At 68.0% G+C, this 229818-nt stretch carries 211 protein-coding genes, 7 tRNA genes and 4 pseudogenes (2 of these 222 running past the window's edge); 94 read left to right on the top strand and 128 right to left on the bottom strand.

The window, feature by feature from the left end; translation table 11 throughout:
* The 3 genes from FDZ84_RS13020 to FDZ84_RS13010 all read right to left on the bottom strand — a co-directional run.
* A protein-coding gene (locus FDZ84_RS13020; protein WP_168586109.1) for an SDR family NAD(P)-dependent oxidoreductase crosses the window boundary here: on the bottom strand, positions 1-453 show its 5' portion. The gene continues 333 nt to the left of window position 1, outside the view; only the first 453 of its 786 coding nucleotides appear in the window; it begins with the start codon at positions 451-453; its stop codon lies beyond the left edge, outside the window.
* Positions 454-515: 62 nt separating this feature from the next.
* Positions 516-1187 carry an O-methyltransferase gene (locus FDZ84_RS13015; RefSeq protein WP_168586108.1) on the bottom strand — a complete coding sequence of 224 codons (672 nt, stop codon included), beginning with the start codon at positions 1185-1187 and terminating at the stop codon, positions 516-518.
* 508 nt (positions 1188-1695) lie between these two features.
* Positions 1696-2676, bottom strand: a complete 981-nt coding sequence (locus FDZ84_RS13010; RefSeq protein WP_246868981.1) for a GlxA family transcriptional regulator — start codon at positions 2674-2676, stop codon at positions 1696-1698.
* A gap of 70 nt (positions 2677-2746) precedes the next feature.
* Here FDZ84_RS13010 and FDZ84_RS13005 point away from each other — a divergent pair, with 70 nt between their 5' ends.
* Positions 2747-4012 (top strand): MFS transporter, encoded by a 1266-nt coding sequence (locus FDZ84_RS13005; protein WP_168586106.1) that lies wholly within the window; start codon positions 2747-2749, stop codon positions 4010-4012.
* Positions 4013-4055: 43 nt separating this feature from the next.
* Here FDZ84_RS13005 and FDZ84_RS13000 read toward each other — a convergent pair whose 3' ends face one another.
* Positions 4056-4685, bottom strand: coding sequence for an SRPBCC domain-containing protein (locus tag FDZ84_RS13000; RefSeq protein ID WP_168586105.1), 630 nt, complete (start codon positions 4683-4685; stop codon positions 4056-4058).
* Between the two features lie 117 nt (positions 4686-4802).
* Between FDZ84_RS13000 and FDZ84_RS12995 the strand changes: the two genes are divergently transcribed.
* The gene (locus FDZ84_RS12995) at positions 4803-5129 is read left to right on the top strand and encodes a DUF1707 domain-containing protein (RefSeq protein ID WP_168590024.1); all 327 of its coding nucleotides are present in this window, start codon (positions 4803-4805) and stop codon (positions 5127-5129) included.
* A gap of 113 nt (positions 5130-5242) precedes the next feature.
* Here the strand turns inward: FDZ84_RS12995 and FDZ84_RS12990 are convergent, their stop codons facing one another.
* From FDZ84_RS12990 to FDZ84_RS40640, 4 genes are all read right to left on the bottom strand, one after another.
* Positions 5243-5659, bottom strand: coding sequence for a YeeE/YedE thiosulfate transporter family protein (locus FDZ84_RS12990; RefSeq protein ID WP_168586104.1), 417 nt, complete (start codon positions 5657-5659; stop codon positions 5243-5245).
* The gene (locus FDZ84_RS12985) at positions 5659-6312 is read right to left on the bottom strand and encodes a YeeE/YedE family protein (RefSeq protein WP_168586103.1); all 654 of its coding nucleotides are present in this window, start codon (positions 6310-6312) and stop codon (positions 5659-5661) included. The genes FDZ84_RS12990 and FDZ84_RS12985 overlap by 1 nt, the downstream gene beginning before the upstream one ends.
* 1064 nt (positions 6313-7376) lie before the next feature.
* The gene (locus tag FDZ84_RS40645) at positions 7377-7973 is read right to left on the bottom strand and encodes an IS30 family transposase (RefSeq protein WP_371812891.1); all 597 of its coding nucleotides are present in this window, start codon (positions 7971-7973) and stop codon (positions 7377-7379) included.
* 36 nt (positions 7974-8009) lie between these two features.
* The gene (locus FDZ84_RS40640) at positions 8010-8375 is read right to left on the bottom strand and encodes a transposase (protein ID WP_371812854.1); all 366 of its coding nucleotides are present in this window, start codon (positions 8373-8375) and stop codon (positions 8010-8012) included.
* 439 nt (positions 8376-8814) lie between these two features.
* Here FDZ84_RS40640 and FDZ84_RS12975 point away from each other — a divergent pair, with 439 nt between their 5' ends.
* Positions 8815-9039 carry a hypothetical protein gene (locus FDZ84_RS12975; protein ID WP_168586102.1) on the top strand — a complete coding sequence of 75 codons (225 nt, stop codon included), beginning with the start codon at positions 8815-8817 and terminating at the stop codon, positions 9037-9039.
* Between the two features lie 184 nt (positions 9040-9223).
* On the opposite strand, the gene FDZ84_RS12970 is transcribed toward FDZ84_RS12975, so the two are convergent.
* From FDZ84_RS12970 to ltrA, 6 genes are all read right to left on the bottom strand, one after another.
* Positions 9224-9385, bottom strand: coding sequence for a hypothetical protein (locus FDZ84_RS12970; RefSeq protein WP_168586101.1), 162 nt, complete (start codon positions 9383-9385; stop codon positions 9224-9226).
* Between the two features lie 405 nt (positions 9386-9790).
* Positions 9791-10405, bottom strand: coding sequence for a transposase (locus FDZ84_RS12965; protein ID WP_246868979.1), 615 nt, complete (start codon positions 10403-10405; stop codon positions 9791-9793).
* Positions 10406-10756: 351 nt separating this feature from the next.
* Entirely contained in the window at positions 10757-11698 is a 942-nt protein-coding gene (locus FDZ84_RS12960; RefSeq protein WP_246868978.1) for a reverse transcriptase domain-containing protein, read from the bottom strand.
* A gap of 26 nt (positions 11699-11724) precedes the next feature.
* On the bottom strand, positions 11725-12063 hold the full coding sequence (locus tag FDZ84_RS37760; protein ID WP_210435442.1) for a hypothetical protein: 339 nt from the start codon (positions 12061-12063) through the stop codon (positions 11725-11727).
* 163 nt (positions 12064-12226) lie between these two features.
* Positions 12227-12538 (bottom strand): hypothetical protein, encoded by a 312-nt coding sequence (locus tag FDZ84_RS37755; RefSeq protein WP_210435539.1) that lies wholly within the window; start codon positions 12536-12538, stop codon positions 12227-12229.
* Entirely contained in the window at positions 12535-13950 is a 1416-nt protein-coding gene (ltrA, locus tag FDZ84_RS12955; RefSeq protein ID WP_256413683.1) for a group II intron reverse transcriptase/maturase, read from the bottom strand. Before ltrA ends, FDZ84_RS37755 begins: the two co-directional genes overlap by 4 nt.
* Before the next feature lie 1818 nt (positions 13951-15768).
* Here ltrA and FDZ84_RS12950 point away from each other — a divergent pair.
* Entirely contained in the window at positions 15769-16047 is a 279-nt protein-coding gene (locus tag FDZ84_RS12950; protein ID WP_168586100.1) for a hypothetical protein, read from the top strand.
* 435 nt (positions 16048-16482) lie between these two features.
* On the opposite strand, the gene FDZ84_RS12945 is transcribed toward FDZ84_RS12950, so the two are convergent.
* From FDZ84_RS12945 to FDZ84_RS12935, 3 genes are read right to left on the bottom strand one after another with little or no spacing between them, the layout of a single operon-like run.
* Entirely contained in the window at positions 16483-16668 is a 186-nt protein-coding gene (locus FDZ84_RS12945) for a DUF397 domain-containing protein (RefSeq protein ID WP_371812853.1), read from the bottom strand.
* Between the two features lie 5 nt (positions 16669-16673).
* Complete coding sequence (locus tag FDZ84_RS12940; protein ID WP_168586098.1) at positions 16674-17522, bottom strand: helix-turn-helix transcriptional regulator; 849 nt, start codon at positions 17520-17522, stop codon at positions 16674-16676.
* Between the two features lie 12 nt (positions 17523-17534).
* Positions 17535-17699 (bottom strand): DUF6879 family protein, encoded by a 165-nt coding sequence (locus FDZ84_RS12935; protein WP_168586097.1) that lies wholly within the window; start codon positions 17697-17699, stop codon positions 17535-17537.
* 292 nt (positions 17700-17991) lie between these two features.
* Between FDZ84_RS12935 and FDZ84_RS12930 the strand changes: the two genes are divergently transcribed.
* From FDZ84_RS12930 to FDZ84_RS12915, 4 genes are all read left to right on the top strand, one after another.
* Positions 17992-18234 (top strand): zinc finger protein, encoded by a 243-nt coding sequence (locus FDZ84_RS12930; protein ID WP_168586096.1) that lies wholly within the window; start codon positions 17992-17994, stop codon positions 18232-18234.
* Positions 18235-18361: 127 nt separating this feature from the next.
* Complete coding sequence (locus FDZ84_RS12925) at positions 18362-18724, top strand: hypothetical protein (protein ID WP_246868976.1); 363 nt, start codon at positions 18362-18364, stop codon at positions 18722-18724.
* 523 nt (positions 18725-19247) lie between these two features.
* Positions 19248-19829, top strand: a complete 582-nt coding sequence (locus tag FDZ84_RS12920) for an MvdC/MvdD family ATP grasp protein (RefSeq protein WP_168586095.1) — start codon at positions 19248-19250, stop codon at positions 19827-19829.
* Positions 19795-20061 carry a tyrosine-type recombinase/integrase gene (locus tag FDZ84_RS12915; protein ID WP_168586094.1) on the top strand — a complete coding sequence of 89 codons (267 nt, stop codon included), beginning with the start codon at positions 19795-19797 and terminating at the stop codon, positions 20059-20061. Before FDZ84_RS12920 ends, FDZ84_RS12915 begins: the two co-directional genes overlap by 35 nt.
* A gap of 83 nt (positions 20062-20144) precedes the next feature.
* Here FDZ84_RS12915 and FDZ84_RS12910 read toward each other — a convergent pair.
* The 4 genes from FDZ84_RS12910 to FDZ84_RS12895 all read right to left on the bottom strand — a co-directional run bounded on the left by FDZ84_RS12910 (position 20145) and on the right by FDZ84_RS12895 (position 23239).
* Positions 20145-20217: transfer RNA gene (locus FDZ84_RS12910), tRNA-Arg, on the bottom strand.
* A 42-nt stretch (positions 20218-20259) separates the two neighbouring features.
* A tRNA-Ser gene (locus FDZ84_RS12905) sits at positions 20260-20349 on the bottom strand.
* A gap of 111 nt (positions 20350-20460) precedes the next feature.
* Positions 20461-22455, bottom strand: a complete 1995-nt coding sequence (locus FDZ84_RS12900) for an acetoacetate--CoA ligase (protein WP_168586093.1) — start codon at positions 22453-22455, stop codon at positions 20461-20463.
* An 82-nt stretch (positions 22456-22537) separates the two neighbouring features.
* Positions 22538-23239 carry a dienelactone hydrolase family protein gene (locus FDZ84_RS12895; RefSeq protein WP_168586092.1) on the bottom strand — a complete coding sequence of 234 codons (702 nt, stop codon included), beginning with the start codon at positions 23237-23239 and terminating at the stop codon, positions 22538-22540.
* A 262-nt stretch (positions 23240-23501) separates the two neighbouring features.
* Here FDZ84_RS12895 and hisC point away from each other — a divergent pair, with 262 nt between their 5' ends.
* Positions 23502-24563 (top strand): histidinol-phosphate transaminase, encoded by a 1062-nt coding sequence (gene hisC, locus FDZ84_RS12890; protein ID WP_168586091.1) that lies wholly within the window; start codon positions 23502-23504, stop codon positions 24561-24563.
* A gap of 362 nt (positions 24564-24925) precedes the next feature.
* On the opposite strand, the gene FDZ84_RS12885 is transcribed toward hisC, so the two are convergent.
* Both FDZ84_RS12885 and FDZ84_RS12880 read right to left on the bottom strand, forming a co-directional pair.
* On the bottom strand, positions 24926-25507 hold the full coding sequence (locus FDZ84_RS12885; protein ID WP_168586090.1) for a hypothetical protein: 582 nt from the start codon (positions 25505-25507) through the stop codon (positions 24926-24928).
* Positions 25508-25557: 50 nt separating this feature from the next.
* Positions 25558-26313, bottom strand: a complete 756-nt coding sequence (locus FDZ84_RS12880) for a L,D-transpeptidase (protein WP_168590023.1) — start codon at positions 26311-26313, stop codon at positions 25558-25560.
* Between the two features lie 421 nt (positions 26314-26734).
* Here FDZ84_RS12880 and FDZ84_RS12875 point away from each other — a divergent pair, with 421 nt between their 5' ends.
* On the top strand, positions 26735-26890 hold the full coding sequence (locus tag FDZ84_RS12875) for a hypothetical protein (RefSeq protein WP_246868973.1): 156 nt from the start codon (positions 26735-26737) through the stop codon (positions 26888-26890).
* A gap of 181 nt (positions 26891-27071) precedes the next feature.
* Here FDZ84_RS12875 and FDZ84_RS12870 read toward each other — a convergent pair whose 3' ends face one another.
* Genes FDZ84_RS12870 through FDZ84_RS12860 form a run of 3 tightly spaced genes read right to left on the bottom strand, consistent with a single transcriptional unit; the run spans position 27072 to position 27779 of the window.
* Positions 27072-27356 (bottom strand): hypothetical protein, encoded by a 285-nt coding sequence (locus FDZ84_RS12870; protein ID WP_168584093.1) that lies wholly within the window; start codon positions 27354-27356, stop codon positions 27072-27074.
* 13 nt (positions 27357-27369) lie between these two features.
* A complete protein-coding gene (locus FDZ84_RS12865) occupies positions 27370-27558 on the bottom strand; it encodes a hypothetical protein (RefSeq protein ID WP_168586089.1) in 189 nt (62 codons plus the stop codon).
* On the bottom strand, positions 27555-27779 hold the full coding sequence (locus tag FDZ84_RS12860; RefSeq protein WP_168586088.1) for a zinc finger protein: 225 nt from the start codon (positions 27777-27779) through the stop codon (positions 27555-27557). Before FDZ84_RS12860 ends, FDZ84_RS12865 begins: the two co-directional genes overlap by 4 nt.
* A 138-nt stretch (positions 27780-27917) precedes the next feature.
* Here FDZ84_RS12860 and FDZ84_RS12855 point away from each other — a divergent pair, with 138 nt between their 5' ends.
* Both FDZ84_RS12855 and FDZ84_RS12850 read left to right on the top strand, forming a co-directional pair.
* Positions 27918-28766: a helix-turn-helix transcriptional regulator gene (locus FDZ84_RS12855; RefSeq protein WP_168586087.1), complete on the top strand. Its 849-nt coding sequence runs from the start codon at positions 27918-27920 to the stop codon at positions 28764-28766.
* Entirely contained in the window at positions 28763-28954 is a 192-nt protein-coding gene (locus FDZ84_RS12850) for a DUF397 domain-containing protein (RefSeq protein ID WP_168586086.1), read from the top strand. Before FDZ84_RS12855 ends, FDZ84_RS12850 begins: the two co-directional genes overlap by 4 nt.
* A gap of 121 nt (positions 28955-29075) precedes the next feature.
* On the opposite strand, the gene FDZ84_RS12845 is transcribed toward FDZ84_RS12850, so the two are convergent.
* Genes FDZ84_RS12845 through FDZ84_RS12835 form a run of 3 tightly spaced genes read right to left on the bottom strand, consistent with a single transcriptional unit; the run spans position 29076 to position 31283 of the window.
* A complete protein-coding gene (locus FDZ84_RS12845; protein WP_168586085.1) occupies positions 29076-29846 on the bottom strand; it encodes an ABC transporter permease in 771 nt (256 codons plus the stop codon).
* Complete coding sequence (locus FDZ84_RS12840) at positions 29843-30826, bottom strand: ABC transporter ATP-binding protein (RefSeq protein WP_168586084.1); 984 nt, start codon at positions 30824-30826, stop codon at positions 29843-29845. The genes FDZ84_RS12845 and FDZ84_RS12840 overlap by 4 nt, the downstream gene beginning before the upstream one ends.
* Positions 30810-31283, bottom strand: coding sequence for a MarR family winged helix-turn-helix transcriptional regulator (locus FDZ84_RS12835; protein ID WP_246868972.1), 474 nt, complete (start codon positions 31281-31283; stop codon positions 30810-30812). The genes FDZ84_RS12840 and FDZ84_RS12835 overlap by 17 nt, the downstream gene beginning before the upstream one ends.
* Before the next feature lie 98 nt (positions 31284-31381).
* Between FDZ84_RS12835 and FDZ84_RS12830 the strand changes: the two genes are divergently transcribed.
* Together FDZ84_RS12830 and FDZ84_RS12825 are read left to right on the top strand one after the other, a co-directional pair.
* Complete coding sequence (locus FDZ84_RS12830; protein WP_371812852.1) at positions 31382-31858, top strand: MarR family winged helix-turn-helix transcriptional regulator; 477 nt, start codon at positions 31382-31384, stop codon at positions 31856-31858.
* A gap of 48 nt (positions 31859-31906) precedes the next feature.
* Positions 31907-31991 (top strand) — tRNA-Ser (locus FDZ84_RS12825).
* Positions 31992-32165: 174 nt separating this feature from the next.
* Here FDZ84_RS12825 and FDZ84_RS12820 read toward each other — a convergent pair.
* The 4 genes from FDZ84_RS12820 to FDZ84_RS12805 all read right to left on the bottom strand — a co-directional run bounded on the left by FDZ84_RS12820 (position 32166) and on the right by FDZ84_RS12805 (position 33963).
* A complete protein-coding gene (locus FDZ84_RS12820; RefSeq protein WP_210435537.1) occupies positions 32166-32465 on the bottom strand; it encodes a tyrosine-type recombinase/integrase in 300 nt (99 codons plus the stop codon).
* Positions 32466-32642: 177 nt separating this feature from the next.
* The gene (locus FDZ84_RS38815; protein WP_305852038.1) at positions 32643-33176 is read right to left on the bottom strand and encodes an NUDIX hydrolase; all 534 of its coding nucleotides are present in this window, start codon (positions 33174-33176) and stop codon (positions 32643-32645) included.
* Positions 33177-33394: 218 nt separating this feature from the next.
* Positions 33395-33673 (bottom strand): type II toxin-antitoxin system RelE/ParE family toxin, encoded by a 279-nt coding sequence (locus FDZ84_RS12810; RefSeq protein ID WP_246868971.1) that lies wholly within the window; start codon positions 33671-33673, stop codon positions 33395-33397.
* Positions 33670-33963 carry a hypothetical protein gene (locus tag FDZ84_RS12805; RefSeq protein WP_168586083.1) on the bottom strand — a complete coding sequence of 98 codons (294 nt, stop codon included), beginning with the start codon at positions 33961-33963 and terminating at the stop codon, positions 33670-33672. Before FDZ84_RS12805 ends, FDZ84_RS12810 begins: the two co-directional genes overlap by 4 nt.
* Positions 33964-34213: 250 nt before the next feature.
* Here FDZ84_RS12805 and FDZ84_RS37750 point away from each other — a divergent pair, with 250 nt between their 5' ends.
* On the top strand, positions 34214-34504 hold the full coding sequence (locus FDZ84_RS37750; RefSeq protein ID WP_210435536.1) for a hypothetical protein: 291 nt from the start codon (positions 34214-34216) through the stop codon (positions 34502-34504).
* A 283-nt stretch (positions 34505-34787) separates the two neighbouring features.
* Here the strand turns inward: FDZ84_RS37750 and FDZ84_RS12795 are convergent, their stop codons facing one another.
* Both FDZ84_RS12795 and FDZ84_RS12790 read right to left on the bottom strand, forming a co-directional pair.
* Entirely contained in the window at positions 34788-35960 is a 1173-nt protein-coding gene (locus tag FDZ84_RS12795) for an endonuclease/exonuclease/phosphatase family protein (protein ID WP_371812890.1), read from the bottom strand.
* Positions 35961-36229: 269 nt separating this feature from the next.
* On the bottom strand, positions 36230-37753 hold the full coding sequence (locus tag FDZ84_RS12790) for a M28 family metallopeptidase (protein ID WP_371812851.1): 1524 nt from the start codon (positions 37751-37753) through the stop codon (positions 36230-36232).
* 184 nt (positions 37754-37937) lie between these two features.
* On the opposite strand from FDZ84_RS12790, the gene FDZ84_RS12785 reads away from it, so the two are divergent.
* The gene (locus tag FDZ84_RS12785) at positions 37938-38915 is read left to right on the top strand and encodes an NAD(P)H-quinone oxidoreductase (RefSeq protein WP_168586081.1); all 978 of its coding nucleotides are present in this window, start codon (positions 37938-37940) and stop codon (positions 38913-38915) included.
* Between the two features lie 31 nt (positions 38916-38946).
* Entirely contained in the window at positions 38947-39342 is a 396-nt protein-coding gene (locus FDZ84_RS40635; RefSeq protein WP_371812850.1) for a recombinase family protein, read from the top strand.
* Between the two features lie 170 nt (positions 39343-39512).
* Here FDZ84_RS40635 and FDZ84_RS12775 read toward each other — a convergent pair whose 3' ends face one another.
* The 3 genes from FDZ84_RS12775 to FDZ84_RS12765 form a co-directional block, all read right to left on the bottom strand.
* Positions 39513-39950 (bottom strand): STAS domain-containing protein, encoded by a 438-nt coding sequence (locus FDZ84_RS12775; protein WP_168586080.1) that lies wholly within the window; start codon positions 39948-39950, stop codon positions 39513-39515.
* Between the two features lie 209 nt (positions 39951-40159).
* Positions 40160-40735, bottom strand: a complete 576-nt coding sequence (locus FDZ84_RS12770; RefSeq protein ID WP_168586079.1) for a GNAT family N-acetyltransferase — start codon at positions 40733-40735, stop codon at positions 40160-40162.
* A gap of 487 nt (positions 40736-41222) precedes the next feature.
* A complete protein-coding gene (locus tag FDZ84_RS12765) occupies positions 41223-42422 on the bottom strand; it encodes a cysteine desulfurase-like protein (protein WP_168586078.1) in 1200 nt (399 codons plus the stop codon).
* Positions 42423-42659: 237 nt separating this feature from the next.
* Here FDZ84_RS12765 and FDZ84_RS12760 point away from each other — a divergent pair, with 237 nt between their 5' ends.
* From FDZ84_RS12760 to FDZ84_RS37745, 6 genes are all read left to right on the top strand, one after another.
* A complete protein-coding gene (locus tag FDZ84_RS12760) occupies positions 42660-43193 on the top strand; it encodes a bacterial proteasome activator family protein (RefSeq protein WP_168586077.1) in 534 nt (177 codons plus the stop codon).
* Between the two features lie 100 nt (positions 43194-43293).
* On the top strand, positions 43294-44157 hold the full coding sequence (locus FDZ84_RS12755) for an ABC transporter permease (RefSeq protein ID WP_210435535.1): 864 nt from the start codon (positions 43294-43296) through the stop codon (positions 44155-44157).
* A gap of 16 nt (positions 44158-44173) precedes the next feature.
* Positions 44174-44992 carry an ABC transporter ATP-binding protein gene (locus FDZ84_RS12750; RefSeq protein ID WP_168586076.1) on the top strand — a complete coding sequence of 273 codons (819 nt, stop codon included), beginning with the start codon at positions 44174-44176 and terminating at the stop codon, positions 44990-44992.
* On the top strand, positions 44989-45903 hold the full coding sequence (locus tag FDZ84_RS12745; RefSeq protein WP_168586075.1) for a glycosyltransferase: 915 nt from the start codon (positions 44989-44991) through the stop codon (positions 45901-45903). The genes FDZ84_RS12750 and FDZ84_RS12745 overlap by 4 nt, the downstream gene beginning before the upstream one ends.
* Before the next feature lie 390 nt (positions 45904-46293).
* Positions 46294-49596: an arabinosyltransferase domain-containing protein gene (locus tag FDZ84_RS12740; RefSeq protein WP_168590017.1), complete on the top strand. Its 3303-nt coding sequence runs from the start codon at positions 46294-46296 to the stop codon at positions 49594-49596.
* Between the two features lie 182 nt (positions 49597-49778).
* Positions 49779-50174 (top strand): hypothetical protein, encoded by a 396-nt coding sequence (locus FDZ84_RS37745; protein ID WP_210435534.1) that lies wholly within the window; start codon positions 49779-49781, stop codon positions 50172-50174.
* A 48-nt stretch (positions 50175-50222) separates the two neighbouring features.
* Here the strand turns inward: FDZ84_RS37745 and FDZ84_RS12730 are convergent, their stop codons facing one another.
* Positions 50223-50663 (bottom strand): GtrA family protein, encoded by a 441-nt coding sequence (locus tag FDZ84_RS12730; RefSeq protein WP_168586074.1) that lies wholly within the window; start codon positions 50661-50663, stop codon positions 50223-50225.
* A gap of 184 nt (positions 50664-50847) precedes the next feature.
* Between FDZ84_RS12730 and FDZ84_RS12725 the strand changes: the two genes are divergently transcribed.
* From FDZ84_RS12725 to FDZ84_RS12710, 4 genes are all read left to right on the top strand, one after another.
* Positions 50848-52212 carry an FAD-binding oxidoreductase gene (locus FDZ84_RS12725; RefSeq protein ID WP_168586073.1) on the top strand — a complete coding sequence of 455 codons (1365 nt, stop codon included), beginning with the start codon at positions 50848-50850 and terminating at the stop codon, positions 52210-52212.
* Positions 52212-53576, top strand: a complete 1365-nt coding sequence (locus FDZ84_RS12720; protein ID WP_168586072.1) for an FAD-binding oxidoreductase — start codon at positions 52212-52214, stop codon at positions 53574-53576. The genes FDZ84_RS12725 and FDZ84_RS12720 overlap by 1 nt, the downstream gene beginning before the upstream one ends.
* Entirely contained in the window at positions 53573-54334 is a 762-nt protein-coding gene (locus FDZ84_RS12715; RefSeq protein ID WP_168586071.1) for a decaprenylphospho-beta-D-erythro-pentofuranosid-2-ulose 2-reductase, read from the top strand. The genes FDZ84_RS12720 and FDZ84_RS12715 overlap by 4 nt, the downstream gene beginning before the upstream one ends.
* Before the next feature lie 566 nt (positions 54335-54900).
* On the top strand, positions 54901-56265 hold the full coding sequence (locus FDZ84_RS12710) for a hypothetical protein (protein WP_246868970.1): 1365 nt from the start codon (positions 54901-54903) through the stop codon (positions 56263-56265).
* A gap of 252 nt (positions 56266-56517) precedes the next feature.
* Here the strand turns inward: FDZ84_RS12710 and FDZ84_RS12705 are convergent, their stop codons facing one another.
* Positions 56518-57993 carry a hypothetical protein gene (locus FDZ84_RS12705; RefSeq protein WP_168586070.1) on the bottom strand — a complete coding sequence of 492 codons (1476 nt, stop codon included), beginning with the start codon at positions 57991-57993 and terminating at the stop codon, positions 56518-56520.
* 183 nt (positions 57994-58176) lie between these two features.
* On the opposite strand from FDZ84_RS12705, the gene FDZ84_RS12700 reads away from it, so the two are divergent.
* From FDZ84_RS12700 to FDZ84_RS37740, 5 genes are all read left to right on the top strand, one after another.
* Entirely contained in the window at positions 58177-61344 is a 3168-nt protein-coding gene (locus FDZ84_RS12700) for an arabinosyltransferase domain-containing protein (RefSeq protein WP_168586069.1), read from the top strand.
* 356 nt (positions 61345-61700) lie between these two features.
* On the top strand, positions 61701-62978 hold the full coding sequence (locus tag FDZ84_RS12690) for a glycosyltransferase family 2 protein (protein ID WP_246868969.1): 1278 nt from the start codon (positions 61701-61703) through the stop codon (positions 62976-62978).
* The gene (locus FDZ84_RS12685) at positions 62965-63372 is read left to right on the top strand and encodes a GtrA family protein (RefSeq protein ID WP_168586068.1); all 408 of its coding nucleotides are present in this window, start codon (positions 62965-62967) and stop codon (positions 63370-63372) included. Before FDZ84_RS12690 ends, FDZ84_RS12685 begins: the two co-directional genes overlap by 14 nt.
* On the top strand, positions 63369-64637 hold the full coding sequence (locus FDZ84_RS12680) for an NAD(P)/FAD-dependent oxidoreductase (protein WP_168586067.1): 1269 nt from the start codon (positions 63369-63371) through the stop codon (positions 64635-64637). Before FDZ84_RS12685 ends, FDZ84_RS12680 begins: the two co-directional genes overlap by 4 nt.
* Before the next feature lie 24 nt (positions 64638-64661).
* Positions 64662-64982, top strand: coding sequence for a hypothetical protein (locus tag FDZ84_RS37740; protein ID WP_210435533.1), 321 nt, complete (start codon positions 64662-64664; stop codon positions 64980-64982).
* 47 nt (positions 64983-65029) lie between these two features.
* Here the strand turns inward: FDZ84_RS37740 and FDZ84_RS12670 are convergent, their stop codons facing one another.
* From FDZ84_RS12670 to glf, 5 genes are all read right to left on the bottom strand, one after another.
* Positions 65030-65593, bottom strand: a complete 564-nt coding sequence (locus FDZ84_RS12670) for a Uma2 family endonuclease (RefSeq protein WP_210435532.1) — start codon at positions 65591-65593, stop codon at positions 65030-65032.
* Positions 65594-65726: 133 nt separating this feature from the next.
* Positions 65727-66677, bottom strand: a complete 951-nt coding sequence (locus tag FDZ84_RS12665) for a decaprenyl-phosphate phosphoribosyltransferase (RefSeq protein ID WP_371812888.1) — start codon at positions 66675-66677, stop codon at positions 65727-65729.
* A 247-nt stretch (positions 66678-66924) separates the two neighbouring features.
* Complete coding sequence (locus FDZ84_RS12660; RefSeq protein ID WP_371812849.1) at positions 66925-67506, bottom strand: phosphatase PAP2 family protein; 582 nt, start codon at positions 67504-67506, stop codon at positions 66925-66927.
* Positions 67507-67526: 20 nt separating this feature from the next.
* A complete protein-coding gene (locus tag FDZ84_RS12655; RefSeq protein ID WP_168586064.1) occupies positions 67527-69488 on the bottom strand; it encodes a glycosyltransferase in 1962 nt (653 codons plus the stop codon).
* A gap of 1 nt (position 69489) precedes the next feature.
* On the bottom strand, positions 69490-70680 hold the full coding sequence (glf, locus tag FDZ84_RS12650; RefSeq protein WP_168586063.1) for a UDP-galactopyranose mutase: 1191 nt from the start codon (positions 70678-70680) through the stop codon (positions 69490-69492).
* A 314-nt stretch (positions 70681-70994) separates the two neighbouring features.
* Here glf and FDZ84_RS12645 point away from each other — a divergent pair, with 314 nt between their 5' ends.
* Entirely contained in the window at positions 70995-72233 is a 1239-nt protein-coding gene (locus FDZ84_RS12645) for a glycosyltransferase 87 family protein (protein ID WP_246868968.1), read from the top strand.
* A gap of 227 nt (positions 72234-72460) precedes the next feature.
* The gene (locus FDZ84_RS12640) at positions 72461-73492 is read left to right on the top strand and encodes an N-acetylmuramoyl-L-alanine amidase (RefSeq protein WP_168586061.1); all 1032 of its coding nucleotides are present in this window, start codon (positions 72461-72463) and stop codon (positions 73490-73492) included.
* A 32-nt stretch (positions 73493-73524) separates the two neighbouring features.
* Here the strand turns inward: FDZ84_RS12640 and FDZ84_RS12635 are convergent, their stop codons facing one another.
* Positions 73525-74337: an HAD family hydrolase gene (locus FDZ84_RS12635; RefSeq protein ID WP_168586060.1), complete on the bottom strand. Its 813-nt coding sequence runs from the start codon at positions 74335-74337 to the stop codon at positions 73525-73527.
* A 126-nt stretch (positions 74338-74463) separates the two neighbouring features.
* Here FDZ84_RS12635 and FDZ84_RS12630 point away from each other — a divergent pair, with 126 nt between their 5' ends.
* Positions 74464-75336 (top strand): LLM class flavin-dependent oxidoreductase, encoded by an 873-nt coding sequence (locus FDZ84_RS12630; RefSeq protein ID WP_168586059.1) that lies wholly within the window; start codon positions 74464-74466, stop codon positions 75334-75336.
* A gap of 367 nt (positions 75337-75703) precedes the next feature.
* Positions 75704-76339 (top strand): endonuclease, encoded by a 636-nt coding sequence (locus tag FDZ84_RS12625; RefSeq protein ID WP_168586058.1) that lies wholly within the window; start codon positions 75704-75706, stop codon positions 76337-76339.
* Positions 76340-76545: 206 nt separating this feature from the next.
* Here the strand turns inward: FDZ84_RS12625 and serS are convergent, their stop codons facing one another.
* From serS to FDZ84_RS12610, 3 genes are all read right to left on the bottom strand, one after another.
* Positions 76546-77808 carry a serine--tRNA ligase gene (gene serS, locus FDZ84_RS12620; protein WP_168586057.1) on the bottom strand — a complete coding sequence of 421 codons (1263 nt, stop codon included), beginning with the start codon at positions 77806-77808 and terminating at the stop codon, positions 76546-76548.
* A gap of 73 nt (positions 77809-77881) precedes the next feature.
* Positions 77882-79051: a glutathionylspermidine synthase family protein gene (locus tag FDZ84_RS12615; RefSeq protein WP_168586056.1), complete on the bottom strand. Its 1170-nt coding sequence runs from the start codon at positions 79049-79051 to the stop codon at positions 77882-77884.
* Between the two features lie 3 nt (positions 79052-79054).
* Complete coding sequence (locus FDZ84_RS12610) at positions 79055-79741, bottom strand: hypothetical protein (RefSeq protein WP_210435531.1); 687 nt, start codon at positions 79739-79741, stop codon at positions 79055-79057.
* 177 nt (positions 79742-79918) lie between these two features.
* On the opposite strand from FDZ84_RS12610, the gene FDZ84_RS12605 reads away from it, so the two are divergent.
* Positions 79919-80875 carry a septum formation family protein gene (locus FDZ84_RS12605; protein ID WP_246868967.1) on the top strand — a complete coding sequence of 319 codons (957 nt, stop codon included), beginning with the start codon at positions 79919-79921 and terminating at the stop codon, positions 80873-80875.
* A gap of 28 nt (positions 80876-80903) precedes the next feature.
* Positions 80904-81254 carry a metallopeptidase family protein gene (locus FDZ84_RS12600; protein WP_168586054.1) on the top strand — a complete coding sequence of 117 codons (351 nt, stop codon included), beginning with the start codon at positions 80904-80906 and terminating at the stop codon, positions 81252-81254.
* A gap of 43 nt (positions 81255-81297) precedes the next feature.
* Here FDZ84_RS12600 and FDZ84_RS12595 read toward each other — a convergent pair whose 3' ends face one another.
* Positions 81298-81951, bottom strand: a complete 654-nt coding sequence (locus FDZ84_RS12595; RefSeq protein ID WP_246868966.1) for a histidine phosphatase family protein — start codon at positions 81949-81951, stop codon at positions 81298-81300.
* Complete coding sequence (gene pheA, locus FDZ84_RS12590; RefSeq protein ID WP_168586053.1) at positions 81948-82871, bottom strand: prephenate dehydratase; 924 nt, start codon at positions 82869-82871, stop codon at positions 81948-81950. Before pheA ends, FDZ84_RS12595 begins: the two co-directional genes overlap by 4 nt.
* A 445-nt stretch (positions 82872-83316) precedes the next feature.
* On the opposite strand from pheA, the gene FDZ84_RS12585 reads away from it, so the two are divergent.
* Positions 83317-83925: a macro domain-containing protein gene (locus tag FDZ84_RS12585; protein ID WP_210435530.1), complete on the top strand. Its 609-nt coding sequence runs from the start codon at positions 83317-83319 to the stop codon at positions 83923-83925.
* A 23-nt stretch (positions 83926-83948) separates the two neighbouring features.
* On the opposite strand, the gene FDZ84_RS12580 is transcribed toward FDZ84_RS12585, so the two are convergent.
* Positions 83949-84839: an ATP-dependent Clp protease adaptor ClpS gene (locus FDZ84_RS12580; RefSeq protein WP_168586051.1), complete on the bottom strand. Its 891-nt coding sequence runs from the start codon at positions 84837-84839 to the stop codon at positions 83949-83951.
* Between the two features lie 113 nt (positions 84840-84952).
* On the opposite strand from FDZ84_RS12580, the gene FDZ84_RS12575 reads away from it, so the two are divergent.
* Complete coding sequence (locus tag FDZ84_RS12575) at positions 84953-85465, top strand: DoxX family protein (RefSeq protein ID WP_168586050.1); 513 nt, start codon at positions 84953-84955, stop codon at positions 85463-85465.
* A 60-nt stretch (positions 85466-85525) separates the two neighbouring features.
* The gene (locus tag FDZ84_RS12570) at positions 85526-86167 is read left to right on the top strand and encodes a response regulator transcription factor (protein WP_168590011.1); all 642 of its coding nucleotides are present in this window, start codon (positions 85526-85528) and stop codon (positions 86165-86167) included.
* A 321-nt stretch (positions 86168-86488) separates the two neighbouring features.
* Here the strand turns inward: FDZ84_RS12570 and FDZ84_RS12565 are convergent, their stop codons facing one another.
* From FDZ84_RS12565 to FDZ84_RS12530, 7 genes are all read right to left on the bottom strand, one after another.
* A complete protein-coding gene (locus FDZ84_RS12565) occupies positions 86489-87646 on the bottom strand; it encodes a GAF domain-containing protein (RefSeq protein WP_168586049.1) in 1158 nt (385 codons plus the stop codon).
* A gap of 444 nt (positions 87647-88090) precedes the next feature.
* Positions 88091-91897, bottom strand: a complete 3807-nt coding sequence (gene cydD / locus FDZ84_RS12555; protein WP_210435529.1) for a thiol reductant ABC exporter subunit CydD — start codon at positions 91895-91897, stop codon at positions 88091-88093.
* 93 nt (positions 91898-91990) lie between these two features.
* A complete protein-coding gene (cydB, locus tag FDZ84_RS12550) occupies positions 91991-93004 on the bottom strand; it encodes a cytochrome d ubiquinol oxidase subunit II (RefSeq protein WP_168586048.1) in 1014 nt (337 codons plus the stop codon).
* A gap of 15 nt (positions 93005-93019) precedes the next feature.
* Entirely contained in the window at positions 93020-94522 is a 1503-nt protein-coding gene (locus FDZ84_RS12545) for a cytochrome ubiquinol oxidase subunit I (RefSeq protein WP_168586047.1), read from the bottom strand.
* 265 nt (positions 94523-94787) lie between these two features.
* Positions 94788-95480, bottom strand: a complete 693-nt coding sequence (locus tag FDZ84_RS12540) for an IclR family transcriptional regulator (protein WP_168586046.1) — start codon at positions 95478-95480, stop codon at positions 94788-94790.
* 4 nt (positions 95481-95484) lie between these two features.
* A complete protein-coding gene (locus FDZ84_RS12535) occupies positions 95485-96690 on the bottom strand; it encodes a fumarylacetoacetate hydrolase family protein (RefSeq protein WP_168586045.1) in 1206 nt (401 codons plus the stop codon).
* On the bottom strand, positions 96687-97553 hold the full coding sequence (locus FDZ84_RS12530; protein ID WP_305852032.1) for a hypothetical protein: 867 nt from the start codon (positions 97551-97553) through the stop codon (positions 96687-96689). The genes FDZ84_RS12535 and FDZ84_RS12530 overlap by 4 nt, the downstream gene beginning before the upstream one ends.
* A 318-nt stretch (positions 97554-97871) precedes the next feature.
* Here FDZ84_RS12530 and FDZ84_RS12525 point away from each other — a divergent pair, with 318 nt between their 5' ends.
* The 4 genes from FDZ84_RS12525 (at position 97872) to FDZ84_RS12510 (ending at position 101900) form a co-directional block, all read left to right on the top strand.
* The gene (locus FDZ84_RS12525; RefSeq protein WP_168586044.1) at positions 97872-98651 is read left to right on the top strand and encodes a DUF2470 domain-containing protein; all 780 of its coding nucleotides are present in this window, start codon (positions 97872-97874) and stop codon (positions 98649-98651) included.
* Between the two features lie 175 nt (positions 98652-98826).
* Positions 98827-99636 (top strand): CPBP family intramembrane glutamic endopeptidase, encoded by an 810-nt coding sequence (locus FDZ84_RS12520; protein WP_371812847.1) that lies wholly within the window; start codon positions 98827-98829, stop codon positions 99634-99636.
* Between the two features lie 182 nt (positions 99637-99818).
* Positions 99819-101021, top strand: a complete 1203-nt coding sequence (gene arcA / locus FDZ84_RS12515) for an arginine deiminase (RefSeq protein ID WP_168586043.1) — start codon at positions 99819-99821, stop codon at positions 101019-101021.
* Between the two features lie 321 nt (positions 101022-101342).
* Entirely contained in the window at positions 101343-101900 is a 558-nt protein-coding gene (locus FDZ84_RS12510; RefSeq protein WP_168586042.1) for a ferritin, read from the top strand.
* A 3-nt stretch (positions 101901-101903) separates the two neighbouring features.
* Here FDZ84_RS12510 and FDZ84_RS12505 read toward each other — a convergent pair whose 3' ends face one another.
* Positions 101904-104090 carry a DEAD/DEAH box helicase gene (locus tag FDZ84_RS12505; RefSeq protein ID WP_168586041.1) on the bottom strand — a complete coding sequence of 729 codons (2187 nt, stop codon included), beginning with the start codon at positions 104088-104090 and terminating at the stop codon, positions 101904-101906.
* Positions 104091-110324 carry a DEAD/DEAH box helicase gene (locus FDZ84_RS12500; RefSeq protein ID WP_168586040.1) on the bottom strand — a complete coding sequence of 2078 codons (6234 nt, stop codon included), beginning with the start codon at positions 110322-110324 and terminating at the stop codon, positions 104091-104093. It abuts the gene before it with no gap.
* Between the two features lie 232 nt (positions 110325-110556).
* On the opposite strand from FDZ84_RS12500, the gene FDZ84_RS12495 reads away from it, so the two are divergent.
* Both FDZ84_RS12495 and FDZ84_RS12490 read left to right on the top strand, forming a co-directional pair.
* Positions 110557-113004, top strand: a complete 2448-nt coding sequence (locus FDZ84_RS12495) for a hypothetical protein (protein WP_168586039.1) — start codon at positions 110557-110559, stop codon at positions 113002-113004.
* The gene (locus tag FDZ84_RS12490; RefSeq protein ID WP_168586038.1) at positions 112994-113362 is read left to right on the top strand and encodes a hypothetical protein; all 369 of its coding nucleotides are present in this window, start codon (positions 112994-112996) and stop codon (positions 113360-113362) included. Before FDZ84_RS12495 ends, FDZ84_RS12490 begins: the two co-directional genes overlap by 11 nt.
* A 261-nt stretch (positions 113363-113623) precedes the next feature.
* Here the strand turns inward: FDZ84_RS12490 and FDZ84_RS12485 are convergent, their stop codons facing one another.
* Positions 113624-113866, bottom strand: coding sequence for a zinc finger protein (locus FDZ84_RS12485; RefSeq protein ID WP_168586037.1), 243 nt, complete (start codon positions 113864-113866; stop codon positions 113624-113626).
* 189 nt (positions 113867-114055) lie between these two features.
* On the opposite strand from FDZ84_RS12485, the gene FDZ84_RS12480 reads away from it, so the two are divergent.
* Together FDZ84_RS12480 and FDZ84_RS12475 are read left to right on the top strand one after the other, a co-directional pair.
* Positions 114056-114919 carry a helix-turn-helix transcriptional regulator gene (locus FDZ84_RS12480; RefSeq protein ID WP_168586036.1) on the top strand — a complete coding sequence of 288 codons (864 nt, stop codon included), beginning with the start codon at positions 114056-114058 and terminating at the stop codon, positions 114917-114919.
* A gap of 20 nt (positions 114920-114939) precedes the next feature.
* A complete protein-coding gene (locus FDZ84_RS12475) occupies positions 114940-115143 on the top strand; it encodes a DUF397 domain-containing protein (protein ID WP_168586035.1) in 204 nt (67 codons plus the stop codon).
* Between the two features lie 56 nt (positions 115144-115199).
* Here FDZ84_RS12475 and FDZ84_RS12470 read toward each other — a convergent pair whose 3' ends face one another.
* From FDZ84_RS12470 to FDZ84_RS12435, 8 genes are all read right to left on the bottom strand, one after another.
* Positions 115200-119825: an Eco57I restriction-modification methylase domain-containing protein gene (locus FDZ84_RS12470; RefSeq protein ID WP_168586034.1), complete on the bottom strand. Its 4626-nt coding sequence runs from the start codon at positions 119823-119825 to the stop codon at positions 115200-115202.
* Entirely contained in the window at positions 119822-122647 is a 2826-nt protein-coding gene (locus FDZ84_RS12465; RefSeq protein WP_246868964.1) for an SNF2-related protein, read from the bottom strand. The genes FDZ84_RS12470 and FDZ84_RS12465 overlap by 4 nt, the downstream gene beginning before the upstream one ends.
* Positions 122648-122826: 179 nt before the next feature.
* A complete protein-coding gene (locus FDZ84_RS12460) occupies positions 122827-123324 on the bottom strand; it encodes a hypothetical protein (RefSeq protein ID WP_168586033.1) in 498 nt (165 codons plus the stop codon).
* Positions 123324-123902: a SigE family RNA polymerase sigma factor gene (locus FDZ84_RS12455; RefSeq protein ID WP_168586032.1), complete on the bottom strand. Its 579-nt coding sequence runs from the start codon at positions 123900-123902 to the stop codon at positions 123324-123326. The genes FDZ84_RS12460 and FDZ84_RS12455 overlap by 1 nt, the downstream gene beginning before the upstream one ends.
* A 525-nt stretch (positions 123903-124427) precedes the next feature.
* Positions 124428-125378, bottom strand: coding sequence for a DUF5926 family protein (locus FDZ84_RS12450; protein ID WP_168586031.1), 951 nt, complete (start codon positions 125376-125378; stop codon positions 124428-124430).
* 21 nt (positions 125379-125399) lie between these two features.
* A complete protein-coding gene (locus FDZ84_RS12445; protein WP_168586030.1) occupies positions 125400-126242 on the bottom strand; it encodes a glycerophosphodiester phosphodiesterase family protein in 843 nt (280 codons plus the stop codon).
* 348 nt (positions 126243-126590) lie between these two features.
* Entirely contained in the window at positions 126591-127508 is a 918-nt protein-coding gene (locus FDZ84_RS12440; protein ID WP_246868963.1) for a DUF4328 domain-containing protein, read from the bottom strand.
* Positions 127505-127828, bottom strand: a complete 324-nt coding sequence (locus FDZ84_RS12435) for a rhodanese-like domain-containing protein (RefSeq protein WP_168586029.1) — start codon at positions 127826-127828, stop codon at positions 127505-127507. Before FDZ84_RS12435 ends, FDZ84_RS12440 begins: the two co-directional genes overlap by 4 nt.
* A gap of 340 nt (positions 127829-128168) precedes the next feature.
* On the opposite strand from FDZ84_RS12435, the gene FDZ84_RS12430 reads away from it, so the two are divergent.
* Complete coding sequence (locus FDZ84_RS12430) at positions 128169-128399, top strand: hypothetical protein (protein ID WP_168584092.1); 231 nt, start codon at positions 128169-128171, stop codon at positions 128397-128399.
* A gap of 70 nt (positions 128400-128469) precedes the next feature.
* Here the strand turns inward: FDZ84_RS12430 and FDZ84_RS12425 are convergent, their stop codons facing one another.
* A complete protein-coding gene (locus tag FDZ84_RS12425; RefSeq protein WP_246869163.1) occupies positions 128470-129993 on the bottom strand; it encodes a cation acetate symporter in 1524 nt (507 codons plus the stop codon).
* Between the two features lie 353 nt (positions 129994-130346).
* A pseudogene (locus FDZ84_RS38805) lies at positions 130347-130691 on the bottom strand (DUF485 domain-containing protein); the annotation flags it as partial.
* 359 nt (positions 130692-131050) lie between these two features.
* On the opposite strand from FDZ84_RS38805, the gene FDZ84_RS12415 reads away from it, so the two are divergent.
* On the top strand, positions 131051-131815 hold the full coding sequence (locus tag FDZ84_RS12415) for a transposase family protein (RefSeq protein WP_168586026.1): 765 nt from the start codon (positions 131051-131053) through the stop codon (positions 131813-131815).
* Positions 131816-131884: 69 nt separating this feature from the next.
* Here FDZ84_RS12415 and FDZ84_RS12410 read toward each other — a convergent pair whose 3' ends face one another.
* The 6 genes from FDZ84_RS12410 to FDZ84_RS12385 all read right to left on the bottom strand — a co-directional run bounded on the left by FDZ84_RS12410 (position 131885) and on the right by FDZ84_RS12385 (position 138830).
* Complete coding sequence (locus FDZ84_RS12410) at positions 131885-133627, bottom strand: cation acetate symporter (protein WP_168586025.1); 1743 nt, start codon at positions 133625-133627, stop codon at positions 131885-131887.
* A 48-nt stretch (positions 133628-133675) separates the two neighbouring features.
* Positions 133676-134083 (bottom strand): hypothetical protein, encoded by a 408-nt coding sequence (locus FDZ84_RS12405; protein ID WP_168586024.1) that lies wholly within the window; start codon positions 134081-134083, stop codon positions 133676-133678.
* A gap of 16 nt (positions 134084-134099) precedes the next feature.
* On the bottom strand, positions 134100-134873 hold the full coding sequence (locus FDZ84_RS12400; protein ID WP_246869162.1) for a LytTR family DNA-binding domain-containing protein: 774 nt from the start codon (positions 134871-134873) through the stop codon (positions 134100-134102).
* A 769-nt stretch (positions 134874-135642) separates the two neighbouring features.
* Positions 135643-136548: a S49 family peptidase gene (locus FDZ84_RS12395; RefSeq protein ID WP_168586022.1), complete on the bottom strand. Its 906-nt coding sequence runs from the start codon at positions 136546-136548 to the stop codon at positions 135643-135645.
* 9 nt (positions 136549-136557) lie between these two features.
* Positions 136558-137820, bottom strand: coding sequence for a histidine kinase (locus FDZ84_RS12390; RefSeq protein WP_371812887.1), 1263 nt, complete (start codon positions 137818-137820; stop codon positions 136558-136560).
* 158 nt (positions 137821-137978) lie between these two features.
* Positions 137979-138830 carry an Fpg/Nei family DNA glycosylase gene (locus FDZ84_RS12385; protein WP_168586021.1) on the bottom strand — a complete coding sequence of 284 codons (852 nt, stop codon included), beginning with the start codon at positions 138828-138830 and terminating at the stop codon, positions 137979-137981.
* Between the two features lie 176 nt (positions 138831-139006).
* Between FDZ84_RS12385 and FDZ84_RS39985 the strand changes: the two genes are divergently transcribed.
* Entirely contained in the window at positions 139007-139129 is a 123-nt protein-coding gene (locus tag FDZ84_RS39985) for a hypothetical protein (RefSeq protein WP_256413682.1), read from the top strand.
* Between the two features lie 65 nt (positions 139130-139194).
* Here FDZ84_RS39985 and FDZ84_RS12380 read toward each other — a convergent pair whose 3' ends face one another.
* Together FDZ84_RS12380 and FDZ84_RS12375 are read right to left on the bottom strand one after the other, a co-directional pair.
* Positions 139195-139398, bottom strand: coding sequence for a DUF397 domain-containing protein (locus FDZ84_RS12380; RefSeq protein ID WP_168586020.1), 204 nt, complete (start codon positions 139396-139398; stop codon positions 139195-139197).
* On the bottom strand, positions 139395-140246 hold the full coding sequence (locus FDZ84_RS12375; RefSeq protein ID WP_168586019.1) for a helix-turn-helix transcriptional regulator: 852 nt from the start codon (positions 140244-140246) through the stop codon (positions 139395-139397). The genes FDZ84_RS12380 and FDZ84_RS12375 overlap by 4 nt, the downstream gene beginning before the upstream one ends.
* Positions 140247-140400: 154 nt before the next feature.
* Here FDZ84_RS12375 and FDZ84_RS12370 point away from each other — a divergent pair, with 154 nt between their 5' ends.
* From FDZ84_RS12370 to tgmC, 4 genes are all read left to right on the top strand, one after another.
* Complete coding sequence (locus tag FDZ84_RS12370) at positions 140401-140637, top strand: zinc finger protein (protein WP_168586018.1); 237 nt, start codon at positions 140401-140403, stop codon at positions 140635-140637.
* Complete coding sequence (locus FDZ84_RS12365) at positions 140634-140843, top strand: hypothetical protein (protein WP_168586017.1); 210 nt, start codon at positions 140634-140636, stop codon at positions 140841-140843. The genes FDZ84_RS12370 and FDZ84_RS12365 overlap by 4 nt, the downstream gene beginning before the upstream one ends.
* Positions 140840-141178, top strand: a complete 339-nt coding sequence (locus tag FDZ84_RS12360) for a hypothetical protein (RefSeq protein WP_168586016.1) — start codon at positions 140840-140842, stop codon at positions 141176-141178. Before FDZ84_RS12365 ends, FDZ84_RS12360 begins: the two co-directional genes overlap by 4 nt.
* A gap of 527 nt (positions 141179-141705) precedes the next feature.
* A complete protein-coding gene (tgmC, locus tag FDZ84_RS12355; protein ID WP_168586015.1) occupies positions 141706-142860 on the top strand; it encodes an ATP-grasp peptide maturase system methyltransferase in 1155 nt (384 codons plus the stop codon).
* 371 nt (positions 142861-143231) lie between these two features.
* Here tgmC and FDZ84_RS12350 read toward each other — a convergent pair whose 3' ends face one another.
* Together FDZ84_RS12350 and FDZ84_RS12345 are read right to left on the bottom strand one after the other, a co-directional pair.
* Positions 143232-143669, bottom strand: a complete 438-nt coding sequence (locus FDZ84_RS12350; protein ID WP_168586014.1) for a DUF983 domain-containing protein — start codon at positions 143667-143669, stop codon at positions 143232-143234.
* Between the two features lie 185 nt (positions 143670-143854).
* Positions 143855-144445, bottom strand: a complete 591-nt coding sequence (locus FDZ84_RS12345; RefSeq protein ID WP_168586013.1) for an RNA polymerase sigma factor — start codon at positions 144443-144445, stop codon at positions 143855-143857.
* A gap of 112 nt (positions 144446-144557) precedes the next feature.
* Between FDZ84_RS12345 and FDZ84_RS12340 the strand changes: the two genes are divergently transcribed.
* Entirely contained in the window at positions 144558-144968 is a 411-nt protein-coding gene (locus FDZ84_RS12340) for a PPOX class F420-dependent oxidoreductase (RefSeq protein WP_168586012.1), read from the top strand.
* 71 nt (positions 144969-145039) lie between these two features.
* A tRNA-Gly gene (locus tag FDZ84_RS12335) sits at positions 145040-145112 on the top strand.
* A gap of 551 nt (positions 145113-145663) precedes the next feature.
* Here FDZ84_RS12335 and FDZ84_RS12330 read toward each other — a convergent pair.
* Positions 145664-145873: a dodecin gene (locus FDZ84_RS12330; RefSeq protein WP_168586011.1), complete on the bottom strand. Its 210-nt coding sequence runs from the start codon at positions 145871-145873 to the stop codon at positions 145664-145666.
* Positions 145874-146123: 250 nt separating this feature from the next.
* Here FDZ84_RS12330 and FDZ84_RS12325 point away from each other — a divergent pair, with 250 nt between their 5' ends.
* Positions 146124-146375, top strand: a complete 252-nt coding sequence (locus FDZ84_RS12325; RefSeq protein WP_168586010.1) for a hypothetical protein — start codon at positions 146124-146126, stop codon at positions 146373-146375.
* 98 nt (positions 146376-146473) lie between these two features.
* On the opposite strand, the gene msrA is transcribed toward FDZ84_RS12325, so the two are convergent.
* Complete coding sequence (msrA, locus tag FDZ84_RS12320) at positions 146474-147142, bottom strand: peptide-methionine (S)-S-oxide reductase MsrA (RefSeq protein WP_168586009.1); 669 nt, start codon at positions 147140-147142, stop codon at positions 146474-146476.
* 21 nt (positions 147143-147163) lie between these two features.
* Positions 147164-148909 carry an acyltransferase gene (locus tag FDZ84_RS12315; protein ID WP_246868962.1) on the bottom strand — a complete coding sequence of 582 codons (1746 nt, stop codon included), beginning with the start codon at positions 148907-148909 and terminating at the stop codon, positions 147164-147166.
* A gap of 222 nt (positions 148910-149131) precedes the next feature.
* Between FDZ84_RS12315 and FDZ84_RS12310 the strand changes: the two genes are divergently transcribed.
* Positions 149132-150478 (top strand): hypothetical protein, encoded by a 1347-nt coding sequence (locus tag FDZ84_RS12310; protein WP_168586007.1) that lies wholly within the window; start codon positions 149132-149134, stop codon positions 150476-150478.
* A gap of 130 nt (positions 150479-150608) precedes the next feature.
* Here the strand turns inward: FDZ84_RS12310 and FDZ84_RS12305 are convergent, their stop codons facing one another.
* Positions 150609-153851, bottom strand: a complete 3243-nt coding sequence (locus FDZ84_RS12305; protein WP_168586006.1) for a glycosyltransferase — start codon at positions 153849-153851, stop codon at positions 150609-150611.
* Positions 153852-153902: 51 nt separating this feature from the next.
* Here FDZ84_RS12305 and FDZ84_RS12300 point away from each other — a divergent pair, with 51 nt between their 5' ends.
* A complete protein-coding gene (locus tag FDZ84_RS12300; RefSeq protein ID WP_371812846.1) occupies positions 153903-154229 on the top strand; it encodes a MerR family transcriptional regulator in 327 nt (108 codons plus the stop codon).
* Here the strand turns inward: FDZ84_RS12300 and FDZ84_RS12295 are convergent.
* Positions 154217-155335, bottom strand: a complete 1119-nt coding sequence (locus tag FDZ84_RS12295; protein WP_210435527.1) for a hypothetical protein — start codon at positions 155333-155335, stop codon at positions 154217-154219. The two genes, FDZ84_RS12300 and FDZ84_RS12295, sit on opposite strands and share 13 nt — an antisense overlap.
* A gap of 292 nt (positions 155336-155627) precedes the next feature.
* Between FDZ84_RS12295 and FDZ84_RS12290 the strand changes: the two genes are divergently transcribed.
* On the top strand, positions 155628-156527 hold the full coding sequence (locus tag FDZ84_RS12290) for a DMT family transporter (protein ID WP_168586005.1): 900 nt from the start codon (positions 155628-155630) through the stop codon (positions 156525-156527).
* A 342-nt stretch (positions 156528-156869) separates the two neighbouring features.
* On the opposite strand, the gene FDZ84_RS12285 is transcribed toward FDZ84_RS12290, so the two are convergent.
* From FDZ84_RS12285 to FDZ84_RS12275, 3 genes are read right to left on the bottom strand one after another with little or no spacing between them, the layout of a single operon-like run.
* On the bottom strand, positions 156870-157367 hold the full coding sequence (locus FDZ84_RS12285; protein WP_168586004.1) for a type II toxin-antitoxin system RatA family toxin: 498 nt from the start codon (positions 157365-157367) through the stop codon (positions 156870-156872).
* Position 157368: 1 nt separating this feature from the next.
* The gene (locus tag FDZ84_RS12280; RefSeq protein WP_168586003.1) at positions 157369-158652 is read right to left on the bottom strand and encodes an aspartate aminotransferase family protein; all 1284 of its coding nucleotides are present in this window, start codon (positions 158650-158652) and stop codon (positions 157369-157371) included.
* Complete coding sequence (locus tag FDZ84_RS12275; RefSeq protein WP_168586002.1) at positions 158649-159707, bottom strand: SDR family oxidoreductase; 1059 nt, start codon at positions 159705-159707, stop codon at positions 158649-158651. Before FDZ84_RS12275 ends, FDZ84_RS12280 begins: the two co-directional genes overlap by 4 nt.
* A 247-nt stretch (positions 159708-159954) precedes the next feature.
* Between FDZ84_RS12275 and FDZ84_RS12270 the strand changes: the two genes are divergently transcribed.
* Positions 159955-161589, top strand: a complete 1635-nt coding sequence (locus tag FDZ84_RS12270) for a flavin monoamine oxidase family protein (protein ID WP_210435526.1) — start codon at positions 159955-159957, stop codon at positions 161587-161589.
* Positions 161590-161715: 126 nt separating this feature from the next.
* Here FDZ84_RS12270 and FDZ84_RS12265 read toward each other — a convergent pair whose 3' ends face one another.
* Entirely contained in the window at positions 161716-163524 is a 1809-nt protein-coding gene (locus FDZ84_RS12265; protein ID WP_168586001.1) for a gamma-glutamyltransferase family protein, read from the bottom strand.
* A 428-nt stretch (positions 163525-163952) separates the two neighbouring features.
* Positions 163953-165263, bottom strand: a complete 1311-nt coding sequence (locus FDZ84_RS12260; RefSeq protein ID WP_168586000.1) for a UDP-glucose/GDP-mannose dehydrogenase family protein — start codon at positions 165261-165263, stop codon at positions 163953-163955.
* A 140-nt stretch (positions 165264-165403) separates the two neighbouring features.
* Between FDZ84_RS12260 and FDZ84_RS12255 the strand changes: the two genes are divergently transcribed.
* The 3 genes from FDZ84_RS12255 to FDZ84_RS12250 all read left to right on the top strand — a co-directional run bounded on the left by FDZ84_RS12255 (position 165404) and on the right by FDZ84_RS12250 (position 167605).
* Positions 165404-166366 carry an aldo/keto reductase gene (locus FDZ84_RS12255; RefSeq protein WP_168585999.1) on the top strand — a complete coding sequence of 321 codons (963 nt, stop codon included), beginning with the start codon at positions 165404-165406 and terminating at the stop codon, positions 166364-166366.
* A 253-nt stretch (positions 166367-166619) separates the two neighbouring features.
* Positions 166620-166742: a hypothetical protein gene (locus FDZ84_RS39980; protein WP_256413681.1), complete on the top strand. Its 123-nt coding sequence runs from the start codon at positions 166620-166622 to the stop codon at positions 166740-166742.
* Between the two features lie 104 nt (positions 166743-166846).
* Positions 166847-167605, top strand: coding sequence for an SDR family NAD(P)-dependent oxidoreductase (locus tag FDZ84_RS12250; protein WP_168585998.1), 759 nt, complete (start codon positions 166847-166849; stop codon positions 167603-167605).
* A gap of 561 nt (positions 167606-168166) precedes the next feature.
* On the opposite strand, the gene FDZ84_RS12240 is transcribed toward FDZ84_RS12250, so the two are convergent.
* Complete coding sequence (locus FDZ84_RS12240; protein WP_371812845.1) at positions 168167-169915, bottom strand: N-acetylmuramoyl-L-alanine amidase; 1749 nt, start codon at positions 169913-169915, stop codon at positions 168167-168169.
* Between the two features lie 164 nt (positions 169916-170079).
* Positions 170080-171714: a TM0106 family RecB-like putative nuclease gene (locus FDZ84_RS12235; RefSeq protein WP_168585997.1), complete on the bottom strand. Its 1635-nt coding sequence runs from the start codon at positions 171712-171714 to the stop codon at positions 170080-170082.
* Positions 171715-171840: 126 nt separating this feature from the next.
* Here FDZ84_RS12235 and FDZ84_RS12230 point away from each other — a divergent pair, with 126 nt between their 5' ends.
* Complete coding sequence (locus FDZ84_RS12230; protein WP_371812844.1) at positions 171841-172440, top strand: DUF6474 family protein; 600 nt, start codon at positions 171841-171843, stop codon at positions 172438-172440.
* 240 nt (positions 172441-172680) lie between these two features.
* Here the strand turns inward: FDZ84_RS12230 and FDZ84_RS12225 are convergent, their stop codons facing one another.
* Positions 172681-173835: a helix-turn-helix domain-containing protein gene (locus FDZ84_RS12225; protein ID WP_246868959.1), complete on the bottom strand. Its 1155-nt coding sequence runs from the start codon at positions 173833-173835 to the stop codon at positions 172681-172683.
* Positions 173836-174134: 299 nt separating this feature from the next.
* Between FDZ84_RS12225 and FDZ84_RS12220 the strand changes: the two genes are divergently transcribed.
* The 7 genes and pseudogenes from FDZ84_RS12220 to FDZ84_RS40630 all read left to right on the top strand — a co-directional run.
* Positions 174135-174323: a hypothetical protein gene (locus FDZ84_RS12220; protein WP_168585995.1), complete on the top strand. Its 189-nt coding sequence runs from the start codon at positions 174135-174137 to the stop codon at positions 174321-174323.
* A 7-nt stretch (positions 174324-174330) separates the two neighbouring features.
* Entirely contained in the window at positions 174331-174516 is a 186-nt protein-coding gene (locus tag FDZ84_RS12215) for a hypothetical protein (protein ID WP_168585994.1), read from the top strand.
* 190 nt (positions 174517-174706) lie between these two features.
* Positions 174707-175000, top strand: coding sequence for a hypothetical protein (locus FDZ84_RS12210; protein WP_168585993.1), 294 nt, complete (start codon positions 174707-174709; stop codon positions 174998-175000).
* 256 nt (positions 175001-175256) lie between these two features.
* Positions 175257-175508, top strand: a complete 252-nt coding sequence (locus tag FDZ84_RS12205; RefSeq protein WP_168585992.1) for a hypothetical protein — start codon at positions 175257-175259, stop codon at positions 175506-175508.
* Positions 175508-176320 carry a hypothetical protein gene (locus FDZ84_RS12200; protein WP_168585991.1) on the top strand — a complete coding sequence of 271 codons (813 nt, stop codon included), beginning with the start codon at positions 175508-175510 and terminating at the stop codon, positions 176318-176320. The genes FDZ84_RS12205 and FDZ84_RS12200 overlap by 1 nt, the downstream gene beginning before the upstream one ends.
* Positions 176320-176778, top strand: a complete 459-nt coding sequence (locus FDZ84_RS12195; protein ID WP_168585990.1) for a hypothetical protein — start codon at positions 176320-176322, stop codon at positions 176776-176778. The genes FDZ84_RS12200 and FDZ84_RS12195 overlap by 1 nt, the downstream gene beginning before the upstream one ends.
* Positions 176779-176868: 90 nt before the next feature.
* Positions 176869-177045, top strand: a pseudogene (locus tag FDZ84_RS40630) (helix-turn-helix domain-containing protein); the annotation flags it as partial.
* A 123-nt stretch (positions 177046-177168) separates the two neighbouring features.
* Here the strand turns inward: FDZ84_RS40630 and FDZ84_RS12190 are convergent.
* Genes FDZ84_RS12190 through FDZ84_RS12170 form a run of 5 tightly spaced genes read right to left on the bottom strand, consistent with a single transcriptional unit; the run spans position 177169 to position 182465 of the window.
* Positions 177169-178182 (bottom strand): glycine betaine ABC transporter substrate-binding protein, encoded by a 1014-nt coding sequence (locus FDZ84_RS12190; RefSeq protein WP_168585989.1) that lies wholly within the window; start codon positions 178180-178182, stop codon positions 177169-177171.
* Entirely contained in the window at positions 178179-178946 is a 768-nt protein-coding gene (locus FDZ84_RS12185; RefSeq protein ID WP_168585988.1) for an ABC transporter permease, read from the bottom strand. Before FDZ84_RS12185 ends, FDZ84_RS12190 begins: the two co-directional genes overlap by 4 nt.
* A complete protein-coding gene (locus FDZ84_RS12180) occupies positions 178943-180127 on the bottom strand; it encodes an ABC transporter ATP-binding protein (protein WP_168585987.1) in 1185 nt (394 codons plus the stop codon). Before FDZ84_RS12180 ends, FDZ84_RS12185 begins: the two co-directional genes overlap by 4 nt.
* Positions 180120-180767, bottom strand: coding sequence for an ABC transporter permease (locus FDZ84_RS12175; protein ID WP_168585986.1), 648 nt, complete (start codon positions 180765-180767; stop codon positions 180120-180122). Before FDZ84_RS12175 ends, FDZ84_RS12180 begins: the two co-directional genes overlap by 8 nt.
* A 6-nt stretch (positions 180768-180773) precedes the next feature.
* Positions 180774-182465 carry a BCCT family transporter gene (locus FDZ84_RS12170; protein ID WP_168585985.1) on the bottom strand — a complete coding sequence of 564 codons (1692 nt, stop codon included), beginning with the start codon at positions 182463-182465 and terminating at the stop codon, positions 180774-180776.
* A 252-nt stretch (positions 182466-182717) separates the two neighbouring features.
* Here FDZ84_RS12170 and FDZ84_RS12165 point away from each other — a divergent pair, with 252 nt between their 5' ends.
* The 3 genes from FDZ84_RS12165 to FDZ84_RS12155 all read left to right on the top strand — a co-directional run bounded on the left by FDZ84_RS12165 (position 182718) and on the right by FDZ84_RS12155 (position 184641).
* Positions 182718-183293 carry a hypothetical protein gene (locus FDZ84_RS12165; RefSeq protein ID WP_168585984.1) on the top strand — a complete coding sequence of 192 codons (576 nt, stop codon included), beginning with the start codon at positions 182718-182720 and terminating at the stop codon, positions 183291-183293.
* Between the two features lie 137 nt (positions 183294-183430).
* A complete protein-coding gene (locus FDZ84_RS12160) occupies positions 183431-184123 on the top strand; it encodes a YcnI family protein (protein ID WP_168585983.1) in 693 nt (230 codons plus the stop codon).
* Positions 184120-184641, top strand: coding sequence for a copper resistance CopC family protein (locus tag FDZ84_RS12155; protein ID WP_168585982.1), 522 nt, complete (start codon positions 184120-184122; stop codon positions 184639-184641). The genes FDZ84_RS12160 and FDZ84_RS12155 overlap by 4 nt, the downstream gene beginning before the upstream one ends.
* A 260-nt stretch (positions 184642-184901) precedes the next feature.
* On the opposite strand, the gene FDZ84_RS12150 is transcribed toward FDZ84_RS12155, so the two are convergent.
* The 3 genes and pseudogenes from FDZ84_RS12150 to FDZ84_RS38800 all read right to left on the bottom strand — a co-directional run.
* A complete protein-coding gene (locus FDZ84_RS12150) occupies positions 184902-185102 on the bottom strand; it encodes a DUF397 domain-containing protein (RefSeq protein ID WP_168585981.1) in 201 nt (66 codons plus the stop codon).
* Positions 185099-185734 carry a DUF5753 domain-containing protein gene (locus FDZ84_RS12145; protein ID WP_246869158.1) on the bottom strand — a complete coding sequence of 212 codons (636 nt, stop codon included), beginning with the start codon at positions 185732-185734 and terminating at the stop codon, positions 185099-185101. Before FDZ84_RS12145 ends, FDZ84_RS12150 begins: the two co-directional genes overlap by 4 nt.
* A 12-nt stretch (positions 185735-185746) precedes the next feature.
* A pseudogene (locus FDZ84_RS38800) lies at positions 185747-185956 on the bottom strand (multiprotein-bridging factor 1 family protein); the annotation flags it as partial.
* Positions 185957-186080: 124 nt separating this feature from the next.
* Here FDZ84_RS38800 and FDZ84_RS12140 point away from each other — a divergent pair.
* Both FDZ84_RS12140 and FDZ84_RS12135 read left to right on the top strand, forming a co-directional pair.
* The gene (locus FDZ84_RS12140; RefSeq protein ID WP_168585979.1) at positions 186081-186305 is read left to right on the top strand and encodes a hypothetical protein; all 225 of its coding nucleotides are present in this window, start codon (positions 186081-186083) and stop codon (positions 186303-186305) included.
* A gap of 2 nt (positions 186306-186307) precedes the next feature.
* Positions 186308-186625 (top strand): hypothetical protein, encoded by a 318-nt coding sequence (locus FDZ84_RS12135; protein ID WP_168585978.1) that lies wholly within the window; start codon positions 186308-186310, stop codon positions 186623-186625.
* Between the two features lie 177 nt (positions 186626-186802).
* On the opposite strand, the gene FDZ84_RS12130 is transcribed toward FDZ84_RS12135, so the two are convergent.
* From FDZ84_RS12130 to FDZ84_RS12115, 4 genes are all read right to left on the bottom strand, one after another.
* Positions 186803-189460 (bottom strand): HAD family hydrolase, encoded by a 2658-nt coding sequence (locus FDZ84_RS12130; RefSeq protein ID WP_168585977.1) that lies wholly within the window; start codon positions 189458-189460, stop codon positions 186803-186805.
* Between the two features lie 372 nt (positions 189461-189832).
* A complete protein-coding gene (locus FDZ84_RS12125) occupies positions 189833-190135 on the bottom strand; it encodes a hypothetical protein (RefSeq protein ID WP_168585976.1) in 303 nt (100 codons plus the stop codon).
* Between the two features lie 144 nt (positions 190136-190279).
* Positions 190280-191185 (bottom strand): phosphotransferase enzyme family protein, encoded by a 906-nt coding sequence (locus tag FDZ84_RS12120; RefSeq protein WP_246868958.1) that lies wholly within the window; start codon positions 191183-191185, stop codon positions 190280-190282.
* Between the two features lie 51 nt (positions 191186-191236).
* Positions 191237-192547, bottom strand: a complete 1311-nt coding sequence (locus FDZ84_RS12115; protein ID WP_246868957.1) for a helix-turn-helix transcriptional regulator — start codon at positions 192545-192547, stop codon at positions 191237-191239.
* Between the two features lie 282 nt (positions 192548-192829).
* Between FDZ84_RS12115 and FDZ84_RS12110 the strand changes: the two genes are divergently transcribed.
* Both FDZ84_RS12110 and FDZ84_RS12105 read left to right on the top strand, forming a co-directional pair.
* Entirely contained in the window at positions 192830-193075 is a 246-nt protein-coding gene (locus FDZ84_RS12110) for a hypothetical protein (protein WP_168585974.1), read from the top strand.
* 13 nt (positions 193076-193088) lie between these two features.
* The gene (locus FDZ84_RS12105; RefSeq protein WP_168585973.1) at positions 193089-193427 is read left to right on the top strand and encodes a hypothetical protein; all 339 of its coding nucleotides are present in this window, start codon (positions 193089-193091) and stop codon (positions 193425-193427) included.
* A 1268-nt stretch (positions 193428-194695) separates the two neighbouring features.
* On the opposite strand, the gene FDZ84_RS12100 is transcribed toward FDZ84_RS12105, so the two are convergent.
* The gene (locus tag FDZ84_RS12100) at positions 194696-198175 is read right to left on the bottom strand and encodes an L-tyrosine/L-tryptophan isonitrile synthase family protein (protein WP_246868956.1); all 3480 of its coding nucleotides are present in this window, start codon (positions 198173-198175) and stop codon (positions 194696-194698) included.
* 536 nt (positions 198176-198711) lie between these two features.
* On the opposite strand from FDZ84_RS12100, the gene FDZ84_RS12095 reads away from it, so the two are divergent.
* Positions 198712-199290: a TetR/AcrR family transcriptional regulator gene (locus FDZ84_RS12095; protein WP_246869157.1), complete on the top strand. Its 579-nt coding sequence runs from the start codon at positions 198712-198714 to the stop codon at positions 199288-199290.
* On the opposite strand, the gene FDZ84_RS12090 is transcribed toward FDZ84_RS12095, so the two are convergent.
* A complete protein-coding gene (locus FDZ84_RS12090) occupies positions 199260-200438 on the bottom strand; it encodes an amino acid deaminase/aldolase (RefSeq protein ID WP_168585971.1) in 1179 nt (392 codons plus the stop codon). The two genes, FDZ84_RS12095 and FDZ84_RS12090, sit on opposite strands and share 31 nt — an antisense overlap.
* 90 nt (positions 200439-200528) lie before the next feature.
* On the opposite strand from FDZ84_RS12090, the gene FDZ84_RS12085 reads away from it, so the two are divergent.
* Positions 200529-201839, top strand: a complete 1311-nt coding sequence (locus tag FDZ84_RS12085; protein WP_168585970.1) for a D-arabinono-1,4-lactone oxidase — start codon at positions 200529-200531, stop codon at positions 201837-201839.
* 52 nt (positions 201840-201891) lie between these two features.
* Here the strand turns inward: FDZ84_RS12085 and FDZ84_RS12080 are convergent, their stop codons facing one another.
* The 8 genes from FDZ84_RS12080 to FDZ84_RS12045 form a co-directional block, all read right to left on the bottom strand.
* Positions 201892-202548 carry an SDR family oxidoreductase gene (locus tag FDZ84_RS12080; RefSeq protein ID WP_168585969.1) on the bottom strand — a complete coding sequence of 219 codons (657 nt, stop codon included), beginning with the start codon at positions 202546-202548 and terminating at the stop codon, positions 201892-201894.
* Between the two features lie 201 nt (positions 202549-202749).
* Positions 202750-203382 (bottom strand): hypothetical protein, encoded by a 633-nt coding sequence (locus FDZ84_RS12075; RefSeq protein WP_210435686.1) that lies wholly within the window; start codon positions 203380-203382, stop codon positions 202750-202752.
* Positions 203383-203680: 298 nt separating this feature from the next.
* A complete protein-coding gene (locus tag FDZ84_RS12070) occupies positions 203681-204469 on the bottom strand; it encodes an IclR family transcriptional regulator (protein WP_168585967.1) in 789 nt (262 codons plus the stop codon).
* Positions 204470-204702: 233 nt separating this feature from the next.
* The gene (locus FDZ84_RS40625; protein WP_168585966.1) at positions 204703-205134 is read right to left on the bottom strand and encodes an alpha/beta fold hydrolase; all 432 of its coding nucleotides are present in this window, start codon (positions 205132-205134) and stop codon (positions 204703-204705) included.
* Positions 205131-205460, bottom strand: coding sequence for an alpha/beta fold hydrolase (locus FDZ84_RS40620; protein ID WP_371812842.1), 330 nt, complete (start codon positions 205458-205460; stop codon positions 205131-205133). The genes FDZ84_RS40625 and FDZ84_RS40620 overlap by 4 nt, the downstream gene beginning before the upstream one ends.
* A gap of 39 nt (positions 205461-205499) precedes the next feature.
* Positions 205500-205946 (bottom strand): HD domain-containing protein, encoded by a 447-nt coding sequence (locus FDZ84_RS12055; RefSeq protein WP_168585965.1) that lies wholly within the window; start codon positions 205944-205946, stop codon positions 205500-205502.
* A 39-nt stretch (positions 205947-205985) separates the two neighbouring features.
* Positions 205986-206453 carry a DUF1772 domain-containing protein gene (locus tag FDZ84_RS12050; protein ID WP_210435523.1) on the bottom strand — a complete coding sequence of 156 codons (468 nt, stop codon included), beginning with the start codon at positions 206451-206453 and terminating at the stop codon, positions 205986-205988.
* 722 nt (positions 206454-207175) lie between these two features.
* Positions 207176-207258: transfer RNA gene (locus FDZ84_RS12045), tRNA-Leu, on the bottom strand.
* 209 nt (positions 207259-207467) lie between these two features.
* Here FDZ84_RS12045 and FDZ84_RS12040 point away from each other — a divergent pair.
* From FDZ84_RS12040 to pknB, 7 genes are read left to right on the top strand one after another with little or no spacing between them, the layout of a single operon-like run.
* A complete protein-coding gene (locus FDZ84_RS12040) occupies positions 207468-208871 on the top strand; it encodes a DUF3662 and FHA domain-containing protein (RefSeq protein ID WP_168585964.1) in 1404 nt (467 codons plus the stop codon).
* Positions 208872-208918: 47 nt separating this feature from the next.
* A complete protein-coding gene (locus FDZ84_RS12035; protein ID WP_168585963.1) occupies positions 208919-209383 on the top strand; it encodes an FHA domain-containing protein in 465 nt (154 codons plus the stop codon).
* Positions 209380-210798, top strand: a complete 1419-nt coding sequence (locus FDZ84_RS12030; RefSeq protein WP_168585962.1) for a PP2C family serine/threonine-protein phosphatase — start codon at positions 209380-209382, stop codon at positions 210796-210798. The genes FDZ84_RS12035 and FDZ84_RS12030 overlap by 4 nt, the downstream gene beginning before the upstream one ends.
* Positions 210798-212207, top strand: a complete 1410-nt coding sequence (locus FDZ84_RS12025) for an FtsW/RodA/SpoVE family cell cycle protein (RefSeq protein WP_168585961.1) — start codon at positions 210798-210800, stop codon at positions 212205-212207. Before FDZ84_RS12030 ends, FDZ84_RS12025 begins: the two co-directional genes overlap by 1 nt.
* Positions 212204-213658: a penicillin-binding protein 2 gene (locus FDZ84_RS12020; RefSeq protein ID WP_168585960.1), complete on the top strand. Its 1455-nt coding sequence runs from the start codon at positions 212204-212206 to the stop codon at positions 213656-213658. The genes FDZ84_RS12025 and FDZ84_RS12020 overlap by 4 nt, the downstream gene beginning before the upstream one ends.
* Before the next feature lie 3 nt (positions 213659-213661).
* On the top strand, positions 213662-214981 hold the full coding sequence (locus tag FDZ84_RS12015; RefSeq protein WP_168585959.1) for a serine/threonine-protein kinase: 1320 nt from the start codon (positions 213662-213664) through the stop codon (positions 214979-214981).
* A 37-nt stretch (positions 214982-215018) separates the two neighbouring features.
* Positions 215019-216974: a Stk1 family PASTA domain-containing Ser/Thr kinase gene (gene pknB / locus FDZ84_RS12010; RefSeq protein WP_168585958.1), complete on the top strand. Its 1956-nt coding sequence runs from the start codon at positions 215019-215021 to the stop codon at positions 216972-216974.
* A 353-nt stretch (positions 216975-217327) separates the two neighbouring features.
* On the opposite strand, the gene FDZ84_RS12005 is transcribed toward pknB, so the two are convergent.
* The gene (locus tag FDZ84_RS12005; RefSeq protein ID WP_168585957.1) at positions 217328-217969 is read right to left on the bottom strand and encodes an aminodeoxychorismate/anthranilate synthase component II; all 642 of its coding nucleotides are present in this window, start codon (positions 217967-217969) and stop codon (positions 217328-217330) included.
* 275 nt (positions 217970-218244) lie between these two features.
* Here FDZ84_RS12005 and crgA point away from each other — a divergent pair, with 275 nt between their 5' ends.
* Positions 218245-218511, top strand: coding sequence for a cell division protein CrgA (gene crgA, locus FDZ84_RS12000; protein WP_168585956.1), 267 nt, complete (start codon positions 218245-218247; stop codon positions 218509-218511).
* A gap of 168 nt (positions 218512-218679) precedes the next feature.
* Positions 218680-219087: a PH domain-containing protein gene (locus FDZ84_RS11995; protein ID WP_168585955.1), complete on the top strand. Its 408-nt coding sequence runs from the start codon at positions 218680-218682 to the stop codon at positions 219085-219087.
* Positions 219088-219090: 3 nt separating this feature from the next.
* On the opposite strand, the gene FDZ84_RS11990 is transcribed toward FDZ84_RS11995, so the two are convergent.
* Both FDZ84_RS11990 and FDZ84_RS11985 read right to left on the bottom strand, forming a co-directional pair.
* Complete coding sequence (locus FDZ84_RS11990) at positions 219091-220020, bottom strand: rhomboid family intramembrane serine protease (RefSeq protein WP_246868955.1); 930 nt, start codon at positions 220018-220020, stop codon at positions 219091-219093.
* A 57-nt stretch (positions 220021-220077) separates the two neighbouring features.
* Positions 220078-220626, bottom strand: a complete 549-nt coding sequence (locus tag FDZ84_RS11985) for a peptidylprolyl isomerase (protein ID WP_168585954.1) — start codon at positions 220624-220626, stop codon at positions 220078-220080.
* Between the two features lie 140 nt (positions 220627-220766).
* On the opposite strand from FDZ84_RS11985, the gene FDZ84_RS11980 reads away from it, so the two are divergent.
* Positions 220767-221342, top strand: a complete 576-nt coding sequence (locus tag FDZ84_RS11980) for a hypothetical protein (protein ID WP_168585953.1) — start codon at positions 220767-220769, stop codon at positions 221340-221342.
* Positions 221343-221541: 199 nt separating this feature from the next.
* Complete coding sequence (locus FDZ84_RS11975) at positions 221542-221691, top strand: hypothetical protein (RefSeq protein ID WP_168585952.1); 150 nt, start codon at positions 221542-221544, stop codon at positions 221689-221691.
* Positions 221692-222392: 701 nt separating this feature from the next.
* Here FDZ84_RS11975 and FDZ84_RS11970 read toward each other — a convergent pair.
* The 8 genes and pseudogenes from FDZ84_RS11970 to recF form a co-directional block, all read right to left on the bottom strand.
* Positions 222393-222465 (bottom strand) — tRNA-Ala (locus tag FDZ84_RS11970).
* A 99-nt stretch (positions 222466-222564) separates the two neighbouring features.
* A pseudogene (locus FDZ84_RS37735) lies at positions 222565-222672 on the bottom strand (DLW-39 family protein); the annotation flags it as partial.
* A 64-nt stretch (positions 222673-222736) separates the two neighbouring features.
* Positions 222737-222810 (bottom strand) — tRNA-Ile (locus tag FDZ84_RS11965).
* A gap of 115 nt (positions 222811-222925) precedes the next feature.
* Positions 222926-223714 (bottom strand): DUF3566 domain-containing protein, encoded by a 789-nt coding sequence (locus FDZ84_RS11960; protein ID WP_168585951.1) that lies wholly within the window; start codon positions 223712-223714, stop codon positions 222926-222928.
* Positions 223715-223768: 54 nt separating this feature from the next.
* A complete protein-coding gene (gene gyrA / locus FDZ84_RS11955; protein WP_168585950.1) occupies positions 223769-226264 on the bottom strand; it encodes a DNA gyrase subunit A in 2496 nt (831 codons plus the stop codon).
* A gap of 160 nt (positions 226265-226424) precedes the next feature.
* On the bottom strand, positions 226425-228398 hold the full coding sequence (gyrB, locus tag FDZ84_RS11950; protein ID WP_168585949.1) for a DNA topoisomerase (ATP-hydrolyzing) subunit B: 1974 nt from the start codon (positions 228396-228398) through the stop codon (positions 226425-226427).
* A 440-nt stretch (positions 228399-228838) separates the two neighbouring features.
* Positions 228839-229408 carry a DciA family protein gene (locus FDZ84_RS11945; RefSeq protein ID WP_371812841.1) on the bottom strand — a complete coding sequence of 190 codons (570 nt, stop codon included), beginning with the start codon at positions 229406-229408 and terminating at the stop codon, positions 228839-228841.
* A 103-nt stretch (positions 229409-229511) separates the two neighbouring features.
* Positions 229512-229818: the 3' portion of a DNA replication/repair protein RecF gene (gene recF, locus FDZ84_RS11940; RefSeq protein WP_168585948.1), read on the bottom strand. The gene runs 869 nt beyond the window's last position; the window shows 307 of its 1176 coding nt (coding positions 870-1176); its start codon lies off the right edge, out of view; it ends in the stop codon at positions 229512-229514.

Here is a 229818-nt window from a genome sequence, read left to right as displayed (position 1 = left end):
GACGAGCACGGCGCGGAAGCTGGCGAAGGTGACGATGCTGCCCCGGCCGCGTTCGGCCATCCGGGCGCCGAAGTCCCGCACCAGCCGGTAGGTGCCCTTCAGGTTGACGTCCACGACCCGGTCGAACTCCTCGTCGACGGTGTCGACCAGCCGCTTGCGGACGTTGATGCCCGGCGTGACGACCAGGACCTCGGCGTCCGCCTCGGCCTCCGCGAGCCGCTGGATCTGCTCGCCTTCCCGGACGTCCAGCTCACGCCAGCTCGCCTCGTGCCCGAACTCCCCGATCGCTTTGGCGGTCTCCTCGGCCCCGGCCACGTCGACGTCCGCGACGACCACCTTCGCGCCGAATTCGGCCAGCCCCACCGCGCTGGACCGGCCAAGGCCGCTGCCCCCGCCGACGACGACCGCCTTTCGCCCGTCGAGCCGGAACAGGTTGGCGAGCCGATTCGTCATGATCCGTCCTCCCAGGTGACGATCAGTCCACTGCGGACCCGGCTACCGGTCTGACCACCGGGTCATTCACCAGGCGGCAGTACGACGGCAAGGGTGAAGCCGTCGTGGCCCTTCGAGCCGACCGTCTGGATCGTGGTGGCCGACGCCCGCGGCTCGGCGGCGAGCATCTCGTGGAACCGCCGCGCACCCTGCACGGCCGGATCGCTGCTGTGCTCGTCGACCACCGCACCCTGGCGGACCACGTTGTCCACGATCACCAGCCCGCCCGGCCTGGTGAGCACCAGCGCCCAGCGGAAGTACTCCGGGATGTTCGGCTTGTCCGCGTCGATGAAGACCAGGTCGAACGACTCCTCGACCAGCTCCGGCAGCGTGTCCAGGGCAGGGCCGACCCGCACGTCGGTGATGCCGTCCAGGCCTGCGCGGGCCAGGTTGGCGCGCGCGACCTCGGCGTGCTTCGGCTCCGCCTCCAGGGTGACCAGCCGACCGTCCGAGGGCAGCGCCCGGCCGAGCCAGATCGTGCTGTAGCCGGCGAGTGTGCCGATCTCCAGGATCCTGCGCGCCTGCACCGACCGGGCGAGCAGGTTCAGCAACTTCCCCTGCAGGGCCGACACGTTGATGTGCGGCAGCCCGGCCTCGTCGCTCGCCTGCAGGGCGGCGGTCAGCACCGGGTCCTCCGGCGTGAGCAGCGCGCCCAGGTAGTCGTCCACCGCAGCCCACTGCTGCTGTTCAGCCATGCCGGCCTCCTCGTCGACGCCCGTCGCACCTGGGCAAGCCTGCGGCGGTCAGTCCGCCGGGTTTTACCTGAACCTTGCTCCTGCGCAGCCCAACCCGCCAGGTGTTCGGACCTCAAGTCACATCCGCCGTGCGCGTTTTTCGGTGCTATCGAGGCTGTTTGGGACGTGATCGTCCAGGGTGCGGTAAGGCGGGCTTTTGTAGTTGAAGCGGCGCCAGCTACTCAGCTCACGCGCGCAGCCGGCACCGCCGCGGGTTCTCGGGCTGTGCCCACCCGTCGGGGTTCTTGGCGAGCACAGTCCCCGGCGTGGTGAATTGCCATTCATGAGTCGGGGATCCCGGAGTCCAGGCGGCAGCTGAGGTTCCGCCGCCCGCACCGCCGCCCGCACCGCCACCCGCACCGCCACCCGCACCGCCACCCGCACCGCCACCCGCACCGCCACCCGCACCGCCACCCGCACCGCCACGCAAAACGTGCCTCGAAGCAGCCCCTACCGCAACCAAAAGCGCTCACGGGCTCCCTAAAGCTGCACTTCCCCGGAAGGTGCTGCGGTACGCACTCGGGGACACGCCGAGTGCCGTCTGCAGGTGCTGGCGCAGCGAAGCCGCAGTGCCGAATCCCGCGTCCGCCGCGATCCGGTCGACCGGCAGATCGGTCTCCTCCAGCAGGTGCCGGGCTCGCTCGATGCGCTGCTGGGTCAGCCATTGCAGCGGTGAGATGCCGACCTCGTCGCGGAATCTGCGGGTGAACGTGCGGACGCTCATCGACTCCCGCGCCGCCAGTTCGCGCAGCGCCAGCGGCCGGTCCAGGTGCTCCAGCGCCCATGCCCGGGCCTGCGCGGTCGACGAGAGCTGGGGTTCGGGGATCGGGCACCGGATGTACTGGGCCTGGCCGCCGTCGCGGTGTGGCGGCACCACCGTCAGCCGCGCCACCTCGTTGGCGACCGCCGCGCCGTGGTCGCACCGGATCATGTGCAGGCACAGGTCGATGCCGGACGCCTCCCCGGCCGAGGTCAGCACGTCGCCGTCGTCGGTGTAGAGGACGTCGGGGTCCAGCCGGACCGCCGGGTAGAGCCGCCGGAACCGGTCGCAGGAGTTCCAGTGCGTCGTCGCCCGGCGGCCGTCGAGCAGCCCGGCCGCGGCCAGCACGTAGACCCCGGTGCAGATCGAGGCGATTCGGGTGCCCGGCCGGATCCGCGCGAGCGCCTCGGCGAGGTCCGGGCCGAGCAGGCCTTCGGTCTCGGTCTCGTCGGGCTCGTGCGACGCCGGGACGATCACGGTGTCGGCCTCGCCTAACGCTTCGGGACCGCGCTCGACGCTGATCGGGAAGTCCGCGTTGGTGCGCACCAAGCCGGGAACGAGCGTGCACGTCACGACGTCGTACAGCGGCGTTCCGGCAGGTGAGCGGGCATTCCCGAACAGCTGGTGCACCAGGCCCAGTTCCATCGGCATCACGCCGTGGCGGACCAGCACCGCGACTCGACTGGACATGGCCCGATTCTTGCACATATTGGCTATCAGGCCACTCGTTCGGCCGCGCCCGGCGACGCAGGGTCTGGGCATGACGACCGAAACAGTTCCCCGGGCGCGCATCCACCGCGCGTGGTGGGTCGCCGCCGTCACCGCGCTGGCGGTCATCAGCGCGGGTGCCTGCGCCACCACGGCAGGCCTCCTGGTCACCCCGCTGCACGACGAGTTCGGCTGGTCGCGCGCCACCATCGGGATCGCGGTGTCGGTGAACATGGCGCTGTACGGGCTGGCCTCGCCGTTCTCCGCGGCGCTGATGGACCGCTTCGGCATCCGGCGGGTGGCGGTGGGCGCGCTGCTGCTGATCGCCTCGGGCGCCGGGCTGACCACGATCGTTTCCGATTCCTGGCAACTGGTCCCGGGTTGGGGCGTGCTCGTCGGGATCGGTTGCGGCGCGTTGGCGATGGCGTTCGCCGCGACCGTGACGCACCGCTGGTTCGCGGCTCGACGCGGCCTGGTGACCGGTTCGCTGACCGCGGCGAGCGTCTTCGGGCAGTTCGCGTTGCTGCCGGTGATGTCCTGGGTCGTCGAACACTTCGCGTGGCGCACGGCGATCGTCGTCCTCGCGCTGATTGCTTTGGCCACGGCGCCGCTGGTGTGGTGGGTACTGCGCGACCACCCCGCCGATCTCGGCTTGCGCCCCTACGGCGCAACGGGTTTCGAAACCAAGCCGGAACCCGTGCCCGGCGCGGCCCGCCGCGCGGTGCGGCTGCTGTTCGACGCGGCGCGGACCGGCCCGTTCTGGCTGCTGGCGGGCACTTTCGCGATCTGTGGGGCATCCACCAACGGGATCATGTGGACCCACTTCGCTTCCGCCGCGCACGATCACGGCATGCCGACCACGGTGGCGGCCTCGCTGCTCGCGGTCATCGGGGTGGTGAACGTGGCCGGCACGATCGGGTCCGGCTGGCTCACCGACCGCTGCAGCCCGCAACTGCTCCTGGCGGGCTACTACGGGCTGCGGGGCGCCTCGCTGCTCACCCTGCCAGCACTGATGGGGCCGACGGTGCACATGGGAATGATCGTCTTCACGATACTGTTCGGCCTGCTCGACGTCGCCACCGTGCCGCCGACGATCGCCCTGTGCCGCGAGGTCTTCGGCCCCGGCGGCGCGATCGTCTTCGGCTGGGTGAGCGCGGCGCACCAGGTGGGCGCCGGGCTGATCGCCTACTTCGGCGCGGTGACGCGGGACCTGCTGGGCTCCTACGACGCGGTCTGGATCGGAGCCGCCGCGCTGTGCGGGGCTGCCGCCGCGATGGCGATGACGATCGGACGCGCGCGTCCAGCAGCTACCAGCTGAATCCGCCGACCTGCCGCATGGCAGCCCAGCGGGACGCAGACGATCAGGCGCTCGTCTGGTCGAGGTCCGGCGTGAGCCGGGCGGTCGCCGCGGCCACCCCGTCGGCGATCTGGTCGCCGTCGGCGGTGCCGGAGTCCTCGGTCGCGGTGGCCCACGCCCTGATGACCTGCCGGGAGAACCGCTGCACCTCGGCCGAGTTCTCCCGTCCGGGGATGTCCTCGCCCCGGAGGTACACGTCCAGCCCGAGCAGGCCGACGTCCCAGGCGGGCCCGACGAACAAAGCGCCCGCGCCGCTGCTGATCGGATCCAGCGGAACCGAATGCATGACCTCGACCCCGGTCCCGCCGCCAGACCCGTCACCCTCAGAAAGCCGCAGCTCAACAACGCTGTTGTCCTCGTCGAACCTCGTCTTCAGCAAGCGCGGCGCCGTGCAGCGCAGGATCCGGCCGCCCGCGGTGCCGCCGAACCAGTGCCGACCGGGTCCCGACAGCTCGCCGCTGATCGGCAGGAGCCAACGTCGCAACGTGTCCGGTTCGGTCAACGCGCGCCAGACCTCTTTGATCGGAGCAGCGTAGTTCCGGCGCAGCAGGACGCTCACCTGCCCACCGCCGTCGATCGAGTGCTGGCTGACCACCCGCTGCACGGCGGCTACCTGCTTGGCGATGTCGATCATCTGGTTCCCCTCAGTCCCGACTACGGGCCATCATCGGCCCTCGACCCGCCGCGCGCTCGCCGCCGCTGTGACCAGCTGATCCGCACCGCCACCGCACAGCGGGCGGCCAACTAGCCGATCCGGGTCAGCTGCCACTCCTGGTCCGGCCACGGGGACGACGGGGGCGATGGACGGCTGACCTTGGCCGAGTTCACCGAACGCGTGGACGCCGCCTACCAGTCCGTCACGCGCGGAAAACTCGACGCGCAGGTGACCGACCTGCCGGCCACGGCAGCCGACCGCCCCGTCGAGCCCACCGACGGGACCAAACGCCGGTGGAAGCTGGCGATCATGGGCGGTTCCGACTACCAGGGGCGCTGCCGAGTGCCCCGGAAGTCGGGGTACTTCGCGCTCATGGGCGGCAACGACATCCGCCACCCCGAGCGCGAAAAGCGCCTCTGGTAGCACTGAACGGAGACGGCTGGCCCCCGGCGAGAGGGAGTTTCCAGCTGGCTCGACCAAACGAACGCCCGAAGGGATTCGGGCCGGCCTTCTGGTCCCGGCCTCGTGAATGTCCGCTACAGCCCGCAAGATCCGCGGTCGAGCTGGAAGAAATGGGCGTTGGCCCAGCGGCAGAGCCAGATGCCGACCATGACACCCGCGATCGTGACCAGAGCGGGCAGGTATCCGCTAGCGACCTGGATGAGCGGGATCGCCGGGCAGCCACCCGAGATCGCCCAGCCGGTGCCGAAGAGGACTGCGCCGGGGATCACTCCGCCGTGGATGCGCCCCGGCCTGCGGCGAACGCCCACCAGCGCGAAGGCCACCACGATGATCGCGACCGCGCCGGCGAAGGCGTACAGCATCCGCAGGTCTTGGAAGGTGAACATGCGGTTCAGCTCGGCGTAGTCGCCGAACCCGATGTTGGTGACGATGAAACCGAGGGCCAGCCCGGTGATGATGTTGGCGACGAGAACCGCGCCTCGGGTACGCATCAGATCACCTTCCACAGCAGGAACGACACGAGGACGGCGGTGCCGAAGAAGACGGCAGTCGCGACAATGCTGACCGGCTGCAACCGTCCGCATCCGCTGAGTCCGTGACCGGAGCTGCAGCCCCCGGCGAGGCGGGTGCCGAAGCCGACGAGCACGCCCCCAACGAACAGCACACCGATCATGGTGTTCGGGTTGTCGGTCACGAGTCGGCTGAAAGCACTGCCCATGTCGAACCGGAGCTCGAACCGACCGGAGGTGACCGCCGCCACCCATCCGCCGACGACGATCGACAACAGCAGCGCGGCCTGGGTGACCAGCGGTACCTGGCGGCGGGTCGTGAACGTGGAATTCCGTGACTCGGCCGCCTCGGAGACCTGCTCAGGCTGCGCAGCGCCGCGCGCCGCGTTCGGCAACGTCGGTGCTCCACCGCGGGTCCCGAACTCGTCGGCGGTCGCCGCGGCCAGCGCGTCAGCGAGCGCTCCGTCGTCCGCGAACTGGGCTTCCTGCCGTTCGATCCGGCGTTCGGCGCGCCAGTGCAGGACGCGATCCCACGCCGAGGACACCCCGAAGGACCGATCGGTGATGAGGGTGTAGTTGATGGTGACGAGGGCGAGCCCGATAGCGCCCGCCCACCAGGGCCAGTAGTTGCTCATGCGGGACCTCTCATCCACTCGGCGAGCCGAGTCCACCAGCGGCGTTTCGAGCCGCGGGGTTCAGTTGATCGTTCTGGCGGGCTCGCCGGGGGCTGCTGCGGGGCGTGCGGGGGTCGCGAAAGCTCCCGAGGCCACGCAGGTTCCCGAGGCCGCGCCGGTTCCCGAGGCCGCGCAGGTTTCGGTTCTGGGGCCGGCTCGAACCAGGCCACGGTTCCCTGCGACCCGGAAATGAGCGGTGCGGGCGGCGTTGGTTCGGCCGCCGCGGACCGCTCGGCAGCGCGTCGAATGTGCCCCACGTCAGCCCCGTTCGGGAGCAGTGAGATCGGCACGAGCTGCCCCCTGGATGCCAACCTGTATCTGGCGCATTCCCGCCAACGTTGCTCGCTGTCGCAGTAGGAATCACGCCAGCCTCGTAAGCTTGCATTGAGCAGGGGGAAAAGGGGGCAGGCTTTGGCATGGGAGCAACCCATATCACTCCGATCTGACCGGCGCATACCGCCCAGTCGGGGTGGACGGCATGGCGCGATCTTGTCGTTTTAACAGTTGCAGAACCCGACCGGCGATCGCAGAGCGTCGCAGACGCGCAACACACCGTGACGCAAACCCCTCTCCGATTGTTAATCCTGCGGATCGTCCAGCTCGTTACTCCTACTCCTCCCTCCAGGAAAATGCGAATTTCAATCGGAAAAGCACGCTGACCAGCAGCTTTCCCGACCGTTTTACGATTAAATAACAAAACTCCGCCGGATATAGTTACCACACCGTGATAAGTTGCGTATTCATATCGTTACCAAATGCTGTGAAATAGGTCCTATTTCACATCGCGTGGTCATGTCATCACCTCGCGCCAGCACGCCGGGAGGCGAAACCTGGCGAAGTCATTACCGCACGCTAGCTCGCACGGAACGCGCACCTCCTCTTTACTCTGGGCGACGGAAGGTACACCAACGATCAACGGCGCAACCTCGCCGACAGACTTTTCGTGCTCGCCGAAGCGCTACGGGCCGACCTGGACAAGCCACTGATCATCGATGCGAACTGAGCACAACGGCGAAATCAAGTGATCACCGCGACACATGGCTCGCCACCAGATCGTTGAAAACTTCGATCAGCTTACGCCAGTTCAACGTCTTGCGCGGCCTGCCATTCAACTGTGCCGCTACTTTATCAAGCTCCTCCTGGGCGTGCAAGGACAGGTCCGTGCCTTTCGGGAAGTACTGGCGGAGCAGTCCGTTCGTGTTCTCGTTGCTGCCGCGTTGCCACGGCGAGTGGGGGTCACAGAAATAGATCGGTATCCCGGTCCGGATTGTGAACTCCGCGTGGCGAGCCATTTCTTTCCCTTGGTCCCAGGTCACGCTCTTCCGCATAAATTCCGGCAGCGTCTCCATTTTCTTGGCCAACAGGTAGGCGACCCGTTCCGCGTTGCGGTCGTAGGGAATCCGCACCAGCATCACGAACCTCGTGGTACGCTCGACGAGCGTGGCGATCTGAGACTGGTTACCTTTGCCGATAATGAGGTCCCCCTCCCAGAATCCAGGCACCGCGCGGTCGTCCGCCTCTTTCGGGCGTTCGCTGATGTTCACCATGCCCAGGATCTTCCCCCTGGTCGAGGTTGCGCGGGAGCGGTTGACCCGGCGGGCCCGGCCCTGACGCAGGGCTATCTTGAGCTGCGTGCGCAGCTCGCCACGGGCTTGGAGTTACAGGCACTCGTAAATCGTTTCATGGGACACGTGCATTTCCGTATCGTCGGGATGATCCTCGCGTAGACGTTCGCTGATCTGCTTCGGCGACCATTTTTCCTGTAAGCCGTCGTTCACGGCATCGTGCAACCGTGTGGACGACTCCAGCTTCCGTTCCTTCGGGCGACGCAAATTGTCCTCGGCCCGACGTTGCGCGTCCACAGCGCGGTATTCTTTCGCGCCACCGTTGCGGTCGATTTCCCGAGCGATCGTCGAATGATGCCGCCCCAGCACTTTTGCGATGAACCGAGCCGAACGATCACTGCATAACTCCCGAGATATGATCTCTCGCTCCTCAAACCGCAATGGTTCGTGCCGGCTCATCCACCATTCCCATCGATCGACGCTACCAAGATTTTATCCAGCGTCGCTACGACCGTTTGACCCCGCCAACTGATCACGAAACGGCGCTGCCCGCCTTGGACCGAACAACGCCGTTCAGGGTTGCTGGTTACAACTACGACGGATCAGCCGCCGGGGAGACTGCTGCCAGGCTCCAGCGACGGTCGGCACCTGCTGTAAGTCGGATCCTGCGGCGCACACGCCACCGAGACCGCGCCAAGCCATCCCCTGCAACCGAAGACAGGCCAGACACAACGGAATTCCGCTATGCCGCTCGACGTTGCTGCGGTCATCGGGAAGTAGATTGCGCACGGAAGGGCAGTTCCCTTACCTCAGCGTTGACTTGACCACGCTAAGCGCTTGTAGCCTGCCATTGCCAGATCGACAGAAAAGTGCGAATACCGTTTTGGAAGGGATGGGCATGCTCAAGAAGCTTGCAATCTTCGGCGCGTTTGCTGTTACCTCCATGACTGCTGTCACGCCGCTCGCGTCAGCTGCCACCTCGTACTACGCTGGGGTTTATCCCAGCACCAGCGCGGCTGTTAAGGCGTGCAATGACGGTATTTCCCAAGGGCGTTGGGACGGTTGCAGCTACAAGATCCGTGCCAACCGTGGCGGAGTCGAGCTGTGGGTCTACATCCGCTGAGGCGAGGGTGACATCCACGGTATGTTTTTCTAACAGTTTGGCCGTTACCTTGAGCATTAACCTTCGAGTGGCGTTAGCCTGCCCTCGTTGATTATGGGTGCAGATCTTGGCTGATCGCCTTCTTGTGACAGAAGGTGGATCGGCACACTGGCTGCGGTGAACGGCAAAGCGATCTCAACGGGTTTCACGTGAGTCGGCGGTGTTCGAAATGGGTGAGCATGAGTGCTGCCCTGACGATGTCGCCGATCTCGCGAAGACTGACCGCGAAATGCCGCGAAAGCTGACGCGCCCCGGTCCGCAGAGCGAGATGGGGTTCACCCGGTTCATCAAGCTTCGCGCTGCCCATGCTCGCGCACGCCTGGCCTGTTATGGCTCGATCCGTTGCCGTAAGTTGCGACCTCGGTCCGTCGAAGTCGAGCAGCACGGCGTCAATGTCACAGATGATCTGCCGTGGGCCCGTCATCGGCGTACTTCCCGGGCGACGGTCGTCCAGATGCTGTCGAATGGCCTTCCTGGACTTCGAGGCACCCCGGCGAGTAGCCAAGGAAAGTTGGCAATTTGTTGGCAATCCGGGCATGAGCGGCAAGCAGCAACCTTGCCGCTCATGCCCCGAGACAGCAAGGAACCCCCTGCGTGAGGGGGTTCCTTGCTGTCTCGACCAGACGTGCGCCCGAAGGGATTCGAACCCCTAACCTTCTGATCCGTAGTTCCAGATAGGGCGTCTCGACTAGACGAATAAGTCCGAATACGATCAGTGATCGTAGGCGGTGAGTGAGCGGGTAACGGGCTGGCAGGTGCGGAAGTTGTGCCAGATCGCGGCGGCCAGTGCAAGTACGCGCTGGGCGACGCGCACGGCGACGCCCTCGACGCTGCGTGCGCCGTGTTGTTCCAGGTCAAGCTGGCCTTTGAGGGTGTCGTTGACGGACTCGATGAGCTGGTGGACCTTCTTGAGCATCGGCTCGCCCGCCTGCATGACCTCCTTCTTACGGGACGGTCGGAGCAAGGTGATGCCCTGTTCGGACAGTGACCGTTCGAAGGCCTTCGAGGCGAAACCCTTGTCACTGATCAGCAGCAACCCGACCCGGTCTTTGATCATTTCCGCGTCGACCTCCAGCATCGCGGCCAGCACCTCGCGCTCGCCGAGCTTGGGATCGGCCAGCGCCCACAGCATCGGTATCCCGGCTGGGGTGCATACCAGGTACAGGCGCAGCCCCCAGAAGAACCGCGAGTGTGACGCGCAGTAGCCGTAGTTGGCGAAGCCCGCCAGGTCCGAACGCTTGACTGTGGGGCGGGGACATGGCGCAGGGCACCGGTGTGGAGTCGGTGATCCACACGGTGTCGTGCCAGAAATCGGTGTCGCGGGCAAGCACCCGGACGACCCGCTTGATCTGCGGTAACGCGGCGCGCAGACGTTTGTTGTAGCCGGACTGTTCGGGCAAGTAGGGAAACAAGTGCCGCAGGTGCCTACGGGCGTAGCGTAGCCACCGGGCCTCGCAGTGAAAGCCCAGCATCGCTTGCATCACCGCGAGGCACAGTAACTCGGAGTGGCTGAGCTTGGGCGGTCGTCCGGGCAGGCGTGCCAAGTCGGCCAGGTCATCGGTGAGGTAGGCCCACGGGCGTGGTGTCGGTGTCTCCACCGGTCATTTCCCGCAGGCCCCCTCCCGCACCCGGCGTGCACCTCTCAATGCACCGGGCGCTCCACGTGTCTTTCCGCTGGTCAACTGCCTGTGGTGGCGGTTGCCGGGTTCGGGGTCCATGGGGTCGCGATAGTGCCGCCGCGATAGCGGTAGCGTTCCACGGTGACGCTGGCTGCGCCGGTGAACACGACCCCGTTGTAGGCGAACCGCCATCCCTGATCGCAGAAGCGGCGGCGGAGTTCCTTCATCCCAAGCCGGTGTTTGCCCGCGTACTTGGCGCGTATCCAGCGCATCAGCCGACCCCATGCGTGGTAGTCGACCGCGCTGAACACCGCCTTGGACACCCCGTATCGGAAGAAGGTCGCCCAGCCTCGTAGGGTCTGGTTGAGACTGCGCAGCAGCTCGTCCAGCTCTATGTGGCGAGTTGACCTGTACGTCTGCTCCGATATCTTGCCCTTGATAGACTTGATGGCCTTCTTGGACGGCATCGTGTAGACGTAGTGCTTCGATGTTCCCCGTTTCCGCTGACGGCGGATGTGATGACCGAGGAAGTCGAAGCCCTCGTCGATGTGGACCACGCGAGTCTTCTCCGGTGCCAGTCGTAACCCCAGTGGAGCGAGCACGGCCGACACCTCCTCCCGCAGGGCCTCGGCATGGTGGCGGTCGCCCGACACCATCAAGACGAAATCATCCGAGTACCGGATGATCTTCCAGTTGCCGTGGCCGTTCTTTCTGCGTTTGGACCGTTGATAGGGTGTTCCCATCTTTTCCCGCCATTCCTGGTCGAAGTGGTCGTCCAGTGCGGATAAGGCGATATTGGCGAGCAACGGGGAAAGGATACCGCCTTGTGGGGTTCCGGTCATTGTCTCTTCCCGATCTCCGAGTTCGTTAAGGATCCCGGATTTCAGGAACGCCTTCACCAGCATACAGATACGCTTATCCTTGATCCTCACCCGAAGGCGATCCATCAATGCCGCGTGATCGATTTCATCGAAGCAGGCTTTGATGTCGCACTCCAGCACCCATCGATATGCTCGGGAACCAGAATTCAGATAGTGAATCTCGGCGATTCGTCGTGTGCACGTCGTTTCGGGCGGAACCCATATGAGCACGGTTTGAAGCCTGCCTCAAAGATGGGTTCGAGCACCGATTTCAGACTTGCCTGGACCACCCGGTCAGCGATGGTGGGAATACCGAGTTTCCGATACTTTCCCGTGCCTACCCCTTTGGGGATCATCACCTTTCGGACCTCGACCGGCCGGTATTCACCCGATTTCAGTGAATCCCGGAGCCGGTCCAGGAAAGCCTCGACCCCGATCCACGCCTCGACCGTGGCCGCAGTGATCTTGTCGATCCCCGCGGTCTTGCCGCCCTTGTTGGCGGACACACGTTCCCACGCATCCATCAGGAACGCCCGGTCGTGGACAAGGTTGAACAGGTCACCGAACCGGCGGGAGGGGTCATCTCCCGCGCTGGCTAAGCCGCCCCCTCGCGGAGGCGGCTCGCCTACAGAACCGGACGTGAAACTTTCGCTTCATCCGGCTCCTCGATCATGTGGTTCTTGACGTGAATACCTCGGCGATGTCGACTCGTTTGGTCTGGTCGCTGGTGTTGTCGCGGCAGTGCTGATGCAGGGCACGCATCCTCGTGAGGTCAGTCAGCCCGTTCCATTGGGGAGGGGCGAACTGTTTTATGGTGATGGTGTCCGCATCGGTGAACAGCAGTCGGCAGTGTGCGCACTTCCCTCGCTGGCGGCGAAGCAGGATCGCCGTCCTGCTCGTCGTCAGCGGGTGGTCACGCAGCCTGTTGGCCCAGTAGACCAGGTTCCCGTCATAAGGGCTGGCGTGGCCGCGCACCTTCACATGGCGCTTGATGGGAATGTCCGCATGGACAGCGAGCCGCGGACCGTCCGGAGTGGCGAATTCCAGACGGCCTTGATCGCGTCGTCGCCAATACTTCGCGAATACCCAGCCCGCGCTCTTCTTCGGGTGACGGCGGCCGGCCCAGTGCAGCAACGTCGAGACAACCGGTAGTCACAGGAGGCGAAGACCTTCTTGGCGACCACCGTGCGGTAATACATCGACCAACCCCGGATCACCGGGTTGAGCGCGCTGATCAGCGCCTCGTGCGGCGCTGTCTTCCGCGCTCGGACGATGTCCCGCATGGCTCGATGATGCCGCTTGACGGAGTCCTTGCTGGGTTTGATGAGCGTTTTGATCACGGGCTGTTTCCGCCCGTCACTACCTGGCCGATGTTCCTTGGTCACGTAGCGACGGATGTGGAAACCCAGAAACTCGAAACCGGCTGGCCCATCGAGAGCGAGCCGGGTGTGAGTGATCCGGGTCTTGGCCGCTTTCAGCCGCAACCCGATCCCGCTCAACCATTCCTCCGCGATGTGCTGGGCCTTCTCGATCCCCGCACGGGTTGGATGCAGGACCACGAAGTCGTCGGCATAGACCACGACCTGAGGTCGGTCTCGGCTGCCGAACGCTGAGGTGATCACTGTTTCCAGACCGTGCAGGGCGATCAACGCCAGCAACGGTGAAATGACCCCACCTTGCGGGCTGCCCCGCCAGGTAGCCTCCAGAGCCTTGCCCTCCATGACCCCAGCGGTGAGCCATCCCTTGATCAGACGACGCAACTGGGGGAACGTGGCGAATTTGGCCAGGAGTGGTTCATGCGCGATGTTGTCGAAGCATCCGGCGATGTCTGCATCCAGGACGGACTTGTCCTTCTTACAGGTCGCATCGAAGATCGCCGCAATCGCATCATGCGCCGAACGGGCCGGGCGGAAACCATAGCTGTTCGGCTCAAACCTGGCTTCCCACTCGGGGTCCAGCGCCAGCTTCGCCAGTGCTTGAAGTGCCCGATCCAGCATGACGGGAATACCCAGCGGGCGCTTCTCCGCCTTGCCGGGCTTGGGAATCCAGACCCGACGCACGGGTCTCGGTTTGATCGTCTCCGGGTGCCGCAGGCGTTGCACCAGCAACCAGCGCTGGTCGGCCGGGACGGAAGCCACTCCGTCGATCCCGGCCGTGTGCTTGCCCTGGTTGTCCTGCGTCACCCGGCGCACCGCCAGACAGCGAGCGGCTTCCGATTTCATCAACAAGCGTTGCAAACTACGAACTGCCGCCACATCGCCACGACACGAGGCTCGGAAGATGCGCTTTTGCGGGCGGTACACCGTGGTCTCCAGCTTCCGCCAGGGAACCGATGCCCAGTCTCCGATCGATCGCCCGTCACCGGGCAGACCGTCGTTTCCGTTTCTCCCCACTACTCACACCCCTTTCCTTCCACATGACCGTGCCCGCGTCGGCCTATCGTGGGCGTTACCCCACGCGTTCGCTTCTCGGGCAATCCCTCCCCATACCGGCATGCGGCCTGGTCGCCTACTCACCAAACCCGATGAGAGCCTGCACGGGGTTACTCCGTTCCGAATCGTCCGTTTGACGCTGCCCGTAGGTCCGCACTGTCTGCCGGGCCACCATGGCGGATGCACGGGCGGACACCGATGAACCTATCCGCCCCGATGGACCATGCCCTTGCGGGCCAGACCCGCTACCTCGCGTGGGTCTGATGCTGCTAACGACAGTTCGGGCGTGCGTTCGTCTCCTGACCATAGGCAGCCTGCTAGAGGCGTCCCGGACGTCGAGGTCGCCGGTTATCCCCGTCACATCCCTGCTTCCACAGCCTTGATAACCAGTCGCAGCCATGAGGATTTCGCTTTTCCTCCATGCACCATGAGGGACCGGGATCGCACCGGCCATCGGACAATTCAGTTGTAACCAGGACAATCTGCCCCGGCCCCTTCCATCCCCCGCCATCGGCGGTTTCGGAAGAACGGATCACAGCCAGCGGTGCAATTTGGTCTGCATTCTCCGTACCGTCAACTCGGCCGAATACGGATCCGGCCAGGTGGCGGCACCGGTATTCACCAGTGCGTCTTCGGACATTACTTTCCTTCCTTGGATGACACGCTGCCGCCCTTCCCCATGTGCGCGGGCTTTCCCCGGCTCGGAGTACTACGGCGGCTCCGCCCCATCCGCGCCTTCGGCGGGCATCGCGCCTATCCCGACACCAGCCCCTGGAAAGGGCTGACGAAAAGGAGCGCACACGGATGGTTCCCACGTTCCCTGCTGTCCGGTCGACGGGTTAGGCACCCGGCTTTGCCCCTGTGGCATCGCTGCGGTTACGCCGTAGACAATTCGCCGCAGCCTTCCAGACCAGGCATCGAAGACCCTTCCGGAAGTTCCTCGCCCGCAATGAGAGGCAAGTTCGCACCACAATCCAGCCCGAATCCACCGGGTTAGAGCTGGCACGTGATTAAGAGGCGTAACGAAGCCGGTTCCTCTCGTATACCTTCCCGTCTTGCTCACCACGCCCGGCCCATCCGGCAGTCCTGAGCCGACGCGACTTTGTCGAGGATGCTCCCATCCTCCCCGGCGATCCCCGGATTGGACTTCCTCCAGCTTCACCCCACCGCTACGACGCCGAGGCAACGAACGGTCTTTCACCTCCGTCCGGAGGCAGCAGAGCCTCGTGGCGCGCTCTATTTTCACGTAGAGTGCGATCACGAGGGTGTCTAGGTCTGTAGTCACAAACGGATCATGGACACCCTCGCCTCATGCCCGCAGGAATTCGGACTTACTCGTCTAGCCTAGGGTGAGCTGGCGGAAGAACACCCGTGAGCGTTTTTGGGTGCCATAGCACCCAAAAACACTCACAGGTGTTCTCTGCTTACCGAAACGCTCATCGCGAACCGCATAGCCGCGAACACGCCCCCACTGCTTCCCGCCATGGCGCGGCCAGGCGTTGTTCGATAGCGCGGATTGCCCTGGTGAGACTGGTTTTCTGGAGCACCCAGGCACCGCAGGGACAACGGATCATGGACGCCGTCGCCTCATGCCCGCAGGAATTTGGACTTACTCGTCTAGTCCCCTTCAGCTCTGGCTGGTGGCTTCCAGTGCAGCTCACCAGCGTTTCGCATCCCACCACGTACCGGCCTGTCCCAACCGATTTCTGAACGTCCGGGCACCCATCGGGCACCCATTGATCTGCGGGCCGGGACTGATTGCCAGAGCAGGAGAAAGCTATGCCGAGCAACACGACCTCCCGGCCGGATAGGCCGGCATCTGGCCGTTGGCACGACCACACCCGCATCCGGATTCTCGCTACTGCATACGCCCTTGTCGTCGCCGCGATGGTGGCTGCCCTCCCGCTGAACTTCGGCCCACAGCTGGCGTGCGCGCTGCTGACCATCGTTGCCGCAGACCAAGCGCGCGTGATCTCGGCTGTGGCCGAGTGGAGTCTCGCGGTGGGGATGGGCAGCAGGGAGCTGCTGTTGCTGCGGCGGTTCGGGGGTGTCCGATGAACCGGTGGCGGCGCGAACCAGAGTGGCAGTACGTGACTGGCAATGGTTGGGCGGTCGCCCGCGTCCGTGGCCGTGACACTCAGCACGGTTACCTGCTGATGTACCGCGGTCAGTACGTCGGGTGGCTGATACGGCAGTCGGACGGCTGGCGTTGGCTGCTCACCTGGTCACCTGGCACGGCGAGCAAGCCGCCGCAGTTCGGTATTGAGCGCACGAGCCGCCGGGCGTACGAAACATGGCAGGCTGCGGCGAGCCACCTCGCACGCACCGATGCCGGCCGCCGGATCGCCCGTGTTGGAAACGCCCGCGGATCACGACTTGGGAACCAGCCGCCGTGAGCCATGGGCGCCACGGCCGACGGCTGATCTCCACCGAAAGTAGACCGAGACAACGAGGCGACCCCGGCATTCCCTGCCGGGGTCGCCTCGTTGTTGATCAGGCGCCGAACTTGTCCGCCTTCACCGCAGCGATGAACGCCGCCCACTGGCCGGCGGTCGTGGTGAAGTATCCGGCGGCGCGGTCCTTGGTGTCGCGCACCGCGGCGTTGCGACCAAGGCGACCGACCTCGATGCAGTTGTGGGTTCCGCTGTGGCTGGACTTGCGCCACCCGTCGATGGTCACGGCGGTCATCCTTCGGTCTGGTGCCGGTACTCGGCGGCCAGCTGTTGCAGGATGGAGCGGGCCTCGTCTCCCTCGCACGCCACCTGCCATAGCCGGTCCATGAGTCGACGGTAGATGGCGACCTGCTCGGGGTCGTCGATGGTGAGCTCGGCCGAGACGTGCTCGACCTGCACCACGTCGTCGAGCATGATGAAGCCGTTCATCGTGATGTTGGGCAGTCGCCGGAACTCGGGCAGCACACCGAACCGCAATCCGGGGATGTCGACGGCGGACACGAGCCGGTCGAGTTGTCCCAACATGGCGCCAGGCGGTGCAACAGGATGCCGCAACGCGTGCTGCGACACGATGATCTCGATGTCTTTGCCCTGGTATAGGACTTGTTGCCGCTGCATGCGGACGCGCACCGACGCCTCGATGTCCGAATCCGGCACCTGTAGGAGCTCGGCTTGGGAGCGGAACACCGCGCGTGCGTAGTCGGCGGTCTGGAGCAGTCCGGGCACGACGCCGAACTCGACGTTGCGAATGCGGGTCGCGGCGTGTTCGCTGTCGAAGCTCTGCTGCTGCCGTGCGCGATGGCCGGCGCGCAGCTGTGCCCGCCACGCCGCCTTGCTGATCCGCAGCTCGGAGAGTTCTTCGAGCATCTGCTCAACCAGGGACTCAGACGCGCCGATGGCATCGAGCCACTGTCTAACGTCTGAGTCCTCGGCCGTCTGCTTGCCGTTCTCCAGCTTGGAGATCTTCGAGTGTGGCCAGCCCAGCGCCGACGCCAGCTCGCGGCCGGTCATGCCCGCTTCGTCTCGGAAGCGGCGCAAGCGCTCGCCGAATTCCTGTCGTCGCTGCTCGAAGCTGGTCACGTCTCCTCTTCCTCACTGCACCAGCACTGCCCATTCCTCGGCTGGCGCCGCGGCGCTCCATGCTCGGTCCCGCCACCGCCGGTACTGCTCGATCTCGGCCGTGTCGGCGATCATCTCAAGTCCGAGCATGCCCAGTTCCCCGAAGTGCATCACGCCGACCTGATCGTCATCGAACATCCAGAAGTCCGAGTTCCCTGCACGACGTAGGTATCCCGGTCGGTTTCGTACAGCTCCGGGCAGCCCCCGCCGCCGCTCGTGGTGCCGAGGTGGGTGAGTCGCATGTCGGTCTCCTTGTCGGCCGGTAGTGAACCAAGCGCGCACCGTTCGCGCAAGTACCAGCCAACGACACGAACCATACGCGCACCTTGCCCCAACCGAGTGAGTTGTTCGCGAAGCTTCTCAATTGTTTCTTGTTTGGTTCTCAAAATCGGTCATGCTCTGCGTGGCACGAGCACCACTGGAGGTCACCATGACCACGTACCGACCCCGCCCGTACAGCTGGGTACCGGCCGACGGACTGCGACATGCCAGTACCGACGCCCGGCCGCTTGGCGGCTACGCCACCGGTGTCGTGGTGGAAACCCTCTGCGGGCACCAGCTGCGCGCGGACAACACCGACATCGGGTGGCTGTGGGAAACGTGCGCCGGATGCAACGCCAAAGCGCACGAACTTGCCGGGGTGCCGATCCCGCCGGTGGTGGATGCGCGATGAACGCGCAGGTGCAACCGCAATTGCACGAGTAAACCGCGGCGCTGCTGCACGAAATCGCCGAGCTGCTGCGAGACCAGAGCGCGACCTATGTTCCGCCGCGCGTGATCGACGGGGAGAGGACAGGCCGATGACTGCCGCGTTGATTGCGACAAGCCTGCTCGGCGTCGGCGGGATCGCTCTGTGGGCGACGTTCTACTACGCCCCGCCACGGCATGCCGGCGGCGGGGAAAGCACGTTGACGGTCGCCTACCTGCTCGCTCGGGTTGAATCGGAGACGAGCGGTACCGGCCGACACCGGCTGCGCACGGTCACGCTGCGCGGGGACCTAGACGAAGGCGATGAGCTCGCCCCACCGTCGAAACCCGAATGCTTCCGGTGGTGGATTCCGGGTTGCCGGTCCATGACCGCGACGCCATGGCAAGACACCCCGGAATGCTGCGGTGGCTGCTTACCGCGCTGCAACTCCTGTAGACCCGGCCCGGTGCCGTGATCCCCGACCTGCACCGGACCGTTCGGCGGGGGTGCATCGCCCCTCGGTGCATCCCCGCCGATTCCACCTGTGAGGGAATCCATTGGTTTTCCAGCCGAATCCGCGGCTGGATAAGTAAGGAGGTTGTATGACCAGCATGTTGACGCGATTCGGGGATGACCCGATCGCGCCCGAGAGCGCCCAGTTCCCATTGCCGACGGACGAGACGGCCACAGCCGAGGTGGCGCCGTCAGAGAACGGTGTGCGTCCGTGGGGCCTGCGCCGCATGACGACGGTGACTCCGCCGGAGTGCGCCCCGGGCCCGCAGGGCACCTACAACCGGTCCGTCAGATCCGAGTCGACGGTGAGGGTCGTCCGGTCATCGTGGCGGGGCCGCCGACGGCGCCCACGACCGGAAGCCAGGACGGCTCCGAGGGTGACCCGTCTGAGGATTACCACAACGACTGATGTCCATTCTCATTTTGGCTGGTGAACACGATCCCAGCGCCGACGCGATGGTCTTGACGCTCCAGGCGGGACCGAGGTGCACAGGGTCGACACAGCCTGGTTCCCCGCGCAGCTGAGCATCTCCGCTCGACTGTGTGGGTGCCGCTGGGTCGGCAATCTCCGCACCGAGCACCATGTCATTGATCTACAGGCCATCACGGCGGTGTGGTATCGCGCCCCTCGGGCCTACCGGTTCCATGCGCTCAACGCCGTCGAAGAACGGCACGCCCGCACCGAGGCCAAATACGGACTTGGCGGGGTGTTGGCGTCGTTGCCGGTGCTGTGGGTCAACCATCCAATGAGGACCGCAGCCGCGGCCTACAAGCCGCTCCAGCTGGTGATCGGCGCCCGTTACGGGCCGCGGGTGCCGGAAACCCTGATCACCAACGAAGCGGACGACGTGCGCGAGTTCGCCGCCGAGCCGACGGTAACCAAGATGCTCGGCGCAGTCTCCATCGTGGAAGACGGGCGGCGGAAGTTCGCCCACACCCTCGGTGACCTTGTATTCGATCTCGGGTTGCTCGAGCAACACGACACCGCCGATTTTCAGCGTGTACCGCAGGGTCTTGCCGTCCTACGCCGTGATGTCTACGGCGCTACCGCCGATCCGCTTCCATGACCTACGCCACGTCGCGGCGACGCTCATGCTTGCGGCGGGGGTCGACATGAAGGTGGTGCAGGAAACGCTGGGCCACTCGGCGTTGGCAACCACGAGCGACATCTACACGTCGGTGCTCCCGCAGGTGGCTCGAGCCGCAGCGGAAGCCGCAGCGTCGATCGTCCCGCGGCGGGCACCCAGGGAAACGCCCGGGCACCCTTCGGGCACCCAGGGGGCCGCAGTGGGAGGTTGATCCGATGCCACAGCCAGGACTGACGGGGGCTGAAAAGCAAGGAACCCCTGCGTGAGGGGGTTCCTTGCTGTCTCGACCAGACGTGCGCCCGAAGGGATTCGAACCCCTAACCTTCTGATCCGTAGTCAGATGCTCTATCCGTTGAGCTACGGGCGCATGTTCAGTTGTGTGAACTCCGCCTTCCGGCGGAGGCCACAGCGGAGGCTCCGGGATTTGAACCCGGGAGGGGGCGTAACCCCCAACCGCATTAGCAGTGCGGCGCCATAGACCAGACTAGGCGAAGCCTCCCGGTAACCCTCGCGGCCACCGGAGAAAAGATTACACAACCTCCCGATCGGCCGTCACGGGGGGTCGGTTTTGCGGTCGGGAGGCCGCCGCGGCAGGACTCCCGACCGCCGATCAGGTCGCCAGCTCCGCGCTGAGCTGCACGAACGGGTCGAGGGACGCCGGGTTCTGCAGGGCGTCGCGGCTGACCGCTCGCTCCGGCGGGGTGCCGGCGAGGATCTTCTTCACCGGCACCTCCAGCTTCTTGCCGTTGAGGGTGCGCGGCACCTCGTCGACGACGATGAACCGGTTCGGGACGTGCCGCGGCGACAGCTCGGTGCGCAGCGCCGCCTTGAGCTTCGGCTGGACCTCGTTCAGGTCGGCGCCCTCCGCCAGCACCAGGAAGCACAGCAGTCTGCCGTCGGTTTCGCCCGCGCCCGACGTGTCGATCACCAGCGAGTCGACGATCTCCTCGAAGCCCTCCACCACCCGGTAGAACTCCGCGGTGCCCATCCGGACGCCGCCGCGGTTGAGGGTCGAGTCGCTGCGGCCGTAGATCACCAGGGTGCCGCGTTCGGTGATCCGCACCCAGTCTCCGTGCCGCCACACGCCCGGGAACGTGTCGAAGTACGCCTCGCGCAGCCGCGAGCCGTCCGGGTCGTTCCAGAAGAACACCGGCATCGTCGGCATCGGCTTGGTCACCACCAGCTCGCCGACCTCGTCATGCAGCTCCTTGCCGTACTCGTCGTAGGAGGCGACCGCCGCGCCGAGCATCCGGCAGGAGATCTCGCCCAGCCACACCGGCACGTCCGGCGCGGCGCCCACGAACGCGGTGCACAGGTCGGTGCCGCCGGAGATGCTGGCGATCTGCACGTCCGCGCCGACGGCGTCGGCCACCCAGCGGAAGCCGTCGGTGGTCAGTGGCGCGCCGGTCGAGCCGACGGTGCGCAGCGCGGAGAGGTCGAAGTCGTCCTTCGGGCGCAGCTCGCGCTTGAGGCAGCTCTGGATGAACGGCGCCGACGTGCCGAAGTAGTTCACCCGGTGCCGGGCCGCAAGCTTCCACAGCGCCGACAGCGCCGGGTAGCCCGGGCTGCCGTCGTACAGCACCAGGGTCGTGCCCGTGAGCAGGCCGCCGACCAGGAAGTTCCACATCATCCAGCCGGTCGTGGTGAACCAGAAGAACCGGTCGCCCGGGCCGAGGTCGCAGTGCAGGCCGATGGCCTTAAGGTGCTCCAGGACCATGCCGCCGTGGCCGTGCACGATGCCCTTCGGCAGGCCGGTGGTGCCGGAGGAGTACAGCACCCACAGCGGGTGGTCGAACGGCACCGGGTCGAACTCCAGCGGCGCGCCGCGGTGCTGCGCAAGCAGGTCGTCCCAGCCGATGGCATCCGCCAGCTCGGCGCCCTCGCCGAGGTAGTCGACCAGCACCGTGCCCGTCAACCCGGGCATCGCCTCGCGCAGTTGGTCCACAGTGGACCGGACGTCGAAGCTGCGGCCGCCGTAGGAGTAGCCGTCGACCGCGATCAGCACCTTCGGCTCGATCTGCACGAAGCGGTCCGCGACCGCCCGCGCGCCGAAGTCCGGCGAGCACGACGACCAGGTCGCACCGAGGCTCGCCGCGGCGAGGAACGCCACCAGCGTCTCGGGGCTGTTCGGCGCCAGCGCCGCAACCCGGTCACCCGCCCGCACGCCGAGCGCCTTGAGGCCCGCGCGGGCGGCGGCCACCCGGGCCCGCAGTCCGCCGTAAGTGATCTCCTCGCTGCGGCCGTCCTCCCGCGCGAAGATCACCGCCAAGTCGCCGTCCCCCTTGCCCGCGCCGTCGCACAGCGCGTGCTCGGCGTAGTTCAGGGTGGCACCGGGGAACCACTCCGCGCCCGGCATCACCTCGGCGGTCAGGACCCGCTCGGCTCGGTCGTGGAAGCGGACGTCGAAGAAGTCCGCCACTGCGGCCCAGAAACCGCTCAGGTCCGACACCGACCACTGCCACAACGCCCGGTAGTCGGGCAGGTCGAGGTCCCGCTCGATGCGCAACCAGTCTCGGAACGCGGCCATCCGGCTCGTGGCCACGCGCTCCGCGCTCGGTTGCCACAACAGCTCGGGGACCTGCTCTGGATTGGTGCTCGACGTCATGGGCTCTTCCTAACCCACCTGGACCCCGTCCGCCTAGCCTCCGGTAGCGATGAGCTGCTGGTTCTCCGCTGGCGACGCGCGGTCAGCGCAGGTGGAGGTCCAGCCAGTTGCGGGCTCGCTGCCACGCCTCCGCCGCCGCGTCCGCGTCGCGGTCGAACCGGTGCCCGGCTCCCGGGAAGCGGATCACGTCGGTCGCGGCCTGCGCGGTGTCGGTGACCTCGCGAAGCTTCTCGACCTCGCCGGGCTCCATCTCGTCGTCGTCGCCGTACAGCCCGAGCCACGGGCAGGAGAGCTCCCCGGCGATCTGCACCAGCGGCGGCACTTCCGCGGACAGCGGCTCTAGGATGCCGCGCCCGCCGATGCTCACGGCGGCCCCCACGGTGCGGCTGGCCGCCACCACCAACGCGGCCGAGCCGCCGATGTCGAAGCCGAGGACCCCCTGCCGGTCGGCCGGTACGCCCTGATCGGACAGCCAGAGGAAGGACGCGTCGGTGTCGGCGAGGATCGTGTCGCCGGACAGCCGCCGCACCTGGTCGTGCACGCGCTCGTCCGGCTGGTGGTCGTGGAACTCGTCGGTGCCGTCGCGGTGGTAGAGATGCGGCGCGACGGTGAGCCAGCCCTCTTCGGCGAGGGAGCCGCACAGCCGGCGCACCCGCTCCGTGACGCCGCGGGCCTCGTGCAGGACAACGAGTCCACCGCGCACCACGGTGCCCGGTTCGGCGACGGTGAACCGGAGCTGGGTGCCATCGGTGAGCGCGAGCGTTTCGGTCCGGGTTTGGATCATGCCGTGCAGGTAATCACGCCAAAGTGAACACGAGTCAACGAATTCCACCGCTCGGACGAGCGAAATACACGGATGGCCGCCAAGACAAGCCATCAGACGGAACCGTCCGTCGCACCGGCCCCGCCGGGCAGGCGACGCCCCACCTGTCCCAGACATTCGTACACGATGTTCGTCACCCGCTTCGCAAAATGACCCGTGCCCCTGTCCCCCGGTCAGGCGAGCTAACGTCCAGGTGACCCATCGTCGGAGCTAGGAGTCGTAAATGACCGTGCGCACTCGTGCCGACCTCGACCAACTGCCCGCTTACGTCGCCGGCCGGACCATCCCCGGCTCGATCAAGCTGGCCAGCAACGAGGTTTCCGAAGGCCCGCTGCCCAGCGCGGTCGCGGCGATCAACCAGGCGGCCGGCGAGGTGCACCGCTACCCGGACATGGGCGTCGGGCGGCTGACCGAGGCGCTGGCGGCGCGATTCGGGGTGGAGCCGGAGCGGATCGCCGTCGGCTGCGGGTCGGTCGCGCTGTGCGAGCAGCTGGTGCAGGCCACCTGCACCGCCGACGACGAGGTCATCTTCCCGTGGCGGTCGTTCGAGGCGTACCCGATCATCACGCAGGTCGTGGGCGCCAAACAGGTCCGGGTGCCGCTGACCGCTGAGCACGCGCTGGACCTGGAGGCGATGCTCGCCGCGATCACCCCGGCCACCCGGCTGATGTTCGTGTGCACGCCGAACAACCCGACCGGCACCCTGCTGCGGCGGGCCGAGCTCGAAGCCTTCCTGGACCGGGTGCCCTCGGACGTGCTGGTGGTGCTCGACGAGGCGTATTTCGAGTTCGTCAACGACCCGGACGGCCCGGACGGCGTCGAGATCGCGCGGGCGCGCGACAACGTGGCCTCGATGCGGACCTTCTCCAAGGCGTACGGCCTCGCCGGGCTGCGCGTGGGCTACACCGTGGCCCCGCCGAAGGTCGCCGTCGCGCTGCGCAAGGTCGCGATCCCGTTCAGCGTCAACGCCATCGCCCAGGTCGCCGCGATCGCTTCGCTGGAAGCGCAGGACGAGCTGCGGAAGCGGTGCGCCAACGTGGTCGCCGAGCGGGAGCGGGTGCGCCGTGAACTCGTGGCCGCCGGGTACGAGGTTCCCGAAACGCAGGCGAACTTCGTCTGGCTGCCGCTGGGCGAGCGCACCGCCGAGTTCAACGAGCACTGCCTGCAGAACAAGGTCGTGGTTCGCGCTTTCGCCGGCGAGGGCGCGCGGGTCACCATCGGACAACCCGAGGAGAACGACGCGTTCCTGGCCGCAGCCAGCTCGTTCGGCCAAGCTGCGCAGTGATCTTGCGGCGATTCGGTGCACCCGGACTAGCGGGTGCACCGAATCGCCGAATGCCTAGAGTCGGAGACGACGCCCTGGAACACGGCCGCCGAGCGGACGACGGCGTTGACCCAGGTGCTGGACCGCATCAGCGGCTGACCGGTTTTCCCGGGATGACCCCGTAAACAGTGGTGGTGCCCTGCGAAGAGAGGGGGAGTACTTCGCCGGGCACCACCACCGGGGGTGTGGTCGTTCGAGCCGGAACGACCACTGGAGTGCGTAGTGATCTACGCAGCACGGGAATCTAGTGCTGATCAAACGATGCGAGCCAGCCAGCGACTTAGGCATGCACTCGTTCGGGTGAAATAAACCAATCGGTCGGGTCAGCCGGTCACCGGGTGGTGTCCGCGAACCGCGACCGGTGCTGGCGCGGTGGGCAGCGGCTTGGCGGCCGACACCTGCCTCGGCGGGGTCTGGACGGGGTCGCTCGGCCCGCCGGGGACGCCGGGCGCGCACTGGTCGCGCCCCGGCCCACCCTGCCAGCCGCCACCCTGCCAGCCGCCACCCTGCCAACCGGGCCCGCCCTGCCAGCCGGGCCCGCTCTGCCCGCCCGGTCCGCTCTGCCAGCCCGGTCCGCTCTGCCCGCCCGGTCCGCTCTGCCAGCCCGGTCCGCTCGGCTTGCCCGGCTCGCAGGGCCCGTCGGTGCCCGGCTTCCCGGGGACGGTCGGGTGGTCCACGATCGGCGCGTTGGTGCAGTGGTTGGCCTGCGGCGAGAGGATCGGCACCACGGCCCCGAGCACCCCGATGTTGTTGCCGCACAACTGGATCGGCAACACGCTCAGGTTGTTGTCGTTGCCGATGTTGATGCCGTCGTTGTCCGCGCTGTCCGCGAACGCCGGCGCGGCGCCGCCCAGCAGTCCGGCGCCTGCGGCGAAAACTCCGGCGAGGCAAGCAGTCTTGCGCATTCGTAGCACTTCCTTTTCGGTGTACTTCGGGGAATTTCCATCTACGGCGATCACCGCAGGTGGACGAGGGTGCCCAACGGCAGGGTGGTCAGCAGGCGAAGCGCATCGTCGGGTACGCGGACGCACCCGTCGCTGCTCGCCTGGCCGAACACCGCGGGGTCGGGCCATCCGTGCAGCGCGACCGTGCCAGGGCCGCCGCCGTAGGTGCTGAAGGTGTCGGAGTGCGCGCCAAGCGGCAGGATGATCGGGCTGAACTTGGTGACGGTCTCCTCGATCGCCGCCATGATGAAGGTTCGGCCGCGCGGCGTCGGCGAACCCGGTGCGCCGACCCCGACGACCCACTCCCCGACCGCCGAGCCGTCCTCGCGCACCACGAGCCGACGCGCATCGATGTCGACGTCCACGACGTAGGGAGACCGCGCCCGCTCGACTTGATCGTCGGTGCGGACCCAACCGGTCGCACCGTTGGGGCGCGATGGGAGCAGCACCTGCGCCCACGGGCCGTGCTCCGCGATCACCGGCACCCAGGTGGGGTTCTTCAGCTGGGTGGCGGGGAGCTTGGCGAACACGGCGCCGCCAGGTGCCTCGTGCACTGCGACGTCCCGCTTGATGTGCAGCACGAGCCCGCTGGTTTCCGCGTTCGGCGCCCGATCTTGCGGTGCCTTGGGGAAGTTCGCGAAGGTGGTCGCGGAGGCCTGCATGCCGAGGTCGGCTTGCGCTATCGCGTGGGCCGGCTCGATCGGCGATGTGCCCGAGCATCCGCTGATGCCCAGGCAAAGCGCACCGAGCACGGCGGCAGCCGCCATCCGGACGCGGCGACCGGCGTGGTCGGGGCGTCTGGTACTCGTTGTGCGAGGATTCATGATCAGCTCCTGGCCCGTTGGCGTACCTGTTGTCGGCGGCCCCGGCGAAGGCCGGGAAGCACCTGCAGCGGGCAGCCTGATTTGCGAGATCAAGTGCCGCCGGGACGCTAACGCGCACTCCGTGACCACCGACGCGGACCGACCGGGGCCCGATCACCCGCATCCGCCGCTTGATCAGGAAAAACGGGTCAGGGAAACCATGGAGTTTGGAGTGTTACACAAAAGGTAATCGCTCGATCGTGTGTCGTTTTTACTTCTGTCAAGCGACAAAAGGGCCGGGTTGTCCGCGTCGAGGGGCGACTCAGACAACCCGGCCCAGGGCGCCGTGCGGCCTCACATCCAGCCGACGAGAAGACCCAATGGCTTGCGGTGGACGTCGGTCGGCTGCCGGCCGGCTGCGATGCGGGGGACCTTCCCCGCGTACGCGGCGGGGTCGCACGAGTTCGTCGCGGTGGAGTCGGGCAGCCTGCGGCTGACCATCGGCGACGAGGGCTTCGACCTGGCGGCCGGCGACTCGTGAAGGCCCCGTTCACCGCGTTCACCCGCAATTTCCATTGAAACTGCGGACCCGACGGCGCGAAGTGGGGCGCGGCCGGTCGGTGCGTGGGGAGGGGAAGCGCACCGACCGGCCGCTCGGCTGGCTCGATGCCGCGAGATCGGGGGTATCGGCATCGAGCCGGGTTCGGGTGGCTATAGGCCGGCTATAGGCGGCGGAGGCCTTCTAGGACACGGCGTTGGAGGTCCAGCGGTGGAGCTTGACTGTCCGATATGGAGTGCTCCGTCGGTTCGCGGAGGCGGTGGCGGCCGCCTTGCTCGCGTTGTCGCTGCTCGGCTTCCACGTGGGCGATGAGGTGCCAGACCGTCAGGGCGCCTTCGCCCTCGCCCGCGTGTTGGGGCCGGTAGGACTTCCGCGTGACGCTCAGGTAATAGGCGAGGATCGCCGAGATGAACCCGATTTGCGGCATCATGTCCAGCACGTTCGGCATATGATCGGTCCTTTTACGCGCTGGCGCGCGCATCGTTGTTCGCGGTTTCGTGCAGCAGCCGCGCCGTCTCGTCCAGGGCCGAGGCGGCTGCGTCGAGGTCGTCGGAGTCGAGAACGCCTGCGCCGACTTGGAAAGCCAGGTCGTCCAACATCCACTGGGCCCGTCGGAGCAACGTCGCGAGCCCACTGGTGCGCTCGCTCATCGCGGCAACGGAGGAGCCGCGCCGGAGATCCGCCGCGCTTCGGCATCGCATCCGGGGCAGGTTTCCCACAACCAAGCCAATTCCGAGTTGTCGGCCGTGAGCCGCTGCCCGCACAAGGTCTGCACGCCGGTCCCGCTCGGATACGCCAAGGCCCCGTCCGGCCGAGCGTCCAAACTCGCGTGCCGCGCCCCAGCAGCCGGAACCCAGTGAAACGGATGCATCCCCCACCACCTACTCAAACAGTCAATCGGAGCCCAAGCTTCGAGCCTGACACGTAATAGATCGTTGGTAATTACTCCCTTCTTGATACTCAGATCAGGTGTAGCCACTCCACGATCGGGTCGCGCTACGCTCCTGCCATGCCGAGCACCCCGACGCGGCGCAAGAAACGACTCGGCCAGCTACTCGCTCGCCTTCGCAACGAAGCCGACAAGGCGCTGGCAGACGCGAGCAAGCTCCTGCGCGTCGCCGAGCCGACGGTGAGTCGCTACGAAACCGGTCACATTCGGCCTGGTTGGGCGACCTTGCAGGCATTGCTGGCGCTCTACGCGGCAAGTGACGACGAGCGAGCTGAAGCAGCTTCGCTTTGGGAAGACGCCGGCGAAAGAGCTACCCGGATTGTCACGCCGTCAGGGGCACCCAAGGAATACCGAGCCTTCCTACGTGCAGAGGCAGAAGCCGACACCGCACAGACGGTGGAACCGCATGTGGTTCCTGGTCTTCTGCAAACTCATGCGTACGCGAGGTCGATCAATGCGACCGGACGTCAGTTCCACACATCAGCGCCAGAGCGCTATGTATCGGCACGACTCAGTCGGCAAGCACGGCTGACGAGCCCTGCACCTCTCCACCTGCATGTGCTGATCGACGAATCTGTGATCCGACGTGTCGTCGGCGGCGCCGAAGTCATGCGCGAGCAGTTGAACCACTTGGTCACCGCGGCCGAGCGGGACAACGTGACCATCCAGATCGTGCCGTTCGACCTGGGGTCCTACGGCACCATGTCGGGCGGCTTCACGATCATCGGCTACAGCGATCCCGATGACCCGCCAGCCGTCTATTTGGAGTACGCCGGTGGTGGTTCATGGGTGGAGAATGTGAGCGACGTGCAACATTTCGCGGACATGTTCGCCGAGATCGCTGAATCGGCGCTGAGCGTCGAAGATTCGGCCGAACTGATCCGCGCACAGGCAAAGGTGCTGGGATGAACAACCTGAACTGGCGCAAGACCAGCCGCAGCGGAAGCGGCGCGAACAACTGCGTTGAGCTGGCTATCGGTGAGTCGGCGACCTACATCCGCGACACCAAGGACCGCGACGGCGGCACGTTATGCGTGAACCCGCGCTCCTGGGCCGGGTTCCTCGGCGGCCTCAAGGCCGGTCGTTTCGACCGTTGACCGTGGTTCGGTCGGCCGTGGAGGTCGTGAGTGACAAAACCGGTAAGAACCGGCTTTGCCACTCACGACCTCGACAGCCACGACGGAGCATCGCGTGAGCGATCCGTCCTCGTGTTCTGCGTCAGTCGAGGGCTCGGCGGAGGAAGAACTTGATGCCGAGGGCTCCGAAGAGCACCGTGGCGATCAGCAGTGCCAGGACGCAGATCCAGGCCGGCATGTGCGGGACCTCCGGCAGGAGCGCTCCACGCATGCCTTCGCTGACGTAGGTCAGCGGGTTGATCGCGCAGAGGACCTGGAACCAGCGGAGGTGTTCCAGCTGCGCCCACGGGAACTGGGTCGCCCCGGTGAACATCAGCGGCGCCAGGATCACCGCGAACATGATGTTGATGCGCCGCGGCGGCACCGCCGCTCCGACCGTCAGGCCGACCGCCGCGCCGGACAGCGAGCCCAGGACCATGCACAGCAGTGCGAACGCCAGGCCGCCGAGGTTCCAGTTGATGTCCCCCAGCATCACCATGCCGATCGGCACCATCAGCACCGCCGCCAGCAGCCCCCGCAGCGCGCCGAACAGCATCTTCTCCACCGCCACCCAGCTGATCGGCAGCGGCGCCAGCAGCCGGTCCTCGATCTCCCGGGAGAACGAGAAGTCCAGCACCAGCGGGAAAGAAGTGTTCTGCAGCGACACCAGGAACGCGTTGAGCGCGATCATGCCCGGCAGCAGGATCTGCGCGTAGCCGGGCTGGGCGTAGCCAAGCTCGCTGAGCACCTTGCCGAAGATGAACAGCAGCGCCACCGGCTGCACCAGCACCTGCGCCAGGAAGCTCGGGAGCTCCCGACCGGTCACGAACACATCGCGGCTCAGCACCGCGGTGAATGCGCGGACAGGACTCATCGCAGTTCCCTTCCGGTCAGGTCGATGAAGACGTCTTCCAGCGTCGCCGATCCGAGCGACAGGTCGCTGACCGAAACCCGTTGCTCGTGCAGGGTTTGCGCGACCGGTCCGAGCAGCGCCGCGGGTTCCTCGCCCACGTACAGGCGCAGGCGCAGCTCGGCTTCCCCGGCCTGGTTGGTGCCGGTACCGATCTGCTCGACCCGCTGCACACCGTCCACATCGGATAAGAGCTCGGCGACCCTGGCCGGGTCGTAGCCGTTGGTCCGCAGCGTGGCGTCCACCGTGCCGCTGCCCGGCAGCGACTTGATCAGCGCCTCCGGCGTGTCCAGCGTCAGCAGCTTGCCGTGGTCGACGACGCCGACCCGGTCGGACAGTTTCTCCGCCTCGTCCATGTCGTGGGTGGTGAGCACGACCGTCACGCCCTCGGATCGCAGGTCGTTGATGCGGTCGTGGACGAACAGCCGGGCCTGCGGGTCGAGCCCGGTGGACGGCTCATCCAGGAACAGCACCTCGGGCTTGTGGATCAGCGCGCGGGCGATCATCAGCCGCTGCGCCTGGCCGCCGGAGAGGTCGTCGACGCGGGCTTTCGCCTTCTCCGCCAAGCCCATCCGGTCGAGCAGCTCGTCGGCGAGCCGCTTCCGCTCGCCGCGGGCGACGCCGTGGTACGCGGCATGCCAGATGAGGTTCTGGCGGGCGTTCAACGAGCGGTCCAGGTTGACCCGCTGCGGCACGACCGCCACCCTGCTGCGGGCCGCGACCGGGTCGGCCGCCACGTCGACCCCCGCGACGCGGGCGGTTCCGCTGGTCAGCAGGACCCTGGTGGTCAGGATGCCGACGGTGGTGGTCTTGCCGGCTCCGTTCGGGCCGAGCAGCCCGAAGATCTCCCCCGCCTCCACCTCGAAGCTGAGTCCGTCTACCGCGTTGTTCCTGGCCTTCGGGTAGCGCTTGACCAGGTCGGTCACTTCAACCGCTTTGGTCACATCCGCCTTCTCTCTCGTTCAGACCGCTCAGGATCGCGAGCAGGTACTTACGGATCAGGGCCTCCGCTGCCGGGCTCGTGCCCGGGTCGATCCGCCGGAACTCCGCGCGAACCCCCCGCCACGCCTCGCCCAGCGCTGCCCGCCCCGCCGGGGTGATGCGCAGCCGGACTACGCGCCGGTCGGCCGTATCGCGCTGCCTGGTCAGCAATCCGTCGGACTCCAGGGCGTCGATGACCGGGGTCAGCGTCGCCGGGCGCACCCAGCAGCTCTCGGCTACCTCGCGGTGCGTTCGGCCGTCCCGTTCGTCGATCGCGGTGAGAGCCAGCAGCGCCGTCTGGCTCAGGTCGGTGCTCCGCGCCACCGCTTGCTCCCAGTAATGCGACAACCGCCGACCGGTCAGCCCCACCAGCCGGTTCAGTGGCATGCGCTGCGGATCTCGCTCCAGGAAGCCGGGCACGACCCGATCATACGTGGAGTGAATGGTTAGGAAGCAAATTATTTTTCCGTACGTCCGAACCTGCACCAGTACCGTCAACCTGCCGGTAACCTGGCCGCGTGACCGAGGCGACCGAGCAGCGAACCAAGTGGCTGGGCGACTGCGAAATGGCATCCTGGCGCGCTTACATCGTCGGCAGCGCGCTGCTGGAGTACCGGCTCAACCGCGAACTGCAGCTCGCCCACGGACTCTCGATCGCGGACTACGAAATCCTGGTCAGCCTGTCCGAGCAACCCGGCCTGCGGATGCGGATGAGCGAGCTGGCCAACCAGATCGCGCACTCCAAGAGCCGGATCTCGCACCAGATCCGCCGCCTGGAAACGGCCGGGCTGGCCCGTCGGGACGAATGCCCCAGCGACGGTCGAGGTGTGCTCGCGGTGCTCACCGACAAGGGGCTGGCGAAGCTGCGCGAAGCTGCCCCCACGCACGTCGCGGGCGTCCGAACGCACATGATCGACCTGCTGGAGCCGGAAGAAATGAAGGTCCTGGGCGCAGTTTTCGAGCGGCTGACGACCCGCCTGCGCGACTTGGACTGACCCGGACCGCTGCGGGCGGATCTTTGCGGGTTGGCTACGCTACGGCATGGAAGCGTGGCAGAGCGGCCGAATGCACTCGCCTTGAAAGCGAGCGTCGCGAGAGCGACCGGGGGTTCGAATCCCCCCGCTTCCGCTCCTGTGACCAGGGCTAATAGGGCTCGGCGGGTTCTCCCCCGCCAGGCCCTGTTGCCCCTCGTCTCAAATCTCGTCTCAGCTGGCCTCTTTTCGGCGCTTGCCGGACGGCTTCTTCGGCTTCTCCCAGAGGTCTCCCCGACCTTGTCGGCGACCATGCCGAGCACCTCCCCGGTCACGTGCATGTACCGCTTCGCCATCGAGGGTTGGACCAACCCATCACATGTTCGGCAGCATGTTGGGTAACTCTGAGCTCCAGCAGCACGGTTGCGGCCGTGTGCCGGGCGTCGTGCAACCGCGCATCGCGCACGCCGGCAGCGGCTAGCAGATCTTTCCAGCGCTTGAGGTCGGTCCGGTGGTTGAGCGGCTGACCAACCTCGTTCGTGACCAGCCAATCGCCGTCGTGCCAGAGGTCGCCTGCCCGTTCCCGTTCTGCCGCTTGCTCGACAGCGTGCAGCTTGAGCTGATCAAGCAAGGGTTCCGGAAGTCGCGTGTCCGTACACGGCAGCCCTATATCCCACCAGTGTTTTCCTGCGGACCGAAGGTGCTGCGATGTTTTCGACCCAGTGCGTAAGCCATTTCTCGACGGTCCACGCGCGGCCCGGTTTGCGAACCTTCCCGGCGTCGCGCTGCCTTTCGAAGGCGGGGTCGATTACGTCACCTTCGTCTTTCCGTTTGACGTGTGACTACCGCACTGGAAGGTAGCCAGGTCCTCACGTCGAAACGCGCGGAGACAGGCCTTCGGGTAGACCTCGCCCACGCTCTGCGAAGCCGCGGCGACATCGAGGGCTCGAAGCGGCACGCACAACGAGCGGCCGATGTGGCCGGGCGGACAGGTTCGGCACGTCAACGCGCGCATTTCTCCAAACTGCTGGCCGGTTAGTTCTCGCCGCCAAGCGCAAGGTAATGCAGCAGGCCAACGAAGGTGCCCGAATTCTTTAATCCTCCCTTGGCGGATCAGGTTCGGAATCTTGGACAGTGGAACCCATTCGAAGCGCCCTTCGTTCACTTCGGTTGCATCGCCGACCAATTCAGCGCCCCGACCTAGAAAGACATGGTGAGGATTCCTAAGCATTCCAACAGCAGGCTCGAACGTGACGAGTGACTCTAGCCCTCGCGGCCTGTAGCCGGTTTCTTCGATCAGCTCGCGCAGCGCCGTATCGTACGGGGTTTCTCCGGGGTCGATGATTCCCCCCGGAAGTTCCCAGTTCCACAGGTCGGACGCGAACCGGTGCCGCTAGGCCATGAGAACATTCTCGCCTGCGTCGTCGATGAGAACCGTCATAGCAGGCGGAGGAAACCACACAGTGTGATGCTCGAACCGGTCTCCTGACGGCTGCGAAATGTCAGCCAGCCCAACCCGGACCCATTCGCTTTCATAGATCGGCCGTTCATTATGAAGTATTAGTGCGAACGGTAGGCGTCGCGACGGTGCCGAATACTTTGAACTTTGATTCGCCGCTGGCTGTCGTCGATCTTGTAGAGGATTCGCCATTCGCGCATAACGCGAGCGGAGTAGAACCCGTCCAATGGTTCGTCGAGGGGTTTCCCCACTCGGTGCGGGTTGTCCGCGAGTGGTCCGAGAATGAACTCTGACGCGGCCATTGCGACTTCGACGGGCAGCTGTTCGGCAAGCGCGCGACGCGCTGGTTTCGTGAGGTCGACCTCGTACGGTTCGGTCACTGGCCGGACTCGCGTGCTGCGCGTTCGGCCATCAGTTCACGGATGGCGTCACGACCGCTCACGACTGACTCATCGTCGAGGAGATCACGCATGGTGTCGGGATCGGACAGGGCCTCGATGGTCTCGCGCAAGCGGTCGAGCTCGCCGGACGGCACGACGTCGGCGACATGCTCACCGTGGGCGATGACCGGCACGGTCTCGCCGTGCTCGGCGCGCTTCACAGCGTCGTTCCATGACGCCAGGGCTTCGCCTACCGCGTCGGCGGATACGCTCACTGGCTGCTCGCTCATGGTCTCCATTCTGCTGCATCCTCGCCTCCGTCGACCACCCGCCGAGGAGCTGGAACATTGGGGGGTTGCCGCAGCGCGCGAGCCTCCGCCGATGCAAGCTCGACGACCCCCGTCAGTGATCGCCAACAGAGGCGACATGCGACACATGGCGGCACCGAGAAAAACCTTGCCGCCATGTTCCGGAGCTTTTTGCCGAGAGAGCCATCGCGGTGGCAGCAAGCCGGAATTGACCCGTGCATCTGCTCTCGAAATGCACCAAACTCTGATCACCGTGGCCACCGGCCGCATCGACCGCCGCATCGTGCTGGCGGTCCTGATCGGCCTGGTGGGTGCGGCCAACCTGGCCTCCGCCTTCGCGACCATCTTCGCGATCGTCCTCGTCGCCCGCATCCTGATCGGCTCCTCGCTGTACGTCTCCACCTCCAACCTGTCCATCACGCTCGGCGCGCTCTTCGGCGGCATCGCCACCACGAGCGTGCTGTGGATCGGCGCCGCTCTCGCCGGAGGCGAGCCCCGCCGGGTAAGGAAACGCAACGTGTAGACGGTGAACGACGAACGCGCCGTGCCCGCGACGGTAAGCCAGCGCGCCCAGCCCGTCACGTGCGGCCAGCTGGCGGCCCAGGTCTCGTCCGCGCCAGGCCGGCCGCGCCGACCGCATTCGGGCCGGTCGGTTCCGGGAGCGCGAGTCGCGCGGGTTCGGCTGCGGCCGCGGTCGGGGCCAGCAGCACGCCTGCCGCAACCGCCGCGATCAGTGTTTTCCCGCCTCGAGCTTCGACTGGCGGCCGTGCCCGGCACATCCGGTGGCGCCCCTTGTTCGGCCCTGATCAGGCGAGTAGGTCGGTCCAGACGAGGTGGTGGTCCGAGGCGTCGTTGAGGCGTGCGAGCCCGTCGTTCGAGGCCGGCCAGAAGACCCCGGCGCGCAACGGGATCAGCGGCGCCGACGGCAGGACGTAGTCCACCCGGAGGTTGCCGGGCGCTTCGTCGTTGAAGTCCCCGGTGTCGAAGAACGGGTTCGCGCGCTGGTCCGAGTTGGCGTCGCCCTGCGTTGTGCTGGCCTCGACGGCTCCCACGCTGCCCGGCAGCGGGTCGATGACGCGGGGCGCGCGCAGGAGCTGGCGGGCGCCGTTGCTGTCGCCGTCGATCGGATCCGAGTTCTGATCGCCCGCGATGATGAACCGGGCACCCGGCGCGAGACCGCCGAAGGCGCCGGCGTCGTCGTAGATGTAGTCGGCTCGACCCGGCGTGACGTAGTCCGCCCAGAATCGGATCTCGTCTTGGTTGCGCAGGCCATTGCGGTCCTCGGGGCCGTCGAAGCTCGGCGGCGTCGGGTGTGAGGTCAGGAAGTGCACGGTTCGTCCGCCGACGTCGACCGGCAGGTCCCAGTGCGATTTCGACGACAGCCGCAGGGATTCCAGCTCCGCCGGCGAGTACCAGTCCGCGGGCTGCGGCGTCGCCGGGTCGTCCGGCAGCCGCGCGCCCGGCATGTCCGCCCAACGGAACCCCTGGAACGTGCGGGCCTCGCCGATCGGGTACTTCGACAGCACCACCATCCCGTACTGGCCGGGGAACGCCCCGAAGCCGTAGGCGTCGCCGGGGCCGCCGGTGGTGCCGTCGTTGTCGAGGTCCATCCCGGACGGCACGCCGGTGTTCACCGGGGCGGTGTAGGCGTACGGGTAGTCGATCGGTTCGGCACCGCCCTGGCTCCGCTCCAGGTAGTTGGCGCGGAAGGCGTCGACCGCGGCGCCGCCCTCGACGTAGTCGAACTCGTTGAGCAGGAGGGCATCCGGGCGGATGCGCTGCACGACCTCCGCCACCGCAGCCGCCTGCCGATCGTCCGATGTGGACAGATCCGCGAGCAGTTCGCCCTGGGTGGCACGGTTGAGCGAAGCGTTGAACGTCGCGAAGCGCACCGGCTCCACCGCGTCGGCGGTGGGGGCGACCAGTGCGGCAGCCACGGCGACGGCGGGGGCGACGGGGGCGACCACGGCGGCAGCCACGGCGACGGCGGTGGCAGCCACAGCGGCGGTCGGGGCTACAGCGGCGACCACGGCGGCGACCGCGAAAACGGCACGTTTCACGACATCTCCTCCGATCGGGCTACAGTCGCCACCCCACTCGGTGAGGTTTTCCGCAATTTCAATGGAAATCGGACCTCTGATTTCCATTGAAATTGCGGACCAACGGGAACTGGCGGCGAACCGGCGGAGGGCACCCTCGATTCCGTTGCACGGTGTCGGGGGTGCCCCGTTCCGCTGGTTCCGGCTCGTCAGGCGACGTTGTGGTGGCCGGACTTGGTCTTCGCCGGGGCGGCGTGGGCCTGCGCCAGCATCGCGCCCTGCGCGGCACGCAGCTGCGCGCGCTGGGCGCGGGTCTGCATCCCGTTCACCGCCTCGGTGCTCCGCGCGTAGCCTTCGACGACGTTCGCGAGGGCCTTGGCGTTGCGCTCCAGGGCAACCCGGTCCACGTTGGCCAGGTTGTCCTTCGCCGAGTGGTAGTTCGGGTCGAAGGCGACACCCGCGGTGCCGCCCCACTTCGCCGCCTGCGCCTCGGACTTCAGCTCCTCGACGCCGGTGTTCAGGCCGCCGGCCGGGATGCCGACCGCGATGAACTCGCCGTAGTCCGAACGACCGTCGAAGTCATCGCCCTCGACCTCGATGCCCTGCGCGGCCATCGCGTTGACGAGGTCCTGCTCGATCTGCCCCGAGCCCTGCGGGCCCGGCCCGGCGCCGACGCCGTCGGAGTCGTCGCCGTCGTAGGCGAAGTAGCCGGCGTTCGGCGAGCCGATCATGTCGAAGTTCAGGTACAGGGCGATGTCGAGCTGCTGCTCGAAGCTCAGGCTCTGCACGTACTTCGTCGACCCGACCAGGCCGGACTCCTCCGCGCCCCAGAAGGCGAAGCGGACCGCGTTGTTGACCTTCGGGCTGCCGCCCAACCGCAGCGCCGTCTCCAGGATGCCTGCGGAGCCGGTGCCGTTGTCGTTGATGCCGGGGCCTTCCGGAACGCTGTCGAGGTGCGCGCCCGCGAGCACGACGTTGTTGGCGCGACCGGTGCGGGTCTGCGCGATGACGTTGCGGGTGGTGACGGTCTCCAGGCGGGCCTGGACGTGCAGCTTCACCTCGGCGCCGGCCTGCCCGGCGAGCGCCTCGCCGACCTGCTTGGTGACGCCCGCGGTCGGGATCTTCGCGGCTTCGGGGTCGCCGAGCGTGCCGTTGAGCGGACCGTCCGCGTTGTTGTAGATGATCGCGCCCGCGGCCCCGCGCTCGCCGGCCACCTGCGCCTTCTGCGCGAACGTGCAGGCGCCGCGCTGGATCAGCACTACCTTGCCGGTGATGTCCGCGCCGTCGTAGTCCGTGGCTTCGCAGCCCGGCGTGTCGTCGACCGGGGCGACCGCCAGCGGCGCGGTGATGCCGCCCTGCGGGGTGGCCGGGGAGTACTCCAGGGCGTCACCCTCGACCGGCTGCCCGGCCACCGCAAGGTTGAACGAGTCCAGGTAGTAGGCCTGGTAGGTGAACTCCGGCGTGGTGACGTCAAAGCCCGCGTTGCGGAGCTTGCCGGCGACGTAGTCGACGCTCGCCTCGTAGCCCGGCAAGCCGGACGCGCGATTCCCGCCGTTCTGGTCGGCGATCCGCTGCAATGCGATCAGGTGGCGGTTCACCGCATTGCCTTTGATCTCCGAGCCGAGATCGGCCGGCGCCGCGCTCGCCGGCGTGACGGTCAACAACGCGGCCGCGCACATCGCGGCCAGAGCGGCCGCCGAGCGCTTGGGTGTGATGGTTCGCGAACTCATCATGCTCCCCGCTTCGGGTGGACTTTGTGATGGCTAGCCTTGAGAAGATCACTCCACGAAGTCAAGCCTGCACCAACAAGAGTTAATAAGCAGGGACAAATTCCCATTTTTACCGCGTTGACCGATCTCCCATCACCCCACCGAACCACGCGCTGCGAAGCGTTCCGCGCTGACTACTGTCCAGGGCATGTACGCGATCTCGATTCGTGAGCCGGGCGAACCGGACGTGCTGGAGTGGACCGAGCAACCCGACCCGCGGCCGGGTCCGGGCGAGGTGCTCATCGACGTCGTCGCGAGCGCGGTCAACCGCGCGGACCTGAGTCAGCGGGAGGGCAACTACCCGCCGCCGAAGGGCGCCAGCACCATCCTGGGGCTGGAATGTTCCGGCACCATCGCCGAAATCGGCGAGGGCGTGCCCGGATGGCAAGTCGGCGACGAGGTGTGCGCGCTGCTTGCCGGCGGCGGCTACGCCGAGCGGGTCGCGGTGCCCGTCGCGCAGGTGCTGCCCAAGCCCGCCGGGGTGGACCTCGTCGAGGCCGCCGGGTTGCCCGAAGTCACCTGCACCGTGTGGTCAAACGTGGTGATGGAGGCCGGGCTCCGGAGTGGACAGTTGCTGCTGGTGCACGGTGGGGCCGGCGGCATCGGGACCTGCGCGATCCAGATCGCCAAGGCGCTCGGCGCGCGCGTGGCGGCGACCGCCGGATCGGCCGAGGGCCGCCAGCTGTGCGCGGACCTGGGCGCGGAACCGGTCATCAACTACCGGGACGAGGACTTCGTCGCGATCGTCAAGGAACTCGGCGGGGCGGACGTAATCCTGGACAACATGGGTGCGTCCTATTTGGACCGGAACCTGTCCGCGCTGGCGCCCGACGGGCACCTGGCCGTCATCGGCATGCAGGGCGGCCGGAAGGCCGAGCTCGACCTGGGGAAGATGCTGGTCAAACGGCTACGACTGTCGGTTCTCGGGCTCCGCGGGCGGCCTGTCGAGGGCCCGCAGGGCAAGGCTGCGATCGTCGCCGATGTACGGGAGCGGCTGTGGCCGCTCGTCGAGGCGGGCGAGGTGCGGACGCTGGTGCACGAGCGAGTGCCACTGTCGGAGGCGGCGCGAGCGCACGCGACGTTGGAAGCGGGCGACGTCCGCGGCAAGATCCTCCTCGTCCGCTGAAAGCAAGATCTCCGCTGGTCAAGGCCCGTGAGTGTTTTTGGGCGCAATAGCAAGTGGGGTTTTGTGTCACTACGCTTGGGATCATGGAACAAAGGGAAACAGCAGGTCAGGCCGGGCGACGTCTGACGCTGGATTCGTACGGGCGGTTGTCGTGGAAGCCGGGGACGAAGGAGCTGGAGAAGATCAGTACCCAGTCGGTGATAACCGGAAGGTGATCGACCGGGAGGGGGCGAGGATCGGGGAGGAGTTGTCAGATGGGTTGTCGGCGTGGAAGAAGGACGTGCGGCGGCCAGGGTGGGAGAAGTTGTTGGAACGGGTGAAGCAGGGATTATCGGACGGGATTGTCGTCTGGCACACCGACCGGTTGTTTCGCCAAGCATTACGACCTTGGGCCGGTGAGGTGGTGCCCCGCCGGACGCCGAGTTGATCGGGCGTCTCGTGGATCGGCGAGCGCAGCAGCGAAAGCGAGCCCTCTCCTCAAACGGCCACCGAAGGCTACTCACGTTGACGTGTTCGGTGGTGCGTCGAGCACACACTCGTTGAAGAGCGTGGGAGAATTGACGAGCCGCCTCGTTGTTATTCAGAACGTCGGATGGTTCATACCCCGCGAGGGGCCGGGCTGGGCCTGTCGAGCCCACCTGCGCGCAACGCTCGTTCGACGGCGGTGGAACCGCCGGCCACAATGAACTCCACGTCCCGGTGGGATGCGTAGGCGAGGGCAGCGATGATTAGTTCCAACCCCGCCACGCCCAGGAAGGTCACACCACTGAGGTCCAGTACAACGGTCGACAGCTTGGTCAGCAGGCGAGGCCACAGCAGGGCGGCCACTCGTGGGGCCGTTGCGGTATCGACTTCGCCGGTCGCGGTCAGCACGACCACGTCGCGGCTGGGATAGGTGAGGCGAAGCCGAAGAGTGGGTTCGAACTCGATGGCTTCCCGGTGCAGGCCAGACGACGTTGGCGCGGGCATTTCAGTGGGGGTCTCAAGAAGAGGTCCCGCGCGTAGCAGGGCGCGCACGGGCGTTCGGATGGTCATAAAATGATCCAATCCAAGCCGAACAGGATGGTCGTTCAGCTCGCTAGAGCTGCGAAGAGAGCGCTCCTGCGTGGTGTCAACGAGTGACGTGGTGGGAGCGGCCCTGTCGATTGCAGGAGCAACCAGTTCAACCAGCTACCCGCAACCGTACGCTCCCGGGACCGGAAAAAGACAGAAAGCAACCGTCCGTCCGGTCGGATGCCCCGCCATCACTGCGTGCCGAAGCCGGGCGGCAGGTCCGCACGCGGCGCCAAACGGTCCAGGTCAGCTGGCCGAAGTCGGTAAAGCTCCACGGTCTGCCCGAAGTACTTGTCCGTCTCCCCGGCCCATTCCATGCCGTTGTCACGCACCGTCTCCGCAGCCTGGACGTTGTCCGGCCGGACCACCGCGAAAAGCTCATCGACCTCGTGATCGAACGCCCACCGAACCAGCGCGAACATCGCCTCACTCGCGTAACTGCACTCCCAGAGCTCCGGATGCAGGTGCCATCCCACTTCGAGGTCCTGATTGCCCGGCGGCAGCGGCAGCAGCGACGCACCACCAATCACACGGTCATCCTCGCGCCGCTGGATGCACCAACGTCCCACGGGCGGGATCGCTCTGACGTCCTCGGCGATCCACTGCCGCAACAACAGGCGCATGGCCACAAGGTCGGGAACCGTCTCCATGATCGGACTCAGCCACCGCGCCACCTCGGCGCTGCCGTACACGTCGAGCGCCGCTTCTGCGTCCTCGATGCGCCAGGTCCGCAGGATCAACCTGTCCGTGACCAGCTGCCGAGCCATGCTGCCAGGATAACCACCCACTCCAGGGCCAACGCAGTCTTCGTGTCCGCCTACCCGGATATTTCCGTGTCCGCTGGCACCTCTTCCCGCCGACCTCCGCAAGGGATATCAGGCAGCGTCAAGGGGCAGACCCCACCAAACCTCCCAAAGCCGTAAGGGCCCCTTGACGCCGCCTGATCGGGCTACGCCAGGTCGACGGGAAGAGGACAGCCCCTCCCTTGCAGGTGTAGACGGCCTCGACCTAGCTGACCAGCAAAGAACCTGGATAACGGTAGGGAAACAAATGACTATTCGCTATAGCACCCCAAAGCGCTCACGGGCCATGGCCAGCGAAAACCGAGCACTTCCGGTCGAAGGCGATGGATGGCCCGGCCGCACGCTTCGGGTTGGAGCGAACGGACAGTGCCGGTAGAGGAGGTGGACGGGCCGTTCGCTCCACCCTCGCAACCGGCGCCGCGACGCGGAATGCGCCTGGATTGCGGGAACTTCAGCCGAGTTCGGCGACCGCCCGGACGAGCTGGTCTACCTCGGAGGCGTTGGTGTAGTGGGCCAGGCCGACGCGGACCGCGCCGCCGACCTCGCCGACGCCGAGCACCGCGAACACCCCGTGCGTGCCCGGGTCCTCGAACGCGCACACCCCGCGCTCCGCGAGGTGCTCGACCGCTTCCTCCGCCTTGACGCCGTTGACCGTGAACGCCATCGACGGCACCCGGCGCATCGCGTCGCCGATCACCATGACGTGCCGCATCTTCCGCAGCCCGTTGGTCAGGTTCGCCAGCAACCCCGCCTGGTACGACTTCACCGAACCCAGCGAGGTCAGCAGGCGCTCCCGGCGCGGCCCGACCGCCGCATCGTCCAGCCCCGCCAGGTAGTCCACCGACGCCACCAACCCGGCCAGCAGCGGGTACGCGTGCGGGCCAAGCTCCAACCGCTCCGGTCCGCGCGCGCCGGACTCCAGGGCCACCGACGGCAGCTGGTCGAGCATCGCCGGGTTCTTGAACACGAGCGCACCCACCGGCGGCCCGCCCCACGCCGAGGCGTTCACCACCACCACGTCGGCGCCCATCGCGGTGATGTCCAGCGGCACGAACGGCGCCGCGGCCGCGGCGTCCACCACCACCAGCGCGCCGTGCTCCGCCGCGGCGTCCGCCGCCTGCCGCACGTCCGGCCGGGTGCCCACCGCGCCGGACGCGGCGGTGATCGCGACGACCTTCGTCCGCGGGGTGATCAGCTCCTGGTACTGCCAGGTGGGCAGCTCGCAGGTCTCGATGTCGACCTCGGCCCACCGCACCGTGGTTCCGGAGCGCTGCGCCGCGCGCTGCCACGGCGCGACGTTGGCCGGGTGGTCCAACCGGGAGACGACAACGTCGTCACCGATCATCCAGCCGTCACCGAGCGCATCGGCGAGCCGCTGCAGCAGCACGGCGGAGTTCGGCCCGAGCACCACCCCGGCCGGGTTCGCACCGATGAGGTCAGCAATAGCGCGACGGGCGGCTTCCACGATCGCCTCGGCGCGCTGCGATGCGGGGAAGATCCCGCCCGGACCGGATACCGGGGCCCGCAGCGCAGTCGACGCCGCGGTCGCCACTTGTTCAGGAACCTGCATGCCCGCCGGGGCGTCCAGGTGCACCCACCCGTCGCCGAGCGCGGGGAAGAGCCCGCGAACCGCCGCGACGTCGAACGCCATGGGGCACACGTTACGTATGGAGCGACCCGAACTCGCCCCCGGGTGGCAGATATCGCATCGCTCGCGCGAAGACGCTTCCAGCTCACCCTGCGTAGCGGCGTGGGTGGCGGAACCTCGGACACCGCCTGGACCGCGGGATCCCCATTCGCGCATGGTCGGATCTCGGGGGCTGGACCGGCGGGCACGCAGCGCTGCCCCGGGATTTCGAATCTTGTAGTGACAAGCCAGGATAGAGACATGACCCACGACCCGAGTGAGGGCAGGCCGCAGGTGTTCGTCGTCGGCGAGGACGGCATGCCGATCGGTGCCGCCATGAACGCCGACGACCAGCCGGAGCGCGGCGAGGACATCAACGACCTGGTCGAACAGCCGGCCAAGGTGATGCGCATCGGCACCATGATCAAGCAGCTGCTGGAGGAGGTCCGGGCGGCACCGCTGGACGAGGCCAGCCGCAGCCGCCTCAAGGAGATCCACCAGTCCTCGATCCGCGAGCTGGAGCAGGGGCTCGCCCCGGAGCTCATCGAGGAGCTGGAGCGGCTGTCGCTGCCGTTCGCCCAGGAGACGACGCCGTCCGAGTCGGAGCTGCGGATCGCGCAGGCCCAGCTCGTCGGCTGGCTGGAGGGCCTGTTCCACGGCCTGCAGACGGCGCTGTTCGCCCAGCAGATGGCGGCCCGGGCCCAGCTGGAGCAGATGCGCCGAGGCCTGCCCATGGGCAGCAGCAGCGGCGAAACCGAAACCGGCCACACCCGGGGCACCGGCCAATACCTGTGACGCTCCGTGGAGGTGTCGCGCCCGACGTCAGACGGGCGCGACGCCGTCGAGTGATGCCCTCACCCGGGGGGCACACTCGTGGTCGGTACTCTGACGCACTGTGCAGTCCACGAGCACGCTAGACCGACCTGAAGCCCCTCCCGAGACTTCGTCGCAGACCTGGCATAAAGCCTTCAAGGACATCGGCGATGCCTTCGGGCAGCGACAGCTGTGGGCACACCTCGGCTGGCAGGACATCAAGCAGCGGTACCGACGCTCCGTCATCGGCCCGCTGTGGATCACCATCAGCATGGCTGTGACGTGCACAGCGCTCGGTTTGTTGTACTCGCAGCTTTTCAACCAGCAACTCTCGGTGCACCTGCCCTACCTTGCCGTGGGTTTCATCATCTGGGGCTTCATCGGCAACTGCATCAACGAGGGCTCCGAGGTCTTCATCTCGAACGAGGGCCTGATCAAGCAGCTGCCCGCCCCGGTCACGATCCACGTGCTCCGGCTGTTGTGGCGGCAGGTGCTCTTCTTCGCGCACAACCTCGTCGTCTACTTCGTGCTGCTGCTGATCTTCCCGAAGCCGCTCACGCTGCTCTCGCTGCTGGCGATCCCGGCGTTCGCCGTGCTGGCGCTCAACGGTGCCTGGGTGATTCTCGTGGTGGGCACGATCTCGACCCGCTTCCGGGACATCCCGCCGGTGACCCAGAGCGTCGTCCAGCTGATGTTCTTCATGACGCCGATCGTTTGGAACTACGACGAGTTCAAGACGAACTCGAACCCCGCGATCGCGGAACGCGCCCAGCTGGCCGAGATCAACCCGTTCATGCACTTCCTGGAGATCATCCGGCAGCCGATGCTCGGCTCCCCCATCGCGTGGCACCACTGGCTGGTGGTCGGCGTGATCACCGTTGTGGGCTGGGCGTTGGCCCTGGTTGTGCTGCGCAATTACCGTTCCCGTGTCTCCTACTGGGTCTGAGTGAGGCCGAACAACCGTGGTCAGCATTGACGTCTGGAATGCAGCGGTCGACTTCCCGATCTTCGACGCGAAGTCCCGCTCGCTGAAGAAGGCCGTGCTCGGCAAGGCGGGCGGCAAGATCGGCACCGACAGCCGGGTGCCGATCATCGAGGCGCTGCACGACATCAACCTGTCGCTGCGGCATGGCGACCGGGTCGCCCTCGTCGGACACAACGGGGCGGGCAAGTCGACGCTGCTGCGCCTGCTCAGCGGCATCTACGAACCCACCCGCGGCAGCGCGCGGGTGGTCGGCAAGGTCGCCCCGGTGTTCGACCTCGGTGTCGGCATGGACCCGGAGATCTCCGGGTACGAGAACATCATTATCCGCGGCCTGTTCCTCGGCATGAACCGCAAGGAGATGGAGAAGCGGATCGACGAGATCGCCGAGTTCACCGAGCTCGGCGACTACCTGGCGATGCCGCTGCGCACCTACTCCACCGGTATGCGGGTGCGGCTGGCGCTGGGCGTCGTGACCTCGATCGACCCGGAGATCCTGATCCTCGACGAGGGCATCGGCGCCGTCGACGCGGAGTTCCTGGAGAAGGCGCGGGACCGGCTCAACAACCTCGTCAAGCGATCGGGCATCCTGGTCTTCGCCTCGCACTCCGACGAGTTCCTGATCGAGCTGTGCAGCACCGCCATCTGGATGGACAAGGGCGGGATGCGGGAGCAGGGATCGCTGCGCGAAGTGCTGACGCACTACAAGGGCTACGACCCCTTCGAGCACCTCAGTGAGGAAACCCTGGCCCGGATCGGCGAATCCGCGGCCACGATCGGGAGCAAAGAAGGCTCATGAGCACCGACTCCGCACAGCAGCTGCCTGCCGGGTCCGTAGTCGCGGTGATCGTCACCAGGCACCGTCGCGAGCTGCTGGCCGAGTCCCTGAAAGTCATCGCGAGCCAGACGAGGCTGCCCGATCACCTGGTGGTGGTCGACAACGGTCCGGACCAGCCCGCGCAGGACGTGGTGGCGGACTGCCCGATCCCGTCGACCTACCTCGTCTCGCAGCGCAACCTCGGCGGCGCCGGCGGTTTCGCGCTCGGCATGCTGCACGCGCTGTCGCTGGGCGCGGAGTGGGTGTGGTTGGGCGACGACGACGGCCGCCCCGCCGACGAGCACGCGCTCGCGACGCTGCTGGAGGTCGCCAAGCAGCGGCGGCTGGCCGCGGTGTCGCCGGTGGTGGTCAACATCGACACCCCGGACAAGCTGGCGTTCCCGCTGCGCCGCGGCCTGACCTGGAAGCGCCGGGTCAGCGAGCTCGGCGACGGCGACTTCCTGCCGGGCATCGCGTCGCTGTTCAACGGCGCGCTGTTCCGCGCCTCGACGCTGGACGTGGTGGGTGTGCCGGACTACCGGCTGTTCTTCCGCGGCGACGAGGTGGAGGTGCACCGCCGGGTGGTGCGCTCCGGCCTGCCGTTCGGCACCACGCTGCGCACCCGGTTCCTGCATCCGGACGGTTCGGCGGAGTTCAAGCCGATGCTGGGCGGCCGGTTCCACGCCCAGGACCCGTCGGACGCGGCGAAGCGCTACTACACCTACCGCAACCGCGGTTACCTGCTGTCGCAGCCGGGGATGCGCAAGATCGGCGCGCTGGAAGTGCTCCGCTTCGGCCTGTACTTCGTGGGGCAAAAGCGCGACCCGAAGGCATTCAAGGAATGGCTGCGACTGCTCCGCCAAGGTCAACAGGAAAAGTTCTACCGCCGCTGACGAAAGAATGGATCAACTCGTTTTGCGTGGCGGTGCGGGTAGCGGAACCTCAGCGGTCGTCTCGACTGCGGGATCCCCGACTTACGTATGACCAATACGCGGCATCGGGGCTGTCCTCGCGAGACGACCGCTGAGAACCCGCGGCGGTGCGAGTTGCGTACGTGATGAAAAGAGAAAGCCGGCTATCGCCGCTTGCCTGACGCGCCAGTGCGGCTGGACAGCTCCCGAGTTCCAAGCCCGACCGAATTGGTCACCGCATTGTCACGGGAAAACTGAGAACGGCCTGAGAATTTCCTGAGATCGCAGCTCACGGCGTTGCACGAAGTGTTCATTTACACAGCCGTCGAATGCCGCGAAAGGGCCCGGACCAGCAACTACTATCCTCGGCCCGTGCTCAGTGGCCAGGAAGAAAGCCGCCGAACGGACGACGCTTCGGCGCGCATCGAGACGAATCACCGACAACCGTCGGCCAAACGGCTGAAGCTGTTCGCGACGGTCTTCGGGCTGCTCGGCACGGTGCTCGCATTGGCCGTGCCCTTCCTTCCGGTCAACTACGACATCACGACCCTGAAATGGCCGACGGCGGAAGGCACCAAGTCGGTGTCGGCGCCGTTGGTCAGCTACTCCCCGGTGTGGCTGAACGCCGAGATCCCGTGCGCGGCCGTGCGCAGCCTGGACGCCCGCACCAACGGCCCGGCCACGCTGCTGAGCACGAATCCGCCGTCGTCGGACTACGGCAAGCTGACCGGCCTCACGCTGCAGGCCGACAACGGCCACCTGACGATGCTGACCAAGGGTCAGCAGGTGGGCACGGTGCCGCTGCCCGCGGATGACTGCTCGCTCTCGCTGCACTCCGACGCCTTCAGCACCACGGCCAGCGTCGGCACCGAGACGTTGGCGAACCTCCGCGGCGACCAGCGCCCGCAGCTGACCGGCATCTACTCCGGCCTCAACGACGGCATCGACGACGTGCGCGGCGTGTCCTTCGAGGCCCGCGTCGACAACCGCTACGAGAGCCAGGCGACCACGCTCAAGCTCGCGGTGATCGTGCTCGCGGTGCTGGCGTTCATCGGCTCGCTGATCTGCCTGCGGCGGTTGGACGTGCGGGCCGGTCGCCGCCCGCCGAAGTGGGCCCCGGCTGGCTGGTGGAAGCCGACGTTCCGCGACGTGTCGGTGATCGGCGCGCTGGTCGTCTGGTGGGTCGTCGGCGCGATGACCTCGGACGACGGCTACATCCTGACCATCGCGCGGGCGCGCGAGAGCTTCGGCTACATCAGCAACTACTTCCGCTGGTTCGGCGTGCCCGAAGCGCCGTTCGGCTGGTTCTACGAGCTGTACGCGCTGTGGGTGCAGGTGTCGACGGCGACGCCGTGGGTGCGGTTGCCCGCGCTGCTGATGGGCATCGTGAGCTGGCTTTTGATCAGCCGCGAGGTGCTGCCGCGGCTCGGCCAGCAGGTGCGGCGCAGCAACGCCGCAGGCTGGGCCGCCGCCGCGGTGTTCCTGGCGTTCTGGCTGCCCTACGACAACGGCCTGCGGCCCGAGCCGGTCGTGGTGCTGTTCTCGCTGCTGGCGCTGTGCGCGGTCGAGCGCTCGGTGGCCACCGGGCGGCTGATGCCCGCCGCGCTGGGGCTGGTCGTCGCGGCGCTGTCGGTCGGCGCGAACCCGCACGGCATGGTGTCCGTGCTGCCGTTCGTGGCGGCGTTGAAGCCGCTGTTCCGGCTGGTGCGCAAGCGGGCTCAGGAGTTCGGCTGGGTGCCGGTGCTGGCCCCGATCGCGGCCTCCGGGTTCGTGATCCTGACGCTGGTGTTCGCCGACCAGACCTGGCAGTCGGTCATGGACGCGACCGCACTGCGCACCGAACTCGGCCCGAGCCAGAGCTGGTACGAGGAGCTCAGCCGCTACAACCTGCTTTTCAGCCAGACGCCGGACGGCTCGATGACCCGCCGGTTCCCGGTGCTGCTGGTCATGCTGTGCCTGACGACCTGCGCCGTGGTGCTGCTGCGGCGGGGCCGCATCAGGGGCGCCGCGCTCGGGCCGAGCCGACGGCTACTCGCGGTCACCGCGCTGTCCTTCGTGGTGCTGGTCCTGACCCCCACCAAGTGGTCCCACCACTTCGGCATCTTCGCCGCGTTCGGCGGCGCGCTGGCCGCGCTGACGGCGCTGGCCACGAGCAGCACCGTGCTGCGGTCCAAGCGCAACCGCGCGGCGTTCGTGGCGATGCTCATGGTGATCCTGGCGTTCGCGGCCACCGGACCCAACGCCTGGTGGTACGTCTCGGGCTGGGGCGTGCCCTGGTTCAACATGCCGCCGCAGATCAGCGGCCACGAACTGAGCACGGTCTTCCTGGGCATCGCCGGGATCGCGCTGATCGTCGCGTTCATCGAGCACCTGCGCATCGACGAGAACAACCCGAAGGTCGTCGAGGAGCGCTTCGGCCGCGAGGAGAAGCGCAGCCGCGCGCTGCGGCTGGGCACCGCGCCGCTGTCGATCCTGTGCGCGCTGCTGGTGCTGTTCGAGCTCGCCAACTTCGGCAAGGTCATCCAGAAGCAGTGGGGCAGCTACAGCCTCGGCGCGGACAACATCAGGCAGATCGTCGGCTCCAGCTGCGGGCTGTCCGACTACGTCTATGTGGAGACGAACCCGCAGTCCGGCATGCTGCGGGTGTCCGGCGACCAGCCGGCCAAGGCGGCGCCGTCGGAGGACAAGGACATCGGCGTCCCGCCGAAGCGGCTGGAGGGCAAGGAGGACGCCGACCAATACATGCGGGCCAAGATGGTCGGCTTCAACCGGCCCGGCCTGCCGCCCGGCGACGGCTCCGACATGCAGGAACCCGACTGGAAGCCGCCGCACCAGTTCGGCAACGACAACGCGCCGGTGTGGGGCAGCTACGACGCGGCCGGCGTCGGCACCGGTGAGCTGCGCACCCAGTGGTACGACCTGCCGGATCGGGCGAAGACCGGCGAGGTGCCGGTGGTGCTCTCGCTGGCCGGCGCGGAGCTGGGCGCGAACTCGGTGGCGCTGGAGTTCGGCCACGACACCGACAACGGCTTCCTGATCACCGAGCGCAAGTACGTGGTGCAGCAGCCCGGCCCGGCGTGGCGGGACTTCCGGTTCACCCTCGGCGACAAGTCCAAAGACGCCACCAAGATGCGGGTGGTGGCCATCGACAACTCGCTGGGCCCGAACGGCTGGGTCGCGGTGAGCGCGCCGCGGGCGCCGCAGCTGGTGAACATGACCGACTTCGTCGGGGACCAGCCGACGTTCGTGGAGTGGACCGCCGCCCTGGTGAACCCGTGCCTGCAGCTGCCGGGCGTGCACCACGGCATCGCCGAGATCCCGAAGTTCCGGGTGGCGGCCGGCGCCGAGGTGCGCGACATCGGGCAGGGCTGGTCGTCGCCGGATGCGGGTGGACCGTTCGGCTGGCTCAACGTGGCGACCAGCATGCGGGAGCTCCCGACCTACCTGAAGAACAACATCCACCGGGACTGGGGCTCGCTGTACGCGGTCGACCCGTACGAGCCGGACGCACTGCCAGCGCAAGCGGCGATGGACGTGCACGAGGAGACGCACTGGGGCACCTGGACGCCGGGTCCGCTGTCGAAGACGGTGCACCTGCCGGGCGACGTCCCGAACAGCGACGACCGCAACGACGTCAAGGCCTTCGAACCCCCGGAGGAAGAACCCGAGCAGTAGCCCGCAGCGCGAGGGGCGCCCGCGACCTGGTCGCGGGCGCCCCTCGTCGTTTTCGGCCGCCGCTGGGGATGCTGGGGTACGCAGTGAGCGAGAACGGCCGGTGGGCGGGGGTTCCGGGGTCCGCTGAGGGTGAAATCCGGTGCCGGGACGGCCGGTTCGTGCTGCGCTGGACGGAGAAGTCCTTGCGGCGCAAGGAACCCGTCAGCCTGCGATTGGGAGATCCGATGCCCGAAACGCGACCCGGACTCGTGCTGCACCTCGCCGGCGTCGGCCAGTCGCTGCACATCGCGCTGGCCCCGGCCGAGGCCGATGCGCTCCGCGACGCGCTCGCCGACCTGATGGCCAACGGCCAGACGAAGTCGCTCACGACCGCCGACGGCGGCCGCTTCGCGGTGAACTTCGCGCACGTGGCCACGGCGCACGTCGAGACGACCCGTTCCGACGCCACCTCAGGGCACCGGTTCTCCCCGCAATTTCAATGGAAATCGCGGAACATCGGCGTGTCGGACCCCGACACGCCGACGGCTGTGGATAACTCCCCCAATTTCAACGGAAATCGGACCTCTGATTTCCATTGAAATTGCGGACCACGGGGGGAGCCGGGCGGCGACAGGGAGCCTTGTGGGTCACTCGCGGAAGACGACCCACTTGAGCATCACGAAGTTGATCAGCGTGCCCAGGCCCTGCCCGGCGATCCAGCAGGCGGTGATCATCCACGGGGTGCCTTCGGCGCCCGTGAGCATGACCAGCAGCTGGTTGGTGCCCCAGTTCACGAAGAACGTGACGATGTAGACGAGGGCGAAGGCACCGGCCTTCGCCCTCGTGTTCCCGGTGCTCGCACCGTGGAAGGTGAGCTTCCGGTTGATCACGTACGACGCGGAAGTCCCGAGGACGAAGCTGATCCCCCTGGACAGCCACACCGGCCAACCGAACACACCCAACATCAGCGAGTAGGTGCCGAAGTCGATGATCGCGCAGCCGCCGCCGATGACGATGAAGCGGAACAGCTGGTTCAAGACGCCTAGGCGCTTCGGTTCGGTCTGGGCTGCGGGTTCGGCCACGGCCACTGGTTCACCTCGGGATCCGACGACAGGGCATTCGGCACCTGGGGCACCCGGCTAGACGCCGAAGACGTGGGAGATCGAACTCCGCGAACGTCCCAAGCGAGTGTAGCGATGACGCATCACACACCGCCGGGGACCGGATGTACCCGCCGGTATCTGCCACGTCAACGCGGATAGACTCGGCTGGGTGGGATCGGTAAAGGACGAGCTTCAGACGCTGACCGGCTGGGGGCGCACCGCGCCGACCAGGGCGCACGTCGTCAGCACCCCGGACGTCGAGGCGATCGCCAAAGCGGTCCGGGAGGCCGGTGAACGGGGCGTCATCGCCCGCGGTCTGGGCCGCAGCTACGGCGACCCGTCGCAGAACGCGGGCGGCACCGTCATCGACATGACCGCCCTCGACCGGGTGCACCAGATCGACGTGGACAACGCGACGGTGGTCGTGGACGCTGGCGTGTCGCTGGACACGCTGATGCGCCGGCTGCTGCCCTACGGGCTGTGGATCCCGGTGCTGCCGGGCACCCGGCAGGTCACCGTCGGTGGCGCGATCGGTTCGGACATCCACGGCAAGAACCACCACTCGCAGGGCTCGTTCGGCAGCCACGTGCTGTCGCTGGACCTGCTCACCGCCGACGGCGAGGTCCGCACGCTGACCCCGGACGGCGAGGGCTCCGAGCTGTTCTGGGCCACGGTCGGCGGCATGGGGCTGACCGGCGTCATCATCAGCGCGACGATCAAGCTCAAGCGCGTCGAGACCGCGTACTTCCTGGTCGACAACGTGCAGACGAAGAACCTCGACGAGCTGATCGAGCACTTCACCGACGGCTCGGACGACAACTACGTCTACTCCGTCGCCTGGTTCGACTCGCTGGCCCGCGGCGACAAGCTGGGCCGCGCGCTGCTCACCCGCGGCAACTCGGCCCGCGTCGAGGACCTGCCGAAGAAGCTGCGCAAGGACCCGCTGAAGTTCAACGCGCCGCAGCTGATGACCGCCCCGCCGATCTTCCCCAACGGCCTGGTCAACAAGTTGACCATCACCGCGTTCAACGAGGTCTGGTATCGCAAGGCGCCGACGAAGTTCGGCATGGTGCAGAACATCACCCAGTTCTTCCACCCGCTCGACCTGGTCGGCGAGTGGAACCGGGTCTACGGCCCCAATGGCTTCCTGCAGTACCAGTTCATGGTGCCGTTCGGGCAGGAGGCGATGTTCCGCCGCTCGATCGACAAGATCAGCGCGTCGGGCCACGTGTCGTTCCTGAACGTGCTCAAGACCTTCGGCGAGGGCAATCAGGCGCCGATGTCGTTCCCCCGCAAGGGCTGGACGCTGACCGTCGACATCCCGATCACCCCGGGCCTGGACCGGCTGTGTCAGGAGCTCGACGAGATGGTGCTGAACGCGGGCGGCCGGCTGTACCTGGCCAAGGAGTCCCGCACCTCGGCCGAGATGATCGAGCAGATGTACCCGCGGATCGAGGAGTGGCGCAAGATCCGCGCCGCGGTCGACCCGGAGGGCATCTTCCGCTCCGACCTCTCCCGGAGGCTGAGCCTCTGATGACTGCGGCGTCCGAAACCAAGGAACTCTGCGGCTGGGGTCGCACAGCGCCGACGCGGGCGCGCGTGCTGAGCACCGCCGACGTCGAGAAGATCGCCGAGGCGGTGCGCACCGCCGACGAGCGTGGCGTCCTCGCCCGCGGCCTGGGCCGCAGCTACGGCGATGTCGCGCAGAACGCCGGTGGTGTGGTCATCGACATGACCCCGCTGAACCGGATCCACGACATCGACCCGGACACCGCGATCGTGGACGTGGACGCCGGCGTCATCCTGGACCAGCTGATGAAGGCCGCGCTGCCCTACGGCTTGTGGGTCCCGGTGCTGCCGGGCACCCGCCAGGTGACCATCGGCGGCGCGATCGCCAACGACATCCACGGCAAGAACCACCACAGCGCAGGCAGTTTCGGCAACCACGTGGTGTCGATGGACCTGATAACCGCGGACGGGCACGTCCGGACGGTGACGCCGGACGGCGCCGAATCGGAGCTGTTCTGGGCGACCGTCGCGGGCATCGGCCTCACCGGCATCATCGTTCGAGCCAAGATCAGGATGACCCGGACCGAGACCGCGTACTTCGTGGCCGACCTCGAGCGCACCGACAACCTCGACGAGACGCTCGAACTGGTCAGCAACGGCTCCGAGGACGACTACACGTACTCCTCGGGGTGGTTCGACGCCATCTCCACCGGCGCCAAGCTGGGCCGCGCCGCGTTCAGCCGCGGCTCGCTGGCCAAACTGGACGACCTGCCTCCAAAGCTGCGTGCGAACCCGCTGAAGTTCGACGCGCCCAAGCTGGCGACGCTGCCCGACGTGTTCCCCAACGGGCTGGCCAACAAGCTGACCTTCAGCGCTCTCGGTGAGGCGTGGTTCCGCAAGTCACCCAAGCGCAAGCTCGGCGTGGTGGAAAACCTGACCGCCTTCTACCACCCGCTGGACATGTTCGGCGAGTGGAACCGGGCCTACGGTTCCAAGGGATTCCTCCAGTACCAGTTCAGCACGCCGCTGAACGCGCACGAGGAGCTGCGCCGGATACTGCTGAAGATCGCGCACTCCGGGCACTACTCGTTCCTCAATGTCTTCAAGCAGATGGGTGAGGGCAACCGAGCACCGCTATCGTTCCCGCACCCCGGCTGGATGGTTTGCGTCGACTTCCCGATCAAATCGGGCCTTTCCCAACTGTGCACCGATCTCGACGAGATGGTGCTCGAGATCGGCGGCCGGCTGTACACCGCGAAGGACTCGCGGGCCACGGCGGAGACGTTCCACCGGATGTACCCGCGCGTGGACGAGTTCCGCAAGATCCGCCAATCCGTAGACCCCGAAGGCATTTTCGCCTCAGACATGAGCCGGAGGCTTGAGCTGTGATCGACGCCGTTGGAAATCCCCAATCCCTGTTGGTGCTCGGTGGCACCTCCGACATCGCGCTGGCGACGGCGAAGCAGTACGCCGAGGCCCGCCCGCTGCGGATCATTCTCGCGGACCGCCCCGAGGAGTCGGAGCGCCTGAACGAGGCCGCCGAGGCGCTGCGCAAGACCGGCAGCACGGTGTCGATCCTGACGTTCGACGCCCGCAAGCCCGAGACACACGCCGAGGTTATCGACAAGGCGTTCGCCGACGGCGACGTCGACGTCACGCTGATCGCCTTCGGCATCCAGGGCGACAACGAGAAGGGCTGGACGGACGTCGAGGCGGCCCGCGCGGTGGCCGACATCAACTACGTGGCCCCGGTGTCGCTGGGCGTGCTGCTGGCAGCGAAGCTGCGCAAGCAGGGCCACGGCAACGTAGCGGTGATGTCCTCCCCCGCCGGTGAGCGCGCGCGGCGGTCGAACTTCGTCTACGGCTCCTCGAAGGCCGGCCTGGACGTGTTCTTCACCGGCCTGACCTACGCGCTCGAGGAGCACGGCGTGAAGGTGACTGTCGTGCGGCCGAACTTCACCCACACCAAGCTGACCGCGGGCATGAAGGCCGCGCCGATGGCGAACACCCCGGAAAGCGTCGCCAAGGTGATCGTGGACGGCGTCCGCAAGGGCAGTCCGCTGGTGTACGCCCCCGCGCAGTTCCGGTTCGTGATGTCGATCCTGCGGCTCGTGCCGCGCACCATCTTCCGCCGCCTGCCGATCTGATCGGTTTCGGAAGGGGCCGTCGGAGCCATCTCCGGCGGCCCCTCTGCTTTCCTGCGTCTCTGCAGGTCAAGGCCCGTGATCAGTTCTGGGTGCTATAGCGCCTGAAAGCACTCACGGGCATACCGCGCTGGGGAGTTGGAGAAATTTCGGCTCCGCAGGCAACGTTTCGTCCCCTTCCGGCGATCATCGTGGTGACGGGGCGATGAAGGCGCTCCGTCTGGAATATGTGACTTCCCGACGCGCTGCGCGCAGAGGAAGCGCGGATGCCTGGCGAAGTGGGGTTCACCGGGTGCCCGTGTCCGTGGGTCCTCCAATCTGCCTGAATCGCCGGAGGACCCACGGAACGTTCACCCGCTGCCGGACGCCCCACGCCGGTCCTCGCCGCCGACACGACCCGATCCACCGCTCACCCCGAATCGAGCCGGGCGTCCCTGCCTGAATCGCCGACAGCGGCAGGAGGGTCAGACCTGTCGGACAAAAAGAGCGAAGGACTCGAATCGGTAACACCCGGCAACGTTTCCTTTCCCACCGGCGATCACCAGGTGACCTGACCGAAAGGGTTACGAGTGAACGTCAAACGTCTCGTTGCGGCAGTGGCCGCCACGACAGCCGTACTCGGCTTGGCCGCGACCGCACCGGCAATCGCACAGCCCGAGGAACCGACCACCGCAACCACCACGACCGCGCCGGAAACACCGTCCACCAGCGAAAAGGTGCCCTCCGACGCCTCGGAACCGGCCGAAAGGCCCACCGCCACGGAGGAAACGGCGACATCGGAACCCGCCACCACCCCGGCGGAGCCCACCCCCGGCACCACCGCCGGCACCACCGCCGGCACCACCGCTGCGGAACCGACCACGTCCGCGGCGGAACCGACCACCGCAGCGGTCGCACCCGGTGACGGCGAGATCCAGCGGCGCTACGACTCGCTCACCCCGGCCTTGCGCGGTGAGGTCGGCAACCCGGTTCGCGCCGAGGTGGTCGCGGGCGACGCCCTTCGCTGGCAAGATTTCACCAACGCCCGCTTCTACTGGACGCCCGAAACCGGGGTGACCATCGTCCAGGGCCAGATCTTCCAGCGGTACCTGGACTTCGGCGCGCACGAAGGCCTCGGCGTGCCGGTCACCGACGAGCTGAGCTCCGTCGGCGGCACCAGCCGCTACAGCGATTTCGTCTTCCGGGACGCGACCGGCGAATACCCCTCCACGATCTACTGGTCCACCCGGACCGGGGCGCACCTGGTCGTGGAGGCCCTGCGCGATCACTACCGCGCGCTCGGCGAGGACCGCTTCGGCTACGTCGCCACGGACAGCTACCCGACACCGGACGAGCGCGCGGCCTACAACCATTTCGTCACGCCGCAGGGCCACGGCGCCTCGATCTACTGGAGCGAATTCGGGGTCGCCTCGGTCAAGGGCGCGATCCGGGACAAGTGGGCCGCAACCGGTTGGGAGCGCGGCCCCCTGGGCTACCCGATCAGCGACGAACTGGACGCCGGGGACGGCGTCGGCAGGTACAACGAGTTCTCGGGTGACGGGCGGCTGCTCGCCGGGATCGTGTGGAGCCCGCAGACCGGGGCGCACTCGCTGCAGGGCGTGATCGCGCAGCGCTACGTCGAACTGGGCGGCCCCACCGGCATCCTCGGCTACCCGACCACGGACGAGCTGGGCACGCCGGACGGGCGAGGCCGGTACAACCACTTCACCGGCACCGGCGGGGCGTCGATCTACTGGACACCGCAGACCGGCGCGCACGAGGTGTACGGCGGAATCCGCGCCCGCTGGTCGCAGCTGGGGTGGGAACGCTCCTACCTGGGTTATCCGGTGACCGGCGAGTACGACATCCCGCAGGGTCGGGCGAGCGAATTCGAGCGCGGCTTCGTCGAATGGCACCGCGACACCGGTGCGGTGGTGGACTTCCCGAAGAACTGAGCTCGGCTAATGCACGGTTGCCCGGTGGCGGCCAGTTCACCGGGCACCCGCAAGCTGCGGTAGAACTTGCTTGTGTCTCGGCCCTCGGCGGGAGGCCGCAATTTCCATTGAAATCGAAGGTGCGATTTCAATGGAAATTGCGTAGGACGGAGTCCAGACGACGACCGTAATTCCCGTAGGGGGCCGTAATTCCCGTAGGGGGCGCTACCCAGCGCCCTCCACGCAGGACGAGCCTGGAACAGGCTCTATGGCTCACGGGACTCGACCGGCCGGAACGGGTTCCAGGACCAGGTGGGCGGGTTCCGCCCAGGTCGAGGCGATGTCCCAGAGCGGGTCCGGGCCGGGGCCGGGCTCGCGGCGGAGGACGACCTCGATCGGGCGCGGTTCGGTCGGGGTGAAGTGGCGGTAGTTGAACTCCAGCAACGCGCGGACGAACGGGGTCGCGTCGGCCAGGCGCTGCTCGATCTGGGGCGCCAGGTAGCCGCGGTCCGAGAACCCGTCGACGATCGCGCAGTCGCAGTAGTACGCGAGCGCGCCGATTTCGCCTGGGCTGGAAACGGTGCGGTCGCCGACGATCCGTCCGAGTTCGGCGCCGATGCGCGCGTAGTCGGCCGGGGTCGCCCAGTTCGTCGTGATCGCCGCTTCGCGCCACGGCAGCCCTTGCTGCCCGCTGAACCACGCCTGCGCGGCGAACACCGCACACCCCACCACAGCCGCGAAGGGCCACCGGACCGCGCCGAGAACGCCGATGAGCAGCAATGACAAGCCGATCAGGCTCGGCGCGTAGTACCAGTGGTACGGCGGAACCCCGAGGCGCGTGTAGACGTAGTAGTGCGCGACGGCGCCGAGACCGATCAGCGCCCAAGGCCAAAGCAGTGCGGCGCGGCGGAACACCCGCAGCGCGCACACGACCGGCAGGCACGTCAGGCCGAGCACCGCCGGGATCAGCGAAACCACCACCGCTGTCGGGAAAGCCTCGTGGTAGAGCTCCAGCCCGTTGCTGAAGTCCCAGTCGCCCCAGGACTTCTGCAACTGCTTGATCACCAGCGTGTCCGGGACCGCCGATCCGAAGTAAAACCAGCTGAAGGTGAACCACGGCAACGCGACCGCGGCGGCCGTCAGCAGCCAGCGCCACCAGCCGCGCCACAGGCTCGGCAGGCCGATCAGCACCACCAGCACGAACACGCCGAGATCCAGCCTCGTCAGGGCCAGCAATCCGGCGGCGAGGCCGAACAGCACCGGTCGGCGCCGCACCGCCGCCAGCAGCAGCAGACCGAGAAGGGCCGAGGCCAGCGTCATCTCCAGCCCCACCGTGGACAGCACCAGCGGGTTCGCCGCGACCAGCAGCGCTCCCAGCGACCCGATCCAACCGGGGAATCCGCTGGTCCGCGCCGCGCTGCCGAGGAACGCCGAGAGCGCGACGTTGGCCAGCACGAACACCACTCCCAGCGCCACCACCGGCTCCCGCACCACCTCGATGGCCGCGGCGAGCACCAGGACGTTCAGCGGGGCGGTCGCGGAGTTCGAGACCTCGGCGCCGATCAGCCCCCAATGGCCGTGGAACGCCAGATTCCGGGCGTAGCTCAGGGTTATGTAGCTGTCGTCGATCAGGGCACCGTGGACGACCCACAACACCGCGCCGGACACGACGCCTACCACCAGCGGCCAGACCGGCACCCTGACCCGCGCCCGCTCCGGCCGTTCCACCACGATCTCGGCAACATCCACCTGCCACTCCCGTCTGCTCGACACATGCACGCCGAACCGGCCCTGGACGTTGCCTGCGCGCGGGCAACCTGCGCGGGACGCAGATCGTCAATCGGCTGGACGAATTCGGCGCGCCACCACCAGCGGCGAGAGCAGGTTTCGTCAGGATGACCGGCGACGCATTTCCGATCTACGAGGAGCGCGGTGAAGTACTGGAGCAGCTCGGCGCAACTCGATCCGCCGGCCGAACCGCGGCCCGTCGAAGCCGACCGCCCCAAGCGGTCCCGGCTCGGCCAATGGCTGGTGCACCTGCTGGCGTGCTGCGTCGGCATCGTCGGGCTCGGCTGCGCGCTCGCCCTTCCGCTGGCACCGGTCTGGGTGGACCGCACCGAGGTCAGCTGGACAGGTGCCGAGTCCACGACCGCGTTCTTCGCGCCCTACCGCCCAGCTTCGTTCGACGCGTCCGTGCCGTGTCCGGTGCTGCGCGCCGCCCTCGACCGGCCGGAGCGGACCACGGTCCTGACCACCCTGCCGCCGGGTAGCGCCCGCGAAGGCCTGGTTCTAGCCACCCGCGACGGGAAACCCGAGCTCGTGCTCGGCCAGCACCAAGTGCCGCTGCCGCCCGGCACCTGCGACCTGGCGATCCACGCGGACTCCGGGCAATCCGTGGTGACCCCGGGCGGCCGACCGCCGATCGTGCTGCCCGGGGTGGCCGCGCCGGAGATCTTCACCTTCGCCACCGATCTCGAAACCGCGCAGCTGGCCGGGATGTCGGTGACCGCCCGCACCTTCTCCTGGTTCGACACCTCGCCGACCGACAGCAAGACCACCCTGATCACGGCCGCGCTGGTGCTCGCGCTCGTGTCGCTGGTCCTGCTGTTCGTCCACGCCCCACCGGTATTCGGCGCGATCCGCCTGCGTCCGCTGCTCCTGCCGGTCGATGCCGCGGTCGCCGCGGTACTGGCGGGATGGCTGGTCATCGGGCCGCTCACGGACGACGACGGCTTCGCAATGATGACCGTGCGCAACTACGACGAGGCCGGCGACATCGGCAACTACTACCGCTGGTTCAACGCCTCCGAAACCCCGTTCACACTGGTCCAGCACCTGATGCGGTGGGTTTCGGCGGACAGCCTCGCGCCCGCCTGGCTGCGCGTGCCCAGCACGATCGCCGGGCTGCTGACCTGGATCGTCGTCAGCCGCGGCATCGTCGCGCCGGTGTGCCGGGGCACCCGGCGCCTGCCGCTGCACCTGCTCGCGGCGGTGTTCTTCCTGGCCTGCTGGCTGCCGTTCGGGTTGGGCATCCGGCCGGAGCCGTTCGTCGCGCTCGGTACGTCCGCGCTGGTCGCGGCCCTGCTGAAGATGTCCCGGACGCGGGCAGCGCACTTCTGGCTCGGCGTCGCCGCGCTAATCGCCGGGCTGACGGTGGCGGTCACGCCGACCGGCGTCAGCGCGCTGATCACCGTGCTCGTGTTCGCGCCGCGCATCGGCCGGGTGCTGGTGGAGCGCGGCGCGCTGCCGCGTTGGATCAGCGGGCCCATGCGCGTCGTGCTGCTCGGCTGCGTGGGATCGGTCGGCGTGGTGGCGATGTTCGCCGACTCGACGCTGGGCGGAGTCCGGCAGGCGACCGCGATCCACGACGAGTTCGGGCCCAGCCTCGGCTGGTACCAGGAGTTCGACCGGTACGCGAACCTGCTCGGCACGGGCATGTGGGGCGCCGCCGGCAAGCGGATGGTGGTGTTCCTCGTCGTGACGGCCGTGCTGATCGCTGCGGCGTGCGCGATGCGGCAGATGCACCGGTGGACTGGGCTGACCGACCTGCCGATGCTGCTCGGCGCCGTAGCCGCTGTCTTGGTGGCGATGTGGTTGACGCCGTCGAAGTGGACGCACCACTTCGGGGCGTTCGCCGGGGTCGGCTCCGCGCTGCTCGCGGTGACGGTCGTGCTGCTGGGGCGGGTCGGCCGGCTCGACCACGCCAAGCGGGAAGCGCGGCTGGTCGGCGTGTTCGGTGGGATCGCCGCGTCGGTGGCCGCGGGCCTGGCGTTCATGGGACCGAACGCCTGGCCGTCGCAATCGAACCTGGCGATGCCGTGGTCCGACATGCCCGTCCGGCCCGACCTGCCGATGGACAACCCGGCGCTGTGGCTCGCGACGGGTGCGGCGGTCGGCGTGCTCACCTTCGGCTTCGTCCGGGTGCGCACGAAGCTGTCGAAGCAGCCCGGCCCCGGCGGTCTCATGTGGACGGTCATGCCGTCGTCGGTGCTGGGGTTGGCGGCGCTGGCGTCGATGGCGGTGCTGATCGGATCTTTCATCGCCGCGCCGCAGACGATGGGCGACCGCTTCTCCATCGCCCGGATGAACTGGCAGAGCATCCGGGCCAACAGCTGCGGGTTGGAGAGCGAGATCGAGACGCTGCCGATCGCCGAGCGGCTGATGCCGGTGGCCGGGACCGCCGAACTCGACGGCTTCACCGCGGGTGGCGCGCCGCCGCAGGAGCCCGACCTGCGCGAAGAGCGCTCGGGCGAGCCGTTGCAGGCGAAGAAGCCCGACGACCCGAAGGCACCCGAGGGCGAGGTGGCGTCGACGTCGGCGAGCCAGTTCGCCTGGACCAGCACGACGGGCGGACCGCAGACGACCGGCTCGCTGACCTCAGCCTGGTTCGGCCTGCCCGGCCTCACCGGCGACCAGACGCTGTCGCTGTGGGTCTCGGGTCGGCCCGAGCAGGGCAACTCGCTGGCCCTGGAGTTCGGCACGGCCGGCGGGCGGCAGGTGGCGACGCGCGAGCTGCGTGATCCACCGCCGACGGATCTGCCGTTCGACGACCCGCGTCACGGCCGGCCGATCGACTGGCGGAACTTCCGCGGTTGGCGGCTGCTCACGGTCGAGCCCGGCGAGATCCCGGCCGGGGCCGAGCGGGTGCGGGTGCGCGCCGAGGACCGCACCAGCGACGACCAGGGGTGGCTGACCGTCAGCGGCCCCGCAGTCCGGGACGTGGTGCCGCTGCGGCAGGCGCTCGAAGAGCGGGAACCGGCGCTGATCGACTGGCCGATGAGCTTCGTCTTCCCCTGCCTCTTCAACTACCCGCAGGTGTCGCACGGCGTCGCGACCAGCCCTCGGATGCTGATCACACCGCCCGCCGGCGAGGGCTCGATGGCGTTCGAGCCCGACATGGGCGGCGTGTTCGCCGGGGTGCCGATGCTGTCCCAGCAGCTCGAGCTCCCCACCCGCCTGCGCCACGCCCCCGGCAACACCTGGGGCCACCTCTACTACGTCCGCTACCCGATCGACCGCGACGCCTACGCGACGACGCGGCACCGCGAACGTATCGGCGGCGCCGACGGCGACCCCGCCTACCCGTTCGAGGCGCACTGACCGCAGGTTGAGGTTTTACAGGCGGCTGTTTCCATTCGCCGCGTCGGAACTGTGCTCGCCAGACGATGTCTGAGGACCCGCAACGGTGATCGCGACACCCTCCGAATGGACGCACAAATTTGGCGTGCTGATCGGGATCGGAGCCGCTACCCTGACAGCGGGTGTGGTGTTGATCGCTGTCCGTGCACGCCGGCCAGCCTCCGACCGCCGCGGTGGTCGGATTGCTGTGCACCCGCTGGCCGTGTTCGCAGCGGCGTAGACATTCGCTGAAAAGCACAATTCCCGCACTCTCAGTACGGGGGCCTCGGCAGCTGCGGCCTCGCCGACCACATGGTCATCACCCCGACACCTCGCCGATGGCCAGATACCTGGCGGAACCGCCCGCGTACCTGGGCAACCTGCCTGCGGGCCTGGGATTCGGCGGGACCGCCGCCGACGAGCGGAGCATCGGCGGAGCACGCGAGACCGGCATCTGGGAGGAGATGTCCACGCGGCTGGTGGGGGGACCGGGAAAACCCCGGCTACGCCGAGTGGGGCCACCTGATCGTGGTGGATTACCCGATGCCGGGCAACGACTTCGGCGTGCAGAGCGTTCCTGTTCCACGGTGGGGATGGCGAGGGGAGTGACCATGGCCGACACGATGCGCCAACAGGTCCGGATTCCGGTGCCGCATCAGCGGCAGGCCACCCGCGAGGGCGCGCTGATCTCCTACGTGCTGCCGGTCTACAACGAGGTGGCGGGCATCCGCCGGTTCCACGAGGAGCTCGTCGAGACCACGGCCACTCGCCCCGAATTCGACTACGAGTTCATCTACGTCAACGACGGCTCCGCGGACGGATCGCTGGACGTCCTGCAGGACCTGGCCAAGAACGACCCGCGCGTGCGGGTGGTGGACTTCGCCCGCAACTTCGGCCACCAGATCGCCATCACCGCCGGGCTGGACCACGCGCAGGGCGACGCGGTGATCGTGATGGACACCGACCTGCAGGACCCGCCGCGGGTCAGCCTGGAGCTGATCGACACTTGGCTGTCCGGTGCGGAGATCGTGTCCGCCCGGCGGCGCACCCGCCGCGACACCCCGTTCAAGCGCGCCACCGCGCACACCTACTACCGGGTGCTGCGGCGCTGCGCCGAGGTGGACATCCCGGTGGACACCGGCGACTTCCGGCTGCTCGACCGGCGCGCCGCCGAGGAGCTGCGGGGCTTCCGGGAACGCAGCCGGTTCATCCGGGGCATGGTCGCCTCGATGGGGTTCGAGCAGCGCGAGGTGCTCTTCGACCGCGACGAGCGGATGGCCGGCGAGACCAAGTACCCGATGCGGAAGATGATGCGACTGGCCGCCGACGGGGTCACCGGCTTCTCCACCGTGCCGCTGAAGCTGATCACCCGGATCGGGTTCATCACGCTGGGCCTGGCGATGCTCGGCATCATCTACTCGGTGACGCTGCGGCTGTTCTTCCCCTCGATCACGGTCTCCGGGTGGACCATGCTGATGGTCGCGATGCTGTTCCTGGGCGGGCTGCAGATGCTGTCGCTGGGGGTCATCGGCAGCTACGTCGGCCGGATCTACCACGAGGTGCAGCAGCGCCCCCTCTACATAGTGCGGAACGTGATCTCGCATGACGAAGACTGAACCGATCGGCGGCAGCGACCGGCTGATCAGCCGGTCGCTGCTGCGCTACGCGTTGATCGGCGCCAGCGGCGTGCTGCTGGACTACCTGCTGTTCCTGCTGCTGTTCAACGCGGTCGGGCTGCACGAGCAGCCCGCGAACGCGATCAGCACGACGGCCGGGATCACCAACAACTTCGTGCTCAACACGCTGTTCAACTTCCGCAAGCGAGACCGGATCCTGGTGCGGTTCCTGCGGTTCTACGCCGTCGGCGTGGCCGGGATCGCGTGGGCGTTCGTGCTGCTGCAGGTGTTCTCCGGCTGGCTGGGCATCGACCCGAACCTGGTCAAGGCCGGTTCGCTGCCGGTGGTGCTGATCTTCCAGTACTCGATCAACACGAAGTGGAGCTTCGGATGAGAGTAGGCGTCGTCGGGGCGGGCGCGACCGGTTTGACTGCGGCGTTCGACACGGTGAAGGCCGGGCACGACGTGACGGTGCTGGAGGCGTCCGCGGAACTGGGCGGGCTGGCGGCGTCGATCGAGGTCGGCGGGACGCCGCTGGAGCGCTTCTACCACCACAGCTTCCGCACCGACCGGGCGATGATCGAGCTGGTCGAGGAGCTCGGCCTCGGGCACCTGCTGCGGTTCCACAAGCCCAGCACCGGCGTGTACATCGACGGGGAGCTGCACGACTTCGGCACGCCGCAGGAGATGCTGCGGTTCCCGAAGTTCTCGCTGCTGGACCGGTTCCGCTTCGGGGCGTCGGCGGCGGTGCTTAAGTTCGTCCGAAATGGACAGCGGTTCAACTCGGTGCGGGCGCTGGACTGGATGCGCCGTTGGGCCGGACCGCGCGTCACCGAGACGATCTGGGAGCCGCTGCTGACCGGCAAGTTCGGCGCCCACGCCGAGCAGATCTCGATGGCCTGGTTGTGGGCGCGGATCCACTACCGGACCTTCGAACTCGGTTACGTGCACGGCGGTTTCGAGCAGGTGTACCGGGCGCTGCTGGACGCGGTGACCGAACGCGGCGGGAAGGTGGAGTTCGACAAGCCGGTCGAGTCGATCCGCCAGCCCGGCGCGACGGTGCTGGTGGGCGCCGGGGACGGCAGCAGCTACGAGTTCGACAGGCTGATCGTGACCGTGCCGCAACCGGTGTTCGCGAAGGCCGCCGGGATCGCATCGGACCACGTGCTGTGGCAGAACCAGTACCTCGGCGCGACCTGCTTCGTCCTGGAGTGCGACCGCAGCGTCATCCCGCACTACTGGCTGAACATCAACGACCCGGCGTTTCCGTTCCTGGCGGTCGTCGAGCACACCAACATGGTCGACCGCAGCGAGTACGGCGGGCGGCACATCGTCTACGTCGGCAACTACGTGCCGCGCGAGGACTGGCGGTTCACCACCGATCCGGCCGAACTGCTGGAGCGCTACATCCCCTGGCTGCGCAAGCTGAACCCGGACTTCGACCGGTCCTGGATCCTCGACTGGCACTTCTCCAAGGCGGGCTTCGCCCAACCGATCGTGACGCCGCAGTACCGGTCCCTGATCCCCGGCCACCACACGGCGATGCCCGGCGTGACCCTGGCGACGATGTCCCAGATCTACCCGCAGGACAGGGGCCAGTCCTACGCGATAGCGATGGCCCACGAAGTGACCAACCGCCTCAACCTCGACCGGGGTTGATTGGGGAAATTGGCGCCAGCCCGGGTGACGGGCGGCGGATCCCGCGCCGGTGATGATGCTCGCGGCGTCGGAGACGAGGAATGCGACGGTCTCGGCGACTTCCCCGGGGCGTCCGATGCGGCCGATCGGGTGCGCCCACTTGGCGTTGGAGCTGCGCAGGTCCTGCAGCAGCCAGCGCTCCTGCTCCGCGCCCGTGAGGCTGCGCTTCGGGTCCAGCCGTGGTCCAGCCGAGCCGGGTCCTGGGTCGAGAACTTGTCGCCGCCGACCTGGTCGTCGCGGTACTGGCGGGTGTCGACCGTGTGGAACATCGCCAGCCGACCCCGCTGGATCCGCCGCTCCGAATGACCGGGGAATGAACACCCCGGACCTCGCCGCGGCAACGTGCATCCAGCTCAGGCCCATTCCGGCAACAACGTGGCCGGATCGACGACGAACGGTGCAGGCAGCGACAGCGTCACAGCGACAGCGCTCTCCTCCCCGACGACCACGTAATGGCCGTCGTCCTTGAGGGTGTATGCGGCGACGCTGACAGGTTTGCTCAGATCAACAATCCAATAATTGCCGATACCAGCTTCGGCGTACTCGCCGAACTTCGTCACTCGGTCGGTTCGCACCGAGCCAGGCGACACAATCTCGACCGCCAGCCGCACATCGGCGGCACGATAGCGGGCAGGACTCTTCCTGGCCGCTTCAACCGATACGACAACGAGGTCAGGGATGCGAATGGTGCTCGGCCATTCATCGAACAGAACGACTTCGACCTCGGGCAGCACGACCAAGTCCTGGGGTACCTGATCGTCTAGCTGCCGCGTCAGCTTCTTCAGCGCCCACTGGTGATCGGACACCGGCCGAGGACTCACGTGGAGGGTCCCTTCGACGAGTTCAACGCGGTGGCTGTTGTCCTCGGGAAGCTCGGCCCAGTCTTCCAGGGACAGCAGGTGGTCCGGCCACGCCACAGCGCTCATCCCTCCTCAGGCGAGGTACCAGTACGCGACCAATTGTGCCCTACTCCCCCAACAGTGACGCTGTGCAGCGTAAATGCAACGGCGCCCCCGGCCTGGTTCGGTCGGGGGCGCCGTTGGTTCGGACTTACAGGTAGAACGCCAGGAACAGGCAGCCGGCGAGAATCACGCCGAGGACCATCAGGACCTTGTCCTTCAGGACCACTTCCTCCGGCTCGCCCGCCACGCCCTTGTCGATGTCCACCGCGTACCGCAGGATCGCCACCACCATCGGGATGATCGAGATCAGGCCCCAGCGGGACGACTCGAACTCCCGGATGTCGTACGCCCACAGCGCGTAGCACATGATCGTGATGGCCGCCGCGATCGCCCACACGAACCGCAGGTAGGACGGCGAGTACGCCTTCAGCGACTTGCGGATCTTCGCGCCGGTCTCCATCGCCAGCTTGACCTCCGCGTAGCGCTTGCCCGCCACCATGAACAGCGAGCCGAACGCCACGATCAGGTAGAACCACTGCGTGATGACCAGGTTCGCGGCGGCACCACCGGCGATGGCGCGCAGCAGGAAGCCGGACGCCACGATGCACAGGTCGATCACCGGCTGGTGCTTCAGGCCGAAGCAGTAGCCCAGCTGCACCAGGATGTAGACCGCCATCACGATCAGCAGCGGCGTGCTGGTCAGGGCCGAGATCACCAGCGAACCGCCCAGCAGCAGCACGCACACCGCGTACGCGATCGGCACCGGGATCAGGCCGGCGGCGATCGGGCGGTTCCGCTTCGTCGGGTGCTGGCGGTCGGCCTCGACGTCGATCGCGTCGTTGACGAAGTAGATGCCGGACGCGGCCATCGAGAACACGAGGAACGCGATCACCGCGTGTCCCAGGATGCCCGGGTTCAGGATCTCGCCCGCCGCGAACGGAACGGCCAGGACCAGGACGTTCTTCACCCACTGCTTGGGGCGCAGCTCCTTGACCAGGCCGGAGACCAGGCCCGCCGTGGTGCCCGCCTTGGCGGTCACCTTCGCGTGGTAGGCGTCCGAGGACTTGTCCTTGATGTCGTCGGACTTGGCCGACGACACCTCAAGCGCCTCGTCGCCGAACTCTGCGCCGATGGTGCCTTCCGCGTCCGCCTCGATCTCGACCCGCTTCTCCTGCGCGGTTTCGCCGGACTTCGCCTCGTCGCCGGACTCGTCGGACTTGTCGGGCTCGTCGGACTTGTCGGTGCCGGTCAGCACCGCGTCGCCGACCTGGGCACCGTTGCTGCCTTCCGCGTCGGCCTCGGCCGGGGCGTCGGGCTTCCCGGTGTCGACCTCGGTTTCGTTCTTGTCAGCCACGGTTCCTCCGCCGTCTCATGAATCGCCGCACGCCCCACGCCACGGCACCGCCGAGCGCCGAACCGGCGACCACATCGCTCGGATAATGAACCCCCAGGACAAGCCGGCTGACCATCATCGGCGGCACCAGCGCCGGGGTCAGCTTCTTGCCCGTCAACCCGCCGTAGAGCACCGCGGCGGCCGTCGTGGACGTCGCGTGCGAGGACGGGAAGCTCAGCTTGCTCGGCGTGCCCACCAGCACCTGGACCTCGGGGTCGGCGGGGCGGCGGCGGCGCACCACGCGCTTGACCGCGATCGACGCCGCGTGCGCGGCGGCAACCCCGACGGCGGCGGTCAGCCACTCGCCGCGGCGCTTGCGGTCCACCAGCGCGCCGACCGCGCCGATGGCCAGCCAGCCGCCGGCGTGCTCGCCGAACAGCGACATCGCCTGGGCGGCCTTGACCACCGCCGGCTTCGCCAGCGCGCCCTGCACCTTGCGCAGCGCGACGGTCTCGGGGGTGACCGCTGCCCGTGCCTCGTCGGTGGGTGCGGCGGCCGGTTCTTCGGGGGCGGTCGCCGTCGTCAGCTCTGCCACATCGTCTCCGGGTGTCGGGGTCACTTCTGGTCGAAGACCTGTTTCCAGGACTCCGCACTGGTCAGCTCGGGCAACGCGTCGCGGTAGGCGGACCGCAGCCGCCCCCACTCCCGCGCCAGCCGCTTGTAGTTCGCCAGCGCGCGCATCCCGAGTCGGCGGAACTCCTCCGGGTCACGGCGCCGGAACGCCACCCCGCTGCCGTCGGCGTTCGACACGGTCGCGCTGTCCAGGTTGCCCAGCAGGAACCACCGTGCGCTGGCGGCGGGCACGTTCAACTGGGGCCGGTCGGTGGCCGACTTCGTCGGCTCCTTGAGGTTGTGCAGCAGCGCCTTCGATGCGCGGGCCGCGATCACCGCCGGGTTCACCGGCGGCTTGAGCAGGCCCTCGGCCATGATCGGGTCCGCCGACGGCGGCGGGAACTCGCGGGCCGACGGCAGCGTCTTGGCATCGTCGTAGTCCTTGCGCAGCTCGCGGACCTCCGGCAGCGCCGAGCGGAGGCTGTCGAACAACCCCTCCGGGCCCGCCATGAAGTCCTCGATCGCCTTCTGCTGCACCGCGACCGTCGAGTACTCCATCGACAGCAGGTGCCGGAGCGTGAGCTTGAGGCCCTGCTTGACGATGTTGGTCTTGACTTCCTCCGGGCTGTGCAGCGCGGCCAGGATCAGCCGGTTGCGCGTGTGGAAGTACGAAGTCCAGTCCGTGGCGTCGTTCTTGTCGGTCCACGGCATGTGCCAGATCGCCGCGCCCGGCAGCGTTACCGTCGGGAACCCGTGCCCGCCCGCTCGCAGCGAGTACTCCGAGTCGTCGTGCTTGATGAACAGCGGCAGCGGCAACCCGGTGCGTTCGATGACCTCGCGCGGGAACAGGCACATCCACCAGCCGTTGTAGGTGGAGTGGATGCGCTGGTGCAGCTTGGTGGTCTTGCGCAGCGGCTTCTTGGCGAAATCGTGGTTGGTGACCGCGCCCGGCGCGGCCCGCCAGATGCCATTGGCGAGGTCGACGACCTCACCCATGGTGTGCAGCCGCGAACGGGCCTGCAGGTTCAGCATCTGGCCGCCGACGATCACCGGGTTCGAGGCGGCGCGCGCGAACGCGTTCGCCCGCAGCACGCCGTCCGGCTCCAGTGCGATGTCGTCGTCGATGACCATGACCTGCGCGGCGTCTGAGTTGTGGACGCCCTCGTACATGACCCGGGTGAAGCCGCCGGAGCCGCCGAGGTTGTCCTGCTCGATCACGTGCAGCTTGTCGCCGATCCGCCGGGCGGCCTCGTCGAAGCCCTGGGTGTCGCGGATCTTCTGCGGGCCCTGGTCTGCCACCACGACCCGCTCGACGACGTCCATCACCTGCGGGTCCTCGCCCAGTGTCTGCAGCGCGAGCACGCAGTCGGCGGGCCGGATCGTGGTGGTGCCGATCAGCACCTTCTGCTTGGGCAGCGGGACGTCGGTGGTCCACGCCGCCTCATCGATCTCCAGCGGGACGTCGTTGGTGAACAGGTCGAACCAGATCCACCCGCCGTCCTCGAACGGTGTCAGCGACACCCGGAACTCCAGCGACTTCCAGTCGTCGCTGGCCACCGGGGTGCCCTCCAGGTGGACGCTGTCGCCGTTGGCCTTCGAGCGGTAGACGTCGAGCCGACCGGCCCCCTTCACCTTCAGCCGCAGCACGACCTCGTCGACCTTTGTCCAACGCTTCCAGTAGCTGGCCGGGAAGGCGTTGAAGTAGGACGCCAGGGAGATCTTGCGGTGCGAGGGCACCAGCAGGCGGCGCCGCGACACGACCGTCGCGGAGCTGTCCAGCGCCGCGGGCTCGTCGATGTACAGCGGACGCACGTCCAGCGGGTCCTCGCTGCGCGGGAACACGACGCGCTGCAGCACCTGCTCGGGCGCCACGTCGGCGGTTCCGGAGCGCACCGATGTCACGTCGCTGAGCTTGCTCTCGCCCGCGGCGGCAGCACGGTCCTCTCGGGGGGTCCGGTCGGTCACGTCAGTCCTCCAGCGAGCCGTCCAGCGAACGACCCTCGGTGAAGTAAGGGGCGATCTTGTTGTCGAACATGCTCAGCGCCGAACCGATGGCCATGTGCATGTCCAGGTACTTGTAGGTCCCGAGCCGTCCGCCGAAGACGACCTTGCGCTCCTTGGCCTCTTTCTTGGCCAGCTCGCGGTAGGCCTCCAGCTTCTGCCGGTCCGCCGGGGTGTTGATCGGGTAGTACGGTTCGTCGCCGCTTTCCGCGGCCCGCGAGTACTCGCGGACGATGACCGTCTTGTCCTTCGGGTAGTAGTCGCGCTCCGGGTGGAAGTGCCGGAACTCGTGGATCCGGGTGTACGCGACGTCCTCGTCGGCGTAGTTCATCACCGACGTGCCCTGGAAGTCCTCGGTCTGCACGACCTCGGTCTCGAAGTCCAGGGTGCGCCAACCCAGCTCGCCCTCGACGAAGTCGAAGTAGCGGTCCAGCGGGCCGGTGTAGACGACCGGAACGTCGGCCGGCAGCTCGGCGCGCACGTCGAAGAAGTCGGTACTCAGCCGGACCTCGATGTTCGGGTGATAGGCCATCTTCTGCAGCCAGGCCGTGTAGCCGTCGACCGGCAGGCCCTCGAAGCTGTCGTTGAAGTACCGGTTGTTGAAGTTGTAGCGGACCGGCAGGCGGCTGATGACGGCCGCGGGCAGTTCCTTGGGGTCGGTCTGCCACTGCTTGGCCGTGTACCCGCGCATGAACGCCTCGTACAGCGGGCGGCCGATCAGCGAGATGGCCTTCTCCTCCAGGTTCTGCGCGTCCGCGGTGTTGATCTCGGACGCCTGCTCGGCGACCAGCGCCTTCGCCTCGTCCGGGGTGAACGAGCGGCCGAAGAACTGGCACAACAAGCCCAAGTTCATCGGGAGCGAGTAAATCTGCCCCTGGTACTTGGTGAACACCCGGTGCCGATAGTCCGTGAACTCGGTGAACTGGTTCACGTAGTCCCAGACCCGTTTGTTCGAGGTGTGGAAGAGGTGGGCGCCGTAGCGGTGCACCTCGATACCCGTCTCGGGCTCCGCCTCCGAGTAGGCGTTGCCCCCGATGTGGTCACGTCGGTCCAGCACCAGCACCCGCTTGTCCAGCTGGGTGGCGGCGCGCTCTGCGATCGTGAGGCCGAAGAATCCGGAACCAACAACGATCAGGTCATAGCCTGCGAAGCTCACAGCCGTCGAGGGTAGCGGGGGCAAACCACCGGCCCGAAACCGCGTTGACGTTCGCCGCTACGCATAGCTACGTGGCGTGTCGATATCGCCTCGCTCAGCGGCCTTCCCACCCTTGATCAGGACTTTCTTCATACAATCGATGATTCCGCGAGTACCGTCCGCAGCTATTCGCGGCTGTTATTACCCGTCAGGCGACGCGACCGGCGAGTCGTGCCGCGGGTAGCATCGCGCGCGGCGTCGACTCGCCCCGCAGCCGCCGCGGGCCGGTGACCGGCGCGGTAGCGGGGCCTGATCCTGGGATGGTGAGCATCGGCTTGGCACGCGCGCGTGATGGGCGGTTCCTGCTGGTCGCGGCGGTCGTGATCGAGATATTCGCGATCTGGTTCGTGCACTGGATCGACACCCGCGGCTACATGGACACCGAGATCTACCGGCTCGGTGCGCGGGCGTGGCTGAACGGTTACCAGGTGTACGGCGACGACCTGACGCCGGAGAGCCCGGACTCCGGCACGCTGCCGTTCATCTACCCGCCGTTCGCGGCGCTGCTGTTCATCCCGCTGACCTGGCTGTCGGTGGACGGCGCGGTCGTGCTGGTGGCAGTGCTGTCGCACATCGCGATCCTCGTCACTGCCTACTCGCTGGCCCGCTCGTCGGACTACCTCGCGCCGCGCGCCGGGCTGGTGGCGGTGGCCACCGCGGTGCTGATGCCGTGGTTCACGCTGATCGAGCCGGCCCGCGAGACGATCAACTACGGTCAGATCAACCTGGTGCTGATGGCGCTGGTCGCGGCCGACTGCCTGCTGCCGCGCACCAGGTGGCCGCGCGGGTTGCTGGTGGGCATCGCGGCGGCGATCAAGCTGACGCCGCTCGGGTTCCTGCTGCTGTTCCTGCTGCGCCGGGACTACCGCGCGATGGCCGTGACGGGCCTGACGTTCGCCGCCACCGTGCTGATCGGGCTGATCGCCGCGCCGAAGGACGCGGCGGACTGGTGGCTGGACAAGATGCTGTCCACCGGGGACTCCTTCGGCACCGTCTACGCCGGCAACCTCACGTTGCGCAGCCTGCTGGCGAAGCAGTCGCTGACCGGGTTCGAGCTGAACTCGCTGTGGGTCCTCGGTTCGGTGCTGCTGCTGGCGCTCGCGGTGCTCGGCATGCGATACGCGCTGCGGATGGCGAACGCGCCGCTGGCGCTGATGCTCAACGCCGTGCTGGTGCTGCTGGTGTCGCCGATCTCCTGGTCGCACCACTGGGTCTGGGCCGGGCCGACGCTCGCGCTGCTGTTCGCCATGTCGTTGCGGCACCGCTGGTACGGCGTGCTGCTGACCGTCGGGTTGTGCGCGCTGACGGTCCTCGCCGGCCCGCAGTGGTACCTGCCGAACACCGAGGACCGCGAGCTGGACTGGACGTTCTCGCAGCAGGTCGTCGGCAACGCCTACACGCTGATCGGCATCGGCTTCCTGATCGCGGCGGCGGTCGCCTACATCCGCTTCCGGGGTCCAGGCACCCCGCAACTTCCATTGAAATCGAACCGACGATTTCCATTGAAATCGTAGAAGTTGTCCACATCCTCCGGTGTGTCGCGGGCCGACACACCGGTGTTCTGCGATTTCAATGGAAACCGGACCTCTGATTTCCATTGAAATCGCGGGAATCGTCCACAGGGGACGCCGGGTCGTGGTCACTCGGACAGAGCAGCTGACCAGCGGAGGATCCGGACCCACCGGATACTCGCCTCACGTAGGCCGGCCCCGATCGCCGTCGCGGAAGCGAGGTATCGCCAATGCGTCTCCGGTTCAGCGTCCCGATCGTCCTCTTGCTCACCGCGACCGCACTGCCCGGTGCGAGCGCGGCGGAGACCCCCGAGACGACCAGCACCCGAGTCGCGTTGCGCGACGCGCCGATGAACCGCGACGCAACGCGGGAAGTGCATCCCGGCGGGGTTTTCGACCTGGTCGGCATCACCTGGCGCGGCCCCGCGCCAGACCGCGTCGAGGTGCGCACCCGGAGCGCCGCCGGCTGGAGCCCGTGGTCGGAGCTGGAAGCGATCGACGCGGCGCAGGGCAGCGAACCGCTGTGGACCGAGCGCGCCGACACCGCCGAGGTGCGGGCCAGCCGGGCGGGCGCTGACGTGACCGGCGAGCTGGAACTCGTCGCGATCAACCCGGGCTCCGCATCCGCCGCACCACCCCGGTCGAGCGCCCCGGGGCAGCCGCCGGTCGTCGGCCGCGCGCAGTGGGGCGCCGACGAGAGCCAGATGACCTGGCCGCCGGAGCGCACCGAGACGAAGGCGGTCGTGGTGCACCACACCGCCGGGACCAACGACTACGACTGCGGCCGGTCGGCCGACATCGTGCGGGCGATCTACCGCTACCACGCCGTCGAGCTGAAGTGGGGCGACATCGGCTACCACGCCCTGGTCGACAAGTGCGGCACGATCTTCGAAGGCCGCGCCGGCGGACTGCGCGACGACATCATCGGCGGCCACGCGCGGGGCTTCAACGGCGGGACGTTCGGCGTGTCGATGATGGGCAACTACGACCGCATCGCGCCTTCCGGCGCCACCATCGAGTCGGTCGCGGCGATCAGCGCGTGGAAGCTGAACACCGCCAGGGTTCCCGCGGACGGCCGCATCGAGCTGATCGCCGGGCCCGCGAACAACTCACACTTCCCGCCCGGCGCGGTGGTTCCGCTACCGACGATCTTCGGCCACCGCGACGTGAGCAAGACGGCCTGTCCGGGGCAGCGCGGCTACGAGCAGCTCGACAAGATCCGGGCCCGCGCAACAGCCATGCAACGCGACCACCGGCCATGACCGGTTGACCGCAGTTTCAATCGAAACGGCGGTCACCACCAGCGGTCGAGGACGTGCGCCACGCCGTCTTCGGCGTTGGTTGCCGTGACCTCGTCCGCCACCGCCAGGGCCTCCGGGTGGGCGTTGCGCATCGCCACGCCGTGGCCCGCCCACTTCAGCATCGGGACGTCGTTGGGCATGTCGCCGAAGGCGATCACGTCGGCCTGGTCCACGCCCAGCTCCTCGGCCACCGCCGCCAGGCCGGTCGCCTTGTCGACGCCCGCCGCGGACAGCTCGATCAGCCCGGCCGTCGTCGAGTAGGTCAGCTGGAGCTGCGAGCCGAGCACCGCGCCGACCGCCGCCGCCATCTCCGCGCTGGTCATGTGCTCGTGCAGGACCAGCAGCTTGACCGCGGCCTTACCGGTCAGCTCGCCCGCGCCGGCCACATGGATGTCCGAATTCGGCCACACCCGGCGGAAATCGGCCTCGGCGAGGAACTGCTCGTGGGGCCGGTCCCGCGCGCCGTCGGTGGTCCGCTCCACCGCGAAGGCGCAGCCCGGCAGCTCGTGCCGCAGCTCGCGGGCCACGTCGTGCAGCAGCACCGGGTCGATCACGTGGCTGTGCAGCACCCGGTCGGCGGACGCGTCGTAGAGCACCGCACCGTTCGCGCAAACCGCCATCCCGGACACGCCCAGCCCAGCGACGACCATCGGCATCCAGCGCGGCGGACGCCCGGTGGCCAGCACGAACGGCGTGCCCGACGCCACCACCCGCTGCACCGTCCGCGCGGTTCGCGGGCTCACCCGCTCCATCGGGTCGAGCAGGGTGCCATCCACGTCCGATGCCACCAGGCCAGGTTTGCGCACCCAGTCATCCTGCCCGGTCCCGGTCATCGCGCGGGAGGCCCGGGCCCCTGTTACGCGACCCGCGCCACGTTCCGCATCACCTGATCGGGTCGATAAGGGCGGGGCTCGACCAGTACGGTCAACGGCGTGCGAGTTGGGATCGTGATTCTGCCCGAACACCGTTGGTGGGCTGCCGAGCCGCTGTGGCGGATGGCCGAGGAGTACGGCTTCGCCCACGCCTGGACCTACGACCACCTCGGTTGGCGGTCCCTGGCGGACAAGACCTGGTTCGACGCGGTCCCGACGTTGACCGCGGCCGCCACGCTCACCTCGACGATCCGGCTGGGCACCCTGGTCGCGTCGCCGAACTTCCGGCACCCCGCGCACTTCGCGCGCGAGCTGACCGCGCTGGACGACATCGCCGACGGCCGCATCACGCTCGGCATCGGCGCGGGCGGCATCGGTTTCGACGCGCACGTGCTGGGCCGCGCCGAACTCACCGCCGGGCAGCGCGTCGACCGGTTCACCGAGTTCGTCGAGCTGCTCGACCAGATCCTCACCCAAGACTGCACCGACTACTCCGGCGAGTACTACACGGCCGTCCAAGCGCACCGGGCGCCCGGCTGCGCGCAGCTGCCCCGGATGCCGTTCGTGATCGCCGCCAACGGGCCGCGGTCGATGCGGTTGGCAGCGGAGTACGGCCAGGGCTGGGTCACCACCGGTCGGCCTGCCGACGACGTGGAGACCTGGTGGCGGTCGGTCGCCGAGCTGTCGCTGCGGTTCGCCGAAGTGCTCGCCGAACAGGGCCGCGACCCGGCGAATGTCGACAAGTACCTGCAGGTGGACGCCGCACCGGCCTACTCGATGTCCAGTGTGGACTACTTCCGGGACGTGGTCGGCCGGGCCGCGGAGCTCGGTTTCACCGACGTCATCACGCATTGGCCACGCCCCGAGGAGCCGTACGCGGGCAAGGAGTCCACTGTCGAGGAGATCGCCTCGGAGGTCCTGCCCGAACTGTGATCTCCCCGTGACAAACCCGAGCACGCGCCGACGCATCGCACGGGGCATGCAAAGCACTACATGGGGGCGTACTCGCCGATTCACCGATCTGCCGTTCGTCGTTCGCGCTGACCGCACTCGTGACCGCAGGTTGCTCGCAAGCACCCAGCGGCACGCCCGGCTCTCTCGCGGCGGGCCGTCGGTGTCGACCGTCGGCGCCTCGTTGTCGTTGTCGCGCAAAACCGGCGGATCCGGTCGCCGAGACCGGCCAGCGCGAGGACCTGCGCGCCACCAGGGGGTTGGACACGCCCCACCGTAAGCCGGGCCGCAACCGCAGGTGTGCCCCCGGGAGCTGCCGGGTAGGCCTTTCCGGCAGGAGGTGGTGGCGATGTCGGTGAAGAACGTCGTGCAATTCCTGCTGGATGAGGCGGGCACCACCTATGCCGCCCAGGCCGGGATTTCGTTGGCGAACAAACCCGCCCCGCTGTACCGGTTGCTGGTGCTGTCGATGCTGATGTCCACCCGGATCAGGGCGGAGCTGGCGGTATCGGCCGCGCGCGAACTGGCCGAGTTCGGGACGCCGCAGAAGATGTGCGACGCGACCTGGCAGCAGCGGGTCGACGCGCTCGACCGCGGGCACTACGCGCGGTACGACGAGAGCACGTCCACGGCGCTCGGCAAGGGCGCGCAGCTGCTGATCGACCGGTACCACGGGGATCTCCGGCGGATGCGCGCGAAGGCCGACGGGGACATCGGCCTGCTGCAGGAGAAGCTCACCGAACTTCCCCGGCTCGGGCCGGTGGGCGCGGACATCTTCTGCCGCGAGGTGCAGCTGGTGTGGCCCGAGCTCCGGCCGTTCTTCGACAAGAAGGCGTTGGCGGGCGCGGAGAAGCTCGGCCTGCCCACCGATCCGGACCGGCTCGCGGGCCTCGTCGAAGGGCACGAGCTCGCCCGCCTGGCGGCCGCCCTGGTTCGGGCGACCCTCGATCGCGGCCTCGCCGCTGAGATCACCAAGGCGGCCTGAACCCACTGGTCAGGACCCATGAGCGCGTCGCGGGGTTCGCAAGTTCCATTGAAATCGAAGGTCCGATTTCAATGGAACTTGCGTAGGACGGAGTCCGGACGACGACCGTAATTCCCGCAGGGGGCCGTAATTTCCGCGGGGGCCGCACGCACCGAACACGACACGACACGTGAGACGCGCCTGGAAATCAGCCCCGGCCGGGGTGATCACTTGGGTTCGAGGACCTCGCGGCCGCCGAGGAACGGGCGCAGCGCCTGGGGCACCCGCACCGAGCCGTCCGGCTGCTGGTGGTTCTCCAGGATCGCGACGATCCACCGGGTGGTGGCCAGCGTGCCGTTGAGCGTGGCGGCGAACTGCGGGCGGCCGTCCTCGTCGCGGTAGCGGGTGTTCAGCCGCCGCGCCTGGAACGTGGTGCAGTTCGACGTCGAGGTCAGCTCGCGGTAGGTCTGCTGGCTCGGCACCCACGCCTCGCAGTCGAACTTGCGGGCCGCGCTCGCGCCGAGGTCCCCGGCCGCCGTGTCGATCACCCGGTAGGGCACCTCGATCTTGGCGAGCATCTCCTCTTCCCAGGCCAGCAGCCGCTGGTGCTCGTCGCGGGCCTCGTCCTCCCGGCAGTAGACGAACATCTCCAGCTTGTTGAACTGGTGCACCCGGATGATGCCGCGGGTGTCCCGGCCGTAGGAACCGGCCTCCCGGCGGAAGCACGTCGACCAGCCCGCGTAGCGCAGCGGGCCGGTGGAGAAGTCCACGATCTCGCCCGAGTGGTAGCCCGCCAGCGGGACCTCGGAGGTGCCGACCAGGTACAGGTCGTCCTCCTCCAACCGGTACACCTCGGTGGCGTGCGCGCCGAGGAACCCGGTGCCCTCCATGATCTCCGGGCGAACCAGCACCGGCGGCACGACCAGGGTGAAACCGGCGGCGGCGGCCTGCGCGGCGGCCATGTTCAGCAGCGCCAGCTCCAGCTGCGCACCGATGCCGGTCAGGAAGTAGAAGCGGGCGCCGGCGACCTTCGCGCCGCGCTCCATGTCGAAGGCGCCGATGGCCGTGCCCAGCTCGACGTGGTCCTTGATCTCGAAGTCGAACTCGCGCGGCACCCCGACGTGCTTGAGCACGGCGTAGTCGTCCTCGCCGCCCGGCGGCACGTCGGCCTCGACGACGTTGGACACGGCCTTCTGCGACCGCAGCAGCTCCTCGTCGGCCGCCGACTGCTCCGCCTCGGCCTCCTTGACCTGCGCGGCGAGCTCCTTGGCCCGGGTCAGCAGGGCCTCGCGCTCCTCGCCCTTGGCCTTGCCGACCTGCTTGCCGAGCTGCTTCTGCTCCGCGCGCAGGTTGTCCGCCCGGGACACCGCGGACCTGCGACGCTCGTCGGCGGACAGCAGCGCGTCCACCAGGGACGCGTCCTCTCCTCGCGCGCGCTGCGAAGCGCGCACCGCTTCCGGATCATCGCGTAGCGTCTTCAGGTCGATCACAGCTGGTCAGCGTAGCCGCCCGCCGCGAGAGACCCACCCGCAGGGTGCGTCCTGCCGCGATCAGGGTATGGGGTCAGGAGCTCGCGGGGATGCGGTGCGGCACGAAGGCCGCGCCGTCGTCGGTGATCAGGCCCGCCGTCTCGCGGATGCCGAGCCCCGCCGACGAGTCGCCGACCACCCATGCCCCGAGGGCCGGGCGCATCCCGTCGAACTCCGGCAGCGGGTCGAAGGCCTGGTAGACGTAGCCCTCCGCGCCGTACACCCCGCCGGTCTCGGTCTCCCAGCCCGGCGCGACGACCGCGATGTTGTTGCCCTCGCGCCCCAGGCGGGGCTTGCGCACGTACTCGGTGAGCAGGCCGGGCTGGTCCAGGAACGTCGGCAACAGGTTGGGGTGCCCCGGGTGCATCTCCCAAAGGACCGCCAGCAGCGCCTTGTTGGACAGCAGCATCTTCCACAGCGGCTCGACCCACTGGGTGGCCGGCAGCGTCTTGACGGCGTGCTTGCCGAAGTCGTCGTCGACCATCCACTCCCAGGGGTAGATCTTGACGACCGAGTTCATCGGCGCTTCTTCGAGGTCGACGAAGCGCTTCAGCAGGCTGTCCCAGCCGATCTCCTCGATCGGCAGGCCAACCGTGTCCAGCCCGGCCTCAGCCGCGGTCTCCTGCAGGTAGGCCGCGGTGATGTTGTCCTCGCCGGTGACGTCCGCGGACGACCAGGTGAAGTGCACCTCGTTGGTGGCCAGCTGCTTGGTGATCTCGCCCCAGCGCTCGACGAGCGTCTCGTGGATGGAGTTCCACTGGTCGTCGCCCTCGTGGCACTCGGTCAGCCAGTGCCACTGCACGACCGCCGCCTCCAGCAGCGAGGTCGGGGTGTCGGCGTTGTACTCCAGCAGCTTCGCCGGGCCGGTGCCGTCGTAGCGCAGGTCGAACCGGCCGTAGAGGTGCGGGTCGTGGCGCTTCCAGGAATCGGCGATGTGCGGCCAGACCCACTCCGGGATGCCGAAGTCCTTGTAGCGCTCCGTGATGATGACGTGATCGACGGCCTCCAGGCACATCGAGTGCAGCAGTTCGACGTCCGCCTCCAACGACAGCACCTCGTCGAGGCTGAACTCGTAGTGCACGCCCTCGTCCCAGTAAGGCCGCGCCGTGCCGTCCGCCGCGCGCGCGGGCGTGCCGAAGACGAGCCCGAGCTCCTCGACCTTGGCCTGCCAATCCGGTCGTCGTGCCGTGGTCCTGCGCCGCACTCGTCAGCTCCCGCTACTGCCGCTCTTGCTGCTGATGCCGAACCCACCCCGCTGGATGGTCTTGCCGCTGGTGTCCTTGATCGTCGAACCGGACGGCTTGGTGAAGGTCGACCCGGAGGCCGGCGAGCCGATCGGCGGCGCCGACACGCCGGACGGCGTGTACGCGTAGCGGTAGGAGTTGTAGCCGCCGAAGCCCCCGTTAGGCAGGAAGATCGGCATGAAGAACATGCCGCCGTCCACGTAGCCGCCGTGCGAGTTCACGTAGTTCGCGTCGCAGTACTGATCCTGGTCCCTGTTGCCGGGCTGGCCCGACTGGTCCGTGGCGCAGTACTCCTGGGTGGCGTTGGCCTCGTTGCTGAGTTCCGACGCGGTGTACATCGCGGCCACCAGCGCCACGACGCCGACCGTCGCGCCGCCACCGATCATCAGGCGGCGCCGCTTCTTCGTCTTGGCCTCCGCGGCCTCCAGCTCGGCCCGGTGCTGGTCTTCGCGGCGCTTCTCGGCGGCGACGCGGGCGCGCTGCTCCGCCAGCGTCGGCTCGCGCGGAGTCGTGTGCTCGGCATCCTGGTACCGGATCCGGCCGCGCCCCGCCTCTTCCGACGGCTGGGGCGGCGGCGGTTGCGCCGGGGTCGTCCCCGCGTGCCCCTGCGGCTGCTCGTCGTCTGCCACTGGCTTGCCATCTTCCGTCATAGCCCCACTCCCGAACGCAACATTACCTATTGAGGCGACGTGCCCGGCAACGAATCGGTTCCGAACCTGCTAGAGGGCATCGCGCAATCCGGGACGCGGCGAGGCATCATGTGTTCGATGGCAGCGCGCAAATCCCCTCCCAGTCCACGCCGGAACAAGCCCAACACTCGGATCGTGATGATCTCGGCTGCCATCGGCGCCCTACTGATCCTCGTGGTCAGCGCGGTGCTGAACTGGCCCACCGGCGGCGGTCCCGGGACCGGCGGCCGCGGGGTCGGCGGCTCCGGCCAGATCGGTTCGGCCCCGGCGCCGGAGGCGGTGTTCGATGCCCAGGCGGGCGACTGCCTGAATTGGAACGACCCCGACGCCGGCGATATCAGGAACGTCACCTGTGCCGAACCCCACCTCTTCCAGGTCACCGGCAGCTCGGAACTGCGCGGCGAGTTCGGCGACAACGCCCCATTCCCGGACACCGAGCAGTGGCAGCAGATCAAGCAGCAGCGCTGTACCGACGTGTCGAAGGGCTTCCTGTCCAACCAGTTCGACCCGCACGGCCGGTTCAGCGTGGGCGCGTTCACCCCGAGCGAGGATGGCTGGGCCGACGGCGACCGGACGCTGCACTGCGGCATCCAGCAGCCCGGACCGTCCGGCAAGCTCTACCCGATCACCGGCAGCGCGGCCCAGATGGACCAGTCCAACGTCTACCCGGTCGGCCGCTGCCTGGGCATCAACGGCACGGCGGTGTGGGACCCGGTGGACTGCGCCCGGCCGCACTCGGTGGAGATCACCGGCCAGGTCGACCTCGGCGAGCAGTTCCCCGGCGGCTACCCGCCGGAGACGGACCAGGACGGCTTCCTCGCGACCAGGTGCGCGGAGCTGACCGACAACTTTGCGGGCGGCCCGACCGTCGCCAAGGACAAGGGCCTGGTCCCCTACTGGGACACGCTGGCGCCGGAGAGCTGGGACGCCGGTTCGCGGCAGGTCAACTGCAAGGTCAGCGCGCAGCTGCCGGACGGCAGCGGGCTCGCGCCGGTGACCGGCAGCGTCAAGGGCGAGGTGCAGGTCAACAAGGAGCCGGCACCGAAGGACGCGGCCCCGAACGAGCCGGGCGTGCCCGCGACGGAGCCCCGCTGACGCCTGCCGAGTGCGGTAGAACGGGTTCATGCCGGTGGAGATGACCCGCGCCCGGTTCGAGGAACTCGTGGCCGACGCCCTCGATCTGCTGCCCGCGGAATTCGCGGCCGCGATGAACAACGTCGTGGTGCTGGTGGAGGACACCAACCCCGAGGACCCGTCGCTGCTGGGGCTGTACGAGGGCATCGCGCTGACCGAGCGGGACAGCACCTACAGCGGGGTGCTGCCGGACCGGATCACGATCTACCGCGAGCCGCTGCTGGACATGTGCGCGGACGAGGAAGAAGTGGTCGACGAAGTCGCGGTGACGGTGGTGCACGAAATCGCCCACCACTTCGGCATAGACGACGAAAAGCTCCACGCCCTGGGCTGGGGCTGAACCGGCAACGACACCGGGAACCGTGGTCAGGTGAGACTGCAGATCAGGGGGTGCCGAGGCCGTCCCAGGAGAGGCAGCGCCAGCCCGTGCGGACGTCCGGGTCGGCTTCGAGGACGATCACGCCCGTGTTCGGCAGATGCCTCGCGTTGGCGTGGGCTGCGTCGACGTTAGCGGCGATGGCGCACGCCGCGAGCCGCAGCATCGCGCCGTGGCTGACCAGCGCCACCGCGCCGTCACCCGCGCCGTCGATGGCGCTGCGCGCACCCCCGACGAACCGGGTCAGCGCCTCGCGGCCGGTTTCCCCGTCGGGCATCGGGATGTCGATCCGCCCCTCATGCCAGCTCTCGTAGACGTCGTCGAAGACCCGCAGCGCCTCCGAGTCGCCGCGCCCCTCCAGCTCCCCGACGTAGATCTCGTGCGTTCCTTCGACGATCTCGACCGGCAGCCGGTGCCGCTGCGCCAACGGCTGCGCCGTCTGCTGCGCGCGCAGGGCGCGGCTCGCGTGGATCGAGATGATCTTCTCCCCGGCCAGCCGCTCTGCCAACCGCGCCGCCTGCCGCTCGCCCAGCTCGGTCAGGCCGGGGCCGGGCGGCAAGGTGTCGAGTTCCTGCCGCACGTTGGCCAGGGTCTGCCCGTGGCGGGCCAGGATCAAGCGCAATCCGGTGGGCGCCTCCAGCTCGAACCCGAAATCGATCAAGCCAACCGTCCCGCGCGGATGTCTTCGAGCCACTTCGCCGAAACCTGGAACGCCTGCTCCGAGGCGGATGGGCGCACGCTGGCCGGCGAGCGGTCCGCCTTCGGGTAGGACCCGAGGAACAGCACGGTGCTGCAGCGGCGGCGCAGCGCGGTCAACGCGTCGCCGATCCGCGCGTCCGCGACGTGCCCGTCGAAGTCGAGGAAGAACCGGTACTCGCCGAACCGCTCCCGCAACGGCCGGGATTCGATGCGGCTGAGGTTGATGCCGCGCAGCGACAACTCGGCCAGCATCTCAGCCAGCGTGCCGACCTCGTCGCTGATCACCGCGCACACCGAGGTCCGGTCCGCGCCGGTCGGGTCCGGCAGCGCGCCGGGGCGGCGGACCAGCAGGAAGCGGGTGACCGCATCGCGCACGTCGGCGATGCCGGCGGCGAGCCGCACCAGCGACGGGTAGTGCTCGATGGCCACCGGCGCGGAGATCGCCGCGTTGAACTCCCCGGCGGCCGCCGCGGCGGCCGCCGCGGCGGTGGAACTTGTCGCGCAGACGCTGGCGCCCGGCAGGTTCTCGGCCAACCAGTCGCGGACCTGGGCGAGGGCGTGCGGATGGCTCGCCACGGTACTGATCTCAGACATCGCGATGCCGGGCCGACTCAGCAGGTCGAACTGCACCGGCAGCACGACTTCCTGCACCGCGACCAGCGGCTCGTCGGTGGTCAACGCGTCCAGCGTGGCGGCCACCGAGCCTTCGACGGAGTTCTCCACCGGCACCCCGGCGGCCAGCACCGCACCGGAGCGCACTGCGGCGAGTGCCAGCGGCACGGTCTCGTACGGCACGAGTTCGGCGTCGAAATCCCCGGTCAGCTGCCGGGTGGCTTGTTCGGTGAAGGTGCCCGGCGGGCCGAGGTACGCGATTTGTGGCACCCGCCCAGACTAAGAGCCTGTTGGTGAATGGTCTGGGCGGGTGGTCGCTTAGCGGAACCTGAGAGGTTCCCTGGACTGCGGGTGCCCCTCCTGATGTATGTCCAATACGCGGCGGAGGGACCGTCCTCGCAAGAAAACCTCGCAGAACCCGCCGATGGTCGTCTTGGCAAGGTGAATGCAAGCGGCTACGCCGCTTCCAAAGGCGCGGACGGCATTCGCCGGCAGGCTCTTACAGACTCCGTCCGGATTCCGGCTGCTTCGGATCACAGTCGTGTGGCGGTGCCGACGGTGCAACCTCGGCGGCCGGAAGGCGGACTGCCACTCGTCCGGGCGCGCGGGCGCGGGCGTCCACTCGACGGCGGGACGTTCCGAGCGGCGGGTCCGCGCTCCGACAAATCGGCGAATGTGTGACCTACCCAATGCCACCGCGTCACACATTCCTGCGATGCTGTGGGGCGTGACCGCAGATTCGGGGCGCTCAGCGGATGGAGCGGAGCCGGAGCTGCAGCTCGTCCTATGCGCGTTAGACGAGCCGCTGGCCGCCGCTTGGCAAGAGATCGCCGACGGCCGAGCCGGCCTCACCCTTCACCGGGGTTCGGTGCTCGACCTGCGGGTCGACGCGGTGGTGAGCCCGGCGAACTCCTACGGCTGGATGCGGGGCGGCATCGACGCGGTGTACGCGCGTGCCTTCCCCGAGGTGGAGGAGCAGGTCCGCAGCGCGGTGCTGGCGTACCACGGCGGCGAGCTGCCGGTCGGCGAAGCGCTGCTGGTGCCCACCGGGGCGCCGAACCCGATCTGGCTGATCAGCGCTCCCACGATGCGGGAACCCGGCGAGCAGCTCCCCGCCGACACGGTCCACCCCTACCTCGCGGCGCGAGCCGTGCTGCGGCTCTGGGCCAGCGGTGTCCTGGAGAACGGCACCCCGGTCCACCAAGTGGTCCGGACTGTCGCGATGCCCGGCCTGGGCACGGGCACCGGTGGGGCCGCCCCGGAACTGTGCGCACGCCAGGTCGCGGCGGCGTGGGACGAGATCTTCGCCCGCGTCGACCTCTGAGACCGGTCAGCCGAGTAGACCGGTCAGCCGAGCGGCCGAGGCGTGGTGTAGCCGGGCTCTGCCGCCAAGATCAGCTTTTCCTGGACGTGAGTCAGCCATGCGCCCGCGAGCCCGGGGTCGGCTGGCTTGAACCGGGCGTATTCGCGCGGCAACGAGATCAGCTTCGCGAGGCCGAACGTGGTCAACCAGTCCGTCACGTCACCGCGGGGCAGGACGTGTTCGGTGCCGCCGACGCATCGGGCGTGGACCCGTCGAGCCGCAGCCGTGTCCTGCAGCGCGGCACGGTGTCGTTGCCGGAATGCGGCCGATTCGGCGCGCTCCCGGTAGGTGTCGGGAAACATCCTGCCCAGGAGGTCCGCCGGCGCGGCGCGGCGGAGAACGCCCGCCCGGGCCGGCTCGGCAACGCCGGATCCAAGCAGGTGGATGAGCTGTTCGGCGTGGTGCGCGAGCGTTTCGGCGACATTGGCCGACATCTGCACGGCAACGCCATCGGAGGTCGACACCGCTTCGAAGAAGTCCTCGTCGTCCACGGTGAGCACCGGCTCCGGCTCCTCGCGGTGTCGTTCCACGCGGTTGCGGGCTTTCCGGATCGTCGTGCGCAGTCCGTGGCGTTGCAGAGCAACGGCGAGCGCCTCCGCGGTCGCCTGATCGGCGAACTCGCGGACAGCGGCCGCACCGTGCTGGTGCGCATGGGCGGCGAGCTCACCGGCGTCAGCCAGCGACAACCCGCACAATCGGTGGAGCACGTGAACGACCACGAGCATCGAAGTCACATCGTCGTTGTGGATGTCGACTCGCCACGTTTCGAGTTTTGGGCACGGCCGATTATGCCGAATTGCCCTGGTGAGGCCCGCACTCGGCGGGCCGCACCCGGTTCTGTCAGCTTTCCTCCGGGGTGCCGCTGCGGATTTCATCCACTGGACAGGTGAAAGTTGAGCCGGCCTGGCGCAAGTTCAGGTGATCAAGCGCGCCGAGGGCGAAATGAGTACCGTCGGGCACACCGGCCGACCACCGAGGAGGTCCCCAGATGCTCATTCGCCGTTTGGCCCGGCCGATGCTCGCCGCAACCTACATCTACGACGGGATCGGGGCGTTGCGCGATGCGCCGACCCACGCCAAGGCGGCCGCCCCGCTACTGGAGAAGACCACGGCCCCGCTCAAGGACTCGCTGCCGGAACGGTTCCCGACCGATCCGGAAACGCTGGTGCGCATCGACGGCGTGGTGAAGATCGGGGCCGGAGCCCTGCTGGCGCTCGGCAAATTCCCGCGGCTGGCCGCGCTGCTGCTCGCCGGCAGCACCGTGCCGACCACGCTGGCGGCGCATGCGTTCTGGGAGATCGACAATCCACAGGAGCGGGCCAACCAGCAGATTCACTTCCTCAAGAACATCGGGCTGCTCGGCGGCTTGCTGATCACCGCCGTCGACACGGGCGGCAAGCCGTCCGTCGGCTACCGGGCCAAGCGCCGCGCGCGCAAGGTCGCCAAGCACACCCACCACAGCGTCGGCGCGGTCAAGGGCGCGGCGAAGGCCCGGAAGTAACCCGGTCGTCAGGCGACCCTCAGCGCATCCGCCGCCGAGCACGTACGTAGCGTGGTGCTCGTGCCAGTGAGGGTGCTGCTAGTCGATGATCATGAGGTGGTCCGGCGCGGGCTCCGCGACCTGCTGGACACCGAGGAAGACGTGGTGATCGTCGCGGAAGCCGGCGGCGTCGGCGAGGCGCTGGTGCGCGCGCAGGCGACCGGACCCGACGTCGCGGTCATCGATATGCGGTTGCCCGACGGAGACGGGCTGGAGCTGTGCCGCAGGCTGCGCGAGCTGCCGCAGCCGCCGTACTGCCTGGTGCTCACGGCCTTCGACGACGAGCAGGCGCTGGTCGGCGCGATCAACGCCGGTGCGTCCGGCTATCTGCTGAAGCAGGTGCGCGGGCAGGACCTGGTCAACGCGGTGCGCGAGGTCGCGGCCGGGCATTCGCTGCTGGATCCGATCACCACCGGCCGGGTCCTGGCGAGGTTGCGCCAGTCCACCAGCCCCGAGCCGGACGAGCTCGCCGCCCTGACCGAGCGAGAGCGCAAGGTGCTGGATCTGATCGGCGAGGGGCTGACGAACCGGCAGATCGCCGAGCGGCTGTTCCTGGCGGAGAAGACGGTCAAGAACTACGTGACCTCGGTGCTGGCCAAGCTCGGCATGGAGCGCCGCACCCAAGCCGCCGCCTGGGTCGCCCGCCGCCAGAGCCAGAGCTGAGCAAGACGGTTTCCAGACTCGTCCTGCGTGGCGGTGCGGGAAGCGGCCCCCTGCGGGAATTACGGAAGCCGCCTGAACTCCAGGATTCCCGACTCATGAGCCAATTCACCACGCCGGGGACTGTCCTCGCCAGACGACGCTGAGAACCCCGCGACGGGCGCCAGTTGCGTGTGTGGGCCAAGCGGCTACGCCGCTGCAAAGACAAGAGCCCACCCTACCCACGCCCCTGGACGGCCACTTCCAGAACAGCTTCCGCGGCGCCGAAAAGTACTCACGGTGGGCGGCGGACGGAGCTGGTCGGGTTTCAGCTCTGACGGTGGTTCAGGTGCTGCTGGAGAGCGGGACTTCCCAGGTGACCGTGGTGCCGCTGTCCGGAGAGGACGTGATCACGCAGCGGCCGCCCGCCGCGACCGCGCGCTCTTCGAGGTTGCGGAGACCACGTTTGCTCACGTCGCGCGGAATTCCGCAGCCGTCGTCCACGACCTGCAGCAGCAGCCCCGAATCCAAGCGCCGCACCCGCACCAGCACGGCCTGCGCCCCGGCGTGCCGGACCACGTTGGACAGCGCTTCGCGGAGCGCGGCGCGGGCGTGGTCGGCCACCGGCACCGGCACGTCGCTGAAGTCCCCGTCGATCTCCAGCCGCGGCGGGCGCCCCATCAGCTCCCCGGCGATCTGCACCTCGGAGCGCATCGAGTCGTCGAGCAACGGCGCGTGCGCGGGGATTTCCGGGTCCGCGGAGCGCAGCGTGCGGGCGGTGGCCCGGACTTCGGCGATCGCCTGGTCGATCTGCTCCATCGTCTCGGACAGCCGGGCCGCGTCGGCGGCGTCGAGCCGGCCCGACAGCCGCCGCTCCAGGACCTCCAGCTGCACGCCGGTGGCGTAGAGCCGCTGCACGATCACGTCGTGCAGGTCGCGCGCGATGCGCTCCCGCTCCTGATAGACCGCGATGCGCTGGCGCGCCGTGGAGCCCTCCGCGAGCACCAGCGCGAGACCGGCTTGAGCCGCGAACGAGGTCAGCACGTCCACGGCGACCCTGGTGAAGGTGCTGGCACCGCGCCGCCGGTAGACGGCCAGCGCGCCGAGCCGCCGCTCGCGGGTACCGAAGGGCGCGACGGCGAACGGGCCGTAAACCCGCAGCGAGGCTGGCACGTACGGGGCCGTCAGCGGGTCGTCGATCAGGTCGTCGACGACGACCGGCACGCCGCTGCGGGCGACCCGCGCCGCCGCCGAACGCGACGACAGGACGGTGCCGACCGGGTCGGCGAGCGGGCCGATCGCGGTGGGCGCGCCGTAGGCGGCTTCGACGGTCAGGCGGCCGTCGTCGGCGCGCACCGTGACGACGCCTAAGTCGGCCTCCGCCAGTTCGGCGGCGCGGCGGACGACCAGCGGGAGGACGGCGTCCGGATCCTCCGCGGACAGCGCAGCCCGGGTGATCTCGGTGGACGCTGCCAGCATGCGCCTGGCGAGGGTGGAATCCATGACATGCACGAGGCTATAGCTCCCGCTGGCGCGAAGTCGGCTCCGAACGACGCAGCTCACAGCGCATCCCGATACCTCCGGCTGGCAGCCCCCATGCCGATCGCCGCGATTTCGCGCGAAATCGCCGCCTCCCCCTCACGTGGACCGGCGATTTCGCGCGAAATCGCCGCACCTCGCGGTCCTGGCGGCGTACCCGGGCCGCGCGACCGATCACGGCGCTGATCTCTGCGAGGCCGATCGGGCGAAGGACTCCGCCCGCGACGGCATGGCTCGTCGTGCCTTGGCCACGCGCCATGGCGCCCTGCGATCCGGCGCATCGCGTGCTTTGGGCTGCCGCATCCCAGCCCCCGCCTTGCCCAGGGTTGGCGGGCCTGCGTTTTCGCTGGTCCAACGGTGCGCCTCGGGGCTGCCGGTCGAGGAGCGGCGACGGCGCGCGGACGGCGTTCACGAGAGCGCTTCCTCGCGTTGGTTGTTGCGGACGACCGTGATTTCGCCGCCCTCGACTCGCAGGACGATGTCGGCGTGCTCGGTCTCCGACCAGCGGTGCGTCACGTGGACGACCGTGCGTCCCCGCAGCTCGCTGCGGAGGCGGGCGAGCAGCTCCTCCGCCGTCGGCACGTCCAGGTGCGCGGTCGGCTCGTCGAGCAGCAGCAGGTCCGCATCCGCGAACAGCAGGGCTCGTGCCAGCGCGAGGCGCTGCGCCTCGCCGCCGGACAGGGCCGCTCCGCCGCTGCCGACCAGCTCGTCCAACCGCTCGTCCCAGCCCGGCAGCCCGGCCAGCCGGAGCGCCTCGCCGAGCGCCTGGTCGCTCGCGTGCGGCGCGGCGAGCCGCAGGTTCTCCCGGATGGTCGTCGAGACCAACTGCGGCTCCTGCGGGCACCACGCAACCCGCTGCGGCACCCGCGCCTCGCCGCGCTCGGCACCCAGGAACCCCAGCAGGAGCGCCAAGAACGTCGACTTCCCGCCGCCCGAGGGCCCGACAACCGCGACGTGCGCCCCATCCGGCACGCGCAGATCCACGCCCCGCAAAGCCAACTCCGCCGACCCAGGCCACCGGACGTCGGCACCGGCCAGCTCGACGCCACCGGAACTCGGCCCGGCGGCACCGCACTGATAGCCATCGCGGGAATCTCCACGCACACCAACGAATTCGGCACCGCTGGTCGGAGCCCCGCGAAGCTCACCGCCACCGGCGGTCGTCGCTTCGCTCCTCGACTCACCGCTATGGCCAACGGTCGAAGGCTCCGCGTCACCGCTGCGCTGCGCCGCCCCGCGCCCCGCCGCACCACGACTCGCAGACCGAGCCCCAGCCTCGCCGCTGCGCTGCGCCACCTCGCGCCCCATCGCACCACGACTGGCAGACCGAGCCCCAGCCTCGCCGCCCCGCCGAGCCGCTTCCGCCGCACGGCCACGACTCGCAGACCGAGCCCCAGCCTCGCCGCCCCGCCGAGCCGCTTCCGCCGCACGGCCACGACTCGCAGACCGAGCCCCAGCCTCGCCGCCCCGCCGAGCCGCTTCCGCCGCACGGCCACGACTCGCCTGCGGCTCGCCGGAGCCTGCCGCGAGCAGTGGCGCCAAGCGCGCTTGCGCTGCGCGCAGCGGCTGCCACTGCTGCGCAGCCGGCGGCAGTAACGCGACGGCTTCCGCCGCCGCTAGCGGCACCAGGCCCAGCAGTGGCGCGAGCTCCGGCGCCAGGCGGCCTTCGGCCACCGCCTCCGCACCAAACCAGGCTCCGCCGAGCACCGCGATGCCGACCAGCAGCGTATTCACCGCCGTCGCGGCACCCGCGCCGAACGCCGCGCGGCGGGCGCGGGCAGCCAGCCGCTCGTCGGCGGCAGCGAGTTCCGCTCGACGCTCGATGTGCGCGCCGAAGGCGAGCAGCTCCGCCGAGCCGTCGAACAGCGCGAGTACGCGAGCCGCGACACGGCGCCGACCTTCGGCCACGGCAGTGGTCGCGCGGCGCTCCGCCACGAGCGCAGCGAGCGGGCTCGCCACGAAGGCGACGAGCAGCGCAGCTGCGAGCACCAAGCCCGCTTCGGGCAGCACCAGTGTTTGGAGCACCACCGCAGCGACCACGACGACCGTCGCGACCAGCGGCGGGAGGATCACGCGGGGCTCCAGGTCTCGGACGGTGTCGACATCGTCGACGAGCCGTGCGAGACCCTCGCCGCGGCGCAGCCCGGCGGTGCGCACCGGCCCGAGTCGCACGAGGGCCTCCCACAGCTGCCGCCGGAGGCGGCCGGAGAGCCGGAAGGCGGCGTCATGCGTGACGAGTCGCTCCGCGTAGCGGAGCACCGCGCGCGACAGCGCGAAGGTGCGCACGCCCACGACGGCGACCGAGAGCGTGAGGATCGGCGGCTGCTGTGAAGCACGGGCGATCAGCCAGGCCGAGGTCGCGGTCAGCGCGAGGCCGGAGAGCAGCGACAGCGCTCCGAGGCCGACGCCGAGGAGCGTTCGCGGCGTGATCAGGTCGCGGATGCGACCGGTCGCATCCGGCAGGTCGGGCGGAGCGGCCGGGACGGCCGCAGTGGCTGCTTCCGGTTCGGTCGCGACCGCCTCCGGGCGGTGGCTCGCGAGCACGACGGTCGCGCCCGCGTCGGCGGCGCGTCGGATAGCCGCGTTGACCTGGTGCGCAGTCGCCGCGTCCAGGTGCGCAGTCGGTTCGTCGAGCAGCAGGATCGTCGCTGCGCCGTGCAGCCTCAGCAGGGCTCGGGCCACCGCGACCCGCTGACGCTCCCCTGTGGACAGTTCGTCGATGCGGCGGTCGCGAAGGTGGGCGGCGGCCGCTTCGGACAACGCTTCGCCGACGTGGGCCGTCAGGTCGGGTTGGTCGGCCGTGGCGATCGCGAGTTCGTCGGCGACGGTGCCGCCGGTGAAGGTTGGGCGCTGCGGCACCCATGCGATGCGGCGTCGCCACTCGGCCGCGTCGAGCTCGGCGATGTCCACGCCGCCCCAGGTGATCGCGCCTTCCCTCGGGGCGGCGAAGCCGAGCAGCACGGCCATCGTCGTCGACTTCCCGCTGCCGCTCGGCCCGATCCCGTCGAAGCCCTCCAACCGCACGATCTCGCCGGGCCGCGCGACGAAGCTCAACCCGTCCGGCGCGAACCCGTCCCGCCGCCGCACCCGCAGCCCGGTGACGCGCAACGCGCTGTCGGAGCGAACGGACCGTTCACGCCGATGAACTAGGTCAAGAGGCCGTTCGCCCGAACCCAATCCCTCCAAAGCGAACGGACCGTTTGCCTCACCTACCAGCGCGAACGGACCGTTCGCTTCATCACCCCCACCTCGCCGCGATGCGGTGCGACCGCTCACGATCTCGTCGACCCTGCGGACGGCTTCGACGCCGTCCTCGCTTGCGTGGTGGGCGGCTCCGGCCGCGCGCAGCGGCAGGTAGCACTCCGGCGCTAGGACCAGCACCAGCAGCCCCGTCGCCAGGTCGAGGTCGCCGGAGACCAGCCGCAGGCCGATGCCGACCGCCACCATCGCCACCGACAGCGACGAGAGCAGCTCGAGGACCAGCGCGGACAGGAAGGCGATGCGCAGAGTCGCGATCGTGGTACGGCGGTGCGTGTCGCTGACCCGGCGGACCACCTCGCCTTGCGACCGCGCCCGCCCGAACGCCGTCAGCACCGGTAGCGCCCGGATGAGCTCCAGCAGCTGGCCGGACAGGCGCTGCACCGCGTCGGCGGCCCGCGAGGTGCGCTGCTCGGTGTACTTTCCGACGAGCCACGCGAACAGCGGGATCAGCGGCACGGTGATCACGACGACCAGCGCGGAAACCCAGTCGGAGAAAAGGATCCAGGCCCCCGCCAGCGGCGGCACCACCGCGGCGGTCACCAGGGCGGGCAGGTATTTGGTGAAGTACGCGTCGAGCGAGTCGAGGCCCTTCGTGGAGAGCGCGGTCAGCTCGGCCGGGCCGCGCTGCTGGATCCACTCCGGCCCCCGGCGCAACGCCGAGTCCAGCAGCAGGCCGCGCAGCTCCTCCTTCGCGCCCGCCGCCGCCCGGGCGGACACGGTTTCGGTCGCCCAGCCCAGCACGGCCCGCGCCACCACCGCTGCGGCCAGCACGACCAGGTAGTGACCGATCGCGTCCGGCGCCGCGCCCCGGGTCACCACCGCTGCGAGCGCGCTGCCCAGCGCCCAGGCCTGCACGATCAGCGCGACGGCGTTACCGACCGAAAGCAGACCGGCCACGACGAGCGCACGCCGGGCCGCCCCGGACAACCGGGGCAGTGCTCCCAGCGGACCCATCACGAACTCCCTGTCATGTGCTGCTTCCCCCGTGAGCGCTTTGGGGCGCTATAGCACCGCAAAGTACTCACGGTCCCTGACCTGCGGAAATCGTCATGCGCTGGGTACGTGCACCGGTGGGATGTGCTGGGTGCCGATGCGCTTGCGGAACACCCAGTACGTCCAGCCCTGATAGATAAGCACCGCCGGGGCACCGAAGGCCGCCACCCACGTCATCACGGTCAGCGTGTACGGGCTGGACGCGGTTTCCGCGATTGACAACGACCACGCCGGGTCCAAAGTGGACGGGATCACGTTCGGCCACAGCGCGCCGAACAGGGTCACCACCACGCCGACCAGCGCCACGCCCTGGAGCGCGAACGCTTGGCCGTCCCGCCACCGGTACAGCCTGGCGAGCCCGGCCAACGCCGCGACCAGCGCGATCACCAGCGGCACCCAGGTCCAGGTCTCGCCCTCCAGGAGCTGCGCGGTGAACACCAGCGCGATCACCGGCAGCAGCAGCGGCACCCCGGCCCGCAGCGCGAACCGCCGCGCCCGCTCCCGGATCTCGCCCTCCGTCTTGAGCGCCAGGAACACCGCACCGTGCAGCAGGGAGAACCCGCACACCGCTAGCGCGCCGATCACGTTCGGCAGCGTGAAGATCGTCCACCAGCCGCCGACCCGGTCCCCGTGCTCGTTCAGCGGCAGACCGAAGACGCTCGCGGACAGCACCAGCCCGACGATCATCGGCGAGATCCACGAGGCGAGCACGATCACCGTGTCCCAGGTGCGCCGCCAGCGCGCGGTGTCCACCTTGCCGCGGTACTCGAACGCCACGCCACGCCCGATCAGCGCGACCAGCAGCACCAGGAACGGCAGGTAGGCCGTGCTGAACAGCGACGCGTACCAGCCGGGGAAGGCAGCGAACGTCGCGCCGCCCGCCACGATCAACCAGACTTCGTTGCCGTCCCAGACCGGGCCGATCGTGTTGATCAGCACCCGCCGCTCTTCGTTGCGGCGGCCCAGCACCGGCAGCAGCATGCCGACGCCGAAGTCGAAGCCCTCCAGGAACAGGTAGCCCAGCCAGAACAGGACGATCACGCAAAACCAGAAGGTGGGCAGATCCATCGCAGGTGCAGCCTCTCAGTACGCGAAGGACAGGGCTTCGCCGGACTTCTCCTCGCCCTCTGGCGGCTTCGGCGGCATCACCCCGTCGAAGCCGCCGCGGACATAGCGGACGATCAGGAAGATCTCCACGATCGCGAGCGCCCCGTACAGCGCGGTCAGCACGAGTACCGAGGTCAGCATTTCGCCGGGGTGCACGCCCGCGGACACGGCCGATGCGGTGTACATCCACACGCCGTCGACGCCGGACGGATCGGGGTTGGGCACGACCACGAACGGCTGGCGGCCCATCTCGGTGAACACCCAACCGGCGACGTTGCCGAGGAACGGCAACGCGATGCTCAGCACCGCCAGCGGCACCCACCACTTGCCCGGCGGGAACTTCCGCTTGCGGGTCAGCCAAAGCACGGCCAGCGCGCCGAGCGCCGCCAGCCCGCCAAAGCCGATCATGAACCGGAATCCCCAGTAGGTCACCGGCAGGTTCGGCACGTAGTCGATGGGCTGCCCGGCGAACGAGCCCAGCCGCGGGTCGTCCGGGTAGTGCGTGCCGTACTTGGCCTGGTACTCCGGGATCAGCGCCTGCACGCCCTTGACCTCGCTGTGGAAGTCGCCTTCCGCCAGGTAGGACAGGATGTAGGGCACGGTGATGCTCTTGACGTTCTCGCAGTCGGGGCGGGTGACGTCGCCGATCGCGAAGATCGAGAAGCTGGCGGGCGCCTCGCTGTGGCACAGCGCCTCGGCGGAGGCCATCTTCATCGGCTGTTGCTGGAACATCAGCTTGCCCTGGACGTCCCCGGAGATCGCGAGCCCGGCGAACGCGACCACCGCGACCCACGCTCCCAGCCGCATCGAACCGTGCCAGGCGCGGCGGTCCTCGTCGTCGGCGTCGGACTTGCGGTGGTGCCGGGCGATCTGCCAGGCGGCGATGCCGATCAGGAACGAACCGGCGACCGCGAAGCAGCCGAACACGGTGTGCGGGAACGCCGCGAGCACGGTGTTGTTGCCCAGTACCGCCCAGATCGAGGTCAGCCGGGGCCGGCCGTCGACGAGCTCGATGCCGACCGGGTGCTGCATCCACGAGTTGGCGGCCAGGATGAAGTAGGCGGACAGCACTGTTGCCAGCGAGAATGCCCAGGCGCAGGCCAGGTGCACGCCCTTGGAGAGCCGGTCCCAGCCGAAGATCCACAGGCCGAGGAAGGTCGACTCGACGAAGAACGCGAGCAGCCCCTCCATGGCCAGCGGGGCGCCGAAGACGTCGCCGACGAAGCGCGAGTAGGAGCTCCAGGCCATGCCGAACTGGAACTCCTGCACGATGCCGGTGACCACGCCCATGGCGAAGTTGATCAGCAGCAGCTTGCCCCAGAACTTGGTCATCTTCAGATAGCGCTGCTTGCCGGTGCGGTACCACGCGGTCTGCATCCCGGCGACCAGGATCGCCAGCCCGATGGTCAGAGGGACCATCAGGAAGTGGTAGACCGTCGTGATCCCGAACTGCCAGCGGGCGATGTCGAGCAGATCCACGGCTCCACCCTGCCGCCCCGAGCTGAGAAATCGCAGAGGCAAGGGCCCTATCTCGCCCGGTCGAGGGTCCTAACCCGGACGGGACCTTGGTCCTGGTCACGCTGGGCAATCACATTCACCATATCGTGTACAAGTACCAAGCGACCTGGTGAGTGCGGAAGACTTAAGCGCAAAAAACCGGATCGGGAGTACCGGCCCCGGCTCCTCGCGCGCGATGCCCGGCCGATGACCACTGGACATCCGAAGCAGCGCCCACCGGCGGGTATCAGCGGAGCGCTTCGGCGACCGCCTCCGCCGCCTCCAGCACCAGCGGGCCGACCTCGTCGGGCGCCAACGGCTGCAGGGCCACCACACCCACGCTGGCGCGCAACCCCGGCACTCCGCGCACCGGCGAAGCGACTCCGAACGCCCCCGGCTGCAGGTCGCCGCTGCTGGTGATCCAGCGCGGCCCGCCGGGCGGCAGGTCCACGGCGCGACCGGCCGCCCCGCGCTGCACCGGATGCCGGCTACCCACCCGGTACGACACGTGGTAGCTGGTCCACGACGGCTCGGCGACCGCGACGACCTGCGCCTCGCTGCCGTCGGCCACGGTCAGGTGCACCGTCGCGCCGAGCTTCTCGGCCAACGCCCGCAAGGCGGGCAGCGACGCGGCGCGCAACTGCGGCAGCACGCGCCCGGCCAGCCACAGCACGCCGAGCCCCAGCCGCACCTTCGAGCCCTCGCGGCGCACCAGGCCGCGGCTCTGCAACGGTCCGAGCAGCCGGTACACCGCCGCGCGGCTGACCCCGACGGTCGCCGCCAAGTCGCTGATGGTGGGTGCTTCGCTTTCCGCGTCCGCCACGGCCTGCAGCAGGCTGAGCCCGCGGTCCAGGGTCAGCGAGCTCTCCTTGGTGCCCGGCTGGACGTCGCGGTGCAGGCCCACCGGGGCACGGATCGGCTCGGGGCTGGGTTGGGCCATCGTGTCACCTCCGAGCCGCGGCCAGCACCGTGCCGGTAACCTCGCCGAGCCCGATCACCGAGCCGTCAGGTCCCGGCGCACTGCCACTCAGTGTCATCCGGTCCCCGTCCTGGAGGAAGGTCCGCTGCTCACCGTCTTGCAATGTGATCGGTTCCGCCCCGCCCCAGGTCAGCTCCAGCAGGCAGCCCCGTTGGTCGCGCTCCGGGCCGGACACGGTTCCGGAGGCGAACAGATCACCGGGCCGCACCGGCGCACCGTTCGCGGTCAGGTGCGCGAGCTGCTGCGCGGGCGACCAGGCCATGTGTTCGAATCGCGGCTGGGACAGCAGCGTCTCGTTGCAGCGCACCTCCAGCCGCAGGTCCAGCCCCCACGGCTCGGCCTCGACGAGGTAGGGCTGCAACACGTGCTCCGGTGCCGGAGTCGGCACGCGGGCGTGCTCGAATGCTTCCAGCGGGGTGATCCACCCGGCGACCGACGTGGCGAACGACTTGGCCAGGAACGGCCCCAGCGGCTTGGACTCCCAGGCCTGGATGTCCCGCGCCGACCAGTCGTTGACCAGCGCCACGCCGAACACGTGCTCCGCGAAGTCCGAAGTGGACACCTGGGCGGCCGGTTCGCCGCCGCAGACGAACCCAACCTCCGCTTCGAAGTCCAGCCGCCGGGTCGGGCCGAACGCGGGCTGCAGGTCACCGGCGGCCCTGCGCTGCCCGCGCGGGCGGTGGATGTCGGTGCCGGAGACGTAAACGGTGCCCGCCCGGCCGTGGTAGGCGATCGGCAGGTGCGCCCAGTTCTCGGGCAGCGGCTCGGCGGCGCTGCGGAAGATGCGGCCGACGTTCTCTGCGTGGTGCCGCGACGAGAAGAAATCGACGTAGTCGGCGACCGCGAACGGCAGCACCAGGGTGTGCCAGTCAGTGCGCACCAGCCCCGCACCGGCCGGCGCCCGGTCGGCCGTGACGAGCTCGGTGAGCCGCTCCCGCAGCTCGTGCCAGCGGTCGCGGCCCGCCGCCAGCAGCGGGTCGAGCGAGGAGCCGGAGACGAGCTCGGCGAGTCGAGGACCGAGCGCCCCGGCAATGCCGCGCAGCGGCAGCGCATGCCGCCCGACCCGCACCGCGATGACCGGTCCCCCGCCGGTCACCAGCACCCCGTAGGGCAGCGTCTGCGGGCCGAACGGCTTGTCCGGGGCGAACTCGGGGTCCTCGATCCAGGTCAAAGCAGCCCCAATCCTTCGAGTTCGGCGACCGGGTCCTGCAACGAGCACGAGCCGTAGGACGCGAAGACGTCGCGCACCGCGTTGGCCGCGTCGTCGGACAGGGCGCTCGCCTCCTTCGCCAGCGCGGGGCCGTCGGTGCTGGCCAGCGCCGCCCGCACGTCCTTGCCGGACAGCGAGCGTGCGGTCGCGACGAGGATGTTGAGGAAGCCGTGGTGGATGAAGCCGGTTTCCGGATCGGTGCAGCGCACCGCGGTGTGCAGCCCGGTGGTGGCCTTGAAGGGCACGTCGAGGGTGCCGGCGACCGCGATGAAGTCGTTGACCACGTCGATGGACGGCACCGATTCGGCGGTCTGCCCGCCGCAGCGCAGCTTGGGCCAACAACCGTGCTCGGCGACCCGCCGGATGCCGCCCAGCCAGCCGTCACCGCCGCGACGCGGCTCGACGACCCGGATGATGTCTTCGGGCACGAACTCCGAGACCCGCTCCAGCCAGATGTCGTCGACGTCCGACGGCGCGGGCATCTCGACCATCCGCAGCGCCAGCAGCTCCTGTCGCCCCTCGATGATCGACAGGGCCTTGGGCACGCCGCCCAGCCCGGTGTCGCACACCAGCGAAAGCGGCACCGGCGAAGCTGGCTTTGCCTTCGCCAGCTCGGTGATCAACTCGGCCAGTCGGGACGCCTTGCACAACATCGGCCCCAGCAGGCCCGCGTACTCGCCGCCGCACGCGTCCAGGTGGTCGGCCACCGCCTGCTGCACACCGGCGGTTCCCGGCGGAAACAGCGCGGCGTCGTCAACCAGTCGGGCGAACAGGGGCGGGATGCCGCGCGGACCGGGCGCGCGAAGCTCAACAGCGCTTGACACGGCTGACACGCTAATGCCGTACCGGCGAGTGAACAAAGGTGCCCGATAAACGGACGTCTGGCGGGGTCATGTAGGCCTCCCTCGCCTGGTTTGGACATCATCATCCTCCGGCCGCCAACTTCGCTCGCACCGCCCCTTCGCGCACTACTCCCGGTTGGCTCCCCACGGCGACGTTCCAGCTGGTACTAAGAGGGGTGTGCGGATCAGCTCGCGGGCGACGGATCCGGCCCAGAGCGTCCCGGGCCGCACATCGCCCGGGATGACAACTTCCCCACACCGGGCAATTAAGTTAGGCTTGCCTAAGTCTGGAGGTGAGCAGTGGGCGAACCGACCATCCGCCGGCCTGCGACGCCGAGCGCCGCGGAACGGGCCAAGAGCATCGCCAAGCGCGGCGGCCGCGCGGCGCTCCTGCCGGCCGGCGAGGCCTCGGCGCGCATCGCGCCATTGCTGCACCACGTGCACTCCGACGGAGCCGCAACCGTTCTGCTGGCCGACGAACACCCGCTGATCGCAACTGCCTGGCAAGCCCCGCGCGCAGAACTCGCCGCCGTCCTCGAACTCACCGATCCGACGCCGGTCCGGCTGCGCGAGCCGGTGCGCGGATTGCTGTGGCTGACCGGCTGGGTGCGCCTGCTCGACGGCGCGGAGGCCCGCGACGAGGTCCTCTCGGTCGCCGCGGAACGACCAGACCCGCGGCTGCTGGACGCCGGGCACGGCGCGAGCGTGCTGCGCCTGGAGCCCGCGTCGCTCGTGCTGGCGGACTCCGAGGGCACCAGCTCGGTGGACCCGGCGGAATTCCAGGCAGCCGCGCCTGATCCGTTCTGCCTGCAGGAAGACGCGTGGCTGCGGCACCTGGAGCTCTCGCACCGCGACGTCGTCGGACTGCTGGCCCGGCACCTGCCGGAGCAGTTGCACGGCGGGCACATCCGCCCGCTGGGCCTGGACAAGTACGGCCTGCGGCTGCGGGTGGAGTCCGCGGACGGCGATCACGACGTGCGGCTGGCGTTCTCCCGCCCGGTCAGCACGACCGAACACCTCGGAGCCGAACTCCGCCGCCTCGTCGGCTGCCCCTTCCTCGCCCAACAACGCCAGGGTTGAACGCCGGGTGGTCTGAAGCGAACGGCCTGTTCACCTCAATAGACGGCACTTTCCGTTCGTCCCAGGCTCCTCGCTGGTTCAGTCGTCCGAGCAGTGTTCGGAGCGGGCCTTACCGGTTTTGCCAGCCCTCGAACGGCCGCCCGCGCACATCACCGATCCGGGTACGGTTCGTCGCGTGAGCACCTTGCGCGCATGGCTGACCCCGACCCGGCCCGGCGAGCCCGCGGTGATCGCGGACCGCGCGGAGCGCAAGGCCATCATCATCGAGCTGGTCGTGGTCTTCGCGGTGACGCTCGGGCTCTCCGGCCTGCAAAGCCTGCTCTCCTTGCTGGATGCCCTGATGCGCCCGGAGCCGCTGGCCGACCAGCACGCCGCCATCAACGTCCCGCGGGCCGAGCTCGGACTGATCGACATGCTGGCGCAGCTGGCGAACGTGCTGCGACTGTGCGCCTGGGGCGGCTTGGGGGCGTTCCTGCTGTGGCGCGGCGGGATGGCGCTGTGGCGGGTCGGCCTGGACCGGTCGCGGCCCGGCCGGGACATAGCCGGTGGGCTCGGGCTCGCGGCCCTGATCGGCATCCCCGGCCTGGGCCTGTACCTCATCGCGCACGCCCTCGGCCTCAGCCTGACCGTGCAACCCTCCACCTTGGACGCGGCGTGGTGGCGGGCGCCGGTGCTGACGCTGGCCGCGTTCGGCAACTCCTTCGCCGAAGAGGTCCTGGTGGTGGCCTACCTGCTGACCCGGCTGCGGCAGCTGGGCTGGTCGGAGAACCGGGCGCTGTGGCTGTCGGCGGTGCTGCGCGGCAGCTACCACCTGTACCAGGGCTTCGGCGGGTTCGTCGGAAACGTCGTGATGGGCCTGGTCTACGGGCGCGCCTGGCAGCGCACGAACCGCCTGTGGCCGCTGATCGTCGGCCACGCGCTGATCGACGTGGTGGCCTTCGTCGGCTACGCCGCCCTGCGCGGCCGGGTCGGCTGGCTCCCCTGAAACGACTGCTTCCAGACTCGTACTGTGTGGCGGCGCAGGTAGCGAACTCAGACGTCTCTAAGCCGAACCAGTCTGCCATCGAGCGCAACGATTCGACTGCCTACCGCCCAATTTGTTTAATGATTGATCGAAATCGGCGCCAATGAAAAGACTTTCGATTCGTCGCGACTAGGCTGCAACTCGTGACCGAACCACACGTCCAGAGCGAGGTCGGCCCGCTGCACGCGGTGCTGCTGCACCGGCCGGGCACGGAACTGAAGCGGCTCACGCCGCGCAACAGCGACCAACTCCTGTTCGACGCGATCCCCTGGGTCGATCGCGCGCAGGAGGAGCACGACGCGTTCGCCGAGGTGCTCCGCAACCGGGGCGTCGAGGTGCTGCTACTGCGCGACCTGCTCGCCGAGGCGCTGCACGACCCGCGCGCTCGGGCCGCGGCCGTGCTCGCGGGCGTGGACGAGCTCAAGCTGGGCGCTGACATCGCCGATATGCTGCGCTCACATCTGTCCAGTGTGGACAACGGCGCAATGGCCGAGGTCTTGATCGCGGGCATGACGTTCGAGGAACTGCCCGCCGCGGAGGGCCAGTCCCTGGTCCGCCGGATGCACCACCCGCACGACTTTGCCGTCGACCCGCTGCCGAACCTGCTGTTCACCCGCGATTCGTCGGTGTGGGTCCGCGACCGGGTCGCGATCGCGGCCCTCGCGATGCCCGCGCGCCGCCGCGAATCCGCGCTCACCGACCTGATCTACGCCTATCACCGGAGGTTCTCGCACTCCGCCCGCGCCTACGGCGCACACTCGGCGCCCGTCGAGGGCGGCGACGTGCTGCTGCTCGCGCCGGGCGTGGTGGCCGTCGGGGTCGGCGAGCGCACCACCCCGGCCGGCGCGGAGTCGCTGGCCCGCTCGATGTTCGCCGACGATCTGGCGCACACCGTCCTGGCCGTGCCGATCGCGCAGGCCCGGGCCTCGATGCACCTGGACACGGTATGCACGATGGTCGACCGCGACGCGGTGGTGATGTACCCGGCGATCCAGCACTCGCTGGAGGCCTTCACCTTGCGTCCGCTGGACGGCGAGTTGAAGGTGTCCGGCCCGACGCCGTTCCTGACCGCCGCGGCGGAAGCGATGGAAATCGACCACCTGCGGGTGATCGACACCGGCCTGGACCCGGTGACTGCGGAGCGCGAGCAGTGGGAGGACGGAAACAACACGCTCGCGGTGGCACCGGGCGTCGTGGTGGCCTACGAGCGCAACGCTGAGACCAACGCCCGGCTGGAGGAAGCCGGCATCGAGGTGCTGCGGATCAGCGGCTCTGAACTCGGCTCCGGCCGAGGCGGCCCCCGCTGCATGTCCTGCCCCATCACCCGCGCCCCATTGCGCCCCTGAAATCACATTTCGCGGGCTACGAATCTCCCCGATCACTTGACCAGGGACGAGCAAAGGGTCCTTTGACCGAGACTGGACAACCGGCCAATCCGACCAACGGAGCCCTTCACCCGAAACTGATCACTCTAATCGGTGAGGAGTTTCGAAACTTCGCCACTTTCGGTAGCCGAGGCGTCGCCCACCTGCGCAAACAACATAGGTTTGGCTTGGCTTAATTACTTGAGGATTGCCTTCACTAAATGGAGCACAACCAAGGCCAACCATACCATTATTAGGTTTACCTGAAATGTATCTGGACTGATTCCAGAGTATATTGAAGCCATGGCTGTCACCGCGAAGATTCACCACAAGGAATCCAAGTTCGAGCACCTGCTGCAGGAGCAGGTCCGCAATGAATTCACCGCCTCGCAGCAGTACCTCGCGGTCGCGGTCTGGTTCGACAACGAGGACCTGCCGCGGCTGGCCGCGCTCTTCTACCGCCAGGCGCTGGAAGAGCGCAACCACGCGATGATGATCGTCCAGTACCTGATGGACAACAACATCAAGCCGATCATCCCGGCCATCGAGCAGGTGCGCACCGACTTCACCGAGACCCGCGAGCTCGTCGCGCTCGCCCTCGAGCAGGAGCGCGAGGTCACCCGCGAGATCGAGACGCTGGCCAAGACCGCGCGCGAGGAAGGCGACTACCTCGGCGAGCAGTTCATGCAGTGGTTCCTGAAGGAGCAGGTCGAGGAGGTCTCCTCGATGTCGACGCTGCTGAACGTGGTCGACCGGGCCAGGGGCAACCTCTTCGACGTCGAGAACTACCTGGCCCGCGAAACGGTCGGCAACGAAGGAGCCGACGCAACGGCCCCCAGGACGGCCGGCGGCGCCCTCTGAGGCTCACGCCTCGGCTGGAGCTTCCGGTAGGAACGACAGGAACGGTGTGCGAATTCCAGTCCAGGTGACCAGGAGCTGGTCACGAGGTCGAGTGCAGGCGACGTAGAACAGGCAGCGCTCACGCTGCCTGACGTCGTCCTGCTCTTCCGGGGCGCTCTGGCCCAGCACAAAGTCAAGAGGAACCGCGCCTGCGTCGGCACCGACAACCGCCACTCGCTGGTACTCGACCCCCTTGGCGCGGTACATGGTGGCCACATGCACGGCGTCTCGCCGTGTCGAGGCGTCACCGTCCTCGACGATCACCACGGGTATGTCGGCTTCTCGAAGTGCCCGCGCGAACTTGTCCCGGATTTTTCCGGTCCGGGCCAGCACCGCGATGTCTCCAAGCTCGCCGGACTCTTCCTTCCACTCGGCGATCTGCTGCGCGATGAAGCGCTGCTCATCGGTCTCGTTGCGGAAGTCCCGGTAACGCGGCCGCAGCCCCGTCAACAGCGATCGGTACCGCTCCGTCGAGTCGGTTTCCTCGTCGAGGTCGAGGTACGCCTCGTCGCCCAGGACCTGCGTGGCGAACTGCAGAACTTGGCTGGTGGTCCGGTAGTTCAAGGTCAACTTTCGCGACCGGCCCCGGGTTTCGATCCCGTAGCGGCTCAGCACGACCCGGTCGCCGTAAATCCGCTGATGCGCGTCCTCACAGATAAAGAGATCATCCGGCCCGACCGGAACCACGCCACGCAACAGTCGCCAGTGCGCCGGGCTGAGGTCCTGCGCCTCATCGACCACGACGTGGTCGTATCGGTGGGTGTCCAGTGTCCGCTGGTCGGCCACGATCTCGGCAGCCTCGGCGATGAGTTTACCGAAGGTGGTCTTGTCGTCCAATGACAGCTGGCGTTCGAACTCCTCCACCACCGACCAGATACGAGCGCGCTGCAACCGGTTCAGCCGAACACGGCGCCCGGGCCGGGAAATCTTCAGGTACTCGTCACGGCTTCGAACGCCGCGCCCCAGGATGACCTGGACGTATTCGCGGCTGAGGAAGTCCGGGGTCAGCAGCTGCCGATCCGCCTCGGTCAGGTCCATCTGACCGAGGACCTGCAGCCAGCAACGGCGCTCGTCGTTACTGCGCAGCGGCGTCCGGTGCCCTTTTGCCCGCAGCACGACCTCCCTGGCTAGCTGGTCAATGTGGCGCACGTCGATTCGGTTGAGCACTTCAGGCTCGGCCAGTTGAGCTAGCTGCCGCTTCAATTCCGCTGCCAGGTTCCGGGTGAAGGTCGTCACTAGCACGCGTACGTTCGACCGTCTCGCGAGGAACACCGCCCGGTGCATGCCAACGACGGTCTTACCCGTGCCCGCACCGCCGGTGATGCGGAAAGCTCCCTTCCAGCCGGGGTGATAGGCGACCGAGCGCTGCTCAGGGTGCAGGAATACTCGCCACGCCTCGAAGTCGCCTTCCAGGATGCGGCGCATGTGTTCGTCGTCGGAGAAGACCACGAAGTCCATCTGGGAACCGGGTCGCTGCAGTGATTCGCGCAGCTGTCCAGGGTCAGATTCACCGTTGCCGAACTCGTGCGATCCACTGCGGTCCGTCTCCGAGGCAAGGACGGTATAGGTCCGCCGCACATCCTCCAGGGACGCGCCGAAGGCCAGGTCCAGCAGCGCGCTGCCCTGCCACGACGGCGCATCGACGCAGATCCGCTGCAGCTCGTCCTCGTCGCGCACCTGCACCGCGCGGCCCGCGATCCGCTCGGTGATGCCGAGGCCGATGAGCTCTGCCGACTGGAACGGCAACAGCAACGGACGGTCGTCCGCAACGGGCCGCGCGGCGATCGGCGGTTCAACGGCGACCGGCTCGGCATCGGCGCTCTTGAGCACCTCGAAAACCCCGTTCATGGGGTTGACCTGCATCTTCAGCGTGGCCGCGTACTGGTAAGCGAGATCGTGCGGCTTGATCGCCACGAGCACATAGAAGGCTTCGCCGGGATTGCTCGCGTCGAACAGCACGGCGCGGAAGTTGTCGTTTACGCGCGCTACGCGCACTCGCCGGTCGATCGCGCCTTGCGGCATCTTCAAGTTCAGCCCGTTGCTGTTCTCGCTCGAGGAGAGCTTGAGCATCAGGTCCCAGGCGTTCTTTTTCAGCGAGCCGTCCAGCTTGTAGCCCGCCTGGAAGTCCTTGTGCATGACGACCATCGCCATTTAACGCGCGCCTCCCGATACTTGCTGGAGTTCCTCGATGATCTTCTCAGCATCGGCGGGAACTACCCGCCAGCCGTGTTCGCGGAGCTGTGCTATCCGGTCGGCGGATTCCTCGACCAACACGGCAACTTTCTCCTCCGGCCACGACAGGTCGATCTGCCACGCCCCGTCTGGACTTTCGTCGCCCGGCAGCGGTGGCGCGACGTCCCGCGTCGCCAACGCGACCAGGAGTTCCCGCAGCTCGGTTTCCGCTACGTCGATGACGAGCCGCCAATCGGCGTTGAAGCGTGGCTCGGCCGCCGCCGCTCCCGGGATTTCATCCGGTCCGAGCTGCTTGCTGGTCGTCGCCGCAGCGAACCGGGGTAGCTCCCGGTCGAGGAATTGCAGGACATTGCCGGTGGCGAGCCAGTCTCGCCAGGCAGCGGCATGAGCCGGCGAACCGACCTTGTCCGCCGCATCGTTGAGCACCAGGAGCACCGCGAGGTCTTTGGTCTTCGCGACCGGGAGGACGACTACTCCAGCGTCGTTCGCGGTTTCGGTCAACGCAACCGGCTGCGATCCGCTCGGCGGCGGAATCGGCGCTCCTCGGCCATGTTCCACGACGATCCGCGGCAGGTCTGCCTTGTCCGCAGCTGTCATTCCTGCCTTGCCGCAGCTCGCCACCAAACCACCGGCGACAGCCTGCGCGACATTGCGCCAGTGGTCGCGGTCCGGGTTGACGAGATATGCGGTGAGCAGGGTCATCGCGTCACCGACAACCTTGCGCGCGGCCATGCTCCCCAAGCCCGAGGTTCGGTTCGCGCTAGCCACAACCTGGTTCCGTTGGCCGGCGGTGAGGAAAGGCAGCGGGTTGGGTTTGGCCCCGGCGAGGACCCGCTCGAACTCCTCCATGTCCTGATGGGTGACCGCCCAGACGAGATATCCACGTTCCCGCAAGATGGCCCGCTTGCGCGCGTCGGCGGTCGTCACGTTGTGCTCCGCACTGGCGTGGAACCGAACGCTGTCGCAGAACACAGCGATGCGCGGCGTGGAAAAGTCCACCGGCGAGATGACGAAATCCGGCTTGACCACGTTATCGATGTTCACTTGGGGTTCGACGATCCAGTTCCGGTGGCCGTCCCGCTCGTCCACGGCGAACCGGAGGCTGTCCCCGTAGGTGCCTGCGCTGAGCTGCGGGCGCAGCTTGTGCTGTTGGGCCCACCGGTACAGCTGTGCCCGGAAGCGACGTTCGATGTGGGTTTCATCGATCGTCGTGCTGATCTGGTGCACGCCGGTGCCTTCGACCGGGTCCCAGTGCTCAAGCACGTCGTTGATGATGCCAAGCGCCCGGTCGCGGGAAAGCAGTTCCACATCGTCGACGTGCCCCACGGACAGCAGGCAGCGGTGGCAGGCGAAGTGGGTCGTGTTGACGCAACCGCAGTTCTCCAGCGTCTCCTTGGCCTTTTCCAGCAGCTTCAACAGGTTCTCCGGATCGGTGAACCGGGTCAGATAGCCGGTGCCGCCGGGGACCTGGTCGTGCAGCACCACCATCTGTCGACGCCCCTGGCTGCCCGACTCGACGCAACAGAAGGCGTCCAGGTGATCCGGCCTCCCACCGAGCACGCCGCGCAAGCCCAGCTTGAGCGCAGCGGTGAAGGACACCAACTGTGCGTCATCGGCGAAAGCGATCGGCGGCACGAGCACTCGCAGCGCTTCGGTCTGCAACTCGTGCATCAGCGCAACGTTCGCCCACTTGGCCGGGTCCGGTTCGCTGCGTTGCGGGCACCAACCACGGTGCCGGACTTCGTTCTGGTCTTTGCCCTGCGCCGCCGGCACAACACCGCAGCCGGTGCACACCTGGAACCTCGGTGCCGAATACTCCTCGCCGGCGATGCGCATGCCAGCGCCACCGCGGTCGAGCAGCCCAAGGTTGAACCATCTGATCCTGATCTTGCGGCAGAACTCGGCGCCGAAGGGGTACGCGCGTAGCTGCCAAGCGTCACGGATGTCCTGCGGGGCAACGTCGGCGCTGGTGGCGATCTCGAACGCGGTCCGCTTGCGTTCCTCGTCCTCGTCGCCGAACCGCGACTCGTCGAGAGCCGCGAAAGCCGAGACGCGGCGGAACGCAACCACGTCGAGCCGCTGCCCGGAATCCGCCGCGTGCTCACTGTGGCACCGGGGGCATGCCTGCGGGGCGTCATCCGGATCGGACCAGCCGCAGACGGGGCAGAGACGCCACCGCTGGATCAAGCTGTTGTGCTCGCTGCCCACGTCGACCGCGTCGATGCGCACCGCTCGTCGGCTGGCGTAGAAGGTTGCGCCGGGAGCAAGCTCGGACAGCGCGGTGCGGCTACCGCGTTCGTACTGGCACTCCTCGATCTCCGGCTTCGTGGTTTCCTCGTCGATCCACCACAGGCTCACGTCGAGCCGGGTCCGGTCGTCGAGCAGCGTGTAGTTGGGCAGCAGGCCGAGCGACTCCAGCGCGCCGACCCAGTCGTTGCCTTCGTAGACGTCCCGGCGCAGCCGCCGCGCCGCCTTGCGTTCGCCGGTGACCCGCTGGAAGTCGGTTCGTGCCTCGCCTTCCAGCAAGTCGAGCTTGGCCTTCAGTTCCTCGGCAACTGCGTCGAGGTCCGCGATCCGGCTGTTGAGCTCGTTGAGCTCACGTGCCCAGCGCATCACACCGGTTTGCACCGTGCGCTCGATGCCGGGCACCTCGCCAGAGCTGGCAGAGCCTGCCCAGCCCCGCAGTGCGGCAGCGGTCCCGTCCGTGACGCGTTTACCGAGTGTCTCCAGGAACTCAGTCACGTAGGTCTCGGCGTTGGCCCGCGCGTCGTCGAGCAGCCAGCGCAGCCATCGGCCTTGGGCCAGGCCGTCGTTGAGTAGGGTCGGCACGGTTTTCGGCTGTGCCCACTTGGTGCGGGAACGTGCCGCAGAGCGGTCGATCAGCGATGCGAGGTATTGGCGACGCAGGATCTCTTCGGCATCGAGGTAGCAGGCCGGCGGGACGACTTCGCCGGCGATCATGTCCAGCGGTTCCCCGAAGTGGCGCAGCTCCGTCGGGCGAGCGGGCAGGATCGCCACCACGAAGGCATTGCCGCTGCGCCGCCCGGCCCGCCCGACTCGTTGCAGGTAACCGGCCGTGGTGCGCGGCAAGGACGTCAGACCGACGGTGCCAAGATCACCGATGTCGATACCCAGCTCCAGGGTCGGCGTGCAGACCAGCACGTTCGGCGCGCTCGGCTCGGTGCTTTCCTTGAATTCCCGCTCGACCTCGGTTCGTTCGTCCCTGCTCAGCAAGGCGGTGTGCTCGCGGGAGACGATTCGCCGGACCCGTTCGGAGTTGTAGAGCGTGCGGTAGTAGTTGTCGGTCTCGGCGTGCGGGTGTAGTCGCCCACCACACCCTTTGCGCAGGCACGGGGCGTCGGCGAGTTGGCTGGCGATGTCCGGGTGAACCGGCGTCCGCGTTTGGCACACGTGGCAACGCAACATGCTGCGCCCGGCCGCGAGATCGGCCAGGTCGGTGCGGTCCAGCCAGATCCGGTTTGGGGGAATCAGGTATACGGTGGCACCGCTTTTGGTCGTCCGTTGTTGCAGGATGCTTTCGTCGGCGAGCATCCGGAACAACGCGTGGACCAGGCGGGGCGCGTCCGCTTCGGGCACGCCCAGGCACCGGTGAGTCCACCGGGTGAACCAAGTGCGTGGTGCGACGATGCTGTCGAACTGCTCCGACCGCGCCGCGTCGGTGGGAAACGCCGGTGCCGGACGGTTCTTGTGGAACGCGGGCATGCCGGTCCGCCGGTCCCGGCCGCCCCAGATCGGCCACCGATTGCCGTCTGCATGGATGTAGCGGTCCAGGAAGTTGTGCCCGATCGCGCCCTGGGTTCGGATCCGTTCGAGGATGCCACGTGCCCACGCCAACTCCTGCGCGGCGAAACCCGTTTCCAATTCGAGGTCGGCCGGCCGGTGCTCGGCGACCACCTGGCTGACCCGGGTCTTGAACCTCTTTTCGTTGTCGGTGTCGACCAGCACGCTGATCGTGCCGGTGAGTTCCATCGTGCGGCCGGTCCGGGAGTTGAGCCCGAACTCCAGGTGGGCCGCGAAGTCCATCCGGGCTTCGACCCGCGCGGTGTTACGAACCCGCTTCTCGGTCCAGAAGCTCTTGAATCCCTGCAGATCGGTGGTGTTCGGCGGGAGCAATGCGTAGCGGGCGGCCCGGTCCCCAGGCCCGGCGACATCGCTGATTAGGTTTCCCGCGATCTGGTCCAGCCGAACTCCGTTGGCCCGGATCGCGCGGTGCAGCACGGACCGCAGGTTGAAGGCGTAGGCACGGGATTCGATGAATCCGGCGCGATGTGCCGCGTCCTGCACGCTGTCGGTGAAGACCAGCGTCTTCTTTTCCTGCTCGGGAATGCCCGCGTGCCCGAAAAAGTGACTCAGCGCCACCGATGTCAGCGTCGACACCCGGGAGCCGAGGAACCGGATGCCGTCGGTCTTCTCGCAGGACGGGCATTTGCCGTCCGCTGCCGCCTTCAGATCGCTCGGTTCGGTGGTGACGACCGGTACACATTCCTCGTGGTGATCCGGCTGCTTCCACAGCACTTCCAAGGTCACCGGGTCGAGCCAGGCGACCTTCTCCGGTGTTGCGTCCGCCTCTCCGGCGGCATGCAGGAACGCCCGGAAGCGATCGCTTTTCGCTACGGACAGCTTCCAGGCTTTCTTCACCCGGTCGTCCAGCTGGTTGCCCGCTGCTCCGGCCAGCGCTGCTCCCCAGCCGCCCCGGCCGCAGTGCCGGCAGAACACTGCTGCCAGGAACCGATCCATTTCGGCGCCGGGGTTGTCGTCGTACCAGCGGAACGTCGGAACGTTGTCGACCGAACGGATCAGGTGCGTGACCTCGCGGACCCACAACTGCGTTTCAACCTGCAGCAGGGCTTTGTCGCCGTTGCCGGTCCGGGCGTGTGAGAGCAGGGCGGCGAAGGTGGACAACGCCCTTCGCGCGCTGTCCGCCTCGCCGCTGTCGAGGGCGCTCACCCAGGTGGGTGCGACCGCACCCAAGCTGCGGAGCGCATGGTCGAACGTCGTCGGTTCAGCGGCGGCCGCTGCCACCTCGGCGGTCAGCGGGTGGTGTTTGAGCGCGGCGCTCAGCTCGATGGGACCGAGTTCGGCCCCCTCGCCGAGCTCGAAGAACGCCGTGATCGCCGCTTGGACCAGCTGCTCGTATTCGACTTCCTGATCGTCCGGGATCAGCTCGTCGATCTCGGAGAGCAGCGGAATGCGACCGACCGGCACGGCATCCGCATCGGACACCGTGCCGATCCATTCCGTGGTGGTCAACCGGTCCTCGCGAACCAGTGCCGACTCGGTGAACGGGCAGCCGAATACGGTTTCGGCGAATCTCAGCAGTTCGTCGGCGCGCGTTCCGTCGCCAAGCGTCGCCGACGTCGCTACCGGTGCCACCGATCCGAGTGGTTGACCGTCTCGACTGATGCCGAGTGCCATACCGAGCCGACGCAGCAGCAGGGCCACATCAGTGCCCTGCGCCCCGTCGTAGGTGTGGAACTCGTCGAGCACCAGGTACTGCAGGTTTTCCGCGGCACCGTCCCACAGTCCGATGTCGTCCTGGCGCAGCAGCAGGCGATCCAGCATCTTGTAGTTGGTGAGCAGGATGTCCGGCGGGTTGGCCCGCAGTGCGCCCCGGTTCTCGATGATGTGGTCCGGCCCCATGAACCGGTGCTGGCCGGAGTCGCCGGTGAACAGGCCGGCAGTGATCTCGCCGTATTGCTCGGGGTGCTGCGCCACCAGCCTGGCGATGCGGGTGGCCTGGTCGTTGGCCAGGGCGTTCATCGGGTAGAGGATCAGGGCCTTGATTCCCGGTTTGCCCGCCGCGCACTGCCGGCGGCAGTGGTCCAGCACCGGGAACAGGAACGACTCCGTCTTACCCGAGCCGGTGCCGGTGGTGACGATCGTCGGCTCGGGCTGGTGGTCTTTGCTGGTCAACCGCGCGAACGCGGCTGCCTGGTGCCGGTAGGGCTGGAAGCCATCCGGTACGAAGGCGAGGTGGCTCTGCCAGCCCTCGCTCGCTGGCCGGAACGGCAACCGCGCCCGCAGGAACGGTCCGGAGAAGATGCTGGTTTCCGGGTCGCTGAGGAATCGCTCCAGGCTCTTGCGGGCGTCGTCATCGGCAAGTTCGAACGTGGTCGCGAGGTAGGAGATCAGTCGCTTCTGGAGTTCCTCGGCCAGCAGTGAGGGCAGCATGCAATAGCTCCGGTTCTCAGGCGGTTTCGGCGTGTTGCGGGCGCTTTCCGCGCGCTGTCCGGCCGAAATCGTTGAGCCCGGATTCGTCGAGCACGGTGCAGACCTCCCCCAGTCCTCGATCGCCCTCGTACGATCGAGCGGATCTTGGCGACTCGTTAGTGTGCTGTCGTCTCTCTCCGTACTCTACTGGCGATCAAGAGTAATGGGGGAAGGTTCGGTTTTGCGGCATGCCATGAGTTTCACCAGGATCGGTCACCTGCTGTTTTCCGCTGGGCAGGTGGACCGCGTTGGCGAGGCACTACGGGCGGCCGTCCAGCAATGCCGGAACCGCCAGGAGCTGGGTGACAGCGAGATCAACGATGCCCTCGTGCTGGATCGGTGGCAGCTGCGCACGCTTCGCATAACCGGGTTCCGCGGCGTGGCCAAGCCGTTCGTCTGGCGCATCCCGGGACCAGGCAATGTCGTTCTGGTGCATGCCGAGAACGGCGCGGGCAAATCAAGCCTTTCCGATGGGCTTCGAGTGACATTGCATGGCGGTATCCGGCACTGCCCGGCATTCGTGCACGACGATCTCCGCAGGCAGGAGCCGCTGAATCACGATGTCACCAGCGCCGCGGTGGACGTGGAACTGCTCGGCGACAAGGCGCATCAGTTGAAGCTCAACTGGCGACTCGGGCCTGCCCCGACCGCTGATGCGCAGCTGGCGGAGCGATGTACCGCCAGCTGGAGCATGCCGGGAACAGCCGAGGCCGAGCGGCATGTCCTCGGTTCGCGCTGGGCTGAGACGGTCGCCGCGCACCGTCCCGTGATCAGCTACGACGAACTGAACCACCACCTGCGCGACGCAGCGAGGCTGAGCCGGTTCTGCACCGAAGCACTCGCGTTGGGGCCCAACTGGTCGAGCTTGCACGCGTACATCTCCAGGCGGTTGGAAGTCGCGGTGCGCGCCGCGGAGCAGTGGGCGGAACTACGCCGCAACGTCGCCGCCGAACTCACTGCGCTCGATGCCGAACTGACCGAGCAGCATCCGCTCGTGGAACCGCCCGAGCCGGTAGCACTGCCGGATTTGGGCGCGGACGTCGGGAACTGGTTCACGCGGGTCTTCGGCGCCGCGAACGTCGTCGAACTGCCCGCCCCGATGCGCCCCGACCTCCGGATCAGGCTTACCGAGGCGTTCGCCGATACCGCCGATGCCCTGGCCGGCTATCGCCGGGTGCGAACCGCCGCGCCGCTCGGCGAAACGCCCGGGGAAGCCATCGCCGCGATCCGTCAGCTGCTGGCCACCACCGGGGGCGAGCAGGCCTTGTGCCCGGTGTGCGCCACGGCGGCCGACTGGTCGGGGATCTCCCCCCGAACGCCCCGGGACTTGCAGGCAATCGACGAAGAGTTCGCCCTGGTCAAGCACCTGATGACCGAACTTGCTCGGCTTCTCGGCGGGGAGGTGCGGCTGGCCTTGGAGGCGGCGGAACGGCTCCCTGGGGTCGGCTCGACGGCGAGGGAGCTGGCACATCTCGTGCGCCCGCTGCGAGGGCGGCACGAGATGCGCGGCGAGCTGGACGAGGCCTGGCCGCTGCTGCTCAAGCTACTTGCCGATGATTCTTTCGAGGCCCGCGTGCTGCAGGTGCTCGATGCGCTGATCAGTACCGCGGACGTGCCGCAGTACTGGCATCGGAGCCGGGCCCGGATCTGCCAGCAGCTGGCGGACTTCCACTCCGACCAGGGCGATGTCGCGAACAGCACCGAGACCTGGCGGACGGCGTTGGACCGGTTGACCGCCGTCTATGAGCTGGTTCGGGATGACCGGGTGCGTTCGTTGGAGGCAGACATCGAGGCCGTGCTGCGAGATTTCCTGGACGGCACCGGCTTCACCGGCCTCCAGATGTCGATCACGGGCGCGCTGGGCGATCCGGAGCGGGCCGAGTTGTGCCTCCGGTTCGGCGATCTGGTGGTCTCGGCTGGGGCGCTGTCGGCTGGGCAGTTCAACGCGCTGATGCTGTCGGTGCTCTTGGGCAGCAACGCCGCCGGCCCGTTTCGTTTCCTCGTTCTGGATGACCCGGTGCACGCACTGGACGAGACCAGGATCCAGGCCCTGTGCCGCCACCTGGCAAAACTGGCCGAGCAGGATCGCCAGGTCGTGGTCTTCACACACAGCGAGCGGTTGATCAGTGAGCTGAAGGACACAATCCCGACAGCCACAAATATGGCGCTCGCACGCGATGACGACGGCGAGCATGTGCTCAATGACGTGACGTACCCGTGGCAAGGGCTTCTCGCGGACGCCAAGGAGCTCACGAAGCACGGGCAGGTGCTCACGGAGCTGACGGTGAAAACGTTGTCGCTTGGTTTCTGCCGTCAGGCGCTGGACGCAGTGGCCCGCGGTGTGGCGCGCGAGTGGGCCCGACGGCACCCCGGCCCCCACCTGCTCCTTGAGACGATCGATCGTTCCGGCCGTACCCGCTCCGCGCTGACCAAGTTGCAGCAGTTGATCGGCCAGGACCACCCTGGCAGCACGCTGATCCAGGATCTGCTGGACGGCGACAAGCTAAGGAATCTCAACGCTGCCGGGCACGGGGATATCGAGAAGCTGCAAGAAATTTCGGTTCACGACGTGCGTCGCGACATCGACTACTTCGAGCAGTTCTGCGCCGACCTCGTCGAGATGGTCCGCGATGAGCAATGAGACCTTCGCAGCCATGTGGGCGGACCTTTCGTCGAGTTCGCTGAATCCGATCCTGACCAAACACGCTCTTGCCCTGCTGCTGCGCATCCGGCTCGAAGCCGCGACCAAGGATGTGCCGGGCCGGACGAAGCCCGGCACCAGCAATATCCAGGCACGCCTTTGGGCTCTTGCCGCAGCCGCGCCAGCAGAGCACCAGGCCACAGCACTCATTACGGTTCGCCGCGCCCGGCGCCTCTACCAAGCCGCCAGCGACTACCTACATGCCCGGCGAGCTGCGGTCCCTACCGAGTCCGAGCTCGAAAGCTGGCGCAGCACCGTCGAAGAACTCGAACAACTGGCGGTCTGGGCTCGAAATTAGCCGGTGGCGGCCGACGTATTCCTCGGTCGGCCACTCGATTGGTTCCGGCGGTTGGCGGGCAGGCGGCTCGGGATGCGGGGTTGCGACCGAGATCGCATCGACGAGTTGCCACACCATCACCGCCCCGGGACCGAAGTGGGCATGCTGGCCATTTCCACTGCGCAAAAGGCAGTAGTGCGGCCACTACGAATACCGCTGCAACGACGCCCAGAAAACCCAACAGGTTGCCCGGCTCGTACGCCACGGCAAGAACGGTTGTCATCACTGCGCACCCGCCTCTCGTGCCGCCGCATCGCGGCGAGCCCGCGCCTCGTCCCAACAGGCCGTGCAGGTCGGGGAGAGCCAGTCGATCGCGGTCGTCTTGACGATGGTCACCGTCGCCCCGCACAGGGTTTCCCGCTCCTGCCCGGGATACGGGGGTTCGACGGGCAGCAACCCGTGCCGCACACCCGAAACCGGCCGCCAGTAAGCGATCAAACCCGCTGGCTGGAACATGTCGTGCATCGCTTCTCCTTGCTGCCGATGAGAAAGCGGTGGCCCCGGCGGGTCGGGGGGAGGGGAAGCACCGGAGCCACCGCCACGCGGTGACACACTGTGCTGATAACGTCACCGACAGCAGCAACGCTAGAGACTCCTGGGATATTTATCTAGCTCAATCATGCTGACGAGTGATCGACACATGGGAGGCCAGACGTGGCGCCAAGCTCATCAACCGTCGCCAATTGGGCACTTGGCCTGCGGCTACGCGAAAAGCGGGAGGATGTCGGCCTCACCGGCGGCGAGGCCGCGAAGAAGATCGGTATCGCCGGTGCATACCTGTCCGAAGTGGAGCACGGCAAGAAGAACCTGTCCACGGACCGGCTCGATGCACTGATCAACGTGTACGGGTTCGAAGACGGCGAAGCCGAGGAACTGCGCGGGTTCCGTGAGCAAGCAACCGAACGAGGCTGGTGGACCAAGTACTCGACGCTGTTCACCAACCCGGACTTGATCCGCTTCTTCGGGCTGGAACACGGCGCGGAGCGCATCCATTCCTACGCGTGCAACATCGTTGCGGGCATGCTCCAGACAGACGATTACGCGCGGGCAATCATCGAGTCCGGCAGCCCCAACCTTCGCCTTGCCGAGACAGACAGGCGGCTGCGCTGCCGCCTGTTCCGGCAGCGCCGTCTGACAGATGACGATCCGGTGCAGTTCTGCTCGATCATGAGCGAGGCAGTGATCAGGCAGCAGATCGGTGGAAAGTGTGTCCTAAAAGGACAACTTGAGCACTTGGCGACGCTTATCGACGAACGCCCCGAGACGATCGAGGTGCGGATCGTCCCGTTCAAAGCTGCCGCGCACGATGCCCTGGGCGGCTCGGACTTCCTACTGTTGGGGTTTCCCGGCGAGGAACTACCGAGCGTGCTCTGGCAAGAATCGATCACTTCCACGGTGCTCACCTCCGACGCCGTAACGATCCGCGAATACTCCATCGCGCTTGCTGGCGCGACGTCGGTCTCACTCAGCCGGGAAGAGTCGTTTGAGCTGATCAGAAAGGCTTCCAGCAAGCTGTAAATCCGGACTACAGTTGTGGCATGAGCAATACCCAAGCGCCCGGACTGAATCGAACCGCTAACTGGCGGAAGTCGAGCCGTAGTGCGAACAACGCCCACTGCGTCGAGGTCGCGGTGCTGACGCGAACGGTCGGCGTGCGAGACACCAAGGACCGCGACGGCGGCATGCTCGTGTTCACCTCCGAGAAGTGGACATCGTTCACCGCACGCCTGAAGCAGCGCTAAGGGGTCGTGAGTGTGAAACCGGGCTGGAGCACGGTTTCACACTCACGACCACCTGCTCACGTCCGGGTGCGGAGGCGTTCGGCGAAGGCGTCGTGGGCGCGGGTCATGTCCTCCGCCCGGTCGACACCGGTAAAGGGGAGGACGTAGCGGCCGAGGTCAGCCTTGTCGCCGTGCTTGGCGTACTCCTTGAGGACATCCTTGGGGACCTGGCGGCCGTTGGCGTCGAACCGCATCTCCCGCTCGTACTTGCGCAGCACCCCGAACTGGGTCCGGTAGATCGTGCACAACTCCTCGGCGGTGATGTCCAACATGATCGCAGCCAAGGCATCGATCTCCACCAACGCCTGCCGCCGATCAAAATCCACCCGAAGCGGAGTCCCCATCTCCCACTCCCTCTTCACGTCCCCCAGCGCCGGCCGGTCGCTGCGATCGTGAGTCCAGGAGTCCTCCTGCCACCGCTCGTCGAAGAGTTCCTGCCAAAACGGCTCATAGTGCCGGGTTAAGCAGTTCAGGCGGAGAGCACGCAGGATGAGTTCGGGTTCGAGCGCGTGGTTTCGAACGTGGGGAAACCTTGACGTCACGTCAGTAAATACATTGGTTTTTCCTGAAATCTTCAACAGAAAGTCCACAGGAATAGACGCCCACATTCCCGCCGCCACCGCCATGTCCGCGAAATCACTCAATGTAAGAGCAAACACGCCATTAATGTGCGCAGGTCCAGGCGGAATCAACGACGCATTAAGCGTGCGAACAGTCGACGAATCCACCATGCGGCGCCATGCAAGTCGCCAAAACTCATTCGACGGCCTTCCATCCCAGTGTGGATACCCCAAGAAGTATTCCTCGCGCCGCTTCGCACGCTGATAATTGGTACGCGGAATGACCCATTCGCGGGCCTCCTCAAGATTCCAATCATCATAGTCACCGGCACTACGCATCGACGGCCTCGGCTGCTTTGCCAATGGCGTAGCAACAGCGAAGTGTGGCCCCTGAAGGATCACATCATCCAGATTTTCAACAACATCAGATCGCTGCACAAAATAGCCAGATTTACGATGTGTCGTTTCATTAAATCCAGCTGTCCAATAGAAGTCAATTTCTCCAATTCGCGACGATACCGCAAGCTTATCCAAAACAGCTTGACTTGCCGTGTTGACCGGGCGCGCCATCCGAGCTTCGTCCACTGGAGTTCCCGGCTCATCCAGAAGCGCCGCCCAGCCTGCAAGAACTTCTCGATCCACCTCCACGATCCGGCTTCGGTGCGGGCGAACATCCCATTCACCATCGTCGTCCTTTAGTCCAGGCTCTCCACCGGAACCGTCGTGATCTATAGATCGACTAATAACATCGGGCCTGTATATTGACGACGCATTCAAGAATTTCAGCTGACCACCATGGCCATATACGTGAACACCAAAGAAGGACTTGTCCGTTACCTCTTCAAACAGTTTTAGTGCGTTCTGAAATTGCCAGTGCCTACGCAGCCTTCGATAAGTTTCCCTCCTTAGTCGCCCGGCCCTAGCTTCAGTGAAATGACTCTCCGGATGAATAAGACCAACAACTCCGGTCGATCTCATCGAACGCCAGGTGCGCTCCATGAAGCATCGGTATAGATCCGGACGGAGACCAGCGAGCATTGGTCGATCTGTATCACTGCCAAGGTGTTCGATTACGCCAGCGTTAAATGCCCTCTCATTAAGGTACTCGTCAGTATATCCCTGCATTAGGACACTTTCTCGACGCTCAGCCTTAACCGTAATATCGGCTTTCTCGTTGAACGTGAACCATGGATCTTTCTCCGCCAGTACCGTGTCATCTTCCCAGTCTGGCCGCACCCAGGGCGGATTCCCCGCCTGGAGATCGAAGCCACCTGCCGCGAAGATTGGGGCGAAGTCGAGTTCCCAGTGGAAGAAGCCTTCCTTGTCCGCGATGCGTTGGCATTCTTCGAGCCAAGGTTGCCGGACAACGGTTTCGTGGACGTCGCGCATGTTGTACCAGAGGCGTTCCGCATCCTCCGCGTCATCGAGACTCTCCCAGTCCGAGTACACGAACAGGCTCTCGAATTCGCCTTGCCGTTCCGCGCGCGTCTGCTTCACGATATGGCGGCCCAACAGGGCTTCCAGGCCGTCGAGCCAGTCGTCCCAGTCCGGGGGTTCGCAGTCGGCGGTCGTCGGCCAGAACCACAGCGCGCACCATGCGTCCATGGCTCGGCGCAGGCGGCGGTAGGAGTTGTTCTCGTCCGCCAGGAACTCCTCGACCTGCTCGCGGGTCACTCCGTTCGACCGTCGCGTGATCTCCGGCGCACCCCACACGTCCGCCTCGCGGCTGATCTTCTCCTCGGCGATCTCCAGCCGCTGCGCGGCCAGCGACCACAGCGACTCCACCCGCCGAGCCAGCGCGTGCAACCGCTCGCGCTGCTTCGCGTTCGGTGCCTTACGGACCGCGGTACGCCACTTCTTGAGCTTCGCCACCTCTTCCGGCACCAGCTCCTTGGCTTCCTTGGTCTCGGCGACCGCGCCCCAACCCTTGGCCGGGAGCAGGAAGTGGTGCACCTTGCCGGTGCCGAGCGCGCCCAACGGCACGTCACCGTTGATCGGCAGGTCCTTCGGCACCACGTCCAGCCACTTGAACGCCTTCTTCGGCGGCACGTCGTACACCGCGCGCCGCCCGCCGATCAGCGAGTTGCCCCGCCGCAGGTGCAGACCGAACCACGGTGCCTGCAACCCGGCGTGCATGGCGTTGAGCCACAACGACACCTCCGCCAGCTCGACCGCGGTGCCGTTGAGGTCCACGCCGTAGCACTGGTGCAGGCTCAAATACGCCTTGACGCGCTGCAGTTCAAGCGCATACCGCTCCGGCGGGATCACCTCGCCGAGCTCCTCCTGCCGACGCTTGAGGTACTCCTCGGCGAGCTGGTTCACCGCCTCGATCAGGAACGCCCCCGAGCCCAGCGCGGGCTCGCACACCGTGTACTCCAGAATCCGCCCGGCCGGAGTGCGTTCGCCACCCTGATCCAGCAGCTCGGCCAGCGAATGCTTCACCACGCAGCGGGTCAGCACCTCCGGCGTGTAGTACGAGGCGCTGCGCTGTCGTTCCCGCCCAGACAACCGGTACACGAACGTGCCCTTGCGGTGCAGCCGCCGGCGCGGCTCACCCGTCTCCGGATCTTCGTCCCTGACGAACACCTCGTCCGGGAGCTCCTGCGCCTGCTTGGCGTTCACCACCCAGGTGCCCTTGCTCGGGTCACCGCCCTTGGCGACCTCGTAGAGGTCCTCCTCCGCCAGGAAACCGGAATAGGACATCAGACCCTCGTACACTGCACCGAGCTGGTTGATGCCCAACTGCGCGTACGAGACAAACCCAGCGTCGCGGCCCTTCGTCGGCTTGGACAACAACAACTTCCGCAACACCGTCTGCAAGCACTGGTTGCCCAACCCGACACCACGGACCCGCAGCGCACCGCGCTCGGGATCCCAGTTTTCGTCCACATTGGATGGATCGTCGATCAGCGAAATGGCGCCTTCGGCGAACAAGGCCGCACGCAGGGCCTCGAACGGCAACCCGTCGTCCTCGGCTTCGTGCCCCTGGTCAACCAGATGGAACAGCTTGTGCAGCGACTCGTAGAAGTGGGTGCCGTCCAGCGAACGCCGCTCGGTCAGCTCAACCAAAGCCAGATCACGCAGCCGGTCCAGGCCGTAGCCCTCGGCATACTCCGGTGCCTTCGCAGGCACGATCTCCAACTCCGGCCGCGCCTCCGCATACAGCAGGAACAGGATGCGGTACAAAAACCGCAACGCCTGCTTCTGCAGCATCAGCGGCAGAACTTTGAGGCCGTCGACCTGCAGCCTGGCGCGGCGGCGACGCGCCACGATCTCGTTGGCCACCAGCTCGACCGACTCGCGCACGCCCTCGCGCAGGTCTTTCGACACCCCGACGGCGTGCTTGACCGACTCCTCCAGCATCGCGTCCAGGCCGCAAGAACCGTCCTCGCGCGGAAGCAAGCCGTCCGAGCCGACCAGCGCGGCGATCGTCTCCAGCTCGCCAGCCGACCGGATGTCCTTGCGTTCGGCCGCCGTGGCCAGATCCACCGCCAGCCAACGCCCCTCCGGCCAGCGCTCCCGGTCGGTCAGCAACATCCAGCCGCCGGCCTGCACCAACACCAGCCGCGGCGGCTCCTCCGCCAGGAACAGCGCGGAAATCACCTTGCCGAGACCCGGCTCCGGCTTACCGTCGATGGTCGCCGGGGCCAGCAATCGTCCCAGGCCCTCTTCCGTCTCCGCGTTCCAGTCGAGGATGTCCTCCACGGTGCGCGCATCCATCGCCTGCAAGATCACCAGGTGCAGGCCCGACGCGGTGCGATGCGCGACCCCATCGACCTCGACTCCCGCCCCGAGCCGGACCACCTTGATCTGACCCACCGGCGCATCCAGCAACAACGCCCGCCTGGTCTGCCGGTAGAACTCGCGCAAGACGTCCTGGTCAGCCCGGTCCCGGGCGGACGCCAACAGCCTCGCGGCAGTCCCGGCGAATCCGGTCAGACCGCTGCGGGGCGTTGCGACCTTGACTTCCTCGCGTTCCGCCCAGTCCTTGCGCAACGCCTTGACCCGCGTCGGGAACTGCTCCGACAGGTAGTGCTCGGAGACGAAATCCCCAGTCACCACCACCGAATCGAACGCACTCACCGAACCCCCTCCTGCACGTCCTGCCGGGGAGCGATGACCGCAAGCACGCGCACCCCCGGTTTGCCCACAGCGTGCAGCGACTCCAACGACTTCTTTGCGCCCTGCACGATCGCATCTATCTGATTCACCATCCGCGTCCGCGGCCCGGCGTCCCGCCCCTCGGCGATCCGCCTGCTGTCGGCCTCCCAGCGCTCCAGACGCGCCTCGGCCTCCCACACCGGAGCGGCCAGTTGCTTGCCCTGCTCCGCCAGAATCCGTTTCAGGTGGGCGCGCATCGCCTCGACGCCTTTGGGCACCAACCACTGCCAGTCGCTCGGGTCGAGGTCGTAGCCAGCATTGATTCCGCCGTCCCGGATACCGGCATCTTCCAGGATCTCCAGCGCATCCGAACTGCCGATCGGGCCGGATCGCGGATCGTCATCGACGAACCCGAACGCCCAGTTCGTGCAGCTCACCATCTGGCCGCGGGCATTGGTCAACGTACCCTGCACGAGAACCGTCGGCAGCTCGACATCCCCGACGACCAGCGGCACCTGGTTGCGCTCGAAACGAGCGAGCGCCCGGTCACACGCCCAATCCAGCACCGGATGCAGCGGGCCGAGAAAATGCTCCTCCGGCCACAGCGTGCCGGACTCCTTGTGATCCCTAGCCCGCTTCAGCGAAACCTCGGCCCGCTGCCTGTCGGCCGCCAGCACCAAGCGCTCAAGCACCTTGCGTTCGCTCCGATACGACTGCGGCAACGCCCGGAACCGGCGCTTCAGGTCCGGCGGTGGGGTCAGCCGAACCCAGCTGCCGTCCTCGGCCTCCTCCCAAGCCACGCCGCCCCTGCCGACCGACTCGGCCGGGTTGGGATACACCTCCCTGAGCGCGTCCCGGAGGAAGTCGAGATCGGTGCGGAACAGGTTGTGCCCCTCGTCGACCTCCACGTCGTCCGGGGCTTGCTGATCGCCCTGCGCCATCAGCTGGTGAAAGAAGTCCCATTCGCCGACGTCGTCGGAGAGCTCCGGCACCACCTCATCGATGTCGCGCCCCTTCGCCAAGACCTCCGCTACCGCCTGCTCCTCCTTGGTGACGCTGTGCAGGTTCAGCAAAGTGGCGGCATCGCCCAGCGCCTGGTGCGCGGCATGCTCCTTGTCCAGCAGCTTGGTCAACACGCGCACATCACCGGTGAAACGGTCGTTGGCCGAAGTCAAGGCTAGTGCGGTGATCTGCGGCGGGTGCTTCTGGCCGTACCGGTCGATCCGGCCGTTGCGCTGCTCGATGCGGATGAGGCTCCACGGAATGTCGACGTGTACAAGGTTGTGGCAGTGGGCGTGCAGGTTGACGCCCTCGCTAGCGACATCACCTGCAACCAAGACCCGCACCGGAGAATCCGCGAGCTTGAACTGCTCCACAACCCATTGCTGCTTGTCATCCGGCAAACCGCCGTGCAACATGTCGAAGGCATCGGCCGACATGCGCAGGGCTTTCGGAAGTTCTTGCTGCAGCCAGCGCAAGGTCGCCAACCGCTCGCTGAACAGCACAACCCTGGTTTCCGACTTCGGGCCGATACCGATATTGCGGAGATAGTCGACCAGTTCGGCAAGTTTCGACTCACCCGCCGCCTGCGCCTCGGTCGCGAGCTCATCCAAAGTGTCCAGCGCGGACAATTCGGCTTCGGTTCGTTTTTTACTCTGCTTGCGATTCGCGATCGTCTCACGCAACGCTGCGGTCGACGAGAGCGCGGCTTTCGCCAAGGTCCAGGGGAACAACGCGTTGTTGCTTCCCTCCAGAGGCGAACGCCCCGGCTCGGGATAGAGCCAGGTGTCCGCCAGCTCGTTGATGATCTTCTCTTCCGCGGGGCTGGCCGGAATCGCCAGCACCTTCGGTTCCGGACGCTCCGCCCAGTCCTTGCCGACCTCGTTGGCCACATCAGCGGAATGCCGGTGCCGCCGCACGAAAAGGTGAGCGATGTCGTCGACCTGATAGTCGCTCCGGTCACTGATCGCGGTAACATCCAACAAGCTCACCAGCTCAGCGAACGATTCCGGCTTGCCGTTATGCGGTGTGGCCGAGGCGAGCACCAGCGCATCGGTCCGCGGGGCCAGCACGCGCGCCAGCTCGTTGTTCAGGGTGCCGGTGTTGGTCAGGTTGTGCGATTCGTCGATCACCACCGCATCCCAATGATGCTTTTCCAGGTGTGCCCGATACTGACCGGATTTCAGGGTGTCGACCGAGACGATCATCTTGCGGTAGTAGGTGAAGGGGTTGCGGCTGGCAGGTAGCTCCTGCCGGACGCGTTTGATGCCATCGGAATCCAGCCGCACCAATGGGATGGCGAACCTGGTCCACAGCTCGTGCTGCATCTGCTCCAGGACATGGCGCGGCGTCACGACCAGAATCCGCTCGGCGCGGCCTCGCCGCGCGAGCTCGGCCAACAACATTCCGATTTCCAGCGTCTTCCCGAGACCGACGGCGTCCGCGATCAAGATCCGGGTTCGCAGGTTCGTGCGGGACAATGCCTGGGCTACGGCACGGCGCTGGTAGCCGAGCTCATCCAGCAACATCCGATGGGAAACGATCAAACGCTCATCGTGCAACGGCACGGCCGTCTTTCGCAGCACCGCTTCCAGCCACAGCCTCGTGCGACGAAATTGCGGGGAGTCATCCGGAACCACTTCGGCTTTCTCCGGGACCAGCGGGCGGAGTTCGTCCAAGTCAGTCAGGAACGTCGCGTCGGTGTCTCGCACCAGCTCCGACACGCCAGTGCAGGACACCGCCCACGCGTTGTTCTTCAAACGTTGCGCCGACCGGACAATCCACGCCTCGTCACGGACTTCCACGATCGTTCCCGGCGCAAAGCCATCCACCTGTTCGTCGGCCAACCCGTGCCCCCTAACCTTCGTGGTATCCAGCCGATCACATAGTGCATCGTGCCGGAAGGGGCTCGTCACACGGGCCGTTTCGGAAACGTCGGCTCACCCAGGGCAGAGGTTCATGCAAGACCGCACCGAGATCATCACTACCCGGGGGCGTTGGGTTCGGTCGCCGGGTGTTGCGACGACGTTTGGCTCGGGGAGCTGGTGACCGACGGCTCGGAGGTCGTCGGGTCCGGCTCGGAAGTGATCGTCAGCAGGACCTCCGGTGGCGGCGGCTTCCGGACCGGCGTGCCCGTCGGGCTCGGGTATGCCGGCAGCTGGCCCGGCGGCTGCTGCACCGGTGGCGGGACCGGTGGCTGCTGCGACGGCTCCTGCGACGTGGTCGAGCCCGGGTTCGGCTCCGACTGCACCACGGGCGGCACGGCGGGTTGGAGCGGATCGTCTGACTGGTGGCTGACCAGCGCGATCCCGCCCCCGACCAGCAGCACCGCGCCGAGTCCGCTACCCGTCGCGGCCAGCATTCCGTTGCGCTGCCGGCGGCGACGCGCGGCGGCCACCAGCGACCACTCCGCCCCGGTCCGCACCGGGATGTCCAGCTGGTCATCCTGGAAGACCCGTTGCAGCTCATCCTCCAGATCCATCACACGTCACCTCCTTCCACCAACGGCCCGAGCCGCTTGCGCAGCGTCGCCAGCGCCTTGCTGGCCTGGCTCTTCACCGTTCCGCGGCTGACGCCGAGCGTCTCGGCGATCTCCAGCTCGGAAAGCCCCTCGTAGTAACGAAGCACGACCACCGTGCGTTGCCTCGGCGGCAGCGATCGCAGCGCGACCCACACCGGCTCGTGCTCCAGGCGATCCTGCTGAATGGCGGCGGGAACGTCCGGGAAGTCGGCGAGCAGCGTTTCGCGGCGCGTCCGCCGCCAGCGGCTGACGTGCGTGTTCGCCATCGCCTTGCGCACGTAGGCGCTGGGGTCCGCGCAGTGCCGGCTGATCTTCGCCCAGCGGGCGCCGACCTTCTCCAGCACGATCTGCACCAGGTCGGCGGCGTCGTGCGGATTGCCGGTCAGGGCATGGCCGTAGCGGATCAGCCCGGGTAGCGCCACCCGGACGAACTCCGCGAAGTCATCTTCTGTTGCCGCCATGTCCCCCCGACGCGCCTGCCCGCGGTAGACACCGGACGCCTCGGCGGCGGTCGGCACGGCGGGCAGGTGCGCGGTCACCCCTCCACCCCCTCAACGTCAGGTATCGCCGTGGAGGGACACGCCGCAACGCGCCGATGGGTTGCCGGACGCGCCCTTGATCACTCGATCGGCGCAACGAGGACGGGTTTCGCGAGGTGTTGGATGCCGTGCCCGGCGACGCGCGCCGTTCCCTGGAGCAAACCGGCTCGCCACCACGAGCTGGTCGTCAACGAGGCGGCACCTTGCCTCGCCGACGGCTCCGAACCCAACACCAAGCCCACTATGGACACCCCCGGTCGGATGTCCGGTCGGATGTCGGATCGGATGTCGGATCGGATGTCGGATCGGATGTCGGATCGGATGTCGGTCCGGTCGGATGTCGGTCCGGTCGGATGTCGGTCCGGTCGGATGTCGGATCGGATGTCGGGTGGACCTGGCCGCAATTTCAATGGAAATCACGGAACATCGGCGTGTCGGACCCCGACACGCCGATGGCTGTGGATAACTTCCGCAATTTCAATGGAAATCAGAGGTCCGATTTCCATTGAAATTGCGGTTCACGGGTCAGCGGATGGTGACCTGGCGGCCGCGGAGGCCGTCGCGGGCGCGCCGCTCCGCCGCGTCCAGCGGCTCCGAGTCCAGCGAGCCGAGGGCCTCCGCCAGTCGGCGCCCGAGCTCCGCAGCGGGCTCGTCCCACTCGCGCGCGTGCTTCTCTCGATCGAGGTCCCACACCGGCACCAGCAGGCCGTGCGCGCGGAAGGATCCGGCGAACTTGCTGTCCTCGCCCAGCGTCAGCTGGCCCCGGGCGGACAACCGCGCGAGCGCCGCCAGCAGCTGCTCCTCCGGCTCCGGCCGCACCCACCGCAGGTGCGCCTTCTCGCCCGCGTCCACCCAGTACGCGGATTCCACGCCTTCGGCGGTCAGCCGCTCGGTGGGCATGATCGCGGCGTTCGCCCGCTCCAGGGACAGCGCGACCTCGCCGGTCGGCTCCACGTCGTCGGGCAGCCACCAGGCGAAGTCCTTGTGCAGCTCGACGTCCAGCGGCGCGGCCGGGTCGAGCAGGTCCTGCAGACGGTTGGGGACGGTGCCGACCTCGGCCGTCTCCGGACCCACCACCGACAGCGATTCGCCCAGCTCGGCGGCCTGCACCCACTCGACGGCGCGCGCAAGATCCCGGCTGATATCACCGGAATGGGTCTGCACCTGGAGCCCGATGAAGGCCTTGTCGTCGTTGCGCCGCAGCGCCGCGGCGGCCATCGGGAGCACGGTCGCGAGGGTAACTTCGCCTTCGCCGCGCAGCGGCAGCTTCGCCGTCGCCGACGGCACGAACTCGCGCAGCGCCACCAGCTCGCACTCGGCGGCCAGCCCCTCGAAAGGCCTGGTCACGATCACGTCGGTGGCACCACCGGCGGCACCGTGGCAAGCCTTGTAGCGCTTCCCGGAACCGCACGGGCAGGGCTGGCGCGGCTTGATCCCGGTGTCCGCCTGAGGCTTGGGTGCGGTTCGCTTCGACACTGCAAATCCCCTCGCTCGCGGTCAATTCGCCGTGACGCTACCGAACTGCGCGGGCTCCGATTCAGCCAGGTGGAAGCGGGTGGACGCGGGCGAGTTGGTGGCCACGAAGCGAACTCCGGCGCGGCGGCACAGCTCGACGTCGGCGGGGTCGTCGACCGTCCAGCAGTACGTGTCGCGGCCGAGCGCGGCGACACGCGCGACGAAACCCGGATCCTCGCGCAGCAGCCGGATGTCCGGGCCGGCGAGGTCCGCCCACGGTGGCAGCACGCCGGACCGCCACGAGCTGCGGAAACTGTCGAACAGCAGCACGGTCGGCACCCCGGGCGCTGCCTCGCGGAACCGGCGCACCGCTGACTGGGAAAACGACATCATCAGCACCGGCGAGCTCTCCGGATCCGTGGGCGCCGCCAGCCCGTGGCGGGCCAGCAGCGCGACGAGCTTGTGCTCCACCAGCCCGCCGTAGCGGACCGGGTGCTTGGTCTCGATGAACAGCCTGACCGGCCGCGAGTGTTCCCGGACCAGGCCGAGGACTTCGTCGAGGGTCAGCACGCCGTGCGCGGGCGTTGCGGCCGGGCGGCGCACCAGCTCATCCGCGGACGCCGGCGGTTCCTGGTGCCAGCCGCCGAAGTCCACTTCGGACATCGCGGCGACGGTGAGCTCGCTGACCACGCCGCGGCCGCTGGAGGTCCGGTCGATGCGGCGGTCGTGCACGCACACGAGCCGGCCGTCCCGGCTGACCCGGATATCGCATTCGAGTGCATCGGCGCCCTGTTCCAGGGCCAGTTCGTAAGCACCGCGGGTGTGCTCGGCGCGATGCGCAGAGGCCCCTCGGTGCGCAACGACGTCGGGGGTCGGTTGCCGCACGGCGCCTATTATGCGGGCGACCTCGATCCACTTCCGGCATCTGTGACACACCACAACGCCGCCGCGCCCGCGATGAGGACCTGTTGCGCCTGCTCAGCTACCGCGAGCGCTTTCGGGCGCCGCAGAGGCTGTTTTGCAAGGTGCTGGTGTGAAGCGAACCGTTTGTGTCGTCTATCGAGGCGAACAGGCCGTTCGCTGCACACCGGTTAGCGAGGCCACTCCCGCTGGGGCAGCCATCGGGACCGCCCGGCAGAACGAGTTCCCACGCAGCCTCTACGGCGCCCAGAACGCTCACGGGTGATCAGCAGCGGAACGGTCGTGCACGAGTCGTGGATCCCGGAGCAGAAATCAGCGCGGGGCGCTTGCGGGGCGCGTGGCTCGGGGTGTGGGCGGAGCCGCGCGGACGGCCCGGACGCGGAGGTGCTTGAGCTCCGTCGGGTCCATCGGGGCGAGCAGCCGCATCAGGTACTTGATCAGGCGCGCCGTCAGGATCGCCAGGAGCGTGACCAGGGCGTTGTTGAGCACGTGCAGCAGCACTCCGTCGGCCATGGCCTGGACGCTGCCGAAGAACCCCCAGGCGAACGCGAGCCAGCCGAACAGCAGGGTCGCCGCCCACGCCGCCCACCACAGCCGGACGCGCAGCGTCGGGGACGGTCGCGCGCCTCGCTCCCGTACTCGCTCCGCGACGAGCACCGAATGCTCCAGCTCGGCCAGCGCCGAGCCCGGCACGGTCAGGTTCAGCCCCGGGACCAGGACTCCGACGACCACCTGCCAGTCCGGCCGGGCATTCTGCACCCCGATGCGCTCGGCGGCCGCGGCGCGCGCCCGCAGCCCCCACAGGACGACGAGAACGCCGGAGAGCACGCCCAGCACCCAGAGGACCACGCCGGCCGTGCCGACCAAGGCGTCGGAGATCGCCAGCGCCGTGCGCGGCAGCGCCTGGCTGCGGCTGATCAGCAGCAGCACGTACCGCCAGCCCTCGGCGAGGGTGGCCAGCGCCGCGACCGCGGTGGTGATCCACAGCGCCACCACCGCCGTTCCGGCGGTGGACTCCGCCCGCACCATCGGATCCGCGTGCGGCCGCAGCGGCAGCGCCAGCGGCCACCGCCACGCGAGCAGCGGGAATCCCCAGCGCGGCACGGCCGGGTAGGCCGGCGGGCCGGTGTAGCGGCGCGGTCGGCGCGGGGGACGGATCCGCCGCGGGCCGCCGGGTGGGGTGGCGACCCACTGCACGCCCGGCCCGGGGCCGGGAGGCCGGGCCGTCACAGCACGTACGGCTCGCTGTCGGCGTCATCGGAGACCAGCGGCCGACCGATGGCCGACCAGCCGTTCATGCCGCGCTCGACGTTGATCGCGTCCCAGCCGTTGGCGCCCAGGTACGCGGCGACCTTCGCCGACCGGCCGCCGGAGCGGCAGATCACATAGACCTGGTCGCACTCCGGGATCTCGTCGAGCCGCTGCACGAGCTCGCTCATCGGGATGTGCACGGCCTCGGGCGCGTGCCCGGCCTGCCACTCGTTCGCCTCGCGCACGTCGAGCAGCACGCTGCCCTCGGGCAGCTGGGCGGGCAGCTCCTCGGGCTGCACTCCGGGAACCTGATGACCGGGAACTGGGGTAGTCACACCCCGATGCTGCCACGCGAGGCGTGGTACCCGCGTAAGAGGGCGCGCGGACGGCCCGGCTCGCGCGGGCTCCGGGACCGCTTCGCCACCCGGCTCGCGCGGCCGGTCCGGCCAGGTGTGGACTCGATCGGGAGAAGCCCTCGAACCTTCCGTCTTGACCTGCAATTACTCCGGACGGATTTGAGGTTGTTCACACTTTCAGTGGAGATCCCGAAAGAAACGATGTTTTCGTGATCTTCCATGTCACAGTGTGCTGGCTCGATTCAGGTCCCTTCTCGGGATCCGTCCGTAAGGAAAGGAAGACATGTTTCGTCGAGCCATTCTCCGCTGGCCGAACGGCAGCGACTGGGGTCATCTGGCGACCGTTTCCGACGACGGCGGGTTGCCGCAGTTCGCCGGCTTCGTACAGATGAGCGACCCGCGCGTGCAGGACCTCCTGGCCCGGATCGCCCCCAGGCCGGCCGGCGGAGACATGTGGGAAGCGCACTTCACCACCAACGACTCCGAATCGGCCGCCGAACTGATCGCGGCCTGAACGGCCCCACCGAACGACGAGGCGCCCCGCCCGGCTCGGCCGGACGGGGCGCCTCGTCGCAGCTACCGGATCAGTGCGAGATCGCCTTCTCCGCGCCCGCGCCGGTCAGCGACCGGACCTCCATCTCGGCGTACTTCTCGCTGTTGAACGGCTCCTTGCTCAGCACCGTCCCGAGGTAGCCGAGCAGGAACGACACCGGGATCGACACCAGACCCGGGTTCTTCAGCGGGAACAGCGCGAAGTCCAGCGACGGGAACATCGCGTCCTCGGCACCGGAAACGGCCGGCGAGAACACGATCAGCACGATCGTGACCGCCAGACCGCCGTAGATGCTCCACAGCGCACCGGTGGTGTTGAACCGCTTCCAGAACAGCGAGTACAGCAGCGTCGGCAGGTTCGCCGAGGCCGCGACCGCGAACGCCAGCGCCACCAGGAACGCCACGTTCTGGCCGTTGGCCGCGATGCCGCCAAGGATCGACACGATGCCGATGACCACGGCGGTGATCCGGGCCACCTTGACCTCCTGGCCCTTGTCCCCGACCGCGCCCTTCTTGATCACATTCGCGTAGATGTCGTGCGCGAACGAGGCGGACGCGGTGATGGTCAGGCCGGCGACGACCGCCAGGATCGTCGCGAACGCGACCGCGGAGATGAAGCCGAGCAGCAGCGGGCCGCCGATCTCCAGCGCCAGCAGCGGCGCGGCCGAGTTCACCCCGCCCGGCGCCTTCTTGATCACGTCGGAGCCGACCAGCGCCCCGGCGCCGTAGCCCAGCACCAGCGTGAACAGGTAGAACAGGCCGATCAGCCAGATCGCCCAGACCACCGAGCGGCGGGCTTCCTTGGCGGTGGGCACGGTGTAGAAGCGCATCAGCACGTGCGGCAGACCCGCGGTGCCCAGCACCAGCGCGATGCCCAGCGAGACGAAGTCCAGCTTGCTGGTCTCGGTCTTGCCGTACTGGGCGCCGGGGTTGAGCAGCTTGTCGCCGCCCACGTCAGCGGCCGCGCCGAGCAGGCCGGACAGGTTGAAGCCGTACATGCCGAGCACCCAGATGGTCATCACGAAGGCGCCCGCGATCAGCAGCCCCGCCTTGATGATCTGCACCCAGGTGGTGCCCTTCATGCCGCCGACCAGCACGTACAGGATCATCAGCGCGCCGACAACGGCGATCACCGCGGCCTGGCCGGCCTTGTTGGTGATGCCCAGCAGGAGCGCGACCAGGCCACCGGCACCGGCCATCTGCGCGAGCAGGTAGAAGAACGTCACGGCCAGGGTGGACAGCGACGCGGCGGTGCGGACCGGACGTTCCTTCATCCGGAAGCTGAGCACGTCGCCCATCGTGTACTTGCCGGTGTTCCGCAGCAGCTCCGCGACCAGCAGCAGCGCCACCAGCCAGGCGACCAGGAACCCGATGGAGTACAGGAAGCCGTCGTAGCCGTAGACCGCGATCGCCCCGGCGATGCCTAGGAACGACGCCGCCGAGAGGTAGTCACCGGCGATCGCGATGCCGTTCTGCGGGCCGGTGAACGCGCGGCCGGCCGCGTAGTAGTCGGAGGCGGTCTTGGTGTTCCGGCTGGCCCGGAACACGATGACCATCGTGACCACGACGAACAGCCCGAAGATGGCGATGTTCAGCAGGCTGTTGTCCGCGGTCTTGCTCTGGGCCAGCAGGGACAGTGCGGCGATCACTTCTGGCCTCCTTCGACGGCGCTGTCCTTCTTGACGTCGTCCTTCTCAGCGGCGGCGTCGGCCGCGTCCTTCTCAGTGGCGTCGGCCGCGTCCTTCTCAGTGGCGTCGGCCGCGTCCTTCTCAGTGGCGTCGTCCCTGCCGTCGTCGGCCGAGGTCTGGTCGGCGTCGTCGGGCTTCTCGGCGTCGTCGGACTTCTCGGCGGCGTCGGCCGGGTCGGCGGCGTCCGCCAGGCCCGTCGTGGCGACCGGGACCTTCTCGCCCGCGCCGCCTTCGAGGTTGTCCCGGATCTCCTCGGCGACCGGGTCGAGGTTCCGGTTGGCGTACCGCACGTACCAGGTGGTGATGGCGAACGTGGACACGAACTGCAGCAGGCCCAGCACGAGACCGATGTTGATGTTGCCGGCCAGCTTGATGCTCATGAAGCCGTGCGCGTAGTCGGCGAGCAGCACGTAGACCAGATACCAGGCCAGGAACAGTGCCGAGACCGGAAAGACGAAGTTGCGCAGTCTGCGTCGCAGGTTGGTGAATTCGGGGCTGCTTTGAGCAGCGGCCCAGGTTTCGGCGTCAATACCGGACCCGGACCCGATTTGGTCCGTGGCGCTCACAGCGTTCCTCCCACAAGAAAAGGCGCCGCTCCGGGCGCCGCCGGTACGGGAGCCTGCTGAATCATTTCAACGCGGGAACGCTACGTAGTTCCACCGCTGCTGTGAAGGCCCGTTGGGAGTATGCAAGCTAACGATCGAGTGAAGTTGACTCGGGGCATCAAGACGCATCGAATTACGCCTGACCAGGACGATTTCACCCGTTCAGCCTATTGATTTTTAACTGGTCCAGAAATTGGAACCCGAATAATAATTACATTTGAGCGTTATTCAGGCAGCGGGTGATCACCCCAAAATAGAGCAACGACCCCAACCAGGTAAGATCGTTTTCTCCCAAAGAAGACGACTTAAAGGTAGGGCCGTTGCGTTATCAGTCTACTACAGGGCTTGCTGCTGACCAGATCGAGGAGCTTGTCGTGCGTATCTGGCAGATCGTCCAGTGTCGCGGCAAGCAACCGTGGCCTCTGACGGTGGGACTGTATCGGGCTGTCGTGATCACTTTGGTGTATGTCCGACAGAATTTAAACCAGGCAGCTGTCGGCGATTTATTCGGTCTGAGCCAGCCGACTGTATCGCGGATCTATCGAGGGATTCTTCCCTTGATCGGGGAGGCATTATGTCTGCACATTCCAGATCTCAAGGATGCCATCCGTGGCCGACTCGTCCTGGTCGACGGAACCGATGTCCCGACCGGCAACCGCGCTGGTCACGAGGTCAACTACTCCGGCAAGCGCCGCCGCGCAGGCCTCAACATCCAGATCGCAGCAGATACCGATGGTGACCTGTTGGGAATATCCGCGCCGATGCGCGGCTCGATGCATGACCGCAAAGCATTCGACGAGTGCGGTTGGGAAGATCGCCTCTCGGACACCCCTACTATCGCCGACCCCGCATACCAAGGGACTCACGCGATCACTCCACGCAAGAAACCCAAGGGCGGTGAACTCTCCACAAACGACAAGGCGAACAACAAGACCATCTCCTCAATACGGTCTGCCGTCGAGCGATGCATCGCCCACGTAAAGAACTGGAAAATACTCGCCACCGGCTATCGGGGACGCCTCGCCGAACTGCCTACCATCATCCGCATTATCGCAGCGCTCGAATTCTACCGCCTTGGGTGGTAACGCTCGTGAATAACGCTCTTTGATTAAAAATTGCTCAACCAACACAAATCACACGCTGGATGATCACGGTCAGCGTTGGTGGCGGCCCTTGGTCGGCTCCGGGTTCGTGGTGCCCGCGGTGAGCCGGCCGTCGAGGAAACCGAGCCGGTCGGGCGCGTGCAGCCGCAACATCACCCGCCCCACCTCGGCCGGGACCCGCGCCCGGGTCGCGCGGCTGACCGAGTAGGTCACCGCGAACGCGATCGGCACGGTGACCAGCGCCGGCTGCCTGACCAGCGTCGCCCACCAGCTGTCCGAGTCCTCGGCGAAGTGCGCGCACGCCACCGCGATCAGCACCAGGCTCCCGCCCGCCACCATGCCGCTGGCCGCCCCCGTCGCGGTGAGCCCGCGCCACCAGATCCCCAGGACCAGCACCGGGCAGAACGTCGAAGCCGCCATCGCGAACGCCAGGCCCACGCTGCGCGCGATGTCGTGATTGTCCGCGGGCAGCGCCAACAGCGTCGGCACCAGGCAGGCCACCACGGCGGCCAGCCGGAAGTCGAGCGTCCTGCCGCACACCACGTCGCGCGAGGACAGCACCCCGGCCACGCTCACCACCAGCCCCGATGAGGTCGACAGGAAGGCGGCGAAGGCCCCGGCCGCGGTGATCGCCGCGAGCAGCCCGCCCAACCAGTTGCCCAGCATCGCCTGCGGCAGCAGCAGAACCGCCGCATCGGTCTCGCCGGTGACCAGCAACTGCGGCACATACAGCCGGGACAGCAGCCCGAAGATCGTCGGGAACAGGTAGAACGCGCCGAGCATGGCCAGCACGAAGAGGGTGGTGCGGCGCGCGCTGGTCCCGCTCGGATTGGTGTAGAAGCGGGCCAGCACGTGCGGCAGGCCCATCGTGCCCAGGAAAGTCGCGACGAGCACCGAATACGTTTCGAGCAGACTGGAAAGCCCGTCGCCGTGCGGCCGCAGCCAACTGGCGTTGTCCGGTTTTGCCGCCGAGACGACCGGAACCGCCGCGCCCGCAGGGAACCGCAGTTCGGTGCCAGCCGTCATCGAGTACTCGCCGGAGTGCAGGTAGATCGGGCCCGAGTCGTCGGCCAGCCACACCGGCTGGCTCACCCGCAACCGCACGTCGGTGTCGATGCACACCGCCGTGTCGCGCTGGAAGACCGGCGGCATCGGTTCGTCGAGCGTCCGGTGCGGCGCCCCGTTGAGGAACACCGCGAACAGTGCGAACGCGGGCACCGTGATCGCGAACAGCTTCACCCAGTACTGGAAGGCCTGCACCAACGTGACGGCCCGCAGCGCGCCGGTGGCCACAATGAGCAGCACGATCAACGCGACCGCGAAAACCCCTACCCAGTAAGGAACTCCGACGATCGCCGCCAGAGTCAGCCCGGCGCCCTGCAACTGCGGCACCAGGTAGAGCCAGCCGATCAGCACCACCAGCGCGGTGCACAGCGACCGCAGCCGCAGCGAATCCAGCCGGGCCTCGGCGAAATCCGGCAACGTGTACGCACCGGAGCGGCGCATCGGCGCGGCGACGAACAGCATCAACGCCAGGTACCCGGCCGCGAAGCCGATCGGGTACCAGAGCGCGTCCACGCCGTCCTTGAGCACCAGTCCCGCGACACCCAGGAACGACGCCGCCGACAGGTACTCACCCGAGATCGCGATCGCGTTGCGCTCTTCGCGCACCAGTTGCCGCGCGGCGGAGAAGTCGGACGTGGTGCGCGCCGACCGGGAACCCCAGATCCCGATGCCCAGGGTCGCCGCGACGATCAGCACGACGCCTAGCAGGGACCAAGAACTCGAAACCATCGCGCCGCGCCGCCCCAGGAAGGTGGAATCCGTCGTCGATCATGCGGGTCACTGCTCCACCATGTGGATGAAGTCCCGCTCGTGCCGCTCCGCGTTCCGAGTGCACAGGTACCCGATCAGCACCAGGAACGGATAGACCAGCACGCCGAGCAGCAGCCACGTCACCCGGAAGCCCAGTACCTCCAGGTAGCCGATCGCCGGCACCGCCCAGAACAGCAACGGCAGCCCCAGCAACACGGCCGCCACCACCCCGGTCAGCACCAGCGCGCTGCGCAACTGCACCTTCACCAGGTGCCGGACCAGCACCTCGCCGACGCTGGTCTGCTCCTCCAGCTCCATGATGGTGCGCGCGACCTGCCGGGTGCGGCGGTCGGCGAGCACCACGCGCTTGCGGCGCGGCCGGGGCGTGCCATCCCCCAGCCGCGCCCGGATGTCGAAGCCGTGGTCCGGGCTCATCCCGGCGAACCGCGGTTCACTGCTGGCCCCAGCCCTGCCGCGGCGCCCGGACCAGCCGGTCCTTCAGCTCGCGGGTGTGCCGGCGGCTGACCGGCAGTTCCTTGGGCGGCCCGCCGCCGAGCACCACCGAATACCCGGACGACGACATGCGCAGCTCGGTGACCAGCGGTAGCGACACCAGGAACGACCGGTGGATGCGTAGGAAACCGGCTTCCGCCCAGCGCTCTTCCAGCTGCGCCAACGGGATTCGCACCAGGTGCGAGTCCTCGGCCGTGTGCAGCCTGGCGTAGTCGCCCTGCGCCTCGACCCAGCGCACGTCCTTGCGGGGGATCATCCGGGTGGTGCCGGCGAGCTCGACCGGGATGACCTCGTCGTCGGCCGCCGGGGCCTCCAGCGCGCGCGTGCCCTTGGCCGCCTGGGCCTTGTTCTTCTCGATCGTGCGCAGCGCGCGGTCGATGCGTTCGGCGTTGGCCGGCTTCATGATGTAGTCCAGCGCGCCGACCTCGAACGCCTCCAGCGCGTTCTCCTCGTGCCCGGTGATGAACACCAGGGCCGGTGGATTGCGGAAGGCGGTGAGCACCCTGGCCAGTTCCATCCCGCTCAGCCCGGGCATCGAGACGTCCGCGAATACTGCGTCCACAATGGACTCGTCGCCGTCGCGCCGCCCGATCAGCTCGGGGTCGTCGCTGCGCAGCAGGCGCAGCGCCTCGGCCGCGTCGAACGCGGTCAGCACCCGCCCGACCCGCGAGTTGCTGCCGAGCAGGTACTTCATCTCATCCAGCCCCGCCATCTCGTCGTCGACGGCCAGAACGACGAGCCCCGCTGGATTTTCTCGTGTACTCACTGCAACGCCATATCCTGCCGCGCCCACGGCGCACTGTGTCCATGATCGAGTATCGGCTCCCACCCGCCGGAGCGGCCCCCGGCCACGCCAGTCGCCGAGTGAGGTCAGTCACGCCTGCCAACCAAACTAGTTGCTAACGGAGAGCACAGGACAGCAGGGGGTGCACAGCGCGAAATTCCGCTCAACAGCAACGTTTTTAGCCTGATCAGCCTATTGCATAGGGCTGAACGAGTGACTTCGTTTGCAACAAGATCGACGCAGTGCGATCACACCGATTACCCTGTGTTCGCAAGGGATTTGTCAAGATCAACTCGTGGCCCCGACCGGGTCCGTGAGTACTTTTGGATGCTCCATAGCGCCCAAAGTACTCGCGGCCGCTGATCCCCCTTCAGCTTCCAGGAAGTACGGCCGCATCTCCCGAAGGAGCGCCCTTCGCGGTGATCTCCGCGGAGGCTGTTCGGCAAGGGGTTGCCTCGAGGTCGGTAGGGCGGGTTCTTGTCTCCGAAGCGGTGCGGCCGCTTGGCCCACCCCCGCAGCCGGCGCCGCCGCAGGTTCTCAACAGTGCTTGCGGGGGACACCCCGCACCCCGAGCTTTTCCCAAGAGGACAGCCCCGACGCGACGTAATGGACCACGTGCGCCGGGGATCCCGGGGTTGAGAAGGCCGCTAAGGTTCCGCCACCCGCACCACCAAGCAAGGCGAGTCCGGAAACAGGTTCAAAGCCCGAAGCGGTTCCACATGGCGCGGTGCTCCAGCGCCTCCACGGCGGCCAGCACGGAATCCGCACCGCTGCGGCCGAAGCCGACCGACGACGCCATGCCCAGCCGGGCCAGCAGCGGCTTGCGCGGCTCCACCGTCAGCAGGTGCGCCTCCGGGAACTTCTGCTTCACGATGTCCCGCAGCGTGCCCAAACCGTCGACCAGACCGAACTTCTCGGCCTTCGTGCCGGTCCAGATCTCGCCGGAGAAAAGGTCGTCGTCAGAGCCGTTCAGCTTGCCGCCGCGGCGCTTGCGCACCCAGGCCCGGAACTGCTCGTGCAGCTCGTCCTGCAGTCCGCGCAGCCACCGCACGTCCTCTTCCTTCTCCGGGCCGAACGGGTCGAGCCGTACCTTGTGCGTGCCGGCGGTGTGCACCCGGCGCTCCACGCCGAGCTTCTCCAACAACCCGGTGAGCCCGAAGCTGGCGCTGACCACGCCGACGGAACCGACCAGCGACGTCGGGTGCGCGTAGATCTCGTCGGCCGCGCAGGCCAGCCAGTAGCCGCCGGAGGCCGCGACGTCCTCGCAGAACGCCAGCACCGGCACCTGCTTCTCCTCGGCCAGGCCCCGGATCCGGTCGGACACCAGCGCCGACTGGGTCGCCGACCCGCCCGGCGAGTTAATCGACAGCACCACGGCGCTGAGCCGGTCGTGCCCGAACGCGCGGGTCAGCGCGGATTCCACGGTCTGCAGCGAAATCGTCGACCGGCTCATCGGCGACGGCGTCGGCGTGATGACGCCGTGCAGCTTCACCACGGCGACTACCGGCCCGCGCTCGGCGCGCTCGGCGAGCTTGCCGGGCAGCTTCGAGGACAACTTCCCGGCCAACATGTCGGTGAACTTCTGCGGCGCCTTCTCGTCCATACCTCGACGTTACCGGCTCAGCTGCGGCCCGGCCGCCAACCCGACGGCCGGCTCGTCGATCACCTGCGGCGGCACCGGCCGGACGCCCGGCGCGAACTTCGGCACCCGCATGATGACCTTCATGCCCGCGCCCCGCTCGGTCTCCACGACCAGGCCGTAGTCGTTGCCGAAGGTCGCCCGCATCCGGTTGTTGATGTTGCCGAGCCCGACGTGCGCGCCGGTCAGGTGCGCGTTGGCCAGTTCCGCGTCGAGCAGCTCCGGGTCCATCCCGATGCCGTCGTCGTCCACGCTGATCAGCGCCTCGGTGCCGTTGTCCTCGGCGATCACCGCCACGGTGCCGCCGCCAGGCTTGTTCGCCAGTCCGTGCCGGACGGCGTTCTCCACCAGCGGTTGCAGCGCCAGGAACGGCACCACCACCGGAAGCACCTCCGGGGCGATCTTGAGCCGCACGTTCAGCCGGTCCGGCCCGAAGCGGGCGCTCTCCAGCGTGAGGTAGCGGTCGATGTTGCGGATCTCGTCGGCCAGCGTGGTGTAGAGCCCGCTGGTGCGGAACGAGTAGCGAGTGAAGTCGGCGAACTCCTGTAGCAGGTCCCGCGCGTGCTCCGGGTCGGTGCGGATCAGCGAGCCGATGGTGTTCAGCGCGTTGTAGATGAAGTGCGGCGAGATCTGCGCCCGCAGCGCGCGTACCTCGGCCTTGGCCAGCCGCTCCTTGGACTCCTGCAGTTCGGCCAGTTCCAGCTGGGTCGACACGTGGTTGGCGACCTCGGCGGCCGCGCGCAGCAGCCGCTTGCGGTCGCCGTCCGCGACGATGGTCAGCGCGCCGCGGCTTTCGCCGTCGACCTCCAGCGGCACCACCACGGCGTGCCGCATCGGGCAGGGCCGGTGGTCGCAGATCACGTCGCCGTGGTCGAGGAACTCGCGCTTGCCGGTGCGCAGCACCTGCTCGATCTTGGGCCGCAGGTCGGCGTAGTGGTAGTTAACCTCGCCGTCCCAGCTCAGCAGGGTGCCGTCGGCGTCGACGATGCCGACGGCGACGCACGCCAGCAGCGCCCGCAGGTGCGGCGCTGTCTTGTCGGCGGATTCCTGGTTCAGCCCGGCCCGCAGGTGGGGGGCCGCACTGGTCACCCGGTGCAACGCCGACAGCGTGGCGTCCTCTGCGGAGGTGCTCACCCGTCGCGCCCGGCACAGCAGCACGAACATGCCGAGCACGGCGAGTGCGGCGAGCGTGGTCAGGACCGTCCGCTCAGTCAACATCTCGGGCACAACATCAATCTTCACGGCCGCCACCCATGGAATCAAGGCGACTACGCTCAGTGCACCGTTTCCGTCGATAAGCGGTACCTCACTATTCCATTCAGCGGAAAGTAATTACTCGACCAGCGGCAACGTCCTGTGCACAACCGGGCCAGTTGTCCACAGGCTGTGGATAACTACTTCAGCAATCGGGACAACCGGCGGTCCGCCAACGGCTTGCCGCCAGTCTGGCAGGTCGGGCAGTACTGCATCGACCGGTCCGCGAAGGACACCTCCCGGACCGTGTCGCCGCACACCGGGCACGGCAACCCCGCGCGCCCGTGCACCCGCATCCCCGACCGCTTCTCGGCCTTCAGCCGCGCCGCATCCTGCTTCAGCGAACGCTGCACGGCATCCCGCAAGATCTCCTGCACGCTGCTGTGCAGCCGTTCGACCGTGGCGGCGTCGAGCTTGCCCGCCGTCGCGAACGGCGACAGCTTCGCGGCGTGCAGGATCTCGTCCGAGTAGGCGTTACCGATCCCGGCCAGCACGGACTGGTCGGTGAGCAGCGTCTTGATCCGCTCGGTGCGCCCCGCCAGGACCTCGGCCAACCCGGCCGCGTCCAGGCCCAGCGCATCCGGCCCTAGCTTCGCGATCCCCGGCACCTCCGCGGGCGAAGCGACGACCCAGGCCGCCAGCTTCTTCTGCGTGCCGGCCTCGGTCAGGTCGAAACCCGCACCGCCCAGGTGCACCCGCAGCGCGATCGGCCCCTTGCCGGGCTTCGGCGGCACCGGCGACAGGTTGTCCGACCAGCGCAACCAACCGGCCCGCGCCAGGTGGCACACCAGGTGCAGCCCGTCGCAATCGAGATCGAGGTACTTGCCATGCCGCACCGCACCGGTGACGGCACGACCGTGCAGCTCCGTCCACGGCGGGCTGGCGGTCTTCAACACGCTCATCGACGCCACATCGATGCGCGCCACGGTGCGGCCCACGGCGTTGTCGCGGAGGTGCTGGGCCAACGCCTCCACCTCGGGAAGTTCCGGCACCGGTCCAGTGTGCCAGCGAAAGTTGTTCTGACCTGCTCGAATGCCCCGACTTTTGAGGCAGATTCGTTCCACCTGGACACCGCCGCGATCACCCGCGCTCGAACCCGTACCACTCCAATCAGCGGTGCCTAAAGCAGTACGAACGGTGGCTCTACGACAACGGGCACTAAGACGGCGTGTTGCGGGAGAAGCTGCGCCGCGACCAGTTCATCGCCAAGGGCAAGGGCATGGCCTTCCACATCTCCCAGTACGCCCCAACCAAATGGACTGCGCACGGCCGCTACTACTGGCGGTGGTAACCGCGCAAAAACGGAAGCGCCCGCCCAGTACCAGATCTACCGGGCGGGCGCTTCTTTGTTGTGGGTCAGGCCTCGAACCTGCCGCCCTTGATCGCGGCGACGAACGACGACCACTGCTCGCGGTTGGCGGTGAAGTATCCAGCGGCGCGGTTCTTGGTGTCGCGCACCGCGGCGCCGTCACCAACGCGCCCGACCTCGACGCATGCAGTCTGCTGCGCCGAGTAGGACGCCTTCCGCCACCCCGTCGGGTGGGTCGGGTGTACCGTCATAGAGTCTCCTCGATCTTGTCGATGCAGGTGGCGATGAAGTCGGCCGTCTCTTCCGCAGCCATCGCCGCCTGCCGGACAGTACCCAGGGCTTCCGCGTAGGTGTTCACCACTCCGGGCGACGACAGGAACACTCCTGAGGCCAGCGTTTCAAGGTGCACGATCGGCGAGGCGTCGCCGAACTCGAACATGATGAAGTGCCCGGCATACAACGGTATCCACGCGTGCCGGTGCGATGGGATGACGCGGATCGTCACGTTCGGCAGCTCACCCATCCGCAGGAGGTGACGCAGTTGGTCGCCGTGGTGCTCCGGCGCGCAGACTGGATCGAGCACCACGTGTTCCAAAATGAGCGCTTCGAACGCGGGACCGGTGCGGCGGGTCAAGACATCGCGCCTGGCCGCGCGCATCCCGATCTTCGCTTCGCGTTCGCTCACGGGCAGACCGGCCATGACGGCGCGGGCGTAGTCCGTGGTTTGCAGGATTCCCGGAATGAGCAGCGGTGCCGCTTCGATGATGCTGGTGGCGGTGCGCTCGTACTCGATCAACGTCACGAGTTCTTCGCGCACACCCGGTATCCCCGGACGTAGCCAGTTGGGTTCGTCAACGGCGCGGGCCATCTCGACAAGCCGTTCCCGCTCCGGGCTGGATATCTCCAGCCCCGTCAGGATTCTGGTCACGTCGTCGACCGTGATGGACCGCGCGCCTGACTCGGTGCGGTTCACCCAGCCGTGAGATTTGCCGATTCTGCGTGCCAGCTCGCGTACGCCGACCTTGCTGTCTTCACGGAGTTTCCGCAGTTCAGCGGCGAGCGTGCGCGCCTTGGGGCTTCCCGCTGTGGATCGGGCCATGAACCACATCGTACGGATTGCATGAACATATGAGTCCGCCGATCGGGGTATTGCTCATTGTCTCGCAATCCAGCACTGTGGATCGCGAGACACCGATCCAGTTGTGACCACGGTACCGCGCGTGGACACGCCCCCGGCTACAAGGTGGTGCCCGATGTACCGACCGCATCCGTTCAGTTGGGTTCCCGGTGCTGAGCAGCGGCACGCGACCATCGACGACCGCCCGCCCGGTGGATGGCGAGACGGCGAGACAGTCACGACGTTGTGCGACCTGTCCATCCAGGCCGAGACGAGTGAACTGGCGTGGCTTTGGGACACGTGCCCAGACTGCAACGCGGCGGCGCACGTGCTCGCCCAATGCCCCATGCCACCGCCGGCGGGTGCGCGATGAGCGCCGAGCACGCCCACATCGGGCGCATGATCCGCGCAACGGTGTTGATGCTGGGTTACGCCGCCGACGACGTTGAGCGCGGCCGCTGGAGCGACGACGAAATCCGGCAACTCGGCGACCAGCTCGCGATGGTGACCGCTGCGCTGCGCGGTGACGGAAAGCCGCCGGAACCGCTTGTTATCGACCTATCGGAGGCAAAGCGATGATCGCCGCGATGGTCGCGAGTGGCCTGCTCGGCGTTGGCGGGCTCGCGCTGTGGGCGACGTTCTACTACGCCCCGGCACGGCACGCCGGTAGCGGCGAGGGTGCGCTGACGGTTGCCTATCTGGTCGCGCGGGTGGAGGCCGAGACGTGCGGGCATGGCCGGCATCGGCTCCGCGAGCCGGTCGTAATGCGCGGCGATCTGGCCGATGCGCTCGCCCTCGAGGAAACCCGGATGCTGCCGCTGGTCGAGACCGGTCTGCCGCTCGATGACCGGGAAGCGATGGCACGGCACCCCGGAATGCTGCGGCGGCTGCTCGCCGCCCTGCAAAACCTGTAGACCCGGCTCGGTGCCGTGAATCCCCCGACCGGCACCGGACCGTTCGGCGGGGGTGCATCGCCCCTCGGTGCACCCCCGCCGATTCCAAACTCCCCAGCGCGGCAGTCACCCGCTCACAGCATTGCGGCGACAGCCACCCGCCTAGACGAGTAAGTCCAAATTCCTGCGGGCATGAGGCGACGGCGTCCATGATCCGTTACCGATTGTCCCTGCGGTGCCTGGGTGCTCCAGAAAACCAGTCTCACCAGGGCAATCCGCGCTATCGAACAACGCCTGGCCGCGCCATGGCGGGAAGCAGCGGGGGCGTGTTCGCGGCTATGCGGTTCGCGACGAGCGTTTCGGTAAGCAGAGAACACCCGTGAGTGTTTTTGGGTGCTATGGCACCCAAAAACACTCACGGGTGTTCTTCCGCCAGCTCACCCTAGGCTAGCTAGCCACATTTCTCCTTCGGGTCAATGGGCGTGGAACCACCCATTACGTGATCAGATCACCACCGCGCTCGCCAACGCCCTCACACAGGAGACACCGTGACCACCACGACCGAAACCGAAGCCCTGCGGGCCCAACTCGTCGCCCAGCTTACCGACGACGGCTACCTACGAGACCCGGCATGGATCTCCGCGTTCAGCGAGACGCCCCGCGGGCTGTTCGTCCCGTACTACTTCGAACCGCGCAGCGACCGGCCGGGATGGCGGTTGCTGGAGCGCACCGACGAATGGCGTGACGGGGTCTACCGCAACGCCGCACACGTCACCCAGATCGGCAACAACCCGGACGCGCTGAACGATGCGCGGCGCGGTGAAACCGTCACCGGACAGCCAACCTCCTCCAGCTCGGCGCCGTCGCTGATGGCGCTCATGCTCGAAGCCCTCGACGTGCACGACGGGCACCGAGTGTTGGAGATCGGCACCGGCAGCGGCTACAACGCCGCCCTGCTCTGCCACCGATTGGGCAGCGAGCGCGTCGCCACCGTCGACGTCGACCCCGTGCTGGTCGACTTCGCCCGCGACCGCCTAGCCAAGCTCGGCCACGCCCCACAACTAGCAGCCGTCGACGGCCGCGACGGCTGCCCCGAGCACGCGCCGTTCGACCGGATCATCGCCACCGTCGGCGTGAAACGGATCCCGGCCGCGTGGATCGACCAGACCCGCCCCGGCGGGATCATCCTGGCCCCGCTGACCGTCGGAGGGCTGCTGGCCGTGCTCACCGTCGACCATGACGGCCGCGCCGAGGGCACATTCCTGCCGGACGCGGGCATGTTCATGCCCACCCGCGACAAGCAGATACCCGACGCCACCATCCCGCACCGGGACGCCGCCGCCACCGAACCCGAAACCACCAGCCTGGCCGTGGACGTCGCCGCAGGGCGAGAGTTCGAGTTCTTCGCCGCCCTGCACACTGGCCCCTACAGTCGGATCGGGTTCACCTCCACCGACGGCTCGCCGCCGGAAACCTGGCTCATCCGCCCCGACGGATCATGGGCCTGCCACACCACCCCAGAGCCCGGCCGCCACCTAGTTCGCCAAGGCGGCCCCGCCCGGCTGTGGGACACCATCGAGCACGCCCACCAGCAATGGCAAGCGCTCGGCAGCCCGGCCCGCGAACGCTTCGGCCTCACCATCGATGCCGGGAAACACCACGTGTGGCTTGACGAACCCCCAAACGAGGTCATCGACCTGTGACGCTCGGCTGAACCGCCAACGGCGAGGAAACGACAAACGCGCCCCCGTACCCGACCGGCGAACCGGAAGGATGCGGGGGCGATCGTGTTTGGTTCCCGGCCGCGACCAGGGGGTGGTGTGGCGGCCGGGCATTGGCGAGGCTACTCGACGGCCGAGCACGAGTCCATGTAGGTCGGGGCTGGGGCAGACCACGGCCGACAGACATCTTCAGAGACCGTGATCGAAGCCGCCGAAAACACGGCCTGACCTGCTAGCTTGCGGCCAGTCACCGACGTCCGCCTGCAACCATCGGAATCCGAAAAACAGCAGGTCAGAAGCTCTCCGGCATCGGTCCAGTGTGCCGCCCACCCCGGCGATTTCAATCGAAATCGCTACTCCACCGGCTGCAGGCCGCCGTTCATGTCCGGCTCCGCGTACAGCTCGATGTGCCGGGCCACCAAGGAGATCTCCTGGCGCACGTCGAAGAAACCGCGCACCACGCCCACCCAGGTCTCCGGCGGGTTCTCGTCGTGGTCGCCCGGGGTAGCCGCGGTGACCGTCCACGGGCGCCGCAGCACCCAGCGGACCGGGAAGAACAGCACGCCCACGATTAGCAGCAAAATCAGCCATTTCGGCACGTACACCTCGGCCGGCGTCCAAACCACGAACATCACGACCAGGAACAGGAACAGCGCGCCCATCAGGATCGCGGGCGCCGAACCCCCGTTGACGTCATGCTCGAACTCGTCCGCCGCGATCGGGTTGGACCACTCAAGGCTCGCCTTGATCGTCCACTCCCGGCCGTCGGAACCCCGCACCACCCGGTTCATCGTCGCCTCCCCGCCCACCCGGGCTGGTCGCTTCGGAACATCGTCTCGCCACTCGAACACCGTCGGTCACCGACCGTGGAGCAACGGTACCGCGTGCGTCATGGACCCGACGGGTGATAGTCGAGCCCAGAACGGTCCCATTGTCGATCATGAGCGGCGTCCGGCCAACCCCGAACCCGCCCCCGTCAAGCGCGGCGCAAACAGCCCGCGACCGGTAGCTCCGCCGCCTGCTGGTAAGCCTCCCGCAATCCGCGGCGCGCCCGATGCGCCAGCACCGCCGTCGCGTTCGGGGTCAGCCCCAGCTGACCGGCGAGGCTGGCCGGCCGATGCCCCTCCACCTCGGTCCACCACAGGACCTCCCGCCAACGCACGGGCAGCCGGTGGAACGCGCGGGCCAGCAACTCCCCCTCAGCCTGCACGGACTGGTGATCGCGCTGCCGCGCCGCGTGCTCGCCCAGCTCATCGCCGTTCATCAGCTCGTCCCGGCGAGCCGCCGCCCACTCCCACAGCACCCGGCGCACCACCGTCGACAAGTAGGTGCGGATCGCATCGCGCGGCCCGTGCCCGGCCCGGACCGCGCGCAATGTGCGCAAGAACACCTCGGCGACCACGTCGTCGACGTCGATCCCGGGGTGCGGCATGCTCAACGCGAACCGCCGCACCACAGGCGCGTGCCGCCGGTACAGATCGCCATAGGCGAGATCATCCCCCGCCCGCAACCGCGCCAGCAGCACCCGGTCGTCCGGCAACGGCCCCCCGGCGACGTCCTCACCCATCCCCATGAACTCCCCCCAACGACCAGCCGCGGCGAAATACCGCGCGACAAGCGCAATCGCTACCGTGGACCCCCCGGACCACGCTGTCACCAGTCACCGCACGGAGGTCGCAGTGGATCTCGACGAAGCCCGCGAAGTGATCGGCAACCAGCACCGCGCCGTGCTCAGCACGCTCCGCGCCGACGGCACCCCCCAGATGACACCGGTGCTGACCACCACGGACAGCGCCGGACACGTCACTGTCAGCACTGTCGCTGGCGCAGCCAAGGTGCGCAACCTGCGCCGCGACCCCCGCGCGTGGCTGTGCGTCCTGCCAGACCAGTTCTTCGGCCGCTGGATCCAGGTCGAAGGCATCGTCGAGATCGTCGAGCTCCCCGCCGCGCTCCCCCTCCTGGAGGAGTACTACCGCCGCATCTCCGGCGAACACGAGGACTGGGCCGCATATCGCCAGGCCATGCAGGAAGAACACCGCGTCCTGCTACGCATCACCCCGACCCGGGCGGTCTCCTCCCCAACCCGATAGGGCCCCCTGGTGAACGGGCCCGCAACGATGGGCTAAAGTGGTTATCAACAGCCCAACAGGGCGCTGAATATGCGGATGTAGCGCAGCTGGTAGCGCATCACCTTGCCAAGGTGAGGGTCGCGGGTTCGAGTCCCGTCATCCGCTCGGAGCTGGGAGCCTTGTGTCGACTTCGTTCGACCTTGGCTCCTCGCCATTTCTTTGGGGGGAGCGACTCCCCCCAAACCCCCCTACGGTGCGGTGTTCCGGGTTCGTTGGCTCCTTGCGGTGAGGAGCGTTCCCTGGCCTGGTCGGTGACCAGCGGCCAAACGCGTCACCTTGACATCGTTGGTGCCCACGGAGCGGGGCCCCGGGCTTGCTGGCTCCCTTGCGGTGCGGGGGTGTTTCCTGGCCTGGTCGGTGACCAGCGGCCAAACGCGTCACCTTGACATCGTTGGTGCCCACGGAGCGGGGCCCCGGGCTTGCTGGCTCCCTTGCGGTGCGGGGGTGTTTCCTGGCCTGGTCGGTGACCAGCGGCCAAACGCGTCACCTTGACATCGTTGGTGCCCACGGAGCGGGGCCCCGGGCTTGCTGGCTCCCTTGCGGTGCGGGGGTGTTTCCTGGCCTGGTCGGTGACCAGCGGCCAAACCCGTCACCTTGGCTTGTGTCGTTCTCTACGCGTCGTGAGTGGGCTTTTTGGCTGTTGGTTGGTTTTGGGTTTAGGTTTCTAGGCGGAATCCTATTTTCAGGGTTACTTGGTAGTGGGCCAGTTCGTTGTCTTCCACGTGGCCCCTTACGTTTTCGACCTCGAACCAGTCAATGTTCCTCAGGGTTTGGGAGGCTCTGGCGATCGCCTTTTTTATTGCGTCGTCCACTCCTTTCGTTGATGTGCCCACTACTTCTGTTACCCGGTACACGTGGTCCGTCATGGGTTGATGGTTCTTGTATTGCCGGGGTCTTGCAAGTTGGTGTTGTTGCCGATCAGGGGGCGTTTGGTCTGGTTTGGTCGTCTTTTGGTCGGGTTTTGGGTTTGGTCGCTTGATCAGGTGGGGTTCTTGTTCCGGCTTCCCTCGAAGTTGGGAACCACTGGCTTCTTTGAGGTGATGCGGAAAGCGGGATTTCGGCCAATGTGATCTTCTCCTGGGCGGCATAGTCCACTTCGTCCACGGAGGTAGTTCCATGCGTCGTTTCATCGTCGGGGTGCTGTTCACGGGGTTGTGCGGATTGGGTTCCGCCGGAATCGCCGCGGCCGAGGAAGTGCCCTTCGATCCCGCCCCGCTCCTACAGCAGGTGACCAGCCAGGACGCCACATCCGGGCAGAACGGGACATCCGAACAGGGGGCCTCGGCATCCTCCTCGGCGCACTCCGACGACGGCAGCCCCGCGCAAGCCCACGCCCAGGGCCAGGACGCTCAAGGCCAGGACGGCTGAACGGCACGCCCGGAGCGGCTATTCGTGAAACCACGAGGACGGGGCCCGTGCCGGTTGACCGGCACGGGCCCCGTCCTCGTCCATCGAGTAGACCTTGCTCAGCGCTCGCCCGGAACGCCCAGGCCGATCGGGCAGGAGACCCCGGTGCCACCGAGGCCGCAGTAGCCGTTCGGATTCTTGGCCTCCGACAGGTACTGCTGGTGGTACGTCTCCGCGTAGTAGAAGGTCTTCAGCGGTGCGATCTCCGTCGTGACCTGGCCCAGACCCGCTTCGGCCAAGGCCTTCTGGAAGGCTTGCGCGCTCGCTTCCGCTTCGGCTTTCTGCTGGTCGTCCGCGTAGTAGATCGCCGAGCGGTACTGGGTGCCGATGTCGTTGCCCTGGCGCATGCCCTGGGTCGGGTCGTGGTTCTCCCAGAAGACCTTCAAGACCTGCTGGTAGCTGATCGCGGCAGGGCCGAAGACCACCAGGACGGCCTCGGTGTGGCCGGTCAAGCCCGAGCACACCTCTTCGTACGTCGGGTTCGGGGTGAAGCCGCCGGCGTAGCCGACCGCCGTCGACCACACGCCCTCGGTACGCCAGAAAGTGCGCTCCGCTCCCCAGAAGCAGCCCATGCCGACCACCGCGGTGGCGTAGCCCTCCGGGAACGGCGGCATGATGCGCCGGTCCGGGAACACCGCATGCGACTCCGCCACCGGGAGCGGGTTGGAACGGCCCGGCAAGGCCTCGGCCGGGTCGATCAACCTGGTCTTGTCACCGAAAAGCGCCATGCACCCGAGGGTACGCGTGCGCTACGGGCGGTCCTGCCGCTTGGGACGGACCGGCCGGGTCTCCTCCTCCGGCGTCGGCGGCGGTTCCGGGCGGGCGTGCCGACCACCGGTGCGGCGAACGGCCTGGCGGTCCACGGGGGTCCGGTCGAAGTCCAAGTCCCCGGACAGCCGCTTGGACAGCACCGAGTCCTCAGGCGGCACAGCGGGCGGGCCGACCGCCCACTGCTCGGCCGAGCGGCGGGAGCGGGCGGACGGCCGACCGAGCGGCGGCCCCGTGCCGTTCATGGGAAGCCCGTTGAGCCGGGCCGCGTTCGGGCCGTCAGCGCTGCCGTGCCGAGGCACGCCGTTAACGCGGTTGTGGTCGACCGGTGCGCCGTTCGGCGGGGTGGTCGCGCGGCGGAGCGGACGTGGCGGGCGGGTCTGGTCCGCGCCCGGGCGGACCGGGGTCAGCTTGGTCGGGGGTTCCTGGGCAGCGCCGTCGCGGTTGGGTGCCGGTGGGCGGGGCGGCGGTCGGCGCATGGTTGTCGCCCTGCGCGCCGCTCGGGGCTCGTCCGGATCGTCCAAGCGCGCCGCCCGGTCATCATCCCGTTCGTCGCGGTCCTCCGGTTCCAGGTCGTCGAAGTCGTCCGGATCCTCGGAATCGTCGAGGTCTTCCGGCTCGTCGAGGCCGTCCTCCGCCCGCTCTGGTTCCTTTTTCTTCGACGCCGGGGTGAGGTAGTGGCGCAGCTTCATCGTCGGTTCTTCGATGAACTTCCACGACAGCGTGCCGACGCAGTAGGCCAGCGGGGCGGCGCAGATCAGCATCAACCACTGGTTACGGATTCCGGCCATTGCCAGCAGCTGCTGGATCGGGAAACTCCACACGTACACGCCATAGCTGCCGTTGACCCACACGCCCGGCACCGTCAGCCGCGACGGCCAGAAGTGCCCGGTTACGACCACCGCGTAGCTGACCGCGAAGGTCATCCAGAACGACCCGGTGATGCTGTTGGGCATCAGCACCAGCAGCACCAGGCCGCCGCCGGCCGCCAGCGGCGAAAGCGGGACCCGGTACAGGTTGAGGACCACGCCGAAGGCGAAGGCGACCAGGAACGCCACCAGCGACTCGACCGGCACGCTGAGGAACGAGCCCGCCGACTCCGAGCCCGGCAGTTCCTCCAGGTACCGGTCCCACGTGATGATCCCGATCAGCGCCACGACCGCCAGCCAGCGGTACTTGTGCTTCCCCGCGCCGAGCAGCAGCAACGCGTAGAGGGCGGCGTAGGCCAGCAGCTCCATCGGCAGCGTCCACAACGACCCGTTCACCGCGTTCGGCCACGGGTTGTTCACGAACACGCCCGGCAGCTCGTGCCTGAGCGTGAGCAGACCGGCGTTGTTGACGACGTAACCCCAGGTGCCGTTGGCCGCGAAGTAGTCGCCGACGGACAAGGTCGTGATCATCGGGCCGATGATCAGCGCCATGGTCAGCGAAACCGTGAGCATCGGCGGCCACAGCCGCAGGATGCGCTTCGCGGCGAACCTGAACGGGTGGGGATCCCGGATCCAGCTCTCGGTGATCTGGAAGCCACTCATCGCGAAGAAGCCCATCAGGACGCCCTCGTCGGGCTGCACCGGCCAGTCCGCCGGGAACAGGTCGCCCGTTCCGGCCAGCGGCGAGCTGTGCCCGTAGATGACCGCGAGCGCGCCGATCATGCGGATCCAGGCGAACCCGTGGTTCGGCTCGGCGAACCACTCCGGGTGAGTGTGGACGACCCGCACGTCACCCACCCAGATCACCCCATCAAGTCATGTCCCCGGCCAGAGAAGTCAACGCTGGGTAGCCTAGCTCGGGACAACATGGTTGTGGACCTATTACCTTCTCGTAGCCCGCTCCGGCCAGACTCCGAGTCGGATCGTTATCCGGCCGGTGCCCCCCGTTCCCCCTTGCGGGTGCCAGAATGGCGGTCGATCGCAATTGGGGGCGTTCGCAAACCCGGGAAGGGCTCATCGGTGACCTGGCAAGACGAGCTGCAGAATCTCGACGCCGAACTCGCGGCGGGGCGGATTTCCGCTGAGGAGTACCGCCAGCGGCGAGACGCCGTGCTCGGTCGGGCCCAGAATGGACAGAACGGGCCTTCCTCGGGCGGATTCCCGCAGCAACAACCACAGGCGAGCACGCCATCCGGCGAGTTTCCGCAGCAACCGCAGGCGGGGCCGCCGCCCGGTGGATTCCCGCAGCAACAACCGCAGGTGGGGCCTTCCTCGGGCGGATTCCCGCAGCAGCAGCCGCAGGCAGGCCCGCAGTCCGGCGGATTCCCGCAGCAGCCCAACCCGTTCCCGCCGGCGTTCAGCTGGGCAGACGCTGCCGCTCAGGCCACCCCGCAGCAGCAGCCGCAACAACAAGGTCGTGCGGCCGAAGATGCAACGCAGGTCGTGCTCAACCCGCTTTTGCAGGGGCAGCCGCAGGCCCAGCCGCCGAGAGACTCCGAGAGCACCCAGGTCGTCAACCTCGGCCAGCAGCCGCAGTGGGCCCAGGCGCAGCAGCCGCCGCAGCCGCAGTGGGGGCCGCAGCAGGGTTGGGGTGCCGTCGAAAGCACCGGCACGCCCTGGGGCGATGACCTGCCGGCGACGCCGGACCACGGCGACGCGTCGTGGATGCGCCAAGGCCCCGAGGTGTTCGAGTCCGCGAGCAAACCCGGCAAGGGCAAGCTGATCGCCGGGCTGTCCATCGGCGGCGTGCTGCTGGTCGGCGTGATCGTCGCCGGGATCCTCTACTTCACCTCCAGCAGCGGCAACGCGCCGACCGAGCCGACCGCAGCGCCACCGCCGCCCCCGGTGCAGACTCAGGAGCTGCCCGCGCCGCCGCCCGCGAGGGCGAACCCGCCGGCCGGCTCGCAGGAGACACTGGTCACGGTGTCCGGCCCGGCACACCCGTGGAGCGGGGCGCTGGACCTGCCGAGCCTGCAGGGTGCCAAGGGCGGGCTGCTGCAGCCGAAGACAGTGCTCGACTCCGCGATTCAGGGCGGGTTGGTCGACGGCTGGTTCAACGGCACCGAGGGCGCGACCCCGAAGAAGACGCTGCTCGCGCTGCAGATGCCCAACTCCGACGCTGCCAAGGGCGTGGTCGACAAATACCTCGCCGCCCAGCAGGGTCTGTCCGAAGTGGACAAACTGTCTTACCAGGGTGTGAAGGTGGTCAACACCGGCGGCACCTTCCGAACCGCCTACGTCGCGCACAACTGGGCGATCATCATCGACGTCAGCGGCTCGTCGGACCAGAAGGCGGCGGCGCAGGAGACATTCAAGTCGGTCCTCGACCAGCAGGTCAACCACCTGCCGCCGACGGTCCGCGACTGACCCGAACCGACGTCCCCGCAATTTCAATGGAAATCGGACCTTCGATTTCAATGGAAATCGGACCTTCGATTTCAATGGAAATTGCGGGGGACCGGCGCGTCGGGGCCCGACGCGCCGGGGTGTGTCGGGATCAGGCCTCGTAGTCGGTGGTGGCGAGCAGGTCGCCGAGGGCCGCTCGGGAGACGTCCGGGCCGAACTGGGCCGCGATGCCCGCCTTGCCCGCCTCCGCCAGCCGCTGCCAGGCGTCGTCGTCGGTGAGCAGCCGGACCGCCGCCTCCGCCAGTCCCTCCGCATCGTCGGCGACCAGCACGTGCTCGCCGTTCACCAGATGCATGCCCTCGATCGCCACCGTCGTGCCGACCACCGGCACCCCGAGGCTGAGGCTCTCGCCGACCTTGCCCTTGACGCCGGCGCCGAACCGCAGCGGCGCGAGGGTCACTCGGCTCGCCGCGTACTGCGGCTCCAGGTCGGCGACCCAGCCGTGCACCTGCACGCCCCGCCCGGCCAGCTCCCGGACCTCGTCGGTCGGGTTGCTGCCGACGACGTGCAGCACCGCGTCCGGGCACTTCTCCCGCACCAGCGGCATGATCTCGCGCACCGCCCAGCGCACGGCGTCGACGTTCGGCGGGTGATCGAAGCTGCCGACGAACAGCAGGTCCTTGCGCCCGTCCGGTTTCGCCGGGCTCCAGTCGACCTCGTGCACGTTGGACAGCACCCGCACGTCGGCGTCGGGGACCAGCTCGCGCAGCAGAACCCGCTCGGCCTCGGACACCACCAGTGTGACGTCGCAGGAACGGGTCAGTCCGAGTTCCATCTGCCGCGACGCGAAGGCCTTGCGCCGCAGCGCTTCCGCCCGCGCCGGGTCGCCCTGCTGCTCGGCGACCTCGGCCTGCCGCTCCAGCCGGAGGAAGTGCACGTCGACGGTGTCGTAGGCGATGACCGCCTGCGGCGCGCAGGTGCGCAGCTCCTCGACCAGGCTCCACGCGACCTGCGGGCGGGACAGCAGTGCCAGCGAGATCTCCGAGCCCGCCTCGTGCAGGAACGCCTGCTGCAGTTCGGGTTCGGGCAGCACCGTGACGCCGAGCTGCTGCAGCTGCGTCGTGTAGGGCTCCAGGCGCGCGTGGTTGCCGGGGAAGAACACCACCCGGCAGCCGAGCCGCACGAACTGCTCCAGCACGCGGCGGATCCGCACGGAACCGGAGTCGAAGTCCGGGCGTGGCACCTGGTGATCCTTCACCAGCACGATCGGCCCGTGGTGGCCGCGGGTGCCGCGTTGCCGCGCGAGCCAGAGGTTGCGCGGCGAGGCTTGCGGCAGGTGTTCGGCGGCCAGCGTGTCGGCCCACTTCTCCACGAATACCTTGCGGTTGAGCTCCTGGTGTTTCTTCACCCCGGTGCTGAGGTCGGTGCCGTTGGACACGCCTTCGTGGTGCACGACGACGGCCTTCGGCTGCACCACGGTCCGGTAGCCGGCCGCGCGCACCGCGAACGCCAGGTCGGTGTCTTCGTAGTAGGCGGGCGCGTACCGGGTGTCGAAGGCGCCGACCTGCCGGAACACGTTGGTGCGCACCAGGATTGCCGCGCCGGAGCAGTAGTCGACGTCGCGCACCACGTTGAACTCGGCGCCGCCGGGCTCGGTGTTGCGGCCGTAGTTCCAGCCGTTGCCGTCGGACCACACGATGCCGCCGCACTCCTGCAGCCGGCCGTCCGGGTAGACCAGCTTGGCGCCGACGAGCCCGATGCGTTCGTCACCGCGGATCGTGTCCATCAGGATGTCCAGCCAGGACTCGGTGACCTCGGCGTCGTTGTTCAGGAAGAACAGGTATTCGCCGCGCGCGTGCTCGGCGCCGAGGTTGCAGGCGCCGATGAACCCGAGGTTGCGTTCGGCGCGCACCAGCCGGACACCTTCGCAAGCGGCGAGCTTCTCGGCGCTGTCGTCCGGTGAGGCGTCGTCTACGACGATCACCTCGAACGGCACGGACACCACATGCCCGCCGAGGAACCGCAGGCACTGCCGGGTGTAGGGCCACTTGCCGTGCACCGGAACGATCACGCTAACCAGCGGTTTGTCGCTGTGCGGCACGGGAAGCGGACCGGTCTCGACCGCCTCCTCGGCCTGCGGCACGCCGGGCTTGCGCCCGAGCGCGATCTCGTACGCATCGCGCCGCGCGGTGCCGCGCGGCGCTACGCGCTCGACGACCTTCCGGTACTTCGCCACAGCGCGCTGCACCAGCGCGGAGTTCTGCGCCGCCAGCTCCGCGTTCGCTGCGCCGAGCTCCGCCGCTTGCCGCTCGGCGTCCGCTACGCGTCCTTCGAGCCGCGCGACGGTGTCGCGCAGCCACTCGATGCGCGCAGCGTCGCGCTCCGCGCTCTGCTGGCTCTCGTGCAGCTCGCCGCCGACGCGGTCCAGTTCGGCTCGCAGCTTCGCCTGCTCGCGGACGCCCTGGTCGGCGCGCTGCTCTTCGGCTTTGCGCAGTTCTTCGAGCCTGCTGATGGTGCTCTTGAGCTCTTCGGACTCGACGCGGCTGCGCTGGTAGAGCTCGTGGAGCTTGGCCACGTCCGCGACCGCCGCGTCGCGTTGTTCGATTATCGGCGTGACGTCGCCGCCGCGGCGGATGAGCGTGAGGTCGGCGTCGGTCAGCAGCGCGGCGGCGGGCAGCTTCGGCAGGTGCTTGTCGGAGGCGATGCCCAGCAGGTAGGTGTGCGGGACGCCTTGCCGGACGGCCCATTCGCCGTCGCGCCCTTCGATCGTCTGCAGCCGGACGCCTTCGATCGCGGTGTCCGGGTCGCCGTGGTCGGCGGGGGTGAGCAGCGATCCGACGGTGACGTTCTGCTTTAGCACGGCCACGTGCCGGAACGCGTCCTCCAGCAGCGTTTCGTACTGCTTCGCGGTGAGTTCCTTGACGTGATAAGGGTTGTCGTTGCCGTGCTCGTGCGAGTAGACCGCCGTGTCGGGGGTGCTGCTCAGGAACAGTCCACCTTGGACGAGCCGGGACCTGACCAGGCTCAGGATGGCGTCGTGGTCCTCGACGTGCTCGATCGCCTCGAAGCAGACGATCACGTCGAAGGGCTTGGCGTCGGCGAGCAGTTCGGGGTCGGTGATCGAGCCGACCTGGAAGCTGACGTCGCGGCTGCCGTAGTTGTGCTGAGCGTGTTCGACCGTGGTCGGGTCGATGTCGACGCCGACCACCTCGGCTCCTTCGGCGGCCAGCAGCGCCGCGCCGTAGCCCTCGCCGCAGGCGAGGTCGAGCACCCGCTTGCCGCGCACGAAGCGGGCTGCGAGGGCGTAGCGGTGGTAGTGCTCGTAGACGACCTGAACGTCGTCGGTCCACGGCACACAGCGCTCGCCGGTCCAGTCGATCAGCCGCTTGTCCATCCGGTTCCTCACCGCGTAGAAAATCCCACAGCAGGCTAGCGCCCCGATCGGGTGACTCGTCGCCGGTTCGGCTTTTTGTGGCGCCGTGCGGCCGTGGACGGCTCGGTCGCAGTTTCAATTTCCGCCAAGACGGGCGTCAGCGTGCGGAAGCTGCGGTACCACGACGAGCAGCAGCCGCTCGCCTCGAAGCGCAGCCCCGGCGGGCAGCGGACGTATCCGGAGAGCGTGGTCGAGCGCGACCGCATCAACCGGCAGATCAGCGGTCTGGTGAGCACCCGGGACAGGCTCGACGACACCATCGGCAGACCACCACCGCCTGGCGCACGGGCGGCCCTGCCCCCAGCCCGGCCGCTGAACGGTGCTGGTCAGGGGCGGTAGCGGAGGATGGCGGCCGTTTCGCCGCCGCCCGGGATGTCGTCGCGGCGCACGGCGAGGACCCGGCCGCCGGTGAGCCAGACCCGGCGGGCGATCTCGTCCACCACGCCGTAGGACACGGCGTCGTCGGCTTCCTCGAACGTCACCGCGCCCGCCTCGTCGATGAAGCCCGGCACCGCGTTGTCGATGTCGACGAAGACCGTGTCGACCGCGCCCATGGTCGCATGCCGGGCCACGTCGGCGATGTCGGCGACCGTCCGGCCCTGCCCCGTGCGCCGCTCGAACAGCCGATGCAGCTCGCGCAGCCGCTCGGCGTGCAGGTCGTCGAGGACGTCGCGGGCCACCGACGCCAGCTCGCGGTCGCTGCTCTCCTCCGGATTGCCGGTCAGGCCGACCGGGGCGAGCTCCGAAGCGGTGCTGACCGACCGGAAGATGCTCTGCAGCGGCTCGGTCGCGGCCAGGATCAGCGGCACGTCGCCGCGCAGCACCGGCCGCATCGCGCGGTCGACCTGGCGGGCGAACTGGCGCATCCGGAGCTTCTGTCCCTCGCTGCCCTGGAACCGGCGGCGCGGCAAGCGGTCGGTGACCGACTCCTTGCCCACCGAGCTGGCCACGTCCGCCGGCATCCCGGGCACGTCGACGATTACCGGGTCCATCTCGGGCACGACCTCCACCAGCCGCACCGAGTTCTGCGCGAGCGCCAGCACCAGCGCGGTCTGCGGGAAGGTGATCGAGCGCAGCAGCGGCTTGAGGTGGAACCGGTCGGACACCTCGACCGCCGCGTTCAGGTGGTTCGGCAGCCGGAAGGTGGTCAGCGCTTTCGGGGTGGCGAACAGCGCCAGGCTGCGGGCCTGGAAGCGCCAGAACTCCTCGTCATCGGCCAGGTCGGCCAGGTGTTCGGTGACCCCGGCGATGTCCTCCTTGGCGGTGCCCGCCCGCCGGAGCTGCTCGATCGCCTGCCCGGCGAGGTTCTTCAGCTCGATGCGCTCGGCGTCGCCGCTGGAGGCCGGGCCGGTCGGCACGTACAGCGAGACGCTGACCGGCTCGCGGGCGGTCAGCAGCGCATCGACCTGTGTCCGCGTCGGGATGTCGGTGTGCAGGATCGCCATCGGGGTCCTCTCAGGAGAAACGTCCGGACCAGCGACGCTACCGAGAGCTCGGGGAACCGGCAGGGCGACGGAGCTCACCCCGGGTCGCCCATTCCGGCGGGCCCGGACCTGCGGTTAGGGTGGGCGGCGTGAACTCGCACTGGCACCGCGTTCTGCCGCCGCCGTCCCGCTGACGGGCGGCGAACCTCCAGCACCCCGACGCCACCGCAGTTTCAATTGAAACTGCCCGGGGTCCCTGTGACGCGCGCCCGTTCGACGAGTCCTGCTGGTTTCGCGAACGGAAGAGTTCACTGTGTCCGATCAATTGCTCACCGCACCCGCTCGTGCCCGGAGCTTCCTCTCCGGCCCGCTGCCGGTGCTGCTCGCGGCCGTCCTGTGGGGCACCACCGGAACCGCCGCCAGCTTCGCCCCGGCCGGCGCGAGTCCGCTGTCGATCGGGGCCGCCACCATGGGCATCGGCGGCATCCTTCTTCTCGCCGTCGCCGGGCGGTCCGCGCTGCCCGTGCTGCGGTCCGGACGGACCGGGCTGCTGGTCGTGGGTGCCCTGGCGGTGGCGGTCTACCCGCTGGCGTTCTACTCCTCGATGGCGCTCGCCGGGGTCGCCATCGGCACCGTCGTCACGCTCGGCTCGGCGCCGGTGTTCGCCGCGATCCTGGAACGCGTCGTCGACGGTGTCCGGCTGGACCGCCGATGGGCGCTGGCCGCGGCGGTTTCGGTGCTCGGCCTGCTGTTGATCACGGGCGGCGGCGAGGCCGGTGTTGGCACTGATGCCGTGCTCGGTGCGCTGCTCGGCTTGCTCGGCGGCGCCGCATATGTCGTGTACTCGTGGGCGGCCGCGCGGATGATGCGCGGCGGACACGGGTCGCGCGCGGTGATGGGCGCGATGTTCGGCACCGGCGCTGTGGTGCTACTGCCGGTTCTCGCGTTCACCGGCGGCCCGCTGTTCGGTTCCGCGTCCGGGCTGGTGGTCGCGGGCTACCTCGCGGTGATCCCGATGGGCTTGGCGTACGTGCTGTTCGGCGCCGGTCTGCGCCGCACGTCTACCAGCGTCGCGACGACGCTGAGCCTGTTGGAGCCGGTGGTGGCGGCGCTGCTGAGCGTGCTCGTCGTCGGAGAACGGCTGGGCGTCGCGTCGTGGTGCGGCGTCGGTCTCATCGGCGTCGGGCTGGTGCTGGTCAGCACCCGCCGCTGAGGACTTGTACACAGCTGTGGATAACTTTCTCCACAGCTGTGCACAACTAGTCGCACGAACGGGTGTTTTCGCACTTGAAACCCCTGTTGACGCAGTTGTCCACAAGCTGTGGACAACTGCGTCCCCAAAGATGAAATGCGTCTCGTGGACGGTTCACGCACCGCTGAGCAGCGGGACAGATCGTGGACCATGAACTGCCACCAGGACACCGCGGAACGGGTCCGCACCGACTATGTGACTTCTGATGCACCGCGTCGCCGACAATGTCCCCTGCATCAACCCACGCGGTTGATCACGCTTCACCGGCGGTTGAGCTTCCTGTTGACGCGACAACTATCGTGATCACGACGGCCTTTCCGCATCGGGCGCGACCGGGTAGGAAGCCGTGTCGAGGAAGACCAGTTCTTCGCCGAGCAGGCCGCGAAGGATGGATTTTATGCTCGCGCGCAATGCCCCCTCCGCGATCGGATCGATGATCGCCGCCAGGCTCGGCATACCGAGATCGAAGTGCGCGGTAAACCTGACGACCGTGTCGGATCCGAACTCGTCAACTGCCCACTCGCCGTCGAAGCGTTCAAAGTCTCCGTCGAGTTGCCAGAACGTGATAGTCCTGGCGGAGTGGTCGATCTGGTCTCGTTCCGACCAGCACAGGATGCCGTTGCGAAACGTGACCGCCCATTCCGAATCCTGGGTGCCTTCCTGCCTTGCGGTGACGGTGACGCTGCGGACCTCATCGGTTTGATCGGCGAAGCGCTCGGTGTCGCAGAGCACGGAGAAGACAGTGTCAGCGTCGGTCCCAATGGCGCCTGGCACAAGCGACTCAACCGTAACGGTCGGCATATCAGGGGATTCCTTCCAAAACAGCGTTGGGTGGGCATCGGCGCGCGAGGGTTTCCGCGGCTCGGGTAACTGCCTCAAGAAGCCAGTGAACGTCCTCGGAAGTCAGGACCGCCGGCGGGGTGAAGCGCAGCACCCGATGCGCGTTCAGTGAATGGTTGACGAGCACTCCGTGGTCGAGCAGTTCCATCAGCAGTTCACCCGTGACTTGCTCGTTGACCAGCTCCACTCCGATCAGCAGGCCCAGTCCGCGCACGTCGGTGATCAGGTGACCGCAATGGTGCAACAGGATTCGGCGTAACTCCTGGAGCAGGTACTCGCCCAACTCGCTAGCCTTGGTGACGAGGTTTTCCGCAACGACCACACGGATCGCTGCCTCGGCGGCTGCGGCAGCGATCGGCGACCCGGCGAATGTCGACGTGTGCAGGAACGGGTCGCGGTTGAACGGCGAATACGCCTCTGCTGTGGCGACCATGGCCGCTACGGGCACGACTCCCCCGGAAAGGTTCTTGCCCACCAGGAGAATGTCAGGGGTGACCGACTCCCTGTCCGCGCCCCACCAGTGACCAAGCCGGCCCAGTCCGGTCTGCACCTCATCCAGGACGAACAACGCCCCGTACTTCCGGCACAGCTGCGCGACATCGCGCAGGTATCCGCTCGGCGGAACAACGACACCGCCCTCTCCCTGCACCGGTTCCACCACCACGCAGGCCGGTGGCGCTGCGGCCAATGCCTCTTCCAGCGCCTGCGCGTCGCCGAAGGGAACGTGGTCAACGGAGGGCAGCAACGGCCGAAACGGAGCCTGGTAGAGCTCCCGGGCGGTGATGCTGAGCGCACCCATGGTCTTGCCGTGGTAACCGCCGACCGCAGAGATGAGGTGCGCATGCCCATGGGCACGTGCCAGCTTGATCGCGGCCTCGGTGGCCTCGGCTCCGGAGTTAACGAAATGCACGTAGTCCATACCGCTCGGGGCGACGCGAGCGAGCGTTTCGGCGGCACTGGCGACGGTGGGCTCCAGCATTAGCCGGGTGGTCAGCGGGTGCCGCCGAACCTGTTCCACCACCGCCTCTACCACCGTCGGGTGGGCATGGCCGAGGAGGAACACGCCGTATCCGCCGCAGTTGAGGTGCGTCTTTCCAGCAGCGTCGACAACTCGGCTGCCATGCGAGGACACTTCGGTCAGTCCGCCGGTCATGTCGGCCAGTCGGGCCCGCCCACGGGAGATGTGGCGGCGGTAGCGTTCCGACGTCTGCCGTGAACCGGAGTGCTGGGTGCCATGACCGCTCATACCGTCGCCCCGGCAGCTGCGGCGGGGACAAGGCGTTTGGTACGGGCGAAAAAGCGCACTGAAGTGCGGAAGGCAGACTCGAACCACTCTGCCGAGGGCAGCGTCAATGCTGCCGGGTTACCGGGAAGGGCGCCGAAGGAAGTCGGGAATGGCTCGGCACCGGCGAACAAAGCGGCCATGGCCAGCAGGTCATCAAACTGCTTGCGTGCGGACGGAGAAAGAACATCGGTCAACACCGGGCGGATCAACCGATCCACCATGTCCGGCGATACCAACCGCGGCGGCGTGACATCGATGCCCGACTCCTCGGCCACGGCCACGCATTGGTCGACGAACCGCCTGGAGGTCAGCGCGTGGGGCCCCGCAGTCAACCAGTACTCGCCGCCACGCACATCCGCGTCCACCAACGCCCGCAGCCCGGCAGCGAGAAGGTCCTGCGGTATGACGTCCACCAGCTCTTCAGGTGCGAACGGAAGAAGCGGAAACTTGCTCCTGAGGATGCCTGCGGCGACCAGGTGGACACCCTGGAAATTGGCCATGGCGCCGGTTACCGAATCACCGACCACCACCGAGGGGCGGGCGATCACCACGGGGACTCCCGAGCCGCGAAGCAGCTCTTCGGCTTCTCGCTTGGAGTCGAGGTAATTTTCGGGGCGAGCCGCCCCCTCGGACATTAATCCCTGTGCCGACCGGGTGAGTTCGCTACGCGCCACGAACGCGGTGCTCACGTAGATGACCCGGGCCTGCGCGTCAGCAGCGAACTCCAGGACTCGCTTCGTGCCGACGACGTTGAGCTGGTGCGCGGCCTCGGCTCCAGCGCCGAAGTCAGTCTTCGCGGCGCAGTGCACCACAGTGTCCACCTGGGACACCAGCCTCTGGTATGTGAGCTCATCGAGCCCCAGGAACGGTTGGGTCACATCGCCGATCACCGACTCGGAGTCAATTTTGGCGCGATGAGTCAGACTGATAACCCTGTGGTGAGCCAGCGCTGGGCGCAATGCCGTGCCGACCACGCCAGAAGCGCCAGTCAGCAGCACGAACTTGGGTTGCGACATGCCGGTCTCCTCGAATTGCCGTGTTGGTCCACCCCTGCGTCAAGGGCACTGAGCCGCGCAATGGTGCTCCGTTGCCAACCCGGCTCGATGCAGCGTCAGGCCGTATGCGCCAGGCGTGACGGCAAAACCGTGACGTGAGAGACGGCGCCGCCGCAACCGTGGAAGCGCGACGCGTGCCTGGTTGCCCAGCATGTTCTGCTCGCACAGGCAAAACTCCTGATCAGCTCTGGAGCTGCCGCACCTCGTCATGGTTGAGTTCGGAGCAACTATCAACAGCAAGTCGTCGGCCACCACCATGCGGATCCGGGGGCTCGGTCACCTTGCCAGCAGCCGGACGTTCATAGCCCAGGCGAGCGGTACGGAAGAGGACATGAATCGGTTCACACGTCGTGGTTTGCTGGCCGGTGTGGCCGCGGCTGGCACCGGGGCGCTGACCGCGCCTGGTGCGCCGCGTGCCATCGCACAGTCGACTCCCGCCGCTGGGCGGAGCGAGACCCAGGTCGTTGTTGTCGGTGCGGGACTGGCGGGGCTTACCGCCGCTCGCGAGCTGGTCGCCGCGGGGTGCGAGGTACTCGTGGTCGAAGCACGCGACCGTGTCGGCGGCCGTACCGTCAATCAGGCCGTGACTGCGCCGGGAGCCAGTCCGGGCACGATCGTGGAGGTCGGCGGCCAGTGGGTGGGGCCGACACAGGACCGGGTGCTCGGTCTCATCCAGCAGCTCGGCCTGGAAACGTTCAAGACCTACGACGCCGGCGATTATGCCGACTACCACAACGGGAAACTGACCCGGTACGGCCACGTGTTCCCAGCGGATCCGCTGAACCTCGGATTGAACCGGATTCCGCCCTCCGACCCGGTGGGCGCGGCAGAAGCCGCCGTCGCGATCCAGGAACTCGACAGGATGGCAGCGGGAGTTCCACTAGACGCGCCCTGGACCGCGCATGACGCACGTACCTCGGATGGCCAGACTTTTGAAGACTGGATGGATCATCATCTTGTCCAGCCGGGCGCGAAATCGCTGATATCGCTGGCGATCAACGCGGTCTTCTCGGTCGAGCCTCGTGACGTGTCGCTGCTTCACGTGCTTTTCTACATCGCCTCCGCAGGCGGACTCGACCGGCTGTTACGCACGTCCGACGGAGCCCAGGACTCCCGTATCATCGGTGGATCGCAGCGCATCTCGCTTGAAATGGCACGCGAACTCGGTCCCCGCGTCCTTCTGAACGCACCTGTAACCAGAATCGACCAGGACTCGGCGGGCGTCAGTGTGCACGGCGACGACTTCAGCGTGCGCGCCAAGCGCTGTGTCGTGACCGCGCCGCCCGCGCTAGCCGCCCGAATCCGGTACGCGCCACTGCTGCCAGGAACCCGTGACCAGCTGACGCAACGCATGCCGATGGGCAGCGTGATCAAGGTGCAATGCGTTTATCCGACGCCGTTCTGGCGCGCCGACGGTCTGGCCGGACAAGCGACCAGCGACACGGGGCTCGTGCGAACCACGTTCGACAATTCACCGCCGGATGCGAGTGTGGGCGTGCTGCTTGGCTTCATTGAAGGTGAACAAGGACGCCATGCCGATCAGATGCCTGCGGCACAGCGACGCAAGGGCGTGATCGAATGTTTCACGCGGTACTTTGGCGAACGAGCCGCTGATCCGCTCGAATACATCGAGAAAAACTGGCTGGAAGAAGAATGGACGCGCGGCGGCTACGGGGGCGTGTTCGCACCGGGCGCCTGGCTCGACTTCGGTAAGGCACTGCGCGCGCCTGTCGGCCACATTCATTGGGCCGGCACGGAAACTGCGACCATCTGGAGCGGTTACATGGATGGTGCGGTCAGATCCGGCGAACGCGTCGCGAAGGAAGTGACGAGCTCGTTGTGACGTGTCGCCGGCGACCGTCTTCGGGCCCCGAAGCCGCTCGTCGGGCCGGAAAGACGCTCAAGCTCGTCGTAGTTCACTGGCGGCAGCGCCAGCGGGTGTGCCAGCGGGGTGTGCCAGCGGGCAGCGTCAGCGGCCGGCGGCGTAGCCCTGAGCTCCTCGGGCGTTTGCCGCCGCCCGCAGCAGACCCGTGTCCGGGTCCCGGGAGACCGCCGACAGGCGGCCGAGGGCCCAGGGGCCCGCGTCGAGCACGTCGTGGCCCCGGCGGCCCAGCTCGGCGAGGGTCTCCGCGCCGAGCCGGGACTCCGCGACGACCCGGCCGGGCTCCCAGGCCCGCGGGTAGAACGAACCCGGGAACGCTCCGGTGTGCCAGGCGGGTGCGTCGATCGCCTCCTGCAGATTCAGTCCACAGTGGACGTGCGCCAGCCAGAAGCACAGCTGCCACTGGTCCTGCTGGTCGCCGCCCGGCGTGCCGAACGCCATGGTCGGGACGCCGCCGCGCAGCGCCAGCGACGGGCTCAGCGTGATCCGGGGCCGCTTGCCCGGGGCAAGCGAGTTCGGCAGGTCCCGGTCCAGCCAGAACATCTGGGCTCGGCTGCCGAGGCAGAAGCCCAGCTCGGGGATGACCGGCGAGGATTGCAGCCAACCACCGGACGGCGTCGCCGAGATCAGGTTCCCCCATCGGTCGACCACATCGACGTGCACCGTGTCGCCACGGCTCTCCCCGCTCGGCGACACGGTGGGCTCGCCGATGCCGACGCCGCTCGGATCCTTCAGGCCGTCCACCCCGCGACCTTCGGCGACGTGCGCGGGCAGGATCGGGTTGCGACCACCCGGCGAGCCGGGGTGCAGCTCCAGCGAGGCGCGGTCGCCGATCAGCGCACGGCGGGCGGCGGCGTAGTCGCGGGACACCAGGTCGTCGAGGACGCCGGGATCGGCGGAGTCGCCGTACCAGGCTTCGCGGTCGGCGAAGGCGAGCTTGGCCGCCTCGACCGCGATGTGCACGGTGTCCGCGTCGGCGACGCCGTCGACGTAGTTGATCCGGTCGGCCAGGCCCTCCAGGATGCGCAGCTGCTGCGCCAGCGCGGGCCCCTGGGACCAGATGCCGAACTTCGCCAGGGTCCAGCCGCCGGGCAGGTCGACGGTCAGCGGCGCCTCGTAGCCCGCCTCGAATTCGGCCATGTCCTGCGCGGTGATGACGCCCGCGTGGTCCCGCCCGGAGTTGTCCCGGTGCGGCGTGCGCACGAACTTCTCGACCGCTTCGGCGACGAAGCCGTGCGACCAGGCGCGGCGGGCCGCGTCGATCTGCGCCTCGCGGCCGGGGCTTGCCGCCTCGCCCTCGGCCAGCAGCCGCTCCCACGTGTCGGCCAGCGCCGGGTTCTTGAGCACGCTGCCCGGCTTCGGCGCAGCGCCGCCGGTCAGCCAGAGCTGGGCGGAGGTAGGCCAGTGTTCGGCGAACATGTCGCGGACCGTGTCGATGGTGGTGCTGATCCGGTCCACGATCGGGAAGCCGCCGCGTGCGTATCCGATCGCGTACTTCAGGACCTCGCGCAGCGTCTTCGTGCCGTGATCGCGCAGCAACAGCAGCCAGCCGTCCCAGGCGCCCGGCACGGTGGTGGCCAGGAATCCGGTACCGGGCACCAGATCGAGGCCCAGCTCGTCGCGGTAGTGGCCGATGGTCGCGGCGGCGGGGGCCGGCCCCTGACCGCAGAGCGCGCGGGGACGCTGGTCGCCAGCGGTGGTGAACAGCGCGGGGACCTCACCGCCCGGGCCGTTGAGGTGTGGTTCGACGACCTGCAGGACGAACCCGGCGGCGACCGCAGCGTCGAAGGCGTTGCCGTCGTCCTCCAGCACCGCCATGCCCGCCGCGGAGGCGAGCCAGTGCGTGGCGGCGACCATCCCGTGCGTGCCTGCGAGTTCAGGGCGAGTCGTAAACACGTCAACTACCTTAGGCCGCCACCACCCTCTCGATCGACACCCGAAGCGAAGGCATCTGCCGCGCCCAGCCCAAGCCCTCCGAAGGCGCTCCCGGTGCGGAGCAGTTCCGGCGAGCAAGGGCTCCGTCGAGCAAGGGCTCCGGCGAGCAAGAGTTCACCTCTCGGCCGGGTTGGTCGGTCCGCAATTTCAATGGAAATCGACGGTCCGATTTCCATTGAAATTGCGGGAGTTGTCCACAGCCTCCGGCGTGTCGTGGCCCGACACGCCGGAAAGTCGCAATTTCCATTGAAATTGCGGCGGTGCGCGCCGTCGGGGACTGCCCTCGCCGATCGCCCCCCTTGGGCAGGCGCTGAAGTTGGCAACTCCCGAGGGGAACCCGTTACCCGCTACCCGCACCGCCGTGCAGAACGAGTTTGGAAACAGGCAATTCAGGCAGGGCCGCCCGCGACCGGGGTTCGGCCGACGCCTCGCCAGGACAGGCCCGCTCGGCGCAGGACGTCCGGGTCCAGGTGGTTCCGGGTGTCGACCACCACCGGGCCCTGCAGCGCCTCGGCCACCCGGTTCCAGTCCAGCGTCCGGAATTCCTGCCACTCCGTCAGCAGCACCAGCACCGCGGCTTCCTTCGCCGCCTGGTACGGGTCGTCCACCAGCTCCACCTCGGGCGGCAGCGCCGGCTCGTCGCCGCGCAGCCCCGGGTCGTAGGCGACCAGCTCCGCGCCGCGCGCCGCCAGCAGCCGCGCCACCTCCAGGGCCGGCGAATCGCGCAGGTCGTCGGTGCCCGCCTTGAAGGTCAGCCCCAGCAGCCCGAGCCGCACCCCGTCGAGGGAACCGCCGCAGGCCTCGACGACCTTCACCACCATCCGCTCGCGCTGCCGCGCGTTGGACGAGATCGTCGCCTGCAGCAGCGGAAAGTCGAAGTCCACCGCCTCCGCCACCTGCAGCAGTGCCGCGGTGTCCTTGGGCAGGCAGGAGCCGCCCCAGCCCGGACCCGGCTGCAGGAACGACTGGCCGATCCGGCGGTCGTAGCCCATCCCCTCCGTCACGTCGGAGATGTCGGCGCCCAACCGCTCGCAGAGCTCCGCGATCGCGTTGACGTAGGAGAGCTTGGTCGCCAGGAAGCAGTTCGCCGCGTACTTCACCATCTCCGCGCTCGCCGCGTCCGTGAGCACCGTCGGCGCACCGAGCCGCGCGTACAGGGCGGCGACCCGTTCCGCCGCGTCCTGGCTGTCCGAGCCGACCACGATCCGGTCCGGGTTCAGGAAGTCGTGCACCGCCGAGCCTTCGCGCAGGAACTCCGGGTTGCTGACCACCGGGACGTCCTCGCGGCCGACCAGCTCGCGCAGCCGCGCCGAGGTGCCCACCGGCACCGTCGACTTCGTGACCAGCACGCATCCCGCGGGCAGCAGCTCGCGCACCTCGTGCGCCACCGCCTCCACCACCGCCAGGTCCGCCTCGCCCCCGGCCCCCATCGGGGTCGGCACGCACAGGAAGACGACCTCCGCCTCGGCAACGGCGCCGGCCGAACCGACCACGAACTCCAGCCGGCCGGCCGCGATCCCCTCCTGCACAAGTTCAGCCAGGCCAGGCTCGTGGATCCGCACCTCACCGCGGGAGAGCTGCTCGACCTTAGCGGTGTTGACGTCGCTGCACACCACGCGGTGCCCCAGCGACGCCAGGCACGCCCCGGTCGTCAACCCGACGTACCCGGTGCCAACAACGACGATTCGACGGGCGAACACCAGACCCACACCCCTTCGTACGACCCCCGCAAGACGAATCGTGGCACATCGCCCGCTCAGCGGAACCTGCTTCGCCAAACGTTCACGCGCCGTACGTCCTGCGTGACGCGCCGGTGAACCGGCGTTTAGGCTCACCAGCCGTGGAACAGCGACGCCTGGGCGAATCCGGTCTGGTGGTAAGCGCGGTCGGTCTCGGTTGCAACAACCTCGGCCGTCCCGGAACGGCCACCGAGTCCCTGGCCGGCGCGCGAGCCGTGGTGGACGCCGCGCTCGACGCTGGGATCACCTTCTTCGACGTGGCCGACGTGTACGGCTCGCCGCGCGGGCGCAGCGAGGAACTGCTCGGGCAGGCGCTGTCCGGCCGTCGCGAACACGCCATCATCGCCACCAAGTTCGGCATGGACATGCAGGGCGGCAACGGCCCCGACTTCACCGCGCGCGGTTCCCGGCGCTACGTGCGGCGCGCCGTCGAGTCGTCGCTGCGGCGGCTGGGCACCGACTGGATCGACCTCTACCAGCTGCACCGGCCGGACCGGTTGACGCCGATGGCGGAAACCCTCTCGGTGCTCGACGACCTGATCCGCGAGGGCAAGATCCGCTACCTCGGGCACTGCAACCTCGCGGGTTGGGAGCTCGCCGACGCGTCGTGGACGGCGTCCTCGGCCGGGCTGACCACGCCGGTGTCGGCGCAGAACCACTACTCGCTGCTGGCGCGGGAGGCCGAGCGCGAGGTGATCCCGGCCTGCAAGCGGTTCGGCGTCGGGATCATCCCGTACTTCCCGCTGGCCAACGGGCTGCTAACCGGCAAGTACCGGCAGGACCAGGAGCCGCCCGCAGGCAGCCGGTTGGCGAACCGGAACCAGATGCTGGCGGACGCGCCGTGGGAGCACATCGAGCAGCTGCGCGCCTTCGCCGTGCAGCGGGGTCTCCCGATGACGGCGGTGGCGGTCGGCTGGCTGGCGGCGCAGGAGGTGGTCGGTTCGGTGATCAGCGGCGCGACCACCCCGGATCAGGTCCGGGCGAACGCGGCGGCCGGCGAGTGGCGTCCTTCCCAGGCCGATCTGGACGCCATCGACGCGATCTGCCCGCCCACGCAGCGTTAGCAAGCGGTCGGTTCGGCGAGGAACGGCGTCATCCCCGGATGACGACGGCGAGGGCTCCGCACACGCATTCCCGCAGGTGGCAGTGGATTTCGTGAGAATTGCCCGTCATCTGGCACCGAGACGGATCACGCTCCCAGCACGGGGCCGCGGGGGGTGCGGCGACGGTCGGTGATCGCGGTTTTCGCTCGGACGGATCGCAGAATGCCACCGGTGGCAGACGCGCCGGGCCGGGCACGCGGACCACGCTCTTCACATGGAGCTGATCGGGATCGCCGCAATGTTCGTCGGCCTCGCGTTGCTGGCCGCGCTGCCGCTGGTCGCGCTGCTGGCGTTCGTCGAGGCGACCTCGCAGCGACGGGTGCACCGCCATCGCTGACCGCCGTTTCGCCGCCTGCCCGTTCCGCGTCCGGTGCTGGTTGCGACCGTTCCGAGGTGTTAGACATGCCGGGACACCAGGAACGAACGCAAAGGAACGAGCAGATGCTGATCACCGACACCGTGGCGATCGTCACAGGCGGGGCTTCCGGCCTTGGCGCGGCCACAGCCCGAGCACTCGCGTCGCGCGGCGCGCACGTGTTCGCGGTGGACCTGCCGAACGCGGTGGCCAAGGCGCCGGTTGTTGACGGCGTCACCTACACGGCCGCCGACGTCACCGACGCGGACCAGGTGCAGACCGCCGTCGAGCAGGCCGCCGGCGCTGGGAACCCGCTGCGGATCGTGGTGAACTGCGCGGGCATCGCGCCGTCGGCGCGGATCGTCGGGCGCAAGGGCCCGCACGACTTCGACCTGTTCCGCAAGGTCATCGAGATCAACCTGATCGGCACCTTCAACGTGCTGCGGCTGGCCGCGGCCGCCATCGGCCAGACGGAACCCGACCAGCAGGGCCAGCGCGGCGTCGTGATCAACACCGCCTCGGTCGCCGCCTTCGACGGGCAGATCGGGCAGGCGGCGTACGCCGCGTCCAAGGGCGGCGTAGCGAGCCTGACGCTGTCGGCCGCACGCGACCTGTCCTCTTCCGGCATCCGGGTGATGACCATCGCGCCGGGCATCGTGGACACGCCGATGCTGGCCACCATCAGCGAGGAGTTCCGCACCGGGCTGGCCGAGAGCGTGCCGTTCCCGAAGCGGCTGGGCACGCCCGATGACTTCGCGCAGCTCGCGGTGGACATCGTCGGGCACGACTACCTCAACGGCGAGGTCATCCGGATGGACGGCGCGCTGCGGATGGCGCCGCGGTAACGCTGGGCAGTGGTGGCGATTTCGCGCGAAATCGCCACCACCCACGCAGGACCAGCGGCGATTTCGCGCGAAATCGCCCCAATCCTCGGGAGTCGCGTGCAGCCGTGCTGCGCCTGGAGCCGATTCGCCGGAGGGTACCCCGATAGGATGAACGTGAAGGGAGCTCGGTCATGGGCGGGACCATGAAAGCCGTTTAGTACCAGCAGGTCTGGGCGGCTCCGGTGGTTGTCGAGGTCCCGAAACCCGAGCCGGGGGCCCGGGCAGGTGCTGCTGAAGGTGACCGCCGCCGGGGTGTGCCTCTCCGACATCAGGGTGATGAGCTGGCCCGCCGAGCAGTTGTCGTCGGTCGCCCTCGACGCAGGTACCGCCGCTGGCCGAGCGGCTCGACTTCCGCCGCTGGACCTGGGAAAGGTCACTAACGGCCTGCCTCCTCAGCGCTCGTACCGCGCCGAAACCCGTTGCGGCAATGTCACCGTATCGGGCGCCGGGACCGACAACGCTCGAGTTTCGCACCGGGTGCCACGGACCGTGTGCGGTCCGGGGCACCCGGTGCGTTGCGCGTCAGTACCGCCGGTCGGTGACGTTGCCGGTCGCGGCGTCCCACACGACGTAGCCGTACTGGAAGTCGCTTCGGCGCCCGCCCGGGACCGCGTACTCGTCGCTGGTCGGGTAGCCCAGGTACGACCGCTCCCAGCCCAGTTGCGCCCAGCGGTCCTTGATCGCCCCGCGGATCTCGTGCGCGCCGGTGCCCGGCGTCCAGTAGACCGAACCGTTCGACCGGTCGAAGTGGTTGTAGCGCCCCACCCCGTCGGGCGTGCCCAGCTCGTCGGTGCGCGGGTAGCCCAGCGGGCCGTTCTCCCACCCGAGCTGCGCCCACTTCGCCCTGATGAGGCCGCGGATCTCGTGCGCCCCGGTCCACGGCGTCCAGTAGATCGAACCGTCGGCACCGGCGAAGTGGTTGTAACGTCCGTCACTGTCCGGTGTGGACAGTTCGTCGGTGCGCGGGTAGCCCAGCACCCCGGTCTCCGCGCCGAGCTCCCGCCACTTGTCCCGGATCATGCCTTGGATCAGCGACGCTTCGGTGGCCGGGGACCAGTACGCGGACTTGGCGCCGTCCGCGAAGGTGGCCTGGCGCCCGCCGCCGGCGGCGTCCCGCTCCAGTTCGTAGACGCCGCCCAGCGGGCCCGCGTCAGCGCCAGTGGCCTGCCACTTCTGGTAGATCGCGCCCGCGGTCCAGTCGCCCATCAGCTCGGCCACCCGCTGCCGCAGGGCTGGGAGTTCCTGGTAGGCCAGGTTGCCGGGGCACTCGGTGTAGCCGACGTCGCGGTGGCCGTGGATCACCGGCAGGGTCACCTCGGTCCCGAGCGGGTACTTCGCGGACGATCCCCCGAAGCCGGACACCATCGTGACCTGGCCGAGCGGATCGCGGTAGTTGCCGGCGAGCTTCCACGCCAGGACCTGCGCCACCGATTCCAGCTGCGTCGCGCTGGGCGACACCGAGGTGAACTCGCCGAGCATCGACACGCCCACCGTGTCCTTGTTGAAGCCCTGCGCGTGCGCGCCCCACACCGGGAGTTCCAGGCCGCCGTAGCGCCCTTCGAAGACCTGCCCGAACTTGTCGACCAGCACGTTGTAGCCGATGTCGCACCACTGCAGTTCGCTCGCGTGGTAGGCGTAGATGCCGCGCACGATGCGCGCGGAGTCGGCCGCTGTGTAGTCGTTGGTGCCCGCGGTGTGGTGGACGATCGCGGCCTTGACCGTGTCGCCGTACTCGACGCCGACGCCCTGCTGCTGGAAGCACTGGGTGCGCAGCGACTCGTCGGCGCCCCATTCGGCGCGGCTGATCACGGCGGGCTTCGCGGCGGTGCTCGCGGTCTGCGCGGTTCCGGGGTCGATCAGCAGCACGGACGCGGTTTTCGCGTCGATCGGGGCGCCGCCGGATTCGGCGCGCACCCGGATCGCCGTCGAGTCGCCGAGCCAGGCCGCTTCGCTCGCCTGGTTCTTACCCGGTCGGCCGCGGTCCTGGCCGTCCACGGCGGGCAGCCGCACCCACTCGCCCCAGGTGCCGTCGAGGTGCTGCGCCTGCACCTCGACGAGGTCCGGGTTCTTGCCGTTCCACCGCAGGGCGGCCATCGCGAACGGCTTGGACCGGCGGATTTCTCTTCCCTTGCCGGGAACTTCAGGTGCACCGTCGGCGAGCGGCACGCGTTCGACGGACACCTTCTTCGAAGGCGGCTCGGCCATTGCGGACGGCGCTGCGACACCCGCGGAAATGACCACGATCAGCGCAGCAAGACATCGACGGATCACGCTACTCCCTTACCGAACGATCACGAACGGTCGCGGGGGAAGCAGCGACCACAGAGATATTAACCCGATTGGGCGAAAAACTAGTCCACAATGGTCACTGTTCGTGTCCGTCGCGGGCGAAGATCACCGCTTGACCGCGCCGGACAGCCGACGCGGTACAGGTGTCAGAGGTCGGCCGCGTAGGGGATCTCGTTGGCCGCTCCGGAGGTCATCCAGCCACGGATCGTCCAGGTCGCTCGGACGTCGTCCTCGTTGTAGCGGAGAATCCGGTCCCGCTGGGACAGCTCCGGCTCGCCGCCGCCCAGGCCCACCGCGTCGCGGTACCAGCGCATCGAGTTCTCGCCGCTGGCCTCGGCGTCCCGCCAGCCGAACCCGGCGCTCGGCGCGATCACCTTCAGGCCCTTGCCGTTCGGGCACAGGAACTGCTCCCGCACCAAGGCGAACAGGTCAACCCACTCGGCCGAGTTGATGAACTCGCGCACCTCCGCCACCGACGGCACCCCCGGCTTCCCGGCGAACCGCTCGGCCGAGGCGAGCATCCAGCGGTTCTCCGCGAGCTCGTTGTAGCAGTAGGCGCGGAAGCTCAGGCCCCGCTCGTACGCGCGGCGGCGCACCGAGCCGAACCACGTCCAGAACTCCGCGAAGGACAGCGCCTCGTCGTCGGACGGCAGCGGCTCCCAGCTGACGAACGCCCGGTAGCCGGGCTCCTCGTCGATGTCCGCTCCGGACAGCCAGCAGCCCCACAGGTAAGCCCCGGCGTCGGCGTAGCTCTCCATGTCCACGTCGACTTCCACGTCCGCGCGCGGCACCGCCAGATCGCGAACCCGCCGCACCAGCGGCAGGTTCTGCAGCCAGGCCTTGGCGAGCAGGATCGCGTCGGTGTTGCGGACCCCGGTCAGCGGCAGCGATTCCGCCTCCGCCAGCGGCATCGCGGCCAATTCATCCACTGTGGACACCCCGACGTCGCGCAGCGCGACCGCGTCCTCGCCGCGCACCACCAGGCTGACGTCGCGGTTCTCGCGCAGCTGCGATTCGCAGGACGGCCACCACGGGCAGCCCTTGCACTCGGTGATCCGGGACGGCAGCGCGAGCGGCTCGGCCCCTGTTGCGGCCGCCGTGGCCACCGCCAACCGGTCGGCGAAGCGCGCCTCGTACTCGGCAAGCGCGGTCCGGCCGCCGGGCCAGTTCGGCACGTCCAGGTCGTGCCACAGCACCGCGTCGGCCTCGACGCCGATCACGCCACCGACGCGCGTCGCCGCCCCCATCCCGCACGCCTGCAACAGCCGCACGGCGTGCGCCAGGCGCAGCTGGTCGCGCGGCTGCGCACGAACCTTGCGGGCCGGGTCGTTCCGGGCGGCCTCCGGCACCGGCCGATCGATCGGCGATACCCGGGCGCGGGCGCCATTCCCCGGATCGGTGATCTTGTGCCGCACCACCAGCACCGGTACGTAACCGTCGCCGCAGCGCACCAGCAGGTCGACCGAACCGCGGCGACCGCCAGGCACGTCGGCGGGCAGCTGCGCGGAGGAGATATAGGGCGTGCCCGCGCGCATCGCGGCGAGCGTCAACTCCTCGCGGCTGGCCGTAACGCCGCGCGGGATCTCCGCCCAGTCCTTGCCGAGCGTGTTGTGCAGCAGTTTCGCGACGTACCGGCGGTGTTCCGCGGCGTCGGCGATGCGCTGCTCGATGCCCAGATCCAACTGCGCGGGCGGTTCGTCCTGCGCGGGATCGTTCTCCAGGTGCACGCGTCGACGGCACCGTGTTACGACGCCCGCGTCGAGCAGCACCTTGTCCTTCACGTGTGAAGGGTATGCCGTCGCTCTGACAGGCGCGCCCATCACCCCGGTGATAACGACTACGCACCGTACTCACCAGAACACCGTCAGATGTCGTACCGCACGGCGGCCGGACTTAAGGTGATCGCAGTGGAACTGCTGGAAGGGGAGGTGTCGGCCGCGGTGAGGAAACGCACTCCCGGGCGCAAGATCCGGAAGAAGGGCACGACCGGCTCTTACAAGGCGGTCAAGCAGGCGAAGAAGGCGGACAAGAAGGCCGCCAAAGCCATCAAGAAGGGCGAGCACGGGCGCATCACCCCAGGCAACGCCAAGAAGATCATCGGAGTGGCCAAGGTGGTCGGCCCGGTGATCGCGCCGTTCGCGCTCCACGCGGTGTCGGTGGCACGCGAGCGCTACGAGCGAATGCGAGCGCGTCGGCTCGGGGTGCCGGTGGACGAGCTGGGCAGCTTCACCGGCCGGGGCGCGGCGCTGCACGCGCGGATCGCCAGCGACGCCGGTGCGCTGGGCGAGCTGCGCGAGCAGTCGGCGAGCACCGAGGAGGCGGTCGTCGCGGAGCGATACGCGGAGCGGACGGCGAAGCGGCTGGAACAGCTGACCAGCGCGGTGCGGGCCGCGGAGCGGATGCCCGCGCAGCGGCGGAGGTCGGCGCACCGCGCCGTCGACGCGGAGCTGGGGCAGATCGAGGACGACCTGCTCACCCGCTTCGGCGTCGCCCGATCCAGGCGCTAGCGCCCCAGCGCGTGACCGTAAGAACAGCTTAAAAGTCCACCCAGCAAGACCGGCGGGTCTGCTATCCGGGAACTTGCCACGCTGAACAGCCAGCCGCTACCCCCGATCGTCGGGTCGAAGCACCCGAAGAGACGCGCCAGCGCTCAACGACACTTCGTCATGCGAAGCACCCGATCCGATTGGTGCCGTCCATACACAGAAAGCCCCCGCCTGAAGCGGGGGCGCTGTGCTGCTACGTCATCAGACCTTGAGCCCCAGCCAGGTAGTGAAGTTGGCGATGCTATCGGACTTCCGACGCTCCGCGAGCGCGATCGCACGCGCGGTCTCATGTACCTGCGGGTGATAACGCGTCTGTTGCGGAGCCACCCGCCGAGCCTTGTTCAGCGCTTGCAGCGCCTTGGAATGCTCCCCAGACAGCACCCACGCCCGAGCAACATCTTGCCAATGGTGACCAACTCGCGTCGAGTGAACGTCCGCGGGAATTTGCAACGCCGAGCCATCGCGCGCGGCACGGCCCGGATCTCCGATCTCAAGCGATACCGCAACAGCGTGGATTTCAACGTTACCAGGGCCGAAACTCGTGTCATAAGCGGAGGACGTGTGGCCGATCTTCGCGCCGATCGAGCGAGCTTCGGCGATGTGCTCACGTGCGCTGTCTGTGTTGTTGTTACGTGCAGACAGAATGGCGCCGCGCAGGTGAGCAGAACCCCGAAGTGCGAGAACTGGCTCAATGTCCGGCCGCCCGTCGAGCAGATCGAGCGACCGACCGACCAAAGTTTCGCCAGTGTCGTATGCAGCGTACGAGAGCAAGAGCAGCGAACGTTGCTGCGCGGCATGAGCCAGCAAATCCGGGTCGCCAGCTTTCTCAGCGGCGACCTCCATCCGATCGACAGCCTGAGTCCCGAGTGTCATCCAGCCGAAGCGAGACACCATCTGTCCAGTGTTTGCGAATGCTTGCGCTAGCAGCCGAAATGCTTCCTCTCGATCCTTGTCCGAGGTGGCGTTCTCCACCATGCCGCAAATCTGCCGAAGCAAGACGGGCATGTGTTCAATTGCTTGACGAGCCTTGTCACTCCGTCGCATTTTACGAACGAGTTCTAGCTCACCGAGGATCTCATCAATCGGACCCGGCTCTACAGCCCGGATATAAGCGCCCTCCGCAAACAACGTTCTTAGTTCCGCCAGGCCAGGAATGCCGCCGTCGTCGTCAAGTAGATCACGGTAAGGCTGCCCGTACAGTTGCTCAGTCTCGATGTTGAGCGCTCGCGCGACCGCAGCGACGAACGCAGGCGAAGCCGGTTCGCGACCTTGTTCGACTGCTCGAACCATGCTCGTGCTGTAGCTGGCTCGTTGGGCCAGTGCGTGTTGATTGAGGCCCGCGACCTTACGCGCCATCGCTACGCGTTCGCCGATCCTTAAGCCTGACGCAGCGGGGGGCATGTTGGCCTCCTTACGTTGAACCACGGCAGCAACAGCGTACGTGCCCGCAACCGCCAACCGACACCGCTAGCGCTCACTGTCACTTTGCTGTCACTCCACGCACACGAGCCCCTCTAATTAGCTTCGTAATCAAGCGAACACCGAAAGTAATCGCGCTTGAGTGGAGTGCTCACTATGTGGCCGGTACCAGGGGAAACGGTCTCTAGTGGTCAAGCGCTATCCGGACCTGCGGTTCGGCCGGCGGTGACCCAGCCATGACCGCCTCAACCTGGACGTGGGTGGACTGGACGGGAGTTCGCCAATACCGCACCGACGCCAACACCCGGTGCGGGCGTGTGATCGCGCTTCCCGATGCCGGTACCGCTATCGCCGGGGACTGCTGGCCGTGCTGGCCGCCCGAGCACCTCGTGTTCCAACCCAAACCCTCTGACCAGAACCTGTGAGGCTGCCATGCCGCACCGAACGTTTGCGCCCGACTGCGCCACCACGTGGCGGTGCTCCGCCAAACGATGCCTGTTCACCGACCCGGACCCCACCGTGGTCGGCCAGCACGAGCACGACGCCCACGGCCCCGCATGGATGACCACCGACCAGGCCCCGCAACAACCGGCCGCCGGGGTGGTGAGCCCGCAGTGAGCTCTCTTTCGTTCCGGACGCTGATCAGCCTGAACAACATCGCCCACGCGATCCGGAGCGGAGCGACCCGCGCCCTGTGCGGTGTTCCCCTCACCAGCTTGTTCCCACCTAACCCGCAGCGTCCCGCGCCAACGCCGTGCTCGTTCTGCCCTGCCGAACTCGCGCGACTGCGCAGAAGGGCAGCGGCCCGATGACCGCGATCACGATGGCCGGACTTTCGGTTCGCACCCCACACGCCGTCATGCTCCGCGAACTTGCGTCCTCGCCGGTTTATTGGTTCCCCGAGAACACCGACAACGGCGACGACATCGAGCACGCCGACGTGTGGACCGACCACCACCGCATCACACACGAGCGTCACGCAACCCACAACGGCGTGACCCGCTGCGGCAAGCGGATCCTCGGCAGCGACGCCCCCAGCCACGCCCGCGTATACCCAGTGGGCTGCCGCTTCTGCGCGGCCGCACACGCCCATTCCCCGTAAGCCCCGGTGCGGGTGCCGTCAGTCCGCCCCCCGACCGGCACCCGCACCGGAACCACACCCCGAAACAACCGCCCGAACACGGGCCATTGCGGCGCGAAGCCGCTCACAAGTCCGGTCCGGTGCCCTCGCCGCCGATCCCCTTCGAGGCACCGGGCCGCGCCTGGCCAAGGCGCGACAACCCCCGTACCGCTGCCTTGGCCAGGCATCCAAACCTCACCAATCGTCCACAGTGAACACCCAGAATGAGGAGTAATCCATGTCCATTGCTGAACAGGCACAGCAGCTGCAAGCCTTGGCCGACGAGGTGCCCATCGACCAGGCCGAAGCGATCAGAGGACAGCTCGAATCCATGGCACAGCAGGTCGCTGGCATCCTCGGAGACACCTCCAGCGCCCAAGAGTTGCACGGCCAGATCAGCGCCGTCTCCAACGAAGTGGGCACCGTCTCGGCCGGGCTCGAACACCTGCGGCAGATGGTCATCGACAAGGCCGCATACCACCAGCAGTGATGAATGACCAAACAATCAGCGGTCAGGCGGAAAACCTCCGTCTGACCGCTGACGCCGTGCCACTGAACGAAGCCAACGCACTGTGCGACACCATCGAAGCCCTCCGGGACCAACTCGCCGGAATCCTCGGCACCAACGACGAACTCGTCAGCGAAGCGCACCGCATCGCAGAGACCGCAGCCGACATCGTGCGAACCCTCGCGAACCTCCGAACCACAATCCAAGACACGAGCAGCCATCACCACGGAAACACCGGAGGCCACCGTCCCGCGAACACTTCCAACCCGACGGCCAGCACCCAAACCGAAAAACCATACGACCGCCTACCAAAACCGTCGATATCCAAACCGCAACCGCTACCGGCTGGAGTCACCGGCGACCCCGCAACATGGCCCGGCAGAATCGAAGACAACGGAACCACAGACGAAACGAGGTTCAGTTCCGACGAGCGGTCGGTTGCCGAACGGCTCGCCCAGACTGGCCCGAACATCGTGCGCCGCGTCCCGCACGGTAAGGATGACCGTACCGCCGACGCCACCGTCAACGGTAGTCTCGTAGAGTTCAAGACATTGCAGCAGAAAGACGGCCAGATACCGACACGCAAGACCGTCAAGAAAATGATTCGCAAATCGCAGAACAAAGGAGGACAAAGTCCAGATGTAATTATCGATGGACGAAAAACAGGCCTGACTCCAGAGGAAGCGCTCAACGGACTTAAGGCATACCTGAACGCCCCCGAGAACGCTGACAAACTTTCACGAGTCAGAGTTTGGGGCAAGGTCTTCGACTTCGACTGGAAACGAGAAGGGTAATGGCAAGCTACTTTGAAGTCTACTTCGCCGACCAAGGCGACCCGGAAGGTACTGTAGAACATATCGAGCGAATCATAGGACTCAAGTTCGAACCGATCGAAAAACCCTATGCCGACTACAGGGCAATCCGCGCTCTGGAGAGTGGCCACTCTGTCACTTTTGAGTTGGCGCTCCAAAACAATCTCGACAGCGAGGCCGACGAAGACCACGGAATACCCTTTAAAGAAATGCCGCGCGTCCTAACAGTCCGGGGCCCTCGCAGCGACGAAGAACAACACAAGCAGACCACCCAAGACGTCTTTATCCAGCTCAAGGAAAGCGGCTACAAGCCCATCTATTTCGTCTACGATCTCGACCAAGTGATCGAACTCTGGGACCCCGACCAAAAAGGCGACCCCGAAGTTATGGAATTCTGGGAGTCTGAGCAGAAAGGCGACCACGGTAGACCGGAGGACTAACACGTACGAGGCTGGCCCCGTCTCGGTTCCTGTTGGCCTAGCGGAGGCCTAGCGGGGCCTCCGCCGCATTAGCAGTCATTCGGAGAAGCAATGGAGAGGTTAACACCGGGCGAGCCGATAGTCGGCGAACGGCGAGCAAGGCTCAGTGCGAAAGTAGCGCAAGAGTACCTCGAAGGAGAACGGGTTCCAGCCATAGCAGCGAGGCTCGGCCGTTCGAAGCACTTCGTCTATACCCTCTTGCTGGAGAGCCATACACCACTTCGCGGGTCTGGAGGGTCCGTGTGGCGCCTAAGCGCAGCTAGCGGCACGACCGCAGCTAGCGGCACGACCTTCAGCCGAGCATGCCGCGAGCCGCCGGAAGGCGTCCTGCACCTCTTCCTTCCGATCGCGCTAGCGGCCGGTGGCTTCGCCGCCCGGGAGCTTCACCAGGCCCTGCTGGACCATCCACTCGCGGGCGACGTCCGCCGGGTCCCGGCCGTCGACGTCCACCTGGGCGTTCATCTTCAGCAGCTCCGCGTTCGTCAACTTCGCCGAAACCGGCTCGAAGACGCTCGTGATCTGCGGGTACCGCTTGAGCAGCTCGTCGCGGGTGGTGATGCCGACGTTGTACCGCGGGAAGAACTGGCGGTCGTCCGCCAGCACCTTCAGGTTCAGCGCCCGGATCCGCCCGTCGGTGGTGAACACCTCGCCGAAGGTGCAGGTCCCGTTCTGGGTGGCCTGGTAGATGCTGCCCTCGGTAAGCACCTTCATTTTCGACCGGTCCGCGGTGAAGCCGTACTCCTTCTCCACCCCGGGCATGCCGTCGTTGCGGCTGGCGAACTCGGTGTCCACGCAGAACGAGGCCTCGTCCGGCTTCTCCGCGATGATCTTCGGGATGTCGGAGAGTTTCTCCACGCCCAACCGCCGCGCCGCGTCCTGGTTGACCGCGAACGCGTACGTGTTGTCCACGTTGTAGGTGATCGCGGTCCAGGCGACGCCGTTGCGCTCCAGGTCCAGCTTCTTGACCGCCTCGTACTGGGCGCGGGCGTCCGGGATCGGGTCGGTGTTGCCGTTGTAGCTGATCCAGGATGACCCGGTGTATTCCCACAGGATGTCGATCTGGTCGCTCTCCAACGCCTTCCGGGCGCTGGCCGAACCGACGATGCTGGTCAGGTCCCGGACGTCGGCGCCGGCCGCGGTCAGCGCGAATTCGGCGATGTAGCCGAGCACCAGCTGCTCGGTGAAGTCCTTGGACCCGACGATGATCGTGACGCCCTGCAGCTCGGGGACCGGCTGGATGGCGCCGGGCGCGACCGCCAGCGGCACCGAGCCGCCGGAGCTCAGGCCGCAACCGGCCAGCAGCACGCTGGTGGCCGCCAGCGAGGCCAGCTTGAGCGCGCCTCGGCGCGACGTCTCGCGGTTCATCGCAACCCTTTCGGCGACAGGTACGTCTCGGCCAGCGCGCCCAGCCAGTCCACCAGCAGCGCCAGCGACATCGCCAGCACCGCGCCGACGACCATGACGGTCCAGTCGTTCAGCTTGTAGCCGGTGTTGATCATCTCGCCAAGCCCGCCCGCGCCGACGAACAGCGCCAGCGTGGCGGTGCCGACGGCTAGCACCAGCGAGGTGCGCAGCCCGGCCAGGATGTAGGGCACCGCCAGCGGCAGCTCGATGCGCGCCAGCACGCCCGTCGCCGACATGCCGATCCCGCGGCCAGCGTCGATCAGCGAAGGATCGACCTGCTGCAACCCGACGATGGTGTTGCGCAGCACCGGCAGCAGCGCATAGCAGGCGATCGGCAGCACCGCGATCCAGAATCCGGTCGAGCCGCCGGTGATCAGGAAGAACAGCACCAGCAGACCCACCGAGGGCGCGGCCTGGCCGATGTTGGCGAGGCCGATTACCAGCGGCACCGCCGGGCGCGCCCAGCCGCGGCTGAGCACCACGCCCAGCGGCACCGCCACCAGGATCACGATCACCGCGACAGCGAGGCTGAGCAGGAAGTGCGTCCAGGTCAGGCTCAGGATCGTGGTCGAGTTGATGCTGCGCGCGGTCACCTCGTCGTTGTCATGGGTGAACGCCCAGCCCAGCACCCCGGCGACCAGCGCCACGACCGCGACCGGCTGCGCCATCAGCCGCAGCCGCTCCGCCCTGCGGGATCCGGAGTCCGAAGCGAACTGGCTGCTCATGACCGAGCCCCGGTCGGTTCGTCGTCGGCGTGCTCCTCGCGCAGCGCCTTGATCGTGTTCATCACCGTGTCGATGTCGACCACGCCGACGTACTCGCCGCGGGACCCGGTGACCGCGGCGACGCCGTCGTCGTCGGTGAGGATCGCTTCCAGCGCGTCCTGCAGCGTCGAGGCCAGCGACACGCTGTCCTCCACCGGCCGCCCGGCCCGGTCCAGAGCGGACACCGCGCCGGCCTCGCGGGCGGTCGCCCAGCGCAGCGGGCGGTTGCGCCTGTCGAGCACCAGGCCGATCGCGCCGCGGCGGGTACCCAACCGCTCCTTCAGCACCGTCGGCGACTCGTCGATGGTGGCGGTGGGAACCTGGCCCACCTCGATCTCGCGGACGCGCCGCAGGGTGAGCTGCTTGAGCGCGGCACCGGCGCCGACGAAGCCGGCCACGGTGTCGTCGGCCGGGTTGGCCAGGATGGCCTCCGGCGTGTCGTACTGCAGGATCTTGGAGCGCTCGCCCAGCACTGCGATGCGGTCGCCGATCTTGACCGCCTCGTCGAAGTCGTGCGTCACGAACACGATCGTCTTGCCCAGGTCTGCCTGCAGGCGCATCAGTTCGTCCTGCAGCACACCTCGGGTGATCGGGTCCACGGCGCCGAAGGGCTCGTCCATCAGCAGCACCGGCGGGTTGGCCGCCAGCGCCCGTGCCACGCCGACGCGCTGCTGCTGGCCGCCCGAGAGCTGCCGCGGGTAGCGGTCCCGGTACTCGGCTGGGTCCAGGTTGACCAGGTCGAGCATCTCGTCGACGCGCTCGCGGATCCGCTTCTTGTCCCAGCCGACCAGGCCGGGCACTATGCCGACGTTCTCGCCGACGGTCAGGTGCGGGAACAGGCCGGCTTGCTGGATCGAGTAGCCGATCTCGCGGCGCAGCTTGTCCGGGTCGAGGCCGAGCACGTCCTGGCCGCCGATGGTGATCTTGCCGGACGTGGGTTCGATCAACCGGTTGATCATCCGCATGGTGGTGGTCTTGCCGCTGCCGGACGGGCCGACCAGCACCACCGTCTCACCGGCCGGGATGGTCATGGTCACCGACTCCACCGCGGACAGCTTCTGCCCGGGGTAGCGCTTTGAGACCTCCTCAAGGCAGATCTCGACGCCGTGCCCGCTGGCCGGGGTGTAGTTGTCGTCAGCCACGAATACCTCTCGAAGTCGTCAACCGCCCGATCAGCACGAAGACGGCGTCCAGCAGCAGCGCGAGGATGATCACCCCGACGGTGCCGGCGATGGCCATGTTCAGCGCGTTCGCGCCGCCCAGCTGGTTCAGCCCGCTGAAGATCAGGTTGCCCAGACCGGGGCCCTTGGCGTAGGCGGCGATGGCGGCGATGCCCATCAGCATCTGGGTGCTCACCCGCATGCCCGCGAGGATCGCGGGCCAGGCCAGCCGCAGTTCGACGCGCGTCAGCACGCCGAAGCGGCTCATGCCGATGCCGCGCGCGGCATCCAAGATCGACTGGTCGACTGTAGACAATCCGACGATGGTGTTGCGGATGATCGGCAGCAGCGCGTAGAGCACCAGGGTCACCACCGACGGCGCCACGCCCAGCCCCAGCACGGGGATGAGCAGGCCGAACAGGGCGAACGACGGGATGGTCAGGATCGCGCTGGACGCAGCGGTGGCGATCGCCGCCCCGGCGGGGCTGCGGTAGACCGCAACCCCGACCAGGACGCCGACGATCGTCGCCAGCACGATGCACTGCACCACCATGCTGGCGTGCTGGTAGGAGTCCACCAGCAGCGATTGCCACCTGGATGCGACGTAGTCCAGGAGGTTCACGCTTGCTTACTCTTTTCCACCCGCAGGCACCGCCGCGGTGGCCTCGTCGGCCTCCGCCGGCGTGGTCACCAGCTGGAACTCGCCGTCGTGTTCCTCGGTGCCCAAGATGACGGCCTGCTCCAGCACTTCGGCGCCCTTGGCGTCGCGCAACGTCATGTCGTCGCTGCGCAGGTCCTTGAGCAGGGCCAAACACATGAACACCATGACGATGGCGAACGGGAGCGCCCCGATGAAGGTCAGGTTCTGGATGCCGTCCAGCGCCTTCTCCTCATCACCTCCGGTGGTGCCGATGACCAGCATGATCGCGGCCACGGCGCCGGTCGCGGCACCCCAGAAGATGACCACCCACTTGCTGGGCTCGATGGCGCCCCGCTGGGACAGGGTGCCCATCACGATCGACGCGGCGTCGGCCCCGGAGACGAAGAAGATCGCCACCAGGATCATCACCAGCACCGAGGTGACGGTGGCCCACGGCATGGTCCCCAGCACGTCGAAGGTCTGCGCCTCCGCGGAGCCTTCGCCGTAGACGTTGGCGCCCGACTTCTGGGCGTCGATCGAGGCACCGCCGAAGATCGCGAACCAGATCAGGCTGACCCCGCTCGGCACCAGCAGCACGCCGGCGACGAACTGCCGGATCGTGCGGCCGCGGCTGATGCGCGCGATGAACATGCCGACGAACGGCGTCCACGAGATCCACCACGCCCAGTAGAAGACGGTCCAGCTCGCCAGCCAGCTCTGCATCTCGTCGCCGCCGGTGGCACCGGCCCGCGAGGCCATCTCGCCGAACTCGCTGATGTAGGACCCCACCGAGGTGGGCAGCAGGTCGAGGATGAACACCGTCGGGCCCAGGATGAACACGAAGAGCGCGAGCAGGGCCGCCAGCACCATGTTGATGTTGGACAGCCACTGGATGCCCTTCTCGACACCCGACACCGCGGACAGGATGAAGCAGAGCGTCAGGATCGCGATGATCCCCACCATCACGGCGCCGCTGGCCGAGTCCTTGGGGAGCCATTCGGCGGCCTCCAAGCCGCTGCGGATCTGCAGGGTGCCGACGCCCAGCGAGGCGGCGGACCCGAACAGCGTCGCGAACAGCGCGAGGATGTCGATCAGCTTGCCGACCCACCCCTCCGCGTTCTTCTTGCCGATCAGCGGGATGAACACGCCGCTGATCGTCTGGCGGCGGCCGCGGCGGAAGGCGCTGTAGGCGATCGCCAGACCCGCCACCGCGTAGATCGCCCACGGGTGCAGCGTCCAGTGGAACAGCGAGGTCGCCATGGCCGTCTTGATGGCCTCTTCGCTCTCGCCGGGCACCGTCCCCGGCGGCGGCGAGACGAAGTGGCCGAGCGGCTCGCTAACGCCGAAGAACATCAACCCGATGCCCATACCGGCGCTGAACATCATGGCGATCCAGGACACCGTCCGGAACTCCGGCTGCTCGCCGTCCTTCCCGAGCGGGATCCGGCCGTACTTGCTGAAGGCCAGGAACAGGGCGAAGATGACGAACCCAGTGGCCGCCAGCACGAAGCCCCAGCCCGTGTTGGTGAGCAACCAGGTCAGCGCGGCCGACGAGGCAGCGCTCAACGTGTCAGTCCCCAGTGCTCCCCAGAAGACCACGGCGAACATGATGGCCGCGGTGACGCCGAAGACGACCCAGTCCGTTCTCGGCTTTCCAAGGAACTCGGGGGTTCCGTTCAATGCAGTTTTATGGTGGCCCTCAGCGGGGTCACCACTTCGTTTTGTTTCGGTCGACACAGGTTTCGGCGCCACTTTCGGCGACGCCCCCTCCTCTCCGTCGTCGGTTACGACGATCTGGAACTAATCGAGCCAGCATGTGTGCAGGTGGTAGCTCCGGACCGTCTGCAACCCGTAAACCGTGACCCAATCGGATGAACAAGGCAAGCTCACCTGCGGTCAGCGTGGCCGAACCGACACCTAGACTTGCCTGCTGTGGCAGCCAGACTCACACCTACGCTGGGCGCGCTACGCGTCCTGCGCGGTGCCGGTTTGGCCACCACGTCGGCGTCACTGTCCGTGGCCGCGCACGCGGCCGCGGGCGGGTCGTTACCCGATCCGGGAACGACCGTGGTGATCACCGGCCTGCTGGCCGGTGCCGGTGTGGCGCTCGCTGATCGCAAGCGTGGGTCGTGGGGCATTCTAGTGGCCTTGAGCGTCACCCAGCTGGCACTTCACGTATTTTTGCAGGTCGTGGCGGGTCATCAGGACGGCGCCGGGTACCCCGGGATGCCATTCTCACCACTGGCAATGACCCTCGGGCACATCGCAGTGGTGCTGCTGACCGGACTCGTAATGGCGCACGCGGAGCGGGCACTCTTCGTAGTCTCCCGCCTGCTCGGAGCAATCCTGCCCCGCCGGTCGACTCCGTCACCGATCGTCACGGAGCCGCGCACGGTGTGCGTCACCGTCGTCACGGTGCGTGCCCTGGCGCAGCTGATCTACCAGCGAATACATGCCCGTCGCGGGCCTCCGGAATCTCTTGTCGATCAAGTGGATTACGCCATCTGATCGTCGCGCATTCGTCATTTCGCCGCTTTCGCGCGCGAATAACTCATACGCACAGGAGATTTCAAGCAAACATGTCGACAAAGCGATTCGCGGTTCGATCCGCGGCACTGACCGCCGCTTGCGGGATTGTTGCGCTAATGGGAGCGGGAACGGCGTCCGCGCACGTCACCGCACAGCCGGGCGAGGCCGCCAAGGGCGGTTACGCCAAGGTCGCCTTCCGGGTGCCGAACGAGCGGCCGAACGCCGGGACCGTGCAAGTCAAGGTGACCCTTCCGGAGCAGTACGCGCTGAGCTCGGTGCGCACCAAGCCGATTCCGGGCTGGAACGTCCAGGTCGAGCGGCTCCAGATCGCGCCGGTCGAGGTGGCTGGCGCGCAGGTCACCGAAGCTGTGCGCAGCATCACGTGGACCGCGCAGCCGGGCAACCGGATCGGGCCGAACGAGTTCAACGAGTTCGAGGTGTCCCTCGGCGCCCTGCCGACCAACACCGATGAACTCGTGATGCCCACCACGCAGACCTACGACAACGGCGAGGTCGTGAACTGGGACGCCCCGCCGCCGGCCGAGGGCGCGGCGGAGCCCGAGCACCCCGCTCCGGCGCTGAAGCTGGTCGAGGAGGCCGACGGCGAGCACTCCCACGGCGGCGCCTCGCACCAGGAGCCCGCCGAGGAGTCCGAGGCCGGTTCTGGTGACAACGCGGCCCGCTGGCTGGGCGGCGCCGGGCTCGTGGTCGGCGCGCTCGGCCTGGGCGTCGGGGCCGGTGCCCTGGCGCGCAGCCGCAACGCCAGGAAGGGTGCGGCGAAGCAGGAATCCGGGAAGGACGAGTCGTGAAGCGGTTGATGGCAGTAGCGGTGCTGGCGCTGGCCGCCCTGTTCGGCGGCGCCGGTACGGCGCTGGCTCACAACGCGCTCGTCAGCAGCGACCCGCCGGAAGCCGCACAGCTGGCCACCGGGCCCCGTGAGGTCCGGTTGACCTTCGACCAGCCGGTGCGCGAGGGCTACAACACGGTCAACGTGGTCGGCCCGGACGGGACGTACTGGACCGACGGGCAGGTACGGGTCGAGGGCACCTCGGTCATCGCGCCGGTCCGGGAGCTCGGCCCGGCGGGTGCCTACACGGTCGGCTACCGGGTGCTGTCCAACGACGGCCACCCGGTGTCGGGCAAGGTCACCTTCACGCTGACCACCCCGGGCAAGGGCACCCCGGCCCCGGCCCCGCAGAACGCGGACCAGCAGGCGCAGTCCGAGGAGTCGGGCGGCATGCCGATCTGGCCGTGGATCGCGGGAGCGGTGGTCCTGGTCGTCCTCGGCCTGATCCTCGCCCTCCGCCTCGGCAAGCCCAAGGCCTGACAACCCGATAGATCGAACTGCGAAGAGTACCTCCGACCAGATTCACCGATGAGGGGTTCCCACCCGATGAGGTTCATCACCCCTTGAGGGGTTCACGAGACCCGATGAGGTGGGTTTTTCCGCAATTTCAATGGAAATCGGACCTTCGATTTCAATGGAAATTGCGGGTTTCGACCGGAACGTGCCTGGTCGGACAGTGAGTGAAGTGAAGGGGCCCCCTCCTGCCAGGTTGGTCGGCAGGAGGGGGCCCTTCACTTCGTTCAGGCGTCGAACTTGCCGGTCTTGATGGCGGCGACGAAGGCCGACCACTGGGCGGCGGTCGTGGTGAAGTGACCGGCGGCGCGGTCCTTGGTGTCGCGAACCGCAGCACCGCCACCGATGCGCCCGACCTCGACGCAGCTCGTCTCCTGGTTGCTCCGGCTCGACTTCCGCCATCCGACGGGGGCCTGAGATAACGTCATTTCGGCGTCTCCTCCTGGTTGATGACGCGGGCGATAAGTCCGACCGTGGCTTCCGGGCTCATCGCCATCCGCTCGACATCTTCCCGTGCGGAGACGAACGCTTTCACGTCTGCCTCATCGCGAAGAAAGACCGACGACCTGTGGTGCTCCAGATGCACCACGGGTGCAGCCTTGGCGAACTCCAATAGGACGAACGGCCCGGCGTGCGCCGGTGTCCAGCCAGCAGACCGCGGGATGACCCGGATCTCGACGTTGTCCCGCTCGCCCATTTCCAAGAGGAACTGGAGCTGGTCGGCCATTACCTCGGGACCGCCGATCAACTGGTGCAGCGCGGACTCCAGCACGACGGCCGTGAACCGAATCGGCGCTCGTCTACGAGTGATCAGGTCTCGGCGACCGAGTCGCATCATCACCCGCTTGTCGTTCTCACCGTTGGGAATTCCGGCGCTCATGATCGCCCGCGCATATTCCGCGGTTTGCAACATCCCAGGCACGACCGCCGGCGATACCTCGGTGATCGCGGTGGCCATCCGCTCGAACTCCAGCAGTGCGGCCATCTGATCGGCCTCGCCCGACGCGCCGACTGACACCGTGTTCGGTGGTTCCGAGACCGCGTCTCGCGTCAGCTTCATCAGCCGTTCCCTGGTCGCACCGTTCATGCCCAGCACCGCGCAGAGGGCGGACACGGATTCGGTGGTTGGCACGCGTTGTCCGCGTTCCCAGCGCACGACAACCGAATGGGAGACATCCAGTTTCGCCGCGAGCTGTCGAAGCCCAAGCCCCGCCTTGTTTCGCGCATCCCGGAGTTCTGCGCCGAGAACGTATGCACGCGGCGCGGGAGTGGTCTCGTCCATGCACCACACACTAGGCCACCCGGTAGTGCAGCGTCGTCAATCAATCAGGCAATTGTCCACAAGCGACAAGACCGAAATCATTGGTCTCGGAAACGACGAGACCAAGAGACCATCGGGGGTCGACATGACGAAGCCACTTCAGCGCTACTACTGGCTTCCCGTCGTAGACGAGTCGAGCAGCGGCGGCATGGTCCGCCACGCCTTCCGAGGTACGTATGCAGATGCGAGCGCGAACGGTGATTCGTTCTGCGACAAGCGCTTCTGTCTCGCCAAACCGTCTGAAATGGACTGGATCCAGGCGCCGTCGTGCCAAGACTGCAACTCGCTGCTGAAAGCGCTGAAGGGATGACCATGATCGCCTGGACCGTCGCCGTTGGTGCCACTGCCGTTCTGCTCACCCTCTGGCCGATGTACCGGAGTTACTTCTACCGAGCCCAGCACGCCGGTAGCAGCGAAGGCGCAATGACCGTGCGGCACCTGATCGCGCGGATCGAAGCCGAGAGCACCAGCGGCGGCCGACACCGCCTCCGCGAAACTCCTGCCATTCGCGGGGAGTCGACCGTGCAGCCCGCCATCGACGAGGCCCGGGCGCCAACCACCGACCACGAGAGCTCCACGCGTCGTTCCGAGATCCTGAGCCGAATACTCGCCGGGCTCGAACGCCTGTAGCCCCGGTCCGGCTGCCGTGCCCCCGACCGGCAGCCGGGCCGCTCCACTCGACCGAGCACTGCGCCGTCTCCTTCCGCAGAGCAGCCGAACCCGCGGGCAGGTAGTCCCCTCCCCAATGCCTGCCCGCCGCCACGCCCCGCAGCCCGCCCCCGGCTGCGGGGCGCTGCTCTGCCCGCGTCACTTGGGGCGTAGGCGGATCCGGTCGATGACCCTTGGGTCGAGGCGGCCGGCTCGGGTCAGGTCTTGGGGTGAGGCCATGAACCACGGTTGCCGGCGGTCGCCGGCGCCCGGCGCGTGGACCGGCCGGAATCCCTGGTCTGCCAGCGAGATCGCGTAGTCGACCGAGACCTCGTGCTGGGCGTTCAGGGTCGCCGTGCCGTGCCAGGGCATCACGCCGGAGCCGCCGAGGGGGACGAAGCGCAGCCTGCCCGGGGCCGGGCGGATCGACAGGCTCAGCCGCACGCAGTTCTCCCGCCACAGCACCGCATAGTCAAGTTCCTCGTCGACGTGCTTGTTCGCGAGATAGATGATCGTTTCGCGCCAGGCCAGCGCGAGCAGGTCGGCCCGGGCTCGGCGGATCCCGAGCGGGGCCGCCGGATCGGTCAGGTCGAACGGGTCCGCGTAAATCCGCTGCGACCACGCGAACGGATCGCCGCCGGGGAAGGGCACGTCCACGGCCTGCAGCACGGAGCGGAACAGCTCGACGAATCGCGGTTGGCCGGGGCGGGCCGGATCTCGGTCGTCGGCCGCCGCCAGCGCCGACCGCGGGTTTCGGCGGATGTCGAGACCCGCGAACGCCGCGGTGTACCTGTCGCGGTGCTTCGCCAGCAGTTCCAGTCGCTGCGCCCGGTCGCCGCAGAGCGGGTGCGCGTCGGCTGCGGTGTCGAAGTCCTCGACGGTCACCACGTCCTGGGCTCCGGCGAGTTCCACCTGCCGCGCGAACTGCTCGTGGTATCCGGCGTACCGGTGCGGTTCGCGGAACCTGAAGTGGCTGGCATCGGTGAGCGCCCGCACCTCCATCCCCGGCGGGTGCACTTGCCGGACGGCCGCGTCGAGTTCCCGCAGCCGGATCAGCATCGCGAGCTCGGCGAGGTCCGGCAGCCCGCCGAGCGCCTTCAGCCGCGAACCGTCCTGCTTCAGCGACGGCCCCACCATGACGAACCGGATGCGATCACCGGCCTCGATCGAGGCGAGCACGTCCCGTTCGGCCGCCGCGAGCGGATAAGCCGACCTCGCGGCGCCGAACGGTTTCGCCGTGATGACCTGCCACACCGCGCGGGCGATCCCCACCGGACCCGGATCCATCCCGGCGCCGATCTGCTTGCCGAGCCGCTGCCCGCTCGCCAGCGCGGTGGCCGCCAGCGACGCGACGATCCGCGCCTGCTCCTCCTCGGTCAGTTCCACGCCGTGCGACCAGATCGTGGGGCGGGTGCTGAGGCCCCCGATCCGCAGGCCGCCGAGCGACGTCGCATGCGACAACTGCGCGTTGCGGCCGTGCCCGCGCCCCACCGGGATCGGATGCGGCAGGGATTCGAAGGTTGCGATGCCATCAGCGGTTCGGCCCGCACCGTCCACAGTGAACTCAGACGGGCGCACCGCGACCACGACGGCAGCTGGGAACGCCGCTTGCAGCGCACGGCGATTGGCGGCCGAGTCATCGAAGGCCGCGACGAGCTCGTGCCCCGGCATGTCGTGCAGCGCCGCGACCTTCTGGTCCGCGACCGGCCCGTCATCGGTGGTGCGCAGGTCGAGGTGGCCGAGTCCATGGCGGGCCAGGACTTCTCCGGTGGCGGCCCGCATCCGGTGCCGGCGACCGGTCAACCAGACGACCCGGCCACCGGCTTGCTCCAGATCCCGGACGAATCGGGCCAGTCCCGGCGCCAGACCATCGGTCAGCAGCGCCGCCCGGTCCCACGCGACGTTGCGGCGGTACTCCCGGTACAGCGCGTCCCAATCGAGTTCGGGATAACGCTCCAACAAGCCGTTGCGCACCAAGAACGGCCGCCAGCCCGGTTGGTACAGCCCGGGCAGCACATCGAGCTGCGCGGCAAGCTCCTCGATGCCGTGCGCTTCGCCCAGCCGGCGCAACGCATCGCGGACCCGGCGCTTCGGGTGCAGCGCGCAGAAGTCGAGGTCCACGGCGACCAGCGGACGCGCCAGGCCGGGCTCGCGCCGGCACCGCACGCTTCGTTCCCTGACGAGCCGGACGACCCGGCTGAGGATCTCGTGCTGCTCCGCGGCGACGGCATGCACGAAGCGGCGCCACGGATGATCACCGGCGAAAGCGGCCGCAGTCTCCTCGGAGAGGTTGCGAAGTTCCTGGGCGATGACGGCGTCGAAGGCAGCGCGAACCTGCTCGTCGCCGGTGACGAGCGCGCAGGCGGCGGCCAGCTCGTCCAACTGCTCGTCCAACGCGACGATCGCGTCCGCCACTCCCGGAACCGCCGACCGCGCGCTGCGGATCCCGGCGACCACGATCCGCCCGGTGGCCGCCGACTCCGAGTCGAGTTCGACACCAATCTCGCCGACCGGCAGACAACCCTTCGCCAGCAGCCCGCGGAAGGTGATCAGCAACGGCCGGACCACGAACTCGGCTAAGTGGTCCGGTGCTCCCCAGTCCGTCGGCCTGCCCTCCACCAGCCGTTTCAACGACAGCACATCACCGGGGAAACCGCTGCTCGCCAAATCACCCAGACCGACCGCATTCCGCGCCACCGGTAGCGTTCTCAGCTCCCGATGCGCACCGGCCGCGGACGCCACCACGCAGTACAGGCGCAGCAGCGGGTCGTCGTCCAGCAACCCAGGCCGCTCCGACCGGCCAACCGGACCGCGCAAAACCATCTCCAATCGATCTGTCCGCCGCTTGCTGCCCGAATCCGCCGAGAAAACGTCGAAGCAGAACCCGCCGGCGCTCCATCCGCTCATCCGGCCGAGGAGTTCTCTTCAATCCCAGAAACTGCGCACCCGAACGCTCGCGAGGTCCTACCGGACGACCTCGCGAGCGAAAAATGGGAATGTGGCGGCAAATTCCGCAATACCGGAGGCCCCAGCTGCCCCACTTCCCCGCGCAACGGCCGCCACCGGCGCGAACGCCGAATTCACCCCGACCGAACGGCCCCCCGCAGATCGCCGAAACACCAGCTCAACAGGCACACCGGCAGCCAGACACGGGCGCGGCCGAATGATGACGCGCCGGTCGCCGAGTGGTCATTCGCCGTCGGCGAGCTGCACGAGCGGAACGCAGCAGTCCCCACCCAAGCGCTGCACCGCGAGCCGGCCGCGGCACTCCAACTGGCGCCAGGTGATCCAACCCACGGCGTAATGCCGATACGCCTGGGCGAGCAACACCAGCTCCGCCAAGTGGTCGGCGTGGCGGATCCTGAGTTCCTCGGGCAACCGGGGCAACGATGCGACCTGGCTGTCCACCACGTCGTCGAGCACCCGGGCGGCGCGTAACGCGCGCGTCCGGCGCCAGCGCGGCTTCCGCGGTAAGAACTTCGCGTTCCTCATCGACAGCCCGTCCCATAGCAACGCACCGATGCACCAGTTCGCCCGTATGATTTACTCCTTCGACCGAAGGTGCGTCACCAGAAACTGTCAAACGGCTTCGGCAATCGACCCAAGATCGCCCGTTCGGCCTAGCAGTTGACCGGATCAGCTGTACGGCACCCATTGCGTGGCGAGATCTCCGTCCCTGATCGTGCGCAACCGCTGGTGCAGTTGCTCGCGAACCCCGGGATTGCTGCGAAGGATCGGGAGCACCCCGGTGGTGATCTTCAATTCGCGCAGTTCGCGCAGCACGGAAAAGCCTTCCCAGCGCGTGATGTCGAAGCCGTAGGCCCGGGCCAGGTCGTCGTGCCAGGACGGCGGGTGCCCCATCCGCAGCCGACCCACCGCGATCGGGGTCAGGTCCCACTCCGGCGGCCCGATGCACAGCGAATCCAGGTCACACAGCAGCGGGCCATCCGCGCCGCCGATCACGTTGCGCAGGTGCGCATCCGCGTGGATCACGCTGCGCGACAACGGGAAGCGCAGCGTTTGCAGCCGTTCTTCCAACGCGTCGCAGCGCTGCTCCAGGAACCGGTGATCGGCCGGATCGACGTCGACCGCATCGGTCAACCGGCGCCGGATGTCCGCCATCGGCTGCCAGTCCAGGAAAGTCGGTGATGCCGGCTTCGAATGCATCTGGCGCAGCAGTTCGCCGAGGTCCGCGCCGCTGGGCATCGGGCCGGCCTCCGCCACGTACTGCCAGAGGGTCGCCAGGTGTTCGCCCACCTGGACCGGCTGCTCGACGCCCGGCAGCAGGCGCACGGCGGGAATCCCGTGCACCGCCAGCCAACGCGCGGCTTCCACGGCGTTGAAAGCTCGATAGGTGAAGGACGGGGAAAGGACCAAGCGAACGACGACTTGCTGGTCGCGGAGCAGAAAAACCCCGTTGTTGACGATTCGGATCAAACGCGCGCCGGTCGAATCGAGGCCGACGGCCGCGCAGATTTCGGTCAGTGCCAGATCCAGCTCAGGCGGAACGCACCGACTCTCTTCCACTGGTTGTGTCTTCATGCTCATCGTTTCAAGCCGACGGCACCGGCACGGCTGCCCGGCGTGGCCCGATCACGCCCGGCGGAACCGCCGGACCGCCTCGAACAGGTCACGGACATCGGAATTCATCCGGTGCTTGCCGGCCTCCAGCTCCAGCGGCCTGAGCCGGTCGGCGACGCGCGCGGACTTGACCCGCTCGCCGGCCGCCAGCGCCCGCCGCCCGACCTTGACGCCCTCCTGCAGGTCTCCGGCCCGGATGTGGTTGGTGGCCTGCAGGCTCAGGCCGAAGACGTGGGTGCGCGCCATGTCCGCGCCGTAGGCCTCGTTGCACTTGATGGTCTCGGCGACGGCGATCGAGGCGTGCTTTTTCGGCTCGAAGACGGCCAGCGCGTCGTGCGCGGAGCCGATCATGCCGTGCAGGTCGTTCTCGGTGAAGAAGCGCACCCAGTCCGGCGCCTGGTCCGCGCGGGCGCGGGCGAACTCGTCCTTCGTGCGGCCCACCATCTTCTGCACCTGATCGGGCTTGTTCAACATGCCGTAGGCCCAGGCCTCGTTGGCGCACAGCACGGCCACGGTCAGCGCGGAACCGGACTCCTGCGCGGCGATCTGGCCCAGCTGGAACAGCTTCAGCGCCTCGTTGGGCTCCTCGTAGTGCAGGTAGACGCGGCCCATCCGGTACAGCACGCTGGCCACCAGGCCGTCGTCGTCGGCCTGCTTCGCGAACTCCAGCGCCTTGCCGAAATGCCCGCGAGCGGGGTCGAGCAGGCCCACGTCGAACGACGTCCAACCGGCCAGGCTGTGCATGTCCGCCAGGGCCACGAAGAGCTGCTTGCGCACGGGATCGGCGGCGCTGGACTCGAGCAGCTGCTGCGCCCAGGACAGCTGGGCGACGACGGCGTCCCGGCAGGTCCCACCGCCGTAGCGGTAGTCGAGATCGCGCAACGCCTTGGTCGCGGCGTGGATCTGCTGCACGTCGGTCATGCCGATGCGTGCCGGTGCCGGCGTCTGCGCGCTGGCGGGCAACCAGGAACTGGTCTCGGTGCCGAAAACGGCCGCGCCCATGGTCACCGCTGCGGCGTGGGACAGGAACTTCCTGCGCTTCACCGACTCGTCCTCCTCAGCGTCAGGGGCGTTAGCCGCCTGCGCGACCCGCATAGCGGTCGCCCCGTCGTAGGCGAGGCCCATGTAGCCCCGCGGGATACCCAGCCCATCAGCGATCCGGGCAAGCACGTCATAGGCCATGACCTGCCGCCCTTTGAGGATCTCGGACACCTCGGACTGCGACTGCCCCGTCGTGGCTGCGATCTGGCGCTGCGAAACGCCGTGCCGGCGCAGTTGCCGGTAGATCTCGCTGACGTCCCGTCGAGCCAGCGCATCCCGCATCTCCCGCTCGTTCCAAATGTCGGGTGTAACGGGAGAGCCGCCAGAACCGATGATGTTCATTTAGACCCCCTGACGCTCTGCTCGGGCGTTGGTCGCAGAGTAAGGGCACTGCTGCATCCCGGTGAAGCGCATATCGGTAGAGGTGATCGGCGGCGGTGAAGTCCACCGACCGCTCGTCGTTGCCATTGGCCCGGTTATCGACGCGCCCCTAGGCGCGAGGACCCGTCCCGTTCCAATCTAGTCAGCACAGGCAAACCGAGCACGAACGGGAACGGTGACGAGATGCGGGACGCACAGGGCGGGAACGGCCAGTCGGCCGAGTTCCCCACCGCGCCCGCAGACCGGCGCCGTTGGTGGCGAGTGGACTGCCGAGACGTGGCGAACTCGCACCGGTTCCTGGACGTGCTGGTAAACCGGGACAGGGTGGTGCTCGTCGGACCGCCCGGCCATTCTGCGGCGTTGTCAGCCTACGGCCTCGGCCAGTTGTCGGACGCGCTGCGGGATGCCGCTGTGCAGGCGAGAAAGTGACGGTGACGTTTCGGTGGACGAGATCCTGGAACAGGTGCTGCGCAGTACGGTGCGGGAGCGGCTCGATGTGCTGACCGAGCTCGCGAACTGCGTGGACGCCCCTTCCGTGCTCTCCGTGGCGCGTTCCGAACTTCCCCGGCTGACCGAGGGGTGGCGAACGCTGCTCACCGCGCACGACGCCGACGAGAAGGGCAACTGCCCGGAGTGCTCGAGCCGCTGGCGCCCGCAGAAAGCACCGTGCTCGGTGTGGCGCACGGCCCACGAGCACCTGGTAGCAGGGGCCTTGGCACCCCGTCCCGCACGGCACCTGCGTCCGGCGCACGCGCTGCGCCCGGTGGCGCCGGTGCCGTAAGCAGGCGGACTCGGCCCCGGAGAGCATTACCCCTTCCCCGATCCGGGTTGCCGAGCAACCGCCAGGCGGCGGCCGATGAACGTGCGGTCGTGATTCCCCGACCTCGGCCGACGTTCACCGGCCGCCGCCGCGAAAAACTCCACATCGGACCGGCTGGACACCAGCGCGGTCGCCCAAAGTTCCGCGGGCCGGTGCTGACGCACTCCCCTCCCCCCGACCGGCGCCGGTCCGCGGACTCCAACCACTCCGGCAAACCGTTTCCCCGAACGGAGCCGGAGTCTGGAAAGGCCCTGGAGCTCGATTCCCCGACCGCGCCCAGGGCCTTTCCATATTTTTGGCTCTTGTGACTGATCCGTGTGTGGTTTGAGTTGGTTTTTGGGTCCGGAGACCGGGGCACGCCGTTGCTTCGTCTAGTTTCTGGCGTGTCCAGAGTCAGGAACCGAGGAGTGGAGAACGCCGTGCCGAAGGCCGGTTTATGGCGTGCCGTGGCGGGCGTCGTCGGTGGCGGGCGCTGGATCTCGGGACGACTCGGGTGTTTGGACCGGAGCTGTCACTCACGACGGGGGTCCGTCGGGTCGTGAGTGGTGATGCCGGTTCTTACCGGAGCTGTCACTCACGACGGGGGTCCGTCGGGTCGTGAGTGGTGATGCCGGTTCTTACCGGAGCTGTCACTCACGACGGGGGGCCGTCGGGTCGTGAGTGGTGATGCCGGTTCTTACCGGTGTCATGTCTCGATAGATGTGTCAATCCCCGGACACGCCTAACCCACGGAAGAAGCAGAAGAGCCATATTTTTGGGGGCCGTGTCGGCTTACGCAGCGATGCGGGTACTGGCCCCATGCGGGAATTACAGACGCCGCCTGGACCCCGGGATCCCCGACTTACGTATGCCCAATACGCGGCATCGGGCCTGTCCTCGCCAGACGACGTCTGAGAACCCGCGGCGGTGCCCACCGTGCCCACGGCCCACCGTGCCCACCGTGCCGGCTCTCGGCGAGGGGTTGGCGATTTCGCGCGAAATCGCCACTCGCCACGCCTGCAAGGTGGCGATTTCGCGCGAAATCGCCCGATCCACGAGGCTTCGCCGCCTCGATGGCCACCCACCCGCCCTCCCCGGACGAACCTGACACCCACGGAAGCAGCAGAAGAGCCGCGATTTCCGTTGAACCCGCCGGTCCGATTTCAAATGGAACTTGCGTAGGACGAAGTCAAGACGGCGCCTGCCCTCACCCGCACCGCCGCGCGCGGTGAGTCTGGAAACAGCCTCTGCTACTTCCGGCGGAGGCGGGCTCTGGTTGCCAAGTCCTGGTCCAGCCGGATTCCCGGTGGCGTCGCCGCTCCTCTTTGGGCCGGTACCGCGACACCCGGGGCTTCCGCCAGGTGGGTGTGCTGCGCCGGCACCATCAGCCACGGTTGGCGGGAGCCGAGCAGCGGCGAGTACACCGGCACGAATCCCTGATCCAGCAGCGAGATCGCGAAGTCGACCGCCACGTAGCCGCGGGTGTCGAGCACGCCGGTGCCCTGCCAGGGCAGCAGGCCCGATCCGCCGAGGTAGGTGAACCCGAGGCAGCCCTTGCGGACCGCGCTGAGGGTCAGCCGCACGCGGTTCGGGAACATCTGCTCGTAGCCGAACTCCTCGTCCGCCTGCATCGTCGCCATGTAGCGGAGCACCGCGTGCCACGCCCGGCGAAGCACCGCGCAGCGCGCCTGCCGCACCTCGCCCGACACGCTCTGGTCGGTCACGTTGTAGATGTCCGCGTAGACCGCGGTGGACCACTCCAGCCGGTCCGTGCCGGGCGGCACCGCGACCGGCACCGAATACACCAGCGACATCAGGATTTCCCGGAACAGCCCGATGACGTGCGGCGCGAACTCGTCCATCGCGGCGGTGCGCGAATGCACCTCCTCCAGGGTCCGCAGCGGGTTGTCGGTGATGTCGAAGTGCCGCAACGAGTCGGCGAGCAGTCGGCGGTAACCGGCGATCCGGGTGGCGCGCACGGCCGGGAGCCCGGGGCCCAGCCGCCGCTCCGCGACCTCGTCGATCTCCTCGACGGTGGTCCGGTCGCCGATGCCGACCAGGTCGATGTACTCGCGCAGTTTCCGCTGGTAGGCGTCGGTGATCGCGTGCGGCCGGCTGCGGAAGTGCCTGCCGTCGGTGAGGATGTTGAAGTGCAGGCCGGGCGCGTGCACCGCGCTGACCGCCCGCTGGAGCTCCCGCAGCCGCGCCATCGCGCCGAGTTCGGCGAAGTCCGGCAGCGGGCCGCCCGCCTTCAGCCGGTTCAGGCACTGCTTGACCGGGAAGCCGAGCAGCACCACCTCGATGGGTTCGCCCCGGCGCACGAACGGTTCGGCGTCCCGCCGCAGGTCGGCCGGCTGGTAGTTGGACCGCGATCCCTTGATGAACTGCTTGCGGGTGAACACGTGGTGCAGCGCCGCCAGGACCTGCTCCGGCGCGCTGCGCTCGTCGATGCCGAACTTCGCGACCGCGCTGCGCCCGGTCCGCGCCGCCGCCCGGTCCACGTCGGCGAGCATTGAATCCACAATGGACCGCGATTCCCGCTCGGTGAGGTGCACCGCCCACTGCTGCGCCAAGCGGTTCTTGCGCAGTGCGCCGATCTGCAGCTCTTCCAGCGAATGCGTGTTGGACAGGCGCGGACCGCTGCGCGCCCCGAGGCGGGGCGTGGTCTCGAAGGTGGCGATCACGGCCGTGGTGTCGGCCACCGGCTGGTCGGGGAGGCGTTCGGCGGCCAGGCCGGGGATCTCGACGGCGACCGGGATGGCCCCGCCGAACTCCTTGGTCACGGCGATGCGGTTCGCCAGCTCGTCGTCGAAGACCGCCACGACGTCGACGTCGCCGAGCTCTCGGAGCTTCTCCACCTTCAGCTCGGAACGCGGGCACCCGCCGTCCTCGGGCAGGCACAGCAGCGTCGCGTGCAGCACCCCGCCGGCGGCGAGCGCCTCCTCGGTGTGCTCGCGGAACCGCTCGCGACGCCCGGTGCAGAACACCACCCGCCCGCCGGCGTCCTGCACATCCCAGACGAACCGGGCGAGCCCGGCGTTCGCGCTGTCAGTGCGCAGCCTTTCCCGCGGCCTGGCCAGGAAAGCGCGCGTGAAGTCGGCACGCACCTCGTCCCAGTCCACCGACGGGTAGCGGTCGCGCAGACCGCTGAGCTCCACGAAGTTCCGCCAGGTAGCAGCGGCGTGGGTCGGCAGCACCGGGAGCGTGCCGGGGCCGGCCAGCTCCAGGATGCCGTCCGGCGCACCAGGGCGCGCGCCCGAAACGGACCGTGCGGCGTCCTGGATCCGCTGCAGCGGCACGAGTCCGCACAGGTCCACGTCGATCACGACGGTCGGCTGCGGCAACCGGTCGTCCCAGCGACGTTGCTGGGTGCGCTGCTGGACCCGGTCCAGCACCGATTTCAGCACCGCGTCCTGGGTTTTCGGCACGGTGTGGACGTAGCGCTGCAGCGGTTGCTCGCCGGAGAGCAGCTCCGCGGTGCTCGGTGCCAGGAAGCGCAGTTCCTCGGTGATCACCCGGTCGACGGCCCGCCGCACCCGGCTCTCCCGCCGCCCGGAATCGAGTCGGCTGAACCCGGCGCCGAGCTCGTCGAGGGTCTCGACCAGCGCACGCGCTCCTGCCGCGACCTCGGCGCGGGTCGGCTCATGGCTCACCCGCAGGTAGTCGGTCACCACGATCCGGCCGGTGGCCTGCAGTTCCGGGGAGAGCTCGAAGGCGACCCCGGCCCCGCCCAGGGCGAACAGCCCGACCCCGTGCGAGTCGAGGGCGAGCCGGAAGGTGCGGAGCAGCGGGCGGACGAAGTGCTCCAGGAAGTAGTCGAGTTCGTCCTCGCGCCGCTCGAAGCGGTTGTCCAGCACCACGCGCAGCAGTCCCGGCGTGCCGTCGCCGGCCGGGTACAGCAGCGTGGCAAGGTCCGCCGCGATGGTGCCGCCCGGGTGCGTGGGATGCGCCGGCGCGGGCTCGGCGATGCGGGTCAGGGCGGCCGAACCGGTGGCGGTGTCCACCACGGCGGCCGGCACCGGCTGGGTGGCGCAGTGCATCCGCAGGTCGGGGTCGGATTCCACAATGGACGAGATCCGTTCCCAGCCGCGGAGCTGGCGCTGGGCGCGCTCGCGGGATCCGACGGCTCGCAGCTCAACGATGCGCGCCGGACCGCTGACCGTGATCCGCTCCGCGGGAAACGGCACGCTGCGGTTCGGGCCGAGCACCGCGGCGAGGCAGTCCTCGGCGAGCTGCCGCCGCTCCGAGGTCAGCAGGTCGACGCGGTCGCCGGGCAGCAGGACCGATCCGCCGGTGCCGACATCCGAGCCCAGCGACCGGGTCAGCCGGTGCAGCCACGCCGGGTCGAAGACGCGACGAGTGCGGCGCAACCGAATCAGGGCGCGGTAGAGATCGGACCAGTTCGGTTCGGCGCCCAGCGGAAACCCGGCACCGGCACCGAAGCCGCGGAGCCGCAGCGTGCCCTGCGCCGACCGCTCGACCCGCAGGCCGTAGCCGCCGTCGGAGAGCAGTGCGTTCGCGTCCGCGATGGTCAACGGGTGCCACAGGCCGGGGGCGGGCGGGGCGTCCGCCGCGACCGTGCGGGGCGGCACCGCCGGGGCCGCGAGCTCCGGGGTCAGCCGCGCGGTCACGTGGCTGCGGTGCGCTTCGCACGCGTGGCAGCCGAACAGACATGGGTGCCGGCGGCACGGGCGCCACAGCACCCGCTTCTTCCCCCAGTCGATGTCCACCTGGAAAGCACAGCACGAGGCACGGCGGGAAAATTAGGGGCGGCCGGGCAGTAACCCACGATGACCCTTCTGTCACTGAAAATGACGACTCGAATCACACTAGATAGCGAACTTGCGCGCTGACAACATGACTCAATGCATATGACAACGATGTAACGTGACCGGATCCGCAGGTCAGAGCCGCGCCTCGGAACCCCCGAATGACCAGACACCGGGGTTCGGTCAAGGCGTCTACAGGGAAACCACCCGATCGACTGATACCGTCCCCGGCATGTCCGGAGCGCAACACCGCCCGCGGGCCGGGAAACTGTGGACATCGCCGGCGCCGGGCGAAACCCTCGCCCCACGTCGGTGAACCAGACCGCCGAGTCGAGCTCGGCACCATCTGCCCAGGGCTCCCTCCCCTGAAAGAGAATCATGGTCGTGGTCGGCAAGATGGTCATTTAGAACTTGATCAAGGAGTTGCCTTGCCTGCCGAAGTAGCCCCGCTGCGCCGAAAGCCGGTCCAGCAGCGCAGTGCACAACGTGTGGAGAAGATGCTCTCGGCGTGTGCCGAGCTGATCGACGAGGTGGGCTATGACGGGTTGACAACCACTCTCATCGCCGAGCGCGCCGGCGTGGCGGTCGGATCGCTCTACCAGTTCTTCCCCGACAAGCGCGCCGTCGTCCAGGAACTAACGCTGCGCAACCTCGACCGCTTCGTGCGCACCGTGTCCGCGCGGTTCGACCAGCTGGAGCTGGAGCACTGGTGGGACGCGGTGGACGCGGTCTTCGACGTCTACCTGACGATGCACCGCGAAGTCCCGGCGTTCAGCCGGCTGCACTTCGGCGACGTGGTCGACCTGCGGCTGCTGGACCCAAGCAAGGACAACAACGCTGTGATCGCCGAGAAGCTCACCGGGCTGATCGGCGAGGAGTTCGGGCTCGCCCCGGCCGACCTGCTGCTTCCACTGGCGGTCGCGGTCGAGGCGGCGGACGCGGTGCTTCACCTGGCGTTCCGGCGCGACCCGGCCGGGGAGCCCACGCTCGTCGCCGAGGCGAAGGAACTGGTGCGGGGCTACCTGTCGAACCGGATGCCCGCGGATCAGCCGAAGGACTTTCCCTCGCCCCGGTAGGTCGGCGCGGTGCCGGTCAGCCGGTCGGCCGCCACCAGGTGGTAGTGGGTGAACCGCTCGGCCAGCTCGCCCGCTTTGGCATGCCGGAACCAGACCCGGTCGCCGAGCCGGAGCCGCCGGGCCGCGTCGCCGGCCACGGGGGTCTGCACCTCGCCGGTGCCCTCGGTCGCGAGCAACTGGAGGCCAGCCGGCCAGTGCGGCGTCGGCACCCGGTCCGCGCCGGGCGGCCCGGAAGCGAGGTAGCCGCCGCCGAACACCGTCGCGATGCGCGCGGCGGGGCGATGCACCACGGGTAGTGCGTAGAGGACCGCCGGGCGCGGGCGGAAGGCTCGGTAGCCGTCGAACAGCGTCGGGCCGATCAGCCCGGAGCCGGCTGCCACCTCGGTGACGGCGCGTTCCGCAGCGGTGCCCTCCAGGCTGCCGGTGCCACCGCCGTTGACGTACTCCAGGGGGGCCAGCGCGCGCACCACCCGCACCACCTCGGCCCGGCGTTCGGCCAGTTCGGCGGCCGAACGGCGCTGCATCCAGCGCAGCGCGGCGGCCTTCAGCGGCCGACCGGGCGGCGCGTCGCCGAGCCCGGCTATCTGGCCTTCGTACGCCATCAGCCCGACCAGGAGAAAACCCTTGCGGCGCACCACGGATTCGGCGAGCCGCCGGGCCTGCGCGGCGGTGTGCACCGGGGAGCGCCGGGCGCCGAGGTGCAGGCCGGGCAGCGGCCGCCAGGACGCGTCGATTTCGAGGCAGAGCCGGATCTTGGGCCGGGAGGAGCCGGTGGCGGCGTCGATGAGGTCGAGGTGGTCGACGGAGTCGACCATGAGCGCGATCGACGCGGCGGCCGCCGGGTCGGCCGCGAGCTCTCGCAGCGCCGAGCGGTCGGCAGTCGGGTAGGCGACGAGGGCGTCGTCACTCAGGCCTTCGCGGTGCAACCAGAGCGCTTCGGCCAGGGTGTAGCACATTAGCCCGGCGAAGCCGGGGGTGCGCAGCACCCGTTGCAGGAGGTCTCGGCAGCGCACCGACTTGGTGGCCACCCGGATCGGCCGCCCGGCGGCACGGCGCGCCAGGTCGGCCGCGTTGCTGTCGAACGCGTCGAGGTCGGCCACCGCGAAGGGCGGGTCGAACTCCCTGGTGATCTCTTCGAACCGGCGCACGGCGACAACAGTAGGCCGAAAACACTTGTTATGTGAATCTCATTCACATAATTTCTCCGTGACGGCACCCAAAGGAGGGAGGGTTGGGCGATGCAGCGTTGGACCAACTGGGCGGGCACTGCCACCGCCACACCCAGCGCGCTGGTGACGCCCCGCGACACCGAAGAGGCCGCTGCCGCGATCCGCGCCGCAGCACGCGACGGCGGCACAGTCCGCCCGCTGGGCACCGGCCACTCGTTCTCCGGCATCGGCTCGCCGGACACCGGCTGCGCCCTGGACCTCTCGCACTGGTCCGGGATCGTGCAGGCCGACCCGCACAGCGGGCTGGTCAAGGTGCGTGCCGGCACGCCCCTTAGCCGGCTCAACGCCGAGCTCGACGGGCTCGGCCTGGCGATGGCGAACCTCGGCGACATCGACCGGCAGACCATCGCCGGGGCGATCTCCACCGGCACCCACGGCACCGGCGCCCGGCTGGGCGGGCTGGCGACGCAGGTCGACGAGCTGGAACTGCTGCTCGCGGACGGCACCGAGCGGCGCTGCTCCGCCGAGGAGAACCCGGAGCTGTTCGCCGCCGCCCGCGTCGGGCTCGGCGCGCTCGGGGTGATCACGACCGTGACGTTGCGCTGCGTGCCCGCGTTCGCGCTGGTCGCCGACGAACGACCCGTCCGCCTGGAAGACGTGCTGGACCGCTTCGACCAGCTCACCACCGACAACGACCACGTCGAGTTCTACTGGTTCCCGCACGCGTCGAACACGCTGGTCAAACGGAACAACCGGCTCCCCGCCGAGGAATCACCGCGGCCGCTGCATCCGCTCCGGCACTTCCTGGAGTACGAGGTGGTGGAGAACCGGCTGTTCGGCACGATCTGCCGGCTGGGGCGCGCGATCCCCGCGTCGGTACGACCGCTCAACCGGCTCTGCGCCTCGACCTGGTCCGCGCGTTCCTACAGCGATCGTTCGCACCGGGTCTTCACGACGCAGCGGACCGTCCGGTTCGTCGAATCCGAGTACGCCGTGCCGCGGGAGGCGCTGCGGGACGTGCTCGGGGAACTGCGCGCCGCGGTCGGGCGGCTCGCCGACCCGGTGATGTTCCCGGTGGAGGTGCGGGTCGCGGCGGCCGACGACGTGTGGCTGTCGACCGCCTACCAGCGCCCGTCGGCCTACATCGCGATCCACCAGTTCCAGGGGATGCCGCACCGGCGCTGGTTCGACGCCTTCGAGGACATCGTCGGCGCGGCGGGCGGGCGACCGCACTGGGGCAAGATGCACCGCCTCGACGCCTCGTCGCTGCGCGAGCGCTACCCGCGATTCGACGACTTCCGCCGGGTGCGCGCCGAGGTCGACCCCTACGGCGTCTTCCGCAACCCGTACCTCGATCGTGTCCTCGGCCCCTGTGGATAACTCACGATTTCGGTGGAAACCGGCGTGTCGCTCTCCACCGAAATCCCGGCCGTCAGACCAGCGCGACGCGGAGGGCTTCGGGGATCGGGATTTCGCCGTTGACGAGCTCCAGGGCTCGCCGGGACACGGCCGGCTCGTCGAGCAGGGCGAGCAGCACGGCGGCGACGTCGGCGCGGGTCACCTCGGCCCGGCCGACCGACTCGGCCAGCGTCACGCGACCGGTGGGCGGATCGTCGGTCAGCCTCCCCGGCCGCAGGATCGTCCAGTCCAGATCCCGCGACCGCAAGTCATCCTCGGCAGCTCGCTTGGCGTCCAGGTACGCGCCGAACACCGGGTCCACACCGGGCGGGTTCGGCCGCGTCGTACCCATCGAACTCACTTGCAGGAAACGACGAATCTCCGCCCTCTCGCACGCGTCCGCGAGCAGCGCCGAGGCGGCTCGGTCCACAGTGTCCTTTCGCGGCGCGCCGCTTCCGGGACCGGCTCCGGCGGCGAAGACAGCAGCGTCCACACCGGACAGCAGGGCGGCGAGCCGGGCGGCGTCGACCTGCTCCAGATCGGCCAGCTGCGGCTCGACTCCGTCGGCGCGGAGGTCCTCGGCGTGGTCCGGGTTCCGGATCAGTCCGAGCACGGCATCGCCGCGCTCGACGAGCATCGCCCCCAGGTGTCGCGCGATCTTCCCGTGGGCTCCGGCAATCACGATTCGCATGCCATCCAACGTAGGGCAACCCGCGGTTACAGGCCGCCCGCATAGCCTGTGGACAACTAGCCACATCCTGTGGACAACTGGGGCGGGCCGCCGCTGCGGTTCCCCCCGTGACGCGGCTGCCAAGCCGTCGGTCGTGAGTGCGTAGTCGAGTGCGCGCACGATTACGCACTCACGACCAGACCCCAGGGGCTGGCTCGCGGGTCAGCTGCGGGACGGGGCGGGGGCCTCCGTCGCGAGCAGCTGCTGGTAGACGACCTCGTTCACCCAGCGGGACACCGCGGTGTGCTCCACCGGCGGCGCGTCGTCGAAGCACCGCCCGACCAGCTCCACCTGCACGTCGTCGCCGTTGGCGCTGAGCACCGCGATGCCGAACTGGCGGGCGCGGATCAGGCAGGCGGAAGCGAAGTCGGGGGCCACGGCCACGTTGCGCGGCACCACGATCGCGGAGCTGACGAACCGGGCGAACGGCACCACGGCGGTCAACGCGCTGCGCCAGTGCCGGGCCGGGGCGAGCACACCGGTGATCCGGGCGGCGGGCGGCGGCACCCGCCCGTCCATCTCGGGCCACACCCAGGTGGCGATCTCGGCTCGGTCCAGCACCGGCCCGCTACCGAAGCACAGCCGCTCGGCATGCGCGTCGGGGAGCAGCTCGGCGGTCGCGATGATCTGCCGACCGAGCAGCTTCACGGGTGGCAGCACGCTGCCCGCCCACCCCAACGTGTCCACCGTCCGCTCGGCGAGCCGACCCATGGAGGCCGCGAGCCCCAGCGGGGACCGGAGCTGCGTCGTCGAGCAGGCTCGGAGCTCATCCTCGGTCCAGGCACGTCCCGGCATTCCGGTCACGGCGTTCCGCCTCCCTCATGCACTGCGCTTGCACTCCGCGGCCACCGACAACGGGGCCACTGCTGACTTAAACAGCTCGGAGCTGGTATTGCGCTGCTCAACAGGGTTCCTGCGACCGGCGGCGGGCATCGGTCGGTGACTGGTCGATGAATGACATCGGGACTTCAGCCCAGCGATGCCGCCATTCAGGTGAACCGGTACGGCACATGGCGTTCAGGTTTCCCCAACCGGCAGAACCGAATTTCGCCACCTTCGCAAAACGACCGCCCGCCGGGCGGCGGGCGGGACGTCAGTGCGACAGCAGGTCGAGGTTGGCCCGATCCTGCTCGACGAGCCGCTGGCGGATCGCTTCCGCGGCAGGCAGCAGCGGCTTCACCAGCTTCGAGACCTCGGCGCGAACGCTGTGCGCCACTACCCCGAGCGCCGCGACGACTACTCCGTCGGCGTCATGCACCGGCACCGCGACGGAGCAGTTACCGAGCGTCATCTCCTCGTTGGCCTGCGCGAAGCCGCGACTGCGCACGGTCTGCAGCTCGCGCCCCAGGCGACCGGGTTCGGTGATGGTATACGCGGTGAACCGGGACAGCCCGCGCTCGCAGTACTGGTGCATCACCACGCTCGGGGCGTGCGCCAAGAGCACCTTGCCGACGCTGGTCGAGTGCAGCGGCAGGCGGCCGCCGATGCGCGAGATGATCGACACGGCGCGCGGCGAGGTGAGCTTCTCGACGTAAACGACCTCCATCCCGTCGCGTACCGCTAGGTGGACGTTGTCGTGGGTGCTCTGGCACAGGTCCTGCATGAACGGCAGGGCGATCTCGCGGAGTCGGCTGTTCACCGGCGCCAGCAGCCCGATCTCCCACAGCCGCAGGCCGATCGTGTAGCGGCCTTCGCCGTCGCGCTCCAGGGCGCCCCACATCTCCAGCTCGCGGACCAGCCGGTGCGCGGTGGCCAGCGGGATCTCCGCGCGGCGGGCGATGGCGGTGAGGGTGAGCCGGGCGTGTTCGATGTCGAAGGCGGTGAGGACGCTGAGCGCTCGCGCAGTGACCGACCGGCCAGGATCCCGGCTGTTGCCCGCCATCGCTTCCTCCCGTGCACGCGGTCCGAGACCGCGGGATCCCGGTCACCCGGCCCGAGCGGACTCCGGTGCCGCCCGCACTGACTCCAGTGTTCACCCGAACGATGGCTCAAGCCCAGCACAGTCCGCGGCTGTCGCCAAGACCGAGAAGCCGATCATCGAGGTCTGATCTGTCGGGGACGGCAGCCCCGTTCGCGATTCCGCAGCGAGAAGTGATGGTGATCACGAAATTTGGCTCAATCGAGTCCGAGGAGCGCGGTGAACGCCTCCGCCTGCTCGACGTTGGCCAGGTGGGCGGCGTGCGGCAGCACTTCCAGCCGGGCGTTGGCGTCGATCCCGTCGACGATCGCGGCGCCGTGCTCCGGCGGCGTGGCGGGATCGTCGGCCCCGGCGACGACCAGCGTCGGCGCGGTGATGGCGGGCAGGTCGGCTCGCAGGTCAACACGGCCGATCAGCTCCGAGCACAGCGCGTACGCCTCGTCGTCGGTGCTGGCGATCATCGCGGAGTAGACGGCGGTTTCGGCGTGCCACTCGCGGAAGTACGGGGTGAACCAGCGCTCGATGGTCGGCGAGACCAACTCGTTGGTCCCGTGCTCCCGAGCCGCGGCGGCCCGGTCGAGCTCGACCTGCTCCTGCCCCAACCAGGCGGAACTGCAGCAGATGGTCAACCCTTCGATGCCTCGCCGGCATGCACCCCCAGCCACAACCCGATCATCCCGCCGAGCGAGGAGCCCATGAACGAGGCCCGCGGAACCTCCAGGTGGTCCAGCAACGCGAGCACGTCCGCACCGAGGTCGGCCAGGGTGTACGGGCCGGGAAGCACCGGCGATTGGCCGTGCCCGCGCTGGTTGTACCGGAGCACGCGATAAGCGCTGTTGAGGGCGTCGAGTTGCGGATCCCACATCTCCCAGGTGCAGCCGAGGGCGTTGGACAGCACCAGGACCGGAGCGTCGGCATGGCGGTCTCCCGCCACTCCAAGCCGAGTTGTTCCCACCGAGTCACGCCGAAACCCCTCCGTCGTCGGCCGACCGGCTCACAGTCCCAGCAGTGCGCGCATCCGCGCGTACTTCCTGGTGAGCCGCTCCCGCGTCGCTTCGTCCAGCACGGCCAACCGCGCGGGGTCGGCGTTGTGCGCCAGGTCGGCCGCTTTCACCAGCAGCGCGCCCGGCGTCCCCAAGATCCGGGCGGCGTAGTCGGCGGGTTCTTCACCGGCCCGCTTGGTCACGGCCAGCACGATGGCCTTGGTCTCCGACGGGAGCGGAGCCCCCGACAACCAAGCCTCGGAAACGGCCCCGTCCTCGACGGCATCGTGCAACCAAGCAGCGGCGACCTGGGCCTCACTCCCACCCCTGGCCTGCACCCCGGCGGCAACGGCGGCCAGGTGCTCGACGTAGGGCCGACCGGCCTTGTCGACCTGCCCACCATGAGCCCGAGCGGCAAGAGAAGCAACCTCGTCAAGCCCCAGAACCCGACCACCCACGACGAAACCGTACAACCCCGCGACCACCGAGGACCCGGGTCAGAGCACCTCGACGACCAACGCCGCTAGGAGACAACCGAAGGAGCCGGTAGCAGCGAATGCCCGAACCAGGTTCCACCGCACCCAACGCACCTCGAACCGAGCGCGCGCAGCGGCGGGGCCGGCACCTTCGCCGGCGGCGAGCTCGTTGTTCAACGGCACGTTCACGGCAGCGGTGACGACGAACATCGCCAGGTAGAGCAAGATCCCGGCAGCGCCCCACCCCGTGCCGGCCCCACCGCCGAACCACAGCAGCGCGGCGCCCAACCCGCTGACGACCAACCCGCCGAGGAACAGCGACAAGAACAACCAGTTGACGATGGCCACATTGATGCGCTGCATCACATCTACGAAGGCCCGGTCCGCAACGCCCCGAAGCCCGGGCATGACGGCGTACCCGAACCCGGCGAACAACCCCGCCATCAACCCGGCGGCGACAACACCGGCGACCAAGACAGCGACGACCACCAGCCAGCCCTCCCACGAGATTCGCGCGAACCACGAGAAACCAACCACACCAACCCAGCGGAAACCCCGAAACACCCAAACCGCAACCAAACCTGTTCGCTGACCGCTGAAGAGAACCCGAGGAACAGCCGGCCCCCGAACGCCGAAGGCGACCTTCACCACAACCAAAGACCCAAGAACGACGGGACATAACTCACAAGCCCCCGAGTGCCCTGACAAGAAACCGGCCGAAGCAAAGGAGAACGCCCCGAATCGAGACACAAACCACAACCAGCCAACAAGCCCAGCCCAGCCCAGCGGAAGCACGCCACCAGCAACAACCAACCCGCCCCCGTCAGCAAAACCAGGGAAACGAACGGAGGCTGGTCAGTGAGCAGGCCGGGAACGCCCGAGAAGGCAAGGAGCCCGAGAGAAACGACCACCGCGCCGTAGGGGTCTGCGGGGGCTCGGCCCCCGCAAAATAATAAGGAAGAGCCCTCGCGACCAGCAACAACCAACCCGCACGACCAGACCAGGGAAAACACAGCCACACAACCGCCCCCGTCAGCAAAACCAGGGAAACGAACGGAGGCTGGTCAGTGAGCAGGCCGGGAACGCCCGAGAAGGCAAGGAGCCCGAGAGAAACGACCACCGCGCCGTAGGGGTCTGCGGGGGCTCGGCCCCCGCAGAATAATAAGGAAGGGCCCTCCCGGCGAAGCATGAGCCGGGAGGGCCCTTCCGAGTGGGCGAGGAGGGAGTTGAACCCTCACGTCCTTTCGGACACACGGACCTGAACCGTGCGCGTCTGCCATTCCGCCACTCGCCCGTGGCTTGACTGGAAGCTTATCTTGCTCTCTTCCGGCCCTTGGCATCGGGGTCGCTTTCGCGCCCGCTGCCCTGTTGGCGGGAGAAGATTAGCACGGCTGACGAGGGGGTTCGGCGGGGGGTTGGGCGAGTTGGGAACAGGGCGGTGTCTCGGCCCGTTGGCCCAGATACGATGGTCGCCAGGAGTCGTACGCGTGGAGGGATTTTGCCGTGGGCCTCGTGCAGCGCTTTGAGCGCCGACTCGAAGGCATTGTCGGTAACGGCTTTGCGCGCGTTTTCGGCGGAAAGGTCGTCCCCCAGGAGGTCGCCCAGGCTCTGCAGCGGGAAGCCGAGCTGCAGGTCCGGGAGCTCGCCGGGGGACGGTTGCTCGCTTGTAACCACTACGTTGTGCAACTGAGCCCGTCCGATCACGATCGGCTCACCGACGATGAGGCCCGGGTGACCGACCTCCTCGCCGACTGCGTTCAGGAGCATCTCACCGAACAGGGGTGGGACACATATGGTGACGTCGTAGTCTCCCTGGAGCGCTCTGAAACGCTGCACACGGGACAGTTTCGAATCAGCTCGACCGTCGACCCCGACGTGACTCGACGGCCGGCACAACCGCGTACCGCAGGAGACCGACCCATGAGCCAGCCACCAGGCCACTACCCCCAGGGAGATCCGTACAACCAGCAGGGGCAGTACGGCTACGACCAGGGTTACGGCCAAGGCCAAGGCCAAGGCCAAGACCCCAACTACGGCTACGGCCAGCAGCCGCAGCAGCCTGGTTATGACCAGGGCGGTTACGGCCAGCAGCAGCCGGGTTACGACCAGGGCGGCTACGGCCAGCAGCCGCAGCAAGCCGGTTATGACCAGGGCGGCTACGGCCAGCAGCCGCAGCAAGCCGGTTATGACCAGGGCGGCTACGGCCAGCAGCAGCCCGGTTATGACCAGGGCGGCTACGGCCAACAGCAGCCGGGTTACGACCAGGGCGGCTACGGCCAGCAGCCGCAGCAAGCCGGTTATGACCAGGGCGGCTACGGCCAGCAGCAGCCCGGCTACGACCAGGGCGGCTACGGCCAGCCCGCCGGTTACGACCAGGGCGGCTACGGCCAACAGCCGCCGGGTTACGACCAGGGCGGCTACGGCCAGCCCGCCGGTTACGACCAGGGTTACGGCCAGCAGCCGCAGCAAGCCGGTTACGACCAGGGCGGCTACGGCCAGCAGCCGGGTGGGGCGTACCCGCAGTCCGGTGGCTTCCCGGACCAGGGCTACGGCCAGCAGCCCGGCGGCGCCTTCCCGCAGAGCGGCGGCTTCGCCGCGGGTGGCCCGCGCGGGCAGATGACCGCGACGCTGCACCTCGACGACGGCTCGAACCGGTCGTACACGCTGCAGCACGGCTCGAACATCATCGGCCGGGGTCAGGAGGGGCAGTTCCGCCTGCCGGACACCGGGGTCTCGCGCAAGCACATCGAGATCACCTGGGACGGCCAGAGCGCGATGTTGGCCGATCTGGGTTCGACCAATGGCACCACGGTGAACGGCACGCCGGTGCAGACTTGGCAGTTGGCAGACGGCGACGTGATCAGGGTGGGCCACTCGTCCCTGGTCTTCCGCGCTCAGCAGGCCTGAGACCGCGGAAACCCGCGTCAAGACACGAGTAGGAGCGTTCACAACAAGTGCCAGAGCTGGTGATTCAGCTGACCAGAGCAGGGTTTCTCGCCCTGCTCTGGTTGTTCGTGCTGGCTGCGCTTCGCGTGGTTCGCTCGGATCTTTACTCGGCGTCCGGGATGCGGGTCCCGATGCCAGGTGCGAGTCGGCTACCGGGCAAGCAGGCCCGGGGCAAGAGCAAGGCGCCACGCCAGATGGTGGTGACGCACGGCGCTCTCGCCGGCACGCGCATCTCCCTGGACGGCCGGCCGATCCTGATCGGTCGCGCCGATGACTCCACGTTGGTCCTCGACGACGACTACGCGTCGACACGACACGCGAGACTGTCGCTTCGAGGCTCCGATTGGTACGTGGAGGATCTAGGCTCCACAAACGGCACATACCTCGATCGGGCGAAGGTCACGGGGCCAACCAAGGTCCCGCTCGGCGTTCCGATCAGAATCGGCAAGACGGTGATCGAGCTGCGCTCATGACCCTCGTCCTTCACTACGCAGCCCGCAGCGACCGCGGCCTGGTGCGCTCCAACAACCAGGACTCGGTCTATGCCGGCCCACGACTACTCGCCCTCGCGGACGGCATGGGTGGACATGCCGCCGGTGAGGTCGCCAGCAAGGTCGTCATCGCGGCGTTGGCGCCGTTGGACGACGACGAGCCGAGCGACGACCTGCTCGGCCAGCTCCGCGGTGCGGTGCTGGCCGGCAACGGCGCGATCGCCGAGCTGGTGGCCAACGACCCGGACCTGGAGGGGATGGGCACCACGCTCACCGCTGTGCTGTTCGCAGGCAGCAAGCTGGGCTTGGTGCACATCGGCGACTCCCGGGCCTATCTGGTCCGCGACGGCGAGCTGACCCAGATAACCCACGACGACACCTTCGTGCAGTCGCTGATCGACGAAGGCCGGATCACCGAGGAGGAGGCCGCGCACCACCCGCAGCGCTCGCTGCTGCTGCACGCGTTGACCGGCCACGAGGTGGAACCGAGCCTGGCGATCCGGGAAGCCCGGGCCGGCGACCGCTACCTGCTCTGCTCGGACGGCCTGACCGGCCCGGTGAGCACCGAGACCATGGCGGAAGCGCTGCGCATCCCGGACCCGCAGCAGTGCGCGGACCGGATGATCGAGCTCGCCCTCAAGGGCGGTGGTCCGGATAACGTCACCGTGATCATCGCCGACGTCGTCGACGTCGAGTTCGGCGACGACGCCCCGATCGTCGGGGGCGCGGCGGGAAATGGCGATGAGCATCCGCAACCCGATTCGTCTGCGGCACGCGCATCCGCGGTGACCATGCCGCGGCCGCAGCCGCAGCGTTTCGAGCCCACCTCACCTCCACCGGAGCAGCCGCGCAAGCGCCGCTGGCTGCGTTCGCTGCTGGTGACGTGCGGCGTGCTCATCGTGCTGGCCGGAGTCGCGCTGGTTGGGCGTTGGTGGGTGCTCAACCAGTACTACATCGGCGCGAACCGCGCCGATGAGGTGGTGATCTTCCAAGGAATGCAGGGAAGCGTGCTGGGTGTCTCGCTGAACTGGCAGGTCGAAACGTCCTGCCCGCCGGACTCCGCGCCGGACTGCACCCCGATCAAGGTGGTCGACCTGCAGGAAGCGCAGCGACCGGACGTTCGCAACGGCATCGCCGAGGTCAACGGGCTGCAGGAGGCCCGCGACGCGATGCGGCGGCTCCGGATGACCGCGCTGCTGCCGGAATGCCAGAAGCCCAAGCCGCCGCCAGCACAGCAGCCGCCGCCGGCGCAGCCCCCGGCACAGCAGCCGCCGGCTAGCCAGCAGCCGTCGCAGCCGCCGTCGCAGGGCCAGCAGCAGCCCGAGCAGCCGTCGGACGCCACCCCGCTGCAGACGGAGGAGCAGCAGCCGGGCGTGACCTGCCGGATGGTGAGTTGATGGCGCAACCGGCCGTTACGACCGGAGCTGCCAGCGGGGCCCCCCGAGTCGACACTCGGCGGGGCACCGAGCTGTTCATGCTGGTTTGCTCGGCGGTGATCGTCACGTTCGCGCTGATCGTGGTGGAGGTCTCCCAGGAGCAGACCGTTACCCGGGAGCTGTTCTTCTACGGCTTGGCGTTCCTGGTGCTCTTCGGCGCGGCGCACCTCGGCGTCCGCCGGTGGGCTCCGTACGCCGACCCGTTGATCCTGCCGCTGGTGTCCTTGATCAACGGGATGGGCCTGGTGATGCTCCACCGGCTCGACCTGGCACCGGTGGTGGGAGCCCCGTACACGCCGAAGCAGATCGTGTTCACCACGGCGGGCGTGGTGCTGTTCATCCTGGTCCTGGTGTTTGTCAAGGACCACCGAACACTGGCGCAGTACAGCTACACCTGCGGGTTTGTCGGCTTGGCCTTGCTGGCGCTGCCCGGCCTGTTGCCCTCGAGCATTTCCGAGGTCAATGGCGCGAAGCTGTGGATCAACCTGGGTTTCGTGTCCATCCAGCCGAACGAGTTCGCCAAGATCCTGCTGCTGGTCTTCTTCGCCTCGTTCCTGGTGTCCAAGCGGGAGCTGTTCACCACTGCGGGCAAGCGGTTCCTCGGCATCGACTGGCCGCGCCCGCGTGACCTGATGCCGGTGATCGCCGCCTGGGCCCTGTCCATCGGCATCGTCGTGCTGGAGAAGGACCTCGGCACGTCGCTGCTGTTCTTCGGCATCGTGCTGGTGATGATCTACATCGCCACCGAGCGCGCGGTGTGGGTCTTCCTGGGTCTGTCGATGTTCGCGCTCGGCTGCATCATCGCGTTCAACCTGTTCGACCACGTCCAGGCCCGGGTGAACACCTGGCTGGATCCGCTGGCCGACGGTACTGCGAACGACCAGCTGCGGTCCGGCCTGTTCGGCATGGCCAACGGCGGGATCGGCGGTTCCGGTCTGGGCGCGGGCATGCCCAACCTGACCCCGCTGTCGTTCAGCGACTTCATCATCCCGTCGCTGGCCGAAGAGCTCGGCTTGGCCGGGCTGATGGCGCTGCTGATGCTGTACCTGCTGCTGATGATGCGCGGGCTGCGCAGCGCGCTCGCGGTGCGCGACTCGTTCGGCAAGCTGTTCGCCGGCGGTCTGTCGTTCACCGTGGCGCTGCAGCTGTTCGTGGTCACTGGCGGTTCCACCGGGCTGATCCCGATGACCGGTCTCACCGCGCCGTTCCTGGCCTCGGGCGGTTCCTCGATGCTGGCCAACTACATGCTGGTCGCGCTGCTGCTGCGGATCTCCGACGCCGCGCGTCGCCCGCAGGCGCCCGCAAAGCCGAAGCCCAAGCAGGCCCCGATCGCGGAGGCACATACCGAGTTGGTGGAGCGTCCCCGATGAACAAGCCGCTGCGCCGGGTTGCGCTGGCGATGATGGTGATGGTCGTGCTGCTGATGGGCAACGCGACCTACGTGCAGGTCATCCAGGCCGACGAGTTGCGTGACCACCCGCTCAACAGGCGGACGATGTACGAGGAGAACTCGCGGGAGCGCGGGCAGATCATCGCCGGCGGCCAGTCGCTGGCGAGCTCGATGCCTATCGAGCACGACCGCTACGCGTTCCAGCGCACCTACCCGAACGGGCCACTGTACGCCCCGGTCACCGGGTTCTACTCGTTCTTCTACGGATCCAACGGGGTCGAGCGCGCCGAGGACAAGATCCTCAACGGCACCGACGACAGCTTGGCCTTCGGCCAGCTCTCCGACATGATCACCGGCAACAAGCCGCGCGGTGGCAGCGTCGAGCTGACCATCAAACCGGCGATCCAGCAGGTGGCCTACGAGCAGCTGACCAAGCAGGGCTTCCACGGCTCCGTGGTGGCGCTCGACCCGAAGACCGGCAAGGTCCTGGCGATGGTCAACGCGCCGTCGTACGACCCGAACGTGCTGGCCACCACGAACAACAACGACGCCGCCGCGGAGTGGAAGAAGCTCAACGACAACTCGGATGCGCCGATGTCCAACCGGGCTGTCTCCGAGATCTATCCGCCGGGCTCGACGTTCAAGCTGATCACCACCGCCGCCGCGCTGCAGAACGGGTACAACCCGAACAGCCAGGTGGAGGCGGCCGCATCGATCACGCTGCCCGGCACCAACACCCAGCTGCCGAACTACGGCAGCAAGACCTGCGCGGGCAACACCCTGACGCAGGCGCTGGCGCACTCGTGCAACACCGCGTTCGCCAAGATCGCCGGTGAGGTCGGCCCGGAGAAGATGCGCGAGACCGCCGCCGCGTTCGGCTTCGGGCAGGATCTGGCGATCCCGATGAACGTCGCCAAGTCGGACCTGGGTCCGATGGCCGACACCCCGTCGCTGTACCAGAGCGGGATCGGCCAGCGCGACGTGCGGGTGACGCCGCTGCAGAACGCGATGATGGCCGCGGCCATCGCCAACGACGGCAAGCTGATGAAGCCGCAGCTGGTCGAGGCCACCCGGTCGCCGGACATGGCGGAGCTGAGCTCCTTCCAGTCGGAGGAGATGAACCAGGCCGTCTCGCCGGGCGTCGCGCGGATGATCCGCGACATGATGATCCAGTCGGAGAAGAACACCAAGGGCGGCGGCAAGATCTCCGGCATCGAGATCGCTTCGAAGACCGGTACCGCCCAGCACGGCGACGTCAAGGACCAGCCGCACGGTTGGTACGTCGCGTTCGCGCCGGCTGAGAACCCGACCATCGCCGTGGCGGTGATCGTGGAGAACGGTGGTGACGAGGGCACCGAGGCCACGGGTGGCTCGATCGCCGCCCCGATCGGCCGGGAGGTCATCCGGGCCGGTCTGCAGGGGGGTGGCTGACCCGTGCTGACCTCCGGCCAGTTACTCGCCGACCGATACCGGCTCGGCCAGCGCATCGCCGTCGGCGGGATGGGCGAGGTTTGGCAGGCGGTGGACGTCCGGCTGGACCGGACCGTCGCGATAAAGGTGCTCAAGGCGGAGCTGTGCGGTGACGCCGAGTTCCTGCACCGCTTCCGCACCGAGGCCCGGACCACCGCGTCGCTGAACCACCCGGGCATCGCCGCGGTGCACGACTACGGCGAGACCGCAGCCATCCCGGACGGCCCGGAGGACACCGCGTACCTGGTGATGGAGCTGGTCGAGGGCGAGCCACTGGCGGCGATCCTGGCCCGCGAGCGCCGCATCAACACCGACCACACGCTGGACATGCTGGAGCAGGCCGGTCGGGCGTTGCAGGCCGCGCACGAGCGGGGCCTGGTGCACCGGGACGTCAAGCCGGGCAACATCCTGATCACGCCCGAGGGCAAGGTGAAGCTGACCGACTTCGGCATCGCGAAGGCGGCCGACGCGGCACCGGTGACCCGCTCGGGAATGGTGATGGGCACCGCGCACTACATCGCGCCGGAGCAAGCCCTGGGCGACGACGCGACGCCGTCCAGCGACGTGTACTCGCTGGCCGTGGTCGGCTACGAGTGCCTGATGGGCCACCGCCCGTTCCTGTCCGAGAACGCGGTCACGGTCGCGATGATGCACATCCGGGAGATCCCGCCGCCGCTGCCGCCGGACGTGCCGCCGGGGGTGCGGGCGCTGATCGAGGCGACGCTGGCGAAGGACCCGCGACGCCGCTACGCCGACGGCGGCGAGTTCGCCAACGCCGTCGCCGCCGTGCGCGCGGGCATGCCGCTGCCCACCCCGTCCACGCTGGTCATGCCGCAGCAGCGGCAGCAGCTGGTGCCGACGAACACCGGGGTGCACCAGATGCCCGGGCAGCTGCCGCCGATGGGCAACACGTACCCGCCTGGGCTGATCCCGCCGCAGGCACCTGCCCCACAGCTGCCTGCCCCGCAGCTGCCACCGCAACAGGTGCCGTCCCCGCCTCGCACGAACAAGGTCATCGTCTGGGTGCTCGTCGCGGTGCTCGCGGTAGCCTTGCTGGTCGCTGTCGGTGTGACCACTTACTGGGTGGTCAACCGGGACCAAGGATTGGCCGGATCCGGCCATGTGACAACTCACAACCTGGATTCGGCAACTGCTTTGGGCCAGACTTCGCTACGGCGCACGCCCTTGATCGGGGCGGACCCCGCGAGTTGGCCGGACACGGAATTCGGGGGACCGCCGCCGGTCGTCCTGCTGGCACCGGCCGCACAGGGCGAATCGGCATGATGGGACGATCGTTGACAAGGATCGGAACGACACTTCGATGAGTTCACCTCGACTTCTGTCCAACCGCTACGAGCTCGGTGAGACTCTCGGCTACGGCGGTATGTCCGAGGTGCACCGCGGCCGCGACACCCGGCTGAGTCGCGACGTGGCGGTGAAGATCCTGCGCGCCGACCTCGCCCGCGACCCCACGTTCCAGCTGCGGTTCCGCCGGGAGGCACAGAACGCCGCCGCACTGAACCACCCGGCCATCGTGGCCGTCTACGACACCGGCGAGACGGAGGCCGAGAGCGGGCCGCTGCCGTACATCGTGATGGAGTACGTCGACGGCCGGACGCTGCGCGACATCGTCAAGACCGAGGGCCCATTGTCGCCGCGCCGGGCCATGGAGGTCATGGCGGACGCGTCGGCTGCGCTGGACTTCAGCCACCGGCACGGCATCGTGCATCGGGACGTCAAGCCCGCCAACATCATGATCACCCGCGGCGGCGCCGTGAAGGTGATGGACTTCGGCATCGCCCGCGCGCTGGCCGACGGGCAGGCAGCGGTGACGCAGACCGCGGCGGTGATCGGGACCGCGCAATACCTCTCGCCGGAGCAGGCGCGTGGCGAGGCGGTGGACGCGCGAAGCGACGTCTACGCGTCCGGCTGCGTGCTGTTCGAGCTGCTCACCGGGGAGCCGCCGTTCACCGGCGACTCGCCGGTCGCGGTCGCCTACCAGCACGTTCGGGAGGAGCCGCGCAAGCCCTCCGACGTCAAGCCGACGACGCCGGCCTCGCTGGACGCCGTGGTGCTCAAGGCGTTGAGCAAGAACCCGGCCAACCGCTACCAGTCGGCCGCGGAGATGCGGGCCGACCTGGTGCGGGTGCTCTCCGGGCAGCGCCCGAAGGCACCGATGATCATGTCGGAGGACGAGCGGACGGCGATGCTCTCGCAGGCCTCGGCGACCGAGGTGCTGCCGCCCGGCCGTCACCGGTCGGTCGACCGGGAGCCGGACGAGGCCGACGTCGAGCGGGAGCGCAAGAAGCGCAAGCACCGGACGATCGCGCTGGTCACCACGGCCTGCGTGATCGTGTTCGCGCTCGCCGCCTGGCTGGCGACCTGGATCTTCAACGGCTCACCGAAGACGGAGGTCCCGCCGAACTTCGTCAGCATGACCCGGGCCTCGGCCCAGGCCGAGGCCGACGCCCGGGGGTGGAAGCTCGCCTGGTGCGTGTCCCCGTCCAGCATCGACAACATCGACAAGGTCGTCAGCCAGAAGCCGGCGCCGGGTGTGGCGGTGGCCAAGGAGACCCAGAAGATCGAGCTCTGCTCCGGCACCGGGCCGGCCAGCGTCCAGGTGCCGGACCTAAGCGGGCTGTCCATCCCCGAGGCGTCGCAGAAGTTGGACGAGGCCGGGCTCAAGCTGGGGCTGACGCCGTCCTACGAGGAGACCAGCGACCCCAAGCAGGTCGACAAGATCATCGACTGGGACAAGAAGGGCCAGTCCGTCACCCAGGGCACCACGATTTCCGTGACGGTGGGCAAGTCGATCCCTACGGTCGAGGTCAAGGACGTGCGCGGCATGCCCTACGACACCGCGAAGGCCTACCTGGAGGGTGCCGGGTTCAAGGTCAGCAGGCAGGACCGCGACTCCGACCAGGCACCGGACACCGTGCTCGACCAGAGCCCGTCGGGCGGTAGCAAGGCGCGGCCGAACACCGAGATCACCCTGGTGGTCTCCAACGGCCAGCAGATCACCATGCCGTCGCTGCTGGGCATGACGCCCAGCCAGGCCGAGAACGCCCTGCGGTCCCGTGGCTGGGACGGCGAGATCAACGAGGTCAACCAGCCGACCTCGGACAAGAGCCAGGACGGCAAGGTGGTCGGCTCGTCGCCGAGCAGCGGGCAGAAGCTGGGCAAGAACCAGTCGGTGACGCTGATGGTGGGCGACTACAGCAACAGCCCGACCACCAGTCCCCCGTCCAACGGCTCCCTCTTCCCGCCGTTCGGCTGACCTGTTCTCGTGAGGGGCACCCGTGACCGGGCAACCGGGTCGCGGGTGCCCCTCAGAGCCTGTTGGTGGATGGTCTGGGTGGGTGGTCGCTTAGCGGAACCTGAGAGCTTCCCTGGACTGCGGGTGCCCCTCCTGATGTATGTCCAATACGCGGCGGAGGGGCCGTCCTCGCCAGAAAACCTCTCAGAACCCGCCGATGGTCGTCTTGGCAAGGTGAATGCAAGCGGCTCCGCCGCTTCCAAAGGCGCGGACGGCATTCGCCGACAGGCTCTCACGCATCACCGGATCCAGTTAGGAGTGAAGGGCACCTCCGACCGACTTGGCCGGTCAGAGGTGCCCTTCAACGTTTCGGCTCAGCGCTGGGCGGCGGCGGCGACCTTGCGCATGCCGAGTTCGAGCTCGGCGACCAGGTGCTCGTCCACCGGGTGACCGGCCGAGGCCATCCAGTTCGCCAGCATCCGGTGGCCGCCCTCGGTGAGCACCGACTCGGGATGGAACTGGACGCTCTCCACCGGCAGCTCTCGGTGCCGCATCCCCATCACGATGCCGGACGCGGTCCGCGCAGTGATCTCGAAGTCGTCCGGGATGGTGTCCGCGCGGACGATCAGCGAGTGGTAGCGCGTCGCGATGAACGGCGCTGGCAGTCCGGCGAACACCCCGGAGCCGGAGTGGTGGATCTCGCTGACCTTGCCGTGCAGCAGCTCCGGCGCCCGCTCGACGGTCCCGCCCCACACCGCACCGACAGCCTGGTGCCCGAGGCACACGCCGAACACCGGCCTGCGCTCCGCGGCGCAGCGCTCGATCAACTCCATCGTGCGGCCCGCGCGGTCCGGCGTACCAGGACCGGGGCTGAGCAGAACGCCATCGGCGGCGGCAACGTCATCGTCGGTGACGACGTCGTTGCGGCGCACGACGCAGTCCGCGCCCAGCTGAGCGAGGTACTGCACGAGGTTGTAGACGAAGCTGTCGTAGTTGTCGACGACGAGTACGCGCACCCCGCCAGACTACGCGGAGCGCAAAACGTGTTTCCAGGCTCGTTGCAGGAAGGGAACCTCAATAGCGGAATACCAGCTCCGGCGAAGCCACGAGGGGGGCTCTCTCGTTGCGGCTTGGACCACGGGGGAGAGCAACGCTGTGATTACGTTAACGTGGTAGCTGGAAAACGAGCTGCACCGCGAGAAGTTGCGCGCGCCTCGGCGCGCTGACGCCCGGGGTGCGGCCACCGCCCGAGCACGCGGCGCACGATGCCGCACCACCTGGCGAGGACACCATGCCGAAGTCCAAGGTCCGCAAGAAGGACTCCCCCACCCCGGTGACCGATCGCCGCACGCCGGTGAAGGCGAAGGCGGTCGGCCCGTCGCACCCGATCTACATCATCGTGATGTTGGGGATGATGTTGATCGGCCTGCTCTGGCTGGTGATCAACTACATCGCCGGCGACAAGATCCCGTTCATGGTCGACCTGGGCGGGTGGAACTTCGCCGTCGGCTTCGCGTTCATGATCATCGGCCTGCTGATGACGATGCGCTGGCGCTGACCTTTAGCACGTAAACGGAATGTGGTCGAGGTCCGAAGGGGTCAATCCCTTCGGGCCTCACTCATCTCGCCGAACCTCTTGACGTTCGGTCAGCGAACAACACAGGTGTAACTCATCCCCAGTGGGGATAACTCCTGTGGATAACTCATCGGTAGCAGGTGGATAACGGTGGATGAGAACGGATCTCGGCAGTGGTCGACGCCCATCGGGCTGATCACCTGCGGATGGGTGCTCGCCGGTTCGGCCGCGGCGTGGTGGCTGCTCGCGGAGAGCCCAGTCGACCGGCTGTTCATCGGCGTGCTCGTGCTGGCGCTGGCCGCCACGTCCGCACACGGCAGCATCTGCCGACCGCGGCTGCGCGCGGACCTCGACGGAGTCACGGTGCGGGGCTTGCGCGGCTTGCGGCACTGGTCCTGGCCTGCGGTGTCGATCCGGGTCCGGCACGACCGCCGGTTCGGCCGCACCGTGCAGGCGCTCGAACTCGACGCCGACCCGGAGCTGGTCGTGCTGACCAGGCTCGACCTCGGTGCCGACCCGCAGGAAGTCGCGGACGAACTGCGCGCCCTGCGCCGCTGAGCGTCAGGACCGCAACAGGCCGCAGCGGGTATCCGCTCCGGACCCGATGCACACCACGTTGCCGAACTGCAGGTCACGGGTCACCAGCACGGCGATCAGGACCACCAGCAGCGCGGTCAGCGCACCCACCTGGACCAGCGTCCGCCGTTCGCGTGGCGCGTAGACGAGCGCACCAGTCGCGAGCACACCGATGACGAGCCCGCCGAGGTGCCCCAGCAGCGAGAGGCCTGGGATCAGCACGCTGGCCGCGATATTCAGCGCGATCACCACCAGCACCGGCCGCAGGCTGATCTTCAACCGCAGCGCGGCGATCGCGATGCCCCCCATCAGGCCGTACACCGCGCCGGACGCGCCGGCCACCATCCCCATCGGCTCGCCGAACATGAACACCGCGGTGCTGCCGCCGAGCAGCGACAGCAGGTACACCGCGCCGAACCGCAGCCGCCCCAGCAGGAGCTCCAGGTCCCGGCCGATCACCCACAGCGCGATCATGTTCATCGCCAGGTGCAGCAGGCCGATGTGCAGGAACCCGGCACTGATCAGGCGCCACCACTGCCCGCCCGCGACCACGACCGGCCACAGCGCGAAGTCGCCGAACAGCGCGGCGGTGTAGTTCCCGCCGATGCTGCCGGCCTGCACGGCGGTGAGCGCGAAGACCACCAAGTTGATCGCGACCAGCACGGGAACCAAGATCGATTTCTTGGCCAGCCGCGCGCCGGCTACCGTCACCGGCCGCCGCATGCTTCGTTGTCCCTGCGCGACGCAGTCGACGCATTGCTGGCCGACGGCGGCATCGCGCAGGCACTCCGGACAGGCCGGCCGCTCACACCGGGTGCAGCGCAGCCCGGTGGGGCGGTCAGGGTGCCGGACGCAGGTCGGCAGCTGCGGCGGAGCCCCGTCCGCGCCGGGCTGGGATCCAGGCGGAACAGTCACGTCGGGACCTGCTCTTCGCTTGGGGCTGTCTCGGGACCGAGCCTGGTCGGCCGAGGTTCAGCCGCGTTCGATCGAAACCTTCTCGATGATGACGTCGTTGACCGGGCGGTCGCCCACACCGGTCGCGGTGTTCGCGATCGAGTCGACGACGTCGCGGGACTCCTGGTCAGCGACCTCACCGAAGATGGAGTGCTTGTAGTTCAGCCAGTCCGTGGCGCCCACCGTGACGAAGAACTGCGAGCCGTTGGTGTTCGGCCCGGCGTTCGCCATCGCCAGCAGGTACGGCTTGGTGAACTGCAGCTCGGGGTGGAACTCATCGCCGAACTTGTAGCCCGGGCCACCACGCCCGGTCCCGGTCGGATCCCCGGTCTGGATCATGAAGCCGGAGATGACGCGGTGAAAAATCACCCCGTCGTAGAACGGCCCGGAGCGTTCGCCCTTGGCGTTGGGCTCGGTGTACTCCTTGGTTCCTTCGGCGAGGCCCACGAAATTGGCCACTGTCTTGGGTGCCTTGTCGGGGAACAGGTTGATCCGGATGTCGCCCTGCGAGGTGTGCAGGGTCGCGGTCACCGTAATCCCAACGAGCGATCCGTTGTCTTCAGCCACCAGACCATCCTGCCATCGAAGAGGCCGAACCCGGAGTCTGGGTGCAATATGGGGCTGATCGCCGCCTGCTGGGCGGTGCCCACGCCGCAGGCGTGGGCCGACGAAGTCGACCGGCGAACGCCGGGCCGAGGAGGCACACGATGGACGAGGTGAAGGCGATGGCCCGAGCTGGCGAAAGCGTGGGCAAAGCGGTCGGGACGGGCATCAAGTCCGCCCGCCACGGCGCGAAACGCGCGGGTGAGGTCGGTATGGCGCTGTCCAAACAGGCCGCCGCCCTCGCCGAGCAGGAGCTCGCCAACCACGGTTACTCGACCGATGAGTTGCAGGAGCTCATCGCGCAGCGCGCCACCGGGATGTCGCGCAAGGAGCTCGCCAAGCGCGGCCGCAAGGCGCGCAAGCAGTGGGAGAAGAAGACCGCGAACTCCCGCAAGCAGCTGGCCAAGAACACGGCCGCCGCCCGCAAGGAGCTGGCCGCTCGCATCGACCCGGGCAAGCCGAAGCCGCGGCGCAAGTGGCCGTGGGTGCTGCTGGCGCTGACCGCCCTCGGCGCAGCCGCGGCGGTGGCGTTCTCCCGCCGCCCGGAGGAGCTGCCGGTGGCCGAGGCCGACGACAGCTTCACAAGGCGCGACACCCAGGCCCGTCACCGCGCGAGCCGTCCCGACGTGCCGGCGCAGCCCGACGGCCAGGCGAACATCACGCCGGAACGATCCCACTGACCCCGTGAACTTCGCGGAGGCCGGGCCCGCTGGGTCCGGCCTCCGACTTCTCCGGCTGTCCCACATCACATTCGCTCCCACCGGATCGATGACCACGATGCAGGGATGAGCGAACCGACGAGTTACGACCTGCACACGTCGACGCACGCTCCGTCACCCGGGGGTGGCGCAATTTCGCGAGAAATTGCACCACCCCCGGGTGACGGGCGAGGGGAGCCCGGAGTGCGTCGGCGGCGAGTGGGCATCCGGCGAACCGGGCACCACCGGCGCCACCTTCAAGGGCCACAACCGGTTCCGCGACGACCTCTGGACGACCGAACGCGACAACTCGGGTGGTGCTTCGATGTAGAACCCGACGGCGACGGCGGCACGCTCACCCAGCGCTTCCGGATGAAGCAGCCGCACATCAACCAAGGTTGACATCGCCGGATTGTCAACAGGCCGTGCAGCCACCCGGCGAAGCCGAGCAGCATGAGGAACACCTGCTATTCGCCCTCGTCGACCGACCCGGCCACCGCAGCGGAGCGCAAAGACCCATCGAAAACCAAAAACGTCACAAGGCCAAACCCAAACCCACAACGAAACCAAAGCCAACGAAACCAAATGTCCAAAAAGGACAATCCACAACCGGAGCAACAACACAGCACAGCGTATGGAGCGGAACCCCAAAAACCCACCGAAAACCCACCGACAGCCGAAGGCTGACCCCATCAACACCGACAGCCGAAGGCCGACAACCCGCAACCCCAAGGGCACGGCCGAAGGCCGACAAAGAGCGGGAAGGGCCCGCCACGAACGAAGGCACGACGAATGCCGCCCAGAAGCTCCGTGAACGAAGAGGGCCCGGAGTGCTCCGACAGCCGAAGGCTGGAGCTCAGAACCCCCGGAGAGCTGGTCCAAGAGCAGGCCGGGAACGCTCCGAAGGCCAAGGAGCGGGCAAAAAAGAAACCCCCACACCGTGGGGGTCTGCGGGGGCTCGGCCCCCGCAAAATAATGACGCGGCAGTAATGGCCCACGCTTTCCGTGGGCACACTCCACCCAACTGACGCGTGGAGACGAGGGGAATCGAACCCCTAACCCCCGCCTTGCAAAGGCGGTGCTCTGCCAATTGAGCTACGTCCCCGGCTATCGCAGCCCCACTCAGGTCCGCTGACCGGTGACGCTCACGATGGCTGCCGACTCCGCGAGCCGGATCAAGAGCGGTGGGCAGCGATCAGGCCTCGGCAGTGGCCTCGCGCCACAGGTCGGCCTCGGCCTTCGCGGCCCGGTTGCGCCGGATGACGAACAGAACGACCCCAGCAACTGCGGCGAGTGCGAGCAGCTTCTTCACTTCCGGTCGCCTCCTAGCACGGCGTGCAGCCCGAGAATTCCTCGGATTTGCGAAAGATTACCAGTGGGCCTAGAAGGACTTGAACCTTCGACCTCTTCGTTATCAGCGAAGCGCTCTAACCGCCTGAGCTATAGGCCCTTGGTGTGGTTCAAACACTACAGGACGCCTTACGGAGCCCGAAACGGGGGTCGGCGTTGCGGATCTCCCGGGACGTGGCGATCCCGTGCTGGACCGGGATCGCCACGTCAGCGGTTCATTCCCGCTCGGAGAGGGTGACCTCGATGCCGCCGGCGAAGTCGGCCGCCACGTTGTAGATGAACGCGGCCACCGTCGCCAGCGCGGTCACCAGCACGATGTTGATCGCGCCGATGATCGAGGCGACCCCGAACACGCGTCCCGCGCTGATCAGCGGTTCGCTGGCCGCGTTGTCGGGCTGGGTCAGCTCGGTGAAGGTGCCGTTGAGCTGGTCCCACACGCCCATGCCGTCGAGCACCCCGTAGAGCACCGCGACGGCGATCATCCACACGAAGAACAGCGCGACGCTGAGCACCAGGGCGAGCTTCAGCACCGACCACGGGTCCAGCCGCTTCACCTGCAGGCTGGCCCGCCGCGGGCCTCGGCTCGGCCGCCGCGCCGAGGCCGTTGTGGCGCGGGCCGCCCCGCCCACACCGGCGGCACCGGCAGCGCCGCCGGTGAACGACACGGTCGTCCGCGTGGACGGCGGCAGTTTGGTGCGCACCGTTTCCTGGTCCTGCACCTGCTTCGGGATGTGCTGCGTGTCAGCGACCGGGCCGGAGGCTGCAGCCGCGGCCACCGGTGTATCGGACGAGCCGGACGCGGTCACCGAGGCGCGTTGCCACGGGGGCGGCGTCTCGGTGCCGTGCAGGTCTTCCCCACTGCCTCCGGCGGTCGGCTGAGCGGGAGCCGACCCGGATTCCGTGCCGTCGTCCGCGGCACTGTCGTCGGCTGTCTGGGTGCTGACCGAAGCCCGGTCCGCATCCTGCTGCGGGTCCGACTGCTCCGGCTTCTCGGAAGGTGTCACGAGCGATCCTTCGTTGATCGTCGGCGGCGGTGTGCGACGTGGTCTCCCACGGTTTTACTGCTGCTGTTCGGGCCCCGCAGCGTCCGGGTCGGCGGCTTCGTCGGCGTTGCGCGCGATCGCCACCAGCGCGGACCCCTCGTCCAGGTTCATCAGACGAACCCCCTTCGTCTGCCTGCCGGCCTTGCGCACCTCCTTGGCGGTGGTCCGGATGACCCCACCGGTCGAGGTGATCGCGTAGAGCTCGTCGTCGATCTCGACGATGAGTGCCCCCACCAGCCTGCCACGCCTGTTGTCGTACTGGAGAGTCAGCACGCCCTTGCCGCCGCGGCCCTGCACCGGGTAGTCATCGATCGGGGTGCGCTTCGCATAACCGCCGTCGGTGGCCACCAGCACGTACCGGTCGGCGCGGACGACGCCCATCGCCAGCAGCTCGTCGCCGCCGTTGAACCGCATGCCCAGCACGCCCGAGGTGGCCCGGCCCATCGGCCGCAGCGCGTCGTCGGTGGCGTGGAACCGGATCGACTGGCCCTCCGCGGACACCAGCAGCAGGTCGTCATCGGCGGAGCACAGCACCGCGCCGACCAGCTCGTCCTCGTCCTTCAGGTTGATCCCGATGAGACCACCCGATCGGTTGGAATCGAAGTCGGTCAGGCGGGACTTCTTGACCAACCCGTTGCGGGTGGCCAGCACCAGGTACGGCGCCGCGGTGTAGTCCTTGATCTGCATGACCTGGGCGATCTGCTCGTCCGGCTGGAACGCCAGCAGGTTCGCCACGTGCTGGCCGCGCGCGGTGCGGTTGGCCTCCGGCAGCTCGTAGGCCTTCGCCCGGTAGACGCGCCCCTTGTTGGTGAAGAACAGGATCCAGTCGTGCGTGGAGCACACGAAGAAGTGCGACACGATGTCGTCCTGCTTCAGCTGCGCGCCCTGCACGCCCTTGCCGCCGCGCTTCTGTGCCCGGTACAGGTCGGTCCGCGTCCGCTTGGCGTAGCCAGTGCGGGTGATCGTGACGACCACGTCCTCGTCCGCGATGAGGTCCTCCATGGAGACCTCGCCCTCGAACGGGACGATCTTCGTGCGCCGGTCCTCGCCGTACTTGTCGACGATCTCCATCAGCTCGTCGCGGATGATCTGCCGCTGCCGCTCCGGCTTGGCGAGGATGTCCTTGAGGTCCTCGATCTCCCGCTCGATCTCGGCCAACTGGTCGATGATCTTCTGCCGCTCCAGGGCGGCCAGGCGGCGCAGCTGCATCTCCAGGATCGCGTTGGCCTGGACCTCGTCGACGTCGAGCAGCCCGATCAGCCCGGTGCGCGCGTCGTCCACCGTGGGCGACCGGCGGATCAGCGCGATCACCTCGTCGAGCATGTCCAGCGCCTTGACCAGACCGCGCAGGATGTGGGCGCGTTCCTCGGCCTTCTTCAACCGGTACTTGGTGCGCCGGACGATGACCTCGACCTGGTGCTTGACGTAGTACCGGATGATCTGGTCCAGCCGCAGGGTGCGCGGCACCCCGTCGACCAGGGCCAGCATGTTGGCGCCGAAGGTGGTCTGCAGCTGGGTGTGCTTGTAGAGGTTGTTCAGCACCACCTTCGGGATCGCGTCGCGCTTGAGCGTGATCACGATCCGCATGCCGCGCCGGCTGTTGGACTCATCGGCGATGTCGGAGATGCCGGTGAGCTTGCCCTCCCGGTGCATCGACGCGATGTTCTCGATGAGGTTGTCCGGGTTGACCTGGTAGGGCAGCTCGGAGACGACCAGCGTGGTGCGGCCCTTGTTGTCCTCTTCGATGGTCACGACGGCCCGCATCTTGATGGAGCCGCGACCGGTGCGGTAGCAGTCGGCGATCGCGTTGGTGCCGAGGATCAGCCCGTGGGTCGGGAAGTCCGGCCCCTTGATCCGCGCGAGCAGCGCTTCGAGCAGCTGTTCGTCGTCGGCTTCCGGGTTCTCCAGCGCCCAGACCACGCCTTCGGCGACCTCGCGCAGGTTGTGCGGCGGGATGTTGGTGGCCATCCCGACCGCGATCCCGCCACCGCCGTTGACCAGCAGGTTCGGGAACCGCGACGGCAGCACGGTGGGCTCTTGGGTGCGGCCGTCGTAGTTGTCGGCGAAGTCGACGGTGTCTTCTTCGATGTCGGCGAGCATGTGCATCGCCAACTGCTGCAACCTCGACTCCGTGTACCGCATGGCCGCGGCCGGGTCGTTGCCGGGCGAACCGAAGTTGCCCTGGCCGTCGATCAGCGGATGGCGCATCGACCACGGCTGGGCCAGCCGGACCAAGGTGTCGTAGATCGCCGAGTCGCCGTGCGGGTGGTAGTTGCCCATCACGTCGCCGACGACACGGGAGCACTTCACGTACCCGCGGTCCGGGCGGAAGCCCGAGTCGTACATCGCATACAGCACGCGCCGGTGAACCGGCTTGAGACCGTCGCGCACGTCCGGCAGGGCGCGCGCGACGATGACGCTCATCGCGTAGTTGATGTAGGAATTCTGCATCTCCTGCTGGATGTCGACCGGCTCGATCCGGCCGTGTTCCGGCGGCAGGATTTCAGTCACGACTTGAGATTCCTTTCGGGGGTCGGATGTCAGCGCCCTTCACCTGAGTCACCGCAGCTGGGACAAACGTGTCTCGTGTCGGCCGGATTTCGTCCGCTTCCGTTGCAGACGGGGCGCTGCTCCAACCGAGTCATGGGCGTTCCTCCAGTGATGCGGTGCGTCACACGTCGAGAAAACCCGCGTCCTTGGCGTTGCGGGTGATGAACGAGCGCCGGGCTTCGACGTCCTCGCCCATCAGCACGCTGAACAGCTCGTCCGCGGTCGCCGCGTCGTCCAGCGAGACCTGCAGCAGCAGCCGGGTCTCCGGGTTCATGGTGGTTTCCCAAAGCTCGTCGGCGTTCATCTCGCCGAGACCCTTGTAGCGCTGGATGCCGTCGTCCTTGGGCAGCTTGCGGCCGGCTGCCGCACCCTGTGCCAGCAGCGCGTCGCGCTCCTTGTCGCTGTAGGCGTACTCCGGCTCCGACCGCGGCCACTTGATCTTGTACAGCGGCGGCTGCGCGAGGAACACGTGGCCGTTCTCGATCAGCGGCCGCATGAACCGGAACAGCAGGGTCAGCAGCAGGGTGCGGATGTGCTGGCCGTCGACGTCGGCGTCGGCCATCAGCACGATCTTGTGGTAACGCAGCTTGGACAGGTCGAACTCGTCGTGGATGCCGGTGCCCAGCGCGGTGATGATCGCCTGGACCTCGTTGTTCTTGAGGACCTTGTCGATCCGCGACTTCTCCACGTTGATGATCTTGCCGCGCAGCGGCAAGATCGCCTGGAACCGCGACTCGCGTCCTTCCTTCGCGGAGCCGCCCGCGGAGTCGCCCTCCACGACGTAGAGCTCGCACTCCTCCGGGCTGTTGGACTGGCAGTCCTTCAGCTTGCCCGGCAGGCCGCCGATGTCCATCGCGCTCTTGCGGCGCACCAGCTCCTTGGCCTTGCGCGCGGCCATCCGCGCCTGCGCCGAGGACACCGCCTTGTTGACGATCACCTTGGCCTCGGCGGGGTTGCGCTCGAACCAGTCGGTGAGCCACTCGAAGGCGGTGGTCTGCACGAACGACTTGACCTCGGTGTTGCCGAGCTTGGTCTTGGTCTGGCCCTCGAACTGGGGCTCGCGGACCTTCACGGACACGATCGCGGCTAGGCCCTCGCGGACGTCGTCGCCGGTGAGGCTGCCGTCCTTCTCCTTGAGCAGCTTCTTGTCCTTGGCGTAGCTGTTGACCACGCGGGTCAGCGCCGACCGGAAGCCTTCCTCGTGGGTGCCGCCCTCGTGCGTGTTGATGGTGTTCGCGAAGGTGTAGACCGACTGGTTATAGCCGGAGTTCCACTGCATCGCGATCTCCAGCTCGTAGTCCTTGCTGGAGGCGTTGAAGGACACCACCTTCTTGTGGATGGGTTCCTTGGTGGCGTTGATGTGGCGGACGAAGTCTTCCAGGCCGCCCGGATAGTGGAAGGTGCGCTCGGTGGCGCGGGCGGTGGTGCCGCTGGCGTCCTCGCCGGCCTCGTCCTCTTCGGCGGCGCGCTCGTCGCGCAGGACGATGGTCAGGCCCTTGTTCAGGAACGCCATCTCCTGCAGGCGGCGGGAGATGGTTTCGGCGTTGTACCTGGTGGTTTCGAAGATCGTCGGATCGGCCCAGAAGGTGATGGTGGTGCCGGTCTTGTCGGTGCGCTCGCCGCGCTCGACGTCGGCGACGGGCTTGGAGTCCTCGTAGCGCTGCCGCCACACGTAGCCCTCTCGGTGGATCTCCGCCTCCAGCGCCGTGGACAGCGCGTTGACCACCGATACGCCCACGCCGTGCAGACCGCCGGAGACCGCGTAGGAGTCGCCACCGAACTTGCCGCCCGCGTGCAGCACGGTGAGCACGACTTCGAGGGTCGGCTTTTTCTCCACCGGGTGGATGTCAACAGGGATGCCGCGGCCGTCGTCGACGACGCGCACGCCGCCGTCGGCGAGCAGGGTGACCTCGACCCTGGTGGCGTAGCCGGCCATCGCCTCGTCGACGGAGTTGTCCACGACTTCCTGCACCAAGTGGTGCAGGCCGCGTTCGCCGGTCGAACCGATGTACATGCCGGGACGCTTGCGGACGGCCTCAAGGCCCTCAAGAACGGTGATGGATGAAGCGTTGTATTCGCTCTTCTTCGGTGCCACGGGCCTCGATTTCTCCTTGAGCCGACTGTGCTGTCAGGTTGGCCGGTGCCGGTTCGAAAACACGCCCTGTCCCGCACCGCAGACCATTTCGGGGCGACTCGTCTGTCGGCGTCGCACCCTGATGCATGCCGTCGCCCAGCGCCTCGACGATCACATCGGTCGAAGGCGTCGGCCACACCCCGAACTGATTCTACTGGCCCCCCGCGACAGAAGTAGGGCAAGGACACCCCTGACTTCCTCACAGGGCGGAGAACTCGAATCAATCCACCATCCGAGAGCCTCGAGAGGCTGCCGGGGGATCTCGGTGGCGATCGGCCGCTTGCCGATCCGGCGGTGGACCGGCCCGCGGGTCTGCTCCTCGGCGCGACCCGCCATTCGCCCCACCGCGCCTGGGGGCCGCGGCCCGCGCGGGCCGGCGGCGAGCGCGTATCGGCAGGCTACTAGCCGTAGGTGTCGCGCGGGCCACGCCCGGGAATATGCCTGGGGCCGTGCCGCCAGCTCGGCGCGGCCGGGCCCTGCACCTTGATGCGGCGCACCACGTCGCGGCCGACGCCGTCGCTGATCCGCTTCAGGATCTGGCGCTGGAGCAGGCGCAGCTGCGTGGCCCACGCGGTGGATTGGGCCTGGACGGTGAGCTCGCCGTCCTTCAGCGCCACCGGCTTGGTGTGCTCGGCCACGTCGCCGCCGACCAGGGACGCCCACTTCGCGAAGACCTGGCCGCCGGAGAGGTGCTCGGTCCAGCCGCGCTCGCTGGCGATCCGGGCGGCCAGCCGACCCAGCGGCTGCGGATCGCGGTCGTCCGGGCGGGGCCCGGACCAGCCACGACGGCGGCGCGTCCGGACCGCGCCACCCTTCTTCTTGCCGTCGCGCCGACGGGCCGCGGACTGCTCCCGGGCGGCCTGCAGGGCGGCCCGGGCGAGGTCGGGACCGGACAGCGCGGCCCCGTCGGACCCGACCGGCGACGTCCCGGTATCCACCGGGACCGCTGTCGATGGTCCTGTTGATGGCACCGAGTTATCCACACCATCCACAGAGTTATCCCCAGATGTGGGCAAACCTGTGGTGTTTCCGGCCACGGCGATCACTCTGGGTTTACTTGACGACTGCGAACGGTTATACGGCACGTCGCACCTCGCCTTCCCGGACGTCGAATCGGGCACCGGTGAGCTCCGGCGGAACGTCCTCCGGCACCGCCGCGGTCACCAGCACCTGCTCGGCCCCGGCCACCAGGTCGGCCAGCCGGGCCCGGCGGCGGCGGTCGAGCTCGGCGAAGACGTCGTCCAGGATCAACACCGGCTCGGCGCCATCCTCGGTGAGCAGGTGGTAGGAGGCCAGCCGCAACGCCAGCACGAACGACCAAGATTCGCCGTGACTCGCGTAGCCCTTCGCGGGCAGGTCGCCGAGCAGCAGTTCCAGGTCG

Source organism: Saccharopolyspora sp. ASAGF58 (assembly GCF_012277335.1).
In the GTDB taxonomy this organism is placed as follows: Bacteria; Actinomycetota; Actinomycetes; order Mycobacteriales; family Pseudonocardiaceae; genus Saccharopolyspora; species Saccharopolyspora hattusasensis.
This window is presented reverse-complemented; position numbering and strand designations above follow the sequence as displayed.

Excerpts from the sequence above, each read along its gene's own strand:
- FDZ84_RS12625 (WP_168586058.1), top strand. The coding sequence starts at position 75,704 with ATGTCGGTGAAGAACGTCGTGCAATTCCTGCTGGATGAGGCGGGCACC.
- FDZ84_RS12690 (WP_246868969.1), top strand. The coding sequence starts at position 61,701 with ATGGCCAGATACCTGGCGGAACCGCCCGCGTACCTGGGCAACCTGCCT.
- FDZ84_RS12460 (WP_168586033.1), bottom strand. The coding sequence starts at position 123,324 with ATGGATCTGGAGGATGAGCTGCAACGGGTCTTCCAGGATGACCAGCTG.
- FDZ84_RS12775 (WP_168586080.1), bottom strand. The coding sequence starts at position 39,950 with ATGACCATCCGAACGCCCGTGCGCGCCCTGCTACGCGCGGGACCTCTT.
- FDZ84_RS12880 (WP_168590023.1), bottom strand. The coding sequence starts at position 26,313 with ATGGCGGCTGCCGCCGTGCTCGGTGCGCTTTGCCTGGGCATCAGCGGA.
- FDZ84_RS12885 (WP_168586090.1), bottom strand. The coding sequence starts at position 25,507 with ATGCGCAAGACTGCTTGCCTCGCCGGAGTTTTCGCCGCAGGCGCCGGA.
- FDZ84_RS12365 (WP_168586017.1), top strand. The coding sequence starts at position 140,634 with ATGAGCGCCGAGCACGCCCACATCGGGCGCATGATCCGCGCAACGGTG.
- FDZ84_RS12935 (WP_168586097.1), bottom strand. The coding sequence starts at position 17,699 with ATGTTCGATGACGATCAGGTCGGCGTGATGCACTTCGGGGAACTGGGC.
- FDZ84_RS11980 (WP_168585953.1), top strand. The coding sequence starts at position 220,767 with ATGGACGAGGTGAAGGCGATGGCCCGAGCTGGCGAAAGCGTGGGCAAA.
- FDZ84_RS12845 (WP_168586085.1), bottom strand. The coding sequence starts at position 29,846 with ATGAGTCCTGTCCGCGCATTCACCGCGGTGCTGAGCCGCGATGTGTTC.
- FDZ84_RS12285 (WP_168586004.1), bottom strand. The coding sequence starts at position 157,367 with ATGCCGACCGTTACGGTTGAGTCGCTTGTGCCAGGCGCCATTGGGACC.
- FDZ84_RS12540 (WP_168586046.1), bottom strand. The coding sequence starts at position 95,480 with ATGGCCCAACCCAGCCCCGAGCCGATCCGTGCCCCGGTGGGCCTGCAC.
- FDZ84_RS12190 (WP_168585989.1), bottom strand. The coding sequence starts at position 178,182 with ATGAACCGCGAGACGTCGCGCCGAGGCGCGCTCAAGCTGGCCTCGCTG.
- FDZ84_RS12295 (WP_210435527.1), bottom strand. The coding sequence starts at position 155,335 with ATGGCGATCCTGCACACCGACATCCCGACGCGGACACAGGTCGATGCG.
- FDZ84_RS12395 (WP_168586022.1), bottom strand. The coding sequence starts at position 136,548 with ATGGACGAGAAGGCGCCGCAGAAGTTCACCGACATGTTGGCCGGGAAG.
- FDZ84_RS12150 (WP_168585981.1), bottom strand. The coding sequence starts at position 185,102 with ATGACGTTATCTCAGGCCCCCGTCGGATGGCGGAAGTCGAGCCGGAGC.
- FDZ84_RS12580 (WP_168586051.1), bottom strand. The coding sequence starts at position 84,839 with ATGAAATCCGCAGCGGCACCCCGGAGGAAAGCTGACAGAACCGGGTGC.
- FDZ84_RS12720 (WP_168586072.1), top strand. The coding sequence starts at position 52,212 with ATGACTGCGGCGTCCGAAACCAAGGAACTCTGCGGCTGGGGTCGCACA.
- FDZ84_RS12805 (WP_168586083.1), bottom strand. The coding sequence starts at position 33,963 with ATGAGCGAGCAGCCAGTGAGCGTATCCGCCGACGCGGTAGGCGAAGCC.
- FDZ84_RS12770 (WP_168586079.1), bottom strand. The coding sequence starts at position 40,735 with ATGGCTCGGCAGCTGGTCACGGACAGGTTGATCCTGCGGACCTGGCGC.
- FDZ84_RS12270 (WP_210435526.1), top strand. The coding sequence starts at position 159,955 with ATGGTTGAGTTCGGAGCAACTATCAACAGCAAGTCGTCGGCCACCACC.
- FDZ84_RS12115 (WP_246868957.1), bottom strand. The coding sequence starts at position 192,547 with ATGCGGGATGCGCTGGCTCGACGGGACGTCAGCGAGATCTACCGGCAA.
- FDZ84_RS12025 (WP_168585961.1), top strand. The coding sequence starts at position 210,798 with ATGGCGCAACCGGCCGTTACGACCGGAGCTGCCAGCGGGGCCCCCCGA.
- FDZ84_RS12925 (WP_246868976.1), top strand. The coding sequence starts at position 18,362 with ATGACTGCCGCGTTGATTGCGACAAGCCTGCTCGGCGTCGGCGGGATC.
- FDZ84_RS12430 (WP_168584092.1), top strand. The coding sequence starts at position 128,169 with ATGTTTCGTCGAGCCATTCTCCGCTGGCCGAACGGCAGCGACTGGGGT.
- FDZ84_RS12145 (WP_246869158.1), bottom strand. The coding sequence starts at position 185,734 with ATGAAGCTGACGCGAGACGCGGTCTCGGAACCACCGAACACGGTGTCA.
- FDZ84_RS12990 (WP_168586104.1), bottom strand. The coding sequence starts at position 5,659 with ATGCGTACCCGAGGCGCGGTTCTCGTCGCCAACATCATCACCGGGCTG.
- FDZ84_RS12210 (WP_168585993.1), top strand. The coding sequence starts at position 174,707 with ATGACCGCGATCACGATGGCCGGACTTTCGGTTCGCACCCCACACGCC.
- FDZ84_RS12095 (WP_246869157.1), top strand. The coding sequence starts at position 198,712 with ATGCTCTCGGCGTGTGCCGAGCTGATCGACGAGGTGGGCTATGACGGG.
- FDZ84_RS12400 (WP_246869162.1), bottom strand. The coding sequence starts at position 134,873 with ATGGCGGGGCTGGATGAGATGAAGTACCTGCTCGGCAGCAACTCGCGG.
- FDZ84_RS12120 (WP_246868958.1), bottom strand. The coding sequence starts at position 191,185 with ATGAAGACACAACCAGTGGAAGAGAGTCGGTGCGTTCCGCCTGAGCTG.
- FDZ84_RS12125 (WP_168585976.1), bottom strand. The coding sequence starts at position 190,135 with ATGAGGAACGCGAAGTTCTTACCGCGGAAGCCGCGCTGGCGCCGGACG.
- FDZ84_RS12085 (WP_168585970.1), top strand. The coding sequence starts at position 200,529 with ATGCAGCGTTGGACCAACTGGGCGGGCACTGCCACCGCCACACCCAGC.
- FDZ84_RS12410 (WP_168586025.1), bottom strand. The coding sequence starts at position 133,627 with ATGGTTTCGAGTTCTTGGTCCCTGCTAGGCGTCGTGCTGATCGTCGCG.
- FDZ84_RS13005 (WP_168586106.1), top strand. The coding sequence starts at position 2,747 with ATGACGACCGAAACAGTTCCCCGGGCGCGCATCCACCGCGCGTGGTGG.
- FDZ84_RS12205 (WP_168585992.1), top strand. The coding sequence starts at position 175,257 with ATGTCCATTGCTGAACAGGCACAGCAGCTGCAAGCCTTGGCCGACGAG.
- FDZ84_RS12070 (WP_168585967.1), bottom strand. The coding sequence starts at position 204,469 with ATGGCGGGCAACAGCCGGGATCCTGGCCGGTCGGTCACTGCGCGAGCG.
- FDZ84_RS12915 (WP_168586094.1), top strand. The coding sequence starts at position 19,795 with ATGTCTACGGCGCTACCGCCGATCCGCTTCCATGACCTACGCCACGTC.
- FDZ84_RS40640 (WP_371812854.1), bottom strand. The coding sequence starts at position 8,375 with ATGAGCCGGCACGAACCATTGCGGTTTGAGGAGCGAGAGATCATATCT.
- FDZ84_RS12135 (WP_168585978.1), top strand. The coding sequence starts at position 186,308 with ATGATCGCCTGGACCGTCGCCGTTGGTGCCACTGCCGTTCTGCTCACC.
- crgA (WP_168585956.1), top strand. The coding sequence starts at position 218,245 with ATGCCGAAGTCCAAGGTCCGCAAGAAGGACTCCCCCACCCCGGTGACC.
- FDZ84_RS12900 (WP_168586093.1), bottom strand. The coding sequence starts at position 22,455 with ATGACGTCGAGCACCAATCCAGAGCAGGTCCCCGAGCTGTTGTGGCAA.
- FDZ84_RS12490 (WP_168586038.1), top strand. The coding sequence starts at position 112,994 with ATGAGCAATGAGACCTTCGCAGCCATGTGGGCGGACCTTTCGTCGAGT.
- FDZ84_RS12745 (WP_168586075.1), top strand. The coding sequence starts at position 44,989 with ATGAGCACCGACTCCGCACAGCAGCTGCCTGCCGGGTCCGTAGTCGCG.
- FDZ84_RS39980 (WP_256413681.1), top strand. The coding sequence starts at position 166,620 with ATGGAGCTGATCGGGATCGCCGCAATGTTCGTCGGCCTCGCGTTGCTG.
- FDZ84_RS12425 (WP_246869163.1), bottom strand. The coding sequence starts at position 129,993 with ATGGTCATCGTGTTCCGGGCCAGCCGGAACACCAAGACCGCCTCCGAC.
- FDZ84_RS12250 (WP_168585998.1), top strand. The coding sequence starts at position 166,847 with ATGCTGATCACCGACACCGTGGCGATCGTCACAGGCGGGGCTTCCGGC.
- FDZ84_RS12160 (WP_168585983.1), top strand. The coding sequence starts at position 183,431 with ATGGGAGCGGGAACGGCGTCCGCGCACGTCACCGCACAGCCGGGCGAG.
- FDZ84_RS12140 (WP_168585979.1), top strand. The coding sequence starts at position 186,081 with ATGACGAAGCCACTTCAGCGCTACTACTGGCTTCCCGTCGTAGACGAG.
- FDZ84_RS12505 (WP_168586041.1), bottom strand. The coding sequence starts at position 104,090 with ATGGCGATGGTCGTCATGCACAAGGACTTCCAGGCGGGCTACAAGCTG.
- msrA (WP_168586009.1), bottom strand. The coding sequence starts at position 147,142 with ATGGCGCTTTTCGGTGACAAGACCAGGTTGATCGACCCGGCCGAGGCC.
- FDZ84_RS12275 (WP_168586002.1), bottom strand. The coding sequence starts at position 159,707 with ATGTCGCAACCCAAGTTCGTGCTGCTGACTGGCGCTTCTGGCGTGGTC.
- FDZ84_RS12600 (WP_168586054.1), top strand. The coding sequence starts at position 80,904 with ATGCCGGTGGAGATGACCCGCGCCCGGTTCGAGGAACTCGTGGCCGAC.
- FDZ84_RS12685 (WP_168586068.1), top strand. The coding sequence starts at position 62,965 with ATGACGAAGACTGAACCGATCGGCGGCAGCGACCGGCTGATCAGCCGG.
- FDZ84_RS12985 (WP_168586103.1), bottom strand. The coding sequence starts at position 6,312 with ATGAGCAACTACTGGCCCTGGTGGGCGGGCGCTATCGGGCTCGCCCTC.
- FDZ84_RS12405 (WP_168586024.1), bottom strand. The coding sequence starts at position 134,083 with ATGAGCCCGGACCACGGCTTCGACATCCGGGCGCGGCTGGGGGATGGC.
- FDZ84_RS12785 (WP_168586081.1), top strand. The coding sequence starts at position 37,938 with ATGTACGCGATCTCGATTCGTGAGCCGGGCGAACCGGACGTGCTGGAG.
- cydD (WP_210435529.1), bottom strand. The coding sequence starts at position 91,897 with ATGGGTCCGCTGGGAGCACTGCCCCGGTTGTCCGGGGCGGCCCGGCGT.
- FDZ84_RS12565 (WP_168586049.1), bottom strand. The coding sequence starts at position 87,646 with ATGGATTCCACCCTCGCCAGGCGCATGCTGGCAGCGTCCACCGAGATC.
- FDZ84_RS12585 (WP_210435530.1), top strand. The coding sequence starts at position 83,317 with ATGCTGTGGGGCGTGACCGCAGATTCGGGGCGCTCAGCGGATGGAGCG.
- FDZ84_RS13000 (WP_168586105.1), bottom strand. The coding sequence starts at position 4,685 with ATGATCGACATCGCCAAGCAGGTAGCCGCCGTGCAGCGGGTGGTCAGC.
- FDZ84_RS12305 (WP_168586006.1), bottom strand. The coding sequence starts at position 153,851 with ATGGACAAGCGGCTGATCGACTGGACCGGCGAGCGCTGTGTGCCGTGG.
- FDZ84_RS12330 (WP_168586011.1), bottom strand. The coding sequence starts at position 145,873 with ATGACGGACCACGTGTACCGGGTAACAGAAGTAGTGGGCACATCAACG.
- FDZ84_RS12855 (WP_168586087.1), top strand. The coding sequence starts at position 27,918 with ATGCCGAGCACCCCGACGCGGCGCAAGAAACGACTCGGCCAGCTACTC.
- FDZ84_RS13010 (WP_246868981.1), bottom strand. The coding sequence starts at position 2,676 with ATGTCCAGTCGAGTCGCGGTGCTGGTCCGCCACGGCGTGATGCCGATG.
- FDZ84_RS12345 (WP_168586013.1), bottom strand. The coding sequence starts at position 144,445 with ATGGGTGAGGACGTCGCCGGGGGGCCGTTGCCGGACGACCGGGTGCTG.
- FDZ84_RS12605 (WP_246868967.1), top strand. The coding sequence starts at position 79,919 with ATGATCTCGGCTGCCATCGGCGCCCTACTGATCCTCGTGGTCAGCGCG.
- cydB (WP_168586048.1), bottom strand. The coding sequence starts at position 93,004 with ATGGATCTGCCCACCTTCTGGTTTTGCGTGATCGTCCTGTTCTGGCTG.
- FDZ84_RS12790 (WP_371812851.1), bottom strand. The coding sequence starts at position 37,753 with ATGATGAGTTCGCGAACCATCACACCCAAGCGCTCGGCGGCCGCTCTG.
- hisC (WP_168586091.1), top strand. The coding sequence starts at position 23,502 with ATGACCGTGCGCACTCGTGCCGACCTCGACCAACTGCCCGCTTACGTC.
- FDZ84_RS12865 (WP_168586089.1), bottom strand. The coding sequence starts at position 27,558 with ATGAGCGAGCGCACCAGTGGGCTCGCGACGTTGCTCCGACGGGCCCAG.
- FDZ84_RS12280 (WP_168586003.1), bottom strand. The coding sequence starts at position 158,652 with ATGAGCGGTCATGGCACCCAGCACTCCGGTTCACGGCAGACGTCGGAA.
- FDZ84_RS12030 (WP_168585962.1), top strand. The coding sequence starts at position 209,380 with ATGACCCTCGTCCTTCACTACGCAGCCCGCAGCGACCGCGGCCTGGTG.
- FDZ84_RS12475 (WP_168586035.1), top strand. The coding sequence starts at position 114,940 with ATGAGCAATACCCAAGCGCCCGGACTGAATCGAACCGCTAACTGGCGG.
- FDZ84_RS37750 (WP_210435536.1), top strand. The coding sequence starts at position 34,214 with ATGCACCAAACTCTGATCACCGTGGCCACCGGCCGCATCGACCGCCGC.
- FDZ84_RS12325 (WP_168586010.1), top strand. The coding sequence starts at position 146,124 with ATGCGTCGTTTCATCGTCGGGGTGCTGTTCACGGGGTTGTGCGGATTG.
- FDZ84_RS12510 (WP_168586042.1), top strand. The coding sequence starts at position 101,343 with ATGGCTGTCACCGCGAAGATTCACCACAAGGAATCCAAGTTCGAGCAC.
- FDZ84_RS12895 (WP_168586092.1), bottom strand. The coding sequence starts at position 23,239 with ATGATCCAAACCCGGACCGAAACGCTCGCGCTCACCGATGGCACCCAG.
- FDZ84_RS12220 (WP_168585995.1), top strand. The coding sequence starts at position 174,135 with ATGACCGCCTCAACCTGGACGTGGGTGGACTGGACGGGAGTTCGCCAA.
- FDZ84_RS12610 (WP_210435531.1), bottom strand. The coding sequence starts at position 79,741 with ATGACGGAAGATGGCAAGCCAGTGGCAGACGACGAGCAGCCGCAGGGG.
- FDZ84_RS12360 (WP_168586016.1), top strand. The coding sequence starts at position 140,840 with ATGATCGCCGCGATGGTCGCGAGTGGCCTGCTCGGCGTTGGCGGGCTC.
- FDZ84_RS12930 (WP_168586096.1), top strand. The coding sequence starts at position 17,992 with ATGACCACGTACCGACCCCGCCCGTACAGCTGGGTACCGGCCGACGGA.
- FDZ84_RS12950 (WP_168586100.1), top strand. The coding sequence starts at position 15,769 with ATGCCGAGCAACACGACCTCCCGGCCGGATAGGCCGGCATCTGGCCGT.
- pknB (WP_168585958.1), top strand. The coding sequence starts at position 215,019 with ATGAGTTCACCTCGACTTCTGTCCAACCGCTACGAGCTCGGTGAGACT.
- FDZ84_RS12640 (WP_168586061.1), top strand. The coding sequence starts at position 72,461 with ATGCGTCTCCGGTTCAGCGTCCCGATCGTCCTCTTGCTCACCGCGACC.
- FDZ84_RS12195 (WP_168585990.1), top strand. The coding sequence starts at position 176,320 with ATGGCAAGCTACTTTGAAGTCTACTTCGCCGACCAAGGCGACCCGGAA.
- FDZ84_RS12215 (WP_168585994.1), top strand. The coding sequence starts at position 174,331 with ATGCCGCACCGAACGTTTGCGCCCGACTGCGCCACCACGTGGCGGTGC.
- FDZ84_RS12200 (WP_168585991.1), top strand. The coding sequence starts at position 175,508 with ATGAATGACCAAACAATCAGCGGTCAGGCGGAAAACCTCCGTCTGACC.
- FDZ84_RS12680 (WP_168586067.1), top strand. The coding sequence starts at position 63,369 with ATGAGAGTAGGCGTCGTCGGGGCGGGCGCGACCGGTTTGACTGCGGCG.
- FDZ84_RS12850 (WP_168586086.1), top strand. The coding sequence starts at position 28,763 with ATGAACAACCTGAACTGGCGCAAGACCAGCCGCAGCGGAAGCGGCGCG.
- FDZ84_RS12765 (WP_168586078.1), bottom strand. The coding sequence starts at position 42,422 with ATGGCGTTCGACGTCGCGGCGGTTCGCGGGCTCTTCCCCGCGCTCGGC.
- FDZ84_RS12080 (WP_168585969.1), bottom strand. The coding sequence starts at position 202,548 with ATGCGAATCGTGATTGCCGGAGCCCACGGGAAGATCGCGCGACACCTG.
- FDZ84_RS12350 (WP_168586014.1), bottom strand. The coding sequence starts at position 143,669 with ATGAACCGGGTGGTGCGGGGTTCCGACGGCCGGGAGTGGACGATCAAG.
- FDZ84_RS12495 (WP_168586039.1), top strand. The coding sequence starts at position 110,557 with ATGAGTTTCACCAGGATCGGTCACCTGCTGTTTTCCGCTGGGCAGGTG.
- FDZ84_RS12075 (WP_210435686.1), bottom strand. The coding sequence starts at position 203,382 with ATGCCGGGACGTGCCTGGACCGAGGATGAGCTCCGAGCCTGCTCGACG.
- FDZ84_RS12185 (WP_168585988.1), bottom strand. The coding sequence starts at position 178,946 with ATGAGCAGCCAGTTCGCTTCGGACTCCGGATCCCGCAGGGCGGAGCGG.
- FDZ84_RS12760 (WP_168586077.1), top strand. The coding sequence starts at position 42,660 with ATGACCCACGACCCGAGTGAGGGCAGGCCGCAGGTGTTCGTCGTCGGC.
- FDZ84_RS12485 (WP_168586037.1), bottom strand. The coding sequence starts at position 113,866 with ATGCACGACATGTTCCAGCCAGCGGGTTTGATCGCTTACTGGCGGCCG.
- FDZ84_RS12110 (WP_168585974.1), top strand. The coding sequence starts at position 192,830 with ATGCGGGACGCACAGGGCGGGAACGGCCAGTCGGCCGAGTTCCCCACC.
- FDZ84_RS12380 (WP_168586020.1), bottom strand. The coding sequence starts at position 139,398 with ATGACGGTACACCCGACCCACCCGACGGGGTGGCGGAAGGCGTCCTAC.
- FDZ84_RS12975 (WP_168586102.1), top strand. The coding sequence starts at position 8,815 with ATGCTCAAGAAGCTTGCAATCTTCGGCGCGTTTGCTGTTACCTCCATG.
- FDZ84_RS12575 (WP_168586050.1), top strand. The coding sequence starts at position 84,953 with ATGCTCATTCGCCGTTTGGCCCGGCCGATGCTCGCCGCAACCTACATC.
- FDZ84_RS12860 (WP_168586088.1), bottom strand. The coding sequence starts at position 27,779 with ATGCATCCGTTTCACTGGGTTCCGGCTGCTGGGGCGCGGCACGCGAGT.
- FDZ84_RS12970 (WP_168586101.1), bottom strand. The coding sequence starts at position 9,385 with ATGGGCAGCGCGAAGCTTGATGAACCGGGTGAACCCCATCTCGCTCTG.
- FDZ84_RS13015 (WP_168586108.1), bottom strand. The coding sequence starts at position 1,187 with ATGGCTGAACAGCAGCAGTGGGCTGCGGTGGACGACTACCTGGGCGCG.
- FDZ84_RS12500 (WP_168586040.1), bottom strand. The coding sequence starts at position 110,324 with ATGCTGCCCTCACTGCTGGCCGAGGAACTCCAGAAGCGACTGATCTCC.
- FDZ84_RS12225 (WP_246868959.1), bottom strand. The coding sequence starts at position 173,835 with ATGGCGCGTAAGGTCGCGGGCCTCAATCAACACGCACTGGCCCAACGA.
- FDZ84_RS12020 (WP_168585960.1), top strand. The coding sequence starts at position 212,204 with ATGAACAAGCCGCTGCGCCGGGTTGCGCTGGCGATGATGGTGATGGTC.
- FDZ84_RS12870 (WP_168584093.1), bottom strand. The coding sequence starts at position 27,356 with ATGCCGAACGTGCTGGACATGATGCCGCAAATCGGGTTCATCTCGGCG.
- FDZ84_RS12370 (WP_168586018.1), top strand. The coding sequence starts at position 140,401 with ATGTACCGACCGCATCCGTTCAGTTGGGTTCCCGGTGCTGAGCAGCGG.
- FDZ84_RS12375 (WP_168586019.1), bottom strand. The coding sequence starts at position 140,246 with ATGGCCCGATCCACAGCGGGAAGCCCCAAGGCGCGCACGCTCGCCGCT.